This is a genomic window from Haloechinothrix salitolerans, from assembly GCF_042662605.1.
GTDB lineage: Bacteria > Actinomycetota > Actinomycetes > Mycobacteriales > Pseudonocardiaceae > Haloechinothrix_A > Haloechinothrix_A salitolerans.
In genome coordinates this window covers 1428091-1658776 of record NZ_JBHSXX010000001.1, presented here as the reverse complement: position 1 = coordinate 1658776, position 230686 = coordinate 1428091, and the positions used below count along the sequence as shown (strand labels likewise).

At 65.6% G+C, this 230686-nt stretch carries 206 protein-coding genes, 2 tRNA genes and 4 pseudogenes (1 of these 212 cut by a window edge); 99 read left to right on the top strand and 113 right to left on the bottom strand.

Features of this window, described 5'->3' with window-relative positions:
• Positions 1-945, bottom strand: the 5' portion of a protein-coding gene (locus ACFQGD_RS07735; RefSeq protein ID WP_345401405.1) for an acyl-CoA dehydrogenase family protein. It extends 135 nt beyond the left edge of the window; only the first 945 of its 1080 coding nucleotides appear in the window; its start codon is at positions 943-945; the stop codon falls past the left edge of the window.
• A 160-nt stretch (positions 946-1105) separates the two neighbouring features.
• Between ACFQGD_RS07735 and ACFQGD_RS07730 the strand changes: the two genes are divergently transcribed.
• Entirely contained in the window at positions 1106-1825 is a 720-nt protein-coding gene (locus tag ACFQGD_RS07730; protein WP_345401402.1) for a FadR/GntR family transcriptional regulator, read from the top strand.
• Positions 1826-1845: 20 nt separating this feature from the next.
• Here the strand turns inward: ACFQGD_RS07730 and ACFQGD_RS07725 are convergent, their stop codons facing one another.
• Positions 1846-3789, bottom strand: coding sequence for an AMP-binding protein (locus ACFQGD_RS07725; RefSeq protein WP_345401399.1), 1944 nt, complete (start codon positions 3787-3789; stop codon positions 1846-1848).
• Between the two features lie 11 nt (positions 3790-3800).
• Entirely contained in the window at positions 3801-4973 is a 1173-nt protein-coding gene (locus ACFQGD_RS07720; RefSeq protein WP_345401397.1) for an acyl-CoA dehydrogenase family protein, read from the bottom strand.
• 58 nt (positions 4974-5031) lie between these two features.
• Between ACFQGD_RS07720 and ACFQGD_RS07715 the strand changes: the two genes are divergently transcribed.
• Both ACFQGD_RS07715 and ACFQGD_RS07710 read left to right on the top strand, forming a co-directional pair.
• Complete coding sequence (locus tag ACFQGD_RS07715) at positions 5032-5484, top strand: FAS1-like dehydratase domain-containing protein (protein WP_345401394.1); 453 nt, start codon at positions 5032-5034, stop codon at positions 5482-5484.
• Positions 5481-5894, top strand: a complete 414-nt coding sequence (locus ACFQGD_RS07710; RefSeq protein ID WP_345401391.1) for a MaoC family dehydratase — start codon at positions 5481-5483, stop codon at positions 5892-5894. The genes ACFQGD_RS07715 and ACFQGD_RS07710 overlap by 4 nt, the downstream gene beginning before the upstream one ends.
• A 38-nt stretch (positions 5895-5932) precedes the next feature.
• Here the strand turns inward: ACFQGD_RS07710 and ACFQGD_RS07705 are convergent, their stop codons facing one another.
• From ACFQGD_RS07705 to mftR, 3 genes are all read right to left on the bottom strand, one after another.
• Complete coding sequence (locus tag ACFQGD_RS07705; protein ID WP_345401388.1) at positions 5933-6715, bottom strand: enoyl-CoA hydratase/isomerase family protein; 783 nt, start codon at positions 6713-6715, stop codon at positions 5933-5935.
• 369 nt (positions 6716-7084) lie between these two features.
• The gene (locus ACFQGD_RS07700; protein WP_345401385.1) at positions 7085-7330 is read right to left on the bottom strand and encodes a WS/DGAT domain-containing protein; all 246 of its coding nucleotides are present in this window, start codon (positions 7328-7330) and stop codon (positions 7085-7087) included.
• Between the two features lie 222 nt (positions 7331-7552).
• Entirely contained in the window at positions 7553-8194 is a 642-nt protein-coding gene (mftR, locus tag ACFQGD_RS07695) for a mycofactocin system transcriptional regulator (RefSeq protein WP_345401382.1), read from the bottom strand.
• A gap of 77 nt (positions 8195-8271) precedes the next feature.
• On the opposite strand from mftR, the gene mftA reads away from it, so the two are divergent.
• The 14 genes and pseudogenes from mftA to ACFQGD_RS07625 all read left to right on the top strand — a co-directional run bounded on the left by mftA (position 8272) and on the right by ACFQGD_RS07625 (position 19646).
• A complete protein-coding gene (mftA, locus tag ACFQGD_RS07690; protein ID WP_345401379.1) occupies positions 8272-8388 on the top strand; it encodes a mycofactocin precursor MftA in 117 nt (38 codons plus the stop codon).
• Positions 8389-8413: 25 nt separating this feature from the next.
• Positions 8414-8671, top strand: a complete 258-nt coding sequence (gene mftB / locus ACFQGD_RS07685; protein WP_345401376.1) for a mycofactocin biosynthesis chaperone MftB — start codon at positions 8414-8416, stop codon at positions 8669-8671.
• A gap of 63 nt (positions 8672-8734) precedes the next feature.
• Positions 8735-9943 carry a mycofactocin radical SAM maturase gene (gene mftC, locus ACFQGD_RS07680; protein WP_345401373.1) on the top strand — a complete coding sequence of 403 codons (1209 nt, stop codon included), beginning with the start codon at positions 8735-8737 and terminating at the stop codon, positions 9941-9943.
• Positions 9943-11118 carry a pre-mycofactocin synthase MftD gene (gene mftD / locus ACFQGD_RS07675; RefSeq protein ID WP_345401370.1) on the top strand — a complete coding sequence of 392 codons (1176 nt, stop codon included), beginning with the start codon at positions 9943-9945 and terminating at the stop codon, positions 11116-11118. Before mftC ends, mftD begins: the two co-directional genes overlap by 1 nt.
• Positions 11115-11900, top strand: coding sequence for a mycofactocin-coupled SDR family oxidoreductase (locus ACFQGD_RS07670; RefSeq protein WP_345401367.1), 786 nt, complete (start codon positions 11115-11117; stop codon positions 11898-11900). Before mftD ends, ACFQGD_RS07670 begins: the two co-directional genes overlap by 4 nt.
• A complete protein-coding gene (gene mftF / locus ACFQGD_RS07665; protein ID WP_345401364.1) occupies positions 11897-13267 on the top strand; it encodes a mycofactocin biosynthesis glycosyltransferase MftF in 1371 nt (456 codons plus the stop codon). Before ACFQGD_RS07670 ends, mftF begins: the two co-directional genes overlap by 4 nt.
• An 11-nt stretch (positions 13268-13278) precedes the next feature.
• Positions 13279-13935 (top strand): mycofactocin biosynthesis peptidyl-dipeptidase MftE, encoded by a 657-nt coding sequence (mftE, locus tag ACFQGD_RS07660; protein WP_345401361.1) that lies wholly within the window; start codon positions 13279-13281, stop codon positions 13933-13935.
• A gap of 101 nt (positions 13936-14036) precedes the next feature.
• Entirely contained in the window at positions 14037-15068 is a 1032-nt protein-coding gene (locus tag ACFQGD_RS07655; protein ID WP_345401358.1) for a hypothetical protein, read from the top strand.
• Between the two features lie 142 nt (positions 15069-15210).
• Complete coding sequence (locus ACFQGD_RS07650; protein ID WP_345401356.1) at positions 15211-16074, top strand: 3-hydroxybutyryl-CoA dehydrogenase; 864 nt, start codon at positions 15211-15213, stop codon at positions 16072-16074.
• A gap of 11 nt (positions 16075-16085) precedes the next feature.
• Entirely contained in the window at positions 16086-16784 is a 699-nt protein-coding gene (locus tag ACFQGD_RS07645; protein ID WP_345401353.1) for a DUF4352 domain-containing protein, read from the top strand.
• Positions 16785-16862: 78 nt separating this feature from the next.
• Complete coding sequence (locus tag ACFQGD_RS07640) at positions 16863-17114, top strand: hypothetical protein (protein ID WP_345401350.1); 252 nt, start codon at positions 16863-16865, stop codon at positions 17112-17114.
• A gap of 424 nt (positions 17115-17538) precedes the next feature.
• A pseudogene (locus tag ACFQGD_RS07635) lies at positions 17539-17883 on the top strand (helix-turn-helix domain-containing protein); the annotation flags it as partial.
• Positions 17884-17943: 60 nt separating this feature from the next.
• A complete protein-coding gene (locus ACFQGD_RS07630) occupies positions 17944-18900 on the top strand; it encodes a transcriptional regulator (RefSeq protein WP_345401347.1) in 957 nt (318 codons plus the stop codon).
• 11 nt (positions 18901-18911) lie between these two features.
• Positions 18912-19646 (top strand): 5-formyltetrahydrofolate cyclo-ligase, encoded by a 735-nt coding sequence (locus tag ACFQGD_RS07625; protein ID WP_345401344.1) that lies wholly within the window; start codon positions 18912-18914, stop codon positions 19644-19646.
• Between the two features lie 127 nt (positions 19647-19773).
• On the opposite strand, the gene ACFQGD_RS07620 is transcribed toward ACFQGD_RS07625, so the two are convergent.
• Positions 19774-20391 (bottom strand): prepilin peptidase, encoded by a 618-nt coding sequence (locus ACFQGD_RS07620; RefSeq protein ID WP_345401341.1) that lies wholly within the window; start codon positions 20389-20391, stop codon positions 19774-19776.
• A gap of 1513 nt (positions 20392-21904) precedes the next feature.
• On the opposite strand from ACFQGD_RS07620, the gene ACFQGD_RS07615 reads away from it, so the two are divergent.
• From ACFQGD_RS07615 to ACFQGD_RS07565, 11 genes are all read left to right on the top strand, one after another.
• On the top strand, positions 21905-22297 hold the full coding sequence (locus ACFQGD_RS07615) for a hypothetical protein (RefSeq protein ID WP_345401338.1): 393 nt from the start codon (positions 21905-21907) through the stop codon (positions 22295-22297).
• Positions 22298-22397: 100 nt separating this feature from the next.
• Entirely contained in the window at positions 22398-23102 is a 705-nt protein-coding gene (locus ACFQGD_RS07610) for a hypothetical protein (RefSeq protein WP_345401335.1), read from the top strand.
• Positions 23102-23893 carry a chromosome partitioning protein gene (locus ACFQGD_RS07605; RefSeq protein ID WP_345401332.1) on the top strand — a complete coding sequence of 264 codons (792 nt, stop codon included), beginning with the start codon at positions 23102-23104 and terminating at the stop codon, positions 23891-23893. The genes ACFQGD_RS07610 and ACFQGD_RS07605 overlap by 1 nt, the downstream gene beginning before the upstream one ends.
• Positions 23893-25320 carry a CpaF family protein gene (locus ACFQGD_RS07600; protein WP_345401329.1) on the top strand — a complete coding sequence of 476 codons (1428 nt, stop codon included), beginning with the start codon at positions 23893-23895 and terminating at the stop codon, positions 25318-25320. Before ACFQGD_RS07605 ends, ACFQGD_RS07600 begins: the two co-directional genes overlap by 1 nt.
• Entirely contained in the window at positions 25317-26213 is an 897-nt protein-coding gene (locus ACFQGD_RS07595) for a type II secretion system F family protein (protein ID WP_345401327.1), read from the top strand. Before ACFQGD_RS07600 ends, ACFQGD_RS07595 begins: the two co-directional genes overlap by 4 nt.
• Positions 26210-27109: a type II secretion system F family protein gene (locus ACFQGD_RS07590; RefSeq protein WP_345401324.1), complete on the top strand. Its 900-nt coding sequence runs from the start codon at positions 26210-26212 to the stop codon at positions 27107-27109. The genes ACFQGD_RS07595 and ACFQGD_RS07590 overlap by 4 nt, the downstream gene beginning before the upstream one ends.
• 16 nt (positions 27110-27125) lie before the next feature.
• Positions 27126-27317 (top strand): hypothetical protein, encoded by a 192-nt coding sequence (locus ACFQGD_RS07585; protein WP_345401321.1) that lies wholly within the window; start codon positions 27126-27128, stop codon positions 27315-27317.
• 71 nt (positions 27318-27388) lie between these two features.
• Positions 27389-27754: a TadE/TadG family type IV pilus assembly protein gene (locus tag ACFQGD_RS07580; RefSeq protein ID WP_345401318.1), complete on the top strand. Its 366-nt coding sequence runs from the start codon at positions 27389-27391 to the stop codon at positions 27752-27754.
• Positions 27751-28200, top strand: coding sequence for a TadE/TadG family type IV pilus assembly protein (locus ACFQGD_RS07575; RefSeq protein ID WP_345401315.1), 450 nt, complete (start codon positions 27751-27753; stop codon positions 28198-28200). The genes ACFQGD_RS07580 and ACFQGD_RS07575 overlap by 4 nt, the downstream gene beginning before the upstream one ends.
• The gene (locus tag ACFQGD_RS07570; protein WP_345401312.1) at positions 28197-28628 is read left to right on the top strand and encodes a TadE/TadG family type IV pilus assembly protein; all 432 of its coding nucleotides are present in this window, start codon (positions 28197-28199) and stop codon (positions 28626-28628) included. The genes ACFQGD_RS07575 and ACFQGD_RS07570 overlap by 4 nt, the downstream gene beginning before the upstream one ends.
• Positions 28625-31273, top strand: coding sequence for a hypothetical protein (locus tag ACFQGD_RS07565; RefSeq protein WP_345401309.1), 2649 nt, complete (start codon positions 28625-28627; stop codon positions 31271-31273). The genes ACFQGD_RS07570 and ACFQGD_RS07565 overlap by 4 nt, the downstream gene beginning before the upstream one ends.
• A 38-nt stretch (positions 31274-31311) precedes the next feature.
• On the opposite strand, the gene ACFQGD_RS07560 is transcribed toward ACFQGD_RS07565, so the two are convergent.
• Positions 31312-31737: a hypothetical protein gene (locus tag ACFQGD_RS07560; RefSeq protein ID WP_345401306.1), complete on the bottom strand. Its 426-nt coding sequence runs from the start codon at positions 31735-31737 to the stop codon at positions 31312-31314.
• A 769-nt stretch (positions 31738-32506) separates the two neighbouring features.
• On the opposite strand from ACFQGD_RS07560, the gene ACFQGD_RS07555 reads away from it, so the two are divergent.
• The 7 genes from ACFQGD_RS07555 to ACFQGD_RS07525 all read left to right on the top strand — a co-directional run bounded on the left by ACFQGD_RS07555 (position 32507) and on the right by ACFQGD_RS07525 (position 37593).
• Complete coding sequence (locus ACFQGD_RS07555) at positions 32507-33109, top strand: hypothetical protein (RefSeq protein ID WP_345401303.1); 603 nt, start codon at positions 32507-32509, stop codon at positions 33107-33109.
• A 98-nt stretch (positions 33110-33207) separates the two neighbouring features.
• On the top strand, positions 33208-33702 hold the full coding sequence (locus ACFQGD_RS07550) for a hypothetical protein (protein ID WP_345401300.1): 495 nt from the start codon (positions 33208-33210) through the stop codon (positions 33700-33702).
• Between the two features lie 84 nt (positions 33703-33786).
• Positions 33787-34539 (top strand): DNA polymerase III subunit beta, encoded by a 753-nt coding sequence (locus tag ACFQGD_RS07545; RefSeq protein WP_345401297.1) that lies wholly within the window; start codon positions 33787-33789, stop codon positions 34537-34539.
• Positions 34491-35021 (top strand): hypothetical protein, encoded by a 531-nt coding sequence (locus tag ACFQGD_RS07540; protein WP_345401294.1) that lies wholly within the window; start codon positions 34491-34493, stop codon positions 35019-35021. Before ACFQGD_RS07545 ends, ACFQGD_RS07540 begins: the two co-directional genes overlap by 49 nt.
• A gap of 146 nt (positions 35022-35167) precedes the next feature.
• Entirely contained in the window at positions 35168-36148 is a 981-nt protein-coding gene (locus ACFQGD_RS07535; protein WP_345401291.1) for a hypothetical protein, read from the top strand.
• Between the two features lie 232 nt (positions 36149-36380).
• Positions 36381-36632, top strand: coding sequence for a hypothetical protein (locus ACFQGD_RS07530; protein WP_345401288.1), 252 nt, complete (start codon positions 36381-36383; stop codon positions 36630-36632).
• Between the two features lie 67 nt (positions 36633-36699).
• A complete protein-coding gene (locus ACFQGD_RS07525; RefSeq protein WP_345401285.1) occupies positions 36700-37593 on the top strand; it encodes an N-6 DNA methylase in 894 nt (297 codons plus the stop codon).
• Between the two features lie 69 nt (positions 37594-37662).
• On the opposite strand, the gene ACFQGD_RS07520 is transcribed toward ACFQGD_RS07525, so the two are convergent.
• Positions 37663-38892: a HEPN/Toprim-associated domain-containing protein gene (locus ACFQGD_RS07520; RefSeq protein ID WP_345401282.1), complete on the bottom strand. Its 1230-nt coding sequence runs from the start codon at positions 38890-38892 to the stop codon at positions 37663-37665.
• A 289-nt stretch (positions 38893-39181) separates the two neighbouring features.
• On the opposite strand from ACFQGD_RS07520, the gene ACFQGD_RS07515 reads away from it, so the two are divergent.
• Positions 39182-39862: a hypothetical protein gene (locus ACFQGD_RS07515; RefSeq protein WP_345401279.1), complete on the top strand. Its 681-nt coding sequence runs from the start codon at positions 39182-39184 to the stop codon at positions 39860-39862.
• 572 nt (positions 39863-40434) lie between these two features.
• Here the strand turns inward: ACFQGD_RS07515 and ACFQGD_RS07510 are convergent.
• Positions 40435-41187, bottom strand: coding sequence for a hypothetical protein (locus tag ACFQGD_RS07510; RefSeq protein WP_345401276.1), 753 nt, complete (start codon positions 41185-41187; stop codon positions 40435-40437).
• A 155-nt stretch (positions 41188-41342) separates the two neighbouring features.
• Between ACFQGD_RS07510 and ACFQGD_RS07505 the strand changes: the two genes are divergently transcribed.
• On the top strand, positions 41343-42407 hold the full coding sequence (locus ACFQGD_RS07505) for a hypothetical protein (RefSeq protein ID WP_345401273.1): 1065 nt from the start codon (positions 41343-41345) through the stop codon (positions 42405-42407).
• Here ACFQGD_RS07505 and ACFQGD_RS07500 read toward each other — a convergent pair.
• Positions 42331-43601 (bottom strand): IS3 family transposase gene (locus ACFQGD_RS07500; RefSeq protein ID WP_345398866.1). Its coding sequence is split into 2 segments (ribosomal slippage): positions 42331-43319 and positions 43319-43601, totalling 1272 coding nucleotides; the frame shifts between segments, so codons are not numbered across the junction. The two genes, ACFQGD_RS07505 and ACFQGD_RS07500, sit on opposite strands and share 77 nt — an antisense overlap.
• 351 nt (positions 43602-43952) lie before the next feature.
• Here ACFQGD_RS07500 and ACFQGD_RS07495 point away from each other — a divergent pair.
• Positions 43953-44270, top strand: a complete 318-nt coding sequence (locus ACFQGD_RS07495; protein ID WP_390221025.1) for a hypothetical protein — start codon at positions 43953-43955, stop codon at positions 44268-44270.
• Between the two features lie 250 nt (positions 44271-44520).
• Here ACFQGD_RS07495 and ACFQGD_RS07490 read toward each other — a convergent pair whose 3' ends face one another.
• Positions 44521-44712: a pPIWI-associating nuclease domain-containing protein gene (locus tag ACFQGD_RS07490; RefSeq protein WP_345390344.1), complete on the bottom strand. Its 192-nt coding sequence runs from the start codon at positions 44710-44712 to the stop codon at positions 44521-44523.
• Between the two features lie 76 nt (positions 44713-44788).
• Positions 44789-45013: pseudogene (locus ACFQGD_RS07485) on the bottom strand (pPIWI-associating nuclease domain-containing protein); the annotation flags it as partial.
• 801 nt (positions 45014-45814) lie between these two features.
• Here ACFQGD_RS07485 and ACFQGD_RS07480 point away from each other — a divergent pair.
• Positions 45815-46576, top strand: coding sequence for a DUF5677 domain-containing protein (locus ACFQGD_RS07480; RefSeq protein WP_345390326.1), 762 nt, complete (start codon positions 45815-45817; stop codon positions 46574-46576).
• A 393-nt stretch (positions 46577-46969) separates the two neighbouring features.
• Here ACFQGD_RS07480 and ACFQGD_RS07475 read toward each other — a convergent pair whose 3' ends face one another.
• On the bottom strand, positions 46970-50233 hold the full coding sequence (locus ACFQGD_RS07475; protein ID WP_345390324.1) for an NACHT domain-containing protein: 3264 nt from the start codon (positions 50231-50233) through the stop codon (positions 46970-46972).
• A gap of 519 nt (positions 50234-50752) precedes the next feature.
• Here ACFQGD_RS07475 and ACFQGD_RS07470 point away from each other — a divergent pair.
• A complete protein-coding gene (locus tag ACFQGD_RS07470) occupies positions 50753-51727 on the top strand; it encodes a hypothetical protein (RefSeq protein WP_390183384.1) in 975 nt (324 codons plus the stop codon).
• 432 nt (positions 51728-52159) lie between these two features.
• Positions 52160-52627: a hypothetical protein gene (locus ACFQGD_RS07465; RefSeq protein WP_345390319.1), complete on the top strand. Its 468-nt coding sequence runs from the start codon at positions 52160-52162 to the stop codon at positions 52625-52627.
• Between the two features lie 475 nt (positions 52628-53102).
• Here the strand turns inward: ACFQGD_RS07465 and ACFQGD_RS07460 are convergent, their stop codons facing one another.
• Positions 53103-53378, bottom strand: a complete 276-nt coding sequence (locus tag ACFQGD_RS07460) for a hypothetical protein (RefSeq protein ID WP_390221158.1) — start codon at positions 53376-53378, stop codon at positions 53103-53105.
• Here ACFQGD_RS07460 and ACFQGD_RS07455 point away from each other — a divergent pair.
• Entirely contained in the window at positions 53304-55280 is a 1977-nt protein-coding gene (locus ACFQGD_RS07455; protein ID WP_390221142.1) for a family 16 glycosylhydrolase, read from the top strand. The two genes, ACFQGD_RS07460 and ACFQGD_RS07455, sit on opposite strands and share 75 nt — an antisense overlap.
• A 468-nt stretch (positions 55281-55748) precedes the next feature.
• Here ACFQGD_RS07455 and ACFQGD_RS07450 read toward each other — a convergent pair whose 3' ends face one another.
• From ACFQGD_RS07450 to ACFQGD_RS07405, 10 genes are all read right to left on the bottom strand, one after another.
• On the bottom strand, positions 55749-56738 hold the full coding sequence (locus ACFQGD_RS07450; protein WP_345390314.1) for a lytic transglycosylase domain-containing protein: 990 nt from the start codon (positions 56736-56738) through the stop codon (positions 55749-55751).
• A gap of 3 nt (positions 56739-56741) precedes the next feature.
• The gene (locus ACFQGD_RS07445; RefSeq protein ID WP_345390311.1) at positions 56742-57779 is read right to left on the bottom strand and encodes a replication-relaxation family protein; all 1038 of its coding nucleotides are present in this window, start codon (positions 57777-57779) and stop codon (positions 56742-56744) included.
• Between the two features lie 63 nt (positions 57780-57842).
• Positions 57843-60332, bottom strand: coding sequence for a type IV secretory system conjugative DNA transfer family protein (locus ACFQGD_RS07440; protein ID WP_390183383.1), 2490 nt, complete (start codon positions 60330-60332; stop codon positions 57843-57845).
• A gap of 43 nt (positions 60333-60375) precedes the next feature.
• Positions 60376-61203, bottom strand: a complete 828-nt coding sequence (locus tag ACFQGD_RS07435) for a GP88 family protein (protein WP_345390308.1) — start codon at positions 61201-61203, stop codon at positions 60376-60378.
• Positions 61204-61315: 112 nt separating this feature from the next.
• The gene (locus ACFQGD_RS07430) at positions 61316-61690 is read right to left on the bottom strand and encodes a hypothetical protein (RefSeq protein WP_345390305.1); all 375 of its coding nucleotides are present in this window, start codon (positions 61688-61690) and stop codon (positions 61316-61318) included.
• Positions 61691-61713: 23 nt separating this feature from the next.
• On the bottom strand, positions 61714-63540 hold the full coding sequence (locus ACFQGD_RS07425; RefSeq protein WP_345390302.1) for a VirB4 family type IV secretion system protein: 1827 nt from the start codon (positions 63538-63540) through the stop codon (positions 61714-61716).
• Between the two features lie 4 nt (positions 63541-63544).
• Positions 63545-64588 carry a PrgI family protein gene (locus ACFQGD_RS07420; protein ID WP_345390299.1) on the bottom strand — a complete coding sequence of 348 codons (1044 nt, stop codon included), beginning with the start codon at positions 64586-64588 and terminating at the stop codon, positions 63545-63547.
• A gap of 779 nt (positions 64589-65367) precedes the next feature.
• Complete coding sequence (locus ACFQGD_RS07415) at positions 65368-66447, bottom strand: hypothetical protein (RefSeq protein WP_345390296.1); 1080 nt, start codon at positions 66445-66447, stop codon at positions 65368-65370.
• Between the two features lie 4 nt (positions 66448-66451).
• Positions 66452-66841 (bottom strand): pilin, encoded by a 390-nt coding sequence (locus ACFQGD_RS07410; RefSeq protein WP_345390293.1) that lies wholly within the window; start codon positions 66839-66841, stop codon positions 66452-66454.
• A gap of 43 nt (positions 66842-66884) precedes the next feature.
• The gene (locus ACFQGD_RS07405; protein ID WP_345390290.1) at positions 66885-67778 is read right to left on the bottom strand and encodes a hypothetical protein; all 894 of its coding nucleotides are present in this window, start codon (positions 67776-67778) and stop codon (positions 66885-66887) included.
• A gap of 693 nt (positions 67779-68471) precedes the next feature.
• Between ACFQGD_RS07405 and ACFQGD_RS07400 the strand changes: the two genes are divergently transcribed.
• From ACFQGD_RS07400 to ACFQGD_RS07360, 9 genes and pseudogenes are all read left to right on the top strand, one after another.
• Positions 68472-69224 (top strand): hypothetical protein, encoded by a 753-nt coding sequence (locus ACFQGD_RS07400; protein ID WP_345390287.1) that lies wholly within the window; start codon positions 68472-68474, stop codon positions 69222-69224.
• A complete protein-coding gene (locus tag ACFQGD_RS07395) occupies positions 69217-69972 on the top strand; it encodes a TRM11 family methyltransferase (RefSeq protein ID WP_345390284.1) in 756 nt (251 codons plus the stop codon). The genes ACFQGD_RS07400 and ACFQGD_RS07395 overlap by 8 nt, the downstream gene beginning before the upstream one ends.
• 3 nt (positions 69973-69975) lie before the next feature.
• Positions 69976-71037: a DNA-methyltransferase gene (locus ACFQGD_RS07390; RefSeq protein ID WP_345390281.1), complete on the top strand. Its 1062-nt coding sequence runs from the start codon at positions 69976-69978 to the stop codon at positions 71035-71037.
• Positions 71038-71048: 11 nt separating this feature from the next.
• Positions 71049-71633 (top strand): DNA cytosine methyltransferase, encoded by a 585-nt coding sequence (locus tag ACFQGD_RS07385; RefSeq protein WP_345390278.1) that lies wholly within the window; start codon positions 71049-71051, stop codon positions 71631-71633.
• A gap of 774 nt (positions 71634-72407) precedes the next feature.
• Positions 72408-73910 (top strand): IS21 family transposase, encoded by a 1503-nt coding sequence (gene istA, locus ACFQGD_RS07380; protein WP_345390338.1) that lies wholly within the window; start codon positions 72408-72410, stop codon positions 73908-73910.
• A complete protein-coding gene (gene istB, locus ACFQGD_RS07375) occupies positions 73910-74704 on the top strand; it encodes an IS21-like element helper ATPase IstB (protein ID WP_345390275.1) in 795 nt (264 codons plus the stop codon). Before istA ends, istB begins: the two co-directional genes overlap by 1 nt.
• Positions 74705-75427: 723 nt before the next feature.
• On the top strand, positions 75428-75736 hold the full coding sequence (locus ACFQGD_RS07370; RefSeq protein ID WP_345390272.1) for a hypothetical protein: 309 nt from the start codon (positions 75428-75430) through the stop codon (positions 75734-75736).
• A 76-nt stretch (positions 75737-75812) separates the two neighbouring features.
• Positions 75813-76025 (top strand): recombinase family protein, encoded by a 213-nt coding sequence (locus ACFQGD_RS07365; RefSeq protein ID WP_345390269.1) that lies wholly within the window; start codon positions 75813-75815, stop codon positions 76023-76025.
• Positions 76026-76053: 28 nt separating this feature from the next.
• A pseudogene (locus tag ACFQGD_RS07360) lies at positions 76054-77145 on the top strand (recombinase family protein); the annotation flags it as partial.
• Here the strand turns inward: ACFQGD_RS07360 and ACFQGD_RS07355 are convergent.
• The 7 genes from ACFQGD_RS07355 to ACFQGD_RS07325 all read right to left on the bottom strand — a co-directional run bounded on the left by ACFQGD_RS07355 (position 77098) and on the right by ACFQGD_RS07325 (position 82127).
• Complete coding sequence (locus ACFQGD_RS07355; protein ID WP_345390266.1) at positions 77098-77280, bottom strand: hypothetical protein; 183 nt, start codon at positions 77278-77280, stop codon at positions 77098-77100. The pseudogene ACFQGD_RS07360 and the gene ACFQGD_RS07355 sit on opposite strands and share 48 nt — an antisense overlap.
• Before the next feature lie 81 nt (positions 77281-77361).
• Positions 77362-77664: a hypothetical protein gene (locus tag ACFQGD_RS07350; RefSeq protein ID WP_345390263.1), complete on the bottom strand. Its 303-nt coding sequence runs from the start codon at positions 77662-77664 to the stop codon at positions 77362-77364.
• A gap of 166 nt (positions 77665-77830) precedes the next feature.
• Positions 77831-77903: transfer RNA gene (locus ACFQGD_RS07345), tRNA-Ala, on the bottom strand.
• Between the two features lie 96 nt (positions 77904-77999).
• Entirely contained in the window at positions 78000-79040 is a 1041-nt protein-coding gene (gene sepX, locus ACFQGD_RS07340) for a divisome protein SepX/GlpR (RefSeq protein ID WP_345390260.1), read from the bottom strand.
• Positions 79041-79204: 164 nt separating this feature from the next.
• Positions 79205-79882 (bottom strand): GNAT family N-acetyltransferase, encoded by a 678-nt coding sequence (locus ACFQGD_RS07335; protein WP_345390257.1) that lies wholly within the window; start codon positions 79880-79882, stop codon positions 79205-79207.
• Positions 79883-79895: 13 nt separating this feature from the next.
• Positions 79896-81224, bottom strand: a complete 1329-nt coding sequence (gene glp / locus ACFQGD_RS07330; RefSeq protein WP_345390254.1) for a molybdotransferase-like divisome protein Glp — start codon at positions 81222-81224, stop codon at positions 79896-79898.
• A gap of 3 nt (positions 81225-81227) precedes the next feature.
• The gene (locus tag ACFQGD_RS07325) at positions 81228-82127 is read right to left on the bottom strand and encodes a UTP--glucose-1-phosphate uridylyltransferase (RefSeq protein ID WP_345390251.1); all 900 of its coding nucleotides are present in this window, start codon (positions 82125-82127) and stop codon (positions 81228-81230) included.
• A 103-nt stretch (positions 82128-82230) separates the two neighbouring features.
• Here ACFQGD_RS07325 and ACFQGD_RS07320 point away from each other — a divergent pair, with 103 nt between their 5' ends.
• From ACFQGD_RS07320 to mscL, 4 genes are all read left to right on the top strand, one after another.
• Positions 82231-82878, top strand: a complete 648-nt coding sequence (locus ACFQGD_RS07320; RefSeq protein WP_345390248.1) for a 5-formyltetrahydrofolate cyclo-ligase — start codon at positions 82231-82233, stop codon at positions 82876-82878.
• Positions 82879-83026: 148 nt separating this feature from the next.
• Positions 83027-83395 carry an FmdB family zinc ribbon protein gene (locus tag ACFQGD_RS07315; protein WP_345390245.1) on the top strand — a complete coding sequence of 123 codons (369 nt, stop codon included), beginning with the start codon at positions 83027-83029 and terminating at the stop codon, positions 83393-83395.
• A gap of 90 nt (positions 83396-83485) precedes the next feature.
• Complete coding sequence (locus ACFQGD_RS07310; protein ID WP_345390242.1) at positions 83486-84241, top strand: SAF domain-containing protein; 756 nt, start codon at positions 83486-83488, stop codon at positions 84239-84241.
• 90 nt (positions 84242-84331) lie between these two features.
• A complete protein-coding gene (mscL, locus tag ACFQGD_RS07305; RefSeq protein WP_345390239.1) occupies positions 84332-84739 on the top strand; it encodes a large-conductance mechanosensitive channel protein MscL in 408 nt (135 codons plus the stop codon).
• A gap of 30 nt (positions 84740-84769) precedes the next feature.
• On the opposite strand, the gene ACFQGD_RS07300 is transcribed toward mscL, so the two are convergent.
• On the bottom strand, positions 84770-85027 hold the full coding sequence (locus tag ACFQGD_RS07300; RefSeq protein ID WP_390183380.1) for a hypothetical protein: 258 nt from the start codon (positions 85025-85027) through the stop codon (positions 84770-84772).
• 93 nt (positions 85028-85120) lie between these two features.
• Here ACFQGD_RS07300 and ACFQGD_RS07295 point away from each other — a divergent pair, with 93 nt between their 5' ends.
• Positions 85121-85435: an antitoxin gene (locus ACFQGD_RS07295; RefSeq protein ID WP_345390236.1), complete on the top strand. Its 315-nt coding sequence runs from the start codon at positions 85121-85123 to the stop codon at positions 85433-85435.
• 82 nt (positions 85436-85517) lie between these two features.
• Here ACFQGD_RS07295 and ACFQGD_RS07290 read toward each other — a convergent pair whose 3' ends face one another.
• A complete protein-coding gene (locus ACFQGD_RS07290) occupies positions 85518-86024 on the bottom strand; it encodes a MogA/MoaB family molybdenum cofactor biosynthesis protein (RefSeq protein WP_345390233.1) in 507 nt (168 codons plus the stop codon).
• 189 nt (positions 86025-86213) lie between these two features.
• On the opposite strand from ACFQGD_RS07290, the gene ACFQGD_RS07285 reads away from it, so the two are divergent.
• On the top strand, positions 86214-87338 hold the full coding sequence (locus ACFQGD_RS07285) for an NAD-dependent epimerase/dehydratase family protein (protein ID WP_345390230.1): 1125 nt from the start codon (positions 86214-86216) through the stop codon (positions 87336-87338).
• On the opposite strand, the gene ACFQGD_RS07280 is transcribed toward ACFQGD_RS07285, so the two are convergent.
• The 3 genes from ACFQGD_RS07280 to ACFQGD_RS07270 are packed head-to-tail and all read right to left on the bottom strand — an operon-like array spanning position 87287 to position 90426.
• Entirely contained in the window at positions 87287-88333 is a 1047-nt protein-coding gene (locus ACFQGD_RS07280; protein WP_345390227.1) for a sensor histidine kinase, read from the bottom strand. The two genes, ACFQGD_RS07285 and ACFQGD_RS07280, sit on opposite strands and share 52 nt — an antisense overlap.
• Positions 88330-89034, bottom strand: a complete 705-nt coding sequence (locus ACFQGD_RS07275) for a response regulator transcription factor (RefSeq protein WP_345390224.1) — start codon at positions 89032-89034, stop codon at positions 88330-88332. Before ACFQGD_RS07275 ends, ACFQGD_RS07280 begins: the two co-directional genes overlap by 4 nt.
• Before the next feature lie 12 nt (positions 89035-89046).
• Positions 89047-90426: a hypothetical protein gene (locus tag ACFQGD_RS07270; RefSeq protein WP_345390221.1), complete on the bottom strand. Its 1380-nt coding sequence runs from the start codon at positions 90424-90426 to the stop codon at positions 89047-89049.
• A gap of 125 nt (positions 90427-90551) precedes the next feature.
• On the opposite strand from ACFQGD_RS07270, the gene ACFQGD_RS07265 reads away from it, so the two are divergent.
• The gene (locus tag ACFQGD_RS07265; protein WP_345390335.1) at positions 90552-91199 is read left to right on the top strand and encodes a glycosyltransferase family 2 protein; all 648 of its coding nucleotides are present in this window, start codon (positions 90552-90554) and stop codon (positions 91197-91199) included.
• A 95-nt stretch (positions 91200-91294) separates the two neighbouring features.
• Entirely contained in the window at positions 91295-92041 is a 747-nt protein-coding gene (locus ACFQGD_RS07260; protein ID WP_390183392.1) for a TIGR04282 family arsenosugar biosynthesis glycosyltransferase, read from the top strand.
• A gap of 133 nt (positions 92042-92174) precedes the next feature.
• Here the strand turns inward: ACFQGD_RS07260 and ACFQGD_RS07255 are convergent, their stop codons facing one another.
• The 5 genes from ACFQGD_RS07255 to ACFQGD_RS07235 all read right to left on the bottom strand — a co-directional run bounded on the left by ACFQGD_RS07255 (position 92175) and on the right by ACFQGD_RS07235 (position 97186).
• Positions 92175-93680 carry a S1C family serine protease gene (locus tag ACFQGD_RS07255; protein WP_345390215.1) on the bottom strand — a complete coding sequence of 502 codons (1506 nt, stop codon included), beginning with the start codon at positions 93678-93680 and terminating at the stop codon, positions 92175-92177.
• A 113-nt stretch (positions 93681-93793) separates the two neighbouring features.
• Entirely contained in the window at positions 93794-95194 is a 1401-nt protein-coding gene (locus ACFQGD_RS07250; protein WP_345390212.1) for a sensor histidine kinase, read from the bottom strand.
• Positions 95195-95884 (bottom strand): response regulator transcription factor, encoded by a 690-nt coding sequence (locus ACFQGD_RS07245; RefSeq protein ID WP_345390209.1) that lies wholly within the window; start codon positions 95882-95884, stop codon positions 95195-95197. It lies immediately after the preceding gene.
• Positions 95885-95930: 46 nt separating this feature from the next.
• A complete protein-coding gene (locus ACFQGD_RS07240; RefSeq protein ID WP_345390332.1) occupies positions 95931-96536 on the bottom strand; it encodes a trimeric intracellular cation channel family protein in 606 nt (201 codons plus the stop codon).
• The gene (locus ACFQGD_RS07235) at positions 96533-97186 is read right to left on the bottom strand and encodes a response regulator transcription factor (protein ID WP_345390206.1); all 654 of its coding nucleotides are present in this window, start codon (positions 97184-97186) and stop codon (positions 96533-96535) included. The genes ACFQGD_RS07240 and ACFQGD_RS07235 overlap by 4 nt, the downstream gene beginning before the upstream one ends.
• 145 nt (positions 97187-97331) lie before the next feature.
• On the opposite strand from ACFQGD_RS07235, the gene ACFQGD_RS07230 reads away from it, so the two are divergent.
• The 3 genes from ACFQGD_RS07230 to ACFQGD_RS07220 all read left to right on the top strand — a co-directional run bounded on the left by ACFQGD_RS07230 (position 97332) and on the right by ACFQGD_RS07220 (position 98069).
• Positions 97332-97404: transfer RNA gene (locus ACFQGD_RS07230), tRNA-Arg, on the top strand.
• A 127-nt stretch (positions 97405-97531) separates the two neighbouring features.
• A complete protein-coding gene (locus ACFQGD_RS07225) occupies positions 97532-97909 on the top strand; it encodes a nucleotidyltransferase family protein (protein ID WP_390183379.1) in 378 nt (125 codons plus the stop codon).
• A complete protein-coding gene (locus ACFQGD_RS07220; protein WP_345390200.1) occupies positions 97899-98069 on the top strand; it encodes a hypothetical protein in 171 nt (56 codons plus the stop codon). The genes ACFQGD_RS07225 and ACFQGD_RS07220 overlap by 11 nt, the downstream gene beginning before the upstream one ends.
• 392 nt (positions 98070-98461) lie before the next feature.
• Here ACFQGD_RS07220 and ACFQGD_RS07215 read toward each other — a convergent pair whose 3' ends face one another.
• Together ACFQGD_RS07215 and ACFQGD_RS07210 are read right to left on the bottom strand one after the other, a co-directional pair.
• On the bottom strand, positions 98462-99412 hold the full coding sequence (locus ACFQGD_RS07215; RefSeq protein WP_345390197.1) for a glycoside hydrolase family 6 protein: 951 nt from the start codon (positions 99410-99412) through the stop codon (positions 98462-98464).
• Between the two features lie 58 nt (positions 99413-99470).
• Positions 99471-101678, bottom strand: coding sequence for a glycoside hydrolase family 9 protein (locus ACFQGD_RS07210; protein ID WP_345390194.1), 2208 nt, complete (start codon positions 101676-101678; stop codon positions 99471-99473).
• A 304-nt stretch (positions 101679-101982) separates the two neighbouring features.
• Here ACFQGD_RS07210 and ACFQGD_RS07205 point away from each other — a divergent pair, with 304 nt between their 5' ends.
• The 5 genes from ACFQGD_RS07205 to ACFQGD_RS07185 all read left to right on the top strand — a co-directional run bounded on the left by ACFQGD_RS07205 (position 101983) and on the right by ACFQGD_RS07185 (position 107509).
• Positions 101983-103266, top strand: coding sequence for an ABC transporter substrate-binding protein (locus tag ACFQGD_RS07205; protein WP_345390191.1), 1284 nt, complete (start codon positions 101983-101985; stop codon positions 103264-103266).
• A gap of 278 nt (positions 103267-103544) precedes the next feature.
• Positions 103545-104303: a carbohydrate ABC transporter permease gene (locus ACFQGD_RS07200; protein ID WP_390183378.1), complete on the top strand. Its 759-nt coding sequence runs from the start codon at positions 103545-103547 to the stop codon at positions 104301-104303.
• 2 nt (positions 104304-104305) lie between these two features.
• Positions 104306-105127 (top strand): carbohydrate ABC transporter permease, encoded by an 822-nt coding sequence (locus ACFQGD_RS07195; protein WP_345390185.1) that lies wholly within the window; start codon positions 104306-104308, stop codon positions 105125-105127.
• Positions 105124-106446 (top strand): GH1 family beta-glucosidase, encoded by a 1323-nt coding sequence (locus ACFQGD_RS07190; protein ID WP_345390183.1) that lies wholly within the window; start codon positions 105124-105126, stop codon positions 106444-106446. Before ACFQGD_RS07195 ends, ACFQGD_RS07190 begins: the two co-directional genes overlap by 4 nt.
• Positions 106447-106507: 61 nt before the next feature.
• Complete coding sequence (locus ACFQGD_RS07185) at positions 106508-107509, top strand: LacI family DNA-binding transcriptional regulator (RefSeq protein WP_345390180.1); 1002 nt, start codon at positions 106508-106510, stop codon at positions 107507-107509.
• 26 nt (positions 107510-107535) lie between these two features.
• Here the strand turns inward: ACFQGD_RS07185 and ACFQGD_RS07180 are convergent, their stop codons facing one another.
• The 7 genes from ACFQGD_RS07180 to ACFQGD_RS07150 all read right to left on the bottom strand — a co-directional run bounded on the left by ACFQGD_RS07180 (position 107536) and on the right by ACFQGD_RS07150 (position 115709).
• Complete coding sequence (locus tag ACFQGD_RS07180) at positions 107536-108345, bottom strand: sugar phosphate isomerase/epimerase family protein (RefSeq protein WP_345390177.1); 810 nt, start codon at positions 108343-108345, stop codon at positions 107536-107538.
• Positions 108342-109493, bottom strand: coding sequence for a dihydrodipicolinate synthase family protein (locus ACFQGD_RS07175; RefSeq protein WP_345390173.1), 1152 nt, complete (start codon positions 109491-109493; stop codon positions 108342-108344). The genes ACFQGD_RS07180 and ACFQGD_RS07175 overlap by 4 nt, the downstream gene beginning before the upstream one ends.
• On the bottom strand, positions 109490-110641 hold the full coding sequence (locus tag ACFQGD_RS07170) for a Gfo/Idh/MocA family protein (protein WP_345390170.1): 1152 nt from the start codon (positions 110639-110641) through the stop codon (positions 109490-109492). The genes ACFQGD_RS07175 and ACFQGD_RS07170 overlap by 4 nt, the downstream gene beginning before the upstream one ends.
• 31 nt (positions 110642-110672) lie before the next feature.
• Positions 110673-111440: a sugar phosphate isomerase/epimerase family protein gene (locus ACFQGD_RS07165; RefSeq protein WP_345390167.1), complete on the bottom strand. Its 768-nt coding sequence runs from the start codon at positions 111438-111440 to the stop codon at positions 110673-110675.
• A 235-nt stretch (positions 111441-111675) separates the two neighbouring features.
• Positions 111676-113508 carry a DUF2264 domain-containing protein gene (locus tag ACFQGD_RS07160; RefSeq protein ID WP_345390164.1) on the bottom strand — a complete coding sequence of 611 codons (1833 nt, stop codon included), beginning with the start codon at positions 113506-113508 and terminating at the stop codon, positions 111676-111678.
• Positions 113505-114509, bottom strand: a complete 1005-nt coding sequence (locus tag ACFQGD_RS07155; protein ID WP_345390161.1) for a hydroxyacid dehydrogenase — start codon at positions 114507-114509, stop codon at positions 113505-113507. Before ACFQGD_RS07155 ends, ACFQGD_RS07160 begins: the two co-directional genes overlap by 4 nt.
• Positions 114510-114623: 114 nt before the next feature.
• A complete protein-coding gene (locus ACFQGD_RS07150) occupies positions 114624-115709 on the bottom strand; it encodes a substrate-binding domain-containing protein (protein WP_345390158.1) in 1086 nt (361 codons plus the stop codon).
• A 559-nt stretch (positions 115710-116268) separates the two neighbouring features.
• Between ACFQGD_RS07150 and ACFQGD_RS07145 the strand changes: the two genes are divergently transcribed.
• On the top strand, positions 116269-116715 hold the full coding sequence (locus ACFQGD_RS07145) for a VOC family protein (RefSeq protein ID WP_345390155.1): 447 nt from the start codon (positions 116269-116271) through the stop codon (positions 116713-116715).
• A gap of 64 nt (positions 116716-116779) precedes the next feature.
• Here ACFQGD_RS07145 and ACFQGD_RS07140 read toward each other — a convergent pair whose 3' ends face one another.
• From ACFQGD_RS07140 to ACFQGD_RS07130, 3 genes are all read right to left on the bottom strand, one after another.
• Positions 116780-117238 carry a GNAT family N-acetyltransferase gene (locus ACFQGD_RS07140; RefSeq protein ID WP_345390152.1) on the bottom strand — a complete coding sequence of 153 codons (459 nt, stop codon included), beginning with the start codon at positions 117236-117238 and terminating at the stop codon, positions 116780-116782.
• 57 nt (positions 117239-117295) lie between these two features.
• Positions 117296-118573, bottom strand: a complete 1278-nt coding sequence (locus ACFQGD_RS07135; protein ID WP_345390149.1) for a competence/damage-inducible protein A — start codon at positions 118571-118573, stop codon at positions 117296-117298.
• 79 nt (positions 118574-118652) lie between these two features.
• Positions 118653-119900 carry a CynX/NimT family MFS transporter gene (locus ACFQGD_RS07130; protein WP_345390146.1) on the bottom strand — a complete coding sequence of 416 codons (1248 nt, stop codon included), beginning with the start codon at positions 119898-119900 and terminating at the stop codon, positions 118653-118655.
• Between the two features lie 93 nt (positions 119901-119993).
• Between ACFQGD_RS07130 and ACFQGD_RS07125 the strand changes: the two genes are divergently transcribed.
• Positions 119994-120674 (top strand): FadR/GntR family transcriptional regulator, encoded by a 681-nt coding sequence (locus tag ACFQGD_RS07125; protein ID WP_345390143.1) that lies wholly within the window; start codon positions 119994-119996, stop codon positions 120672-120674.
• 1206 nt (positions 120675-121880) lie between these two features.
• Positions 121881-123500: a serine/threonine-protein kinase gene (locus tag ACFQGD_RS07120; protein ID WP_345390139.1), complete on the top strand. Its 1620-nt coding sequence runs from the start codon at positions 121881-121883 to the stop codon at positions 123498-123500.
• 94 nt (positions 123501-123594) lie between these two features.
• Here ACFQGD_RS07120 and folE read toward each other — a convergent pair whose 3' ends face one another.
• Positions 123595-124248 carry a GTP cyclohydrolase I FolE gene (gene folE, locus ACFQGD_RS07115; protein WP_345390136.1) on the bottom strand — a complete coding sequence of 218 codons (654 nt, stop codon included), beginning with the start codon at positions 124246-124248 and terminating at the stop codon, positions 123595-123597.
• Positions 124245-124682 carry a hypothetical protein gene (locus ACFQGD_RS07110; RefSeq protein ID WP_345390133.1) on the bottom strand — a complete coding sequence of 146 codons (438 nt, stop codon included), beginning with the start codon at positions 124680-124682 and terminating at the stop codon, positions 124245-124247. The genes folE and ACFQGD_RS07110 overlap by 4 nt, the downstream gene beginning before the upstream one ends.
• Before the next feature lie 84 nt (positions 124683-124766).
• Between ACFQGD_RS07110 and ACFQGD_RS07105 the strand changes: the two genes are divergently transcribed.
• Together ACFQGD_RS07105 and ACFQGD_RS07100 are read left to right on the top strand one after the other, a co-directional pair.
• Positions 124767-125474: a helix-turn-helix transcriptional regulator gene (locus ACFQGD_RS07105; protein ID WP_345390130.1), complete on the top strand. Its 708-nt coding sequence runs from the start codon at positions 124767-124769 to the stop codon at positions 125472-125474.
• Between the two features lie 334 nt (positions 125475-125808).
• On the top strand, positions 125809-126783 hold the full coding sequence (locus tag ACFQGD_RS07100) for a lysylphosphatidylglycerol synthase transmembrane domain-containing protein (RefSeq protein WP_345390127.1): 975 nt from the start codon (positions 125809-125811) through the stop codon (positions 126781-126783).
• Here ACFQGD_RS07100 and tkt read toward each other — a convergent pair.
• From tkt to tal, 3 genes are read right to left on the bottom strand one after another with little or no spacing between them, the layout of a single operon-like run.
• A complete protein-coding gene (tkt, locus tag ACFQGD_RS07095) occupies positions 126780-128888 on the bottom strand; it encodes a transketolase (RefSeq protein WP_390221024.1) in 2109 nt (702 codons plus the stop codon). The two genes, ACFQGD_RS07100 and tkt, sit on opposite strands and share 4 nt — an antisense overlap.
• A 54-nt stretch (positions 128889-128942) precedes the next feature.
• Positions 128943-129950, bottom strand: coding sequence for a phosphogluconate dehydrogenase (NAD(+)-dependent, decarboxylating) (gene gnd, locus ACFQGD_RS07090; RefSeq protein WP_390221141.1), 1008 nt, complete (start codon positions 129948-129950; stop codon positions 128943-128945).
• Between the two features lie 13 nt (positions 129951-129963).
• Entirely contained in the window at positions 129964-131073 is a 1110-nt protein-coding gene (gene tal / locus ACFQGD_RS07085; RefSeq protein ID WP_345399061.1) for a transaldolase, read from the bottom strand.
• Positions 131074-131222: 149 nt separating this feature from the next.
• On the opposite strand from tal, the gene ACFQGD_RS07080 reads away from it, so the two are divergent.
• Positions 131223-132044: a DeoR/GlpR family DNA-binding transcription regulator gene (locus ACFQGD_RS07080; protein ID WP_345399063.1), complete on the top strand. Its 822-nt coding sequence runs from the start codon at positions 131223-131225 to the stop codon at positions 132042-132044.
• A gap of 898 nt (positions 132045-132942) precedes the next feature.
• Here ACFQGD_RS07080 and fgd (ACFQGD_RS07075) read toward each other — a convergent pair.
• Positions 132943-133950: a glucose-6-phosphate dehydrogenase (coenzyme-F420) gene (gene fgd / locus ACFQGD_RS07075; RefSeq protein ID WP_345399065.1), complete on the bottom strand. Its 1008-nt coding sequence runs from the start codon at positions 133948-133950 to the stop codon at positions 132943-132945.
• Between the two features lie 539 nt (positions 133951-134489).
• Here fgd (ACFQGD_RS07075) and ACFQGD_RS07070 point away from each other — a divergent pair.
• The 3 genes from ACFQGD_RS07070 to ACFQGD_RS07060 are packed head-to-tail and all read left to right on the top strand — an operon-like array spanning position 134490 to position 138106.
• Complete coding sequence (locus ACFQGD_RS07070; RefSeq protein WP_345399071.1) at positions 134490-136046, top strand: hydantoinase/oxoprolinase family protein; 1557 nt, start codon at positions 134490-134492, stop codon at positions 136044-136046.
• Between the two features lie 50 nt (positions 136047-136096).
• Positions 136097-137206 (top strand): DUF917 domain-containing protein, encoded by a 1110-nt coding sequence (locus tag ACFQGD_RS07065; protein ID WP_345399074.1) that lies wholly within the window; start codon positions 136097-136099, stop codon positions 137204-137206.
• 27 nt (positions 137207-137233) lie between these two features.
• Positions 137234-138106 (top strand): FAD binding domain-containing protein, encoded by an 873-nt coding sequence (locus ACFQGD_RS07060; protein WP_345399077.1) that lies wholly within the window; start codon positions 137234-137236, stop codon positions 138104-138106.
• A gap of 127 nt (positions 138107-138233) precedes the next feature.
• Here ACFQGD_RS07060 and cofH read toward each other — a convergent pair whose 3' ends face one another.
• Both cofH and ACFQGD_RS07050 read right to left on the bottom strand, forming a co-directional pair.
• On the bottom strand, positions 138234-140612 hold the full coding sequence (cofH, locus tag ACFQGD_RS07055) for a 5-amino-6-(D-ribitylamino)uracil--L-tyrosine 4-hydroxyphenyl transferase CofH (protein ID WP_345399080.1): 2379 nt from the start codon (positions 140610-140612) through the stop codon (positions 138234-138236).
• 53 nt (positions 140613-140665) lie between these two features.
• Positions 140666-142015 (bottom strand): L-serine ammonia-lyase, encoded by a 1350-nt coding sequence (locus tag ACFQGD_RS07050; protein ID WP_345399083.1) that lies wholly within the window; start codon positions 142013-142015, stop codon positions 140666-140668.
• A 137-nt stretch (positions 142016-142152) separates the two neighbouring features.
• Here ACFQGD_RS07050 and ACFQGD_RS07045 point away from each other — a divergent pair, with 137 nt between their 5' ends.
• Positions 142153-142908, top strand: a complete 756-nt coding sequence (locus ACFQGD_RS07045; protein ID WP_345398857.1) for a transposase family protein — start codon at positions 142153-142155, stop codon at positions 142906-142908.
• A gap of 196 nt (positions 142909-143104) precedes the next feature.
• On the opposite strand, the gene ACFQGD_RS07040 is transcribed toward ACFQGD_RS07045, so the two are convergent.
• Positions 143105-144265, bottom strand: a complete 1161-nt coding sequence (locus ACFQGD_RS07040) for a cobalamin-independent methionine synthase II family protein (protein ID WP_345406108.1) — start codon at positions 144263-144265, stop codon at positions 143105-143107.
• A gap of 259 nt (positions 144266-144524) precedes the next feature.
• Between ACFQGD_RS07040 and ACFQGD_RS07035 the strand changes: the two genes are divergently transcribed.
• Positions 144525-145511, top strand: a complete 987-nt coding sequence (locus ACFQGD_RS07035) for an LLM class flavin-dependent oxidoreductase (protein ID WP_345406105.1) — start codon at positions 144525-144527, stop codon at positions 145509-145511.
• A gap of 94 nt (positions 145512-145605) precedes the next feature.
• On the opposite strand, the gene ACFQGD_RS07030 is transcribed toward ACFQGD_RS07035, so the two are convergent.
• The 14 genes from ACFQGD_RS07030 to ACFQGD_RS06965 all read right to left on the bottom strand — a co-directional run bounded on the left by ACFQGD_RS07030 (position 145606) and on the right by ACFQGD_RS06965 (position 162570).
• Positions 145606-145920, bottom strand: a complete 315-nt coding sequence (locus tag ACFQGD_RS07030; RefSeq protein ID WP_345406102.1) for a hypothetical protein — start codon at positions 145918-145920, stop codon at positions 145606-145608.
• A gap of 34 nt (positions 145921-145954) precedes the next feature.
• Complete coding sequence (gene ahcY, locus ACFQGD_RS07025; RefSeq protein ID WP_345406099.1) at positions 145955-147388, bottom strand: adenosylhomocysteinase; 1434 nt, start codon at positions 147386-147388, stop codon at positions 145955-145957.
• A 22-nt stretch (positions 147389-147410) separates the two neighbouring features.
• The gene (locus ACFQGD_RS07020) at positions 147411-148409 is read right to left on the bottom strand and encodes a carbohydrate kinase family protein (RefSeq protein ID WP_345406096.1); all 999 of its coding nucleotides are present in this window, start codon (positions 148407-148409) and stop codon (positions 147411-147413) included.
• Complete coding sequence (locus tag ACFQGD_RS07015) at positions 148406-149521, bottom strand: uroporphyrinogen decarboxylase/cobalamine-independent methonine synthase family protein (RefSeq protein WP_345406093.1); 1116 nt, start codon at positions 149519-149521, stop codon at positions 148406-148408. The genes ACFQGD_RS07020 and ACFQGD_RS07015 overlap by 4 nt, the downstream gene beginning before the upstream one ends.
• A gap of 1 nt (position 149522) precedes the next feature.
• Complete coding sequence (locus ACFQGD_RS07010; protein WP_345406090.1) at positions 149523-150983, bottom strand: SAM-dependent methyltransferase; 1461 nt, start codon at positions 150981-150983, stop codon at positions 149523-149525.
• Complete coding sequence (locus ACFQGD_RS07005; RefSeq protein ID WP_345406087.1) at positions 150973-151935, bottom strand: methylenetetrahydrofolate reductase; 963 nt, start codon at positions 151933-151935, stop codon at positions 150973-150975. Before ACFQGD_RS07005 ends, ACFQGD_RS07010 begins: the two co-directional genes overlap by 11 nt.
• The gene (locus ACFQGD_RS07000) at positions 151932-152471 is read right to left on the bottom strand and encodes a methylenetetrahydrofolate reductase C-terminal domain-containing protein (protein ID WP_345406084.1); all 540 of its coding nucleotides are present in this window, start codon (positions 152469-152471) and stop codon (positions 151932-151934) included. Before ACFQGD_RS07000 ends, ACFQGD_RS07005 begins: the two co-directional genes overlap by 4 nt.
• Positions 152472-152499: 28 nt before the next feature.
• Complete coding sequence (gene metK / locus ACFQGD_RS06995; RefSeq protein ID WP_345406081.1) at positions 152500-153747, bottom strand: methionine adenosyltransferase; 1248 nt, start codon at positions 153745-153747, stop codon at positions 152500-152502.
• 94 nt (positions 153748-153841) lie between these two features.
• Positions 153842-154762 carry a formyltetrahydrofolate deformylase gene (gene purU / locus ACFQGD_RS06990; RefSeq protein WP_345406078.1) on the bottom strand — a complete coding sequence of 307 codons (921 nt, stop codon included), beginning with the start codon at positions 154760-154762 and terminating at the stop codon, positions 153842-153844.
• Between the two features lie 190 nt (positions 154763-154952).
• Positions 154953-156812: a bifunctional homocysteine S-methyltransferase/methylenetetrahydrofolate reductase gene (locus ACFQGD_RS06985; protein ID WP_345406075.1), complete on the bottom strand. Its 1860-nt coding sequence runs from the start codon at positions 156810-156812 to the stop codon at positions 154953-154955.
• Positions 156809-158185 carry a PucR family transcriptional regulator gene (locus ACFQGD_RS06980; RefSeq protein WP_345406072.1) on the bottom strand — a complete coding sequence of 459 codons (1377 nt, stop codon included), beginning with the start codon at positions 158183-158185 and terminating at the stop codon, positions 156809-156811. Before ACFQGD_RS06980 ends, ACFQGD_RS06985 begins: the two co-directional genes overlap by 4 nt.
• Positions 158163-160511, bottom strand: coding sequence for a xanthine dehydrogenase family protein molybdopterin-binding subunit (locus ACFQGD_RS06975; RefSeq protein WP_345406069.1), 2349 nt, complete (start codon positions 160509-160511; stop codon positions 158163-158165). The genes ACFQGD_RS06980 and ACFQGD_RS06975 overlap by 23 nt, the downstream gene beginning before the upstream one ends.
• A complete protein-coding gene (locus ACFQGD_RS06970; protein WP_345406066.1) occupies positions 160508-160984 on the bottom strand; it encodes a (2Fe-2S)-binding protein in 477 nt (158 codons plus the stop codon). The genes ACFQGD_RS06975 and ACFQGD_RS06970 overlap by 4 nt, the downstream gene beginning before the upstream one ends.
• Before the next feature lie 23 nt (positions 160985-161007).
• The gene (locus tag ACFQGD_RS06965; RefSeq protein WP_345406063.1) at positions 161008-162570 is read right to left on the bottom strand and encodes a PucR family transcriptional regulator; all 1563 of its coding nucleotides are present in this window, start codon (positions 162568-162570) and stop codon (positions 161008-161010) included.
• 435 nt (positions 162571-163005) lie between these two features.
• On the opposite strand from ACFQGD_RS06965, the gene ACFQGD_RS06960 reads away from it, so the two are divergent.
• Entirely contained in the window at positions 163006-165303 is a 2298-nt protein-coding gene (locus ACFQGD_RS06960; protein WP_345406060.1) for an ATP-binding protein, read from the top strand.
• A gap of 60 nt (positions 165304-165363) precedes the next feature.
• On the opposite strand, the gene ACFQGD_RS06955 is transcribed toward ACFQGD_RS06960, so the two are convergent.
• The 11 genes from ACFQGD_RS06955 to ACFQGD_RS06905 all read right to left on the bottom strand — a co-directional run bounded on the left by ACFQGD_RS06955 (position 165364) and on the right by ACFQGD_RS06905 (position 179525).
• Positions 165364-166446, bottom strand: a complete 1083-nt coding sequence (locus tag ACFQGD_RS06955) for a peptidylprolyl isomerase (RefSeq protein ID WP_345406057.1) — start codon at positions 166444-166446, stop codon at positions 165364-165366.
• Positions 166447-166448: 2 nt separating this feature from the next.
• Positions 166449-168767, bottom strand: a complete 2319-nt coding sequence (locus tag ACFQGD_RS06950; protein WP_345406054.1) for an RND transporter family protein — start codon at positions 168765-168767, stop codon at positions 166449-166451.
• 125 nt (positions 168768-168892) lie between these two features.
• On the bottom strand, positions 168893-170188 hold the full coding sequence (locus ACFQGD_RS06945; RefSeq protein WP_345406051.1) for an MlaD family protein: 1296 nt from the start codon (positions 170186-170188) through the stop codon (positions 168893-168895).
• A 26-nt stretch (positions 170189-170214) separates the two neighbouring features.
• The gene (locus ACFQGD_RS06940; RefSeq protein WP_345406048.1) at positions 170215-171489 is read right to left on the bottom strand and encodes an MlaD family protein; all 1275 of its coding nucleotides are present in this window, start codon (positions 171487-171489) and stop codon (positions 170215-170217) included.
• Between the two features lie 83 nt (positions 171490-171572).
• Complete coding sequence (locus ACFQGD_RS06935) at positions 171573-172973, bottom strand: MlaD family protein (protein WP_345406045.1); 1401 nt, start codon at positions 172971-172973, stop codon at positions 171573-171575.
• Complete coding sequence (locus tag ACFQGD_RS06930; protein WP_345406042.1) at positions 172970-174181, bottom strand: MlaD family protein; 1212 nt, start codon at positions 174179-174181, stop codon at positions 172970-172972. The genes ACFQGD_RS06935 and ACFQGD_RS06930 overlap by 4 nt, the downstream gene beginning before the upstream one ends.
• Positions 174182-174239: 58 nt before the next feature.
• Positions 174240-175604 carry an MlaD family protein gene (locus ACFQGD_RS06925; protein WP_345406039.1) on the bottom strand — a complete coding sequence of 455 codons (1365 nt, stop codon included), beginning with the start codon at positions 175602-175604 and terminating at the stop codon, positions 174240-174242.
• A 5-nt stretch (positions 175605-175609) separates the two neighbouring features.
• Complete coding sequence (locus tag ACFQGD_RS06920; protein WP_345406036.1) at positions 175610-176818, bottom strand: MlaD family protein; 1209 nt, start codon at positions 176816-176818, stop codon at positions 175610-175612.
• A 25-nt stretch (positions 176819-176843) separates the two neighbouring features.
• Positions 176844-177695, bottom strand: coding sequence for an ABC transporter ATP-binding protein (locus ACFQGD_RS06915; RefSeq protein ID WP_345406033.1), 852 nt, complete (start codon positions 177693-177695; stop codon positions 176844-176846).
• Positions 177696-177760: 65 nt separating this feature from the next.
• Positions 177761-178597: an ABC transporter permease gene (locus tag ACFQGD_RS06910; RefSeq protein WP_345406030.1), complete on the bottom strand. Its 837-nt coding sequence runs from the start codon at positions 178595-178597 to the stop codon at positions 177761-177763.
• A 16-nt stretch (positions 178598-178613) separates the two neighbouring features.
• Positions 178614-179525 (bottom strand): MlaE family ABC transporter permease, encoded by a 912-nt coding sequence (locus ACFQGD_RS06905; protein WP_390221023.1) that lies wholly within the window; start codon positions 179523-179525, stop codon positions 178614-178616.
• Positions 179526-180026: 501 nt separating this feature from the next.
• On the opposite strand from ACFQGD_RS06905, the gene ACFQGD_RS06900 reads away from it, so the two are divergent.
• Positions 180027-181079: a Glu/Leu/Phe/Val dehydrogenase dimerization domain-containing protein gene (locus tag ACFQGD_RS06900; protein ID WP_345406024.1), complete on the top strand. Its 1053-nt coding sequence runs from the start codon at positions 180027-180029 to the stop codon at positions 181077-181079.
• Positions 181080-181102: 23 nt separating this feature from the next.
• Here ACFQGD_RS06900 and pgi read toward each other — a convergent pair whose 3' ends face one another.
• From pgi to ACFQGD_RS06885, 3 genes are all read right to left on the bottom strand, one after another.
• Positions 181103-182734 carry a glucose-6-phosphate isomerase gene (gene pgi / locus ACFQGD_RS06895; RefSeq protein WP_345406021.1) on the bottom strand — a complete coding sequence of 544 codons (1632 nt, stop codon included), beginning with the start codon at positions 182732-182734 and terminating at the stop codon, positions 181103-181105.
• 106 nt (positions 182735-182840) lie between these two features.
• Positions 182841-183557 carry an RNA polymerase sigma factor gene (locus ACFQGD_RS06890; RefSeq protein ID WP_345406018.1) on the bottom strand — a complete coding sequence of 239 codons (717 nt, stop codon included), beginning with the start codon at positions 183555-183557 and terminating at the stop codon, positions 182841-182843.
• A gap of 126 nt (positions 183558-183683) precedes the next feature.
• Complete coding sequence (locus ACFQGD_RS06885; protein ID WP_345406015.1) at positions 183684-184142, bottom strand: Lrp/AsnC family transcriptional regulator; 459 nt, start codon at positions 184140-184142, stop codon at positions 183684-183686.
• 156 nt (positions 184143-184298) lie between these two features.
• On the opposite strand from ACFQGD_RS06885, the gene ACFQGD_RS06880 reads away from it, so the two are divergent.
• From ACFQGD_RS06880 to ACFQGD_RS06870, 3 genes are read left to right on the top strand one after another with little or no spacing between them, the layout of a single operon-like run.
• The gene (locus ACFQGD_RS06880; protein WP_345406012.1) at positions 184299-185423 is read left to right on the top strand and encodes a thiamine pyrophosphate-dependent dehydrogenase E1 component subunit alpha; all 1125 of its coding nucleotides are present in this window, start codon (positions 184299-184301) and stop codon (positions 185421-185423) included.
• Between the two features lie 8 nt (positions 185424-185431).
• Positions 185432-186388: an alpha-ketoacid dehydrogenase subunit beta gene (locus ACFQGD_RS06875; protein ID WP_345406009.1), complete on the top strand. Its 957-nt coding sequence runs from the start codon at positions 185432-185434 to the stop codon at positions 186386-186388.
• Between the two features lie 16 nt (positions 186389-186404).
• A complete protein-coding gene (locus tag ACFQGD_RS06870) occupies positions 186405-187766 on the top strand; it encodes a dihydrolipoamide acetyltransferase family protein (protein ID WP_345406006.1) in 1362 nt (453 codons plus the stop codon).
• Here the strand turns inward: ACFQGD_RS06870 and cofC are convergent.
• The 5 genes from cofC to ACFQGD_RS06845 all read right to left on the bottom strand — a co-directional run bounded on the left by cofC (position 187665) and on the right by ACFQGD_RS06845 (position 194468).
• The gene (gene cofC / locus ACFQGD_RS06865) at positions 187665-188384 is read right to left on the bottom strand and encodes a 2-phospho-L-lactate guanylyltransferase (RefSeq protein ID WP_345406122.1); all 720 of its coding nucleotides are present in this window, start codon (positions 188382-188384) and stop codon (positions 187665-187667) included. The two genes, ACFQGD_RS06870 and cofC, sit on opposite strands and share 102 nt — an antisense overlap.
• Before the next feature lie 23 nt (positions 188385-188407).
• Positions 188408-189121: a 6-phosphogluconolactonase gene (gene pgl, locus ACFQGD_RS06860; RefSeq protein WP_345406003.1), complete on the bottom strand. Its 714-nt coding sequence runs from the start codon at positions 189119-189121 to the stop codon at positions 188408-188410.
• Positions 189122-189177: 56 nt separating this feature from the next.
• Positions 189178-190185, bottom strand: a complete 1008-nt coding sequence (gene fgd, locus ACFQGD_RS06855; RefSeq protein ID WP_345406000.1) for a glucose-6-phosphate dehydrogenase (coenzyme-F420) — start codon at positions 190183-190185, stop codon at positions 189178-189180.
• A 63-nt stretch (positions 190186-190248) separates the two neighbouring features.
• Entirely contained in the window at positions 190249-192759 is a 2511-nt protein-coding gene (locus ACFQGD_RS06850) for a bifunctional FO biosynthesis protein CofGH (protein WP_345405997.1), read from the bottom strand.
• Complete coding sequence (locus ACFQGD_RS06845; protein WP_345405994.1) at positions 192756-194468, bottom strand: PucR family transcriptional regulator; 1713 nt, start codon at positions 194466-194468, stop codon at positions 192756-192758. Before ACFQGD_RS06845 ends, ACFQGD_RS06850 begins: the two co-directional genes overlap by 4 nt.
• A 324-nt stretch (positions 194469-194792) precedes the next feature.
• Between ACFQGD_RS06845 and ACFQGD_RS06840 the strand changes: the two genes are divergently transcribed.
• From ACFQGD_RS06840 to ACFQGD_RS06820, 5 genes are read left to right on the top strand one after another with little or no spacing between them, the layout of a single operon-like run.
• Positions 194793-196346 (top strand): hydantoinase/oxoprolinase family protein, encoded by a 1554-nt coding sequence (locus ACFQGD_RS06840; protein WP_345405991.1) that lies wholly within the window; start codon positions 194793-194795, stop codon positions 196344-196346.
• 46 nt (positions 196347-196392) lie between these two features.
• Positions 196393-197502: a DUF917 domain-containing protein gene (locus tag ACFQGD_RS06835; RefSeq protein ID WP_345405988.1), complete on the top strand. Its 1110-nt coding sequence runs from the start codon at positions 196393-196395 to the stop codon at positions 197500-197502.
• 26 nt (positions 197503-197528) lie between these two features.
• Positions 197529-198392: an FAD binding domain-containing protein gene (locus ACFQGD_RS06830; RefSeq protein ID WP_345405985.1), complete on the top strand. Its 864-nt coding sequence runs from the start codon at positions 197529-197531 to the stop codon at positions 198390-198392.
• A gap of 8 nt (positions 198393-198400) precedes the next feature.
• On the top strand, positions 198401-198874 hold the full coding sequence (locus ACFQGD_RS06825) for a (2Fe-2S)-binding protein (protein ID WP_345405982.1): 474 nt from the start codon (positions 198401-198403) through the stop codon (positions 198872-198874).
• Entirely contained in the window at positions 198871-201159 is a 2289-nt protein-coding gene (locus tag ACFQGD_RS06820; protein WP_345405979.1) for a xanthine dehydrogenase family protein molybdopterin-binding subunit, read from the top strand. Before ACFQGD_RS06825 ends, ACFQGD_RS06820 begins: the two co-directional genes overlap by 4 nt.
• Positions 201160-201165: 6 nt before the next feature.
• Here the strand turns inward: ACFQGD_RS06820 and ACFQGD_RS06815 are convergent, their stop codons facing one another.
• The 7 genes from ACFQGD_RS06815 to ACFQGD_RS06785 are packed head-to-tail and all read right to left on the bottom strand — an operon-like array spanning position 201166 to position 209590.
• Positions 201166-202725, bottom strand: coding sequence for a helix-turn-helix domain-containing protein (locus ACFQGD_RS06815; protein ID WP_345405976.1), 1560 nt, complete (start codon positions 202723-202725; stop codon positions 201166-201168).
• On the bottom strand, positions 202722-203777 hold the full coding sequence (locus ACFQGD_RS06810; RefSeq protein ID WP_345405973.1) for a DUF917 domain-containing protein: 1056 nt from the start codon (positions 203775-203777) through the stop codon (positions 202722-202724). Before ACFQGD_RS06810 ends, ACFQGD_RS06815 begins: the two co-directional genes overlap by 4 nt.
• A 9-nt stretch (positions 203778-203786) precedes the next feature.
• Positions 203787-204905: a vWA domain-containing protein gene (locus tag ACFQGD_RS06805; RefSeq protein ID WP_345405970.1), complete on the bottom strand. Its 1119-nt coding sequence runs from the start codon at positions 204903-204905 to the stop codon at positions 203787-203789.
• The gene (locus ACFQGD_RS06800) at positions 204898-205791 is read right to left on the bottom strand and encodes an AAA family ATPase (protein WP_345405967.1); all 894 of its coding nucleotides are present in this window, start codon (positions 205789-205791) and stop codon (positions 204898-204900) included. The genes ACFQGD_RS06805 and ACFQGD_RS06800 overlap by 8 nt, the downstream gene beginning before the upstream one ends.
• A complete protein-coding gene (locus ACFQGD_RS06795) occupies positions 205788-206270 on the bottom strand; it encodes a (2Fe-2S)-binding protein (protein ID WP_345405963.1) in 483 nt (160 codons plus the stop codon). The genes ACFQGD_RS06800 and ACFQGD_RS06795 overlap by 4 nt, the downstream gene beginning before the upstream one ends.
• Positions 206271-207143, bottom strand: coding sequence for an FAD binding domain-containing protein (locus ACFQGD_RS06790; RefSeq protein WP_345405960.1), 873 nt, complete (start codon positions 207141-207143; stop codon positions 206271-206273). It abuts the gene before it with no gap.
• A complete protein-coding gene (locus ACFQGD_RS06785; RefSeq protein ID WP_345405957.1) occupies positions 207140-209590 on the bottom strand; it encodes a xanthine dehydrogenase family protein molybdopterin-binding subunit in 2451 nt (816 codons plus the stop codon). The genes ACFQGD_RS06790 and ACFQGD_RS06785 overlap by 4 nt, the downstream gene beginning before the upstream one ends.
• Positions 209591-209723: 133 nt before the next feature.
• On the opposite strand from ACFQGD_RS06785, the gene ACFQGD_RS06780 reads away from it, so the two are divergent.
• From ACFQGD_RS06780 to ACFQGD_RS06760, 5 genes are all read left to right on the top strand, one after another.
• Positions 209724-210404 carry an SRPBCC family protein gene (locus ACFQGD_RS06780; protein WP_345405954.1) on the top strand — a complete coding sequence of 227 codons (681 nt, stop codon included), beginning with the start codon at positions 209724-209726 and terminating at the stop codon, positions 210402-210404.
• A gap of 178 nt (positions 210405-210582) precedes the next feature.
• The gene (locus tag ACFQGD_RS06775) at positions 210583-212214 is read left to right on the top strand and encodes a purine-cytosine permease family protein (protein WP_345405951.1); all 1632 of its coding nucleotides are present in this window, start codon (positions 210583-210585) and stop codon (positions 212212-212214) included.
• Positions 212215-212402: 188 nt separating this feature from the next.
• Positions 212403-213395 carry an LLM class flavin-dependent oxidoreductase gene (locus ACFQGD_RS06770; RefSeq protein WP_345405948.1) on the top strand — a complete coding sequence of 331 codons (993 nt, stop codon included), beginning with the start codon at positions 212403-212405 and terminating at the stop codon, positions 213393-213395.
• Between the two features lie 18 nt (positions 213396-213413).
• Positions 213414-216143 carry a pyruvate, phosphate dikinase gene (ppdK, locus tag ACFQGD_RS06765; protein ID WP_345405945.1) on the top strand — a complete coding sequence of 910 codons (2730 nt, stop codon included), beginning with the start codon at positions 213414-213416 and terminating at the stop codon, positions 216141-216143.
• Between the two features lie 10 nt (positions 216144-216153).
• Complete coding sequence (locus ACFQGD_RS06760; RefSeq protein ID WP_345405942.1) at positions 216154-217290, top strand: XdhC family protein; 1137 nt, start codon at positions 216154-216156, stop codon at positions 217288-217290.
• A gap of 29 nt (positions 217291-217319) precedes the next feature.
• On the opposite strand, the gene ACFQGD_RS06755 is transcribed toward ACFQGD_RS06760, so the two are convergent.
• Entirely contained in the window at positions 217320-218129 is an 810-nt protein-coding gene (locus tag ACFQGD_RS06755; protein WP_345405939.1) for an LLM class flavin-dependent oxidoreductase, read from the bottom strand.
• A gap of 289 nt (positions 218130-218418) precedes the next feature.
• Here ACFQGD_RS06755 and ACFQGD_RS06750 point away from each other — a divergent pair, with 289 nt between their 5' ends.
• Entirely contained in the window at positions 218419-219654 is a 1236-nt protein-coding gene (locus ACFQGD_RS06750) for an HNH endonuclease signature motif containing protein (RefSeq protein ID WP_345405936.1), read from the top strand.
• A 73-nt stretch (positions 219655-219727) separates the two neighbouring features.
• Here the strand turns inward: ACFQGD_RS06750 and ACFQGD_RS06745 are convergent, their stop codons facing one another.
• Together ACFQGD_RS06745 and ACFQGD_RS06740 are read right to left on the bottom strand one after the other, a co-directional pair.
• On the bottom strand, positions 219728-220390 hold the full coding sequence (locus tag ACFQGD_RS06745) for a RibD family protein (protein ID WP_345405933.1): 663 nt from the start codon (positions 220388-220390) through the stop codon (positions 219728-219730).
• A gap of 2 nt (positions 220391-220392) precedes the next feature.
• Positions 220393-221115: a CDP-alcohol phosphatidyltransferase family protein gene (locus tag ACFQGD_RS06740; protein ID WP_345405930.1), complete on the bottom strand. Its 723-nt coding sequence runs from the start codon at positions 221113-221115 to the stop codon at positions 220393-220395.
• A 29-nt stretch (positions 221116-221144) separates the two neighbouring features.
• On the opposite strand from ACFQGD_RS06740, the gene ACFQGD_RS06735 reads away from it, so the two are divergent.
• Positions 221145-222761 (top strand): LTA synthase family protein, encoded by a 1617-nt coding sequence (locus ACFQGD_RS06735; RefSeq protein ID WP_345405927.1) that lies wholly within the window; start codon positions 221145-221147, stop codon positions 222759-222761.
• Here the strand turns inward: ACFQGD_RS06735 and ACFQGD_RS06730 are convergent.
• Entirely contained in the window at positions 222733-223125 is a 393-nt protein-coding gene (locus ACFQGD_RS06730) for a DoxX family protein (RefSeq protein ID WP_345405924.1), read from the bottom strand. The genes ACFQGD_RS06735 and ACFQGD_RS06730 overlap by 29 nt on opposite strands.
• Before the next feature lie 131 nt (positions 223126-223256).
• On the opposite strand from ACFQGD_RS06730, the gene ACFQGD_RS06725 reads away from it, so the two are divergent.
• On the top strand, positions 223257-224255 hold the full coding sequence (locus ACFQGD_RS06725; RefSeq protein ID WP_345405921.1) for a zinc-dependent alcohol dehydrogenase: 999 nt from the start codon (positions 223257-223259) through the stop codon (positions 224253-224255).
• A 9-nt stretch (positions 224256-224264) separates the two neighbouring features.
• Here ACFQGD_RS06725 and ACFQGD_RS06720 read toward each other — a convergent pair.
• Positions 224265-224855 (bottom strand): annotated as a pseudogene (locus ACFQGD_RS06720) (GTP cyclohydrolase II); the annotation flags it as partial.
• A 106-nt stretch (positions 224856-224961) separates the two neighbouring features.
• On the opposite strand from ACFQGD_RS06720, the gene ACFQGD_RS06715 reads away from it, so the two are divergent.
• Entirely contained in the window at positions 224962-225684 is a 723-nt protein-coding gene (locus ACFQGD_RS06715; RefSeq protein WP_345405918.1) for a creatininase family protein, read from the top strand.
• Here ACFQGD_RS06715 and ACFQGD_RS06710 read toward each other — a convergent pair.
• The 3 genes from ACFQGD_RS06710 to ACFQGD_RS06700 are packed head-to-tail and all read right to left on the bottom strand — an operon-like array spanning position 225619 to position 227941.
• Positions 225619-226476 carry an SAM-dependent methyltransferase gene (locus ACFQGD_RS06710; protein ID WP_345405915.1) on the bottom strand — a complete coding sequence of 286 codons (858 nt, stop codon included), beginning with the start codon at positions 226474-226476 and terminating at the stop codon, positions 225619-225621. The two genes, ACFQGD_RS06715 and ACFQGD_RS06710, sit on opposite strands and share 66 nt — an antisense overlap.
• The gene (locus ACFQGD_RS06705) at positions 226473-227546 is read right to left on the bottom strand and encodes a glycosyltransferase family 4 protein (RefSeq protein WP_345405912.1); all 1074 of its coding nucleotides are present in this window, start codon (positions 227544-227546) and stop codon (positions 226473-226475) included. Before ACFQGD_RS06705 ends, ACFQGD_RS06710 begins: the two co-directional genes overlap by 4 nt.
• Positions 227543-227941 (bottom strand): 6-pyruvoyl trahydropterin synthase family protein, encoded by a 399-nt coding sequence (locus ACFQGD_RS06700; RefSeq protein ID WP_345405909.1) that lies wholly within the window; start codon positions 227939-227941, stop codon positions 227543-227545. Before ACFQGD_RS06700 ends, ACFQGD_RS06705 begins: the two co-directional genes overlap by 4 nt.
• 122 nt (positions 227942-228063) lie before the next feature.
• Between ACFQGD_RS06700 and ACFQGD_RS06695 the strand changes: the two genes are divergently transcribed.
• Positions 228064-228813, top strand: coding sequence for an FkbM family methyltransferase (locus ACFQGD_RS06695; protein ID WP_345405906.1), 750 nt, complete (start codon positions 228064-228066; stop codon positions 228811-228813).
• A 25-nt stretch (positions 228814-228838) separates the two neighbouring features.
• Here ACFQGD_RS06695 and ACFQGD_RS06690 read toward each other — a convergent pair whose 3' ends face one another.
• On the bottom strand, positions 228839-229333 hold the full coding sequence (locus tag ACFQGD_RS06690) for a MarR family winged helix-turn-helix transcriptional regulator (protein WP_345405903.1): 495 nt from the start codon (positions 229331-229333) through the stop codon (positions 228839-228841).
• Positions 229334-229449: 116 nt separating this feature from the next.
• On the opposite strand from ACFQGD_RS06690, the gene ACFQGD_RS06685 reads away from it, so the two are divergent.
• A complete protein-coding gene (locus ACFQGD_RS06685; RefSeq protein WP_345405900.1) occupies positions 229450-229893 on the top strand; it encodes a DoxX family protein in 444 nt (147 codons plus the stop codon).
• A gap of 188 nt (positions 229894-230081) precedes the next feature.
• Here the strand turns inward: ACFQGD_RS06685 and ACFQGD_RS06680 are convergent, their stop codons facing one another.
• Positions 230082-230627, bottom strand: coding sequence for a TetR/AcrR family transcriptional regulator (locus ACFQGD_RS06680; protein ID WP_345405897.1), 546 nt, complete (start codon positions 230625-230627; stop codon positions 230082-230084).
• Positions 230628-230686 lie beyond the last annotated feature (59 nt).

Sequence of the window (230686 nt, the reverse complement as noted above, 5' to 3'; positions counted from 1 at the left end):
GCCGTGCATCGTGAGCGCAGTGTCGGCTGCCTCGACTCCGGCAGGAGTCACCTGCGCCTTGGCTGTCGCGGCATGGAGCACCCGATCCTCGTGGCCTTGGTCCACGGAGGCGGCCGCGTAGTAGACGATCGACCGAGCCGCTTCTGCCTGCACCAACATGCTCGATGCCGCATGCTTGACAGCCTGGAAGGACCCGATCGAGACACCGAATTGCTTACGCTGCTTGCTGTACTCCACCGCGAGCTCGAGCATGCGGTCGATGCCGCCAAGAGTGTCGGCCGCGACCAGAACGGCCGCGCGTAGCGCGGCATCGCGCAAGGCTTCCCCGGCATCACAGTTGAGCTCGCTGGCCGCGGCGCCGACGAACGTCACGTCGGCAACTCCGCGGGTACGGTCGAGCAGCGTCCGGCGACGGACCTGCACACCATCGGCGTGCACGTCGACGTGGAACAACCGAAGCCCCTTCGCGCCGACGGCAGGCACGACGAGATGCCGAGCGCGATCAGCGCTGACGACCGAGGTGACCGCGCCACTCAGTGCGGTTCCATCGGCCCTGACACCCCCGGAGCCGCCATCGATCACGTGGTCACCGGGCACAACGAGGCAGGCTGCTTCACTGCCCTCGAGCACCCGTGACACGACGTCGCGCGAACCGGCAAGCGCGGGCGCGGCGATCGCCGACGACAGCCAGGCCGCGGACGGCGCGCCGTGGCGTCCGAGCTGCTCGGCGAGCAGCGCCAGCTCGACAAGGCCACCACCCTGGCCGCCCCAGTCTTCGGGGAACCCTACCGAGGTCCATCCTTCGCCCACGAGCGCGTTTTCGAACGCGGTGGGATCACCGGCGTCGAAGAGCGCTCGCAACTCGGCCGCCGGCATGGCTCGTTCCAGCCACGACCGAAAGGTCGAGCACAGCAGTTCCTGCTCGTCGGACAGCTCCCACCGCATAGCTTCTCCTCGCTCCTACGCTGCGGTCTACGCTGCGTATATATCGTCAATACAATGGAAAAAAGGTATCTTAGGTATGACCAAAACATCAGGGGAGTAGCACATGACGTCGGCCGCAGGGAAACCAAGTAACGGTCGGTCCAGCATGAGGCTGGACCCGATGGAGGTACCTAAGGCGTCGGATGTGCTCGCCAACGAACTCCGCGAACGCATCCTGGCGGGAGAGTTCCCGGAAGGCACTGTGCTTCCGCCGGAACGGGACCTGGTCTCGCAAACCAAGATGAGCAGGACGACGGTGCGCGAAGCGCTGCGCATTCTCGAGGTCCAAGGCCTCATCAAAATCAAGGCCGGCCGGGCAGGCGGAGCCTTCGTCCATCGCCCCGACAGGGAGTCGCTGGCGAGCTCACTCAGCCTGCTCATCCGGGGCCGACAGATCCGACTCACGTCTCTGCTCGAGACACGCGAGGCCGTCGAACCTTTCTGCGCCGAGCTGGCCGCGCGTAATCGCACCGACGAGGACCTCGCCGCGCTCGACGACGCCAACGACCGAATCGAAAAAGAAGAAGGCACGCTCGCCGACTTCCTCCAGACCAATGTCGACTGGCACGTCGCGGTGGCGACCGCGAGCCACAACGAACTATTGACCGGCTTCATGATGGCCTTGTCCCGTGCGATCTACGCCGCGACGGAAAACGAGGGGTTCATCAACGCCGACGTGCGTCGCACCGCCGCTCGCGCACACCGATCGATCACCAAGGCGATCCGCGACCGCGACGCGGACGCCGCCGTCCGCAAGATGCGGCGCCACGTCCACTCCTACGCGGAGGCGGTACTGAAAGTGGAGCAGCGCGAAGCGATCACCGTGCCGAACGGTGACTGACGAGCCTGCCGGCGCGGGTTTCACCCCTTGCTCCGTGTCACGAGCGCACGGATGTCGTCAACCGCCTGCGGATTCTCTGCCCCGGAAAGGTCTCCGGGGTCGGTGCCGAGCACCGCTGCCCTGACCGCGCGCCGCAGGATCTTCGCCGAGCGCGTCTTCGGCAGCTGCGGGACGTGGTACACCGCGCTCGGCGCGAACGGTTTGCCGAGCTCAACGGCGACCATGTCCCGCAGTTCGGCCGCCACCGCAGTGTGGTCCGCGGCCGAGCCGACCCAGAAGGCCCACACCGCTTCACCCTTGGTCGCATCCGGCACGCCGACCACGGCGGCCTCCAGCACAGCCGGATGCGCTGTCAGGATCGACTCCACCTCGGCGGGCGCCAAGCGCTTGCCCGCGACGTTCATGACGTCATCCGAACGACCCAGGATGAACCACTGGCCGTCGTCGTCGACGAGGGCGAAGTCGCCATGTCGCCATAGCCCGGGGAACGTCGACCAGTAGGTCTCGAGGTAGCGCTCGTCGTCCTTCCAGACTCCGCGTGTCATCGACGGCCACGGCTGGCGGCAGACCAGCTCACCTACCTGGCCTCGTGCAGAACGCGCCGCGTCATCGACCACGTCGACGTCCATGCCCAGCGACGGGCCACCGAGCGAGCAGCTGCGGATCTCCTCGACCGGGTACGGCGCGAGGAAGGAACCACCCACCTCCGTGCCACCGGAAAAGTTGATGATCGGCACCCGGCCACCGAACACGTCTCGTGCCAGCCACTCGTACGAATCCGGGTCCCATGGCTCCCCGGTCGACCCCAGCGTGTGCACCGACGAGAGGTCGAATGACGTCGCTGTATCGCCAGCACCAGCACGAAGTGCGCGCACGAGCGTCGGGGAGACACCGAGCATGGTGATGCGGTGGCGTTCGACGAGCCGCCACAGTCGATCGGTGTCGGGAACCTCGGGGGAGCCCTCGTAGAGCAGCAGCGCGGCGCCGTTGGCGTGGGCGCCGAAGATCGCCAATGGGCCCATGATCCAGCCCATGTCGGTGATCCAGCAGAACACCCCACCACGCTTGACGTCGAAGGAGTAGGCGACCTCGCTAGCGACCTTGACCAGGAACCCAGCATGGGTATGCACGGCGCCCTTCGGCTTGCCGCTGGTACCGGAGGTGTACGCGAGCAGCAAGGTGTCGCTCGCGTCCATCTCGGCGACGGCGGGTGCGCTCCGGCCGGGCGCCGCGAGGTCCGTCCAGTGGTGCTGACGTGGCCCCGACGCGACCGGATCATCGGATAAGTTCCCGACGACCACGACGTGCTCGACCGACGGGCAGCCCGCGAGCGCTTCATCGAGCAGCGGCTTCATCGACACGTCGCGCCGACGGCGCACCGTGCCATCGGCCACGATGACCGCCTTGGCCTCGGCATCTTGAATCCGGGCGGCGATGGCACCGGGCGCGAAGCCGGAGAACAAGGGGACCAGCACGGCACCGAGGCGCGCGACCGCGTAGCAGGCGATGACCGCTTCCGGGATCATCGGCAGATACAGCGCGACCGCGTCGCCCTGACCTATCCCAAGCTCAGCGAGGCCCGCGCTGACCCGGTCGACGTGCTCGGCGAGCTCGGCGAAGCTCAGCACGGTGGTTGTGCCATCCTCGGCCTCGTGGATCACCGCGGGCGAACCGGCAACGGCAGGACCATCGCGCCAGCGCGATAGGCCAGCATCGACGACATTGAGCTTGCCGCCGACGAACCATTCCGGATACTCGATCCCTCGCGAGATGTCGAGCACCTGGGAGTACATCTCGCGAAACGGCAGGCCCAGATCGCGCACGACGGCGTCCCAGTACCACGCGATGTCCGCGACGGCTCGCTTACGCAGCTCGGCCAGGGAACCGATGCCGTGACTGCGCGCCAGCCACGTGACGTTCGCGTTGTCGACGTAGTCCTCGGTCGGGGTCCAGGTGTAGGTCACGGGAGCACTCCTCAACGAGGCATGCCGAGTATCCGCTCGGCGACGATGTTGCGTTGGATATAGGTCGAGCCGCCTGCGATGGCCGTTCCCCGCGCCTGGTAGGCCAGCCGCAGCCAGCGTGCGGACGCGTTTTCCCCGTCATCGGGATCGAACTGGGCGCCCATCGGTTCCAGTCCGATGCGGAAGTCGGCGAGGTCTTCGACGAGGGGGCAGAAGTACAGCTTGCCGATCGACGTGACGGGGCCAGGGGCCTTCCCCGTGGCGGCACGGGTGACGACCCGCTGCCCGATGAGGTAGTGGACGAGGGCGCGACCGTAGAGATCGGCCGCTCGCTGACGGATTAGTGGATCCGTGCCGAGCGGACGTCCAGCGGCGTCACTCATCTTGCTGATATCGGCGACGATGTCCTCGACCGCACGCCTGGTATTCACGCGGCCGGTGGCCAGGGCCACGCGTTCGTAGGACAGCGTGGCCATCGCGACCTTCCAGCCGCTATCGGGCTCGCCGAGCACCGCGTCGTCGGGCAGGAAGACGTCGTCGAAGTACACCTCGTTGAACTCGGCCTCGCCCAACATGTGATGTAGCGGGCGGATTGTGATCCCCGGGCTGTCCATCGGCACAAGAAAGTAGGTGATGCCCTTGTGCCGTGGGCCGCCACCGGTGCGAGCAAGCAACATGCCGTGAGCGGCCAGGTGAGCCCGGCTCGTCCAGATCTTTTGGCCACTGATTCGCCAGCCACCGTCGACCTTCGTGGCCTTGGTCCGCAGCGATGCCAGATCCGATCCGGACTCCGGCTCGGAGAACAACTGGCACCAGATCTCCTCGCCGGTGAGGATCGGGCGCAGGTAGCGCTCCTTCTGTTCCTCGGTCCCGAACTCGATGACGGAGGGACCAGCGAGCCCCTCGCCGAGAATGTTCATCGGCTCCGGCGCCCCAGCGCGATCGAGTTCCTCGGCGAAGACCGACTTGATGGCAGCGTCCGCACCCTGCCCGCCGTACTGAGTCGGCCAGGAGAGACCAGCGTATCCCGCGTCGAACACCATGCGCTGCCATCGCTGCCAGAACGGCAGCTTCTCGACCAGGTCAGCAGGTTCGGGCCAGGGCAATCGCGGCAGGTTGACGGCCAGCCAGTCCCGCACTTCCGCACGGAATCGTGCCTCGTCCGGCGAGTCGGCAAGGTCCATTGCTCACTCCTCATCGTTCTGTCTTAATATACTAACGGTCAGACCGAAAGGAGCGCCAGTGTCCCGCACCAGAACAGAACAGATCGTGGACGACGTCACCTTCGAGGTCGAACGAGGCAAAATCCTTGAGTTCGCGCGCGCGACGCATACACAGGACCAGGTCCACACCGATACCGCGATCGCTCGAGCCAACGGATTCAACGACGTGCTGGCGACCCCCACCCATGTGGCCGTGGCCGGGCACTACCGAGATCAGCGCGGATTCGTGACCTCCCTCGGCCTCGCGATGGAACGAGTAGTGGTAGGCAAGGTCCGCTGGGAGTACTTTCGCCCGCTGGCCGCGGGCGACAAGCTTCGGGGCAGGCGCAGAGTCGTCAGCGACGAGCGGAGAGAAGGCAAGCGTTCCGGTCAGATGCGTCTGATCACGCTCGCGACCGACTACATCGACGCGCGAGGTGACGTCGTGGTACGACAGAGCGAGGTGCTGGTCGAGCGGGGTGAACAAGCATGAGACCCCCGATACCGGCCACCACCGGCACCGCACTTCAGGGCCGAACAGTGGGACCGCTGACCCTGACTGACATCGTCCGATTCGCGGGCGCGGGCGGCGACTTCAACCCGCTCCACCACGACGCCGAAACCGCGCGCGCGGCCGGCTTCCCAGACGTGATCGCGATGGGTCAGATGCATGCGGGCATGTTGGGCTCCTGGGTCGCCGACGTCTTCGGCGTCGAGCACCTGCGTTCGTTCGAGGTGCGCTTCGCCGCGCCGGTCAACGTCGGCGACACACTGACGTTCACCGGCGAGGTCACCGAGGTCGACCACGCGATGTCGCCCGCACTCGCTCAAGTGACCCTTGCCGTCAATCGAGGCGATGACGTCGTATTGCACGGCAAGGCCACGGTCGCGGTGGCCAGCTGAGTCGTTTTGGTCGTCTCGGTGCGCGACGCCCAGACGGCTCAGCTCAGCGTCCAGACGGGATCCCGGCGTTCACGGAAAGCACGCACACCCTCGTGCAGATCGTCGGTGGTGAAAGCAAGCGCGAGCTGCGCCTGCAAGTAGTCGAGAGCGTCGGGCAGCGCGTGGTCGCGCGTCGCGTCGATCGCGTCTTTCCCCAGTTGGAGCAGGAGCGGGGACTTCTGGGACAGCCTCCGCGCCCAGTCATCGACCGTCTCATCGAACTGCTCGGCAGGCACCACCTTGTTCACCACCCCGAGCTCGCGCGCCTCATCGGCGGTGATGGTGTCGCCGAGGAACATCAGCTCATTCGCCTTCATCCGCCCGACGTTGCGGTAGATCAGGGCCGAAATCATGAACGGAAACGCTCCGACATTGATCTCCGGGCAGCCGAACCGCACCGTATCTTTGGCGACGATGAGGTCGCACGCCAGGGCCAGTCCGAAGGCACCCGCCAGGACGTCGCCGTTGGCCGCGCAGAGCACCGGTTTGCCGAGGCTGCCGATCGCCTTGAAGATGCGCGGGAAACGGTCGAGCCCGGTGTACTTGACGATCGTCGATCGGTCGTCGGCAAACGCCTTCAGGTTCCCGCCAGAGGAGAAGATCCGCTCGTGCGAGGACGTCAGGACGACTGTCCACACCGACGAGTCCTGCTTGGCAGCGTCGAGCCCGGCGAGTAACTCGTCGAGAAGCTCATCGCTCAACGCGTTCCGCGTCTGCGGATCATCGAGCGTGAGCGTCGCAACGCCTTCGCCGTCGACGTCGTACCGAACCAACCGCCCCATTGATGTTCCCTTCGCCGGCAATCACTTCTGAGTTGAGGGCACGTCACGCGGCAGACGATCACCATGCCCGTGCCGAACTCGCGGTCGGATACCCGGCTGTAATTTCAGCAGCCGTCGCCGGACGGCTTCGAAGCAAAACCGACACGCTGGCACGAGATAGCTGGTCGGCCGATCCGTGAGAGGTACAGCCATCCCCGCGGCGGCGAAACCCTCGCACTGGTGGTTCGAATGGCCCATGGGCTCACAGAGACAACCGCACACCTTCGGAGACGAAGGGTCACTCATCCGCGTCATCCTTCCCCGCGAACAACAAGGCGCTCCCGACGGCACCTTATTTCGGTCCTACCATTGCACCGATTAGGGCGAGAGTCAACGACAGCCGGCGAGAGCCACGACCTCGTCGAAGCCAGAACGAAGACAGTCCTCGAACACGGCGACGTCGCCGATCACGGCCGGATCCAGATTGACGCCGATGCAGCATGTCTCGTCGTAGAACACCACCGTGACCATCGCGGCGACCCCCGGCCGCGGCCTCATCGGGTACATCCGCTCGACCTTCACTCCGGCCAAGTAAACCGGATAGCCGAAGCCTGAGATGTTGGACGCTTTGGACATCGGAGACTGTGGTCATGCCGCCCGCGACTTCGGTCAGCAATGCGGACGGCACCCTGCTGAGCGCCGACGTGATCAGATCGAGGAAGCCGATCGCGGACTCGGCGCGGGCATGGACAATAAAGTCCCGGATCGCTGCGATGCAGGCTGCCGGGTCGGCTCGCCGACCGGGGCGGCCAAATCACACACCCGCGAAGCGGCTGGCGAGCCGCAGAACCATGGAGATCACAATCTTTGGCTGTCGTATCTGTGGGATGACTTGAAGCCGTTCGCAAGGTCGCGCATCGTGCGGTCGATGATGCTGGTGAGTTCTTCCTGCGGGTTTGCGAGCCAGTGTTCGTAGGCGGCGAGTGCGGCACCGAGTACGGTGTAGGCGAGCGCTTGCGGGACAAGATCGTCTACCGACACGCCCAGTCGACGCGCGACGAACTCGGCGACCACCTGCCGCCACGCTGCGTATCGCAAGGTCGAGTGTGCCTGCAGCGCGGGCACTCGCAGGATCAACTCCATCCGCCTGCGGTGCCAGGGCACCTGGTCGGGGTCGAGTCGGTTGAAGTCAACAACTACCGTACGCACCGCGTCCATCAACGGCTGATCCGGCGGACGTGCGGCGAACCACTCGCGCATGTAGCCGAGGTGCTCGGTGAAGTTCCCCCAGACGATGTCGTTCTTGGAGTCGAAGTACCGGAAGAACGTCCGTCGCCCGATGCCTGCCGCGGCCGCGATGTCGTCGACGGTGGTGGCGTCAAAGCCTTTGCTCTCGAACAGAGCAAATGCCACCTGTTCCAACTGGAGGGGACTCGTAGAGGGGCGTCGACCCCTCCTTTTGGGAGCAGACCTCTCCCTTTCGGACTGTTTCGCGGCCATATCCTTCTCATTTGACACTCGGTGTCATTATGCTGCCCGTCACTGCAACCACCCAACCAGAGCCAGGAGGGCATGCGATGAGTGACCAGGAGATCACCACAACGGTAACCGTCGACGACGAGGCCGTTGCTGACGTCGACGAGGACTTGTTGGTCGAGGATGTGTCGATCGATGGCATGTGCGGCGTCTACTGAGTCGGCCGGGCGGGTCGGCGGTTTCATGCCTGAACGGCCCTACCGGCTCAGCCCGGACGTGTCGTTGCGGCCGGAACCGTTCGGTGCGCTGGTCTACGACTACGCGACGCGACGGCTGTCGTTTCTGAAGACACCGATGCTGGTGGCCGTGGTGCGCGAGCTGGCGAATCAGCCGGACGTGCCCACCACACTCGACGCCGCCGGCGTGCCTGACGGTGAACACGCCCGCTATCTGGACGCGTTGGCCGGTCTTGCCGAGGCGGGCACCATCCAGCCGCGATAACGCGAGTCGTGAGTAGTGGTCGGGGTTCTCACCCGCGCCGGCTCACGACGGGAAGGAATACGCATGAAGCTGGTCGAGCATTTCAAGGAAGGCCTCGGCGGGCCGATCTGTTTGACGTGGGAGCTGACCTACGCGTGCAACCTGGCGTGTGAGCATTGCCTGTCGTCGTCGGGCAGGCGTGATCCGCGGGAGTTGTCGACCGACGAGTGCAAGGCGGTCATCGACGAGTTGCAGCGGATGCAGGTGTTCTACGTCAACATCGGGGGCGGCGAGCCGACCGTGCGCCCGGACTTTTGGGAGCTGCTTGACTACGCCGTCGACCACGGGGTCGGCGTGAAGTTCTCCACCAACGGGGTGCGGTTGACCCCGGACCGGGCGAAGCAGCTGGCCGCCACCGACTACGTCGACGTACAGATCTCGATCGACGGAGCCACCCGCGAGGTCAACGACCACGTACGTGGACCAGGCTCGTACGACATGGCCATCCGCGCAATGGACAACCTCGCCGCCGCGGGGTTCACCGGGTTCAAGATCTCGGTCGTGATGACCCGACAGAACGTCGACCAACTCGACGAGTTCCAGGCCATCGCCGACGCCTACGGCGCGCAGCTGCGCATCACCCGGCTGCGCCCGTCGGGGCGGGGCGCGGACGTGTGGGACGAGCTGCACCCCACGCAGGCGCAGCAGCTCCAGCTCTACAACTGGCTCGTCGCCCACGGCGAAGACGTACTCACCGGTGACTCGTTCTTCCACCTCAACGCTCTCGGCTCGACACCGCTACCCGGGCTGAACCTGTGCGGTGCGGGCCGGGTGGTGTGTTTGATCGACCCGGTCGGTGACGTCTACGCCTGCCCGTTCGCCATCCACGACGCCTTCCTCGCAGGCAATGTGCTCTCCACGGGTGGGTTCGAGCACGTGTGGCGGCACTCCGAGCTGTTCACCGAGCTACGCCAGCCACAAAGCGGCGGCGCCTGCACGTCGTGTTCGGCGTATGACTCCTGCCAGGGCGGGTGCATGGCGGCGAAGTTCTTCACCGGACTGCCGCTCGACGGCCCCGATCCGGAGTGCGTCAAGGGCAAGGCCGAGCCCGCGCTGGAACTGGTCGGTGCGGGCAGCACGCCCAGGCCGGACAAGGACCATTCCCGCACCGCCGGGCGCACGCAGGCACCGGTGTCGCTCGGTATGCCCACCCCGCGCGCCGCGGTGCCGGATCGGGCCTGCGACACCAGCCCCCTCGCGGGCCTGCAGGCAGACACCGAGAGGACATTCTGATGGCGAGCAGCAAGGATTGGTTCGAGACCGTCGCCGAGGCCCAGCGTCTGGCGCGCAAGCGGGTGCCGAAGTCGGTGTATCTGGCGCTGCTGGCTGGGTCCGAGGCGGGACGCACCCTCGACGACAACGTCGCCGCGTTCGGCGAGCTCGGGTTCCGCCCGCACATCGCGGACCTGCCAGCACAGCGCGACCTGACCGCAACCGTGCTGGGGCAGGAGTTGTCGCTGCCGGTGATCTGCTCGCCCACCGGCGTGCAGGCGGTCGACCCGGACGGCGAGGTCGCCGTCGCCCGCGCCGCCGCATCGTCCGGCACGGCACTCGGGCTGTCGTCCTTCGCGTCGAAGCCGATCGAGGACGTCGTCGCCGCCAACCCGAAAACGTTCTTCCAGGCCTACTGGCTCGGCGACAAAGACACTATGCTCGCCCGCCTCGACCGGGCCAAACAAGCGGGCGCGAAGGGCTTGATGGTGACGCTGGACTGGAGCTTCGTCACCGCCCGCGACTGGGGCAGCCCACCCCTGCCGGAAAAGGTCGATCTCAAGACCATGGCCAAGTTCGCCCCGCAGGTGGCCACCCGCCCGGGGTGGCTGGCCCGATTCCTGCGCAGCGGCACACTGCCCGACCTGACCACCCCGAATCTCGTGCCACGGGGCGAGCAGGGGCCGACGTTCTTCGGTGCCTACGGCGAGTGGATGTTCACCCCGCCGCCGAGTTGGGACGATTTGGCGTGGTTGCGTCGCCAGTGGGACGGGCCGTTCCTGCTCAAAGGCATCACCCACCCCGACGACGCCAAACGCGCCATCGACATCGGCACCACCGCCATCTCGGTGTCCAACCACGGCGGCAACAACCTCGACTCCACCCCCGCCACCATCCGACTACTGCCCTCCATCGCGGCAGCCGTCGGCGACCAACTCGAGATTCTCTTGGACGGTGGCGTCCGCCGGGGCAGCGACGTCGTCAAGGCCATCGCCCTCGGCGCGACCGCGGTCATGATCGGGCGGCCGTATCTGTGGGGTATGGCCGCGAACGGCGAACGCGGCGTGCACAACGTGCTGGAGATCCTGCGTCAGGGCATCGACTCCGCCCTTTACGCCCTGGCCCGGTCGTCGCTGGCCGAGCTCTCGCCCGATGACATCGTCGTCCCCGACGGCTTCCACCGGGGACTCCGGTGACCGACCGGGTCGCGATCGTCACCGGCGCCGCCCGCGGTATCGGAGCGGCCACCGTCCACAGGCTCGCCACGACGGGCTGGCGGGTAGTGGCCGTCGACCGCTGCGCCGACGACCCCCGCGTGCCCTACCCACTCGGCACCAAACAGCAACTCGCCGCCCTCGCCGCCGAGCATCCCGACGCGGTGGTCGACGTCGTCGCCGACGTGCAAGACCTCCCCGCCCTGCACGACGCCGTCGCGGTCGCCGAGGACCGCTTCGGCCACCTCGACGCCGCCGTCGCCGCCGCCGCGGTCATGGCAGGCGGCAGGCCGCTGTGGGAGACCACCGACGGCGAGTGGGACGCCCTGTTCGACGTCGGTGTGCACGGCGTCGCCAACCTCGCCCGCGCCGCCATCCCCGCCCTGCTGCGCAGACCCAAACCCCGCTCAGGACGGTTCGTCGCCCTCGCCTCGGCAGCCGCCCATCGAGGCCTGTACCAACTCGCCGGCTACACCGCCGCCAAACACGCCGTCGTCGGCCTCATCCGGGGACTGGCCCACGACCTGCGCGGCACCGGCATCACCGCCACCGCCGTCTCCCCCGGCTCCACCCGCACCGACATGCTCACCGAAACCGCCCGCCTCTACGACCTCGACACCCCCGACACCTTCGCCCAACACCAACTCCTCGGCCGCCTGCTCGACCCCGACGAAATCGCCGCCACCGTCGCCTGGTTGTGCCAACCCGACGCCAGCGCCATCACCGGCACCGTCATCCACGCCGATGGCGGATTCACACCATGACTACCGCACACCACGCCACCGACCCGGATTCCGCCCTCGCCGGATGCCGCGTCGTGCCCGACACGACGCTGCGCCGCCACGCCCACAGCCGCGTCGTGCTCGGCGGCTCCCCCACCCGACTCCTGCGGCTCACCACCCGCGGCGCGGCGCTGCTGGACCGCTGGTGCGCGGGCGAACCCATCGGCACCGACCCGCACGAGACCGCGCTCGCCCGCCGCCTCCTCGACACCGGACTCCTCCACCCCGTACCCCGGCCCGGCCGCTACACCTCGGCCGATGTCACCGTCGTCGTCCCGGTCAAGGACAACCCTGACGGCGTCGCGCGGCTGCGCGCCGCCACCGGCGACCTCGCCACGATCGTCGTCGACGACGGCTCGACCGCCCCGTTCCTCGGCGCCACCGTCCGGCACCGCACCCCAGCCGGACCCGCCGCCGCCCGCAACACCGGCTGGCAGCACGCAACCACCGACCTCGTCGCGTTCCTTGACGCCGACACCCTCCCCGAACCCGGCTGGCTGGACCGGACACTCGGGCTGTTCGACGACCCGGACGTCGCCGCCGTCGCACCCCGCGTACGCGGCTTGCCCGGTGCGAGCCCGATCGCCCGCTACGAGGCCGATCACTCCGCTCTCGACCTCGGCCCCCACCCCGCCACCGTGCGGCCGATGAGCCGCGTCAGCTACGTCCCCACCGCCGCACTCATCATCCGCCGCACAGCGCTGGCCGCATTCGGCGGCTTCGACGAACGCCTCCGCTACGGCGAAGACGTCGACCTCATCTGGCGACTCATCGCCGCAGGCCACACCATCCGCTACCAACCGGAGGCGACCGTCTGGCACCAGCCACGCCCCACGCTGAGGGCCTGGCTGCGGCAACGCCACGACTACGGCACCTCCGCAGCCCCACTCGCCACCCGACACCCCGGTCTGCTCGCCTGCGCCCGCGCGAGCCGATGGACTCTCGCCGGTGCCGCACTGACCGCCGCGGGTCGTCCCGGCCTCGGCCTCACCATCGCCGCCGCCAGCACAGCCGCACTACCCAGGACCTTGCGACGCAAAGGAGTCTCCGCACGCGCGGCACTCACACTGACCGGTCAAGGGCAACTCAGCGCCGCCACGATACTCGCCGCCGCCGTCCGCCGCGGCTGGTGGCCCCTGCTGCTACCCACCAAACGCGGACGACGCATCCTGGCCGCCAGCCTGCTGCCCTGTCTCACCGAGACCGTCACCCACCACAAAGGACCCCGGTGGCTCGCCCTGCGCATCGCCGACGACCTCGCCTACTCCACCGGCGTCATCGCGGGCTGCGCACGCCACCGCACCATGGCCCCACTATTGCCCCAGTCCACCGAACGCCACCAGCCATGAACCTCGGCGGCATGCGCTCCCCCGAACTGGCAGGACGCGCCATGGTGCTCGCCGTGCCGGTCGGCGCCACCGAACAGCACGGTCCGCACCTCCCGCTCGACACCGACACCACCATCGCCACCGAACTCTGCCACCGGCTCGCCCGCCGTGTTCCCGGCATTGTCGTCGCACCGCCCATCCCGTACGGCTCCAGCGGCGAGCACGCCGACTTCGACGGCACGCTGTCCATCGGCCAACAGGCGCTGCGCACCGTCCTCATCGAACTCATCCGCTCCGCCGACCGGTTCAACGGCACCGTCTTCGTCAACGGCCACGGCGGCAATCTCCACCCTCTCGGCGACGCCGTGAGCGAACTCCGCACCGAAGGCCGCCGGGTGCTCGCCTGGTCGCCCACAGGACCGGCCGACGACAGCCACGCCGGACACACTGAAACCTCCGTGATGCTGCACCTCCGGCCAGACGACGTCGCCCTCGATCGAGCCGTACCAGGCGTGACCGAGCCGCTTCCCGAACTCATCGAAGCGCTGCGCACCCAGGGCGTCAAAGCCGTCAGCCCCACCGGCATCCTCGGCGACCCCACCCGCGCCACCGCCGCCGTCGGCGAACTCGCTCTCGAGCGCTGGACCACCGACCTCACCACGCAGGTGCGCACATGGCTAGCCGAGTAGCCCTGTCAAGGACTGTCCGGCCTCAGCAGTGCACGAGCGTGCCGTCACGCAATGGCGGTTGCCTACGTTGTTCTGGGTAGATCGACCGGAGGAGGAGTCCGATGAGGCGGTTCTCGCGGCTGGCTGCGGCAGCGGGTATTCCGGTAGCGGCAGCACTGGTGTTCATGCCCGGCGCGGCGACGGGCACGGAACGCGTCCCAGCGGTGCCCGACCCTACGCCTGCTCTGTCCGCGACAGCGCCTACGGCGACGATCATCGACCGGAAGCAGCTGGCGAACGGGGCGACGGAAACCACAGTGCGGATGGGGCCGATCGTGGCACAGCCGCACTCCAATGACGGCGGCGAACATGGTCACGGTACGCACACCACGCTAGCTGGGCCGTGGCAGCCGCCGTGTGTGAACTGCTACGTCACCAGCGTCAAACCGGATCTGACCTATGCGGACGGTTCCTCTGCGAACTACGACACCGGGGTCATGCTGCACCATGCCGTGCTGTTCGATCGCTCGAAGCAGGACGTGACCTGCGGTGACAGCGACTCCTTCTACGAGCTCACCGGTCGGCGCATCTTCGCGAGCGGCAATGAGCGGACCGGAGGGAAGCTGCCGGACGGTTACGGGATCAAGTTTGGCGCTGTGCCGATGACCTGGGGCGTCGTCGAGTTGATGAACATGAAGCCTGAGCCGCAGGCGGTGTTCGTCGAGGCCACGATCACCCATGTTCCTGCTGACCCCCAGGGGATGGAAGAGGTCACCCCGATCTGGTTGGACGCGGCCAACTGCACCGGCGACTCCCAGCACAGCGTTCCGGCCGGCGAGTCGACGACCACATGGCGGTGGCAGTCGACAATCTCGGGCACGGTCAAGGCGGCCGGTGGACACCTGCATGACGGTGGCCGGTCGCTCGCACTGTCGAACGCTAGTACCGGGCAGCACATGTGCACATCAAAGGCCGGCTACGGCACCGACCCCGCCTACATGGGCCACATCGAGTCGATGAGCCTCTGCACAGGCCAGGACCTCGGCACCGTGCGGCGAGGCCAAGTGCTCCAACTCGACAGCAAATATCAGATGGACCACGCGGCCGACGACGTCATGACCATCATGATCGCCTACGTCGACGAAGAAGCCTGACCGCCACCATGCGCGATCGGCACGTCAGCAACGACGGGTGCCCTGAACTGCCCCAGTCTTCCAGTGAGACGCGAATCGCACCTTGTAGCAGGCCAAATAGTAGGACGACCTACTAAAATCGATGCTAACGAGAGGAGACGTTGTGGCAGAGGTCGAGCGCGTCGGTGTGGTTGGCGCGGGATTGATGGGCGCCGGGATCGCCGAGGTATGCGCCCGTGCCGGATTGGATGTCGTCGTCGCGGAAGTCAACCCAGCCGGGCTGGATGCGGGGCGTGAACGAATTGAGAAATCGCTAGTTCGCGCCGTCCGTAGCGGGAAGCTATCCGATGACGCGTGCGAGTCCGCGCTGAGCAGCGTGTCATTCACGCTCGATCTTGACGACTTCGCCGACCGCGACGTCGTGGTGGAGGCAGTCGCCGAGAACGAGCAAGTCAAGGTCGGCGTCTTCGAGCGGTTGGACAAGGTGGTCGCGCGCCCGGATGCGATTCTGGCATCCAACACCTCATCGATCCCGATCATGAAGCTGGCGATGGCGACGACCCGGCCGTCACAAGTGATTGGGCTGCACTTCTTCAACCCTGTCCCGGTGTTGCCACTGGTCGAACTGATCCCATCCTTGTTGTCGAGCGAAGACACGCAGCGACGCGCGATCGGGTTCGCATCGGACGTACTTGGCAAAACGGTCGTGCTATGCCAGGACCGAGCGGGATTTGTGGTCAACGCGTTGCTGGTGCCGTTCCTGTTGTCGGCGATGCGGATGCTGGAGTCAGGATTCGCGTCGGCTGAGGACATCGACAACGGCATGGTGGCCGGTTGTGCGCATCCCATGGGACCGTTGCGACTCTCGGACCTGATCGGATTGGACACGCTGAAGGCAGTGGCCGATTCGATGTATGAGGAGTTCAAGGAGCCGCTCTACTCCGCGCCGCCGTTGCTCTTGCGGATGGTCGACGCCGGACTGCTCGGGCGCAAGTCTGGTCGTGGTTTCTACTCGTACGAACACTGAGGAGCACCGAGATGCCCCCGCTCCCAGCCGAACAAGAACCACCCCTCACAGCGGACCGGCGGCGCCCACTGTGGGGAGTCGCCAGTGTGGCCATCGGGTGGCTCAGTGTGGTCTGGGCACTGGCGGGAGCGACGCTGATCCTCACACTGCCGCTGGCGTTGACGGCCATCGGTTGTGGTGTTCGCGCCAGGACCCACCCGCGCCGGTATCGAGCGGCTGGGCTCCGTAGCCCCTCCACTGTCGGCATGACGCTCGGTGTTCTGGCGTTGCTCAGTGGGTTACTCACCGATACCGACAGTCCCGAACCGACCAACGCCAGCAGCGACGCCGCATCCGGGCAGACCATTCTCGGAGAGCCAGTCCGAATGGGAGGCATGCGAGTCACGGTCACCGACGTCAGCGCGGCTCCAGAGAAACTACAGCCGACCTCAGGACAGTATTGGATCGTGCGATATCGCCTGTCCAATCGCACCAGCAGTACAGGCGCCTTCGACAAGACTGCCCAGCTCGTCTACGCCGACAGCGGCCAGCGCTACGCCGCCAGCACACAAGGCACACTGGAGTTGACGGACGCCACGATGCTGCACACGCTGGAACCCGGTGACACCAGTCGCAGCAAGATCGTGTTCGCGCTGCCGGAGGCAGCGACGGTGGCCAAGCTCGGCTTGGTCAGTTCGATCGGAAGCGAACATGTCGTCGAGGTGCCCTGACCGGATCGCACTCCGACGGGCTGTCCACGCTCGCATGTCCAACATCGGTAGGTCAGATTGCGAGGAGCTATGGACGACATGGGCAAGCTGGCCACCGATGCGTACCTCAACGCCACATTCGCCGAACTACGCGCCGCCCTCGCCCGACTAGACGATGACGCCATCATTCGCGTGATCGACCATGTCCGCGACGAGGCTGGTCAAACAACTGCTCACCACCTCATAGCGGAGCTACTACGGGCCGCACATAACCGCATCACAGACCCGGTCAGCGCTGAGTGCATCACCATGACCTTGGCTCGGTACCACCATAACGGCAAGAGCCGTTAACTACCGATCAGAAGCCGACGCTGCCCGGGCTACCGACCATCGGCTGGCAAGCCGCGTTGGGTGACAAGCCGGCAGCGATCGACGCGCCCGTCGCCGCGTTCGCGATGGGTGATCTGGTCGCAGTGGCCATACCAGTCTGTTCGCTCTGTGACGCCATCGGCGCCGAAAGGCTGAGGAAGGTAAGTAGCACCGATCTCAGGTACAGCTTTGAAGGTCAACTCAGCCACCAGACCGCTTTTACTCAGCGGTATCGGATGCGATCTCCCGTCGTCGCTTGCGGCGCCTGAGCCGATGGCAGCCGGATGATCACTGACCTCGACAGGTCGTGGCTGCGCAGCGTCTGCATCAGCAACCTGTCCTGCGGCACCTACGCGTAGGCCGGCGTTACACTGCGGCGCGGTACCCAGCACGGAGGGACGTGAGGATGGATCCCAGACGGTGTGTCGAGTGCGGTACCCGACTCGCGCGCGATAACCGGGAGATCGTGTGTAGCCCGTGCGCGTCCGCAAGAGCGAGCGTTCTCGGTGCTGTTCCGCCTCCACCGCACGCTCCGTGGGAGCGCGACGACGTTCGCGCCGCGCTTCGTGATGGTCACATCGGTCGGCTCTTCCGCGCGTTCCGGAAGGCACATTCTCCAACCATCACCCAGGAGGAATTAGCCGACCGTTTGCAGCTCACGCAGGGGCACCTCAGCATCATTGAGCGTCAGCGCCGCCCGATCACCGATCTGGAGCGTCTGGAACGCTGGTGTGACACGCTCGGCGTCCCGCGCCAATTGCGTTGGTTCCGGGGAGCTGTCAGGCCACAGTCGGGTCAGGAATGCGACTCCATGGAATCCGAGGAGGGATCTGACCGGCTGCATCGAGCGTTACGGGATCCCTCGCGTGTCGATCTCGTCGCCGTCGCTCATCTGCGCCAGCGGGTGCAGGATCTCGAGTGGCGCTACGACACTGTGCCGTCAACAGCGTTGCTCGCGGAGGCTGGCCACGTCCATGCTCAAGTCGATACCCTTGCCAAACACGCAGTCGGTCGAATCGCGAAGGAAATGCGTCTGGTTCAGGCTGAGGCGGCGACCCTGCTGGGCCAGCTGACCTGGGATGCGTCGCAGCGCAGAGACCACCGCACGGCGCTGAAGTACCTCGAACGGGCCGAAGCCGCGGCTCGCGACATCGGCGATCCCACCGCGCAGGGCTACGCTCTGCTTCGCAGGGCATACGTCGCGCTCTACGGCCAACACGACCCTGGCACAGGTCTTGCTCTGACCCGCCGCGCAGGTGAGCTCGTTGACGGCATCAGCGCCGTGCTGACCGGACTGACACACCTGCACGCTGCCGAAGCCAACGCCATGCTCGGCAACACCGGCGCCTGCGAAACCGCCCTCAGCAGCGCCGAGACCCAGTTCGGCCGGATCTCACCCAGCGACATCGCCGCGCATCTGTACTCACCGGGACAGTTCGATCGCCTGGCGGGATCGTGCTACCTCTCGCTCGGCGATCACGTCCGAGCGCAGCGCATCCTGGGCCAGGCGGCACGCACACAACAACGGAGTCCCAGCAAGTCCGGTGCGCTCGTGTTCGCCAATCTAAGCCTCACGCATCTTCACCAGCGAGACATCGAAGCAGCCACCACCGCGCTGCACCGCGCTCTGGACATCGCGGAAACGACCCGAGGTGGCGGTGGACTGAACCTCGTGGCCCGTGTGGGGCGCGAACTCAGCCCATGGCGCACAAACCCGATCGTCGAACCGGCCTATGATCGGTTGCTGTCCCTGCTGACCGCGGCCTGAAGGAGCGACGCGTGCCCCACGACGCTGTGGACGAACAGAAGAACGCTGCCCGTCGTCGCACGTGGGATCTGCTCGACCAAGCCGACGCCGCCCACGGCGGCAGCACCCACGGTCGCATCCCCAACTTCCGCGGTGCTGACCAGGCAGCGGCACTGCTGGCCACCCTCCCGCTCTGGCAGCAGGCTCAAGCGATCAAAGCCGTCCCGGACAGAGCACAACACCCCGTCCGAGCCCTCGCCCTGGAGCACGGCAAGACCCTGTACATGGCCGTCCCGAAAATCGCCGACCTGAAGCCCTTTCGCCGCCTCAACCTCGCTCGGCTCGACGTCACGACCCAGCAAGCCGCATCCAGTTCCGTCGCCGTGTCAGTTGGCGATGCGGTCGGGGTCGACGAGGTCCAACCGATCGATCTGATCGTTTGCGGCAGCGTGGCCGTCAACCGCGACGGCGTGCGCCTCGGGAAAGGGGCCGGCTACTCCGACATCGAAGTCGCCCTCCTCACCGAAGCAGGACACATCACCCACGACACCACGATCGTCACCACCGTCCATCCACTTCAGGTCGTTGACGACGACTTACCGGAGACCCGCCACGACTTCCGCGTCGACCTCATCGTCACCACCGAACAAGTAATCACCTGCAACCAACCGAGCAGGCCCACTGGCCTGTACTGGGACGACCTCACAGCAGAGAAAATCGCAGCGATCCCTGCACTCGCGGAACGAAAACGGGCACACGAACTTTGATCACGAGGCCATGCCGTATCGGCGGCGAGACACCGACTCCCTTGTGCCGAAGGTGGCCCGTTGGCACCGGTCAGCTCCTTTGCGGACTGTATTGGCGACACGTGTACGGTGAGCCATTGGCGAGTTTTCACGGCACGAGGAGCAGTGCCACGACTGTGCCCAGTACGAGGAAGGTGCCGTGCCGGAGGGCGATGTCGGGGCGGTGGCCGGCGGCTCGCGCGGCGACGTATGCGATCGCCTGCAGGCCCCAGATCAGTAGCAGCGCCCCCGCCAGCCAGACCAGCATCTGAAAGACCGCTACGAGTGGAAGCGAGTTCGCTGCCGCTGGCCAGCCGTGCCATCCCAGGACAGCCCCGGCGGCGGGTGCGAGCTTGAGGTCGCCGCCGCCGATGTGGCCGGGCAGAAGGGCGTACCACCCGCCGTAGAGCAGCGTGAAGGCGACGACGCCGGCCAGTGCCGCGAGCAGATGACTTGTCTGCGGTTGCACCAGCATCGTCAGGGCCAGTCCTGCGAGTGCAAGTAGGTGGGTGAGCAGCACCAGCCAGTTGGGCAGTTTTCCGGTTCGTAGATCGAGACCGGCCAGCGGCACCGCGGCGACGATGAAGCCGACGGCGATCGACAGGTCGAGATCGCTTTCCTGCTTCCACGCGAGTGCCAGGGTGAGTACGCCGGTCACGGCCACCTGGGTGATCAGCTGTAGCCGAGGGGTTTCGTGCTCCCGTTTCCGCATTGCGATACCGATCATGACGCCGCACACGAGTCCGCAGCCTGTCCAGAGAGCAATGGGAAGAAGCGGTGGCACGAGAGTGACGCTCCGACGTACGGCAACACGCGACAGTGCCGGACACTGTGTTCACAGTGTGATGGATCAGTAGCGCAATGGTGCAACAACCAGCACGGAACAGGTCAACCTCATAACTCGATCGAGTGAATATCTCCTTGGAATGGTCCTCAGCGGCGCTTTGCGCCCTCAGTCCGCTTGAGTTGACCACGGTGGCGAGTTGTACATGTGGTCTGCATCAGTCGCTGAGAGCGGATGATCACCACGTAGGGGGTTGTATGCGTCGTCCGATCGTCCCATCGCTCGCTTTGGCGTGTTCAGCGAGCATCTGCGTCGCAGCGACGATCGCGTGTAGCTCACAGAACCCGCCCGCATCGACTCCCCCGCCGAGTTCCTCGGCCGCTGACGCGTCGCCATCGTCGACCGTGCCGACAGCAGCGGATACCGCCCGACAACAGGCAAAGGCGACATATGTCGGCATGTGGCAGGCGATGGCCCGCGCTGCGCGTACGTCTGATTGGAAGTCGCCGGAGCTGGCTCGCTACGCCACAGGCAACGCCCTCACCACGATCACCCGCAGCCTGTATGCCGATCACCGCTCCGGTGTCGTCACCCGCGGGACCCCGGAAAACCACCCGCGTGTCACCTCGGTAGAGCCGCCACGCAATCCGAGGACAGTGATGATCTCGGACTGCGGCGATTCGACCGGCACGTCGAAGGTTCACGAAGATACTGGCAAGCCGGTCAACGACGCCCAAGGCGGGCGGCGGTCAATCGCTGCGAAAGTTGTCCAGCAGCCAGACGGCACCTGGCGGGTTACGCGGTTCGCTGTCGAGGGGGTGGGAACATGCTGAACCGCATCCCGATCGTGGCTCTCTCGGTGTCCACATTGGTTATTGCCGGTACTGGGACAGCGCTTGCGGACGACATTTGGGGCGGAGTCGACTGCAACAAGGTCGAGTACGCGGGCTGTGACCTGCGCGCTGGAAAGAGTGGCCAGCCGGGTCGGTCCTCTTCGTCGTCGCAGTCAGGCGGCAGCGGGCGAGCCGGTGGCTCGAGTGCCGACGGCACTCGAGATCGTTTCCAGGGAGACCGGATCGTGGGTGCTCCGAATCTGGCGAACTGTCGATACGTTCGCAGTGACTACCGGCCTCCTAGTCAGGGAACCACAGCGATTGGCTACCAGCCGCCTGACGACGGTGGAGCGGTCACCGTTGCTCCGGCGGTGTATCAGCCTTCCCAGTCGGACGGGCGGGTCCGGTTCGCCCAGCAACAGGAACAGTCGGGCCGGTCGGGTGCCTGGTATGTGTACCGGTGCTCGGGTGAGGGATGGTCCGACGGGTTGTACCGGCCACCGATCTGGATTCCCGATGGCGCGGCGCCAGCTCCGTCTCCGAGAATGGTGGCGCAGCAGGCGTACGACCAACTGAGATTGCCCTCGCCACAGATCCATGCTTCTCCGGCTGAAACGCAATTGGTGAATCTGCCGACGTGGCTGTGGCTGGACCGCGACCAGTGGCGGTCGCAGACGGCGACCGCGTCCGTGCCGGGTGTCTCAATCACCGCGACCGCGACACCACGGTCGGTGACGTGGTCGATGGGCGATGGGTCAACGGTGAAGTGCCGGGATGCCGGTACCCCGTTCCCGCCGGGCGGTGACTCGGAAGCCGCCAGCCCGGACTGTGGTCACACCTACCGCCAGAGCTCACAAGGACAAACGAACAACACTTATCCGGTCACTGCCACCGTGCACTGGACGGTGCGGTGGTCCGGAGCCAGGCAGGGCGGCACGTTGCCGGGCCTGACCACGACGTCGACGGCGTCGTTCGCGGTGGCGGAGTCGCAGGCGCTCAATAACGCGCCGGGGTAGCGCTCCCGCCACTGCAGACAGAGAAATATCCGACTGGCACAACACCCTGATTTCCTACGCGGGAAAGGGTGCGGGGTACCGCAATGCTGGGAGGCGCTGGATGTCGGCACCCACATCTACTCATGAACCAGACCAGGCAGCACCCGCCGGCGCGCGGTCGTGGGTGGGCCGCACACCCGGGGCATCATCGCGTATCGCCAGCGACCCGCGGCGACGGCGGGTGCCGTATCTGGTGCTCGGGGTGCTGCTGGTCGTGGGCTGCACGGCCGGCTCGGTGATCATCGTCCTGCAGGCCGGCGACCGCGAGCCGATGCTGGCGCTCGCGCGACCGGTCACCGTCGGAGACGTCGTGACGCCGCAGGATCTGCGGCAGGTGCCGCTGTCGGCCGATCCGGGCACGGATGTGATCCCGGCAAGCCAAGCGCAGTCGGTGCTGGGGCAGCCCGTCGCGTACTCGCTGCCTGCGGGCACGCTGCTATCGAGGTCGGCGTTGGGTCGCCCGCAGGTGCCGCCACCGGGTCAGGGCGTTGTGGCGTTGGCGGTCGAAGCGGGCCAGGCGCCACCCAACCTCGCGCCGGGAACGACAGTGACGGTCATCGTCACCCCCGGTACGGGAGCGAGTGCGAGCACCAGCTCGGGGGTGTCCGGTGGTCCGTGGCAGGCGAGCGTGGTCAGCGTGGCGCCGCAGGCCAACGATCAGACGACGGTCGTGTCCGTGCAACTGCCCACGGCGAGTGCCGAGGAGGTCGCCGCGATCCCGCCCGGCCAACTGGCCTTGGTCGCTGTTGCCGCCGGAGGTGCGTGATGCTGATCGGGCTCTGCTCGGTGAAGGGCTCGCCGGGAGTCACGACGGCGACGCTCGCGATGGCCGCGCGCTGGCCTGTCGGCGAGGCGCGGGTGGTCGAGGCCGACCCAGCGGGTGGTGATGTCGCTGCGCGTCACCGGCTGTCGGCGACTCCGGGGTTGGTGTCGCTGGCCGCGGCGGCACGGCGTCAGTCCAGTGCCGGACTACTGGCCGAGCACAGCCAGCGGCTGTCCGGCGATCTGCCGCGCGTGGTGCCGGGACCGGTGGCGGCCGAACAGGCGCGGGCCGCGCTGGGCGTGCTGACCAGTCGAGGTGTGGACGCGATTCGGAGTGCAGCTGGTCCTTCGGATGCGGTGGTGTTGGTCGATGTGGGCCGACTGGACCCGTCGTCTCCGGCGTTGCCGTTGGTGCGTGGGGCGGAGGCGCTGTTGGTGATGGCCCGGCCGCGCGCCGACGAACTGTCCCACGTGGCCGCAGTGGTCAACGAGATTCCGACGTGGACCCGAATCCCGGGACTGGTGCTCGTCGGGGACGGCTACAGCCGTGTCGAGGTCGAGCGGGAGCTGGGCGTGCCGGTAATGGGCACGCTGCCGCAGGACTCTGCGGGCGCCGCCGTGTTGCGCGGAGAGGAGCGAGGGAAACCGCCGATGAAGTCGAACCTGGGGCGCGCTGGCAAACGTCTAGCCCGCACCCTGATGGCCCACGTCGAACCCTCCTCGCCGTCCAGCTCCTCACAACCTGCTGCGGAGTTCGCTGCACCGGTGTCGTCGAACGGAAATGGGGTGCCGTGATGACGACCAATTCTCACCAGCAGAGCATCCCGGCGATGTCTTCGTTCCCGTCGGGACAAGAAGTAGGTCCGGAGCCAGGGCAACCCGCAGGTGCCGGCGGGGAGCATCCGGGCGCTGCTGCGTTGCGCACGCGCCTGCGTCGGGCGGTCTCAGAAGGGCTGGCTGAGCGCATCCGCGAGGATGAACAGCACGGCCGCCCCGCGCTGGGCTATCAGGCGCGGCGCGACCTCGCGGACAAGCTTGCCGCCGATGCCGCCGACGCGTACGCCACCGAGGAACTCGCCCATCCGACGGGCGCCGGATTGCCCCCGGACGACGTTGAGCGTCAGGTGATCGGCGAGGTCCTTGACGAGATCTTCGGCCTTGGCGGCTTCGAACCGCTGCTGGCCAACGAGGACATCGAGACGATCAACGTCAACGGCTGTGATCGGGTGTTCGTTCGCTACGCCAACGGGGAGCGCGCCCAGATGCCGCCGGTGGCCGCCTCAGATGACGAGCTGATCGATCTGGTGCGCTCGCTGGCCGCGCGCGCCGGCGTGGAGGAGCGCCGGTTCGACCGCGGTTCCCCGGGCGTCAACGTTCAACTGCGGGACGGCAGCAGGCTGTTCGCCGCCATGGCGGTGACCGGCCGACCGGCGGTGTCGATCCGTCGGCACCGTTTCTCGCGCGTGACGCTGGAACAGCTACGTCAGCTTGGCACGATCGACGTCGGCTTGGAGGCGTTGCTGTCGGCGCTGGTCCGTGCCCGGTTCAACATGCTGATCGTCGGCGGGACCGCTATCGGCAAGACGACGATGCTGCGTGGACTCGCCTCCGCCATCCCTGCTCACGAGCGATTGATCACCATCGAGGACTCCCTCGAGTTGGGTTTGGATCGCGATCCTGCCCATCCCGACAGCGTCGGGCTACAGGCGCGCGAGCCGAATGTCGAGGGAGAAGGGGCGATCAGCCAGGCCGAACTCGTGCGCTGGGCCCTGCGTATGAGCCCGGACCGAGTCATCGTGGGCGAGGTTCGCGGGTCCGAGCTGATCCCGATGGCCAACGCCATGACCCAGGGAAACGATGGCTCGATGGCGACCGTGCACGCCTCGACTTCGCAGGGCGCGTTTCTGAAGCTGGCCACGTACGCAGCCCAGAGCCCGGAACGGTTGTCGTTGGAGGCGACCAACCTGCTGATCGCCAGCGCGGTGCATGTCGTCATCCACCTTGCTGAGGCCCGCGACGACAAGACCCGCGTGGTCAGCTCGATCCGCGAGGTCGTCGGCGCCGAGGACAAGCATGTCGTCAGCAACGAGGTGTTCCGTCCCGACCTCACCGGTCGTGCCGTTCCCGGGGTGCCGCTGCGCACCGAGACCATCGAGCGACTCGTCGAAGTGGGTTTCGACCCGGACATGCTGGAGCGGCCCGAAGGGTGGTGGAACCCATGAGCGTCTCCACCATGGTGGCGGGGGTGCTTGGGACGGGCTTCGGCCTCGGCGTGCTCCTGCTCATCCGCGGTATGCGTGGCCAGGAGACGACCACACCGGTGGCATCTGGCCGATGGGCGCGGTGGGTCAATCGACTGCGCCATCGAAGCTCCGCACGCGGGATCGCGCTGAGCGTCACGTCGGGCGTGCTGGTTGGTGTGTTCACCGGGTGGGTCGTCGGCGGCGTGCTGAGCGCGCTCGCGGTATGGGCGCTGCCACGAGTACTCGGACATGACACCGAGCAGGCGTACCGAGTCGCGCGGACCGAGGCGATTGCCGTGTGGACCGAGATGCTGCGTGACACGCTCTCGGCCGCAGCCGGACTTGAGCAGGCGATCCACGCCACGGTGGACACGGCTCCAGCGTCAATCCGCGGCGACATCTACGAACTCTCCGTGCGCCTCCAACGAGGCGACCGGCTCGCGGATGCGCTGGATGGACTGGCGGACGATCTGAACGATCCTACCGCCGACCTGGTCGTCAGTGCCCTGATCCTGGCGTCTCAGTACCAAACCAGCCAGCTCTCGGATCTACTGGGCGAGCTGGCCACCGAAGCGCGTGAGCAGGTCTCGATGCGGCTGCGCGTGGACGCTGAGCGGGCGCGCACCCGCACCAGCGTACGCATGATCGTCGCGACGACGCTGTTCTTGGCCGGGGGTCTGGTGGTATTCAACCGGGGCCTTCTGCACCCATACGACAGTGCCTTCGGCCAGCTCATGCTGCTAGTGGTCGGTGGGCTGTTCGCTGCGGCGTTCGCCTGGCTGGCCAAGATCGCGCGGATCGGCGAGCCGGAGCGGTTCCTGACATCTGTCGCTGGCGCAGGGCCGCGTGGAGGACAGGAGATCCAGCTGTGATCACGACCGCGGTGGTGCTGGGAGCCGGTATCGGCCTTGGGCTGTGGGCGCTGCTGATCTGGCTGCTTCCGCCGCGCCCCTCGCTGGCGAGCGCCTTGGCCGCGGTACGGACAGCCCCACAATCGAGGCCCACGATCACGACGGTCGACTCCGGCGGACCGGCGGCGCGATGGGGCCGCCCAGCCGTGCGACCATTACGGACGCTGGGGCTTCCGACCGAGCGGCAGATGCGCGACCTGCGCATCGTCGGAAGATCCTCAGACACGCTGCTGGCGGAGAAGGCCGTGCTGGCCGTTGTCGGCTTGCTGCTGCCCGGACTATCGCAGGCCGGCCTGCTCGCGGCAGGAGTGGTACTGCCATGGCAGGCCCCGGTCGTCGTCGGCATCGCCTGCGCCATCGGCGGCTTCTTCCTCCCGGATCTGGATGTGCGCCAGCAGGCCGCCCGCAAACGCGCCACCTTCCGGCACGCCTTGGGCGCCTATCTGAACCTGGCGCGTGTCTCGCTCGCCGGCGGAGTCGGCGTCGACGGCGCACTCAACGACGCCGCCTCCCTCGGCCAGGGATGGGCTTTCGCCCACCTGCGGCACGCATTGACCACGGCACGGCTGACCCGCACTACTCCGTGGGACACCCTGCGCCAACTCGGTGCGGAGCTGGACATCAGCGAACTGGTCGAGCTGTCCTCATCGATGGCGCTGGCCGGGACCGAGGGCGCCAAGGTCCGCACCTCGTTGGCGCACAAAGCCGCGGCGATGCGGACCCGCGAGCTGACCGCAGCCGAAGGCGAGGCACGGGCCGCGACCGAACGCATGGCCCTTCCAGTGATCTGCCTGGCTGCGGGCTTCCTCGTCTTCATCGGCTACCCGGCCATCAGCATCGCACTCACCTCCTTATAGAGAAGGGATCGGATCAATGCTGACGTACCTCACCGTCATCGTCGCCACAGTCCGCGCCCGCATCAGCCAGATCCGCGCGGATGAGGGTGGCTACTCCACGGAGTTCGTTCTGATCACCGCGCTGGTGGTGGCTGCGGCGCTCACGGTGCTGGGCATCATCACGGCGGCGATCACCCAAAAGGCCAACGAGATCGGGGGCAAGATGTGACCGCGTCGGCGGTATTTCCCCGAGGTGGGCGGCGGCGCTGGTCGCGACGTCTCTGGCGCGATCAGCACGGCATGGTCACCACCGAGTTCGTGCTCGCCGTGCCAGCCTTGCTGTTGCTGCTGCTGGTCATTACCCAGGTCGCGATTTGGACCCATGCCATCCACGTCGCGCAGGCCGCCGCTTCTCAGGCGCTCGCCGTCGCACGGGTGCAAGATGCCAGCGCCGCGGATGGTCAGGCGCGAGCAGGCGCGGTCTTGGCCCAGCTCGGGGGCGGCTCGTTGCGCGACCCGCATGCCGTGGTCACTCGCGGTCCCACACGGTCCACTGTGGAGGTTACGGGTCATGCGGCGCGAGTGGTGCCGTTTCTGGAGCTGTCGGTTCACGCTCGAGCAGTCGGGCCGCGCGAGCGGTTCGTACCCCCGGAGGCAAGCGGGTGAGCACGCTGCTGCGGCGTTTGCGCCAGGATGAGCACGGTTCAGCGGCGACCGAGCTGGTACTGCTGACACCGTTGCTGATCATGTTGCTGCTGTTTGTGGTCTTCTGCGGCAGATTGGCCGATGCTCGCCTGCGCGTTGATGACGCGGCCCACCAGGCCGCTCGGGCGGCGAGTCTGGCGCGCAGCGGCCACCAGGCTGTCACCGATGCCCGGGGAACCGCCCAGGCAGCGTTGAGCCGGGCAGGCGTCACCTGCCGCAGCTTGAGCGTTGACGCCCAGGTCTCCGGCCTACAGCCCGGCAGCACCGTGATCGTCACCGTGAGCTGCGATATCGGATTGTCCGACGTGGCGCTTCTCGGGGTGCCGGGATCGATGACCGCCGACGCCTCGGCTTCCTCCGTGGTGGATCGGTGGCGCGGCGTCGTCGAGGGAGGTGCTGGCTCATGAAGGATATGAGGCGCTCGCTGGCCGCGGACGAGCGAGGCCAGGTGACGGCGTTCGTCGTGATCATCACAGCCGCCTGCCTGTTGGCGGCCGGTCTGGTCCTCGACGGGGGCCTGGCGCTGTCGGCCAAGTCACGGGCCATCGGCCAAGCGCAGGAAGCTGCCCGCGCCGGTGCCCAAGAGCTGGATCTTGCCGCCTATCGCCGTGGCACGGTTCGGCTGAACCCTGCTGCCGCGCGCGCCGCTGCCCAGCGCTATCTGCACTCCGTTGGTGCCAGCGGCACCGTCACCGCCGACGTCAATCTCGTTCGGGTGCGGGTCGATGCGCGTCAACGCACCCAGCTGCTCGGGCTGGTCGGCATCGCCGAGGTGACCGTCTCCGGTCGCGGGCAAGCTCATCCCGACCTCGGCGCGCTGGGAGGCAACGGATGACAAACCTCGGACGCCTCACGGTGGGACTTACCCGGCTGGTCGCGGCGCTGGCGGCCGTGCTCGCGCTCGCCGCGCTGCTGGTGGGCGTGCCCTGGGGCCTGGTTACCTTCATTGGCTGGCCGCTCCCCGACCACATTCCGACTCGCGACGAGATCGAGGCGACGCTGCTCAACCCGCTGTCGGTCACGCTGCTGCTAAAGATCCTGGCTTGCATCGCGTGGCCCACCTGGCTGGTCTTCACCGTCGACGTCGCCCGGTGCGTTCCCGATGCGCTGCGCGGCGTGCGGCCCCCGGCGATCGGCCCGGTGCACGCGGTTGCCGGAGTGCTTGTGGCCTCCGCCGTGCTCGGTCTGCTGCCGCCACACTTCCCCGCGGCAAGCGCAACCCCGCCGCCCGAGCCCACCCTGGTCGCGCCGCAGACCGCTCAGAGTGCATCACCAAACCCGGATGGTCACCACAGCACACCGCGCGCCATCACATCTCGCCAGGACAACACCGTGGTGGTGCGGCCTCCGCACCAGGGCGTGTACGACAGCCTCTGGCGCATCGCCGCGCGCGCTCTCGACGACGGCCGCCGCTGGATCGAGATCTTCCGTCTCAACCGGGGACGTCCTCAACCCGATGGGGGTGCCTTAACCGACCCGCACCTGATCCGTCCGGGCTGGGTGCTGCGCCTGCCCAAGGACTCGACCGCGCGGCCGGACTCCCCACCGCGTCTTGAATCAGCGTTGCCGCACCGCGCTCCCTCATCGCAGTCCGTTCAACCCGCCCCGGAAGTGACGCAGGATCAGGACCACGCGCCCGCGCCGTCCGCCGTCACGACGACCTCGGGCTCCGCGCTCACCCTGTGGAGTGGTGGCCTGGTCGCGGCGACCTTGGCCAGCGCCGTCGCGCTCGCGATGGTCATCCGCCGCCGCAAGCGCATGCGCGCCTATCAACCCGGCAGCGGTGACCGCACACCGCCGCCCCCGCCCACGCCCGCCGTCCACGCGCTGCGCTTGGCCTACGACGCGGACCACCTCGATGACACCGAACCGGGCGCTCCGATGCCTGTCGAGATCGACCTCGACGGCGGCACCGTCGACATCGGCGTTCACGACGAGCGTGTCCGTGCCATCGATGTCGCGGCTGTGAACGGACTCGGGCTGACCGGACCCGGAGCCGAGGCCGCAGCACGCGCGTTGGTGGTGCACGTGCTGGCCAGCACCCGAGCCACCGTCGTTGTTCCGGCCGCCGACGCACGTGCGCTGGTGGGCGAGGACCTGCCCGCGACCGGGCGACTCCACGTCACCGAGGATCTGCCCAGCGCAGCCGCAGCCCTGGCACAACATGTCCCGCCCGATGCACCAGCGCAGGATTCAACCGAGCTGCATGCCGTGCTGGTCGCGCGCATCGAACGCCCGGAGCAGCGGTTGCAGTCGATCCTCGATGCCGGCATCGGCGGTGGGATCGGCGCCATCCTGCTCGGCCATTGGCCCGCTGGAGCCACCGTACGGGTGCATGCTGATGGCATCGTGGCCGCGGCCAGCCCCGCGGTCGACGACCTGCGGGACACGCGCCTGTTCCACATGGACGCCGCCGACACCCGCGATCTGGTGGCACTGCTCGCCGACACGCCCGCGCCGCGGGCACCGGCGTCGAGTTCCACCGAGCCCGGTGACGACGAACTTGGTACCGACGCTGGCGGCCCCGGTAACACGACTCACCCCGAAGCTATCCAGCCGAGCAGCGACAGCCCCGAGGCCGATTCGGTCGACACCGAGGATCCATCCCACCGTCTTCCCGCCGATCCGGCAGACGACGGAACCCATCGCGCGCCTACACCTGATGTGGCAATGCTGGTCGACACGATCGAGCGGATCCGCCAACCCCGCAACCACCCGTGGGCGCTGTCGATCTTCGGTCCCGTGACCCTGACCTGGTATAGCCCTAACGACGAGGGCCACGACGTCACGTCCGCACTGGCACCTAAGCACAAGGCCTTGCTGGTGTTCCTTGCGCTGCACCCCTCCGGCACGACCAGGGACGCTGTCCGTGAAGCGCTCTGGCCCGACGCGCGAGGACGCCGACCGTTCAATGCCTTCTACGCGTCGCTGTCGCAGATGCGCAAGGCGTTCGCCACAGCGACCGACGACCAGGCGGCTGATCCCATCTCCCAGCACGACGAGCACGTCGCGCTCGACCCGGACATTATCGAGGTCGACTACTGGCAACTCCACGAGGCCGAACACGAGCGGCGCACCGCGGCCACCGACGAAGATCGCCTAGCGGCCTGGTCTCGGATCGCCGCGGTCTACCGTGGCGAGATCGCCGACGGCATGTCCGCGCTCTGGCTCGAAGGCCCGCGCGAGGCCGCTCACCGCTGCGTCGTGGATGCCTTGGCTGGCATGGCCGCCCACTATCGCGGCCGGGATCCGCATCGTCAGCTACAGCTCCTCGAACACGCCAGGCTGCTCAACCCGGAGAACGAGGACATCTACCGGGACATCATGCGAGTGCAGGCCGAACTCGGGTTCACCGACGCCATCGCGCGTACCGTCCAATTGCTGACTACGAGCCTCGCCGAGATCGGCGAGCGTCCCGATCCCAGCACGCTGACGCTGGCCAGAGCCCTGCAGGAACGCCAGCACCGAATGGCCGGCTAACAGCTGGCGACCCACCTGCCTCCGGGCAACCGAGAGGGTCAAACCTCCTCATCATGGCGCAGGTCGTGTTCCCGCGTGACGCGTCGCCGTCGAATCCGCTCGATCAACTCCTGATGGCTAGCAATCCATTCCGCAGGGCGCTGCGCCCGCTCCTCCAAGAACTCCCGTAAGACCGGCGTCACCTCGTACCAGACCGCTTTCGGCACAGCGGAATTGTCTTCATGCCGCAGGACCAACTCGTCCCGCTCCATGCGGGTCAACGTCTGGGACAGACTCTGTTTCGTCAGTGGACTCGTCTTGCCTGACCATCGGTGCTGCGTGCTGCTGTCACGGATTTCCTTCCACAGGTCCAGAAAACGCTGGGAGCCGCCCCACAGCGCCACGACGATCTCCGGCACCCATTCACCCTGCTGCCAATTCACGGCATCGAACCAGCACAGCACCTCGTCGGCGCTCATCGCCATGCCTGATGCCCTCCCCGTATGCTCCCCAATAGTCGTGTAAGGCGAGGCGACTTCGTGTCCACTCGCGCAGCAGTCAGTGTGACCCCGGACCCTCCATCGTCGTTCCTATGCCGACGGAGAGCCGGTTGAGACGCGCAATGCACACCTGGCGAGTGTCCAAGTCCACCTGATCAGGGCAATAGCGGATCGATCAAAGGTGACTGCGAGTGATCAGCTTACTGATCGTCTCGCTCATGTTCGTACTCATCTGCCTGCTCACTTACCGGTTAATCAGGAAGCCTCCGAGTCGGGCGTTGTCGCAGGCCAACGCTTCGCTGCCCCTTCTCAAAGTCCCCAAGCCTCGGTACCGCGCGGGAACCGGGTGACGACTGGGAGGGAGAAGGGTGGAGAAGTGGAGCGATGGGACGAGTTCGGGAGCTGGGTGGGAATTATTACGACAAGAAAATCGCTTGTCATAACCTCGTTCCAACGGTGGATTCATTAGCATTCTTCGTCGACGGTTCGATTCGATAACGAGCATGATCTAGACAATTCTTCCGCATCGCCGTTTCCGCTGGTCAACACCCGATCGAATGGCTCAAGGTCAGCGCCGAAAAATCGGCTCGAAAATTTGCCGAGAGCTGTTGTTTCGCCTCCGGCGCCGGCGTTACGGTAGAAGCATCGGAACACAGAGAAACCACCTCGAATAGTTCCGACACGAAAGAACATAGTGCGGGTAGGGATTGGCACCCCGTTATTCCCGCAGCCGTAAGCCTCGAAAGGGATTCTCATGACGTCTGTGTGTGTTGAAGCGTGGGCGCACGGCGACGGCTGGCTGTCCGCAGACACGCAAGAGTGGATCAACGACCGCGGCGAGTTCGCCGACGATCTCACCGACGACTTGCGCGAGTGGATGGACGCGAACGGCCACGACCAGCCCCACGATGACGTGATCGTCGCCTGGATCACTGATCGAACGGGCGAGCCTCCCGTCGGACTCCACGGCGACGGGGAACTCTGGCACCACAACTTGGTCAACTTCTCCGACCATCTCATTGATGATCTCGGCTTCGTGGTCCTGTCGGCGCCAGAGCTCGGCGACCTGGCGATCATCGTGAGTGATCACCTCGGCCTGTACGTCGCGCCGACGGTCTATCGCTCCACCGTGGACGCGTTAGAAGACTGGGCCGACTACTCCAACGCCACGGGCGAATGCGTCAACGGCCACCGGTGGTTCACCTACGACACCGTGCACCTGCACGCGTGGGACGGCTCGGATTTGACCAGGTATCGCGTGCCTGATCTGGTGCGTGTGCCGTTCGACGACCGTGACCGCGCCTATGTGTCCTGCCCGGCCTGCGGCAAGGCCCTGCGGTTCACCTGCCCGTCCTGACCCCTCCGCGGCGCCCGGCCGCGCCCCTCCCGCGTGCTGCGGCCGGGCGCGCGTCCCCTCCACTCGTTCATCCCGCTCTTGCCTCATGGAGGTGTGCTGTGTTCGTGCTGTCCGTCAACGGCGAGATGATCTCCACCGACTTTGATGACGACTCCTCGGTCATCACCTTCGAGAACGGCGACGACACCGAATGGCGGTGCGCCGCCTGCGGCGAGTCCCTGACCGAGGACACCGGCGGCTACGCCGACGAATCCGACTCGCTGGTCTGCGACGCCTACGACCCGTACGACGATCCCACGATTGACGACATCGAGAGTGCGCCGGACTTCCGCGAGGGTCCGCACCACCCGCAACGAGTGCCGCTGTCGTGGGCCAACTCCGCCGCGATCCACACCGACCCCGACGAGGACTCGATCACGGTCACGATGTCCGTCGGTGATCCGCGCGGCGCGTTCGCCTTCACCCTGCGCCGCGTTCCCGACCACGCCGTCACGAACGCCGGTCGGCTGATCATGCACACCCCGTACCCGGGTGAGGCGCTGCCGCATGCCGACCTGACCGAGGCCCACACCGGCACCTATTGGGTCGGCTGAACCCGAGCAGAAGGGGCGCCCGGCCCCGGGCGCCCCTTCGAACTCCCGTTTACACACCGCTTTCCCAGGGAGGAGGTATCCACCATGACGACCACCACCGCAACCACCGCAACCACCGCGACCACGGCGCCGACGTTGGAGTGCCACACCGACCGCGCGACACTTGTAAACGCCTTGACCACGGTCGGCGTGGGCTTGCCGCGTCGCCCGGCCGTGCCGACGTTGGGTGGCGTGCTGCTGGACGGGCGAGACGGTGACCTGACGCTGACCGCAACCGACTTGGACACCGTCGCGTCCGTGCGGGTGTCCGGCGCTGTACGCACTCCCGGCCGGGTGCTGATCGACCATCGCGAAGCAACGAACTTGCTTGCCGCGCTCGCGAAGGGTGCGCGCAAGCGCGACGCCGACCAGATGCCGGTCGCCGTGCGCGCCACCGATGACGGCATGGCAGTGCTCGAGGTCGACGGCTACAGCATGCCCGTCACCGCCTATCCGGCCAAGGACTTCCCGGCGCTGCCGTATGTCCCGCCAACCGTCACTGAGGTTGACCGCGAACAACTCAGCCGCGACGCGCGCCGTGTGCTTGTCGCCACGGGTGACGACGGCACGGTTCCGATGGTCACGGGCGTGCACATGCAGGTCACTCCCGGCGCGCTCACACTTGCGGGCACCGACCGCTACCGGCCGGCCGTTGCACAGTTGGCGGCAACCACGGCGACCGAGGAACGCTCGACGCTGTTTCCGGTCGCGTGCTCTCGGCCGCGCTCAAGCATGCGAAGGGCGACCGGGTGCGGCTGGGGTTCGGTCACGACGCGGCCGGCGACTGGGTGTCGCTGACCTGCGGCGACATGACCGTGATCACACGCCCAGTGGAAGCGACGTTTCCCGACCACGAACGGCTGGTTCCGAAGGTGGCCGTCGCCGCTCGGGCCGACCGGGACACGCTCGCGCAGGCCACGGCGCGCTCCGCTGCGGCAGTGGAGGCCAAGAAACACGCCGTCCCGCACCGCGACGGATCGGGCACGCCGCTACAGGTGACGATGAGCATCGATCCCGCGGGCTCGGTGTCCATTGCGCCCGTGCTAGGCGAACACGCCGACGCGGTGTCCGCGCCCGCCCACGCCGCCGAGGTTCGCGGCGCCGCCGAACCCATGAACGTGCTGTTCAACGCGGCGTACCTGCGCGACGCGCTGAACACTATCGCTGGCGAGACGGTGACCATTCAACTGGCCACTCCCACCCGCGCCGTGGTGTTCACCGGGGCCAACGAAGACGCCTACCGGCACCTGCTGATGCTCGTCCGCTCCCCGCAGCCCTGATCTGTAGTGGTCCCGGGAGCGGACAACGCCCCTGCCGGGACCACCGATCAAGGGAGTCGCACGACCTCTTACCCCTGTCCGCTGTGGTCACCGTTCCGCCCCAGCGGTGACCACACCCGCCACTGTCCTGAACGGAGTGAAGAACCTTGTCGGGATTCGTCCTGCTGATCACTGACCTGCCGTCCCTGCATCACGAGATCGCGCAACACCTACGTGGAGTGCGTCTGGCCACGCGTACACCAGACCAGCTCAACCGGGATGACTGGGACCGAGCCGCGCTGGTGTTCGTCGACGCGCAGGCCGCGCCACTGCTACGCTCGCGACCCCATCCGCTGCCGCGCCGCGACGGCATCACCCTCCTGGCCGACCCCGAGGACGCGGATGAGCCGGACCTATACCGGCACGCAATCGCCCTTGGCGCGGCGCACCTGGTCACCGTCCCGGACGGCACGGGCGTACTGCGACAGCAAATACTCACGCTCGCGGTGAACCCGCCGCTGGTGGTCGCAGTGCTCGACCCCGAACCGTCGGGCGAGCTGGGCACACACATCGTGGGCGGACTCGCCGCGGCCGGAACGGCCACCGGCCAAGACGTCGCCGTGATCGACGCGCGCCCTCACGATCCCGGCCTGCGCCAAACTCTTCAACGCGGCGGATCTCCGGACCGCCTGGGGCACGTGCGCGAACTCGCGGCCGGGGACGGAGGACCGCCCTCGTACGAAGCGGTGCGGCAGGCAAGGACCGCGCTCGCCGAGCGACACGCGGTGACGCTGGTGCACCTGGACCCACACCAGCCCGACACCACCGCCCTGCTGCGCGGCACCGACCTGGTCATCTTCCCTGTGAGCACAGGGTTGGTGAGCGCACCGACCACCAGGACGGTGTTCGCAGCCGCTCGCAGCGCCACGCCACACGTCCACGTACACGTCGTCGGACACGACCTCGACGCCGAGGTGATCGACGCGGTCGCCGACGGCATCGGAGCCGGCTACCCAAGCATCACCGGAGCCGCCGTGCCCGCCGAGCACGCGGACGCCCAGTTCACCGGCGCCCACCATCACCGACCGCTGTGGGACGTGGTCACCCAATACCGGCCGCGCACCGCGCAGACAACGACACCGAGCTGACAGCACCGGAACAACAACCGCACAGCGAGCGGCAACGGGACCGCGCGCCAGATCAGTGAGCTACCCTGGCCATGCCGCCCTTCGGGGTGGCAGCCCTTTCAAGGGCTTACGGCAGGCTGGCGGACCGTGCCAACACCCCTTCCGGGGGGTGGGTCCGCCGGCCCTTTCACTGTCTGGCCTCCCCCGCCGCACGGCTTCCGGTGCCCTCGCGTGTCTCCCCAGGAGGTCACTGATGAAAACCGATTGCGAACGCCCATATCGGAACATGATCACCAGCGCCGGAGCAGCGCGCCACATGCACCTGGAAGCCCCGGCATGGCACGTCCGCCAGCTGGCTACCGAACTGGCCAACGCCGTGTTCGATCTTGACGCCCGCATGCGCGCCGGCCTGACCCCACCCCGCGCCTGGACGCCCACCGCGCCCTACGGCGACCAGCGCAAGACGCCCAGGTCAGAAAGCAGCGACAACGCAGACGGCAAATGACCGCTCGGCGGGCACACCAGCCCACCACCGTGCCGCCTCTCTCGCATACCAAGAGGAGGGCCGAACCATGAGCCGATCCATCAAACGCAGGCAGCGCGACCCCGGCCAGCACGCCGCCGCTATCGCCGGAGCCGTCGACACGGCGTGGAACAAATCCAACCACTCCGGCCGTCGCGACGTGGCCCTATCCGTCGTGGCAGCGCTGTCCCTGGTGTCGCAGCGCGACTCACACGGCCCGGACCTGGCCGAGCAACTTCAAGCGCAAACCGCGCACGACTTCACCGGTACCGTGCAATCGATCTACACCGCGCTGGTCAACGCACGCCCAGACCTGACCCACCTCGTCTATCCACTCATGGCGTGGGTCTTCGACGAACCGGATCGAACTCTGCAAAACGCCGCCAAACGCACCGCCGACGCCGCGCTCGGTGAAGGCCAACTCGAGCTGACCGGTACCCACGATCGCTACGACACCGACCTGCTAGGCGTCCTTCTCACTCTGCTCAAAACTCACACCGCGGGTCGAGCGAACGCACAGATCTACACCCCCACACCGGTGGCTGACCTGATGGCCCAGATGACGCCACCCGAGGAAAACACCGCTGTCTACGACCCCGCAGTCGGCACCGGCGGGCTGTTCCGCGCGGCGGCCCAGGCCATGCGCACACAGCACCGCGACCCCGCGACCGTGTCCTGGTACGGCGCCGACATCGACGACCTCGCCATCGCGTCGTGCGCCGTCAACAGCCTGCTGTGGGGCCTGGGTCCGCGCATCCTCTTGTGCGTGGCCAACACGCTCGCCGAAGGAGACTGGGCAACCCGGGCCGAAGCCCAGCGAGCCGAGGTTCTGCAGCTCACCAAGACCATCCGCCGCGACAAGCTGATGATCAACGCCATACGCACCGCCCAGAAACTCACCGAGGCGGCCGCTGATGACGACAGCACACAACGACCAGACTAATCGGCTTCCGAACTGGAGGTGCTTATTCAGCGCCCTAGGTTGAGCGACGACCAAGCACGTGGTCGGCGGCTAGTCGAAGGCGTGGATGATCGCTTTCATGATTGCGCGAATGCCCGTCCAGTCCATTCCATCAGGACCCTTCGAACGGGCATCCTGCACCTTCCTGCGAAACGTTTCCTGAACTCGCTTTTTGTCCGGATCAAGCAGTGAGCCGTGGTATCGGCGCACCTTCGGTTTGAAGCTTCTCCACTGAACGGGTGCAAGGCTTCCATCGAGGGTGAGGACGTCAACTCCGAGGTACATCTCCAGCGAGCCAGCTCTGCCGTTGACATTCGCGTTCACGGTCTCGGCCGAGTACGGTCCCAAGGTTGGGTAGTCTTCCAGCAGCTCGAGGTCCGGATAGTGGAGGACTCTGCACGTCGCTGGTAGAACACGGCTGGACTTCAATTCCCCAAGACCTTCGTAGGCTGCCGCGTCGTTGTCCGCGAGGGCGACGAACCTGTTAGCGACGCCCGCAGCGACGAACGCCCTGACGGTGTTGCGCAGGGCCCCGACCCCACCCTCGGGCCGGTTCTGGCTACCGAAGTCGAGGAAGTTGACCATGCCCACGAGATGGGGATGGGTCACTTCTAGTGCCAGCGACAGCAGTTCGGAGTCAGTTGTCCCCTCTGTGAGAACGATGAGCGGGGCGTCGGCTGCAAGTTTCGCCCGCTGGTCGGTGCGGCCCCGCTCGGCTATAGGTTCCGTCGGATCCAGTTCGACGCAACACCCAGTGAGCTCGGACAGGTCGAGAAAGATCTCGGTGCTGTTCGGCACCATGTCGAGGATAACCCGAAGCATGGCCCTAGCGTCCAAGTCAAGGTAAACGTCTGAAGGCTCCTGAATCTCGAGATATGCGAACCATGACGGGCGGTCGAAGTCATCTTTTGGGACGTCAAGAATCTCTCGATACGTATCGAGGAGGTCGTCCGAGTTGCGCGGCCCTGGATCGTCCGGGCCAACTTTCTGCCGCCACTCACCAACGGCGGCATCGATCTGTCTTCGTGCATGAGTCGCCGTGAAGCCTTGTAGTTGCAGGCGATCGCGTGTTAGGGCAGCCGTTGACCGGTAACCGTACTCCTCGCCGTCGTGGTGCCGGTCGGCCTCGGTGAACAGCGCGGCGAGGACAGAGTCGTACGAATCCCTGCTCCAGAACATCTGAGCCCGGCCGATGTGAAGGCGTGAGTGATGCCCCATATCACCAGGATCCCACCCGTGTCGACCTTCCGCCGCACCAGAACAGAAGTTGGCGAATTCCATCGGCTGAGCATGCCGTCTTTGTCGCGGTGAGAGCTGGCTGCCACAAGGCAGTGGACGCTGCGGCGTAGTGTGCCTAGTCGCTGCCGTGGGCTGCAGTTTGAGGGCTACTTGCGGCGAGACGGGCTATCAGGTGCTCATGTCCGCGCCGGCGCCGCAAGTATGTCCTCACGGACAAGGGCCGTCAGCAGCTCGGTGGCATGATTCGCGCCGCCCAAAAGGATGCCCGCTTCCGCAAGCTCAACTTCGGCAAGGCAACGGCGTTTCGTCTCACTCGGATCGGAGCGACGCCATGATGACCGGAAGCGTGCTCGCGCTGCTCGGCCTCGCGGTCCTGGCCACGGTGGTCTACGCGCTCGGCGTCCGCGCAATTGCGCTGCTCTACCCCCGCGATGACCCTAGGCGCGAGGAGATCATCGCCGAGCGGTACGCGGTGCCACGCAAGGAGCGTCTGTTCTGGATCTTCGAGCAGTTCGAGACTGCCTGGATCGACGGACGTGACGCCCGGGCCGAGGCTCGATCGAGGGCACGTAAGGAGGCCAAGGCTTCCGCGCCGGACGAGGAGTCGCAGCGCGACAAGCCGGTCACTGGTCACGGCGAAGAGGCGCTGCTCCCGACGCCTGATGCCGATGGATCGGAAGACCTGGAGAATGAGGTCCGCCCGCTTTCGCACTCACGCACGTACGAGGACATCGTGCAATCCAGGGAGCGACTGGGACGTCCTCACGACGTAAGTCAGACCGACGCGCTATTCCGAACGACCACCGCCAAGAACTCCGCCGAGGAGAAGAAACGACAGCGCTTCCTGGCCCACGCCGCTCAGATCCTGGTCGGCGACAAGGTCGATGTTTCCGACAATGTCGGCCGAGCAACGATCGTCGGGCACGTGCAGTCCGGCAAGACGCTTGGGTATGTGAGGGCACGACGCGATTCTGGCAACGGTTCGGCGAAGCCCGACGCCGAACCGAGCTGATTCACTTCAGTCGCGACTCGGTCAAGGCCATGTAACCACCGTGCGGTCAAGTGCACCACCGCAGCCTGACGTAGAAGGTTCTGGTGGTGGCGGACAGTGTGTCGTCGTCTTATTCACGCGAGCTCGAAACTCGCCGAAGTACTGCTTCGCGTGCCTCTTGAACGATTCTTGGTCATCCCACGAAGTAGCGCTACCTCATGCGAGCGGCCCGCTTCCAGCAACATCCGCGCGGCGAAGACCGCGATCACGGCGGATCCGGGCTGATCGAAAGTGTCCGTCACCGCCTGCACATTGGAGCGGTCACCACCGTAGGCCAGCAGCGCGCGTGCAGCGTGGGCTCCCCGTAGTCCCAAGGTCGGAACCCCCAAGCTCCTCGCCCAATTGGTAGTACGCCTCTGCGGCCTCAACAACCTTGTGAGCGGAGTTGACGTCGGGTAGAAGATCATCGGCAGTGAGGACGATGCTTGGCCGCAACAGGTCGTTTCGGCGTAGCGGAGCGCCCTTCTTCGTGCCGTGCGGGACCGATCGTCGCGCTCGCCTTCGCTCACGTCAATCCACGCGGTCCCCGGCTGCTAGAGCTGCGGCGCGTTCTTCCAGTGTTTCGTCACCATGCTTCCTGCCGGCGTACCGCATAGCAGATTCTCCCAATTCGCCGAAGCCATCCGAGCTGACCATCGGAACCGTCCCGTAACTGACAGCCAGTCGGCCAAACCGTGGGTGGTGAGGACCGCGAACTGGAGCAGTACGCTGAGTGCGTTCGTGGCGTGGTGCGAGTGGATGGCTATCCTGCCGGTCGGAGTCAGCGTTACAATTCCCGCGTAGGCAGGCGGCTTTTGCGCCTTGTCCTGGTGTGCAAAGCCGTGGCGGACCTTCACCATGGCGTCCAGGAACGAGGAAGCATCAATTCCTTTATAGCTCGTGGTTCCGACTCGCCATGCGCTCCCCGTTCCAAGCTCCGTGGGGGCAACGCCCACGCTCAAATCCCAATCCGGTGTGGGGTCGTAACGGAAGAAGGTCCAGTAAAGCTTGCGCAGGTTGTAGGGGCTCGGGGTCTGAACCATTCCTCTCCTGCCGTCGATTTCGTACCACGGCGACGGTGGCGTGGCTTGCGGATCGAGCGGCTGAGCGGTGAGAGCGAGATCCTCATTGAACGCCTCCAGCGCTCCAACCGCGGCTACAACGACGGCCCGGTTGAGCGAGGAGTGCGGCCTGCCCGGTTGTCCTCCACCAGGCTTGCCCTGGGCCCGACGTGCGGTAGTGGTCTGCTGTAGTCGTTGCTGGATCACTTCATTGATCCGCTGCGCATCGCCCAGATAATCGATCATGCGGTCGAGTGGGCTCTGGAGGGGGTGCAAGGCCATGTCGTACCTCTCCACGATGTTGGGCCTGCACACTTCGCCAGGCGGGCGGTCAGCAGCCTAGCTGCAGAGGCCGCTGAAATCCGGAGACTGACTCGGCGCGCGTGGCATAGTCTCCTGTGATGACTCCAGCTGGACGCGACTACTCGTGGCTACCTGAGCATCAGTTCCATGCCGCGTACACCCTTGCCCACGTTGACGCGCTCATCGCGCGCGCTGGCGAAGTACTCCACGACTACCTGGAGCCAGGACCGTTCACGCTGGAGAACATTGTTGACGGCCAGGTTGCCAACGTGCAGGTGAAAGCTGTCGCGCCGCTGCCAGCTGCCGCTGCTCGGTACGCAGCGGACGCGATGACCCAATTGCGGTCCGCAATTGAGCACACGATCTTCGCTGAGATCGAGTACCTACTCGGCCGGGCACTCGCCGAGGGCGAGGCACGAGCAATCGAGATGCCTGCGGTGGTCAGCGAGAAGAAGTTCGTCGAGTGGCTGAACCATCGGCGTCGCCGCGATATCCCACCTTTGCGGGACGGTGAGCCGCTGGTGCGCCGCCTACGTCTACTTCAGCCTTATCAGCGGACGGATGTTGACAATCATCCGATGCGTGTGCTGGCCGAGCACACCAATCTGGCGAAGCACCGAACCCCGGTCGTGGCGGCAGTACGTCTCGGACAGGTCAAACTCGACGCGCCAGACCCGGCGGTGACAATTATGGGGGGCGGGCCGGTACGAGTTGGGCACATTATCGCGACCGTGCCAATCGGCAAGCAGGTGCCTGCGACGATCTGGCCTGAAGTGTCGATTCAGCGGCCCCATACCGAAACCTGGCATATTGTGATGAAGGAGTTGGGGGCTCTGGAAGAGTGGGCTCGCACGACGGCGATCCCGTATCTGGTCGCCGGGACTCGGGACGTTAGCCCGCTGCCGCCCGGTCTGGATATCACAGTCGGACACGACAATGTTCGCGCGGCGTTGTCTGCGGCTTCTGGGAAGTCGGCTTTGAAGCGGTCGGAGTGGCGAATTCAGGCCGCGGCCGCCCGCCAGGGCCTCACGGAGACTCTTGCGTTACATCCTGAACGGGTTGAAGCGCCCCGGCGTGTCGGGAGGGTTAGTGTGTTGGGGCTGTTTCGGGATTTAACGTCGCGTGGCGTTGATGGTAGGCCTCCTCTGTTTCTGCGGGGGTGAGGTCGTCGCAGGCGCCGTGAAGGCGCCGGTGGTTGTACCAGTCCACGTATTCCAATGTGGCCAGTTCGACCTGGCTGAGTCCGCGCCAGGGGCCGTGGTTGTCGATGAGTTCGGTCTTGTATAGCCCGATGGTGGTTTCGGCGAGCGCGTTGTCGAGGGCGTCGCCGACGCTGCCGACCGAGGGCCGTGCCCCGGCGTCGGCGAGGCGGTTGGTGAACGCGATCGACGTATATTGACTACCCGCGTCGCTGTGCAGGATCAGCCCATCCCCTAACTGGCCGTGGCATTCCCGGTGCCACAGCGCCATTTCCAGGGCATCCAGCACCAGGCTGGTGCGCATGCGGGTCGAGGCCTGCCAGCCGATGATCTTGCGGGAGAACACATCAACCACGAAGGCGACATACACCGTGCCGCCGTGGGTGGCCACGTAGGTGAAGTCCGCGACCCAACGAGTGTTGGGTGCCGCGGCGGTGAAGTCACGCCGCAGCAGGTCTGCGGCCCGCTGCGCACTCTGATCAGACACGGTGGTGCGCGGTGTGCGGCGCCCGCGCCGGGCGCCTTCGAGCCCGAGGTCATGCATGAGCCGCTCAACCGTGCACCGGGCCACCGTGATTCCCTCGCGGTTGAGCATCAGCCAGACCTTGCGCGCACCGTAGACGCCGTAGTTCTGCGCATGCACTCGTGTGATCTCGGGAATGAGCTGTTCATCGGTCTGCTGGCGCCTGCTCGGGCCCCGCTTGCGGGCCTCGTAGTAGGTCGATGGGGCGATCGGAATCCCATGCTCGGACAACACGCGACAGATCGGCTCGACACCCCACCGCAGCTGCGACTCGAGTCCCACCGCGTCCTTGTGGGTCTCGATGAACCTCACCAGCGTGTCGAGGGCCGGTCGAGCTCGGCCGCGAAAAAAGCCGACGCCGACCGCAGAATCTCGTTAGCCCGCTTCAGCTCGCGGTTCTCGGCCCGCAGCCGCTTGAGCTCGGCCGATTCCTCACTCGTCGTCCCCGGACGCTGCCCAGCGTCGATCTCGGCCTGACGACACCACTTACGCAGCGTCTCGGTGCTACCGATGCCCAGCTTCGTCGCGACCGCGCCCATCGCGGCCCACTCGGTGTCATAGTTCCCGCGCGATTCGGCCACCAGCCGCACCGCGCGCTCACGCAACTCCTGCGGATAGCTCGACCGACGTGCCATGACTCCATCCTCCTCACAAGACGAAGCCTCCAGACACGCCGGGGCGGGTCAGGTTGATCCTGCGGTGATTCGGGCGTGGTTGGACGGGCTCGATGATGACGCGGTGATGACCGCCGCGGCCCGTTTGCAGACCAACGACGTGTGGCGACTTGATCGTGATGTGCGGGAAATGCTTGCTGAGGCGTTGGCGGCGGGCGGACGGTCATGAGCCTGCTGTCCTGACGAGCGCTAGTGTGCAGGTTGAGCAAGTCGGACCAGGAACGTCGCGGGAAGCTGAGCGGCCAGATCGATCAGCGCGGTGTTACGGCGCAGCCTCGCTTGGATGTCCAGCCGGTTCAACCGTCGCATGAGTTGCCGGGCACTGATCGGGCGGCCGGGTGCGACTCCCGGCAGGAGCCAGGTCAGCTCCATCCTGCGGCCCACGACAGCGCGTCCGCGACGACGGCCGACCAGGTCCAGCACAAGCGCGTCCCGCAGCGGCGGGGCAGCACGAGGGGTTTGCTTTGCTGCCCAGGCGCGGAGTTCGACACCCCGGTCAGTTGTCCGCTGGGTGAGCTGGGCGAGGGTCAGGGTGGCGATTCGGGCGAGCGGCTGGGCGTAGAGCAGCAGGAGCAGGCCGGCGACGCAATCCAGGTCCGTGCGCTCGCATGCGCCATGCAGTGCAGCTAGCCGTTATCCCGACGGCCAGCGCCTGCTCACAAGTCAGTCATGCATCTGATGCAATTCCACGGGCTTTACTTGCACAGAACGCGCCGCCAGTAATCCCTCGCCACCCTGTGACCTGCGTGCATCAGATCAGTGACTCTATCGTCTGATCGAATAATGGGGGATGGTGGCGGAGAGTCACTTGTAGGCGGCGAATAGCCGCACGTTCGGTTGGTGGCCAGGTGGGAAGCGGGCTCGGCTCAGCGGCAGGTGGTCAACTCGTCTGGCCGATGACAACCTCGTGGATGAAGCCGATGGCTGATTCGACCCGGATGCGAATCGCAGACAGTTCAGTGATCGAGAACTTCCCGGCGTGGCCATGAGTGCCGTCGTTGAACGTGCGGAACAGTTTCAGAACGTTCTCCACGTTGGCGGCGGCGATGTTGGTGAGTTCTTCCATCCCCAGTCCTTGCCTGATCGGCTGGGCAACGGCGGCGAACAGCCAGGCCCGCTATGCGGCCACCGCGCAGCAAGTAGCTGACCTTCGCGCGGCGGGTGACAGCGCCGCTGCGCGTCCGCTCGCAGTTGGGGTCGTCGCGCTCAACCGCGGCATCGGGCGCCGACTGGTCCAACATTGCCACGACGACCTCGCGGGCGCTGGTGCAGAAGTGCCGTGCGGCATCTGGGTTGTTCGGGCTGAGCGAGTACAGGGCGCCGACCCATCGACTGACGAGGTCGTCACCGAAGGCCCTCAGCTCCGAGACCATGCTGGGCGCACTCAGCTCCTCCTCCGAGAGATCGGACGCTGGGTCTCCGTCTCCGTCCAGGGCGTTGGCGACGTAGAGGCTGTTGGCCACCTCGTCGCTGGCCAGGTCCATGAATCGCTGGTCGAGATCCGAAGCGGTACCTGACCTGACCTGCGCATCAGCAGCCTGGAAGGTCTGGACGAACGAGGCCGACGAGCTGCGGTACGTCGTGTAGGCCGGGCTCGTCGTGGGCCGCGAGTTCAGTCGTTGTAACTCTTGCCGAAGCCGTCGCCGGTCGCTCTCGACCCGGCGGTTGTGGGCTCGAGCGCGCGTGTTGTATACCCGGACCTCGCGGTTGCGGTCGTTGACGGCCTTCTTCACGTCGGCGTTGTACTTGCGTGCCGCCCGGTTGTAGTCGTCAACGGCTCGCTGCAGTTTCCGCACCGCCGCCTTTGCCTGTGACGGGGTCACTCTCCTCACCATTCACCGAGTATGCCGCTTGCCACCGACAACCCGACTCGAACACGCCCGCAACTCATCGTCGATGCTACGACCTCGGCTTGGCAGCGGTCTCTCCGCAGAAATGGTGTCCGGTCCGGCGGCTTCAGTGAGTGGGTTCTGTCGAAGCGGCCCGGCGAAGGGCACCGCGAACGCGTTCAGGTGCGCTCTCACCTGATCACCCGCCGCGCAGTGCAGACATTCCAACCCGTCGAACGCTCTTAGCACGAATCGGCGGCGAGGTATACCTCGGGTCTGGGGACATGGGTCACGCTTGTCCTATGGTGGCACCTCGTCGGCTGGCCGCACGGAGCCGAGGCCAAGTTGACGGATCGAGGAGGCGCTCTGGTGGCAGGTTCTAACTCAGGCAGCGGCATGCAACCGTCGACCCTTGTAGCGCGGGCGGACGAGGTGATTGCGGAACTGGTTGCCGCCTACGACGCTGTCGTCGCCGCCGAACAGGCGTCGGCGCTGCAGGAGAACGTCGGACGGCTCCGCTGCATGTACGGCTGGTGGGCCTGGATCAACCGCAGCAGCAAACTCCTGCTCGCTGCGGCTGCGGCCGGGCTGGAACACGAGGCGGCGCCGAACGTGCGCTCCATCCTTGAGCACACGCTGGCCCTGCTGTGGGTCTGCGACGAGGGGAACACAGCGCTCGACGCGATCGAAGCGGCCTGGAAGGTCCGGCAGGGCGAACTCTATGACGAGTTGATTGCGGCGGGCTGGCCGGTCCCGGACGACGTCACCCGGGCCGACACGGTCGAGCACCCGAGGATGCGGACAATCTTGAAGATTCACCGACTGTTCGTCGCTTACGACGCGCACTACCTCTACATCCCATACCGGATGCTCTCGACTCACGTGCATCCCAGTGCCAAAGGTGCCACAGGCTATCTCACCGATGATGGGCTGTCCGCGCAGCCGACCCGGCCCGGTAACGACCGGGTGCTGGTGGCGCTGTGCCTGATGTGGGCCGCCGAGGCCATGAACACCGTATTCGCCGGTGACCAACTGAGCGCCGCGATCAGCCGTGTGGAAGAGATTCTGGAGACGCGAGTTGAGCGCCCGCAACCGTCGAAGACATAGGCCAAGCCGCGCTCACTGGTCCGGTCACCGACCACGTCAATGATTGAATCACGGTCACGGCTCCGATCGAGGATGCCGCCTCCGCCGTGGCTGCGGACAAGCAAGTTCGTAGGCCGGGCTCTCTAGCGCGCGCAGGTTCGGCCACGATGTAGCCGACGACTCTCAGTAACAAGACCTTTCATCCAAATGAAAGGTTCTGTCGTCCATTTAAATAATAATGGTCAAAATGGCGGCCGAGAACCGTGTTCGTAGGTAGCGAGTTTTTCCGGACTTACCGCTGGATGCCCAGCGCACCTAAAGTGGCGTAGTTTCAAACACCCGTCGTGGGAGCCGCCTGTCGGTTACATTAGCTATGCTCGCTACGGGCAGTCCGGCACTCGCCAGCCGCGACATTCACGATAGCTGCGTGGTTCCGAGCCGACGGCGGATGGCATGGACGGCGTCGATGACCCTGCGGCCCTGCTCTGGATGGTCGGCGTACGGCAGCAGCAGCTCGACAGAGCGCTCTCCACCGGTAATCGTCAGCACCCTCGTGATCACCCGCAGTGCCTCGTTCTCGGAGAAGCGACGCCGCTGCGGTCGCAGGCTGGACATGTCGCCCAGGCGGCCGAGGGCCTTCTCGGCGACATCCTGCAGTTCCTCACGGAACAGGTGCATCAGGCGCACGATACCGACTTCGTCGCCGCCGCCGCGCCAGGCTACGTCAAGCAGGCCACCTAAAGGGTCAACCGCAGCGATCAGGAGCGCCCCTGACAAGCGCGTCCACAATGGCGCGCACCGCTCCCGCATCTCGTCTAGCGAGAGGTCGGCGTTGTGTGTCCAGAACACGATCTCGCCTACACAACGCCACGCGTCCGCACACTCTCCCTTGACGCTGACAAGCATCTCGGGCGGCCGGTCACGAAACCTCGCGCATCCCTGCAGCGAGATCAGGAAGCACTCCACGGCCACATCCAAAAAGACGTTGCTGAGGGTCGCATTCCCCACTCGGTGCTCGAAGGCGACAAGCGCTGCGTGGTCACCCGAGCCGATCAGTTCTCGCAGGATCGTACCGGTAAAGAGACCTTCCTGGTCGCTTCGCGCAGCCATGACGCGCAACCGGATCCCCTGCTGAGGCGTCAACGCATCGATCGCCTCAGTGAACGGCGCGCCGATGACACCCTCGATCTGGTTGGTCAGCACTGTGTGCGCGTCCTCCCACGCCTCCGGATCCGTCGGCCGGGAGAGGATCCCTTCGATCTGTCGATGGACGTCCTCCACAGAGTATGGCTCCTCGATCGCACCGTAGCTGTGCAGGGCATCCACCAATGCGGTCGAGAGCATGACGTTTCCGGGTCGCAAGGTGTCGAGCACGTCGAGCAACGCTTCCTGCGCGTCTGCTGTAATGAAATGCCGAATATGTTGCGCCATTTCCAGCGCCGCGAGGCGCACGTGATAGGCGCCGGTGTCCCAGCAGCGTGTCACCAGGCCCGGCGCCAACCGCGCGGCATCATGGCTGCCGGATACCTGCACAAGGAGGCACAGAAAGTACGACACGCAGTAGCTGGTCGGCTCAAGGGAGTCCAGCAGGCGCGCGACATGTGGTTGCGGACATCCGTGCCGCCTCTGGAAGTTTCGCGCCACCTGCTCAGAGTGGCAACCGCTGAGCAATTCCGCCGCCGCTACCGAGGGCGGACCACCGGAGAACGGAACACAAACCGGTGACGCTCGCAGCGTAGCCATGGCACTTGCATTGTTGGTCTCGTTCACGTGTCCTCGCTGCAACGCCGAATCTGTCTCGCGCAGCACAGCGACGACCTCGTCGAGGAATAGGCCGTCGTGCACCACGTGACCGATAGATGTCACGAGGCCTCGCTCGCGCTCTACGAGCATCCGGTCGTCGCTGACACGGACGCGGAACATGTCGACCACGTCGATTTTGTTCGAGCGCAGCACGTCGACGTGGTCGCGGAGAACTCGGCGGCCTTCCTCGTCGGCAGCAGACTGCACAAACACTCCGAACTCTCCGCGTAACGCGGCGCAGATCACCGCGCCGTCATGGAGGCGCGAGAGCACGCCGCGGAGCCGGTCACGGTCCGACTCGATATCCAGGGCGAACGAGGCGAGGCCGCGGTTCCGCGGACGGTTCAGCTCCTCCGCCAGGGAGGCCGCATCCTCGCAGGACACCACTAAGGCCTCAGCCGAGAGGAAGACACCGAACTGCTCGTGGCTGAAGTACAACCTGCCGTCTCGAATCTGCACCAACGGACAGCCGACGGCTTCATCGACGGTGGACACCGGCTCACCCGCTACGGTGAGCGCACGAACCGCGAGTCGCTCGGCCTCCCCACGGCCGAGCGACATCGTGACCCGGGAGCTCATCTCCGTGGCCCAGCGGCGAAGAACGTCTCGGACGCGTGTGGCCGACGAGGACGCTGAGAGGCGCTCCCGGAGGTATGCGTCGTACACCTCGGCTCGTCCGGACAACCGATGCACACTAGCCAGCTGGGCGGCTAGCGAGACATCGAGTGCTGTCGCGAACGCATGGTCGATGCCGCCGTGACCGGGTGCGCCGTGAACCTCCTGTAGACGTCGACGCTGCTCGTCGGTCAGCGCCTGGACGACGATCAGTCGTCCAGCCAGCGGATCGGGCACCGCGAGCGTTTGCTGACACACCAGCACGACACCGATACGGTGGAGTTGGCTCATGGTGCTCAGCTCTGCCACCAGTTGGTTGCGGAAACCCACGTCGCATTCGTTGACACCATCGACGACGACCACCGCTGGCATCCCGGCCGCCTCAGCACCACGCAGCAGTTCCTCGGCGCGGCAGTCGATATGGCACCCGACAGCGGTGTCCAGCTGGCGACTGAGGTCACCGCGATACAGCAAGCCTTCCAGCAGAATCGGCACACACCCGGACCGCGCCCAGGTGGCGACAGCGTGCTTGACCAGGTGACTCTTTCCGCAGCCCGACGGCCCGACGAGTTGCGTCCGTGATCGGACCTCGACGACGTCCGGCAGTACCGCTTCCTGCGGCTCCTCCTGGTCGACTTGCAGCGTCAGCGGAATGAGGCCGGGCTCGGTGATAGTGAATCGCCCGAGGCTCCGCAAGTAGGCGTCGATCTGCTCGGCGCTCGCTGCTGCAGGTTTCGGGCCGTAGACGGCCAGGCCGTAGTAGTGCTCGCGGACGCGGGCAGCTTCGGGTTGGTACAGCATGCCACGCAGCTTGGCCGCGTCCCAACGGTCGATCTCAATCCCAAAACGCGCCGCCATGCGGGCCTTCCAGCGACCCCACCAGCGGTCTGTCGGAGCGTCCATGCTGGACGGCATACACAGGATCCACCGGCTCAGCCGATGGCCTTTGCGCTCAGCCGCAGTGCTAGCAGCGCGGAAGGAAGCACGGATCTGCTGCTGATGACTGGACTTGGTGGCTGGGTAGAAGAACTTGCACTGGCACACCTGAACGTCCCCGTCCAGCTCGCCGACGATCACGTCGATCCCCCAGTCACCGGGGTTTGCCTCGATTCGACGAGCGTCCGGGTAGGTGCAACGCCACAGATCGGTGACCATATCCTCGAAGTCCTCGCGAGCCCCCACACGCCCACGACGCGACATGTGCACGGAGAACTCGATGGGCGCGTGCGCCGCCATGGCGACCTCGGCGTCGTCCATCATGTTCGTCCTTTTCGTGTCGTCTGCAATTCAATGATGGCACGCCACCTCGACGACACTGGCGGCTCGCTTCGAGTCATCTCGTTGTGCGTGCAGGCACTAGCCGCGTTTGTCAGGATTTGCATGAAGATCGTCGCATCGCGGAACGCCGTCAACCATCTCTTGCGGCCCTGCTAGCGGGGATGGACGACGCGGTCGTCGGCGTAGTCAAGAAGTCCTGCAACTCCTGGCGTGACAGGTCTCCAACTTCAAGGTGACCCTCGTAGGCGGCGGTATGGCGGGCTACGTTGAACTCGGGACGCTTCACAGGCCTTCGCCGCGCTGCATCAACGACAACACCCTGCCGTGTCAAGAACTGGCCTACTCGGGCATCCTGGTCACATTCCACGGATCACGCCGCTCTTGATCGGAATGTAGAACTACGATGTTCATCTACCGCTCATCCACACCCATTGACCACTTCCACGGACTGACCCCATTCCATGAGTGGGTCGCTCCTGGTCACGCGCCAGCTCGCCCGGCATGGGCGCTGTCGTGATCGTGAACGAGGAGCCAGACTTCCAGCCGTTGTCTCAACGGGACACCCGACTACCGCAGGATGTTCTGTTCGACGGGATACCTGAGCATTTGATGAGTCCCCTGACCGAGTGGGTTACCAACTATCTCCACGGGGCAACAAAGCTGGTTCAGCGCGTTGCCCTCCGGATGCGTCTGCCATTGGAGACGCTGGAGGCCCATCAACTCGTCGACGCCGTCATCACCCGTGATCCCCAGGAACTTCTCGACCTTGTCGACATGACGATCCACCTTGATCTACGACTACGTTGGGACCTGGATGTCCTGGGGATGGAGGAGAACCTCAACGAGGCTAGCCTTGCGGACTGGATCCCTGAGTGGAAGTGGCCCAAGGGCAGCCGCACCGAAGCGCTGGAGCAACTGGGCGAACTGCTGGCCGATGCTGGCTCGGCGTTCCAGATCAACTGGCGGGAGCGGTGCCTTAACCGTCGTGTCGATATCACGGTTGCTGCAGCCGCCGAGCGGGCCATGACCGGTCTGCCGGGCCAGCATCTGCGGGCGGCCTGGAAGGCGACCTACGGGCGGCATCCCGACCCAGCCAAGGCATACGATGAGGCTATCCGCGCGGTCGAGGCTGCCGCGATCCCGGTCGTGCTGCCGAATGGCACCCGGGAAACCCTTGGCAAGGTCCGCAGCCATCTTCGCGACGCCCAGGATAAGTGGGAACTCGTGATCGAGGGCACCAACGGCGGGGACGCCGCACCGCTCGTGGCCATGATCGAACTGCTGTGGTTCGGGCACGTGGCCCGGCATGCCGGTGGGCCCGGCTTCCGACCGCAGCGCCAAGACGAAGCGCAGATGGCAATTCATCTGGCATCTACGCTCGTGCAGTGGTTCACCGCCGACGCAGTCCGGCGCCGAACTCAAGGTGACTCGGGTCAAGGAACCGAGACGGCTGATGCGGGGCCCGACGATGCTTGAGGTTGTTTGGCACCTGCGATAAGACGCGGGCGGCGATTGTGGATCGCAAGCCCCTGTATCTGCCTGGGTTCGGCGTGCAGTGAACTTATGCCCTGGAACCGATAATGATCACGGGCCGACTTGCCCACCAGCGTAGTCGTGTCCCCGCAAGGGCACCTGCGAAGCCCCCTGCGGGCTGCCGTTGGGTGTGGCTGGATTTGGGACGTCGTGGCCAGTGAAGACACGCGACACGCGACAAACCGGCATCCCAGTTGCTGTCAGACAGTAGGATGGGAGGCGGCAGCTGCGCCTGCCTGATCCGAGTGTCGATCGCCCACGCCGATTGGCACGACGAGGACGAAGGTTCCCCGAATCGCGCCGATCGGACGCAGTGGTCATGTCTGCCGAGCCCTGCGAGACGGGCGTGGGGCGTTTCGCGACAGGGAGTGCACAATGACCAGGGATCGTCGGCGCAAGGCTGCCGTCCGCAAGCTGCAGGATCTGACTGGATCCACCTACTCGGCGTCGCTGCGCAAGTACAACGAACTGCCGAGCTTCGAGCAGGTTCTGGATAACCAGCCGCAGCTGACTTTCTTCGGCTTCGGGGTGTTCTATGACCGCCGTGAGTCTGCTGCGGAACGGCAACGGGAATTCCTCGTTGAGCGGGCCGAATTGCTCCAGCAGGAGGCTCACGTCACGAAGATCCGCGACTGGCTGCTGCAGAACATCGCCCCGATCAAGACACCGCGCCAGGGGAGTTACGGGGTCAAGCATGTCGTCGAACGGGCGATGGGCACGTATGTGTCGAACGGGGAATTGATCGCGGCCGCGTTGATGGCCGACTACCCGATGGCCCGCCCGCATGGCAATGTCGATCTCGGAATGAGCCAGCGGGACCTGGATCGGGCAAGGGAGGGCTAGTCGATCTGAGATCGACGGACCCGGCGCCTCCCGGCGCACCAGATGCGTTGCCCTCCGATGCGGCACAACTCGGGACAGTTGAACCCGTGACGGTGCCGGTCAGATCCACTATCTGTTTGAATAATGGACGGTTTGCTGGCGCACTGCAGATACTCGAACCGTTCGAATCCTTCCCGTCGCGCCCAGTCGGCCGTCGGGAGCGGCCTCGCAGGTCCATCCGTCTGAAGCGGTCTGCGAGGGGTCAAGGCGTTCATGTGCCGCGCCGTACCGGAACGTCCTGCTATGCCGATGAGCGCGCAGCGTCCAACTGACAAGTCATATGCCACGTGGGAACGTCGCTGGCGCTGGCGTAGAGCGCGCTGCCCATTGCCGGCGACTCCGGGTCAGATTCTCGATCGCCTGCTTCGCTCTCAGCTCGTCCATCCACTCTCATGTCGGCGGGCCGCGCTAACGTGCCTGCCGTGCGAAAGACGACTCATGCAGGCAACGAGGCGAACACCAGAGACCAGCAGCCGCTGGCCGCGGGAGTCAAACGCCCGTGAACAGGCTGACGTTCGCCGAGTTCAAGGAGCGCCTTGCCCATCACGTTCGGCTGCGAACGCGCGTGCTCGACCTGCAGCGCCGGGCCTCCGTCTTCTCGCAGCGCGGGGAAACAGACTCGCTCGGACGTATCTATGTGATCAACCTCGACCGACGGCCCGATCGATGGCGGCGGGTACGGCGCGAGCTTGATCGCTTCCGTTGTCGGCACGGTGACCGACTGACAGTGCTGACCCGCAGGATCTCGGCCGTCGATGCCCGGTACATGACCTCTGCGTCCGACCCGGCCGTGCTTCGTCCGGCCTACACCTTGGCCGACCAGCTCACCGTTGAGCCGAACCCGCTACTGAAGATCGACGACACCGCTCGCGCGCATGAGATTGCGATGACTCGAGAAGAGATCGCGGTGGCGCTCTCACACATCGAGACCTGGCGCCGTGTCGTCACCGGCGACGACACGACGGCACTGATCCTGGAAGACGACGTCGTCATGACGTCCGGTTTCGCTCGGCGGCTCAAAGCGACATGGACTGCACTTCAAGACCCGAGTGGAAGCCCCGACTTCGATTTGTTGTACCTCGCCTACAAGGATGTGAGCACGGAAACAACCAGGCCGGGCGCTGACCCAGTCCACAGGCGAGAACCTGGTGTCTGGGAAGCTGCGGCGTACGTCCTTACCAAGGCGGGCGCGCAGAAGCTCCTCGACCGATTGCCTGCGTTCGGGCCGATCGATCTATGGCTCAACCTGCAGTTCACAACGCTCAAGACGTTCACTGCCGGACGACGACTAATCGAGCAGCGTATCGATGAACCGTCAATCAACTCGTACTCGGTGCTGCCAGCGCTATCCCGAGTGGGCGTCATCACCAAGGAGAAGGCACTACTCCCGTCATCGCACAGGCTACGTGGCCCTGTGATCGGGCTGGGGGCTGCCCACTCCGGCCTAACGTCGCTTGCCAGAGCGCTTTCGATGGTCGGCTACACCTGCTTGAGTGATCTCGATCGTATGCCTGCAGACGAGCTCGGTATGCTCCAACGCGGTGAGCGTGGGCGGTTGTTCAACGCCTACGTAAACATCGGCTCCCTCAACGACAAGTCGATTCGCGGAATCGCTGCGGCTAACCCGCACGCCCTGTTCGTCCTGACCACGCTTGATCACGTGCCGGGCAAGCTCCCCGCCAGCCGAGTCCTGCACCTGGACCGAACCGTCGCGGACAAGTGGAACAGCCTGAGTGAGTTCCTCGGGATTGACTACCCGCCGTTCCTTTACCCTGAAGCGGAGGACATCGGGAAGAGAAGCATCGCGTCGCGGTTGCCTCTCGACAAACCACTACCAGCAACCGACCTAAAATTCGATACATCGCCGTGGATTCTGCCACGACGGCTACTCAACTGGCAGGGCATTCAAATCCAGTCTGATCAGTCGTCTGGCAGTGCGACCTCGATCAAGTGGTCCGCAGGTAAGCCACTCGATGACGACGAAACCTGGAAGCTCCGCGACGACACGTTCCCGAGTAACCTTGCACTATTCTCTCCTAGGAACGTCACGGCTCACATCGACGGACTTGCGTTGGCCATGCGACGCGAGAGCACACCGGTCCGCGAGTTCACGGCGGCAGCCATCGCCAGCCGCACGAACTACCTCTACGGATCGTTCGCAGCCGAATTCCGACCGTCGAGCGTGCCCGGGCTCATCACCGGGCTGTTTCTGCATCGCAATGGGCCACGCCAAGAGATCGACATCGAGTTTCTCGGGAACGACACGACTAAGATGCTCGTCAACGTTTTCTACAATCCGGGGCACGACGGCACCAAGCTCGAGTACGGCTATCGCGGCACGCCGACGGAGATCGCATTGGGCTTCGACGCCGCTGCGGACTTCCACACCTACGAGATCGACTGGCGGCCAAACCGCATCGCCTGGAAGGTCGACGGGGAGACGGTCTACGAGCGGACGCTCTGGAACCCCACTCCGATTCCCGATCAGCCGCTCGAGTTCAACCTCAACCTTTGGCACTCCCGCTCGACTGAGTTCGCAGGCCATCTTGACACCTACTCTCTACCCACGCGTACCGAAGTTCGCTCGATCGTGATCACGACATCGAGCAGCTAAACCTTCCGCAAACCCGTGTCCGAGCACGAGCACCGCCAACGCCTCACGGCCTTCAGGACCCACCGCACCGAGTGTTCGCGGCATCCATCCCGTTTCGCCATCTAGCGAACATCTGCTTCTGCCACGACTTCTCGTTGGTTGCGTGCGGGCCGAGGCTCGGGGTCATGGCGACTTTGACGAGCGAACGCCGGAAGCGCAATAAACGATATTGATCGGTTGTGGTTGGCGGCGGCCGCGGTTCCCGGCCGAATGCGACGACCGCGATCGGTGCCGCAGCGGGCCGGTTCAAAGGACAAATTTCCCGGCAGATGAAGACGGTGGCTGAAGTCACCCAATCAGGTGCCCTTCGCCGTGCCGATCGCTGTCGCGGGGCGCGACGACAGGTTCGGTCGTATCCTGCCTGGTGCAGCGGATCTGCCGGATTATCCAAATCTGCAAAAGCATCATCAGATGAAACTAAGGGGCATTTCAGAACACGCTGACGTGCACGTGGTCGTAGTGGCATCCGGTCAGGTTGGCGTTGTTGGGGCATCCGTAGACGGTGGAGCGGTAGGTGGTCCAGCGAGGGTCGCTGGCTGACCAGTACCTGCCCTGGTAGATGAGGTAGGCGGTGGCGTATCGGGCTTGGTGTTCGATCAGCCAGCTCGCGATCCGCCAGCCCTCGGCGACCGACGCCGGGTTGTGGGGGTCGACGAAGATGTCGCAGGCCCGTCCTTGCGGGTGATCGCTGTGGGGGTTGGGGCGGCGACCGAAGCAGACGATGCCGTCGCCGGTGAGACCACGCTGCTGCAGGGCGCGGACGACGGCATGTGTCCGCGGTGTGATCCGCTCCCGCCCGCTGGTTGTGGGATCGGGGACGGTGGCTTGTTCGGGCGGCCAGTCGAGCCGGATATCGCCGGGGTGCGCAGCTGGTGCGGCACGGTAGGTGTCGGCCTGCGCGAGGACGGCATCGACGTAGTCATCGCTGTGGTTATAGGCGAACAGCGCTCGCCGGAGTTCTCCGTCCGTGCCGAGGGCGTCGCAGATATAGAACCCAGCAGCGTGGATGGCGTCGTGGGGGTTGTACCGCGAGGGCGGGTTGCTGCCGCCGGGCGGAATGGGATGTCGCGCCACCACCGAGTCGAATGTGGAGCGGAGGAACTGCATCGGCCCGCCCGCGTGAGCTTCGTTTTCTCCCTTGTGGACGCCCGGGAGCGTGGATCGACCATGGTCGGTCTCGATCTTGCCGACGGCTGCGAGGATGCTCCAGTCCAGGCCGGGGCAGCTGGTGGCGGCCTGCCTGTACAGGGCGAGGTAGTGGGAGGGGATGTCGTCCAGAGCGGCCCGGCTGGGTTGACTGGTGTTCGTGGAACCAGTTCCGTCGAGGTAGGTGGAGACGGTCCCGGATACCGCAGCGGCGACCAGCACGATCACGACGATGACAGCGCCGAGGACCGTGGCGGCGAGCTTGGCATGCATGGATCACCCCGAGGGTTTCCAGGTCAGGTCGTGGTGGGCGAAGGGCGGCATCGGTGCCGGCGGGCTGAGCCGGGGCACCGTGCTGGTGTCGGTCGAGACGGCTGACGTCGCGGTGCCAGTGGTGGGTTCGCCCAGATGTGGCCACGCGGTGTGCGAGTCGATCAGTCGACACCGTCCTGCGTCGCGGTGCGGGAGGGGCAACCACAGCTCGGCCGAGGCGGTGCCTGCCCGATTCAGCTGCTCGGCCGTAGTGGTGGCGATCGGCAGGTCATGCGGGCGGGAATGCGTGCGGAGGTGTTGGGCCAGCTGACGCCGAGCGTGGGCCTCGCGCCGACCGGTGGTGAACACCGCCAGCAGCGGGGTGATGATGCGGGTTGTGGTGGCGAGGTCGAAGTAGCCAGGCAGTTTGGCCACGAACCGGGAGAGCTGGTAGCTCCCGGTGTCCCATTCGATGAAGAACTCAAGCTCGTGGTCGGTTTCGCGCCAGCGGCCGTAGCCGTCGGGTCGTACGAGATCACCGAAGTGGCGCGCGCAGCGGGTTTCGGACCACCATGCGGTCACGGCGCGGTCGGTGTGAGTACGGGCGTCGGCGATGAGTCCGGTGAATAGGCTGTTGAGTCCGTGCAGGTGCGCCAGGCGTGCGGAGTAGGCGATGCCGATGGAGCGCTCGGCCCGGAAGCGGAGCTCGCGAGGGTCGATGCCGTCTTCATGTGCGAGCAGGTGTGCACCGGTGGTGTCGAGCACGTAGAACATCGGCGCCCGGCCGCGGCCGATGTAGGGCTGGAAGCGATCTACCACGCGCCACCGGAAGAGCCGCTGGAGCCGGTGGTTCGCCGCCCGTCGACTGGGGAAGGCGAGTTGGGTGATCTGTGTGGAGGTCAGGGTGCGGTGTTCGGCGAGCAACCGGGCGATCCACCGATCGCGGCTGGTCAGGTGCGCGGCGACGGTGGCCAGGTGCTCGGCCGAGGCGGCCAGGCGTGTGCTGGCGCGGGCGGGAATCGGTGCGCGCAGGTCGCGCTGGGGCGTGTTCGGATTCAACATGAACGACTCCCTCGACGGAACGGAAACGGGAGGCAGCCCAACCCGGGTGGTCGGCGTGGCCTGTTAGGCGGCGGTGCGGCGGGGGTCCGCGCTGGTGGCCTGCGATGCCGCGGGTTTGCGCCTCGGCTCGGTCGTGGTCGGCAGTGCTCGGGTGTGGCGTGTGGCGGCGTTGCGCACCAGGCGGGCTCGGCCCCGGATCGCCGGGGGTAACGGCTGCGTGGCAATGGTGAACGGTGGGGTTTCTTCCCCATTGACGACCAGCCGGACGGTGGCGTGGAAGGCGCCGAGGTGGCAGAGATCGTGCTCACTGATCCTGGGTGCGGTGTGACGCGCCAGCTCGCGGGCGTCCTCGGGGCCGACGCCGAGGTAGATCTTCGATCGCGCGTTGGACGAGATGCCTTCTTTCAAGTCCTTGTCGAGCTGTCTGAGGTTCTGATGGGCCAATGTCATCGACAGCCGGTAGGCGCGGCTCTCCGCGAGCATGTCTTCCATGGCGTGCGGCAGGTGGAGGAAGTTGTGCGCCTCGTCGACGTAGAGTGCCGCGTCGCGTCGTTCGCGTTGTGGGATCGCGGCGCGGGCGGTGGTGGCCTGCCAGACTCGGGCGACGACGAGGGAGCCGAGTAGCCGTGTGGTGTCCTCACCCAGGCTGCCTTTGGGGAGGCGCACCAGGCACAGCCCGCCGTCGAGCACGGTTCTCATGTCCACTGTGGAGGGACCAGCTGCGAGGGCTTTGACCACGAAGGGCCGCAGGAGTAGCGCCCGGAGCTTGTTGAGCAGGGGCGCGATCACGCGTGCCCGTTCGGGATCGCTGAGCTGGTCGTACCAGTCCCAGAATCCCCGCAACGTGGCATCGTTGTGGACCTTGTCGCGGTGTCGGGTGCGGGTGGCTGGGTCGGTGAGCAGCTGCGGGAGGGTCGCCAGTGTGGGCGATTCGGAGGCGGCCCGCAGGGTCAGGCACCCGGCCCGCAGGATGTCCTCGGTGCGCGGTCCCCACGCGGAGGAGAACACCCTGCTGAACACGGAGACGAGGTTGTCCACGGCGGCTTCTTTCGGCCCCTCCAGCGGGTTCAGGCAGGGCGTGGGCCCGGTCGAGTCGGCGTCGAAGAGCACCACCTTCTCGGCGGCGTGCTTGGGCAGCCGCTGCATCACGTCGGTGACCAGGTCGCCCTTGGGGTCGACAACAATCGCGCCCCGGCCGTGTTCGGCATCGGCCAGGATCATCCGCGCCAGGATCGTCGACTTCCCTGCCCCGGTGCTGCCGAGCAGGTGGAGGTGGTGGCGGGCATCGGAGACCTGCAGCCCGACGGGCCTGGCATGACCGGTGTCGGAGATCCCGATCGGACGGATCAACTCGCCCTCGGTCGGGATGTGCGGTGGAGGCGGCACGGCCTTGGCACCGGCACGAGCGAGTCCGGGCGTGGCGTCGTCGGTGGGCACATGGGCGACGGCGGCGAGCTCGGGAACCGACAGGAGGTCTCCGCGCTGGAGGTGGCGCCGACTCATCGCCCGCTCGGGCTCGCGGAGGCGTCGGCGCCGATAGTGGTTGTGCTCGGTGAAGGTGGAGAACGCGCTGGCGATGCCGTGCGCCCGGCCCCGGAGCTGGTCACGCACGCGGGCCACCTGCTCGGGTGGTGTCTGGGCGGGCACGCTGGCCGATACCGCGTAGCGAATGAGGGTCTCCCATTGGGAGCCGCGCTGCTTGGCCACGATGGCACGGTTCTGCGCCTGATACTCCAGCGAGGTTTGCGGGTCCAGCCGCGGCTGCCGATCCGACGTCGACGGTGTCGGTGTTGGACCCGGTGTGACCAGGTCCAGCAGCCTGCCGACCGGTCGGGTCGAGCCGCCCGCGCGCAGATGTCCGGCGGCGCGGCGGGCGTGAGTGGCGCGGCGACCGGTCACCGGGCGGGCGAGCACTTGCACGCACGCCGTCTCATGGACGCCGAGCCCGGTCGGTGCGCCCACCAGCGCGCGGATGGGGTCGGCCTCGAAACCCGATCGGATGGGCAGCGTCTCAGAGCGAGCGAGTCGCAACACTCCCCCGGTGACCAGCTGGCGACGGCTCACGTCGACCTCAACCGGTATCGGCGCGCTGGCCTGCTCCGTGCGGGTGCGTGCCCCGGGCCAGGCGGACTCGACCGCGCGCTCGACCACGCCAGGCGGAACCGTGCCCGGCACCCACAGCCTGATCCGTACGCCGTTGTGATCGAACACGTACTCCCACGCGAGATGCGGCTGCCCTCTGGCGAGCCGGCTCCACGGGGGGCGCAGCAGAAGGCCGACCAAGTTCGACCACACCGCGGGTGCGCCCTCGGGGTCGACGGTCGGTGGAGCCAGGATGGTCACCACGCGGGCGTGGTTGTGCAGCCGGTCCTGGCAGCGATTCGACCACCAGCGCCGCACCACGATGAGGCCGCCGATCGCGGTCAGCACGATCGGGCCCCAGAAGCGCATTGCGGGCCAGGCGGCGTCCAACCAAGAGCTGACGGCACTCCATGGATCGGTGAGCAGCTCGCCAAGGGGACTATCCACAATGGATTTCTTCTGTATTGGCACGAGCGGGAACCTCCTCAGACGCGGAGGCGGGGAGTCGACACGTTCAGGCGGCCTCGCTGCCGCCGGTGTTGTTTTGGCGGCGCGCGGATGATGCGCTGGTGATCGAGCGCACCGTCGCGGCGCCCCGTCGGGTGTGGCGTTCGGCGTCGACCTCGGCTTGCCACTCGGAGAACCGGCGACCGCGGAGCCGTTTCAGGAAGTGCGGGATGCGGTTCGCCGGCACACCGACCAAGCGGGGCCCCAGCACGGCCAGCAGGTCTGAGGCTTCTTGCGAGGACCAGCCAGCCTCGGCGATGGAGTCCTCGTCGGGGAACACATCAGCGATCCGGTCCACGCTCGCGTCCAGCAGTCCGTCTTCCCGGCCGCCGTAGCTGTAGACCCAGAGGAAGTTCTCCGGTGGGTTCGGTTCGACCAACTCGCGGAAGCGCCGGACTTCCTTGGTGTAGGCGTAGAAGTTGGTGCCCGGGCGTTGGCGCATGATCTGCAGCCACCGGAGGGTGTAGTCGTTGGAGAAGAAGTCGCCGGAATCGTGGATTCGCACCCATGCTCCCCGGAACTTTGGGGAGGCGAGTTCGGCGAGCATGGCCCGCTCCCAGCCGTCCGGATCATCGAGCACGAACGCCAGGTTCGCCTGGTGCTTGGCGCGCACCGCGGGCCAGGTGTAGCTGCCGTGGCGCGCGTAGCACACGTGGGCACAGATCCCGGCGTTGGGACAGGTGATCTGGGTGCGGCCGTCCGGAAGTCGGGCGGCCAGGGCGGGCAGGGTCCAGTTGTGGACGCCGATGGCCCGCATCTCTCGGTTTTGGGTGAGCAGTCGCCGCGGACGCGGTAACGCTGCACCAGGTGTGGATGCGGAAGCAGATGAAGGCATAGGTGTACCCCAGACTGAATCGAGGGAGAAGTTCGGCAACGACGCGAGACCGTGCGCGGAACAATGCGCACCGTTCTCCTCAGCCGCGATGCGTTAGGTGCGGTGGGCTGGGTCAGGCTGGCTCGTCAGGATCCGGCTCGGAGCCGTCGGCGCGCATCGTGGTGGTCGGTTTCCCGTGGCGTTGGCGACGATGCCGGTAGTGATCGAGGTCGATGATCTGGGTCGCGACGTCATCGCGGTGGATCGTGGCGGGATCGGCGTGCTCGGCGTTGCGGCGATTCCGCAGGTCGCGCCCCCGGAACAGCCTGCGCGCGACGTGGAAAACTACTCCGCCAATGTAGATGCCGCCCAGTGCGATGGCGGCGAAGCTGAGCCAGAACGCCGCGATCACGGCGAGTGTCAGAGCGAGGTCGGGAAGCTCGTGATGAAGGATGGTGTGCACGGCGATCGGGACAACTGCATGGTCAGCAGCGGCGGAGGTGGCCACTAGTATTCCTCCCTTGCGCAGGGTCAGTCGTCGAGAATGAGTTCGTGATGGGTGCTCGAACTGCCCGCGTCGTCGTGTGATCCGTGTGTCATGGCGGCGAGTTCGGCCGGGTCAGTGGTGATCAGGGCGTGTTCGGCGTCGGAAGCGATGGCCTGCAGCGCCACGCGGTGAGTACCGGTGGACAAGAGCGCTTGTCCCGTGCCCGCCGAGAGCAGGAATTGCCGTTCGCCTTCAGAGAGGTTGAAGGTGCGCACGATGTGATCGATCGCTTGTGGCGCTTGGCGCAGCAGGATTTGGGTGGCTGCGTTCGCGATGATCGCTTGGCCGAGGTCCGAACCCAGCACGTCGCCCACGTCCTGGGAAATGACCGTGAAGCCGAGCCAGTTCTTGCGTGCGGACTTGGCCATCCTCCACAGGTATTCGGCGCCGGCTTGTTGCTGCATGAGCAGCCATGCTTCATCGACCACGCACATCCGGGGTCGGCGCGTGGCGGAGTTGGAGACCCGGCGCCACACCGTGTCGAGGGTCAGGAGTGTGCCGGCGGGTCTGAGTTCGTCGGGCAGGTTGCGCAGACTGAGTACGAGCAGATGCCCGTCGGGAGGCGCGGTGGTCGGTCCGTTGAACAGCACCGAGAACGCGCCATCGGTAAAGGGATGCAGGCGTGCGGCCAAAGCGTGTGCCGTGTCGTTGTCGCTGCTGGCCAGCGTCGCACACAGGTCGGCCAGCAAGGGCGCTTGCCGAGTCCAGGTCCGAGAGTCGTCGGTGATCCCTGCGGCTCGGTAGGTCTCGGTCACCGCCTGATCCAGTACGGCTTGTTCGTCGGCGCTGATGCTCTGTCCAAACAGAACTGACACCAGGGTGTGGATGAACAGGCTGCGTCGGGTCAGCGCGTCCGGTGGGGCGGAGCGGCGCCCATCGGCACGGGTGTGAATCGGCAGATCGAACGGGTTGAGCCGGATATCCTTGCTGCCCAAGGCGAAGTAGGTTCCGCCCACCGCGTCGGCCAGGCGGGCGTATTCATCTTCGGGGTCAATGATGATGATCTCGATGCCCTGGTAGAGGCTACGCAGGGTCTCCAGCTTCACCAGATAAGACTTGCCGGCCCCGCTCCTGCCGAGGATGACGGAGTTGTAGTTCTCGCAAGAGAACCGGTCCCAGTGCACCAGCGCCTGGCTGCCGAGATTATGGCCATAGAGGACACCGGCGGTTGCCGATGCTGAGGTGACATCCGATGGTGGCACGTCGGGGCTGGTGAACGGGAACCCGGCCGAGAGCGCGGCGGTGTCGAAGCTGCGGGTCATGCCGATCGGGTCCAGGCCCATCGGCAGGGCCGTCACCCACCCTTGCAGGCTGCGGTAGGTGGTGGGTTTAGCGTCCATGAGCAGGCTGGCTGCCAGGGCTCGCAGCGTGCTGATCTCTTCGATCAGCTCGGTTTCGGAGGAAGCGTGCACCACGAGGTACAAACCCACCTTGAACAAGCGTCCTTCGCCGCGGGCGAGCCGGTCGGAGAGGTCGTGGGCGTCCTCGGTGGCGGCTTCGGCTTCGGGATCGTGGAGGCGTCCGTGCTCGGCTGCGTGGCGGCGCCCGGATTCGAGCTTGCCAAGTTGCGTGCGCAACCGCTCGGCGGCCACCCGGGGGTCGATCGGCTCGATGTGTAGCGACACGTCTACCCGAGCCGCATGGGTCAGCAAGGGTTGCAGCCAGCCCGGATAGACCTCCCTGGGGTAGCCGGTGACAGCGAACGAGGCCACCCATTCCTCGCCGATCTGCAGGTGACGGGCGCCGACCTCGATCGCGTCGGGCACGAACGGGGAAGCCGCGGCGGCGCGAGAGGTGTTCGTAGTGCGCACTGTGTTAGACCTCCTCGTCGACGTCCCAGTCGGTGCTTGCGGCGGTGGTGATGACCTCGTCCGGGCCGGCCATCTCCGGCGACGGCGGGAAGAGGCTGTCGGGGTTGGTGGCCGCGGTGAGCACCGCAGAGGCGTGGGCGGCATCCAGCGTGGTCACCTCGATGCCTGCGGGCGCCAACAGCTCGCTGGCCTCGTGCATCCGGCGGAGCAGCCTCGAGGTTGCCGCGCGGCGGGTGCCAGCCGAGTGCTCTTCCCGGTCGCCGGAGCGGGAACGCAGCCAGAGGTGACGCAGCAGGCTCACCGAGTCCGGCGGCGCGGCGCTCACGGGCTCGCGCAGGACGAGCAGGACCTGTCGGCGCAGAAGGTCGGCCTGCTCGCCGAGTCGTTCGAGGTACTCGGCGTGGTCGAGCGCGGCTTGCTCCAAAGCAGGGTGCGGCAAGCTCTGCGCTCGATGTCGAAGATCGGCGATCTCCTCGGAGAGGTCCAGCCGCTGGACGCGCACCAGAATCTGGACCCTGCCGCTGAGACTGTGTAGATATCGACCGAAGGCGGTGGTCAACGCTTGTTGTTCGGCGGGTGTGCGCAGGGCGAAGTTCACCGTCGAGCACACCCCGATCAGCGCCAGCCCGTCGGCACCGAGATCGACCACTCCGGCCTCGGTGACCCCTGTGGCGGGAAGCTGCAGCTGACCGGGCGGGGCCGCGTCGGTGGAGTCGGCGACGTCGGCCAACCAGTCCGGCACCACGGCTGCGCGCTGCCCGGCGGGCACCCGTCGCCGGGGCTGCAGGCGTTGCCGGATCGCGGCAAGGAACAGCCGATCCAACGTGACACCGTCCCGGCGCACGACCACCATGACGCAGACCGCGACGCCGAGGGGCGCGGCCACGACCAAGTAGGCAGTCACCGGCACGATGGCGCGGGCGGTCTGCCATCCGCCGTAGAGGACCAGGGCGGTCACCGCCATGACCAGGACTTGCCGGGCGGTGAAGCCGGCCAGGATGCGATCCTCCCGATCCACATCGGCGGGGATGCGCACGCTCTGAGTCATCTACGTCTCCTCTCCTCGGCGGGTGCTGGGACGAGGTGGATGGACCTTCGGCAGAGTCAGCGGCAACGGCTGCTGCCGCGAGCGCGGCGTCGGCCTTCGTCGCGAGGGCTCAGCGGCCGGTGGCGGTGCCGGTTTACGCGCACGCTGCACGTTCAACGGCAGCTGGTACTGGCCGTCGCGTCCCAGCCGAGGCTTGTTCTCTGGCCATTCGCCATCGGCGGGCAACTTCAGCTGCCGGCCCGCCCGCGCCGGCCGACCCGCTTGCGTCGGCCGAGCCGGTGGTGGCGATGGCAGTGGAGCCGATCGACGGACACGCCGCGCACGAATGGGCAGCCGGTACTGGCCGTCGCGGCCCAAGCGCGGCTTGTTCTCCGGCCACTCCCCATCCATCGGCAACGCCAACTGTCTGCCGTTCCTGGCGCTCGATGGACGTGGTTTCGGTGCAGGGCCGCTTGGGCGTCGCGATGGTTTCGGAACCCGCGTGACAGTCAGCGGCAGCATGTACTGGCCCGTCGAGGTCGCCCGCGTCGTGGCGTATGGATCCGTCGAGCCAGCCGATTTCTGGCCACCACTCCGAGACTTGGGTACGGTTCCGTCGCCACCGCCGAGGCCGCGAAGAAAACCCAGCGTCTTGTAGGCGATGAAGCCTCGGATCGCGGAGCTAACGAATGACCGGCGCCCACCGCCACGAATAGATCCCAGAACCCAGAACGGGATTTTGATGAGTACGTAACATAAGGCGAGCGCGATCAAAAATTGGATCATCGTACTCCCCCGGGTCAGCTGAACAGGGTGATTCCACCGGGCCAGAAGAAGAGCTTGATGGTTGTCACCAAGGCGAGAGATTGACCGATCTGAATCGCCATGACCCCGGCGAACGCTTTCCACCACCACAACGCGATGCCTTCCGTTTGGGGTAACGCATGAAACAGCAGCAACAGCGGCGCGCCGGCGAGCAAAATAATGGTCAGTGTGATGCGGACGATGTAGGTCAACAAAACCGCGACAAGCATGACCACCAGCGCCAGGGCGGTAAAGAGAACGAGGAGCCCGCCTTGGTCGAGATCGTGCATTAAGGCGTCGGTCATGACGCGAGCCGCTGCCTTCGGGTTGAGCTGATCACCGAGGACTGCCCGCGACAGCGCGTTGGAAATTTCGATCAGCTTGCCGCCGAAGAACAGTGAGAGGTTGGCCGCCAGGAACCCGACGAGCACGCGAGGCAGGATTTCCTTGATCGAGTATCGGGTCTGCAATGTTTCGTGGGCCATGACGATGATGCCGGCGACCACGATCAGCGCCGCGTACACGGCGATGGCGATCTGTCGGGAGTTTTCCCAAATCTGTCCCATCACCGGTACTTGGTCCAGCGGAGGAGTCACCAGCAGCGACCCCGCGAGCAGATCCAGCAGGGCGTTCAACCCTGGGGTGACCAGGTCCCGGAAGAACGCCTCGATCGCGTCCGAGACACAGCCGGGGATGTTGGTGATCCCGCACGGGGCAACGTCGCTGTCCTGGACAGTGCCGCCGGGTTGGTTCGGCGACTGGTCACCGGTGGGCGGGGCCGTCGGAGGGGGCTGCGGGATGCAGCCCTCCCCGTGACACGGTGGCGGCGACGGCGCTGACGACGGGCTCGAGGGCGGACTGGGATGGCATGGCGAGTGCGGCGCGCATTCGTCGACGGTCGGCTGCGGCTGCGGCTCCGGCGGTGGTTGTTCCGGAGCCGACGGGATAGGCGTGGGCTGGGCTGAGGCCATACCCACCCCGGCGAGAAAGCCGCAGGCGAGCAGAGCCGCGACCGCGGCGCACGCGCGACCGACACGGTAGCCGGACTTGACGGCAGGGGACGCGGTGACCGCCATGCGATCATGCCCCCACGATCCCGCGCAGGATCTCGACCACGAGGGGCGCCAGTGCGGCCAACGCGTAGCCGAAGCCCGCGCTTTTGAAGCTCTGCTTGGCCCGCTCGATCTCGCTCGGATCGCCATTGGCGAGCACGTAACGGACCCCACCGATGGTCAAGAAGACCGTGGCCAACAGCGCCAAGATTCCCATGAGCCAGCTGCGAATGTTGCGGAGGATCTCGTTGATCGATCGAGCGAGCGCGACCACCTGGACGGCCTCGGCTGAGGCCACTGCGGCCGTGGCCAGCAGCCCGGCGGTGACGAGCGCGGTGATAATGAGGATCCGGCCGATCCGGCGGCGTAGCGCGCGGCCACCGGCGGCCGGGCCAGCTCCAGGCGCGAGTGAGCGCATCGTGGACCTCCAGGGCTGAGGAAGCGCGAGGAGCGGGTAGGAATCACCCGCGGCCCTGAAGTCCGGAGTTCGGAGGCTCATCGGTCGCAGCGCCGACGACTCTTTCGGCTACGCTGCGTGACGGCCGTGGGGTCGTCACGCATGTGCCGGACGACAGTCGTGTCGAGGCGGTCTCGCCGGTCGGATCGCTACCCTGCGGTCCGATGTCGTCTTCGGTCAGCCATGCGGCGAGTCGGGCTTCTGCCCGGCGGCGGAGGCTGCGCAGGCCCTCATAGGTCAGCTCGGGGTGGTGTGGCCAATCGGCGAGTTCCATGCCGTCGAGCCGGGTGGCACCGATCAGTCCGGCCTCGGTTGGAGTCAGGACCCCGACCCGAACAGCGCGGGCCAGCACCAAGTCGGGGTGTCCCGCCGAGGGCTTGGGCGCGGTCGAGAAGAACCCCGGCGCCTTCGGGGTGGGCCCGTCCAACGCCACCATGAGCGCGCGGTGGCCGGCCCGGTACGCCTGCCATCGCAGCCGGATCATGATCCGGCCCGTGGCCAGATCGGTCGTCTCCAGCGCGTCCAGGAAGCCCCGGACGATCTCGGCGTGGATGTCAGCGGGGTCGGCGGCGTACCGGCTGGTCAGCCGGGTGGCCATCGGGGTCAGCATCGGCAGGGCGAGCCCGACGGCCACGATCGTCCACGTGCCGCCCTCGGCACGGACACGTGTGATCACATGCCGCCACACCTGGTCCCACACCCGGCGTGGGCAGGACCGACACAGCAGCAGATCTCGGAGTTCGTCGACGGGGATGTCGCGGTCGGGCAGGTGGTCGAACAGGCGCCCGTCCACGGCTACCGGATGGTCGCCCGCGGTCAACCAGGCGAACGCCTGGCGGACGGCATCGAGCGGGTTGGTCGGCCACTCTGCGTGCTCGAAATCCGAGGGGCGTGCCATCGTCTGACTCCTCTCGAAGCGGCGGTCAAGGACGCCGCCGAGAAGACCCAGCGCGGAACAGCTCCGCGCACGCCATCGCACTAAGACGCGCTTAAAAGGATCTCCTTGCCCGGAACAAGAAGATCCACAAATCAAGCCTGTCGAGCTCGCTTCCGCGCCCATCAGCAATGCTGTGCGCTGCGACGTAGTCAGTTCTTGTTCCGTCGCTGTCACCGGCATCGGGTGGCGCAAGGAAACAACGGAAATGATCTCGACGAGTTCGGGAAGCGATCTTGAGAAGTCCGCGCAGGCCGCCCTTGCTTTCGCTCGCGGCAGTATCGAATGTGATCGCCAGCCGTGCCGACGAAGATCAATATCGAGACGGGCCTGCAGCGGATATGGGGTCACACACCGTTGCCAGTGCGGCCGACCATCGCCTCGCAAGCGGCCGTGATCGACGGCCAATGCCGGGACTCCGGGGATGACTCCCGGCAAGCTCCCGCATCGCTTGTCTGCGACTTGGATCACGACCAAGTTTCTTGGAGATGGCGGTGACCGATCCGGGCGCTCATCGCGGACTTCAGAGGCGTCCTTGCCCGTCCGCGACGATCAGGGAGCGTCTGCATGTCGCCACAGTCGATCCCGACAGCGCCCGGTCCGTGCGAACCCATTCGGCCGTCGTCGTCCCCGCACCCAGCTCGCTCGCCCGGGCGCGTGCCAGCGCACCAGCGCCACTCGAAGGGTGGTGTCTCGGCCAGGGTTCGGTTCTGCCCCGTCGACCCCAACAGCGGGATCGACGACAGGATCGTCACCGTCGTCCGCGTGCTCGTGGCCGCCTACACCGCACCCGGCGAACGGGTCGCGCTCGCGGACGCGACCACCTCCACCGCACACGGATCGTGGGCGGCGCGCGAGCACCGCGACCGACTCATCGAGACCGTGTTACGGCTCGGCCGCGGCGCCACCACCGAGCCGCCCCAGCCGACCGGTGCTACGCCGCGTCGGTCCCAGAACGCGGATCGCAACGACGCATGGTCTGGGTCCGGACCCGGACCCCACCAACCGCCGGCGACCGTCACAGAACCGGCCGCTCGCGCGGCCACCGACCGGACCCGCGATCGGAATCCGGACCAGTTCAGATTGATCATCTTTGGGTGCACGCGCCACCCAGCGGAGGCCGCTTCGGTGATCGACTGGGCACCGCATCTCGCCCGGCATGGCACCCTTATCGTGCTCACGCACAGTAGCGGCGAGCCGGATGGGGGTACGGCACGATCCGGATCGTCGTGCGAGATCGACGCGCTGGCGAATCTCGCGCTGACCGACCGGCTGCTCCTGGCCCATCGCGCCGCAGGCATCGCCCCGTCCGCGCAACGCGCTTACGCCCTCGGCAGTCGCCACCGCATCCACACAACCGCCAGTGTGTTCCGTCCCGCCGTACGACAGCCGGAGGTTCGCGATGCCTAAGAACCTCGTGCGCCCCGGCAGCGCCGGGGACGCCAGCCAGCCCTACTCACGGCAGCAACTCGCGGATCAGTACGTCACCGCCGACCGCTCCAACCCCACGCTGGCGACCGGCTTGGCGCGCTGGGTCATCGCCGCGTATACCGCCCCCGGCGACATCGTCTGCGACCCCAACCCGGGCCCCGGTGTGGTGCTCGCCGAAGCCATCCGCACCGGTCGCCACGCCTACGGCCTGCACACCCCGTCGCGACGGGAATCCGCCCTGGAGAGCAACCTCGAACTCGCCTGCCACGCCAACTCCAGCGGCACCGCAACGCTGTTGAGCGGCATCGACGATCCGCACGCCGCCACGCTGCCCAACGCCGTCGACCTCGTGCTCACCGGCCTGCGCCCCGCTCCCACCCGCAGCCCTTCCCGGGAGCTCATCGAACTCTACGAAGACCTCAACGCGGTTGTCGACTGGGTCTGGCCCGGCGGACACGTCGTGGTCATCTGCCACCCCAGGAGGCGCCGCCGCGACTTCCTGCTCGACCTGCCGGGCAAGATCTGCGACGTGGCCAAGGCCATCGGCCTCCTGCCCGTCGGCCACTACATAGTCCTGACCACTCGTGTACACGGCAGACACGTTACGCGCCAGTTCGCCGCCCGCACCGGAAACCACCCGGAGAACACCAGCATCCAGCGCTGCGCCACTCACCCGACGCACATCAATGTCCTGGCCTTCAGCATGCCGCACGGCAAACGGCGGTGACCAATGAACAGCATCTACTACCGCGACGGACACGCCGAACTACACGTCGGCGACGCGCTCGATGTTATGGCAACACTACCGAGCGCGTCGGTGGATTGTGTGGTGACCTCACCACCTCAGTGGGGCATGCGTGACTATGAAACCGCCGAATGGTCCGGCGGAAACCCGCGCTGCCAACACACCCTCGGCACGACACCGCACCAGCGTCGGACGGCAAAGAAAACCAGAATCGGGAGCCATCACACCCGCAGAGAGAAGCACTGCCGACGATGTGGCGCCATCTCACGAGATAGACAGTACGGACTTGAATCCACGATCGAAGAATACGTGCGACGTCTTCGCCAGGTGAGCCGGGAAATCGCACGGCTGCTCACACCGGAAGGAACGTTCTGGCTCAATCTCCGAGATTGCTACAGCTACCACAACGGCGGGACCGGAACCACCAGAACAGCACAAGGCGAAGACCCGCATGCGGTCATCCGACACAAAAGCCTCATGGGAGTCCCATGGCGGCTCGCTCTCGATCTGCAACACGACGGATGGATCATCCGCAACGCCGTGGCCTGGCACAAACCCAATGCCCTTCCCGATCCAGCATCGGATCGATTCTCCTCGCGCTACGAGATGGTTTTCCTCTTGGTCAAACAACCGAGCTACTACTTTGACCTCAGCCAGGTTCTCGAACGACTTTCGCAGAGCCGCCCCGCGTATCGAAAAGACCATCGCGGAGGCAACAAACCCCACACCGTCAAGTCGCCCTGGCGGCCGGGACACCGCGGCAAGAATCCGGGCGACGTCTGGTCGGTTCCCACACGACCGCTTCCGGACGCGCATTGTGCTCCCTTCCCGATTGACCTCGCGTGGCGATGCATCGCAGCCGGATGCCCCGAGAACGGACGCGTGCTCGATCCCTTCTCCGGCGCCGGCACTACCGGACTCGCCGCCAGCAGCCTGGGTCGGTTCTTCCAAGGCATCGACCTGCGATCCGACTACCACGAGATCTTCCTGCGCAGAAGATCGCGAAACGTCACACCGCACCAGCCTCGCTCTGTACGACAGGCTTGAGGGATAACAAGGTGATTGCCCAAGACCTTCACGCACCGTTCAACCCACCCAGCGACTCGGACATCACGATCGGTTCCTTGTGTACCGGCTACGGAGGACTGGATCTCGGTGTCCTGACAGCTCTCGGCGGTGGCCAGCTCGCGTGGTGTGCCGATCCCGCTCCGGACGTCGCCGCCATCCTGACCACCTGGCTGCCCGGGGTGCCCAATCTCGGCGATCTGCGGTCCCTCGACTGGGACAGCGTGGAACCGGTCGACGTGGTCACCGCCGGGTTTCCTTGCCAAGACATCAGCACCGCTGGCCGTGGCGCCGGCATCGAGAAAGGATCCCGCAGTGGACTCTGGACCGACATCATGGCGGGAATTCGCACGCTACGACCCCCACTCGTCGTCGTGGAGAACGTCGCCGCCCTCCGATGGAAAGGCGGCGACCTCGGCCGTGTACTCGGCGACCTGGCCGAAGCAGGGTATGACGCAGCATGGCAGAGCATTCGCGCCGCCGACATCGGTGCGCCGCACCGCCGCGAACGAGTCTTCATACTCGCCTGGCCCCACACCCCTTCCGACGCGGATGCTACCGACCCCGCAGGCAAGTGACGGTGGCCGAACAGGATGCTCACCGGCGTCGCGCAAGGCGCGCGGGCACCAGGTGAACCTTTCCGACGCGGTAACCGCTTTCCTGCCAACGCCTGCCGGAAGCAATCCCAACGATGGAGAGGAACCAGCCGACTGGCTGCGGAGACAAGCCCGCCAGAAAGCGAGAGGGATCAACGGCAACGGCATGGGGATGCCGTTGTCGATCGCGGTGCGCACGCTACGAACCACTCGGATCCGGAGAACCAAACCAACACGCCCGTCCCCGCGGTCCGCGAGGCGATGGTCGAAGGTTGCGCACTCTCGCGACACCGAAGCCACCACGGTCAGCGGAACGGCCGTCGAGAACCTGCATTCTGATCGCGCATCCTCGGCGATCGACTGGGATATATACGAAACCGCCATCCGGCGGTGGGAATCCGTCTGCGGCGTCACCGTCCCGCACCCGACCGAATCCAGCCGAAGCGGGCGACCACGACTCGCGCCACGATTCGTCGAGTGGCTGATGGGCGTGCCCACTGGCTGGGTCACAGAAGTTCCGATCACACCCGCAGCGCAAGTCCGCTGCCTAGGCAACGGCGTGGTACCACAACAGTGTCGGTGGCCGTGAAATTCTCCCCGTAGGTGGCCATTTTCTTCCTCGTTGATGGCCGTGGGATCGCCCCAGTGGCGGTCAGATTTCTCCCCGCTGTGGCCGTGTCGTACGTGCGCGGGTATGGGTGCGTCACGGTCTCCTGGGGCCGAATGATCGTGTTCGGTCTTGGGAGGAAGGAGACGTTGAAGTCACCGGAGGAGATCATGGAGATTCTGGAGGCTTACGACCTGACCGGCAGTTATCGGTCGGCGGCCGAGCTGGCCGGGTGTGATCATCACACGGTGCGTCGCTATGTCGAGCGGCGCGGCCTGGGGCAGGCGCCGGCGCGGATGCGGGCCGCCCAGCTGATCGATCCGTTCGTGGACAAGGTCGAGGAGTGGGTGGACCGGTCTCGGGGCAAGATCCGCGCCGATGTGGTGCACGACAAGCTGGTCGCGATGGGCTATGAGGGCTCGCAGCGCACCACGCGACGGGCGGTGGCCCAGGTCAAGCGGGCGTGGCGGGCCAGGCATCGCAGGGTGTTTCGCCCCTGGATCCCGGAACCGGGGTTGTGGCTGCAATTCGACTGGGCCGAAGGGCCTCGCATCCGCCGACGCCGCACGTTCTTGTGGTGCGCGTGGCTGGCCTGGTCCCGGTTCCGGGTGGTGATCCCGACCTGGGACACCACCCTGGCGACGGTGACTGGGTGTCTGGACGCGACGCTGCGCCGCCTGGGTGGGGTGCCTACCTATGTGCTCACCGACAACGAGAAGACGGTGACCAGCGAACATGTCGCCGGGCTGGCGGTGCGACACCCGGAGATCGTGGCGGTCTCGCGCCACTATGGGATGACGGTCAAAACGTGTCTGCCGGCGGATCCGCAGTCCAAGGGCGGCAGCGAGGCGACGGTGCGCATCGCCAAGGCCGATCTGGTGCCCACCGAAGCCAACCTGCGCGAGCACTATCCCAGCTTCGGCGCGTTGGAGGGTGCGTGCCGCGAGTTCTGCGACGCGGTCAACGCCCGGGTGCATCGGGCGACCGGGCGGGTTCCGGCTGAACTGCTGGTCGAGGAACGGACCCGGTTGCACCGGCTGCCGGCCGAGCCGTACGCCTCGGCGCTGGGCCAGACCCGACGGGTGATGTGGGACGCCACGATCAGCGTGGACGGGGCCCGCTACTCGGTGCCACACCAACTCATCGACGCCCGGGTCTGGGTGCGCTGGCACGGCGACGAACTGGTCATCACCCATGTCGGCGACGACGGCCCCACCGAGATCGCCCGGCACCAGCGCGCCAGCCGGCTGCATCCGTCCATTAAGGACGAGCACTACCCGCCCCGCCACAGTGATCCGCTGCACCGGCAGCCGAGCGCCCGCACCCGCGACGAGGCCGATTTCCTCGCCCTCGGTGACGGGGCGGCCGCCTGGGTCAGCGAGGCCGCCGAGACCGGGGTGATGCGCATCCGCGCCAAGATGGCGCACGCGGTCACCCTGGCCAAGCTGCACGGCACCGCAGCGGTCGACCGAGCCCTGGGCACCGCTGCGGTCGCCGGACGCTTCGCCCACGACGACCTCGACGCGATCCTCGACTACCAGGCCCACGGCGGGGATAGCGGGTCGTCGACGCGGGCGAGTGAGACCCACTCGCTGCAGCCCGGCACGGCCGCCTGGCACGGTTTCGGCACCCCACAGGGAGGTGAGGGCTGATGACGGCCACCGAGCCGACGACCGTGGCCGCGCCCACCGGCGACCCGCTCGACGAGGTGACCGCCCTGTCCCGTCGGCTGAAGCTGCCGCACCTGCGCAAAGCCCTCGCCGAGGTGATCCCCACCGCCAAGGCGCAACGCTGGGACCCCACCGAGGTCGTCCGGGTGCTGCTGGCCGAGGAAGCCGCCGGCCGCGACGCCGCCGCGCTACGCACCCGCCGCAAACGCGCCGGCTTCCCCAGCGGCAAAACCTTCGACGTGTGGGACGAAAGCGCCAGCAGCATCTCCCGCGCCACCCAACAAGCCCTGCGCAGCCTGGAATGGGTCCAGAGGCGGGAGAACCTCTGCGTCTGCGGGCCCTCGGGTACTGGTAAGAGTCACTTCTGCGAGGCCCTCGGTCAGCACGCCATCGACCAGGGCATGGCCGTCGCGTGGTTCACCATCGAAGACCTCGGCGCCCTCGTGCGACGCCACCGCGCCGACGACACCCTCGCCAAAGCCCTCACCCGGCTCACCCGGGCTGATCTGATCATCGTCGACGACATCGGCATGCTGCCCGTCTCTTCGGATGCCGCCGAAGGCTTCTACCGACTGGTCGACTCCGCCTACGAGCGGCGCAGCCTGACCGTCTCATCGAACCTGCACCCGTCAGGCTTCGACGAGATCATGCCCAAAACGCTGGCCACCGCGACCGTCGACCGGCTGCTACACCACGCCCACGTCTGCGTCACCAGCGGCGAATCCTTCCGCCTCGCCGAAGCCACCAACGGCAAGGGGGTGACGCCGCTGACCTAACCACACTGGGGAAAAACGTGGCCACCAACGGGGAAAACCACGACCACCAACGGGGAAAACCACGACCACCAGCGGGGAACTTCAACGACCGCCCACGGGGAACACTGGACGGCCATTGACACAACAGGCCGCCCACGCCGTAGGCCTTCTGCTGGACGATCTCGCCAGCCTCGCCTCCGAAGATGCTCACAACGACATCGATGACGGCATGGAGAGCGCCGCATGACGTAGCGGCAGAGCCCACTTCGACTCGACCGCGCCCCACGTGCCGAAGCTGCAATGCCGATCCCTGTCGGCATCCGACATGAGGCCGCCGCCAAATACCCAGGACATGGAGCCGAGTAGTCAATTGCGCCGCCCGACCAATGCGCTTGCCATGACCCACGACCACAGAGGTGTCCTCATGCACCCGGATAAACACTGCAAAAAAGATGTAGCGATCACATACGTCAATAGTTCTAAACAAGACGACACGGTCGAATCGAGCCGCGTCGCAGGACGCGCCGGCGTTACAGTTCCGACCGAGTCTCGCCACGAGAACAACGCCGGAACGTCGAGCAGGGTGCCGCGAAAGCGATGGGGTGCCGGAGGCGCAAGTCGGAACGTGATCGTTCACGGCGTTCAGCCGCGCCGGTGCCGCTCCGGCGTGCCGACACGACGGCTCCGCCGGGACCGGGATGCGCGCAACTGAACCCGACAAGAAGACAGTCCTGGAGATCCGACATGCCCTCGAACAACCACCACTTCCCGGCTGAGGGCGAACACGAAGCCGTGATCGTTCCCCTCCCTCAGCAGCACACCAGCGACCGGACGACCAGGAGACGGCGCAGAAGCGCGCCCGGCGCCACGAACGTGATCGTGCGCGGTGAACGGCACGACCCGCCGGACGCGCACAAGCTCGCGCGGGTAATGGCCAGCCTCGCCGCCGACACCGGGCAGGACGAGACAGACGAACAACCACGACAGGCCCAGCGCACAGCATCCCGCCGAGCAACCACCGATCTGCAGACTCGTCGCCCCAGGGCCGCCTAAATCACCCGCGGCCAGTCCTCACCGCGAACAACCACCGCATCGCACGAAGGAAGATCTGACGCGCGAAGAGGCGCCCATGACCATCTCCAACGCCGACTCGAACAACGAGATAGAGCAGAAGCCCGGGACTCGCGCGGTGTTTTACCTACGCGTGGCATCCGCAGGTCAAATTGAGCACGACTGCGAAGCGCAGTGGGCAGCATGTCTCCGCAAAGCCAGGGAACCGGGCATCGCCTTCATCGACGAGTACGTCGAACCAGGGACGAAGAAGGACGAAGAAGCCGACTGACAGGTCGCGTCGTAGTGAGCCGAGTTTCATGACTAGCGCATACGCCGACTCGAATGACGAGCTAGCACACGACGTCGCAGTCCCGGTCGAACTCCCGGAAGGCGCAACCGACATCGAACCCGGGACTCGCGCCGTGATCTACCTTCGCGTGTCGTCCGCAAGCCAAGTCAAGAGGGACTACGACCCGGAAGGCATCTCCATCCCTGCCCAGCGAAAAGCGTGCCTGCGCAAAGCCGAGGAACTGGGCGTCACCGTCATCGACGAGTACGTCGAGCCCGGACGCTCCGCCACCGAGATGTCCAAGCGCGAAGCGTTCCAGCGGATGCTCGCGCGGGTCCGCGCCCAGGGCGATATCGACTACATCATCGTCTACATGCTCGCCCGGATGGCGCGCAACCGCTACGACGACGCCATCGTCATGGCCGACCTGCGCAAGCGCGGCGTCACACTCGTCTCCGCCACAGAGTCCATCGACGACACCCCGGTTGGCCAGCTCATGCACGGCATCCTGGCCACCTTCAACGAGTACCAATCCCGCCAGCAGGGCGACGACATTGCCTACAAGATGGCGCAAAAGGCTCGCAACGGCGGCACCATCGGGCGCGCCCCACTTGGCTACCTCAACCACATCGACCGTTCCGAGGGGCGCGAGATCCGCACCATCATCCTCGACGCCGAACGAGCACCATTCGTCCAGCTCGGCTTCGAACTGTTCGCCACCGGCGATTACACCCTCGAAGAGCTCTCCGACGAACTCTACGACCGTGGCCTGCGCACCCGCCCCACCGCGAAGCACCCCGCCAAAAAGGTCTCCATCAACAAGCTCTCGCAGATGCTGCGAGACCGCTACTACATCGGCTACGTCACCTACCAGGGCGAAGAGTTCCCAGGTCGGCACGAGCCACTGATCGACGAAGACCTCTTCGACCGCGTCCAGGACATCCTCGACGGCCGTACCGCAGCCAACGAACGCCGCCGCGTCCACCACCACTACCTCAAAGGCTCCCTGTTCTGCGGCCGCTGCCGACACGCTGGCATCACTCAACGGATGACCATCCAACACACGGTGAACTCAAAAGGTACCGAGTACCTGTATTTCTTCTGCCGCGGTCGGCAATCCCACATCTGCGACGCGCCCCACATCAACGTCGAACTGATCGAGGATGCCGTGGAACGCCACTACGCCACCATCCGCTTCAACCAAGAGTTCATCGCCGACGTGCGCACCCAGATCGACACCGTGATCAGTGAGCAAGAAGCCTCCACACGACTGCTGCACCAGCAGCTCACCGCCCAGCTCCGCGACATCGATACCAAGGAGGAGAACTTGATCGACTTAGCAGCAGACGGCACCCTCCCGCAAGCGAAGGTCAAAACCAAACTCCGCGACATCGAACGCAGGCGACGCCAGCTCAACCAACAGCTCGACACCGCCTCCGCCGATCTCACCGACAGCGCCCAACTCATCGAGGCCAGCCTCAAGCTGCTGGAGAATCCCCAGGAACTCTACCGGCGCTGCAACGACCAGCAGCGCCGCATGCTCAACCAGGCGATCTTCCACCGCCTCTACATCGATGATCAACACGTCACCGACAGCGACCTCCACGAGCCCTTCGCGCAGCTCCACGCCCTGCAGCACACACGAGATCCCGCCCGATACGACCACGAGTCCGCACCCGCCATCCCCAAGCCCCGGAAAAGCGAAAAGGCCACCCGCCAAGCGAGTGGCCTTTCCTCCATGTCGAGCGTGGCGGTCCTACTCCAGAACCTTCAATCAGGCCCATGTTCTAATAAGACCTCCAAGGTGGAGCTGAGGGGAATCGAACCCCTGACCTCCTCGATGCGAACGAGGCGCGCTACCAACTGCGCTACAGCCCCTTGCGGCGGAACGAGCATAACAGGACCGATGATCGGCTTCGCGCGGCGGGGTCCCCTCTCGCGGCAATGACGCCGCGAGCCCGCCGCAGCACCGCGCTACTCGCCGACCGCCCGCCGGTACACCGGCGAACCGGGCTGTTCGAGCTGCTCGAACGCCGGGTCCTCGTCGTCGATGTCGACGACGACCGTGTTGCGGTGCCGCATGCGCGAGTGCGGACGTGGCTTGCGCTCCACACCGGGGATCGTGCGCTCGCTCATCGACGGCCGCGCGCGGTAGCCCGCGTCGTAGTCCTCGTACTCCGCTTGCTCGTAGCCCGCGTAGTTTGGCTCGGCGCGCTCGTACCGCTCGTCATAGCGAGGGTCGTAGTCGTGGTCGTCGTCCTCGCGCCACCCCGCGCGCGCCGCGTTCAGCCGGGCGAGCCTGCGCTGCCTGATCTCCGTCTCGATCCGCACCTGCCTGCGCAAGTACACCAGGTACGTCGCGAGGGCGGCGCCAGCCGCACCGGTGATCCACCACACCATCGGCAGGACGACGCCCGCGACGACCGCGCTGATCACCACGGTCACCAGCAGCGCGACCACCACCCGCTGCCGGAAGGCGTACTTCGCCCGTGCCGCGATCTCGGCGGCCTCCGGGTCGAACCCACCCCGGCCCGGCCGGTAGCCCACTCGGCGGGCGGGAGGCGGCTCCACCCGCCGCTCCTCGTCGTAGTCCCTGTCACGGACGTCGTACGCGTGATCGCGGTCCTCGTAGGCCTCGTAGTCCTCGTAGCGGTCGCGCTCATCACCGACGTCCTCGACGTCCTCGACGTATTCGACGTCCTGAACGGCGTCGACGTCCTCGCCGCCGTCACGCTCGGTCACAGCGTTGACATGGGCGACCCCGACGTCCTCGACATCGCCGGACGTGACAGGATCGTCCCGCTGAACCTCATCGGCGCGGTCGTCGTGTGCTGCGGATCCGGACATCAGGTGCTCCTCCCGCTTATCGCCGCGCGCGCTCCCCCGCCGCACGATCCGTGATGCCAAGGCATCGTCCGCCGTCTGCCCGACCTCCTGCCGCTTCCGCGCGACCATCGGCACGAGCACGATGAGCCATGCCGCGGCAAGCGCGACGATGATCAACGAGCTTGGCATCTTTCCTGGCTCCCCGACTGCACAACTGCTTCCCGTGACGCCACGCTAGCCACAGCGGACACGGATCGGGCGGAGCCACGCCGCAAGATCACGGAATGGCATCACCAGGATGGGTGAGTACGGTCACCCAAGCCGGGCATAGCGGAAAGAACGCCGTGCGCTGGTTAGACGTACTCCGCCTTGCCCGCGTCGACGAGTCGCGCCACGAGCCCGCTACCGGTCTCTTCCGCTGTGATGGCGAAGCAGAGATGGTCCCGCCACGCGCCGTCGACGTCGAGGTAGCGTTCGAACAGCCCCTCCTTGCGAAAGCCGAGCTTGGTCAGCACCCGCACGCTGGCGACGTTGTCCGGCCGCACCGTCGCCTCGAGCCGGTGCAGGCCCGCGTCCCCGAAGGCGTGGTCGACGGCCAACGCGACCGCCGCCGTCGCCACACCGCCCGACGCATGCGCCGAGTCGACCCAGTAACCCACCCACGCCGACCGCAACGCCGCTCTGATGACATTGCCAATCGTGAGCTGACCAGCGAACTCACCGTCGATGGTCAGCGCGAACGGCAGACACACCCCTCGCCTGCCGAGCGTGCGCAGCCCGGCCCACTGCGTCGGCCAGGCCGTCACCCCATGGCGTTCCTCCCAGGTTCCAGGAGCGTTCGGCTCCCACCGCCGCAGGTACTCGCGGTCACGTAACCGCAGCCGTCGCCACGCGCCGCCGTCGCGGTAGCGCACCGGACGTAGCCGGACGTCCCCAGCGGGAACTCGCAGTGGCCCGAGCCGTGCCGGCCAGCCAGGGCTCTTGCGCTCGGCGGCACCCGATCCAGTTTCCGGGTAGAGGGGTCGCGCCATGATCACCGTTTCGCTAGCCGCGTTGCGCCAGGAACGCGACCCGCACCTGCTCCCCCACGGTGATCTCGGTCTGCATCTCCCCGACCGTGATCAGGCAGTTCGCCTCGGCGAGCGACGCGAGTAGGTGCGTGCCGGACGTGCCGAGCGGTTGCACCAGGTACTCGCCGTTGCTCTCGTCCCGCAGCAGCTGCCCGCGCAAGTAGCCCTTGCGCCCACGCGTCGATGTGATCGGCGACAGCAGCCGGGCGCTGATCACCCTGCGATGCGGGTTGCGAGTGCCGCGCGCCGAACGGATCAGCGGCCGGATGAACACCTCGAACGCCACGAGCGCGCTCATGGGATTGCCCGGAACCAGGAACGTCGGCACGGCGTCCGGACCGAGCTTGCCAAAGCCCTGCAACGAGCCAGGATGCATCGCCACCCGGGTGACGTCGATCTGGCCGAGGTCACGCAGCGTGGACACGACGTCGTCACCCGCGCTGCCGCTGGTGCCACCCGCGACGACAACGACCTCCGACATCAACAGCCTGCCTTCGACGACCTCCTTCAGCCGATGTCCGCCACTCGGCGCGATGCCGACCCGGTTGACCTCGGCGCCCGCGTCTTTCGCGGCAGCCGCGAGCGCGTAGGAGTTGACGTCGTAGACCTGTCCGATACCCGGCGTGCGGTCGACGTCGACCAGCTCGTCGCCGATCGAGATGATCGACACCCTCGGCCGGGGGTAGACAAGGACCTTCGACCTGCCAACCGCCGCGAGCAGCCCGACCTGCGCCGCGCCGATGATGTCGCCCTTCCGGACGGCGACGTCCCCGATCTGGACGTCCTCGCCCGTCCGGCGCACGTACGCCGCGGACGGCACCGACCGCGACACCGACACCACGGCGGGGTGGTCGTTGGTGTACTCGGTCGGCACGACGGCGTCGGCCAGCGTCGGTAGCGGCGCGCCGGTCGCCACTCGCACCGCCTGGCCGGGCTGCAGCCGACGGGGCTGCCGTGACCCGGCCTGGATCTCACCGACAACCGGCAACTCGACCGGGTTCTCCCCATCGGCGTCCCTGACGTCGACGCTGCGCACCGCGTAGCCGTCGATGGCGGCCTGGTCGAAGCCGGGCAGCGCGTGCTCGGCGACGACCTCCTCCGCGCACAGCAGCCCTTGTGCTTCCGAAATAGCCACCCGGACCGGCCTCGGCCGCACCGCGGCATCGAGCACCATCGCCAACTGGTCGTCGACGGAGCGGAACTCCACGTCGGGTTCGGGCTCGGGCGAGGTCCCGAGGCCATGCGCCCGCTGCGGAACGTCGCTGACCTCGGAACCGCGTTCCTGCTGGTCGGGTGTTGTCATCGCTTAGCTTCCGATTCGTTCAGCCAGCCAGGTACGTAGGGAAGGACCGTACTCCGGGTGTTCCAGCGCGAAGTCGATCGCGGCGCGCAGGAAACCACCAGGGTTGCCGAGATCGTGCCTGCCCCCACGGTGCACCACAACATGAACCGGATGCCCCTCCTCGATGAGGAGACCCACCGCGTCGGTCAGTTGCAGCTCACCACCGGCACCGGGGGTGATGCGTCCGAGCGCGTCGAAAATCGCCCGATCGAGCAGGTATCGCCCCGCGGCGGCGAAGGTGGACGGGGCCTCCTCCGGTGCCGGCTTCTCGACCATCCCGTGCACCTGCTTCACGTCGGCGTCCGAGGTATCGGAGACGTCGAACACACCGTAGGCGGAGACATCCCCATCCGGCACGTCGAACGCGCACAACACGCTGCCGCCGTACTCCGCGCGCACCTTGGCCATCCGCTCGAGCACGCCGGTCGGCAGGATGAGGTCGTCCGGCAGCAGGACGGCGACGGCATCGTCGTCATCATCGAGATTCGGCAGGGCGCAGGCGACGGCGTGGCCGAGACCGAGCGCCTCCTGCTGAATGGCGACCTCGACGTCGAGCAGGCCTGGCGCCCTGCGCACCTTCTCCAGGAGCGCGTCCTTGCCCTTGCGAGCGAGCGTGTCCTCCAGCGCGGGCGCGGTCTCGAAGTAGTCGGCGACGGACTGCTTGCCAGGCGACGTCACGATCACCAGCCGCTCCGCCCCCGCACCAGCTGCCTCGGCCGCGACGAGTTCGATACCGGGCGTGTCAACGACAGGCAGCAGTTCCTTGGGGACCGCTTTCGTAGCGGGCAGGAATCTCGTGCCGAGTCCCGCGGCTGGCACGATGGCGGTACGGATCGTCTTCTCGTTCGCGGTTGGGCCCGTCATGGTGGGCAGCCTAACCGTTCAGCCGCCCTCAGCGTGGCAGCAGCCGCGCATCCCATGCCGGTGGGTTCGCGGTGGCGGCCCCGTGACCTCGTAGCCTGACCACGTGACGGAATCTGACAAGCCTGAGGGACGCCATCCCGACACGACGACGAAGGCGGCATGGCGTGCGCGTTTGCTCGCCGAGCGTGACGCCGTCTCGGCCGAGGACGCGGCGGCCGCCGCGGCGGCACTGGCACGCGGAATGGTGCGGGCGGTGGCGGATCTGGCGAAAGTCGCCCCCGACGGCGCGGGGAATCCCGCCACGGTGTGCTGCTATGTCCCGTTCGGTACCGAACCCGGCTCGCTCGCCATGGTGGACGCGCTGCGTGATTCCGGCTCCGAGGTGCTCTTGCCGGTGGTGCCCGACGTCCCAGGGCCGCTGGACTGGGCGCGTTATGAAGGCCAGGACACATTGCGCACCGGTGCCCTGCCCGGGCTACTCGAACCAGCTGGCGAGCGGGTCGGCCCTGAAGCGCTCGGTTGGGCATCCCTCGTGTTCGTGCCAGCGTTGGCGATCGACTATCGCGGTGTACGGCTCGGCAGGGGCGCCGGGTACTACGACCGCTCATTGCCGCACGCCGCGCCGTCCACCCGGATGATCGCGGTGGTCCGAGACGCCGAACTGGTGCCAGAACTACCCGCGGAACCGCACGACGTGCGGCTGAGCGGCGCCCTGTTGCCGGAACGCGGGCTGGTGTCGCTGCCGGCCTGACGACGTTCGCCCGTCGTTCGTCATCCGAACGCCCCGGAACTCGCCATATGCGGTGTGACGAACCCCGGATTGCGCTCGGCGGATGGCATCACGCATTATGGAGCTAGCACTCTCATAGGTTGAGTGCTAGCTGACGAGGGAGCTTGAGGTGCCCACTTACCAGTACGCCTGCAAGGAATGCGACCACGAGTTCGAGGCCGTCCAGTCGTTCACCGACGACAGCTTGACCGACTGCCCTGAGTGCACCGGTCCGCTGCGCAAGCTGTTCGGGTCGGTCGGCGTGATCTTCAAGGGCAGCGGGTTCTACCGCACCGACTCCCGCTCCACCAACGGCAAGGCGAATGGTTCCAGTGGCGGAACCAATGGCTCATCCGATTCGGGGAGCACGTCGAGCTCCAGCGACTCGTCGAGCTCGTCCAGCAGCTCGTCGAAGTCCTCGGACTCCGGCAGCTCGTCGAGTTCGTCCAGCAGCTCAAGTACGGCGAGCGCGGGCTCGTCGACGGCGAAGGCGTCCTGACTCTCACCGAGTTATCCACCGGTACCCGGTTGTCCACAGCCGAATAGCTGGGCTACCACGCCGACGTTCGGGACTCCTAACGTCGTCGACATGATCGGCACACGTTGGCTTTCCGCGCTCCGCCACCCCCGAGACTGGCTTCGCCGCAGGCCCATCACGCTGTCGCGGCATTACGCGACGGCGAGGAAAGTGGTCGCGACCGCGCTCTTGGCCACCGGCGCCCTGCTCGCGTTCGCCCCTGATGGGCGTGACGCGGCGCACGCCTCCCCTGTCGTCGTTACGGCACGCGACGTCGCGACCGGCACCACGCTGCGGGCCGCCGATCTCACCGTCACGCGGTTGCCACCATCCGCCGTCCCAACCGGCGCGCTGACCACCACGGACGCCGCGATCGGCGCGATGCTTGCCGGGTCCGCCCGCACGGGCGAACCACTCACCGACGCACGCATCGTCGATGACGGGACGACGTCGTTGGTCGGGGGCGATGTCGACACGGCGGCCGCTGACCGCGACGTCGACGACGCGAAGTCCGACGAAGGCACTGTCCCGGAGGCCAGCGGGGAACCGGCCGACACCGCGACCGTGCCCGTCCGGTTGTCCGACGCCGCGATCACCGGCCTGTTACGCCCTGGTACACGCGTCGATGTCATCACCGCTGACGACACCAGCGACGAGGGCCACGTTCTCGCCACCGACGCACCCGTCGTGACCGTGACGGCGCCTGACACGTCACACGGCACCTCGGCCACGGCAGCTCCGTTGGTGCTGATCGAACTGCCAGCTGAAACCGCCACACAGGTCGCCGCTGCGTCGCTGCGTCAGCCGGTCACGATTACGCTGCGGTAGCGTTCGTTCCACTCCGGACAGTCGGAGTGCGTCTCTGGCTCAACCCCGGATGCCGCGATACGGCGTCAATCCCGTACCGAGGAGGAAATCGTGCTCAAGGGCTTCAAGGAGTTCCTGTTACGCGGCAACGTCGTAGACCTCGCGGTCGCGGTCGTCATCGGCACCGCGTTCGTCGCGATCGTCACCGCCTTCACCGAGAGCATCATCCAGCCGTTGATCAACGCCATCGGCGGCTCGGACGCCGCCCAGGGGCTCGGCTTTCGGGTGTTGGAGAACAACCCGGCGACATTCATCGACATCGGCAATGTCATCAACGCCGCGATCAACTTCGCCGTCATCGCCGCGGTGGTGTACTTCCTCATCGTGGTACCGGTCAAGCACATGCAGGAGCGTCGCGAGCGCGCGAAGCAGACTGGCGAGGAACCGGTGGCGCCGACCGAAGCGGAGTTGCTCACCGAGATCCGCGACCTGCTTCGCGAGCGCACGGGAACGTCCTGAGGTGCTCAACCTTCGCCCTGAGTCCACGACTCAGTGGTGCGGCGGCCGGTTCTCCAGGTACCAGTCGTCGCACGCACCGCTCGCCTCGTGCCATGACGGATCGCGCTCGTCGGAGGTGGTTTCAGGAAGTATCTGACCGAACACCTCATCGAGGCGTGCGGTGTTCCCAGGGCGCGCTGACCCCTGTCGCGACGCGGGCACGTCCGGATCCGGTGAGCCCTGCCGTGACGGCTTGGGGTCCTTGGCACTCGGCACATGTCCATTCTCGCACGAGAGACTGCCGCACATCGCCTGGTCGGGGCTGTCGCTAACTCGCGGATGGCTGGGACCGGTGCGACGATAAGGAAGCCCAACCACGAAATCGACAAGGTGGCCAGAGAAATGAAACTCGACAAGGCGAAAGAGATGGCGTCCAGGGCGACGGAAAAGGCAACCGAAGTCGCGGGCGATCTCGCCGAACGAGTCGGCCCGTTGACCGAGCGCATCGGCCCACTCGCCGAGAAAGCCGGCGAGGCAGCCTCGCGCGGGGTCGAAACCGCGGCCGGCGCCGCGAACAGGGTCACCGGCGGCCGGTTCGAGGACAAGATCAGCTCAGCGGCCGACAAGATGGAGAGTGTCCTGCACCGGGACGCCACCTCGGGCGAAAGCCAGCCTGGCGACACCAAGCCCGGGGACGGTACGCCTGGCCCCAAGTAGCCAGCACCCACTGCCACACGCCGGGCGTCACTCCGGGGCGCCCGGCGTCATCGTGCCAAGTGGGCGAGGCCTTAGCCTCAGCTCACGACTCGGCGGCCAACCCGCCCGACAGTTCCCCGATCACGTGTGGCACCAGCGAGGACAGCGTTGCCATGCCGTCGCGCACCGCGCTGCGCGACCCGGCGAGGTTGACCACCAGAGTGCTGCCGGAGACACCGACTAGCCCGCGCGAGACCCCGGCGTCGACCGCGCCCGCGGCGAGCCCCGACGACCGCAGCGCCTCCGCGATCCCCGGGATGTGCTGGTCCAGCACGCCCTGCGTGGCATCAGGGGTGACGTCGCGTGGGGACACACCCGTCCCACCTACGGTGATCACGACGTCCGCACCGCCGATGACGGCGGTGTTCAGGGCATTACGGATCGCGACCGTGTCCGCGTGTACCGTCACGGTGCCGTCCACGATGAACCCTGCTTCTTCCAGCAGTTCGGTGACCAGCGGTCCCGCGGTGTCCTCGTGCTCCCCGTTGGCGACCCTGTCGTCGACGATCACGACGAGAGCCCTGCCGAGCCGTTGCGCGCTGCGTTCCATGACGACAACGGTAGTCGGTCCCGCCACATCGGACACATCGCCGTCCCGAGGCGTGCGCCACAGCCAGCCACGGCATGACCGACGCGTGTCAGGTAAGCGCGCCGTCACCGACCGGCAATAAATGACGATTTCCTGACATACCGCCGTACGGGACGCGCACGCGGCGTCCCGGCACTAACGTCGGAAACCGTGCGTGTACTCGTGACAGGCGGTGCCGGGTTCATCGGCTCCCACGTGGCTGACTCGCTGGCCGACCACGGGCATGAGCCGGTACTACTCGACGCCCTCGTGCCCACCGCTCACGATGGCGGTGATCCACCCGAGTACGTGTCCAAGCACCGGTTCGTGCGCGGCGACGTGACCGACGCCGAACTACTGCATAACCTGCTCGACGACGTCGACGCGGTAAGCCACCAGGCAGCGATAGTCGGGCACGGCCTCGACCCGGCCGACGCACCGACCTATGCCTGGCACAACGACTACGGCACGGCGGTGCTGCTCGCCGCGATGCACCGTAACGGCGTCTCGCGGCTGGTGTTGGCCTCGTCGATGGTCGTCTACGGCGAAGGCGCGTACTCCTGCCGGACGCACGGGCCCACCCAGCCCGCACCGCGCAGTGAGGCAGACATCGACGCCGGAGTGTTCGACCCACGCTGTCCCGCCTGCGACGACGTCCTCACCCCATGCTTGGTGGACGAGTCGGCACCGCTACTACCGCGCAGCACCTACGCGGCCACCAAGCTGGCGACGGAGCATCTGGCCGCGGCGTGGGCGCGGCAAACCGGCGGCGCGGTGCACGCGCTGCGCTACCACAACGTCTACGGCCCCCGGATGCCGCAGGACACGCCATACGCGGGTGTGGCATCGCTGTTCCGCTCGGCGTTGCGCAGGGGCGAGGCGCCGCGGGTGTTCGAGGACGGTCGCCAGCGCAGGGACTTCGTGCACGTCCGCGACGTGGCCCGAGCGAACGTGCTCGCGCTGCGCGACGACGCGCCGCCCGGCGAGCTTGTGCCGCTGAACGTGTGCTCCGGCAGCCCGCACACTGTGGGCGAGTTGGCCGAGGAACTGGCGAGGGCATGCGGTGGACCGGCACCGGAGATCGTCGGTGGTGCGCGCCCCGCCGATGTCCGACACATCGTCGCCAGCCCTGCCCGCGCCCGCGATGTCCTGGGGTTCGCCGCGACGACCGGCTTCGCTGAGGGCATCACGGAGTTCGCCACGGCGGAGCTGCGGACTCCGGTGCGAACGACCTCGCGCTCTCCTCAGGACGTCGCCAACGGCAACCGCACCTCGAACCGGCACCCAGGGCCGTGATTACGCACTCCGATCCGTCCGTGGTGTGCCTCGACCAACCCCTTGGCGATCGCCAGCCCGAGCCCGCCCCCGGCGTCGCCGGACCGCTCCGGTGTGCGGGCGGTACTGCCCCGGAACGCGACGTCGAACACCCGCTCCAGCTCGTCCGTCGGGATGCCGCCACAGGCATCATCGACGTAGAGCAACGCGGAGTCGCCATCCACGCCGATCGACACCGCGACCGTGCCGTCCGGCGGCGTGTGCCGAATCGCGTTGGACACCAGGTTGCGCACCACGCGCGTCAACTCGGGGTCGCTGCCGAGCACCACGGGACCCGCCGACTCCTTCGCCTCCACCCGCACTCGCTTGCGCTGCGCGACGGCGGTCTGCGACTCCAGCACGTCGCCGACGACGTCCGCGAGCGGGATCGCCGACATCGTCAGCCGCAGCCCGCCCGCGGTGATCCGCGAGAGTTCGAAGAGGTCGTCGACCATGCCGGACAACCGGGTTGCCTCGCCGCTGATGCGCTGCGCGTAGTCGGCAACCTCGCCGGGCTGCGACACGACGCCGTCGGCGAGTGCCTCCGCCATCGCGCGGATCCCGGCCAACGGGCTGCGCAGGTCGTGGCTGATCCACGCGACCAGTTCGCGGCGCGCCGCCTCGGCCGCGCGTTCCCGGTCGCGCGCCTCGCGCTCCCACACGCTGCGGCGCGCGAGATACCGTCCGGACAACACGGCCGCTGGGATCGTCACCGCCGCCACCAGCAGCCCGACGAGCAGCCAGATCGCCAGCGTCGGAGTGAACATGAACCCGCTGACGCCGAGCATCCCGACCAGCGTCGCCACCACAGGCAGCAGCGCGAGCACCGTCATCGCCGCCGCGATCGACCGGCTGCGCATGCGGTGCAGCAGCCACGCGCCCAGCAGCGCCACCGGGAGGGTGAACCCCACCGCGTACGGCAGGATGTCCCAGATGTGGCCGAGTTGCTCGGCGACCGTCTCCGCCGCGAGCGTCATGACCGCTCGATCGGGTCATAGCGGTAGCCGACGCCCCATACCGTCGCCACCCGCCTCGGCGCGGCCGGATCCGGTTCGATCTTCTCCCGCAGCCGCCGCACGTGGACGGTGACCGTCGACTGGTCACCGAAGTCCCACCCCCACACCTTCGCCAGCAGGTCGGTGCGGGAGAACGCCGTCCCCGCGTGAGTGAGGAAGAACGCGAGCAGATCGAACTCCCGCGTGGTCAGCGCCAGATCGGCGCCCGCGAGGGTAGCTTTGCGGGCGGCCAGGTCGAGTCGCAGGTCGCCGTCGGACAGCTCACGCTGCGCTGGTTCCGGCGCCGTCCACCGTGCCCTGCGCAGCACCGACGCCACCCGCAGCGCCAACTCTCGCGGGCTGAACGGCTTGGTGACGTAGTCGTCCGCGCCGAGTTGCAACCCCGCGATTCGGTTCTCCTCCTCGCCGAGCGCGGTCAGCATCACGATCGGCACGTCGCTGGTTCTGCGCAGCTCGCGGCAGACGTCGAGGCCGCTCTTGCCGGGCATCATGACGTCCAGGACGACGAGGGCTGGTGGCCGCGCGACGAACTGCCGCAGGGCCTCGTCGCCGTCACCCGCGAGGACGACGTCGAAGCCCGCGCGCTCCAGGTAGCGACGGACGACGTCGCGCACCGTCTCGTCGTCGTCCACGACCAGCACCGTGCCGTGTTGTTCACCCATACGCGTCACCTTTCACCATGGCGTCGCCACCAGCAGGCTGACCGCCACCGCGACCGACGCCTGCGCCGTGAGCCAAGCCGGGTGCAAGCGTCGCGGCAAGAGCGCCGCGGCGGGCAGCAACCACACCGCGAACGGCAGCCAGATGCGTTCGGTCTCCGCCTTCGACAGCCCGGAGACGTCGGCGGCGATGATCGCGACCAGCGCGGCGCCGACCACGAGCACCACCGCGCTCCAACGGCGTCGCAGCAGATCAGCGACGGCACGTCGGATGCCGGCGACCACGGCGAACCCGATCATGATCGCCAGCGCGGCGAGGTTCGCCCACACCCAGTACTCGAACGGCCGCTTCGCGCCGAGGTTCTGGTAGTAGCGCTCGACGACGGTAGTGTAGCCGTCCAGCCACCAGAAACCGGCCAGCGCGAATACCGCGACGACCGCTAGCGCGCCGACGACGGCAACCGGTAAGACCTCCCAGGCACGGCGGTAGGCGACCACGGCGAGCGCGAGCGGGCCGAACAGCACGAAGCCGTAGGACAGGAAGACGCCGAAGCCGAGCATGACTCCGGCGAGCAGCGCGAGGACGTGGCGGCTAGGGCCTTTCGACGTCGCCGCGAACGCGAGCACCGCGACCGCGCACGCCATGTACCCGGCGAAGAGGCCGTCAGCGGACGCACCGATCCAGATCGCACCGGGGAACAGCGCAGCGAACGGCAGCATCCGCCTGGCGGCGTCCGGCGCGCCGAGCGTGTGCAACGCGACCGGGACGGCGACTGCCGCCAGGCCCCCGACCAGCACACACGCCAGCGCGGCGATGCCCCCGCCAGAGAGGCCGACCCGGTCCAGCCACACGAACACGAGCAGCGCGCCGGGCGGATGACCGGCGACGTGCGTAGCCCACGTGTCGGGTTCACCCAACAGGATGCGGTCGGTGAAGCCGGTGAGCATCGCCGAGATGTCGGTGACTCCAGGGACCTCGTCCAGGTACTCCCAGCGATTGTCGAGTCGCTCGGCGAGGCCCCGCTGCCAGCCATCGATCAACGCTAAAGACAACGTCCAGCCGACCGCGCCGACGTAGGTCAGCGCCAGCGCGGGGCGCCAGCGGAGTCGTTCGGCCAAGCCAGGTCCCCAGGCGATCACGGCCACCGCGAGGAGCGCGGCGAACAACACGGCGAGGCCGAAGCGGGGCTCCCACCGCCCGTATAGCGGTGCGGCTGGCGCCCACAGGACGACGTCCGGTCTTGCCCGGTTGAGGTACGCGCCCACGGCGGTGGCGATGGCGATCAGCCCGACCGCGAGCACGGCGGCGAGCAGGTCGCAACGCGCGCCCCGGCGCTCGGAGGGGTGCGCGTCAGCGCCGGAATCGACATCCGGCGTCGCGGGAGCCTGTGCCATTGTCCGAACGGTAGCCCGGCAAGGTGCGCGGTGGTAACCGAACCGGGTGGACGTCAGGATTTGGTAACCCGCGCAGGGGTTACCCGCTACGGGTGGGGATGGCTAGCTTCGTAAGCGTGGACAAGATCGACGTCGTGCTGCCGTGCCGCGACGAAGCGCGCGCGTTGCCTGGCGTGATCACCGCGCTGCCGGAGGGATACCACGCGCTCGTCGTCGACAACGGCTCCACGGACGGCTCCCCGGAGATCGCGGCGCGACTCGGCGCGACGGTGGTGCACGAGCCGCGCGTGGGCTACGGCGCTGCGGTCCACACCGGACTCGAAGCGGCTACGAGCGACGTCGTGTGCTTCCTGGACGCCGACGGGTCACTTGATCCCGCGGAGCTGCCGACCCTTGCCGCACCGGTGCTGGCGGGCACGGCGGATTTAGCGGTCGGCAGGCGGGTGCCGGTGGCGCGCGGCGTGTGGCCGTGGCACGCGCGGGCAGGGAACCTGTTGCTGGCGCGGCTGTTGCGCGGGCGCGGGCTCGACGTCCACGACATCGCCCCGGCGCGGGCGGTGAACCGGGCGCCGCTGCTCGCGCTCGACGTGACCGACCGGGCATTCGGATACCCGCTCGAACTGCTGGTCAAGGCGCAGCGCGCGGGCTGGCGCGTTGTCGAGCACGACGTCAGCTACCGCGAACGCGCGAGGGGCACGAAGTCCAAAGTGTCCGGATCAGTGCTCGGCACCACACGTGCGGTACGCGACATGGCGCGGGTGTTGCGGCAGTGAGCGCGCGATCACGAATAGGCGGGCGCTCGCCAGCGAATACTCCGCGGCCGTTCAACGGTCCGTCAGTCCAGGTGTCCACGCCGTTCTTGCTGGTCATGGCCAAGGCGCCGATCCCAGGGTTCGCCAAGACGCGGCTGTGCCCACCAGCGACTCCGGAGCAGGCGGCACAACTCGCGGCGGCGAGCCTCCTGGATACGCTGGACGCCGCGCTGGGGACCGGAGCACCGGTCGTCGTCGCGCTCACGGGGGACGTCGCCCACGGGGTGATGGCCTCCGAGGTACAGCACGCACTCCGACGGGTGGACGTCATCCCGCAACGCGGCGATGGACTGGGTGAGCGGCTGGCACACGCGCACGCTGACGCCGCGGTGCTCCAGCCCGGCGCACCGGTGCTACAGATCGGTATGGACACTCCCCAGGTAACCGCGCGCGTGCTCGCGGCGGCGATGGCCCCGGTGGCGGCCGTGTCCCCCGCTCCCAACGCCGTGTCCCCCATTCCCGACGCCGTATCCCCTGCTCCCGACGTCGACGCCGTCCTGGGCGCCGCGACCGACGGCGGCTGGTGGGCACTCGGCCTGCGCGACCCGGCGCACGCCAGCGTCCTCACCGATGTGCCGATGTCCACATCGGAGACCGGTGACCGTACGCGACATGCGTTGCGAGCCCGAGGATTGCGTGTCGCCGACCTGCCGGTTTTGTCCGACGTCGACACCATGGCCGACGCTCGTCGCATCGCACCCGAAGTGCCGGACAGCCGCTTCGCCCGGACGCTCACCAAGGTGCTCGCGGCGCCCACCCCGCACGCACGGACGCCGCTGGGCGCTCACACGAGTCGATCTTGAGACATAGTGGTCGCTATGACGACCACCATGTCTACAACCCACGCCACCGAGCCCGGTAGCGTCCGGAACAGGGGACACGGCGTCCGGAACGGGGGACACGGCGCCGGGGTGGGCCAGCGCCATGCTCACGCCACTAACCGCCGACGGTCTTCGCCCCGAGGGTCACCGTGATGGTCTTGTTGTTCTGCAGGGTGAAGGGGACTTCCTCGCCGGGCGCCCTGGTGCGGATCGCGGCGACGAGTTCGTCGGCGTCCTCGATGAACCGGTCACCGACCTTGATCACGACGTCGCCCTTCTTCAAACCGGCCTCGGCGGCGGGGCCATCCGACTCGACCTCGCGGATGGCCGCGCCCCGGTCGCGCGCGTCGCTGACCAGCGCACCGATGTAGGTCTGGGTGGCCTTGCCGGTCTTGATGATCTCGTCAGCGGTCCGGCGCGCCTGGTCGATCGGGATCGCGAAACCAATACCGACATTGCCCGCACTCGACCCGCTGATCCCGCCGGGACTGTAGATCGCCGAGTTGATCCCGATGACCCTGCCCGACATGTCGACAAGTGGACCGCCCGAGTTCCCAGGGTTGATCGCGGCGTCGGTCTGGATCGCGTCCATCACCGAGGCGAGGTCGCCGCTGCTACCACCGGCACGCACCGGCCGGTGCAGCGCACTCACGATGCCCGACGTCACGGTGCCGGACAGCTGGAACGGCGAGCCGATGGCGACGACCTGCTGGCCCACGTTGAGGTCATCGGACCGGCCAAGCTCGACCGGCTGCAACCCGGACACGCCGTCGGCCTTGACGACGGCGATGTCCGTCGTCGGGTCGCGGCCGACGACGGACGCCTCAGCGCGCTGACCGTTCTCGAACGCGACGCGGATCTGGCCGTTGCCGTCCGCCGCCGACTCGACGACGTGGTTGTTCGTCAGGATGTAGCCGTTGTCGGTGAGCACGAACCCGGAGCCTTCGCCAGCGCCGTCCGCGCTCGCGACCTCAATCTGCACGACGCTCGGCGTCACCTTCTGCGCGACCGACTCGATGCTGCCGTCCGGTGCGTTACCCGTCTGTCGTGCGGGGCGCGGCTCGTTGAGCGCGTTCTCCGTCGCCGTCGTCACCGAGCTTTGCTCCGACGCGGCGAGGTACCCACCGACACCACCGGCGGCACCACCCGCGAGCAGCGCGACAACGGCCGCGACGACCACGGCTTTGCCGGAACCAGAGCGACGACCAGAGCGCTGCGGCGGCTGCGGATAGATGCTCGACGGCGTCGTGCTCTGTGGCCCAGCACCGTACGGCGGCATCCCGTACGGTGCGGTGCCGTACGACGGCGTGCCCGACGACGTCCCGTACGCGCCATACGCGGCCGGGTACTCGGACATCGGCTGGTAGCCGGCACCGTACTCGGGTTTGGGGTACTCAGCGGTCGGCTGGTAGCTCTCGGTGCCCTGCCCGAAATCCCCAGCGGGTGCGGCCGGGTCAGGCTGGCCGGGTCGCGCGGTCTGGTCCGCTGCGTCGACCTGCTCCGGCTGTCCTGACTGGGGCGCCTGCCCGAACTGCGCCGACCGCGTGGGCTGCTCCCCTTCGGATTCGGAGTTGCCCTCCCTTGACCACGGGTTCGGCGTGCCTTGGTCGTTGTCTGTCATGTCTCCACCATGCGGCATGGTCCTGAGAGTCACCTGAAACGAAGCTGTGGCCTCGGCCGTGAACAAGGCCACATAACCTCAGTGTGGCACTAGCAGCGGCGGCGGGGGCCGACTTAGCTCGATTGCGTACCAGACTCGGGTATCTGACCAGGCAGTCGGATCGTGAACAACGCCCCGCCTTCCGCCGCTCTGCCCGCGTACACCGCGCCGCCGTGGCGCTCCACCGCCTGCTTCACGATCGCGAGGCCGAGCCCCGATCCGGGCAGCGTACGGGCCTGCAATGAGCGGTAGAACCTGTCGAACACCTTCGGCAGATCCTCGTCGGCGATTCCAGGGCCCTGGTCGGACACCTCGACCACCGCCGTGCCGTCGCCGAGCGGGCGCGACACAACCCGCACCACGCCGCCTGCTGGCGAGAACTTCACCGCGTTGTCCAGCAGGTTCAGTACCGCACGCTCCAGCGCGTTGGAGTCTCCGACGAGCTGCCATGGCTGCAGCGAGACGTCGAACTCCACGTGGGTGGCACGCCTGCGCGCCCGGTCCAGCGCCCGCTCGACGACCTCGACCAGGTCGACCCGTTCCAGCTCCGCACGCGGCTGGTCGGCCCGTGCCAGCAGCACGAGGTCCCCGATCAGCTGAGTGACCTCGTCGAGCTGCGCCTTGATGTCGGACTCGATGTCCGCTCTGTCCTTGTCGGACAAGGTGGGGGCGTCCGCTTTCTCAGCCGCAAGCAGCAACTCGAGGTTCGTGCGTAACGACGTCAGCGGCGTGCGCAGCTCGTGGCCCGCGTCCGCGACGAGCTGACGTTGCTGTTCCTGGGCGGCGGCGACCGTGGCCAGCATGGTGTTGAAGCTGTAGGTAAGCCGGGCGAGTTCGTCGTCACCCGACACCGGGATCGGGCGCAGGTCACCGGTGCGCGCGACCCGCTCGGTCGCGGCCGTCAGCTGCTGCACCGGCCGCAGACCACCACGTGCGACGGCCGTCCCCGCGAGCGCGGCGACCACGACACCAGCGCCGCTGACCACGAACAACACCACGGCGAGCTTGCGCAGCGCCTCCTCGGTCGGCGCGAGTGACTGGGCGAGCACCATCGCCTGGCCCGGTCCGGACGGCAACGCCACCACGCGCATCCCGGTCGCGGTGTCGGTGCGCAGCGAGGCCTTGGCGTCTCCCCTGGCGACGTCCAGCTCTGGTCGTCCGACCGGCGGCGGCTGCCCATCACGCGGATGGGCGAGGTCCCCCTGCGCGCTGAGCACCCCGATATGGAGGTCCGCGCTGGTCAGGAATGCGCCGGGGATCTGCACCAGCCGGTCACGCACCGGCGGCGTACGCACCGCATCCTGGGCGCGCTGCACGAGCCGCTGGTCGACCTGCTCGTACAGGTTGTCCTGCATGGTCAGGTATGCGGCGAGCGAGACAAGCGCGACCGCACCCGCGACGCACGCCGCCGCGAGCAGCGTGACGCGGGCGCGCAGCGAGAACCGCCGCTTGACGTGAGTTGAACCGACAGTCACTTACGGCGTGTCCCTGAGCACGTAGCCGACCCCGCGCACGGTGTGAATCAAGCGCGGCTCGCCGTCCGCCTCGGTCTTGCGGCGCAGATAGCCGATATAGACCTCAAGCGCGTTGCCCGACGTCGGGAAGTCATAACCCCAGACCTCTTCGAGGATCCTGCCGCGGGTGAGCACGTGCTTCGGATAGGTGAGCAGCAATTCGAGCAGCGTGAATTCGGTACGGGTCAGGCTGATCTCGCGGTCACCCCGACGCACCTCGCGGGTGACGGGATCGAGGGTGAGGTCGGCGTAGCTGAGCGGTTTGGCGTCCTGGGTCGCGCCGCTCTCCGCGGCGGAGCGGCGCAGCAGCGCGCGCAGCCTGGCGAGCAGTTCCTCCAGGGCGAACGGCTTGGGCAGGTAGTCGTCGGCGCCCGCGTCGAGGCCGGACACCCGGTCGGAGACGGTGTCCCGCGCGGTCAGCACCAGGATCGGCAGGTCGTCACCGGAGCTACGCAGCCTGCGCGCCACTTCGAGGCCGTCGAGTCGGGGCATCATCACGTCGAGCACCATCGCGTCCGGCCGGTCGCTGGCGACGGCGGCGAGGGCCTGCTGGCCGTCGCTGGCCAGGTCGACGGTGTAGCCGTTGAACTCGAGCGAGCGGCGCAATGACTCTCTGACCGCGCGGTCGTCGTCCACTACCAGGATGCGCATATACCCAGTGTTACCCGCCCGGCTGAGCTACGCCTGAGAGGGCCCGTCACGTCTCGCGTGCGACAGGGGCGTGCCACTGCCGCCACAGCGCGATGAGCCGCACCGCGACGACGACGCCGGATGCCACGGCGAGCACGGGCGTCGCGGGCAGGTCGGCAAGGTGACCAACACCGACCAGCACCGCGCCGAGCAGTGCCGCCAGCGCGTAGATCTCGCGCCGCAACACCAGCGGGATCTCGCCGACCAGCAAGTCCCGGATCGCCCCACCGCCAATGCCGGTGGTCATGCCGATCAGGCAGGCGGTGTAGACCGGGACGTCGAGGGCGAGCGCGACACCGGTGCCCGACGTGGCGAACAGCCCGAGGCCGATGGCGTCGGCCACCAGCATCGGACGTCGCAACCGAGCCACCTGTGGATGAAAGGCGAAAACCAGGATGGCGGCCACCGCACCCGCCGTGAGGTAGGGCCAGGTGCGCAGCGTGGTTGGCGGGTGAACGCCCAGCAGGACGTCCCGGATGATGCCGCCGCCCAACGCGGTGGTGAGGCCGAGGACGATCACGCCGAAGACGTCGAGCCGCGCCCGCACCGCCGCGAGCGCGCCCGACGCGGCGAAGGCGACAAGGCCCAGGAACTCCAGCGCGACCAGCATCAGCGCTCGAGTAAACCACCCCGGTAGGCCAGCAGCGCGGCCTGCACCCGATTCGCGGCACCGATCTTGGTGAGCACGGACGACACGTACCCCTTCACGGTGGCTTCTGACAGGAACAGGGTCGCGCCGATCTCCGAGTTCGACAGTCCCTGCGCGATCAAGGTGACGACCTCGCGCTCACGTTCCGACAGCGAATCCAGCAGCTCACGCGCGGGTTCGGCGGCGCGCTGCTCGTCGCGATGGGCGCGGACCATCCGCGCGGCCACTCCTGGGTCGAGAACGGCCCCACCGCGCGCCAGGTCCCGCACCGCCTGCACCAGCGGTACGGGGCGGATGTCCTTGAGCAAGAACCCTTGCGCACCCATGCTCAACGCGCGGGAAACGTAAGCGTCAATATCGAACGTCGTCAGCATCGCCGCGGCCGGCGGATACGGCAGCGCCATGATCGAGCGCAGCGCCTCAAGGCCGTCATCGGCAGCACCCATCTTGATGTCGAGCAGCACGACGTCCGGGTGATGCAGCCGCGCGGCCTCGGCTGCCGCATCGCCGTCCGCGGCCTCGGCCACGACCTCGATGCCCTCGGCGCCCGACAGCATCGTGCGCAGACTCGCGCGAACGAGTTCCTCGTCGTCCGCGAACATCACCCTGATCATTGCACTCCTCCGACTCGTCCCTCGTTAGTGTGATGAGGCTATGTAGAGAGACGTCGCTGAAGGCCAGGAATTACGGCTGAGCCGAAGACTGCTCCGGACTCCCGCGTCAACGGCGTCAGACGGACCCGCTACGCTGGGGACTCAAGCCCTCGTAGCTCAGGGGATAGAGCACCGCTCTCCTAAAGCGGGTGTCGTAGGTTCGAATCCTACCGGGGGCGCACTGTGATGTCTCAGGACATCCCGGACGGCCGAACCCTCATTTGTGGGGGTTCGGCTGTTTTGTTTTTCGGGGTTTTGGGCCAGGTTTGACGCCGCGGGGCTGCACGAGCCAGTACCAGAGCAGCGATGTGTCCGCAGGTCACAGCTGCGCTCAGCGATGGTATTGAGGCACAATCTGGGCTGAAGGTGGCCACGATGCATGCCGCAATCGAGTCCAAGCGTCGGGAGATCGAGGCGTTGTGCCGTGAGCTGGGCGTGCGCCGTCTGGATATCTTCGGATCGGCCACCGGAGACGCATTCGACGTGTCATCCAGCGACGTCGACGTCCTCGTCGAGTTCGACACGCGCCCAGGGTTCGACCACTTCGGCGCCTACTTCGGCCTGAAAGAGGGCCTCGAGGCGCTCCTCAACCGTCCGGTGGACGTGGTCACCGCATCCAGTGTGCGAAACCCGTACTTCCGAGAGCAGGTCGAACAGACCAAGGAAACCCTCTATGCGGCCTGACCCGCGCAAATACCTCTGGGACGCGCTCCAAGCCGCCGAACGACTCGATACCTTCCGCCAGGGCAAGTCCTTCGCCGACTACCAATTCGACGATCTGCTCAAGTCAGCGGTAGAACGCATCCTCAACGCACTTCTCGCAAGCCTCAACGACCGATTGTGATCGACATCAGGACGTGCGCCGAGTCACCAGTGCGCGAACAGGCGGGGAGATCGTCGAGCGATCTCGGTCAGCCATGCCATTTCGCGGCGTTCTCGGTTGCGTAGCCGATGTTTGTATTTCCCGCAGGCCCAACGGACCAGGTGGCTGTTGAGCGGTCGGAGAAAGTAGAGCAACCGGGACTTCACCAGCGAGGATGACCGCACAGCAGCGATTGGAGTCTGGAACTATCACCGGCCGCACATTGGCGCGGACGGGCAGCCACCCGCCTCGCGGCTCCGGGCAGGCGTCACCAACGGCCGGTCCTCATACAACTATGCCCACACCACTCTGACCTGGGTGGAACGCGACGCGCATTCCCCGGGTTTTGACGACGCCACGTCCCACCCACGGAATCAGGTGCCATCGATCAGCCGGATGGCGAGATCAGGATCGAATTGCCCCGCGGGTGTGTCCGGCGCTATGCCGCACTCGCCGTCCGAGTTACCAGGGGTCTTAACCCACAGCAGCATTTCGGCTTCCCCGCCGACCTGCGGTGGGACACCTAGCTTGCGCCCTCCGGGATTGCACCACTCGCCGTTTGATCCGTTGCCGTTGCGGCTGGTGTCCACGACGAACTGGGCGGAGTATCCCAAGGCTGTGTTGATTGAGTTCGCGTAGTTCACCGACGAGTCTGTCGTGTAGTAGTTCGAAACGTTGACCGCGAAGCCACGGGTGCCGCGCACGCCCGCTGCGTCCAGCCTGTCCGCCATCGTTTCGGGCGCCACCCACCCCGCGTTGCCACCGTCGAGGTAAACCCAGGTGTTCGGCGATTTCTCGACGAACTTCTCGGTGGCGTACCTGAGCATGTCGAGACGTTCCTGGATGGCTGTGTCGTCCATGCAGGAAAAGTCACCGAGCGCGTCCGGTTCTAAGACGACGACGGCGGGGCGATTCCCGATTCCAGCCGCGAAGCTCGCGATCCACTCCCGGTAGGCGCCGACGCTTCCCGCGCCGCCACCTGAGTGGCCGCCACAAGCATCCCGGCCCGGCAGGTTGTAAGCCACCAGAACCGGAAGCTTGTCATGGCTGTTGGCCTTGCCAACATAGTCGGCAACGGCGCCGCCGATGTCGCTTGAGTCGCCGAACCAGCGCGCGATCGGCTGGGAACCGATCTCCGATTGGATGCGCGTGGCGCGCTCGTCGCCAGAGTTGTTTCTGGCCCAAGTAGCAGGCGAGGAGTTGGGATTGACGTAGAAACCGTCCGTCTGATCGATAGGGCTCGCGGCAACCACCGGAGTGACCGACACCGCCAACAAACCGAGCAGGAGAATCAGAAGCGTCGCACGACGCCTTAACCACGCCATTGTGGATTCACCTTTCTTCAGGTCAGGACCGCCCTAAGCCGTCGGCCCGTTGGATGATTCACAACGAGTCAACGAACGCCGCGACCCAGGCGAGGGACGAGTTCCAGTTGATGGCCACCTCGTTGGTCGACCATGAACCGATGTCGTCGATGTAACAGGTCGCCGGGGCACAGCCGCGTAGATTCTGCTGAGCCATCGGATCCTGCAGACCCGAGTTGGGTCCTCCTGCCATCGCGCCCCGCGGCGGTGAGGGAAGCGACGGATCAATCTGGTGGGCCCAGTGCCGATGGTGTTGGTTATGGCTTGACCGCTCGCCGTAGCCGCTGATGAAGGACTGGTTCATGGCGTTACGGCCGAGCAGGTAGTCCATCGACTCCAGCACGGCGTCACGGTAGACGCGTTTGTGACTAACGTCGTACGCGGTCGCCATGATCACCATGCTGGTCGTGGTAGCGCTGTTGGACCCCCACGCGTAGGTGCCGTCCTCCGGCATCGAAGGGTTCGGATAGCCCTGGGACCGCAGATCATGCACGTACTCGTCAGCGACCGCGATGACACGCTCGCGCGCGGCGTGGTAATACCACCGTGGGAAACGGCGGGGCAGCCGGACGATGGTGAGGTCAGCGAGACCGCCGGTTTCTTTCCAGAAGAACCCGTCCTTCGTAAGCTCGGAGTCGATGAAACGCAGGTAGCGCCACTTACCGGTGGTGGCGTATAGCTCCGCGGCTGCCCAGGAGAACTCGTCACTCACATCGGTGTCGTCGTAGGGACCGCCACCAACGCTCTTCTCGGGGGCATAGCGATCTGGATGCTTGATGGCTGCCTTCCACGCGGTTTCCGCCGCGGTGCGGCAACGCTTGGCGAACGCCCGGTCCCAGAACCGCCAGATCCGCGCACACTGCGCGCCCGCGGCGGCCAAGTTCAACGTGGCAGCGGTAGACGGCGGATGAAGGTAGCGAGGCTGGGGATCCTGATGCGGCAACATCGGGTGCGGAGTCCACGCCGCGTCGTGGATCTTGTGATGCGCCATGCCCGCCAGCGGCTTTCCCTCAGGAACCTGCATTCGCAGCAGGAACTCCACCTCCCAGCGAGCCTCGTCGAGGACATCGGGGACCCTGTTGCGTCGCTCCGGAATCCGCAGGAGTCCGTCCCGCACTCCCTCGAAGTCGCCGTTCCTCATGGACCGTTCATAGAGGTCCATTAGCTGCCACGCGGCTAACGCGCCGTTGACCACGTACTTGCCGTGGTCACCCGCGTCGTACCAGCCGCCGCGCACGTCGAGGGCGTAGTCGCAGCTTCCGGGGAGACACGGAACCTCGGTATCGCCCGTATTGGGTGCGACGCCCACGTGCCCCGCGGGCCGGGCATAGTCCTCACCCACGTACTTCGCCTCGATCGGTACGCCACTGCGGTTGTGGTAGAAGTACGCCAGCGCGTCCCGGCGAAGCCGATCATATGGGTTCGCCAATATATCGAAGGGCGCGCTTACCTCGGACCCGACCGACAACGTATAGCCACGCCCGCGCTCACGGAGCTCGGAGAAGTCGGCGATGTGCACGTGATCTCCCGACATCGCGTCGTCACCGCGTACCCGGGTATGGCCCTTCGCGACCACATCACCACCTTCGTCGCGCACACTCCACCGCACTGGCTCGGCCGACGAGTTGACAATGGACGCCCGTTTCGGTCCGGAGGCGGCGTATCCGTGCTGATTGACCCGCACCGGGGAGCCAAAGTCTCGACCGCCGCCGGGCGGGATCACGCCACCGGTAAGGGACACATCGTCGACGCAGAGGGTATACGGCTCAGTGGCACCACCGGTTTGGAAGGAAAGCTGGGCGTGCCTGGTGTCGACAGAGGATGTGCCGGTGAATTCGAACGAGCGGGTCTCGCCTGTCAGCGCGACTCGCTCGGCGATGGTGCTGGTGTGCGGGGGTTCGGCCAGTTGCAGACTGGTACGGATCGCGACGTCCCTCGTGGCGGAGGCGGTGAACCGCAGCGTGTACGGCTGCCCCGCCTCCAGCGGGATGTAGTTCTGCCCGATCATCGCGTCCCACGGATCGGCCGTCCCAGCAGGGATGTCGGCACAGAGACGACCCGATTCCACACGGGACGGTGTGTTCGAGCTACTCCACCATGGGCTCTTCGTTGAGTCGAAAGTGCCGTTAAGCACCCGTTCGTAGGTGTCGGCGTGCGCGGGAGAGACCAATCCCGCGAAAATTGCCAGGGAAAGACAGGCTGCGGACAACCTGAGTGGGGCGGACATACCGGAACCTCTCGGCTAGCAGGGGCCGGCACGCCGCAGCGTCGTTAGTTCCGACATAGTTACCGCCCGGACTTCTTGTGTCAAGGCTCTCATCTCACCGAATTTCCTTGCGCTCACCTCTTCACAGCGGTAGAGATCCGAACTATCCTGCTGTAAACGCTTCCAAATTTTGTGTACACAGAGCCACAAGCACCGGCACTAGCCGCAGCGTCGCAGCAGGTGAACGGTGTCCAGATACCCACCCGAGAGGCAGAACAGCGTTGTTAGCGCTTCCGAAACCTAGGATCAACTGGAGGTTCTTGTCATGATTGCTCAACTCAGGCGAGCAGGGGTCTCCGCCGCGCTCGCCAGCGTGTTGGCGGTGACGACTGCCTGCGGCGGATCCACGGACTCAGGCGATGCGGGAACGACCACGCTCGTCGTCAAGACCTTCAGCCAGTTCGGCTACGAGGAGCTCTACGAGCAGTACGAGGCTACCCATCCCGGCATCACCATCAAAGAGGAGAACATCGGGAAACTCGGCGACTACCTACCCAAGCTCCAGCAGTGGATCGCGACGGGAAGCGGCGCGGGCGACGTTGTCGCGCTCGAAGAAGGCATCCTCACCCAGTTCATGGCCAACCCCGATCACTTCGTGAACCTGCTTGACCACGGAGCCGCCGAACTGGAGTCCAACTTTCTCGAGTGGAAGTGGAAGCAGGCGCTGACACCGGACGAGACAAAGCTCGTCGGACTCGGGACCGACGTCGGCGCCCAGGGCATGTGCTACCGCACCGACCTGTTCGCCGAGGCAGGGCTGCCAACTGACCGCAAGGAGGTCGGCCAACTCTGGCCCACTTGGGAGGATTACCTCGACACGGGCAAGGAGTTCATGGCGGCGGAAACCGGCGCGCACTTCTTCGACTCTTCCAATGGCATCTACCAGAACATTCTGATGCAGCAGGGTGATCACACCTACTACGACAGGGATAACACCCTGGTCATCGACAGCAATCCCGGTGTCAAGACCGCCTGGGACATGACCACGGAGATGATATCGGCAGGACTCTCCGGCAACATCGAGCCATGGAGCCCGCAATGGAACTCCGGTTTCAAAAACGGGAAGTTCGCCACGATCCCCTGTCCGTCATGGATGCTCGGGACGATTGAGGAGCAGTCCGGCCCAGAAAACGCGGACAAGTGGGACGTCACACGCGTTCCCGGCGAGGGTGCGGTACGGGGTGGCTCGTTCCTCGCGGTGCCGACCCAGAGCGAGCATCAGGCCGAAGCCGCCGAACTGGTGAAGTTCCTGACCAGTCCCGACAGTCAAATCGCGGCCTTCGAGTCGAAGAACAACTTTCCCTCGTCACCTCAGGCCATCGACGATTCCGCGGTACGTGAGTTCACCAACGACTACTTCAACGACGCACCGGTCGGCAAGATCTTCGGAGAGAGTGTGAAGGCGCTCAATCCAGTCTATCTCGGCCCAGACAACAACCCCATCGGCGACCGGGTCACCAACGCACTTGTCGCCGTTGAGCAAGACAAACTCAACTCTGAGGAGGCATGGGCCAAAGCTGTCGATGACGCCAAGCGGCTGGCGAACTGACATCGACGTCGGGGGCGCGGAACCGCAGGGTTTCGCGCCCCCGTAACATCCACAAAGGACATATCTTGGTAACTGTTCTGCGGCCGGGCAAGGCCGAACCCATCAGCAAGACCGGCGGTCGCACGCCACGGAAGCGGAAAAGACTCGGCAGGTGGCTGGGTCGAGCAGACCTGAAGTGGTCACCGTACCTTTTTGTCGCACCCTTCTTCGTGATCTTTGGGATTTTCGGTCTCTTCCCCCTCGTTTACACGGCATGGGTCTCTCTGCACCAGTGGAGCATGGGTGGTTCGGGGACGTTCATCGGCTTCGAGAACTACATCCAGCTGTTCGATGACCCCGACTTCTGGAACGCGACGCTCAACACCGTCGGCATGCTCGTTCTCGCCACGGTGCCGCAACTGCTGATCGCGCTCATTCTCGCCAGCCTGCTCAACCAGGGCCTGCGCAGAGTGACCCTTCTGCGCGTGGGAGTCCTGCTTCCGATCGTCACCTCCGTCGCCGCGGTCGGCATTCTGTTCAGCCAGATCTACGACCGGGACGCGGGCATGATCAACGGGCTGCTCGGCCTGATCGGCGTGGACGCGGTGGACTGGCGTGCGGACAAGTGGTCGTCCTGGATCGCGATCTCCACCATGGTCAACTGGCGCTGGACCGGCTACAACGCGCTGATCTACCTGGCCGCGATGCAGTCGGTGCCCCGCGACCTCTACGAGGCGGCCACCGTGGACGGCGCGTCCCGGGTCAGGCAGTTCTGGAGCATCACGGTGCCAATGATCCGGCCCGCGATCATCTTCACGGTCATCATCTCCACCATCGCGGGGATGCAGCTCTTCACCGAGCCACTGATCTTCGGGCAGGGGAGCTACGCCATCTCCGGCGGCAGCCTCCGACAGTTCCAGACGCTGTCGATGTACATGTTCGAGAAAGCCTTCCGCGATTTCGACTACGGATATGGGTCGGCTGTCGCTTGGATGATCTTTTTGTTGATCATGCTTCTCGCTCTGATCAACTTTCTCATCATGCGAAGGGGGAACTAGTCGTGCGCAAGTCCGGAGCCCTTGTCTACGGGACCCTGATCACGGCCATCGTCCTGTCGGCGTTTCCCTTGTACTGGCTTTTCGTGGTGGCGACTCGCACCAATGATGTGGTTGGTGACTGGCCACCACCGCTGCTGCCAGGCGATAACCTCTGGGACAACGTCACTCGGCTCTTCGCGGCGGAGCAGGCCAACTTCCTCACCGGGCTCGTCAATTCGGCGGTCGCTTCGATCACCGTCACCGTTTCGGTGGTGTTTTTCAGCTCACTCGCCGGATTCGCATTCGCCAAGCTGAAGTTTCGTGGCCGTGGTGCCCTGCTGGTGATCATCTTGGCGACCATGATGATCCCGGTGCAGATGGGAATCATCCCGCTGTACATGATCATGGTCGAGCTCGGTTGGCAAAACCAGCTGGAAGCGATCATCGTGCCGTTTCTCGTCTCAGCCTTCGGGGTCTTCCTCATGCGGCAGTACGCCGAGAAAGCGGTGCCCGATGAGCTCATCGAGGCCGCGCGCATCGACGGCTGTAGCACCTTCCGGATCTATTTAACCGTGGTGCTTCCCGCATTGCGGCCGGGCGCTGCGGTGCTCGGACTGTTCACATTCATGGCTACCTGGAACGAGTTTCTGTGGCCGCTCGCGGTTCTCGAGGCGGACAACCCAACCGTGCAGTTCTCGCTCAGTCAACTCTCGACCACTTACTACACCGATTACACCCTGATGTTCACCGGGGCGCTGATCGCCACCCTCCCGCTGATGTTCGTGTTCGTCGCCTTCGGCAAGCAGATCGTCGGCGGCATCATGGAAGGAGCTGTCAAAGCGTGAGCACCTTCGATCAATCTTTTCTCTGGGGCGCCGCCACATCGAGTTACCAGATCGAGGGCGCTACCGTCGAGGACGGTCGAGGGCCGTCGATCTGGGACACGTTCTCGGCGACCCCTGGTAAGACCGCCAATGGGGACACCGGAGCCGTCGCGGTCGACCACTACCATCGATACCACGAAGACGTCACGCTGATGGCTCGGCTCGGACTGCGTGCTTACCGCTTCTCCATCGCATGGCCACGCGTGCAACCACTCGGCGCAGGGCGGATCAACCAGCGTGGGCTCGATTTCTACCGGAAACTGACCGATGCCCTGCTCGAGCAGGACATCCAGCCGTGGCCGACGCTCTACCACTGGGACCTGCCGCAACCGATCGAGGACGCGGGTGGCTGGCCAGCCCGCGACACCGCGGCCCGATTCGCCGAGTACGCGGTCGCCGTGTATGAAGCGCTCTCCGACCGGATCACCCACTGGACCACGCTCAACGAACCATGGTGCTCGGCTTTCCTCGGTTACGCCACCGGAAGACACGCACCGGGTCGCCGCGATCCAGCCGCCTCGGTACGGGCTGCGCACCACCTCCTGCTCGGACACGGCCTCGCGGCACGGGCGATGCGGGACGCCCAGGTCGGCATCACGCTGAACCTGAGCCATGTCTCCCCGCGCAGCGACACGGCGGCGGACATGGACGCGGCGCGCCGCATCGACGGTATGCAGAATCGCATCTTCCTCGATCCAGTGCTGTCCGCGGCTTACCCCGACGACGTGCTCGATGACCTCGGCGAGGTCACGGCGTTCGACCACATCCAGGAAGGTGACCTCAAGACCATCGCGGCTCCGCTCGCCTTCGTCGGCATCAACTACTACGCGCCCATGGTCGTCGCCGCCAGTACTGAACGGGACGAGTCGGCATATGTCGGCTCACCCTACGTGTCCTTCCATGACCGTGGGCGACCCCAAACCGCTATGGGCTGGGAAATCGACGAGCAGGGCTTGCTGGAATTGCTTCTCCGGCTCGAGCGCGAGTACCCCACGCAGGCCTGGTATATCACCGAGAACGGTGCCGCCTTCGACGATGAGGTGCACGACAGCACGCGGATCGACTACTTGAAGCGCCATATCAAAGCCTGCGCCGATGCCATCGATCACGGTGTAACAGTGAAGGGCTATTTCGTGTGGTCGTTGCTGGACAACTTCGAGTGGGCCTACGGCTACGCGAAACGTTTCGGGATCGTGCACGTCGACTACACCACGCAACGTCGTACGCTCAAGGACAGCGCCCGTTGGTACGCTGACGTGATCGCACGAGGCGGCCTGTGAGCGCTACCAATATGAGTACTCTGCACAGTCCATACCGAGACAAAAGGGGCAGTCGGAGAAGATGAACAGTCGGCCGCCCACCCTGGACGAGGTCGCGCGGCGCGCGGGGGTGTCCACCGGAACCGTGTCCCGCGTGATCAACAACGCGCAGCACGTCAGCAAGAAGGCTAGGCAGGCGGTAGAGCGCGCCATCGAGGAAGTCGGCTACATCCCCAACGTGTCGGCACGCTCGCTCGCCACACAACGCAGGGGCGCCGTCGTGCTCGCGATCTCCAGCGACGATCCCGCGTTGTTCGCCAACCTCTTCTTCGCGGAGGTGATTACGGGCGTCAACGCCGTAATCGAGGAGACCGACCTCGAGCTACTGCTGTTCCTCGCGGCCTCCGAGCGAGGCCGCGAGCGGCTGGCCCGCATCCTGCGATCACGCGGTGCCGATGGAGTCATGCTGTTGGCGCTACGCGAGAATGACCCGCTGTCGAAACTGGCGGACGCGAGCGGCCTTCCCGTAGTCCACGGTGGACGTTCCCTCGACAGGACGCCGGAGTGGTACGTAGACGCCGACAACCGGGGCGGCGCGCACCAGGCCGTCGAGTACCTGATCTCCACGGGACGGCGCCGTATCGGCACCGTCACCGGACCGCTCGACATTCACGCGGGTGTCGCTCGCTACCTGGGCTTTCGCGAGGCACTGGCACTCGCGGGGCTGAGCGACGCGCGCGTGGTGAACGGTGATTTCAGCGAGGCAAGCGGGGCCGAGGGAATGGCGCGGCTGCTCGACGAGCATCCCGACCTGGACGCGGTGTTCGTCGCCTCCGATGCGATGGCCGCCGGTGCGCTCACGGTACTGCGGGAGCGCGGTCGCGACGTACCCGGTGACGTCGCCGTGGTCGGGTTCAACGACATCGTGACGGCTAGACAGACGCAGCCCGCGCTGACCACCATCCGGCAGCCCATCGAGGCACTCGGCCAAGAGATGACCCGGGTGCTGCTACGGCTCATCGACGGCGAGCGGCCAACCCCGCTGATCCTACCTACGGAACTGGTCATCCGAGACTCGGCCTAACGCCGCCTAACGCCGGGATCCACCGATCATGCCACGACGTGCTCCTGGTAACTCCTGACCACGGCCGCGAGGATGCTGTCGACGTCCTGGCGCCACAGATCGGCGTTGAAGATCTCGACCTCGACGTCCCCGGTGTAGCCGGCCTCCGAGACGAGGCGGCCCAAGAGCTGAAAGTCAATGTGCCCACGGCCCATCAGGCCACGCGCCAGCAAGCTGTCAGCGGACAGTGGCGTGATCCAGTCGCCCACTTGAAACGACGCGATCCGCCCACGCGCGCGGGCGAGTTGCCGTTCAAGGTCGGGGTCCCACCAGACGTGGAACGTATCGACCACGACGCCGACCGCATCGGGGTCGAAGCATTCGGCGAGATCGAGCGCCTGCCCGAGAGTCGACAGCACGCCACGATCCGCGCAGTACATAGGATGCATCGGTTCCAGCGCCAACCGCACCGAACGTTCCTGCGCGTAGTCCACGAGCTCCGCGAGCACCTCGCTGACGGTGGCTCGTGCGGCAGGGAGATCTCGCGACCCGCTGGGCAGGCCGCCGACTACGAGAACGAGGCACTCGGCGCCGAGTGCCTCGGCGTCGTCCACGGCGCGCCGATTGCGAGCTAGGGTGGAACGCCGATCGGTACTGGTGAAGAACCCGCCTCGGCACAGCGACGACACACGCAACCCGGCTTCGGCGACCAGCTTCGCTCCGCGTTCGACACCGAATGCCCACAGCGGTCCCCGCCACACGCCAATCGACTCCACACCTGCCCTGGTGCACGCGGACACGGCTTCGGGCAGCGAACGATCGCCGAGAGTTCTCTGGTTGAGGGACAGCCGGTTCATCGGTTCACCCCGTGTACATCGAGCAGCGCGTTCATCCGGTACACCGCCACGTCCGGGTCCACAAGCACACCTGCAGCGTCTGCCAGGCGAAACGCCTCGACCAGGTGCGGCAACCCACGGGCCCCCTGCAGCCCACCGATCATCGTGAACCCGGGTTGCAAGCCGGAGAGCCATGCCAGGAAGGCGATCCCAGCCTTGTAGTTGTAGGTCGGTTCGCTGAACAGGTGGCGCGCGAGCGGCACTGTCGGGCCGAGCACCTCGTCGTAACCGGCGAGATCACCGTCGTCAAGTGCGTGGAGCGCCCGGGATGCCGCGGGAGCGATAGCCGCGAGGACACCGAGCAGGGCGTCGCTGCCACCCGTGTCGTCGCCCTTGATCAGCTCCGGGTAGTGGAAATCATCGCCGGTGTAGATCCGGACGCCTTCGGGTAGCGCCGACCGCAGCGCGCGCTCGTGCTCCGCGTCCAGCAGCGACACCTTGACCCCGTCGATCACCCTGGCGTGATCGTGCACGAGCTCCAGGAAGACCTCGTTGGCGGCATTGAGGGTGCTCGCGCCCCAGTAGCCAGTGAGCGCCGGATCGAACATGGGCCCGAGCCAGTGCAGCACCACCGGCTCGGATGCCTGCGCGAGAACCCGGTCGTAGACGTACCGGTAGTCGGCCGGGCTAGTGGCAAGGCGGGCGAGCTGCCTGCTCGCCATCACGACGACTTGCGCACGGGCGTCCTGAACGCACTCGACTTGCTCGACGTACGCACGCACCACGTCGTCGAGATTTGCCGGATCGGCCACCAGCTGATCAGTCCCCGCACCGGCGGCGATACGGGCGTCGAGGGCAGCCGCTTCCGCGGCACTGCGTCGGATCAATTCCCTTGCCGCGGTCCAATCCAGTCCCATACCGCGCTGCGCGGTGTCCATCGCCTCGGCAACTCCGAGCCCGTACGACCACAGGTAACGACGAAACGCGAGCGTGTTGTCCCAGTCGATAGAAGCGCAACCGTCGTCGCGCAGCGGATCAGCGACGACATGCGCGGCGGCGAACGCGATGCGCGACCGAGGTGGCCCGTCTGGTTGCGGCCAGGACACCGGCTCGCGCAACAGATGCTCGCGCGGGCCATCGGGACCGGGCAGCCGGATGACGGTGCTCATACCTTGACCTCGGCAAGTTCGACGCGCCTGCCGGTGCGTGACGACTCCAGCCCGGCCTCGGCCAGCTGGATACCGCGTGCGCCAGCCACGAAGTCATATGGATGTGGTTCGTCCGCGACGACATGCCGGACGAACTGCTCCCACTGCGCCTTGAACCCGTTACCCAATTCCGCGTTGTCGGGTACCTCCTGCCACTGCGCGCGATAATTGTGCGTGTCCGGCACGTCCGGGTCCCACACGGGACGTGGGGTGACCTCGCGCGGCTGGACGACACAGCCGCTCAGGCCCGCCACCGCGCTCCCTCGCGTCCCGTCCACTTGGAACTCGACGAGCTCGTCGCGGTACACCCGGACACACCACGACGAGTTCAACTGCGCGATGGCATTCCCGTCGAACTCGAAGATCGCGTAGGCGGCATCATCGGCCGTCGCGTCGTAGCGCACCCCCTTTTCGTCCACACGGGACGGAATGTGAGTCGCCGCCTTGGCGGTCACCGCACGGACCGGCCCCAAGAGACTCTCCAGCACGTAGTTCCAGTGGCAGAACATGTCGATGACGATCCCGCCGCCGTGCTCAGCCCGGTAGTTCCAGCTGGGACGTTGCGCTTCCTGCCAGTCCCCCTCGAATATCCAGTAACCGAACTCTCCGCGCACGGAAAGGATCCGCCCGAAGAAGCCGCTGTCCACCAGTCGCGCCACCTTGCGCAACCCGGGCAGGTAGAGCTTGTCGTGCACGACGCCGTTCTTGACTCCGGCGTCAGCGGCACGTCGTGCGAGCGACAACGCGCCATCGACGGACTCCGCGACCGGCTTCTCGGTGTAGACATGCTTGCCCGCGTCGATGGCCTGCGCTATCGACGCCTCCCGCACCGACGTGAGTTGCGCGTCGAAGTACACCGGGTACCTGCTATCGGCGAGCGCGGCACCGAGATCGGTCGTCCAGTCGGTCAAGCCATGGCGGTCGGCGATCTCGCTGAGCTTCTCTTCACTGCGGCCTACGAGCAGCGGTTCGAGCTGCACCCGGGAACCGTCCGGGAGCAGCACTCCGCCCTCCTCACGGATCGCGAGGATCGAGCGGACCAGGTGCTGGCGGTAGCCCATGCGCCCGGTGACTCCATTGAGCACGATGCCCAAGCTGTGCTTCGTCATATCTTCCTCACTGTCAGAACGGCTCGCGCAGTTACGGGGCATACCGGCCAAACCAGGCCTCAGCGGCCCGCAACGGCACGTCCACCGGGGCGATGGTCGAGTACCACGCCTTCTCCCATTCCAGGGAAATCCAGCCCGACCACGAGCGCAGCAGTTCGCCGCATTCCGCGAGCGGCACTACACCCTCACCTGGCGGAACCGGGGTCGCGTCGTCCCGCCCCACGGCATCCTTCACCTGGAAGTAGCCGAGATAGGGACCGAGCACTTCCTTGGTAGCGGCCGGTTCCTCCCCGAACCGCCAGGGGTGCACCGCGTCCCACAGCACCGCGACCCGATCAGGCTCGCCGAACTCGGCGACCAGCTCCAGCGCCGCGGCCCCGGTCGGATGCGAGTCGTGCGTCTCGACTAGCAACCGCACGCCTGTCTCGTGGAGGTCGTCCATAACCGCCTCGATTCGCGGGTACGCGTCCCCGTCGCCTCCCGGGAAAACCCGCACCGACGAAGTCCCCATCCGATGGGCCAGGTCGATCAGGGCCCGCAGTTGATCGATGACCGGACGATCCGCGCCCGGCGCGCACACCTGCGCGTACCCGGCCAGGCACGCGACCGCCAACCCGTGGTCGGCGATGAGAGTTCTCACACCGTCGACGACCCGACCGGAAACCCCCAAGTGGACTTCTTCGTCGGGATGCACTCGCAGTTCGAGGCCTTCACAACCGTGCGCGATGGCCGTCCGCGCCGCCTCCCGCACCGGCATACCCGGCATACCAAGCGTGCTCACCGCGAACTGCCAGAACATCGACGATCTCCATTCCTTCGACGCTGTTATATTTGTAAGCGCTTACAACTTGCTTGTCAAGGCATAACCAGGAAGTACGGCAGCCTTTCCCCAGTTGCACACGCTATTGTGGGCGATCTGTCGTTGACACCGATGTGTCAGCGAACTCGCCATTCTGCAAACGGTTACATAGTTGCCCGCCTGGAACGGTGGTCGGCGCCATCACCACCCGTGACAGCGAGCCGAACTCACGCGCTCACCCAGCGACGACCTCGAGTGGGTCCAACCGGATCTCGACCACGAAACCGTCCGGCCAGCTCATCTCGACCCGGCCCGAGGTGACAGTCGCCACCGGATCGCCGGACTCGGTGCCCAGCACGGCCAGCGCGACGAACACCTTCTCGCCGTGGACATCCGCGATGAGCCGTGGCACCAGCGCCCATGGCACGTAGGCCGTACCGCGCGGCGCACGCACCTCACCCCGCTGCTCCCAGCCCGCCAGCGGCCGGAGAATCGACTCTCCAGCGCCGGTCGCCCAGCCCGTCTGCTCGGCACGCGAACCAGGCGGAGCGCCGACGACGCGATGCACCCGTACCTCGTCGCGCCCACGAGCCACGGTCACACTCTCGACGCGCAAACTAGGCACGGACACCAGGCCACCACCAAAGGTCGGACGGTGCCAGGACGCACCCCACCCCCAGCCATCACCCTGCCCCACACCGATCGGGTGAATCCGACGCCGGACGCTACGCACCCCGTCGACAACGACCGCCAAGTGGTTGTCCGCTGCGTTGTCACGCCCGGTGGGGCCAGTACGCGTGGAGTAGGCGAAGCGGCCGTAGTGCGGGTCATCGCCACTAGCCAACTCGGCTTCGTACGGTTGGAGGTGGTCGCTTCCGTGGTTGTGCAACCGGACGACCCCGTCGGACGCCGTGGCCTGCAGGAGCAGCCCCGGCTCGGGCAGCGCGAGCACCGTGTCAGCGGCCCCACTGGGCGCCCTTTCCTCCGTCGCTGTCCACAGTGGGTGCTCCGGTGGGGCGAGCAGGCACACGAATGCCTTCGACGCCCAGTACGGCGAAGCGGGCCCGGAATAGAACTGCACGGTCGGCGGGTGGGGGCCATGCCACCCCAGACTCAGCAGCCCCTCATCGCCAACGGCGCCACGGTCGAGAAAGTACCTCAGCGCGCCGCTGAGCAGACGTCGCGACACCCCCGGCCGCAGTGGAGTGTCTCCCGTGACAGCACCAAGCCCGACGGCCGACACCGAGGCGAAACGGTAGGTCAATGATCGTCCGAAGTGGATTGGTGCGCCGTCGTCACCAAACCACAGCGCGAAGCTGTCCAGATGCGCGCGCAGTCGCGCGCCCAACGCCGTCGGTGTTCGGGCGAGATGGGCATCCAGCACGGGATAGAAGTGCAGCGCCCAACCGTTGTAGTAATCGAATGCCTGCCCGTCGCCGTCGGTGTACCAGCCATGGCCTCGGTACCAGGCTTCGAGGAGTTCCAGTGCCCTGTCACGCGCATGCGCGGTCTCGGCATCACCGCGACCCACTGATTCCAGGAACCCACCAACGGTGTATGGGAACAAGTACCAATTGTTCGGGGAGGGCACATGACGCAGCGCGCCGCGCAACCACTCTTCAACACGATCCCGCACACGTTCGTCAAGGCGATCCCACAGCCAGGGACGCGTGAGCCGCAACCCGAGCGCGACGGAGGCTGATTCAACCATCGCCTGCCCTGCGAGGCTGTGATCGAGTATCACCGGCCACGACTCGACGTCGTCACGTCCGGGACTGCGAGTGCCCGCGTCGAGGCCATGAGCGTAACGCTCCAGCCAGCCGTGGGGATCCTCGCCGTTCTCTCCGGCGACGCGGAACCCCGCGGCGAGGAAGGTACGGGCGAACCCTTCGAGACCGTCCGAGCGGACGCCGTTCGCCGAGGCTGGCCCCGGCAGATCCAGCAGCGCCCCATGGGGAGTCGCCCACCGCCACGCGGCATCCAGGAGTCCGTCCGCGACGGCGACCCAGTGGTCTCGGGTGTAGCCGGTATGGGGACTTAGCCGTCGGTCGTCAGGGGGCAGTTTCACGCGATCAGATCCAGCCGTTCACGGTGAACCGGGTGAGCGAACCCATCGCCGGACACCCATCTGGCGACCTCCGCGACGGCCAGCTCCGCTAGTCGGCCCCATTCATTCCCCTGGGAGCCAGCCAGGTGCGGCGTGATCATGACATTGTCGTCATCCCACAGCGGGTGGTCGGGCGGCAGGACCTCCGGATCGGTGACGTCGAGAATCGCGCGTATCCGGCCGGAAGAGGTCGCATCGGCGAGGGCGTCCTGATCGAGCACCGCGCCGCGCGCCGTGTTCATGAGTACAGCGTCCGAACGCATCAATCCGATCAACTCCCTCCCCACCAACCCGCGTGTTTCAGGGAGCAGCGGCGTGTGGATGCTCACGACGTCACTGAACGAGAAGAGATCGGCCAGGCTCACCTTCTCAGCTCCGAGTCGGGCCATCTCCGTAGCGCTCACGTACGGATCATGCACCAGAACTCGCAGGTCGTACGGCTGCAGCAGCTCGATTACCTGGCGGCCGATCATCGACGCGGACAGGATGCCGACCGTTCGATGGAAATTGCCGACGTGGCGGGGAACGGCCAGCCAGCCATCACGGACGCGGTTCGCCCGATACTCCCGCGCCCGTTCGAGCACCCGTTTGCCCGACAGCAGGATCATCGCCACCGTGTACTCGGCCACCGGCACCGAGTTCGCCACCGCCGCGGAACTCACCTCAATCCCACGCTCCCAGCATGCCTCGGTGATGTGCGCTCGGACCGATCCGGCCGTGTGCACCACAGCGCGCAACCGTGGTGCGTCAGCGAGTACCGTGACGTCAAGGGGCGGACAGCCCCAACCTGTGATGAGTAGCTCGGCGTCACGCAACGTTTCACGGGCGTGCGCGGTGGTGAAGTCGTCGAGCACGCCGTCGGCGACGTCGCATTCGCGGCGAAGCGCATCGAGCGCGCTCTTGTCGAGGACCGCCGCAGCCGCGTCGGTGGCCATCGCGAGCGCGGCGCGGGGACGGCTCACGGTGAGCACCGACAGGCGGTGTGTATGGGCATCGTCGCCTCCTTCGGTTCGCAACGGTACGCCCACAGTGTGCTCAGGTGACCGAATTTCGGTCAATAAGTCCTAGAGATTCGATCAAACGTTCAGATTGCGTGTGGAACCGCGAACCTTCAGTTCGGGGAGCACCGACACCTGGCGCGCGGGTCCCGAGGCAGGTCCTCGGTCGAGGCGTTCAAGCAGCAGCTCGGCCGCGAGGCGACCCACCTCCGTCTTGGCGGGAGCGACGGCGGTCAGCGGCGGACTACCGAGCGAAGCGACGACGTCGTCATAGGCGACCACCGAGTAGTCCCTGGCGACGGTGAGCCCGGCTTCGGCCAGTTGCTGGACCAGGATCAGGGCGTCGGTGTCGCTGTGCATGATCACGCCCGTCGCGCCACGCTCGCGCATCACCTCGACCAACTCCTGTTCCTGGAAGGTGGTAGTCGGATCGGCACCGGCGTCCGGCGCGCTGAGCACCACGGCCCACTCCTGTACCCACGGCCGCGCCTGACAGATCTCCGCGAACGCGGTACGCACGGCGCGCGCGGTCGGACTGTCGTCTCGTGCCGCCAACACGAGCCGCCGGTGACCGAGCGACATCAGATGCTCCACCGCCAGATGCACGCCATACCAGTGGTCGGTGCACACCGAGTCCCGTGCGTGCAGGGAGCTACCGACTCGCGGTGCGCGTTCCATCAGCACAACCGGTACATCGACGTCAGCCAGCCACTGATCGTCTTCCTGCTCATCGGCGGTGCGCCAGCGCGGCGCGATCAACAGTCCTCGCGCGCTCTCCCGAGCGAGCACGTTGCGCACGACGGGCCGCTCAACACCCGCGGTGTGCGGCGTCGGGTGCAACGCGACCCGCACGGACGCCTCCTCCAGCGCGACACGCGCCCCGTGCACGACCTCATTGAGGTAGGTGTGCCGTTCGGGTACGACCAGCGCGACCACACCGCCGCTCCACCGCTCCGGCGTCGGCGGGGGCCGCATCGGCACGAGCGACCGCGCCACGCCGTGGCCCCGCCTGATCTTGCCCACGCGCGAGAGCTCCTCGACGTCTCGACGCGCGGTGATCACCGAGACGCCGAGTTCGGCGGCGAGTGCGGTGACCCGTACCTCGCCCCGTGCCTCCACCAGGGCCAGAATCCGCTGCCGCCGGTTCGCACTCGACTCCCGCATGACGCGCCACCTCGGTTGGTTGCTCGTTTGATCGCTTCAGCGTAGAACACCCTGTCGATAACGCTGCGCGATCGGCGCCCGGGTAGTTCCCTTCACGCTCGTTCATCCGCGCGACGAGCGCACCCACGTCGAAGGGCCGGTTCGTCACCTCGCACTCGTCCATGGGCAATACCGGCTGCCGCTGCGTCCGCGACGCCCAAGCTCGCGCTTCTCGCAAGCCTCGACGACCGATCGTGACCGGACACCAGCGCCGATAGCCGTGGCACGGCTAATGGCACGAAACTGGGGTGAACCGTGTGATCTCTGATACCCGCAGAGACCACGCAGGTGACAAAAGTGCCTGGTAGACGACCTAGTCGCCGCTGTCGGCCACCCGCCGCAAGCGGGTGTCGTGGATTCGAATCCTGCCGGGGCATCCGATGATCTTGGAACTGTTGTCGACCGAGCCATTGAGCAGTCGCGACGTGCCACCAGTCATATGATTGCTAATTCAGTCTTCACTGAGGCCGAACTCGCCGCCGACGCCCCTCGGTGAGCCTCCCCGGATAGTCTCGCCGCTATGACAATCCAGCGGATGGACAACGTCGGAATCGTCGTTGACGACCTTGAAGCAGCCATCGCGTTCTTCGCTGAACTGGGGATGGAACTCGACGGCAGAATGACGGTCGGAGGTGGGTGGGCGTCACGCGTCGTCGGGATCGACGATCACCAGGCCGATATCGCGATGATGCGCACACCGGACGGCCATAGCAAGCTCGAGCTGATGACCTACCTCAAGCCGACAGCGATCAGCCCCGATCCCAAGACCCCTCCGGCGAACACACTCGGCCTGCATCGCGTCATGTTCGCCGTCGACGACCTCGAGGACACTCTGACCCGCCTCAAGCCTCACGGCGCCGAACTGGTCGGTGAGGTAGAGCGGTTCGAGGACATCTTCCTGCTCTGCTACATCCGTGGCCCCGAAGGCATCATCATTGGCCTGGCCGAACAACTCGACGCTCAGTGATCGAGACAGCCGAGTCGAATGGCCAGCCGCACGTGCGCCCCGCGGCATGAGTGTGCCTCACGATTCAGCGACCGCAGCGGTCCACGCGTTTCCACGGCCAGTCTGTGGCGAGCCAGCGTGCGACAGCGTCGGCGAGTGGCGCGTCGAGGTCCGATCTGTCGGCCCGCACCCACGACTGCACCGTGACGTCCCACTCCTCGGAGGCCGAGGGATACAGATAGACGCAACCGATGACGTCGTTGTCGCGTGGGTCGAGCACTGTGAAGGTGAAACCGGCGCCTCGCGTGAATTCGTCGGCGTGGCGGCGTAGGTCGGTGAGGTTCTCCTCGAGCGTCATGCCGTCGCGTGGTGGCCAGTCGCCGTCGGGATAGCCGGGAGTGGAGCGTATGTGCTCGATGCTCGACATCCATGCGGCATGATCGGCCAGATTGTGCCGCGGCCCTAGCGGTTCGAGGTGGAACTGGTCGGTGACGAGTGACGTCGGCGGCTCGAAGCCGACTGGCACGAACCCATCCGCGGTCATGACCGGGATCGTACTGGCTTGGCCGGGCCTCCCGCACGCAAGTTTCCTCGGCGGCAATCAGCGTGGCGGCTGCTCGCCAAGTAGCAGCAGGTTGCGCACCAAGTGCAGGGCGGCGGTGGCCGAGCGTTCGCGGACGTCGGCCCGGCCACCGGGCAGGACCGGGTCGCGGGTGTGGCGTTCGCCGCCGCGTGCCGCGGCGCTGATACAGACGTAACCGACCGGCTTGTCCTGCGTGCCGCCGTCCGGGCCGGCGATGCCGGTGATACCGACGCCGATGTCGGCGCCGAAGCACTCGATCGCGCCGTCGGCCATCGCCTCGGCCACCTCGGTCGACACCGCGCCCGTGCGCGCGATCAACTCAGCGGGCACCCCGAGCAGCTCGACCTTGGCGTCATTGGAGTAGGCGACTACACCGCCCACAAAGTAGGCCGAGGAGCCGGGACGCTCGGTAAGCCGGGCGGCAAGCAGACCCGACGTGCACGACTCAGCCACCGCGATCGTGCGACCGTCGAGCAGGCCGACGACAGCCTCGGTCGCGGACTGACCGGTCTCGCTGAACACGAACGACCCGTGGCGCTCGACCAATCCAGCGCGAAGCGCGGCGGCAGCCTCTTCGGCACCGTCGCGGTAGCGCACGTCGACCTCGAGTTCACCGCCCCGCAAGCACGTGGTGATTTCCAGCGCGGAAAGATCGGTACCGGCGCCGATCTCGCGCAGGCTGGCTGCCAGCTCGGACTCGGGTACCCCGAACATGCGCAGCGCTAGTTCCTGGTAAGGCTCGGCTCGCGCCAGCATCTCGCGCGCGGGTGCCGCCGCGATCGCGCTCTCCCACATCCCCTGCAGCTCGCGCGGCGGACCGGGCAGCACGATCACCACCTGATCACCGGCGGGCACGACGAGCCCCGGTGCGGTGCCCACCGGATCGATCGGCACCGCACCTTCAGGCACCATCGCCTGCTTGCGGTTGCCGGCACGCAACGACTCGGAGTCGAGGTTGAACCGGCGCGCGAACTCAGCCAGGACGGCCTCGATCTTGCGCTCCATCTCCTCATCGAGGCGCAGCGGACGACCCGCGAACCGGCCGACGACCTCGGCGGTGAGATCGTCCGCGGTCGGCCCGAGGCCGCCGGAAGTGACGATCAGATCGATACCGCGCCCACGCAGGAACTCCAGCGTCGCCAGCAAGTCCTCAGGCCGGTCGCCGACCTGGTGGATGCCCTCGACCTCCACCCCCAGCGTGCCCAGCCGCCGCGAGATCCATGGCCCGTTGCGGTCGCTAGTCGCACCGCTGAGCACTTCAGTACCAGTGACCAACACCGCACCACGAACGTTCACCACGCCATCCTCCCAACCCGCGCGTGACATCGGGAACCTGGTACCCGATCGGGAGCCACAGACGGGAAAGCATCTCCGATTAGACGTATCGGGGTCGGCCCGCGATGAATCCGAAGACGACCTGCCCGAGCACCACGCACAGCAGCAGGACGAACGGCACGGTCCAGCCGCCGGTGCTGTCATGCAGGATCCCGAAAAGGAATGGGCCCGCGGCGGCGAGGAGGTAGCCGAAACCCTGCGCCATGCCCGACAATCCCGACGCGTCATGGCTGGTACGAGCCCGCAACGTGATCGTCGTGATCGCGAGCGAGAACACGCTCATGCCGATACCAACGAGGATTGACCACAACAGTGGCGACGCCGACGGTGCGACCATCATGCCGGTGATCCCGGCGACGCCGAACGCGCCGAGTCCGACGATCCACCAGCTCTGCCCACTACGCTGGCGCGCTGCGATCGGCGGAACGACCAGGCTCACCGGCAGACCGATCAACGAGATCAGCCCGAGCAGCAGCCCAGCGACCGATCGGCTCACTCCGGCATCCATGAGCACCTGCGGCCACCATCCCATCACGGTGTAGGCGAGGCACGCTTGAAAGCCGAAGAACACGGTCACGACCCACGCCAGCGGGTTGCGCAGCAACGACCGACCACCGCCAGCACTGCTCGGCGCGCCGTCACCACCTCGGCCACCCCGGGTCGCGGCCAGCCACAACCCCAGCGCCAACGCGGCAAGCACCGCCCAGCTGACGAGCCCACCGCGCCAGCCACCGAACGCGCTGTCCAGCGGCGGCGTCACCGAGGAGCCGAGCGCGCCACCCGCCTGCAGCGCGGCCGTGTAGATCCCGGTCATGAGACCGGTCCTTGCCGCGAAGGAGGTCTTAATGACAACGGGGATCAGCACGTTGGCCAACGCGATGCCAGCACACGCGATGAGCGTGCCACCCAACACCACCAGCGGGCCGTCGAGCACGCGGATCACCAGGCCTGCGGTCAACAAGAGAAGCGCGAGCGTGACCGACGGATTCACTCCAATCCGACGCGCTAGCAGTGGGGTGGCGAGCCCCGCGATGGCGAAGCACAACCCGGGTGCGGTCGTCAAGGCGCCCGCCCACGCGCCCGACGCGTGAAGAGTCTCGCGCATCTCGTCGAGTACCGAACCCACCGCGGTGACCGGGGGCCGCAGGTTAAGCGCGGCGAGCACGACAGCAACCGCGAGTAGCAGGCTCCCGCCGAGATACTTCGTCGCGATGGCGGCACGACGATCCGCTTCCTCCGGCCTTTCCACGTGAACGTCGTCCAGCGACGCACTGCGACCGGATGCCATATGAGCTAAGGTAGCAATACATAGGATGATTGGGCCAATCGAGCCACCGCGATCGCGTGGTAGATCACAGACAAACGCTGAAGGGAGCCTGCCGTGCCACTGGCCGCAACGCGCCGATCGGGCCTCGTGGACCAGATCATCGAACAATTTCGCGAGACCATCCGGCACGGCGAATGGCCAGTCGGCCAGCGCATTCCGACGGAGCCTGAGCTGGTGAGGACACTCGGCGTCGGCCGCAACACCGTGCGCGAAGCCGTGCGCGCCCTCGCCCACACCGGCCTGCTGGAGGTTCGCCAGGGCGACGGCACCTACGTCCGAGCCACAAGCGAGGTGTCCGGGGCCGTGCGCCGCCTCTGCGGCACCGAACTCCGTGAGGTGCTCCAGGTGCGTCGAACGCTGGAAGTCGAAGGCGCGCGCCTCGCGGCGACGGCACGCGCTGACGCTGAACTCGCGACACTGGAACGGCTACTGGACGAGCGCGACCGAGCATCCCACGAGGGTCGACTCGACGACTACGTGCGCACGGACGCGGAGTTCCATCTCGCGGTGGTCGAAGCCGGACACAACACGTTGCTCACCGAACTCCACCGCGGCCTCACCGAAGTGATCACCGCCAGCGTCGCGACGACGACCAAGACCGAACAGCACCCGACCGACATCGGGCACCGTGGGCTGCTGCGAGCCATCGCCGACCGCGACCCCGACCGCGCGGCGACCGAGGCCAGGGGCTTCCTCGATGAGCTCCTCGCCCTCATCGTCGACGAGCCGGGCTAGAACACTGCCAGCCCGTAGCCTCGCGCAGTCCCACATTCGATCTGACCTTCGACGGCAACCCAGGTTCATCGCCTTACCGACGTGCCACACCAAGCCCATCTCGACGTCAGTTCAGACGTCTTGACGATCGCGGTGTCCGGCACCAATACAGCTGCCCGCGGTGTTGGTTGTGGTCGTGGTGTCTGACTTGCTTGGTATGGTGCGCCCCTCGAATAGCGGAGGGGTGGAATGAGCGGAGACTGCATCGCTGCAGGCGACGAGTCATCGCGGCCAAATAAGCAAGGTCTATGGCTTTACGCGATGGCATTTCCTATGGTGCGCGCAGATCGCGCAGCCACTGTACGGGAAGACCTGCACACGCTGCGGCCCGTCGGGACGGACTTTCTGCATTTCTACGACTTGCCTCAGAAGACGCGACTGTCCGTGGCCCGCGATGCCGGCCAGCTCGACTGGGAAGCAGCGCTTGTCGTTGTTCAGCTCACGCACCCCCGAGGTCAAGAGCGCAGCAGACGCAGAATCCTGGCCAACGCACTTCCGAAACTTGGGCACGTCGAGCACGTAACAACCGTGCTGCTCGAGTCACGCGCACGAAGCGACAAACACGACCGACGCACAATCGACCGATTGCGAGGCTCCCTCTCGATAGCCGACGCCCTGACTGTCGAACATGTCGACAAAACGGCTGAGCCGCTGTGCTGGCTAGCCGACTTGATCGTCGGCGCCTTCGTAGCTAATGAAGCCGGTGGAGACCCGGACCCATGGCATGCACTGGACGAAGCGCGCCCGCTCGAAGTTACATGGCTGCCACACGACAGGCCATAGACAAGCGCAAAGCCCGGGGTCCCACGAAACGCGGGCACAATCCCGGGCTCACTTCCAGCCCCCCAGCGGGAGGCGGCACCACCAGTATGCCCGACATGACGATCTCCCACAACCACTGCCGACAGTCGGTGCGAACAAGCTCGACAAGAACTCCCTTGTCGCGTGGTCTCAGCTCGCCGTAACGATGAGAGATCGGTGCCCCGTCCGCACTGCGTCACTTAACCGCCCAGGTCACCAGGGTCGGCCACAACAGGTCCGTCCCGAAGCCACGGCCACAGCAAACGGGCGCGCTGAGAAGACTCCGCACCGGCGAGCAGGCTCATCCACGCGTGCGGGCGATGACTGGTTAGCCTGGACCCGTGCGAACTCACGACGTGAACTGCGATGAGTGAACCCGGCGACCTCGTCGCGGGGCGGTACCGGCTGCAACGTCTGCTCGGGACCGGGGCGATGGGCGTGGTGTGGCAGGCCCGTGACGAGCGGCTGAACCGCGACATCGCGATCAAGAAGCTGCTGATCCAGCCGGGGCTCGAACCGGCGCAGGCCGACGAGGCCCGCAGGCGGGCGATGCGGGAGGGTCGGGTCGCCGCCCGACTACACCACCCGCATGTCATCGGCGTGTTCGACGTCGTCGTCGATGACGATCTGCCGGTGCTCGTGATGGAGTACCTGCCATCGCGCAGCCTGGCGGAGCTTATGTCGGAGCGCGGACGGTTGCCCGCGGGGGAAGTCGCGCGCATCGGCGCGCAGGCGGCGTCGGCGCTGGCGGCGGCACACGACGCGGGCGTAATACATCGCGACGTTAAACCCGCCAACATCCTCATCGCAGAGGACGGGTCAGCCAAGATCACCGACTTCGGCATCTCGCACGCCGCTGGCGACGTGGTCGTCACGCAGACCGGCTTGGTGGCGGGAACACCCGCGTACCTGGCACCCGAGGTCGCGCGAGGTACCAAACCCTCGCCAGCCTCGGACATGTTCTCCCTTGGCGCCACGTTGTATGCCGCGGTCGAAGGCACGCCACCGTTCGGTGGCGCGGGAGAAAACTCGCTATCCCTGCTGCACAAGGTGGCCGCCGGAACGTTCCCGCAGCCACAGCATGCGGGCGTGCTGATCGGCGCCCTCCAACGGATGATGCAGCTGGACCCGGCCGCGCGGGTCAGCGCGCGGGAAGCCGAGCAGATGCTCACCCAGGCCGCGACGGGTCACCAGCCAACGGCGGTGCTCGGCGCCTGGCCCGGAAGCGAGGCACCGACCCGCGCGATGAACCCGCAGACACTACCCGGCGTTCCCCCGGTCACGGAGTACGCCGAGCCGCCGAAGCGTTCCGCGCGGCGCTGGATGGTCGCCGCGATCGTGGTGGCGCTGCTGGCGGGGGTCGGGCTTGCCGCCTACTTCCTGCTCGACGGCGACGACCCTGGTTCGGACGCCGTCGAACTCACGCCCGCGGCGATGGAACAAGCCGTCGCGGACTATTACGACCTGTTGCCCGACCAAGCTGAGGAGGCGTGGGAGCGGCTGGGCCCCGCGCTGCGGGCGCAAGGCAAGCAGAACTACCTGGACCGCTGGTCGGAAGTGGACGACGTCGACATCGTCGACGATCCGCGCGCTACCGGCTCAGACACTGTCAGGGTCGGCATCGAGCTCGAACTCGGCGACGGCACCGTCCGCGACGAGGTGCATTCGCTGACCCTCATCACCTCGCCCGAGCGGCTGCTGATCAACGACGACCGGCTGCTGCGCGAGAACGAGACCGGCCCGACAACAGCCGAGCCGGAAACCGTCACCGAAACGCCGACACCCACGACGACCGAGACGCCCCCGACTACCACAACGACGACGCAGACAACGACCACTACCGAGCAGACGACCACCACGACCGAGCCGACGCCGACGACGGAACCGGACGATAATCCGGCAGACGGGGGCGCGGCTGACGGTGACACAACAGACGGGGGCACGGCGGAAGCTGGCGCGACCGACGACGCCGTGGCCGGCGAGTGACCACCGCGGGTCATACGTTCCAGCACCGCGAGGTCAGCAGCCTAGCGCTCCAAGATACGTGTGAGCGATGGTCATGTCTTCCTCCTGAGACTGGTTAGCTGTGCACGCCGGTGAGCGCGAAGAACTCATGCCGGGAGCGAGCGTCGTCGCGCACCACGCCCTGCAGGGCGGAGGTGACGGTGCGTGCCCCTGGAGCGCGCACGCCGCGCAGCGACATACACAAGTGCTCTGCCTCGACGACGACACCGACCCCCTTGGGCTCCAGGTGCTCACCCAGCCAGTCGGCGACCTGTTTCGTCAGGCGCTCCTGGACTTGCAGGTCATGGGCGAACAACTCGACCACCCTGGCGAGTTTGGACAGCCCGAGAATTCGGTCGCCGGGCAGATACCCCACGTGCGCGACGCCGTGAAAGGGCAGCAGATGGTGCTGGCACAGCGACCGCACGGGAATACCTCTGGCCAGCACGAGCTCGTCGTAGCCCTCGTCGTTAGGGAACGTGGTCAGGTCGAACTCGCGAGGCGAGAGCAGCTCGGCGTAGGCATGCGCCACTCGTCGTGGCGTCTCAGCCAAATGTTCCGATGACGGGTCCCGGCCAAAGGCGACGAGCAGATCGCTCACGGCTTGCTGAGCGGCGGGAAGATCCACACCCTCGCGACCGTGGACGATGCGCAGGCGACGATGGCTCCCGTCGATTACCACGTGCCGCGGTTCGGATGAGCCGTCCGGTTCCGGTTCGGTCGGACTCATGCCGGGTGTCCACGACGAGCGGGAGCGTACCGTGCGGCCAGCCGCGCCAGCGCCACCGCACCGACCAGTAGCCCAAAGTCACGCAAGGCGATGTCGTAGAACCCGGGAATGGTCAGCAGGTTGACGATGATCCCAGCCAGCCACGCGGCGACAAGAAGTCCGCCATAGCGCGGGATCAGCGCGACCACGATCCCAGCAATGATCTCGACCACACCAACCGCGTACATGGCCTGCTGAGCGGTTCCGGGCACGATGTCGTCGATCCACGGCGCGAGATAGACGGGCCACTCGACCAGCCAGTTCGTGAACTTGTCCAGGCCGAACAGGATCGGCGCCACGGTAAACACCGTCCGCAGCGCGAAAAACGCCTGGTAAGCCGGGTCCGCTCGCAGCAAGCGGCCAACGGTTCCCGCTTCGAATGTCTGTGTGCTCATGACGACTCCTTCTATCAACAAGACGTGTTAACGTTAGATCGAGCAACACTCTTTAGTCAACGATCATTATTTTTAGAGGTGAGGATGGCCGACTCGCGGGAAGCGCGGTTCGCCGCGGTCGCGGTGCTGGATGAACCGACAAGGCGGCGGTTGTATGACTTCGTGGTGCGCCAGCCCTCACCAGTGAGCCGCGACGAGGCGGCAGCCGCCCTGGGATTGGCGCGGGCGACGGCCGCGTTTCATCTCGACCGGCTCGCCGACGCGGGACTGCTCGATGTGGTGCACGAGCGGCGCACCGGCCGCAGCGGCCCAGGCGCGGGCCGTCCCGCGAAGCTGTATCACCGGTCCCGGCAGCCCATCGAGGTCAACCTGCCCGAACGGCGCTACGAGCTCGCCGGACAACTACTGGCCACCGCGGTCCAAGAATCCGAACAATCCGGACAGTCGCCACGCACCGTCCTCGATTGGCATGCCCGCGAACTCGGCACGCGACTCGGCGCCGCGGCGCGCGCGACCGATCCGGGCGACAGCGACCAGGCCGACCTCCTGCGCACGCTCGAAATCCACGGTTTCGAACCCCGAGTCGCCGACACCAACATCCTGCTCGGCAACTGCCCCTTCCACGACCTGGCCCAGAAACACACCGAACTGGTCTGCGGCATGAACCTCTGCCTACTCAGCGGCATGCTCGACGGACTCGCCAGCACCGGCTTCACCGCTCAACTCGACCCCGCCCCCCACCTCTGCTGCGTACGACTCGCCCCCACCAACATCAACAAAACCCGCGACTAGACCACGATCTCGACAGCCGGTGGTACGGCTGCTCGCTTGGCTTCCGAACCAGGTAGCCATTTGGGTATTTTTCCGGGTTCGCTTGCTACCCGAATCCGTAACACTCGGGGGCATGTACACAACCGCGACATCGCGGTTGACCTCATCTCCGGGCCTGCCGGGCGAGTTCGGCTGCCACCCGGCAGGCTCGGTCACCAACCATCGCACCGCGAAGGCATACCCATGAGTCCATCAGCACTGACCGTGACGGCGTCACAGCTGTGAACGATGGTCCGTTCTTTCAGTAGCGGCCTACGTCTGGTGCCGATTGGACTGTTCGACACGAGGAGCACGCGTGACGGTGGGATGCGGCAACCGGCCGACGTCGGTGCGCCCGATCATGCCTGGAGTGCGTCGAGCTGGTGGCTATGTGCTTGTCGCGGCACTCGGCACGACCGCGGTCTACCACTTGCGCGATCAGCTACCCCAACCCCACGAGGTCATCGCCGTGCTACAGACGGCTGATACGACGTGGTTGATCGCGGCGAGTCTCGCCATATTCGCCTCGCTCGACATGTTCGCCCGCCACCAACGCACCCTGCTCGCCGGCATCGGCATCACCCTTCCTCACCGGCGCGCACTCGCCCTCGCCTACAGCCGAGCAGCGATGGCCTACAGCCTGCCCGCGGGCTCCGTCGTCTCAGCGACCTACGCCTACCGGCAGTTCCACGCCCATGGCGCCGACCGTCGAACAGCCGCAATGGTGCTGATGCTCTCCAGCGTCCTGCTGACCGCCGCACTCGCCATGATCTACGCCGCCGGCGCCATCGTGGCCGCCCTGCTCGAACTGCCCCTTGCCCGCATGCTCCCACCCCAGTTGACCACGACAGCCACCGCTTTCGCCTGCGTGCTCCTCGTGATCACCGCCATCGTCATCAAACTCGCCACCCGCTCAGTCACCGCCCGATATTGGATACTGGCCCTCACCGCCGCGCTGGCGAACTGGTCCACCGAACTGCTATGCCTGCTCTTCGTGACACGAGCCCTCGGGCTGGACATCGGCATCATCGCACTAGCCGCGACCTTCCTCGGCGCCCAACTCGCCCGCCAGATCCCACTCACTCCAGGCGGAATCGGCCTCGTCGAAGCCAGCCTGCTCACCGGCCTCATCTCCGCGGGAACACCCGTCACCACAGCAGCCGCAACCGTACTCGTCTACCGACTCCTATCGTGCTGGCTAGTAATCAACATCGGACTACTGAGCTGGCTCTACCTGCGCAAACACACACCCACCTCCCCACGGAACCGCACTCCCCTGGCGCCCGCCTAGCCCGCGTTGGCCAGTGAGCGGCGTGCCGCGTCGGTGACGGCGTTGGTGGTGATGCCGAACTCGCGGAACAGGGTGGTGTGGTCGGCTGAGGCGCCGAAGTGTTCCAGCGAGACGATCTCGCCGTCATCGCCGACGAAGCGGTGCCACGACTGGGCGATGCCGGCCTCGACCGCCACCCGCGCGGTGACCGATGGGGGCAGCACGGACTCGCGGTAGGCGACGGTTTGGGCGTCGAACCATTCGACACATGGCATGGACACCACCCTGGTGGGCACACCCTCGGCGTGCAGGGTGTCGCGGGCGGCGAGGGCGAGTTGCACCTCGGAGCCGGTGCCGATCAGGATGATCTCCGGCGTGCCGCCGTCGGCGTCGGCCAGCACATAACCACCGCGGGCGACACCCTCGGTCGCCTTCTCCCGGGTGCCGTCGAGCACGGGCACGTTCTGCCGTGTCAGACACAGCCCGGTGGGGGCGTCGGTGATCTCCAGGGCGCGTCGCCACGCGGCCGTGGTCTCGTTGGCGTCGGCGGGGCGCACGACGTTGAGCCCGGGGATGGCGCGCAGCGACGCGAGGTGTTCGACGGGCTGGTGGGTGGGCCCGTCCTCACCGAGACCGATGGAGTCGTGCGTCCACACGTAGGTCACCGGCAACCCCATCAGCGACGCGAGCCGCACGGCCGGGCGCATGTAGTCACTGAAGATGAGGAACGTGGCGCCGTAAGGGCGGGTGCCGCCGTGCAGCGCGATGCCGTTGCAGATCGCGCCCATGGCGTGTTCACGCACCCCGAAGTGCAGGTTCCGCCCATACGGCTGGGCGGTGAACATGCCGGTGCTGGCCGAGGCGGGGCCGAACGAGTCGGAGTTCTTGATCAGGGTGTTGTTCGAACCCGCCAAATCCGCCGAGCCACCCCACAGCTCGGGCAGCACATCGGCGACGGCGTTGAGCACCTCACCCGAGGCCTTCCGCGTCGCAATCCCCTTCGCGTCCGGGCCCCAACTGGGCAGCGCATCGGCCCAGCCCTGCGGCAACGCACGCGCGGCGAGCCGATCCGCCAGTGCCTTGGCCTCCGGGTGGGCCGCGGCCCAGGTGTCGTAGCGCTCGTTCCACTCCGCGTGCGCCCGCTTGCCGCGCTCCGCGACCGCCCGGGTGTGGGCCAGCACGTCGTCGTCGACGGCGAAGTGCTGATCGGGATCAAACCCGAGGACCCGCTTGGTGGCGGCGACCTCCTCAGCCCCCAGGGCGGCGCCGTGGACGGCGCCGGTGTTGGCCAGCGTCGGCGCCGGATACCCAATCACGGTGCGCAACACGATCAACGACGGCTTCGACGTCTCCGCCCGCGCCGCCGCCAGGGCCTTTTCGATCGCGACGATGTCCTCACCACCAGTGACGGTCTCGACGTGCCAGCCGTACGCCTCATAGCGCTTGGCGGTGTCCTCCGACAGGGCGATCGCGGTGTCGTCCTCGATAGAGATCTGGTTGTCGTCATAAATCACCACCAGATTGCCCAACTCCTGGCGACCCGCCAGCGACGACGCCTCCGACGTCACCCCCTCCTCGATGTCCCCATCCGAAGCGATCACATAAACATGATGGTCGAACACACTCTCCCCAACCGGGGCCTCGGGATCGAACAGGCCCCGCTCACGCCGAGCGGCCATCGCCATACCAACGGCATTGGCCAGGCCCTGCCCCAACGGGCCGGTGGTCGTCTCCACACCCGGCGTGTGGCCATACTCCGGATGCCCCGGAGTCTGCGAACCCCATGTGCGCAGCGCCTTCAAATCCTCCAGCTCCACGCCATACCCCGCCAGGAACAACTGGATATACAACGTCAGGCTGGAATGACCCGCCGACAACACGAACCGATCCCGACCCAGCCAGTTCGGGTCGGCCGGGTCGTGGCGCATGATCCGCTGAAACAAGCTATACGCCACCGGCGCCAAACTCATCGCCGTGCCAGGATGCCCACTACCGCACCGCTCCACCGCATCAGCGGCCAACACACGAACAGTATCCACAGCACGGGTGTCAAGATCCGTCCAGTCCGCAGGCACGTTCCGTCGAACCAGCGGGGACTTCTCCCACGTGGACGCATTCTCGAGCATGAGGTCTCCGATCATCCCGATCACGTTGACCGACACAGGTTCGCAGGGGCCACATCAATCGTTAGCCGGTAATTCCACATGACCACCGAAGGCCTTACGCATCGCCGACAGCGCCTTGTCCGCGTAGTCACCCTCTTTGCGGGAACTGAACCGTTCGAACAGTGCGGCGGTGAGGACGTAAGCGGGCACACCTTCGTCGACAGCGGCCTGGACCGTCCACCGTCCTTCGCCGGAATCCGAGACGTGCCCGCTGAACTCCGCCAACTCCGGATCGGCGCGTAACGCGGCGGCTGTCAGATCAAGCAACCACGAACTAATGACGCTGCCGCGCCGCCACACCTCCGCGATGGCGGGGATGTCGAAGTCATAGCGATAGAACTCGGCATCGCCAAGCGGGGCGGACTCGGCGCTTGACTCGCGCTCGGCAACCCCGATGTCGGCCTTCCGCAGGATCGCCAGCCCTTCGGCGAGCGCGGCCATCTGGCCGTACTCGATGCCGTTGTGCACCATCTTCACGAAGTGCCCAGCCCCCGCGGGCCCGCAGTGCAGGTAGCCGTGCTCCTCAGTCGCCGGTTCAGCGGCGCTACCCGGTGTCCGTCTCGCCGCGTCCACACCGGGCGCCAGCGCGCGGAAGACGGGGTCGAGCCGGGCGACAACGTCCTCCTTGCCGCCGACCATCAAGCAGAAGCCGCGTTCCAAACCGAACACCCCACCGCTCGTGCCCGCGTCGACGTAGTCGATGCCGCGCTCGGCGAGTTCGGCCGCCCTCGTCACGGTGTCTCGGTAGTACGAGTTGCCACCGTCGATGACGACGTCACCAGGGGTGAGCTCGGTCGCGAGCTCGTCCACGACCGAACCAGTCAGCGCGGCAGGAACCATCGCCCACACCACACGAGGTGCATGCAGCTTGCCGACCATGTCCGCGATCGAGGCCGCACCGAGCGCACCATAGGTTTCCACCTGTGACACCGCTTCCGGATCGGCGTCATAGACCACGCACTCATGTCCCGCCCGCATCAGCCGCCGGGCAAGATTCGTACCCATACGACCGGCACCGATCATGCCAACTCGCACGTCAGCTCACCTTCCTTGTCATGGCCGCCGCGACGTCGTCACGCAGCGCCGTCCACGATTTCTGAAACTTGACAACACCCTCGCGCTCCAGCTGGCTGACGACGTCGTCGATGTCGACTCCCACCGCGGCGAGGCTTTTGAACACGTGCCGAGCCTCGTCGTAGTGCGCCCTGACCCGATCACCGCGTACCTGCCCGTGATCGGCTACCGCGGCAAGGGTGGCCTCGGGCATCGTGTTGACCGTGCCCGGTGCGACGAGATCCACCACGTAGCGCGTGTCGTCATAGGCTGGGTCTTTCACGCCCGTTGACGCCCACAGTGGACGTTGTGGGCGCGCCCCGTTCTCCGCCAGCCTTAGCCACCGCTCTGTACCGAGCACTCGCTCATGATGCTCGTACGCCAACCTCGCATTGGCGATCGCCGCATGACCACGTAGCGCGTGCGCCTGCCGGGTCGCGATCGTGTCCAACCGGGCATCCACCTCGGTATCAATGCGACTAACGAAGAAGGACGCGACGGAGTTGATGTCGTCCAGCCGTCGACCCGCCGCCCGCGCCTGCTCCATGCCGTCCAAGAACGCCTCAGTCACCGCCTGATAGCGCTCCACCGAGAAGATCAACGTGACGTTCACACTGATCCCTTCGGCGAGACAGGCCGTGATCGCGGGCAAACACTCCACTGTGGCCGGAATCTTGATCATAAGATTCGGCCGGTCCACCAACCACCACAACAGACGCGCCTCGGCCACCGTCCGCGCCGCGTCGTGGGCGAGCCCGGGATCCACCTCAATCGACACCACACCATCGGCGCCAGACGTGGCGGCGAACACCGGCCGCAACACATCACATGCCGCCCGCACGTCCTGCGCCGTAACCAGCCGTACCGCCTCACCCACCGGCACATTCAACGAGGCGAGGTCGGCCAACTGCCGTTCATAGGCCACGCCGGAGGCGACTGCCTGCTGGAAGATCGTTGGATTCGTCGTCACCCCAGTGACGTGTCGCTCGGCCACCAGCTCCGCGAGCGTTCCTGACTCCAGCCGTTCTCGGCTCAAGTCGTCCAACCACACCGCTACACCAGCTCCCGCTAGGCGCTCCAGCGCGTCACTCATTATCCGCTCCTCGCGTTCGCCGCGTCGTGCTGCATGCTTTCGCGCAACTATTCTGCACGATATCATGCGATATGCTGTTTACGGAGTCAATGAACGGTGGGACCTACGGGCTACGCTGGACCTCGCAGCACATGAGCAAGGAGGGTCTAATGGCCACGAGCACGCGCAGGCGTGAGATCCTGCATCGACTGCTCGCTGAGGGGTACGTCGAAGGCAAGGACCTCGCCGTGGGGCTCGGTGTCGACGTATCCACGATCCGGCGCGATCTCGACGCCCTCGCCCGCGCGGGAAAGGTCCAGCGCACCCATGGTGGCGCCCGCCCACTGCCAGGAAACGCCACCGATATTCCCTACACCACGAAGCAGGCCCAACGCCTCGCTGAGAAGGCTGCCATCGGCCGCACCGCCGCCAGCCGCGTCCGGGACGGCGACACGATCATCCTCGACAGCGGATCCACGACCTACGAAGTCGCGGCCGCTCTCCGCGATCGCCACGGTCTCACGGTGATCACCAACGACTTGCGCATCGCCAAGTTCGTGGCCAGCATGCCTGACGTGCGCCTGCTCGTCACCGGCGGCGAACTGCTTGGGTCCGTCTTTACGCTTGTCGGCGAGCGAGCGGTTGATTTCCTCGGCGACTACACCGCGGATTGGACATTCCTTGGCGCCGACGCCATCGACCCCATCGCGGGCATCACGAATACCAACACGCTCGAAGTACCCATCAAACGTGCGATGATCGCGGCGGGCGAGCAGGTCATCGTTGTCACCGACAGCACGAAATTCGATCAGCGTGCGCTGGCCAGAGTCGCCAGCATCGACGAGACCGACCTCATCATCACCGACGAGGGGCTCAGCGACATCAGCGACTACGGAAACCGCGTGCTCCGAGTACCACCCACGCATCACGTCACCATCTCCGCGTCGGAAGGCACCGGTATCGCAAACGGCCACAAGGACCAACGTCGGTGACCCACTGCATGAACAGGTCGCTCACGGATGACATACTCGGCGAACCGCGCGAGTACACCCGCAGAGCTGTCGCTGAAGCCACCGCGGTACCCATGCACCGCGCCCGGCGATTCTGGCGAGCTAGCTACCGATCATCCGCCAAAACCATGACCCAATGGTTGACCATTCCGATCCAGTGCCGCGTTCCTGAGCTGATCCGGCACTCGCAATCGTGGTTCACCCGATGCGACGGGCACGGCGCCCCATCTTCTGAACCAGTGATCCAGAAGGGATCCCGATACGACGCGTGCCGTCCAAAGATCCCACATCGTATCCACGTCGTGGGACAACGACGGGTCGCACCGCGGCGTCAGGTCGACAGCCCCCGCGGCAGCGTGTCGCTCAGCCGAGCCTGGCCCGAACTCCGGGTGCAAGGAGTCACCGAGACGGCTGGCCAGAATGGTCGTGCCGCTCCCGGGGCTGTCTCGCATCATCGCCGATAACCTTTCAGGCACGGCCCGCAGGAAGTCCCGCAGACCCGCCGCGGTCAGTCCAGGCACATCCCCCACCACCATGGCGACTTGGTGATAACCTTCCCGAAGAGCAGCCCGGCATCCCTGCCGAAACGCCGAGTTCAGCGGATCCGGCCCAACGCCACCCGCGTGGTCCTCTACTTCTCGAAACCGCCGCTTACCCACTCTCCGTTCGAGATCAGCGAGGACGTCCGGCGGCGCCACCACGAAGCACCTCCCGACCTCAGGCATTTCCGCGATCGTGCGCAGCGTGTCTTCCGCCAGTGCCTGTACCAGTGTGATCCGTTCGGCGAAGCCGAGTCCGAGCATTCTGCTCTTGGCCGACGCCCACGATTTCACGGGTAGGACAATGCTCCACTCGCTCATCGAGTCTTCCCTTCGGACCATCAATCGCTCAACGCCCGCAACGCAGGAAGGACTTGCTCGGCGAAACTCCTCAGGAACCGTTCCTGATCATGGCCAGGGCCATGGAAAACGAGATGGTCGAAACCCGCGTCGACGTAGGCCTTGATCTGGGACAGCGCTTCCTCCGGGTCCGATGTGACGATCCAGCGACGCGCCACCTGCTCGATCGGCAACTCGTCAGCCGCTCGCTCCATCTCGGCGGGATCTTCGATTCCCGCTTTCTGCTCCGGCGTCAACGACAACGGTGCCCAGAAGCGCGTGTTCTCCATCGCGCGGTCCGGATCGGGATCGAACGACAACTTGATCTCGATCATGCGGTCCAGCTGTTCCGGCTCGCGACCGCCATTTCTGGCGCCCTCCGCTACGGCGGGCAGCAGCTTGTCGGTATAAAGCTCCATACCTTTGCCGCTGGTACAGATGAACCCGTCGGCCCGCTCGCCCACGTATCGCGCCATCACTGGCCCACCCGCGGCGATATAGATCGGCACTCCCCCATCAGGCCGGTCGTACACAGTCGCGTCGAGCGTCTGGAAATACTCGCCGTCGAACGTGACCCGCTCCTCACGCCACAACGTCCGCATCAGATCCACGGCCTCTCGCAACCGGGCGAGCCGTTCCTTGAATCCCGGCCACTTCACCCGAGCGACAGCGACCTCGTTCAGCGCTTCACCGCTACCAACACCCAGCACGATCCTGCCGGGATACAAGCACCCCAGGGTGCCGAACGCCTGCGCGAGCACGGCCGGGTTATACCGGAACGTCGCGGTCAGCACGCTCGTGCCGAGCACGACGCGCGACGTCCGCTCACCGACGGCGGCGAGCCACGCGAGGGAGAACGGTGCGTGACCACCGTTCTGCCGCCACGGCTGGTAATGATCACTCACCATGACACTGTCCAGGCCGACTTCCTCAGCCAGGACGGCGTACTCAACGAGATCACGAGGCGCAAACTGCTCCGCCGAAGCCTTGTAGCCAATTTTCAATACCATCCAGCTCACCACCAGAACTCGTCACGTTATCGCTGTCGCGGACCGGGTGGCCGAGGAAAAGTGCGATGTAGATCGTCGTACATTATCCGGCCCGGCATGTTTCGCGAGCAGTCCGGCATTGATCCGCGTTTCGCATGCAAATCGAGGACGTCGTCAATTGACCCAGGATAATAATAACGAATTTGAGCGGCCATCAGAAGTCAATCAGCATACCGCGATCCCACAAATTTCTATCACGGAAACTGTGCTGGCAACCAACGACGCCAAAGAACACGGCTCGCTGAACATACACGCGGCTAGACACCAGCACAGTGCACTAAGTAGCGGATCGACTTTCTACACCTCGGCTAGGGACGCGGACCGCTGGCCAGCACTAACCTCTTAGTGAAGTACATGGACCTCAACTACTTCCGTGACCGCGGCATCGCGATCCCGACGACAGGGCGAGCCGCGAGCGCGGCAGGAGATCCTGTCTCGGCAGAGCACCCGGTGACGACGGATCACTCGGGCAACCCGAACAATGACGTGGGGCTACGTTGATGCGTATCGGAATTGATGTCGGCGGAACCAACACCGACGCTGTACTACTAAGCGGAACCACGATTCTCGCGGAGACGAAAACGGCGACGAGCGCTGACGTCACGAGCGGCATCAGTAACGCGCTCAGCGAACTGCGCGGGAAGTATTCATTCGAACCGGCATCCATCCAAGCGGTCATGATCGGCACGACGCATTTCATTAATGCCATTATCGAAGCCAATCGGTTATGCCCGACAGCCGTGGTCCGGCTAGGGCTCCCAGCGACCGAGGCATTGCCACCGCTGGTGGAGTGGCCCGACCGGCTCCTCGCGGCGATCAGCGCGCGAGGTTACCTCTGTCACGGCGGCCATGAGTTCGACGGCAGTCCGATCTCACCGCTGGACCGCTCCGAGATCGACCGAGTGGCGGCCGACCTAGGCAAGCACGGCATTCGTTCGGTAGCGATCTCATCGGTGTTCAGCCCGGTCAACGCCGAGATGGAAGCCGAAGTCGCCGCGCTACTCCAGGAACAGTTACCCCACGTGCACATCAGCCGATCACACGAGATCGGCAGGATCGGGCTCCTCGAACGAGAGAGCGCGACCATCATCAACGCGGCGCTGCGCGAGCTCGCCAACCAGGTATGTACCGGGCTTGCCAATACGCTCGCCGAAGATGGCATTCACGCCACGCTCTACCTCAGCCAGAACGACGGCACTCTGATGGACGTGAGCTACGCCCGCGAGTATCCGGTCGCCACGTTCGCTTCCGGCCCCACGAACTCGATGCGCGGCGCCGCGTTCCTTTCGGGACTTGAGGACTGTGCGGTGGTCGACGTCGGCGGAACCACGAGCGATGTCGGCATCTTGCGGTCCGGGTTCCCCCGGGAGGCCACCGCCGAGGTGAGTGTCGGTGGCGTACGGACCAACTTCCGTATGCCCGACGTCCTGTCCGTTGGCATCGGTGGCGGCAGCCGCGTACGGCAGGAGAACGCGGGCGTGACCGTAGGGCCAGACAGTGTCGGCTACCGGTTGCGTGACGAAGCCCTTGTCTTCGGTGGGCGAACTTTGACAGCGACGGATCTCGCGGTGGCGGCGGGCAAAGCCGCTATCGGGGACCCCAGCCAGGTCGCCCACCTCGACCCCACGTTCGTCCGTACCGGCCTCGATACGATCGCCGAACGGGTCGCGATAACCGTTGACCGGATGCGTACCAGCCCAAATCCAGTGCCCGTGGCATTGGTCGGCGGCGGAAGCGTGCTGTTACCCGACGAACTCGCGGGAGCGGCCAAAGTCGTGCGTCCTGACCACTTCTCGGTCGCCAACGCGGTCGGTGCCGCCATCGCGCAGATCGGTGGCGAGGTCGACCGGATCTTTCCCATCGCGCCGGGACAGCGAGACGAGGTCCTTGACGCGGCTAAGCAAGAGGCGGCGGACAAGGCCGCGGCGGCAGGCGCTGACCCTCACTCGGTCGAGATCGTCGACGTCGAGGAGGTCCCCATCGCCTACCTACCTGGCAACGCGACGCGGGTCAGGGTACGCGCGGTCGGAAATCTGACTCTCGATGAAACGCACTGACCCGACGCACCTGACCGCTGCTAGCAGAACCTCGTCCGGAGGGACACGATATGGCCTTCGAAATCACCCCTGACGACCTCGGTGACCTCGCCCGCGGTGCCGCGCTGCTCGGTACCGGCGGTGGCGGAGATCCGACGATCGGCCGCACCCTGGTATCAGAAGCGCTGCGTAGGAACGGCCCGGTAACCGTCATCGATACCGACGAGTTGGACGACGACAGCCTCATCATTCCCACCGCTCTCATCGGCGCACCGAGCGTGCTCGTCGAGCGGCTGCCACGCGGCACCGAACCGATCAGTGCGCTTCGTGCCTTAGAGAACCACCTGGGGCGTAAGGCGACAGCGACGATGCCGATCGAGTGCGGTGGTATCAACTCAACCATCCCGTTGTTCGTCGCTTCACAACTTGGCATTCCCGTCGTCGACGCGGATGGGATGGGAAGGGCGTTCCCCGAACTCCAGATGGAGACTTTCGCGATCTACGGCGTCTCCGGATCCCCGCTCGCGATCGCCGACGAGCACGGCCACACCGCGATACTCGACACCGGCGACGACAACAAGAGCCTCGAGGGGTGGGCTCGGGTGCTCGCTATCAAAATCGGCGGCGTCAGCTACATCGCCGAATACTCGATGAACGGCGCTGAGGCTCGTAGGACGGCGATACCGGGCACGCTGTCGCTCGCACTGCGACTCGGTCGGACGCTGCGCGAGGCACGCGAGAACCACCACGATCCCGCCGACGCCCTCAGCGAGACCCTTTCCGACACCCTGTACGGGCACGGCGAGTCGATCTTCACCGGCAAGATCGTCGATGTCGAACGCCGCACCGCCGAAGGCTTTACCAGGGGGACGGCCACGATCGCCGGGTTCGATTCCGACTCGACGTGTACCATCGATTTCCAGAACGAGTTCCTCGTCGCCAGAATCGACGGCGACACCCGAGTGGTCGTACCGGACCTGATCACAGTGCTCCACCTGGAGACCGGGGAACCGATTACCGCCGAGGCGCTGCGCTACGGGCAACGTGTACGCGTCTTCGCGATCTCAACGCCGGAGATGATGCGCACTCCCGAGGCGCTCAACGTCTTCGGCCCGAGCGCGTTCGGCCTCGGCGAGGAATTCGTCCCATTCGAGCACCGGGCGCAGGCAGCACTACGGTGACCGGCACCACCAAGGAGGGCACACCCTATGTCGACGATCCTGACCAGGAGTAACCCGCGCCCGCACGTCCACTCGCCAGCCTCGGCGGAAGACGCCGCACGCGTGCTGGCCGAACTGGGCACGGCAGGCGAGGTGCTCGCCGGCGGCACGTGGATCTTGCGCTCACAGCTGCGTGGCGAACAGCAGCGATCGAACTACGTGTCCCTGCATCATCTCCCCGAGCTGCGGCAGGTCCACACGGGCGAGAACGTCACGCTCGGGGCGATGCTGACGCACACCGACATCGCCGAAACCCACGGCGGCACGGCCTTTTCGTGCGTCGCCGAAGCCGCGCGAACCTCGGCTTTCCCCCAAGTACGGAATACCGCGACGCTCAGCGGGAACATCGCGACGACGGCGTTCGCGGAGGCCGACCTCGTCCCGGCGCTGCTCGCGGCGGACGCCGAGATCGAGCTGTGCGCACCGTCGGGCTTCAGCACGCTCGACATCCAGTCGTACCTCGCGTCCCGAGCGAACCGTCCCCTCGGTGAGTTGATCACCAGGGTGAGCGTGCCGACACCGGCCACGCGTCGTTCCACCTTCGAGCGGCTCACGGTTCGCGCGACTGGTGAGTACGCCATCGCGAACGTCGCTGTCTCGGTGGACGTCGACGAGGACGAAATCGTACGGCACGCACGCATCGCGGTTGGCAGCGTCGAGCCGGTGGCCAGGCTCTGCGAGTCCGCCGCTACTGAACTGATCGGGCACTCGCTCAGCGACGATGCGGCCATCGCTCGAGCGGGCACAGCCGCCGCCGAGGAATGCACCGCTCGCGATGGCCTTGACGCACCAGGGTGGTATCGCCTCGCCGTACTGCCCACCCTCATCAGTCGCGCTGCTCGACGGATCGAGCGCGCATAGCTCCGGGATTGGAGCGATTCGACGAGCCAACCGCCCATACACGACACTTCGGCTCCGGGCGCGATGGACGCGCCCGGAGCCGAAGTGCGCTATTACCAGCTACTACCAGGGGCAGCCGACCGTCAGGTCAGCTTGCCTTGGCGGTCGCGGGCTCTAGCAGTTGGTAGAGGGTGTCCCGGCGGGCTAGCCAGCGTCCGAGATCCGACACCATACCGGCGAGGTCCGCCTCTTGAATGTGCTGGCCATGGGCCGCTCCCGCCGCGCGGCTAATGTTCTCGTCCATCAAAGTTCCGCCGACGTCGTCCACCCCCGCCTGGAGCAGCTGCTTGACGCCGGACAATCCGATCTTGACCCAAGACGCCTGGATATGGTCAACGAGCCCGTGATACACGATCCGGGCCACCGCGTGCACGAGAACGACCTCGCGCCAGGTCGGACCGCGGCGCGCCTGCTGCTTCAGGTAGATAGGTGCGGCCATATGCACGAACGGCAAACCGACGAACTCGGTGAATCCTCCGGTTTCTCGTTGCAGTTCGCGGGTCCGCAGCAGGTGCCGTGCCCAGTGCACGGGTTGCTCAACCGAGCCGAACATCATCGTGATGTTGGAGCGCAGACCGATCCGGTGTGCGACACGATGGCACTCGAGCCATTCCTCCGTGCTGATCTTGTCCGGACACAGTACGGCCCGAACGTCATCGTCAAGGATCTCAGCCGCCGTACCCGGTAACGAACGCAGGCCAGCCTCCTTCAACCGTGACAGGTAGCTGTCCAGCGGCTCACCGAGCCGCCGCGCTCCCTCGGTCACCTCGAGCGCGGTGAAGCCGTGGATGTGCATCTCGGGAACCGCTTGCTTCACCGCCCGGCACACTTCGACGTAGTGCTCACCGTCGAAGTTTGGATGGATCCCGCCCTGCAGGCAAACCTCGGTGCAACCAAGCTCCCAAGCCTCCACGGCGCGTTCGACGATCTGCTCCATCTCAAGGAGGTACGGCTTGCCGCGCAGGTTCAGCGATAACGGGCCCTTGGCGAATCCGCAAAACCGGCACTTGAACGTGCATACGTTGGTGTAGTTGATATTGCGGTTGCGCACATAAGTCACTGTGTTCCCGGCTGACTTCGTACGGAGCTCATCAGCGACCCGCGCCACGGCGGCCACCTCCGAGCCGCGCGCGGACAGCAACGTCACGATCTCCGCTTCCCCCAGCTCCTCACCCGCGAGAGCCGACCGCAGGGTGTCCCGGACAGCTCCCGCGGCTCCTGGGTCGACCGAGGCGGGAACGAGCACGGGAGGCGCACCGTCGGCCCCCGAGTACCAGGCCGTCGACTTCCGCCCGGTCAACTTGACCTCGGCACCCGTGCCTACATTGTTCGCGTCAGCGTAGCGCTCCGGGAACAACGCGCCAGGATCATCCCGGCCAAGGTACTCGGCATCAGAACGGTCGAGAACGGAAAACCGCATCTCCTCCGCCAGCCAGCGACCAGCGTCCGCCGCGAACTCCGGATATACCGTCAACCGAGGGGCGAGCATCTTGCCTCGCCGTGCCGTCACCGCGTCGAGCCGTGCCAGCTCGGGCCACGCGCGTTCCGGATTGACGTGATCGTCCGTCACTGGTGACACGCCTCCCCAATCATCGATTCCCGCATCAAGCAGGACCCCGAAGTCGTCGAGAAGGTTCGGCGGTGCTTGCAGATGGATATCAGGCGGGAGGATCACGCGGGCCATCGCGATGGTGCGCAGGAACTCCTCCGGTTCACATGGCGGGGAGTTGCGCATCACCGTGTCCGGCTTCGGTACGAAGTTCTGCACGATGACCTCTTGGATGTGACCGTAACGTCGGTGCGCCTCCGCGATGACGTTTAGCGCGTCCCAACGGTCGCGATGCGTCTCGCCGATCCCGACAAGGATGCCCGTCGTGAAAGGAATCGCGAGCTCGCCAGCGGCGTCCAATGTGGCCACTCGCCGAGCCGGATCCTTGTCAGGAGCTCCGCGATGCGCGGCCAGTTCCGGGTTGAGCGACTCCAGCATCATCCCTTGGCTCGCCGACACCGTCCGCAGCCGCCCGAGCTCCGACTCGCTCAGTGCTCCCGCGTTCGCGTGCGGGAGCAGGCCGGTTTCCTCACGTACCAGCTCGCACATGGCGACCAGGTAATCAACGGTCGAGCTATAACCGTGTTCGGCCAGCCAATCCCGTGCGACCGCGTACCGGCTCTCCGGACACTCCCCCAAGGTGAACAACGCTTCGTGGCAGCCAGCCGCGGCCCCTCGCACCGCGATCGAGAGCACTTCATCCGGAGTCAGGTACGGCGCGTCGGTACGTGCGGGGGACTTCGCGAACGTACAGTACCCACACCGGTCACGACACAACGTCGTCAGTGGCACGAACACCTTCGGTGAGTACGTGATCCGAGTCCCGAACCGCTCGTCCCTGATCTGGCACGCGGCCGACAGGAGAGTGTCCAACGGACCATCGACGAGTGTTTCCTCATCGTAGGTGGGACGATCCATCGCGATGCCTTCCCTTCCTCACGGCCGACCATGCACGCGGACGGCGAGTGCCATCAGCACAACGGCACGTTTACTGCGAGACCGCCCAACGCGGTTTCCTTGTATTTCTCGCTCATATCGGCTCCGGTCTCGCGGACTGTCGCGATCGCCTGGTCAAGGGAGACCCGGTGCCTGCCATCTGAGTTCATCGCCAGCCTCGCCGCGGTGATGGCCTTGATGGCCGCGACGGCGTTGCGTTCGATACACGGAATCTGCACCAAACCGCCCACCGGATCGCAGGTGAGCCCGAGATTATGTTCGACGGCGATTTCCGCCGCGTTCTCCACCTGTTCCGGTGTGCCACCAAGGACTTCCGTCAACCCCGCGGCCGCCATGGCGCACGCGGATCCAACCTCCGCCTGGCATCCCGCTTCCGCGCCGGAAATCGACGCCCCTGACTTGAACAGCGCTCCGATGGCCGCCGCGGTAAGCAGGAAACGACGCACGCCCTCCTCGTCCGCACCGGTCACGAAACGGCTGTAGTAGTGCAAGACCGCGGGGATGATTCCAGCCGCCCCGTTCGTCGGCGCGGTGACGATACGGCCACCCGCCGCGTTCTGCTCGTTGACCGCGAGTGCGTACAACATCACCCAGTCCATCCACCGCGGCTCGTCGTCTGTGGGGTCTAACGAGGACAGTCGCCGGTAGAGGGCCGCAGCACGCCGCCGTACGCCCAGACCACCCGGCAGCGTTCCGCCAACGGCCATTCCCGCACGCACGCAGTCGCTCATGGCACGCCAGATCTCGTCCAAGCCTGCTTCGATGTCGCGTGTCGTCCGCCATGTTTGTTCGTTCCCGAGAACGATGGCGCTGATCGGCCGATCGTACTTCGATGCCAGCGCGAGGAGCTCGACCGCGGATGCGAACGGGTAGGGAACCTCGTCCTGAGGTAGCGAATCCCCACCCATCTCATCGACGATGAAACCACCGCCAACGGAGTAGTAGTTTCGCTCGAGGATGGCGGACTCGCCGACGGCGAAGGCCGTGAAGCTCATGCCGTTCGGATGTAGCGGCAACGACTCGCCAGTCCGGAGTTGAAGGTCGGTATGTTCGATGAACGGCACCTCGTGTACGCCATCGAGCGCCAGCATGCGACCTGACCTAATACTGGCGACACGGTCGGGGATGGATGCCACGTCCACGAATTCCGGCTGCTCTCCGCACAATCCGAGAAGCACGGCCACGTCGCTGCCGTGCCCGCAACCCGTCGCACTGAGTGAGCCGTAGAGTCGTGCACGGAGCCTGCTGGTTTCAGCCAGCATTCCCCGCTCACGCAGCTCGGTCACGAAACGTCGGGCCGCTCGCATCGGGCCAACGGTGTGAGAGCTCGATGGACCAATTCCGATGCTGAACAAATCGAACACACTGAGCCTTTTTCAACCTGAGTGGACGGTGGTTGGCGGGTGGTTGGCTCGGGTGTGTCGGTGATCAACAAAGGGTGAAGCTCCTGGTAGGAGCGGTGTCGACCAAGATCACCTGCACCAGGACCAGGAGCTTCACTGTGCTGTCCTACCCGTCCGCGATCGATCTGTCCAGCTCGACACTTCGGTTCTTGGCGACTCGGCTGCGTCGGCATCGCGTCGTGATCGGATCGCGATGGCGCAAGCTGCCGCCCCAGCGGCAAGCGCTGCTGGTGCTGGCGCACCTGCGCAACGGTGACACCTACGCGAGTCTGGCCGCCGGATTCGGTGTCGGCGTGGCCACGGTGTATCGCTATGTCACCGAGGCGGTGGAGGTGCTCGCCGCGATCGGCCCAGAGTTGAGCGATGCCGTCCGCACAGCCAAGCGCAAGGCGTTCGTGATTCTCGATGGCACGCTGATCGCGATCGACCGGGTGCATCATCAGCGGCCGTACTATTCCGGCAAGCACAAGCGCCATGGCGTCAACGTGCAGTTGCTGGCCGACCCGGCCGGGCGTCTGATCTGGGCCTCACCCGCGCTGCCCGGCTCGACGCATGATCTGACCGCCGCCCGCCGTCACAGTCTCATCACCGCGTTGACCAGTGCGGCGATCGCGACCTTCGCCGACAAGGGATATCTCGGCGCCGGCGGAGCTGTGGGTACGCCGTACCGGGGTCGTGGCCTTGTCGGCTACCGCAGGAGGTTCAACCATCACCACGCCAGGATCCGTGGTGTCGGCGAACGCGCGGTCGCCACGCTCAAAGCCTGGCGCGTGCTGGCCAAGGTCCGCTGCAGCCCCCACCGCATCAGCCGCCTACTCGCCGCAATCCTCACCCTCCACCACACACCCACATGATCAAGATGAAAAAGGCTCACTGGGCGACGGCAAGTACTCTCCTCTGGTTCATCACCTGACGAACATCCGCACGGCCGTCGGGCGGAAACACCGACCCCACATGCGCCTGGCGCGCATGAGGGGTCGGTGTCGTCCCAGAAGCCATCACGGCGCTCACGCTTCTGGGCATGCATCCCATCGAAAGATGGGTTGGTTACTACTTACCCTTCGCCAAGTCTTCGCTGGCACGCTCGGCTCCCTCGACCAGCGCGCGGAGTTTCATCCACGCGATCCGCGGATTCACCATCAGCACATTGACAAAAGTGCCGAACCCGCAGTCGACCCCGGCGATCATGTTCTCCTGCCCGACGAGGTTCGCGAACTGCTTGACGCGCTGCGCGATCAGTTCTGGGCGCTCAACGATCTCAGTCTTCGAGTCGACAAGGCCCGGGATGATCACCTTGCCATCCGGCAGTTTCATGTCGGTGAACAGCTCCCACTCGTGTGCATGGGCAGGGTTGGCGGCCTCGAAGTTGATACCACACACGTTGGCCCGGAACGCGGGCTCAAGTGCATCCTGGAGCGGGATATCGTTCCGGTGCGGTCCGTTGTAGTTCGCCCAGCACAGATGCATTCGGACACTGTCAGGCGAGATCCCCTGCAGCGCGACGTTCAGGGCATCGACGTGCAGATCCTGAACGGCGCGGAAGCCACGGGACTCCACCTGGTCACGCATCCAGGTGTGCATGTCGAATCCCAAAGCGAGATCGGGAGAGTCGATCTGCAACAGGAACCCGGCATCAACGATGGCGCGGTACTCCGCGTTCAACGCCTCGCCCACCGCGAAGACATACTCGTCGTAGTTCTTGTAATAGCGATTTGGCGCGCTCATGGCCAGCAGGCCCGGCGAGACGGCTGGAATGAATGCCTCGGTTGCCGGCGTCCGTTCCAGCGCCGCGGTGAGGTTCGCGATGTCCCGGTTGACGTGCTCGAAGCCGGTGTACCGCAGTGGGCCGGTACACACCGGAATCTTGACCACCGTGTCCTTGTAGATCCGGTATGCGATCTCAGGAAAGTCGGCCATATCCCCAAATTGGAACACCTCGGAGGCGTCGATCTCCTCTCCGAAGCCCTCAATCCGGCTACCGGCGTACTCCAGGTATCCCGGCTTCGCCGCCTCGCCGTCGGATACGACGTCGAGTCCGCAGTCGACCTGCTGTGCCACGATGTCGGCTGTCGCCTGGCGGGCTCGCTTCTCGAAGAGCTCTTGGTCCACACTTTTACCGAGCACCTGATTCAGGAGCAGCTCGTTGAGGTCCTCTGGACGTTCGAAACTCCCGGTGTGAGTCGTCAATACTCGATCAACGCTACGTTTCATAGCTGAAGCAATTCCTTTCACAGACGGCGACGGCGCCGCAGCAGAGGTGAGCCGTCGATGAAACCTACGTGCTGCGTTTTACCCTTTTGGTCAAGCTATCCGCGCGGTCCCGCCCATACAATTGCCCCATTGCACAGGGAATCAGCCCGTTTCTTGCCATCTCCGCCAATACTCGGCGCGCCGAACCAAGGGGACAATCGTGTCTACAATATCCGATCCGGCGGCGCGCGCCGGTCGAACTCCGTCTGGAGAAAACTCGATGAATACCAAACCCCTTGGCGTACTTGTCATGACCACAACGCCGCCGGAGGACGTCGGCCCCACCGCCGCGCTGGTCGAGGATCTCGGCTTCGGTGAACTCTGGGTTGCCGAGGATTACTTCATGTACGGCGGCTTCACCGCTTCCGCGGCGGCGTTGCAGGCGACCAAGCGCATCTCCGTCAATCTCGGCCTGATCGCGGCCGTGGCAAGGCATCCCGCCGTTTCCGCGATGGAGATCGCCAGTCTCGCTCGAACCTATCCGGGGCGCTTCGTCCCCGGCATCGGTCACGGTGTCCCGGTCTGGACCGACCAGATGGGCCTCACCGCGAAGTCACCGCTCAGCGCGCTCGATGAGTGTGTCAGCGGGATTCGTCAACTGCTGCGGGGGGACACCCTCGACACCGAAGGTAAGCAGTTCACGTTCCGCTCTGTCACGCTGACCCATCCCGCACCAGGCGACATCCCGATCCTCACCGGTGTCGTTGGCCCGAAATCGCTTGAACTCTCCGGCAGGATCGCCGAAGGAACGATCATCAGTGTGCTCGCTGGACCGACATACGTGCGAGCAGCACTGGAACACATCCACAAAGGTATGCGCGCCGCCAACCGCACCGAACATCAAGTTCCGGTCTTCACCCTGTCCAGCATCGCCGAGGATGGTGATGCGGCACGAGCGGCCGTTCGCCCCGCGCTGGCGATGTACCTGACCGCGCTCGGACCGCACAACCCGCTCAGTGGCGCGCTCGGTTGGAACGATCAGCTCAAAGAGCTGATGGAGGATGGTATCGACGCGCTCGCCAAGAACATGCCCGACGAGTGGGTGGAGGAGATGGCGATCGCGGGAACCCCGGATGAGGTGGTCGTGAAGGTCCGCAACCTGCTCGACGCTGGGGCCACCAGCGTCGTCCTCGCTCCGGTCAACCCGGCTGATACCAGCGATGAACTGAAGCTTGTTGGTGAGAAAGTCCTGCCGCGGCTTCCCTGATCAAGGCCTCACCGGCCGCGAACACCGTCGGATATCTACCGATAGCAGCGGGCCCGGCACCGATAATGGTGCCGGGCCCGCTGCTATCGACGGATTATTCGATCACCGTGCCGTGCGTGATGACAGCGTCATCGACAAAAGACGTCAGCTGCTCGAGGAATCGCTCACGCCCGGGAAAGTCGCCGATGTCCGCCACGTAGGAGTCCAGGTCGGAAATCTCGACGACCTCTAGATAGTCGCAGGGAAACTCCGATTCCGAAAGCATCCCTTCCAGCCGGACAACTCGATAGCTTTGGATCGAGTTCAGCGAGCGCGCTGTCGGATAGTCCACTTCACGTAGCCACCGCTCGTACTCATCACGGTCGCAGCCTTGCCGAAGCTTGTTGAGGAAGAAAACGTGGGTCGTCATAGTGGTGAGGCCTCCTGGTTCTCGCTACCGCTGCTCAGTAGCGGTAATGGTCGGGCTTGTACGGGCCATCGACAGCGACGCCGATGTAGGCGGCCTGCTCTTCGGTCAATGTCGTCAACCTGATGCCGAGGGCTTCCAGGTGCAGCCGGGCGACCTTCTCATCGAGATGCTTGGGCAACATGTACACACCAACCGGGTAGTCGTCCGACTTCGTGAACAGTTCGATCTGCGCGATCGTCTGGTTGGTGAAACTGTTGGACATCACGAAGCTCGGATGTCCCGTCGCGCAACCGAGGTTCATCAGCCTGCCTTCGGCGAGCATGATGACGGAGTGACCGTCCGGGAAGGTCCACTCATCCACTTGAGGCTTAATGTTTTCCCGTACGATTCCCGCGACCTCGCTCAGCCCCGCGGTGTCGATCTCGTTATCGAAGTGGCCGATGTTGCACACGATCGCCTGATGCTTCATCCGCCGCATGTGATCTGCGGTGATCACGTCAAAGTTTCCCGTCGTGGTGACAAAGATGTCCGCGAAGGCCACCACCTCGTTCACGGTATCCACTTGGTAACCATCCATGGCGGCCTGTAGCGCGCAGATCGGATCGATCTCGGTCACGATGACCCGCGCTCCTTGACCTCGCAGCGCGTCAGCACATCCTTTACCCACGTCACCGTAGCCACATACCACGGCGATCTTGCCACCGATCAGCACGTCCGTAGCCCGGTTGAGGCCATCGATCACCGAGTGCCTGCACCCGTACTTGTTATCGAACTTCGACTTGGTCACCGAATCGTTGACATTGATGGCGGGGAAAAGCAACGACCCGTCCCGGTCCATCTCGTAGAGCCGGTGAACACCCGTCGTGGTCTCCTCCGTCACCCCGCGAACACCACTGGCGATGGTGGTCCACCGCCCGCCATCCTCACGCAGTGACCGCTCGAGAAGGCTCAGGACAACTCGATGCTCATCGTTCTCGGCATCTGCTGGATCCGGGACCGTACCCGCCTTCTCATACTCGACGCCCTTGTGTACCAGCAGAGTCGCATCGCCACCGTCGTCGAGGATCATGTTCGGCCCGCCGTCTGGCCAGCTCAATGCCTTCTCGGTACACGCCCAGTACTCCTCGAGCGTCTCGCCCTTCCAGGCGAACACCGGAACACCTCGCGGGTCGTCCGTGGTGCCATCCGGGCCAACCACAACCGCCGCCGCGGCATGATCCTGGGTGGAGAAGATGTTGCAACTCGCCCAGCGAACCTCGGCGCCGAGTGCCACCAGTGTTTCGATCAGCACGGCGGTCTGGATCGTCATGTGCAGTGAGCCGGTGACTCGCGCACCGCGCAGCGGTTGGAGCGATGCGTACTCTCTCCTCGTGGCCATCAGGCCAGGCATCTCATGCTCGGCCAGCCGGATCTCCTTACGCCCGAAGTCGGCAAGGCCGATATCGGCAATCTCGAAATCAAATGTCATCGCACTACACTCTCCTTGGCGATTAATGGACGGTCAGGGCGGACTGGGCGGCAAGACGTTCTTTCACGAGCTCGGCGGACTCGGTACCGAACGTGACGCGCAGCCGGTCTACGATCTCCGCGTGCTCGGCGTCGTACTCCTGTGTCCCGACCACCTCGAGCGCGAGCGTCGCCATCGTCGCGCCGAGTTGGGCGGACGTCGTATCGTCGAACTCCCACGCGATACCCGCGATGAAACCGGCGCGGAAGGCATCACCCACTCCGGTCGGTTCGGCGAGCTCCGTCGGCGGCACGGCGGGCACGACAAGCGTGGGTTGCTTGTTCCGTGAGATGGTGGCGCCGTTCTCCCCGTGCGTAATCACCCAGGTACCCACCCGCGCCAGTACCTCGCTGCTTGTCCAGCCGGATTTTTGCTTCAGTAGCATCGACTCGTACTCATTGGTGAACAGATACGTCGCGCCGTTGACGAGCTCCCGCACCAGCTCACCGTCCGCTCGCGCGAGCTGCTGCGACGGATCGGCGACGAATGGCACGCCCAGATCACGGCACTGTCGCGTGTGCCGCACCATCGCATCCGGGTCGTTCGGGCTGATCACGACCAGATCGAAGCCGCCAACCGCGTCCGCGATACGTGTCAGATCGATCTCGCGTGCCTCCGTCATGGCGCCCGGATAGAAGGAGGCGATCTGATTTTGCGCGTTATCCGTCGTACACACGAACCTGGCTGTGTGATTCGTTGACGAGATCAACACATTATCGGTATCAACACCAGAGCGAGTGAGCCACGCCGAGTAATCGGCGAAATCCTCACCCGCTGCCCCGACCAGGATGGGACCAAGACCAAGCCGACCAAGTCCGAACGCGATATTGGCGGCGACGCCGCCGCGCCGCACCTCGAGTTCGTCGATCAGGAACGACAACGATATCTGATCAAGATGATCCGCCATAAGCTGCTCACTAAATGAGCCTGGAAAGCTCATCAGATGATCAGTGGCGATGGATCCGGTGAGGGCTATCCTCATGACTGCATGGCTCCTTCCTGAACCGCTTCTCGGGAAGCACCGGACTCGTCACGAATCGCGATGTCCCCGGTCGGCGTTGCGACAGTGGACAGTTCGTCGCGGACGATCGCCGTGCCCTCAGCCATCGCACGCAACTTGGCTCGGGCGACGTCCCCCGGCAAGTGCCGAAGCCCGCAGTCCGGGTTGATCGTCATCCGCTCCGGCGGGACGACACGTAACGCCCTGCGGATCCGGTGCGCGACCGTCTCCGCGGTCTCGACCTCCTCGGTCTTGACGTCGATGACACCGACCCCGACACCCCGGTCCCATCCGGAGCGGGCCAGAAGATCGAGATCCTCGTATCCTCGGCGGGCGAACTCGAGCACGAGCTGGTCAACCCGGGCATCCATCACCTTCGGGAAGAGAAAGTCGTAATGCCCTTCCCAGCTCGGTCGGGCGTAACGATTGCCGTAGCAGATGTGCAGTGCCCACGACGCATCGACACCGTCGATGACGGTATTGATGCCCTCCACCGCGGTACCCACCTGGTCCCGGTAACCACACAGCAGCGGTTCATCGAGCTGCAGCACTGTCGCGCCCTCCGCGACCAGTCGTTTGGCTTCCGCGTTCAGCAACTCCGCCAGCGCCATGACCAAACCAGCCGGGTCATCGTAGGCTTCGTTACGAAGCTTGCGAGACAGCGAGAAGGGACCGGTGATCGAGAATTTGACCGGACGATCCGTGTTGTCGCGAACGAATCGGTAATCGTCAGTCAGCCGCAGCGGAAACCGCGATCCCACCGGCAACGGCTCCCGGACGACAGCATCGTAGTAGTCATATGAGTTCGACTTCCGCGTGTCCGGGATCTCGATGCCGGGCAGTCGTACCAGCAGGTAGTCGATATCGTTGTCTCTGGAGAGCTCACCGCCAGAAACGATGTCGATATCCGCCCGTTCCTGGTCCTTCAGCGCCGCCTTGGTCACGACCCCGTGGATATCGTCGAGGTAGTTCTTACTGATCTTGCGGTGGTAGAAGTCGGTCTTGACGCCCTCAAGCCACTCGGGAACCGAGTACGAGCCGACCACCGACGTCGGCAGCAACGGTAGCGGTGACGGAGCCCGCAAAACTGTCATGTCACTCCCTCACCTGCGCGGTCAGTGTCGTGATGTTGGTTCCTTCGCGGTGCCGGAATGGCACGTAGTTCACGTCGAATCCGTGTCGGTTTCCGACGCATTGCACAAGCGCGCCGTTGACCCAGTTCACGATCGAGCCGTCATACTTGCCAGGCCCGCAGAACTGTGAGTCATAGCGCCGAGCATCAGTGACGAACAGGTCATGGCAGTGCAGACGACCGTAAGGATGTAGCAATCGCAATGTCGCGACGAAACTCGCGACAGCGCCGTTGCTCACCTGCATCCGGAAATCGCCGCGATCCTCCAGAATCGGGCGCAACACTTCACCAGTTACCGTTGGGCAGATCTGATAGAGATCAAGCCCCTCCAACGGAACGTAACGCTCCGCGAGGCGCAGCCAGGACCAGGCTTCCTGCCAGAACCGAACGGCCGACGCGACGTCGGGAAGCTGTTGGGGAAGCGCTTCCGCGAGCAGTTCCGGCCCTAGCCGAAGTAACTTCCGCACGACACCACCCACCTGCTCAGGCGTGGTGGAAAGCCGCTCGGCGAGCGCGAGGCTTCCCTCACGTGGTAAGTACGCCCGAACCTCGACCCGGTACGTACGACCGGAGATCGACGCCACCTCATCCGTTGGCAGATTGTCATAGACGTTTGAGACGTAGACCAAGAACGCCTTGTGCCGCAGGAACCCAAGTGAAGCGGTGGGATCGGTCGCGTCAACGACAATCGAGCTGACCTGCGCGGCATGCTCGGCTACCGTTTCCTGCGCGAGTTTCAGTACATGAGGCGAGTAGTCACCCATGATGTAGTGCAATCGCTGGTAGTAATCGACACCACGGATGAGCGCGAGTTCGCGGAACTCGTCCAGCCAGGCCTTGGCCTGAGTGCCGTTGCCGACGCCGAGCTCAACGACATACAGCTGCTCTGGCAGTGAGGACAGCCGCGCCAGCTCATCCCATGTATCGAACAGTTCGAGGATCAGTTCGCGAGCCGCCTCCTGATTCCGGCCATCGCTGCTGCCGCCAGGAAGTGCTTGCTCATAGTCCTGCCCCGACACCTCTTCCCAACGACCAAGGGCCTGCCAATAAAGCGCATTGAAGTCCCAGATACAGCTGTCTTTGCCCGCCGTCCACTGCTCGAGGTAAACCCGATCGGACGAGTCTGGATCGTGAAACTCACGCAATGCCTCCGCGGTCGCCGCGTTCAGGTCCGTTCCCGCGCAACGCCGCAGATCGACAGCGGCCTCCAACTCCATTCCGGATGACGCGCTTCCCGTAATCGGCCGGATGTCGATCACATCGCGAAAGTTGTGCTTGTACTGGATCCAATCGCACACCACACGCACGCGAGATAGATCGACCGTGTCCTGTCCCAGCGCCTCGACGATAGGGCCAAGGGCGGCACTGACATCGACCGGTGAGGAACCGCGCAACCGTTTTGTCGGACGAACATCAACCAACATGACCGCTCCTTTGTCTCAGACCGCTACCTTCGTTCTCCGACCGCGGCGGCTGGATCCCGGCGCGCTCGATGATTTCCGGGATCACGTGCTCCCTCCCGAACGCCATCAGGTGCACCCCCGAGACTCCCGGGGTTTCCCGTATTCGCTCGATCGTCTCGACGCACAGCCGAATGCCCTCCTCCGCGAACCGGCTCTCGTCAACCCGGCTCAGCCTGTCGACCACAGAGTCCGGTATGGACAGACCGGGTACCTTCGTGCGCATGTGCCGCAGCGCTCTCGGATTACCAATCGGTCCGACGCCGGCGAGCACGGCGACGCGCTCATGCAGTCCGAGATTCCGTACATCGTCCATCCACCGCTCGAATCGCGCGATGTCGAAGACGAACTGCGTCTGCACGAACTGAGCTCCAGCCGCTACTTTCTTGCCAAGCCGCCGTGCCCGGAAACCAGTTGGTGGTGACGCCGGATTCTCCACCCCGCCGAGGAACAAGCGCGGCTGCGAATCGAGTCGTTTTCCGGATAGCAACCGCTGGTGGTCGCGCATCGTTTTCGCGATCCAAAGCATTTGCACACTGTCGACATCGAAAACCGGTTTCGCCTCAGGATGGTCCCCGAACTTGGGATGGTCACCCGTGAGTAGCAGCACGTTGGGAATACCCAACGCGGCGGCGGCGAGTAGATCCGACTGAATCGCGATACGATTGCGATCCCGGGCTGAGATCTGCATGACGGGCTCGACACCTTGCGCCAAGGCGAGCACGCTGCCTGCCATACTCGACAACCGAACGACACCGCTCTGGTTATCGGTAATGTTGACCGCATCGACCCAGCCACGAAGCGTGCGGACCGAGGCGCAGAGTCCCCCTGGATCCGGACCACGAGGCGGGCCGACTTCAGCCGTGACGGCGAACCGGCCCGATCGCACCGCCGTTTCCAGCACCGAGCCACTCATTCTCGAACTCTCGCCGCGGTCCGCGTGACGGGATGCAATGTCGCTTCCCTCGTCAGACCATCATGGTCAGTCCACAGCGTGTCGTCCCTGCCTTGCCAGTAGTTCACCCATGAGCTCTCGCCCCAACGCCGGTGATCGACGGGGCGTTGCAACTGGCATACATCCGCCAACCGCTCCGCGGACTCGGCCCGCTCGATCGCGGTCACCCAGACACAGCGCTGCTCTGGATATACCTCGCAGGCGCCCGACGGTGACACACCACCACAGGGTCCATTGCGCAGCTGCTTGGGGCAGCTCATTGGGCACGCGTATCCCGTAGCGGGCAATGCGCACTGGCCACACATCTGGCAGCCGAACATCCGCCCCTTCACTGACTCCTCCGCGCTCGTGAAGCCGTCGTAGAGTTTCGAGGACCGCTCAAGGAACCGGGCCAGCCACCGGTATACGGAGTTCGGTTCGAGGAACCGATGCAGCCGGTACAGCACGCGCGCGGACAGCGACGGGTTCGTCGGCGTGGGGCGTTTACGTTGACGCACGGCGATTCCTCACAGACGAGTTGGGAGCTTAATTACGTGCCGTCATCTCGATCGGGACGTCGAAACCCGCTTCCTTCCGCAGTAGTTCCGCCTTATCCGTCCGCTCCCACGTCACATCGAGGTCGTCACGGCCGAAATGACCGTAAGCAGCCGTCTTGACGAATCCGGGCTTGTGCAGCTCCAGATACTCACGGAACGCCGCTGGGCGCAGGTCGAAATGCTTGTCGACCAACTCGCTGATCAGCCAGCGTGGTACGTGTTCCGTGCCGAAGGTGTCGATCAGCAGCGAAAGCGGACGAGCGACCCCGATGGCGTACGCGACTTGAATCTCGACCCGGTCGGCGAGTCCGGCCGCGACCACGTTCTTGGCGATGTAGCGCGCGGCATAGGCGGCGGAACGATCAACCTTCGATGCGTCCTTCCCGGAGAACGCGCCACCGCCGTGCCGGGCGAAACCGCCATAGGTATCCACGATGATCTTGCGACCGGTGAGGCCCGCATCGCCGACAGGGCCACCGATGACGAACCGGCCCGTCGGGTTGACGAAGAAGTTCTCCCGCAGCTCATTGTGGTCATACAGTTCGGCGGGAACGACCGGTACCACTACGTGGCGCCACAGATCCTCACGAAGGCTCTCCTCGACGTCGGGATCATGTTGCGTCGAGATCAACACCTTCTCGACGGCCACGGGCACTCCGTCGCGATACCGGACAGTGACCTGTGTCTTGCCGTCGGGACGCAGGTAGTCGAGAATGCCCATCTTTCGGACCGCCGCCAGCCTCCGCGAGAGCCGGTGCGCCAGCGCGATCGGCATCGGCATCAGCTCGTCGGTCTCCCGCGTGGCGTAACCGAACATCATCCCTTGATCTCCGGCCCCAGCGCTGTCATAGGGATCGGTCGGAACGAGACGTTCACGCATTTCCTGTCCCGTATCAACGCCTTGCGCGATGTCGGCCGACTGCTTGTCCAGCGCCGTGACTACCTGACACGAGTCGGCGTCGAACCCGAGCTCCTCCCGGTCGTACCCGATCGACCGGATCGTCTCGCGTACTAGCTCCTCAAAGTTCAGCGACGTGTTCGTGGTGATCTCGCCCGCCAGCATTACCAAGCCGGTCGTCACCAAGGTTTCGCACGCGACCCGAGCAGCGGGGTCCTCTTCAAGCGCGGCATCGAGAATAGCGTCGGAAATTTGATCCGCCATCTTGTCCGGGTGCCCCTCCGTCACCGACTCAGAGGTGAACAGAAACTCTTCCTCGGGGTACTTGTTACTGGTCATCTTTCTCCGTCCAAATCAGACTTTTGATAGGTTCACCGCATCGACGTTCGATCACGGCTGACTCGCGCGGTTCATATAGCGACTCGCCGAATGTTCAATTAGTAAAAGTGATCGTGCTGTTGCCATGGACGATCACGCGGTCCTGAACATGCCAAGAAACGGCCGTAGCGAGCACGGATCGCTCCAGATGGCTTCCCCTGCGACGCAGTTCGGCTACACCATGACGGTGGTCGACGCGGGTCACGTCTTGCTCGATAATCGGCCCGGCATCCAACTCGGACGTCACGTAATGCGCCGTAGCACCGATCAACTTCACACCTCGTTCCTTCGCTGCTCGATAAGGATTAGCACCGGCGAACGCGGGCAAGAGGCCATGATGAATATTGATGATCCGATATGGAAAACGCTCGACGAACCTCGGCGAGAGTATCTGCATGTAGCGTGCGAGCACTACGAAGTCAACATTCCCAGACAGGAGCTCGAGCTGCTTGTCTTCGGCAGCTGACTTCGTATCAGGTGTCACTGGTATGTAGTGGTAAGGAATACCGAGCGACTCCACTGCTTTGCCGTGATGTGGATGGTTGGAGATGACCATCGAGATGTCGGCGAGGAAGTCACCAGAGCGCCATCTCATGAGAAGCTCGTTCAGGGCGTGCTCCTCCCGCGACACCATAATGGCCATCCGTTTAACATCGGCGACGGGAACGAGCCGCCAGCTCAACCCGTAGGCGTTAGCGTGATATGTCAGCGCCAACTCCAACTCGGGAAGGATCATCCGCAGGCAAGATACGTGGAACTCGATACGAAGGAAGAACAACCCCCCATGCGCTTCGGTGCTGAATTGCTGAGACTCGATGATGTTCGCCCCGAATTGCGACAAGCAGCCCGTAATGTTCGACACGATACGTGGGCGGTCGATGCCAGAAACGATGAGGCGCGCGGTGTCGGCGATGCCATCAGGGATGCTTTTGCCATTCGCGCTGCACAGCTTGCCTGACACGGCGGTCGACATCATCGTGGATCACCTTCACATCACCTGAGAACGGCACCGACGTCGCGGTGACAAAGTCTTGGTGTAAGCCATGGCTTCTTCTGATACACCTAGTGTCCTCATTTCAAGAGACGAAAGCGATAGGTGCGCTCACAGAGTCCATAGTGACCGGCTTGTGTGCTACACCAAATTGCCGCCACCGCAGCATCGGTATTCACCGAGAAACGTCAGTCAGCGCAGCACGCACACGCAGTAAAGCATCCGGATCACCGTTTCGTGATACGACCACGACACCATGCACGAGCGGCTGTATTTCCCCCACCAGATCTTCCGCTAGTTCCATTCCGATACGCGGGCAGTCGTCGGGGTGAGCCGTCCGTAATCGCTCCATGGTGTCGTCCGGTATCACGATGTCAGGCACCTCTCCGCGCAAGTACTCCGCCTCCGCATACCCCTGGAGCGGATCGATGGTGACGAAGACGGGCACGCGCAGGTCGGACAGCTCGGCGAGCATCGTGGTCAGCGCATAGGGTTCGTAGATGGCCCTCGTCAGCAAGAAGTGAGCACCCGCGTCGACTTTGCGGCGAGTACGTGCGATCTCCGCTGTCAGGTCAACGGCACCCGGATTACATCGGGCTCCGATGTGAAACGAGGTTGGCTGCTGCAGTTCGATGCCGTTGCTGTCCACGCCTTGGTTCAAGCCTTCGAGCAAGCGGATCAAGGCGAGCGCGTCCACCTCTTGCGCACCGTGCAAGTCTGGATAGTCACCATCGACCGGTGGGTTTCCCGTCTCGCACAGGATCGTTCGTACTCCCGAAGCATGTGCACCAAGCAGGTCCGCCTGCAATGTCATCAGGGACTTGTTCCAGGTCGTGACAGTTACCGCGAGCTCGGTCGGCAACCGCTGACAAAGCTGGCTACCCAGCAACATCGGTGCGCCGTGTTCTTGCCGAGCGTCGGAACCACCCACGACGACCAACTGGGCGCCGCCATCCGCGAGTGCGGTCGCTTGCGCGGCGACCCCGGCGAGAGCACTACGTGGAGCTACCCGTAACTCCGCGCCGAGCTGGCACTCAGCCGTCACATCGCTCCCGGTCTGGTCCTCGCCATGCGGCGAACACGCGACCGGCGAGCCGCGCCGGTACGCGGCGGCGGTCAGCTCCGACCGCCGCGCCGCCGCGACCGCCGCGGCCGCCTCCCGAATGTGATCCGGCGTAGTACCGCAGCAGCCCCCGACGATCCTGGCACCCGCATCGAGGTAACGGCGGACGTAACGTCCAAAGTAGGCACTATCGTGCGCGTATTTGAGGGTACGGTCCCTGCCGACGTACGGGAGTCCCGCGTTCGGTTGTATCGCGAGCGGGAGCGCGCTGTGCTCGCGCATGCTTCGCACCACAGAGAGTGCGGCTTGTGGGCCCAATGTGCAGTTACTTCCCACGACCGTAGGCGCGAGTTGCCCTAATTGGTCCATCGCGTCGGACACGGACTCGCCGCCCAGGGTCATATCAGGGTCTCTGAAAGTCAGTTGCGCGATGATGGGCAGACCGCAGACTCGGCGAACGACCCGCACAGCCGATATCAACTCATCGAGCGCGCCGAAGGTTTCCAGCATGACAATGTCGACGCCGCCCTCGACGAGAGCTTCCAGCTGTTGGCTGATCGCGAGATCCCAGTGGGCTTCGATATCTGTACCAGCGATAGCGCCATCCTCGGTAACGCCGCCACGATATCGGGGTGGCAGTACGGGCGCGACCGACCCGGCGACGAAGACGGTCCGCCCAGCCTCGTCCGCGACTGACCTCGCGAGTCTCGCGCCCGCATGGTTGATCGACCGGACATGGTCAGGGTCGCTATCGGCCAAGCGGAGGCCGTTCGCACCAAAGGTGTTCGTCTGGATGATGTCGGCCCCAGCATCCACGTACGCCTGGTGTAACGCGGTGACGAGTTCCGGGGTACCGAGATTGAGGTCCGCCGGCGGTTGGTCGGCCGGTATGCCCGCTGCCTGCAACATGGTGCCCATACCGCCATCGCAGACCAGGACCCGTGACCGCACCGCGGCGTCGAACTCGATCATGATTCCATCTCCATCAACCCGAGCGCCTCAAGGGCCACCTGTGCCATCAGCCGGTCGCGATAGCGGTCAAGCCGGAGGCCCGTCAGCTCCTCGGCCCGCTTGAGCCGGTAGGTGACCGTGTTCGGATGTACGTGCAACACCCGGGCAGCACGCTGCGGACTGCTGTCGCACTGGAAGTAGCACGCCAGCGTTTCCACGAATCCCCCGCATCGTTCGTCCCCCGGTTCAGCGAGCGGGCCCAGCACCTCGCGCGCGAACGAGCGCACGTCCGCGGTACTTGGGACCTGGCTCAGCAAGCGGTGAATGCCCAATGCGTCAAAGGACAGCACCTGACCGCGCCGGGACAATCGACTCGCTGACTCGAGTGTGCGCCGCCCTTGTGAGTACGAACGCGCGAGCTCCTCCGGATACTGGCAGCGGCCGCCGATCCCGACAGTCACGACGGCACCAGGAAATCTGCGCCCAAGGCCATCGATCGCGGACTCGGCCAGGCTGATGGGATCCGTAACCCGCGACCCACCATCGTTTCCACCGGGTGGCGACGGTTCGGGAATGATCGCGACGGTCTCCGGCACCCTGGTCAGTGCGATCACGCCCGGAACCCTCGCCACTAAGAATTCCTCGACCGCGTCCAACACCGTTCCAGGAAGCACCCTCCGCTTGGCGGCCTCCTCTGCTTCTCGCGGCGCGATTCGCTCGTCCCCCGGATCCGGCCGCGCATCCGGCCCTGACTCGTCGACGATCGCCACCAGCACACGATGCGTCCGCGTGGTGTCGTAGCCCAGATGCTCTGCCCACTGCGTGGCTTCCGCTTCATCCGTAGCCCTGCCGAGGAGCAGTCCCGTGATCAGATCTTCACGCACCCGGCCAGACGCTTCGACGGCTACCCGCTCACGGCTGATGACGGCACCGCACATCGCCGCCGCGTGTTCAGTGATCATCAGCGGCAGCTCTTCAGACGCCGAGTACCAACCCGCCTGCCACGTGATGACGAACGCCCATAACCGATTGGCCACAGTGATCGGCGCGGCGACGAATGTGCCGCCGAGGCTAGCTGGCACCCGCACCGGAAGCCCACTCCGCTCGGCTGCCGCGAGCGCCGTGCCCCACTGCGGGTCGGCACGACACCGCTCGTCGACGTCCGAGCCGTTCTCGTCCGTTGGCTCCGGCGCGGAAACCGTGACGACGTCGAGCTCAACGGTGGCGACCCATGCCCAGCAGCCAAGCTCAGCGGCTAGTACATCGGTGATCGCCGTGAGGTCGACCTCCCGGCGCAACAGCAGTCCTGACAGCCTGCGGTAGACCGTTACCAGGCCACGTAGCGCACGGTTCTCCGCCGTGGCGGCGTCCTTAACCAGAACGGGATGGGACATCGCGGGAGTTTTCGTCACGCAATGCGGCGAGCACGTCGAACGGTGTCAGCGGAAGCGTGTTGATCCGCGTGCCGATCGCATCGGCCACGGCGCACGCGACGACGGCGGCGACGGGAACGATCGGCGGCTCAGCCGCTCCCTTGATGCCGAGTGGCCCCTGGTCGCCGGGATTCTCGAGCAATTCCAAGTCGATCGGCGGAATGTCGAGCGCGGTAGGAAGCCGATACGACTCGAGACCCTTATCGACCACGGCGCCGTCCCGAACACGCAAATCCTCGTACAGGGCGTAGCCGAGCCCCTGCGCCACGGCGCCGTGTACCTGTCCCTCGATCATGCCCGGGTTGATCGCACGCCCGACATCCTGGACGACCGCGTAACGTGTCACGTCCACCTTGCCGGTATCGGGATCGACCTCAACCTCGGCGAGATGGGCGTGGTACGAAACGCCAATCATGTGGGTGAACAACGCGCCGGTCATGCAGCCCGAATCGAAGTCAACCGGCGGCGCGGCGAACTTGCCCGTCGACGAGATCGGGCCGGTTGTCCACATCGCGGTGCCCGCCACCTCGGCGAGGGATACTCGTTTCTCAGGAACGCCGCGCACCGCGACGTGCCCGTCGGCCAGTTCCAGATCCGATACGCTGACTTCCAGCATTCCCGCCGCGGCATCAAGGATTTGTTCATGCACCCTCGTCGCGGCGTCGAGCACTGCGGCGCCCATACCGAAGGTCGTCCTGCTGCCCTGGGCGCCGTTGTCGAAACCCGCGGTGTCGGTATCCGGCCGAGCGATCAGGACCTGATCAACGGGGACCCCGAGTTCATCCGCGACGATCTGCCTGATTCCCGTAAGGGCGCCGGTTCCGATATCCACCGCGCCCGATGTAACGACGACGCTTCCGTCCTCACTCAACCGCACGGCGCCGCCCGATGGTCCAGGGTTGGTCAACCACGTCGCGGGCACGACGGCGATACCGCGCAGCCGACTGTCGTCGGAACGACGCTCGTGCCAGGGGGCGATGCCCTCGAGCCGGTCCATAGCCGTATCGAGGCAGGCATCGGGAAGTACCTGACCGTTGATCATTGTGTCGCCCGTACGCAGGATGTTCTTCATCCGCAGCTCGCGCCGGTCGATACCGAGCTCAGCGGCGATGTGGTCCAGGTGCATCTCGCGGGCGAAAACCGTGTATGGCCCGTTGACCCCACGGAAAGCCGCCGTGGGCGGGGTGTTCGTGTACACGACCTTGCTGCGGTAGCGGACGTTGGGGATCCGATACGTCGAGCCAAGTACCAACGCGGGGACGTTCGCGCACAGCACGGTTTCCCCGCTGGAGTTGGCACCGTTGTCGCTAAGTGCCACTGCCTCCTGCGCGAGCAGGGTGCCATCTCGTGACACAGCGGTTCGCAGCCGGATGATCGCGTTCTCCCGCGGGGCGCACGTGGTCTGCTCCTCGGTTCTGCTGTTGACCAGTCGCACGGGTCGGCCAGCCTTGCGGGCGAGCACACACACGATCGGCTCAAGCATCGCGTCGAGCTTGCCGCCGAACCCGCCACCAATCTCGGTCACCACTACCCGGACCAGGGACGGTCGGACCCCGAGTAGTTCCGCCACCCTGTCGCGCACCATGAAAGGGAATTGCGTTGGCGTGTGAACGGTATAGCGCCCGTTCTCGTATCGAGCGACCGCCGCGTGTGGCTCGATTGACGTCTGGTGCTGGCGCGGGGTCCGGTACTCGTCGGTCACCACAACGTCGGCTTCGGCGAACACGGTATCGACGTCGCCGCGCTCAACCTTCGCCTCCCACGCGAGGTTGCCGCCACGGTGCCCCTCGACGGCCACCTGGTAGTCCGCCCAGTCCGGATGGACATGCCTCGTGCCGTCCGTCAACGCCTCATCCAGGTCGAGAACCGGTTCTAGCGGATCCAGATCGAGTTCTATCGCCGCCACGGCAGCGTCGGCCTGTGCCTGCGTATCCGCGGCGACGGCGGCGATCGGCTCACCGACGTAACGCACCTGATCACGGGCGAACGCCGACTGGTCCTTGACCACGAGCATGCCGGAGGTTCCCGGCGTATCCGCTGCCGTCGCGACGGCACGCACGCCTGGCAGACGCGCGGCCCTGCTTGTGTTGAGCCGAACGATACGCGCGGCGGGTACGGATGAGCGCAAGACTCGTACGGTCAGCGCCCCCGGTTCGGTGTAGTCCATGCCGTAGACCGCGGCGCCACGAATTTTCGCGTCACCGTCGGCCCTCGGAACGGTCGTCCCGACAACCCTTCCGTTCGCGACCACGTCGGCACTGTTCGTCACGGTTGATTCAACGCTCATCGGGTACCTCCTTCCGCGGGCACGCTGCGCATCGCGGCGTCGACGATCTTGTGGTAACCGGTGCAGCGGCAGATATTCCCCGCGATGGCCGACCTCACGGACTCCTCGGTCCACTCCGCCTTGCCCTGCTCGGCGAGTGCGGTCAAGGTCATCAGCATTCCGGGGGTGCACGCACCGCACTGCACCCCTCCCTCGTCAAGTAACGCCTCCTGCACTCGCGTCAGCGGAGCGTCTCCCGCCGCGAGCGACTCCGCGGTCCGCACCTCCGCACCCGCGACCGAAGCCAGCGGCACCACACATGCCGCGACGGGGCGCCCGTCGAGAAGTACGGTGCACGCACCGCACCGTCCCTCACCACAACCGAGTTTCGCGGCGACGAGCCCGAGTTCCTCACGTAACACCGAGAGCAAGGGCGTCACTCCGGCGAGATCGCTGTCGACCTCTTCCTCATTCACAGTGAACTTGTATGACACAGAGTCCTCCTAGGCACCGATGCTCAGTACTCGCTCATCAACCGCAACTGCAGTTCGGCCACCAACCGCTCAGTCGGTTCGTAGACATTCAGCCCGCAGAGTTCGCGGATCCGGCCGATTCGGTAACGCAACGTGTTGCGATGGACACACAGCCTCCTGGCTGCCTCGGTCAGGTCGCACTGCGCGTCGAAATAGCAGCGCAAACTGTCTAGATATTCAGTGCTACGTTCGCGGTCGAGTTCATTGAGCCACTCGATCGGCCCCTGCAGCAGATGGGGATGCTTCCCGACGATCAGCTCGCGCAGCTCGGCGAGTAGCGTCGTTGACCACGCATCCTCGGCGGCGCGGACCCGGACGTCGTCGTCGCGGGACGTCATCGCCAACAGCCGATCGACATCTCCGCGTGCCCTCGGTAACTCGGCGAGATCGGACAATGGTTGTCCAACGGAAGCGATGACGTCGACCCGCAGCTGGCTCGCGGCCTGTTTAGCGACCTCACCCGCGAACGCGCGGGCATCATCGAGCGTGCGTCCGTCCTCCTGGCACAGCACGTAGACGTTGCCTGAAACAGTCACCACGCATCCAGGCTCGTGCTTTGCCTCCCCGGTGACAGCGATGATGTCTCGTACGAGCATGTGCCGGAGAGACGCGTCGAGTTCCCCGTCACGAGCCCCGAAACCAACGAGCCGGAACGACGCACCGTCATCCGGACGAAGAACATCGGCGAGCGCGGCGGATGCTCCGGTGCCGTCCAACGCGCTACGCAGCAGATGAGCACGCAACCGATGCTCGGAATCGCCCGAGGTACGAAGCCGCACGATGCGTCCGGACGCGATCTTGGCGATCTCGGCGAGCATGGTCTCCTGTCGCTGACCGAGTTCGTGTTCTCCCTCCGCTACCCACACGAAGCCGAGAAACTCGCGGCCGGCGCGTATCGGTGCGACCAACCGCGGATGGTGGCCGGCAGGCTCAACCCGCACTGGCCGATCAGTGGCCCGTACCCTGCGCAGAAGACCGCTCTGCCGGAACCATTCCATGAACGCCTCTGGCGGTTGCCGGGAGAGAATCGACGTACGGCGTAGCTCGTCGAGTTCGTGATCGCGATGGGAGTAAGCCAGCAGGCACATGTCGGCGTCGTCGATCTCGACGGGCCCGCCAAGCGCGGCGACCGCGGCGTCCGCGAGGGAGAACAGATCGCTGATAGGCATGCCGCCGAGCGGGTTCCATACGGTCGGGACCGTCGGGAGCACCGTTGTGATCGTCCGGTGCAGATCATCCCAGGGCAGCTCGGGAGGCGCCGCGAGTACGGTGACGCCCGCACGCTGCGCCTCGGATCGCACCCAGGCAGGGTTTCTCGGTCGCTTGACGACGACGGCCGCGGCTCCGGCGCGGGCGGCGGCGTCCAGAACTAGGGGAAGGTCGCCGGCATACAAGCCGACGGCGAGCACGAGGTCGTCCGCTGAGACGTCCGTGGCTCCCACGGTGTCCCAGAGCTTGACGCCACGTACCGAGACATCAAACCCACACGCGATCCAGATCGTTTCGAGATACTCACCAAGCACCCCACCCAGCAGGTCTCGCACCATCCACCCAGCGTGATCGTCGTTAGCCAGCAACGGCTCGAGTTCGACCTGAGACCGAATCGGGATGGTATCGCGACTGGCGCCATGAATAGCGGTCACGGTAGGTCCCTTCGTCGGTTTGAGCGATGGCCACCAGGCTGGTCGTGGCCATGGCGGTGGGACACCCGGAAGTCCGCAACGCACTACGTATTTCTCCGATGTCAACGCCGCTCGCCCGGCCCCGCGTTACTGAACGCGCGCCGACGATCACCACCTCCGTAGGGTTACTACCAGCACAAACGCCAGCAGCTAACCCTTCTGGGGTAAGCGTTAGACCGGTCGCGGTACCCGACCATGGTTAATTCAGCGGAGTCATGAGGGGCGGCATACCCCCAATGGTCCTTTAGAATCCAGCGAATGACGCCACAAGCACCGCGGTCACGCCTAGGAGCGCTCCCCGTGGAGGGCACGAGTTTCATCGGTCGGCGACGAGAAGTTCGCGAGGCTAAGAGACTGTTCTCGCTCACCCATCTCGTCACCTTGATCGGAGTTGGCGGCGTCGGTAAGACCCGGCTCGCGCAGCGGTTGGCCAACGACTGGCAGCGCGCCTTTCGCGACGGAGTATATTTCGTACAGCTGTCCGATTTGCTAGATCCAACGCTACTCGGCCATACCGTGGCCGAGACACTCGGCCTGCGCGAGTTGTCGCGCAACTGGCGTATCGAGACGCTCACCGACTATCTGAAGTCGAAGCAACTCTTGCTGGTCCTTGACAATTGCGAACACCTACTCGGCGCATGCGCGAGCCTCGTGGACGAGTTGCTCACCTGCTGCGCCGACCTTCGGGTATTGGCGACCAGCCGAGAACCGCTCGGCATCGCGGGCGAGAGCACCCTCATCGTGGCTCCGCTCCAGGTACCGGAACCCGAGTGGCCCTCGACGGCGGCGCTGGCACACTACGACTCGGTCAAGCTGTTCCTCGATCGCGCCGAGTCCGCGATGCCGGGTTTCGAACTCACCGAGCAGAACAGCCGCACGGTCGCCGCGCTCTGTCACTCACTGGATGGCTTGCCACTCGCGTTGGAATTGGCCGCGGTCCGCCTGCGAGCGCTGTCTGTCGAACAGATACTCGATCGGCTATCGGATCGCTTCGCGCTGCTCAGCCGAGGCAGACGAAACGCGCCGACGCGGCAGCAAACCCTCCGGGCGCTGATCGCCTGGAGCTACGAGCTGTGCGCGCCAAACGAACAACTCCTGTGGACCCGGCTATCGGTATTCTCCGGCGGCATCGAGCTCGACGCGGCGGAAGGAGTCTGCGCCGATGATCTCCTGCCCCGGTCCGATATCCTCGAACTGCTCGCATCGCTGGTCGACAAGTCCATCGTGGTGCGCGACGACGTGGACGGTCGAGCGCGCTACCGACTACTCGAGACGATCCGGCAGTACGGTGAGGAACAGCTGGAAGAGTCAGGAGAACGTACGACGTGGCGGCGGTTCCATCGGGATTGGTACCTTCAGCTCGTTACGGATGTCTTTTCCGGTTGGGTGGGCGCCAACCAACCGGAAAGAATCGAACGCCTCCGGCGTGATCACGCCAACCTGCGTTCCGCGCTCGACTATTGCGTGACCGACCCCGACGAAGCTGTCGCGGGGTTACGGATGGCGAGCACCTTGTACTTCTACTGGCTGTCCACCGGGTTTCTCAGTGAGGGCAGGCACTGGCTCGACCTCGCGCTGCGGATCTCATCCGTTGACTGCGAACCGCGCCCGCACGCACTCTATGTCGCCGCATGCCTCGCTACCCTGCAGGATGATCCAGGTGCCGCGACCAAACTTCTCGACCAGGCCACCACTCGTATCGACGAGACCGCGAACCAGCGCGACGCGGCGTACATCGCACAAGGACGCGGTCTCGTCGCGATGTTCGCGGATGACCTCCCGGAAGCGATCAGGTGGCTGGAGGAGGCACTGGCGGGTTTCGGCGCGGTCGGGGAAGTGGACGGCGAGACCTTCACCTTCTTCCTACACGGACTCGCCGCCTTGCTCGCGGGCGAGCTCGACAAGGTCGAAGCAAGCCATGCGCGCTGCCGAGAACTCACCGAACTGCGAGGCGAATCCTGGGTGTGGTCGTACTCGCTGTGGGTCGCCAGCCTCAACGCGTGGGTTCGCGGCGACAACGACGAAGCCCTCGCCAAGGCATTCGATTGCCTACGACACAAGCGAGCACTCGATGATCAGCTCGGTATCGCCGAATGTCTCGAAGCCATCGCCTGGATCAACGCGAGCATGCGGCAGCGGGAGACCTCCGCGGTCCTGCTCGGAGCGGCGAGCACGATCTGGCAACGGATCGGTATGTCACTGCGCGCCATTCCTGGCCTAGACCGGTTTCATCAGAAGTGCAGACGCACCGCGAGCCAGCTTGGTGAACGGCCCTACCAGGCGGCCTTCCGCCGGGGCGCGGAGATGAGCCTCGCCGAAGCCGTCGACTTCGCACTCGGTGAACGAACGAAGCGAGAGACCGGTGGCACGAACCGAGCCACCGACTCGGTCGGCCTGACCCGAAGGGAGATGGAGGTAGCACAGCTCATCGCGGAGGGTCTCAGCAACCGCGAGATCGCGAATCAGCTGGTCATCGCACGCAGGACGGCGGAAGGGCACGTGGAGCACGTGCTCGCGAAGCTCGGCTTCACCTCCCGAGCCCAAGTCGCTGGATGGGTCGCGGAACGACAGCGCCAAGCCTCGACGACGTCCTCGTGACCGCCTAACCGCACACCGTTGTCGCATCGGCCCGCCAACGGCGACGGGCGAGCGACACGACTACTCGGGTGGTGCCACCGGGTCCCGAGGCCGATACATATCCGCGTACTCCACGTCCGCTTCCCGGAGTTTCTTGGTCAGCCAGTCATGCCAGGCCTTCAGCTCCCGTTCGGAACGCAACCGCTCCCGCAAGGTGTCCTTTACCTCGGCAAAGCCGAGCTGCCGCTCATTTCGGATCCCGACGACCTGACCCACGTTCCATCCGTGTTCGGTACGCACCGGCCCGAAGTAGGCCCGCTTGTCGGTACGAAACGCGGCTTTGGCATACGACTTCTCCAGCTGTTCCCGGGTCACGAAGCCGAGGTCACCACCATCTCCACTGGTGCTGCCGTCAAGTGAGTGCTTGCGCGCCAGCGCGGGAAAGTCGGCCCCAGCCTTAGCCCTGTCGAGAAGCCGCTTCGCCTTCGCCTTGGTACTCACCACGATATTGCGCAACCGCCGCTGCTCCGGGGCGACCAGCTCATCCTCGCGCTCGGTGAATGCCGCGCGGACATCCTTATCCGTCACATCCGCGACCTTCGAGCCCACATCACGGAGCAAACGGCTACTGACTCGCTGCCGCTTGATCTCGGCGAGCACCTCGCGCTCCGAAGCACCGACCTGCCCAAGTAGGTCCACGAACTTATCCCGTCCGCCTTTCCCGAATCCGGATTCGATCAGCTCGGCGAGCCGGTCCCTCGCCGCCTTGTCCGAGATGACGATTCCCTTTTCACGGGCCACTTCGTCCAAGACGATGCTCACCGCGACAGCTTTCGCCGCGTGGCGCCGGAACTCGCCTGCCCGCTCGCTGTCCTCGGATGGTCGCTGTATCCCATACAGCGCGATCAACGCGTCGATCCGTTCCTCAAGCTCGGTCTCCGTGACCACCGCGTCTCCTACACGCAGCGCCGCGTCGTCGGGTAAGCCCGTCACACGGTCGTACGCGATCGCGCTCGTGGCACCCGCCAGTAGTACGGCGACGACAACCATGGTCACGACGCGCCGTCGCCGCCTACCAAGGATCAGCGCGTGACCGTTGGCGGCAACGCGACGGATCCACGCCGCGGTATGACGCACCCATGTCGATACTGGTGGTTTCGGCATGCTCAGCTCCCTGTCATCGACACGTGGCCATGCGGGCTTCTCCGCTCCGCGAACTCAGCGCTTCCCGACGTGGCCGTTCGCCCAGGCAGCAGCCGGTTGAGGATGATCGCGGCAAGGAAGGACAGGGCAACGGCACCGGCGAGCATCGCGCCGAATTCGCGAAGCACGGCGAGGCCGGAAAGCAGCAGCGAGAGATAGCCGAGGGCAGCCGATAGTGCGGCCACGCAGACGGTTCGGCGCAGCCGGCCGGCCGACCGAACGTTCACGCCGCCAAACAGTGCCGAGTACTCGCAGGCGATGGCGGTGGTCAACGACCCGAGCACGATGGTCAGCGGTGTCAAGGTGACGCCAAGCGCCCACGCGCAGGCCAACCCCCACCCCACGGCGAGCACAGCGGCGAAGATCGCACGTACCGCGTCCGTACGCCGAGACAATCCCACCAGAAGCACCAGCCCCGCACCGGCGAGGCCGGCCATACTGGTGAGATAGCGGTCAGCCGACATCAGCTCGTACGCCCTTGATGCGGCCACGGACAAGCCAACGACCTCGACGTCCAGTCCCTCCGGGGTAGCGGGAAGCTCTGCCCGTACTTGCTCGATGAGCTGCTTCTGGTCGGCCAGATCTTGCACGGCGAGCCGGAAGTTCATCGCGGCCTGCCGCCGATCGCCGCGAACCACCGCGTGGGTGAGATACTCGGGTAACAACCGAAGTCCCGCGTCTATCTGGGACTGGTTTGGTTCAGTACCAAGAAAGTCCAGTAACCCCCTCGGGGTCAGGATTGGCTGAAGATCATCACCGTGCTCAACGACAAGCGCCCGCTCGGCCTCTTTCATCCAGCGCAACGCTTCTGGCGTCGCCACATCACCGCGCACGAGTAACTGCAGCTCACCGGAGGCCCCCAGCACACGCTCGGCATGCCGGATATCGTCAGTTTCTGGCATACCTTCGGCGAGCCGGATCGGATTCGCCTCGATCGTCATGCGATCAAATGACAGCCAACCGACGGCCGCTACCGCGCTGAGCAGGGCAAGCGCGACACCGCGCGCGACCATCCCGTGGCCACCCGAGCCACGACCCGGATCAGGCACGTGCTCGGCGGCGGCACCCTCGTCACCTCGGGCGCCGTGTGACTCGCCATCACCCGGCCGCCGGTCGTGGTCGGTGTCGACTCCACCTTTTCGCCGCCACCGCACGTACCACACGGCCGCGAGGAGTGCGAGCAACTGCCCAGCCGCCAGCGCCAGGCCGAGGTCACCCACGAATGGCAACGGCGAGAACGCTAGCGATGCGAAAGCCGCCGCGCTTGCCAGTGCGACCACGACTACCCGTCTGATGCTCACGGCGTTGAGCAAGTAGGCGGGAAAATCACTCGCTATGCCAAGCAGAATCGGAAGGAACGCGATCACGCCAAGCGACAGCGGCCAGCCCAGCCAGCCGAATCCGGACAGCACGAGCGCGGTCGCGGCGAGGGTCGCCATGAGCGGCAGCAGTCGCCGCCATCGCCGCCGCGTCCACGGAACGGCGAGGTAGCTCGCGGCGATCGCGGCCAGTGCGATCCCGCCCACCAGCAGGATCTCCTGCCGTACTTGGGTGCCGAGTGCGGCGGTCACCACGGGAACGCCGGTGACCGTCGTCCGTCGCGTCGCGAGCGACGCGTTCGCGAGCGTGGCACGAACGTCGGCGACGAGTCGCTCCGTCCCGGCCTGATCCAGACCCGCTCTCGGGCGGATCAGAATGCTGACGGTGTCTTTCCGGGGAACGACGAAGTCCCATCGCGACTTGGGCTCGCCGTTGTCATCGAAAATGACCTGCTTCACGAAGGCAGGGTTACGCAAGGTAGGTAGCCCGGCCGGCAAGCCCCTGACCAGGAGCCGGCCGTACCTGTCATCGAATTCCTCGACCGCGGCATCACCAGCCGCCGTGATCTCCTCCTTCGCGGCACCCCGTTCCCGTGCCGCCTTCTCCGCCCGGTGCCGAGTCGCGTCGCGCCTGCCTGACAGGCTGGCAAGCATGTTTTGCGCCGAGGCGGCGATCTGGTTGAGAACGGTCGCGGGCCCGTACACCGCGGCCACATCCGGCAGCCGGGAAAGTTCCCCTTCCACACGGAGCAACTGAGGTAGCTGCGCGGGAGCCAGCACACCTTGCTCCATATCTGGCTCCGTCGCTGACTCGACGATCACCACGAGCGGGTCGCCACCAAACGATCGAGCGGCTTCCTCCAGCGCGAGAACGGCGGGATCGCCCGCTGGTAGGAACGACTCGACGCTGGTGTCGGTACGCACCTGAAGCAATCCGCCCGCGACGCCGGACGCGATCCCCACCACGAGGAGGAAAACCGCGATCCGGCGCCGCGACGGAAACCGTAGCCCTCGCAGCGAGGCCAGCGGATTCACAGGACCGAAAAGGCGGAACCGGACGCGAAACCGACGCCGACTCCGTCGCGTTCTCATTTCGGCTCATGCTTCCCGCGTGGATCCGGGGCACGCTCGACCCTGTGATAGTCGCGGTCGAACGGGCCAGGATTGGCACCAGCTCCCGGCTTCGGCATCGGGTTCTTGTACGAGACCACACTTGGCGTGTCCAGCGGTGAGACCACCGACATATCACTCAGGTATGGCATCAGGCGGAAGTAATGCACGCCGGATTCGGTCGTGTACCGGGAGATCGCGTTGAAGTTGGCGAACCATGCCGCGACTTCCGGCCCGTAAGGTCTGAGGTACGCCAACATCGGGTTCACATCGCGCAACATCGTGATCGCCGCGGGGGTCAGCCCTGCCATGTCGCCCGAAAGGCGTGGAACGCGATCAAGGGTTGCTGGCGCACTGTCGAGGACCCCGGACAAGGCAGGCAACATACCTCGCAGGTCGGCGCTGGTCGCGGGAAGCTCTCGCAGTGCGGCGCTCAGGTGCGGAGCCGCCTGGTTCAGGTTCCCCGCGACGGGAGCGAGCGATCCGGAGAGGTCGGTGAGCGAGTCCGAGGCCTCACCGGCGGTGTTCACAACCCCTGGAAGCAGCCGCATCGACTCGGCGAGCGCCTGATGCTGGCCGGAGGTGGCCGAGGTTACCCGTTGCGCGTTCTCGACCATGGTCGCCAGCTGACCCTCACCGGTGTCCAGCGCGTCAAGCAAGGTCCGCGTGTGGCCAACCAGCTTTCGCAAATCACCGCTCTGCGCCTCGATGGCATCGAGCGCCGTGTGCCCCTCTCTGCCAAGGTCACCAAGTCCCACGAGGACATCAGCGAACTGGTCGCTGGTTCCCTTGGTACCAGCTCCTGCGGATCGGAGCAGTCCTTTCAACCGCTTACGGGTCTTGTCGTCCAAGCTCGCGATGACGTCCCGCAGCTGGGTGCTGTGTTCGATCGCGTCCGCTGGCAGCACGGAACCGGATTGGAGCTTCTCACCGGTACCGTCTCGCACGTCAAGGTACGTCTCCTCCACAAGCGATCGAGCACCAACCCGGAGCGATACACCCTCGTGCCATGGCGCGTGCTCGGAATAGATGGACAGCACGACACGGACATGGTCACCGCGCTGCTCGATCGACTGAACATCGCCGATCTGCACTCCCGCGGTCCTGATCTGGCTGCCTGGCACCATGTTGTCGGCGTCATCAAGTTTGGCGACGACCTCGTAACCGCGTGGTTCGTCCAGCAACGGTACGCGCCACGATGTTCCGGAGAGAAGGTAGAGGACGACGCCTGCCGTGGCGGCGAGGAATGCGAATACCACGGTCGTGCGAACCACGGGAGAAGTACCGGAAAGCATCCTCATCACCCACCTTGGCCAGCGTCGCCGGCGTTTCTCGAAGCACCCTCAGCGGATCGGCCGGAGCGACCGGCACCACTTTCCTCAGGGGAAGGTGCGTAGCCTCCTCTGGCGCCGGGGATGGCGCCACCATCGGGCACTGGCACCACAGCATGGCCACGGATGATCGTGCCTTGGGCGTCTCGCGGACTGAATACCGACGAGGTGTTGTAGACGAACGCCTGAAGATCAGTCAGGTAGGACTCGAGTACCGCCGTGTCATGCGGCAGTCTCCTGGAGACCGGACGCACATCGGACAGCGCCACGTCGGCGTCGGCCACCAGCGGACGAAGGTCGGTCGCCACGGGCTTGGCCTTGGCCACGACCGGCTTTGCCTTGTCGACAGTCCGACCAAGCTCCTCGGCGAGTTCACCGGTCCTTTCGAGCGCGGATGGCAGCGTATCGCTGGCGCTTTCTAGATCGGTAAGCACGGGATCAAGCTCGTTGGTGACCTCTTGGGTACCGGTCAGTGCCCGCCTCAGTTGCTTGTTCAGGCCTGGTAGCTCGCCAAGCGTCAATCGGAGCTCGTCATCGTTGCGCCGTACGACTCGCAAGGCTTGCTGCGCCGAATCAGCGAGTGTGGCGAGACGATCCTGATTGCCACCGACCGCCTGAGCGATTCGCGACAGACCGCTGCTCAGCTCGCTCAGCTTGTCACGCCGGGTTCGCAACGCCTTCAGCGCGGGCCGCAGGTGACGCAGTGTCGAGTCGGTAGCCCGCAGACCCTCTGGGAGTTGCTCCGGCGCCCTCGCCAGTGCCACGTCGGACTCGCGAAGCAACGCGCCGAGAGCACGCCGTGAGCGGTCATCGAGATGCCGCATTACCTCATCGGGCTGGATGGCTCGTTCCGTCTGGCTGGCGGGCAGCATGCCCCCTGCCCGCAGTGGAGCGCCAGGTGGTCCGCCGGGGTCGATCTCGATATACATCTGATTCAACGGGTTGACCGTGCGCATCACGGCGCGCGCGTTGTCGTGAATCCGATGTCCCGGCTCAATGCTCAACGTCAAGCGCGCGCTACCGCGGTCACTCACTTCCCAATCGACGATCTGCCCAACCTCGACACCCGCGATGGTGACCAGGTGTTTGGCATCGGCGTTGTTACCAGCGGCGTCCTCGAATTCCGCGACGAAAACATACCGATCCGACCAGGGTGGCGTGAAGTCCGCGTTCGCCAGATTGATCCCGGCCGCCGCCAAGCCGAGCGCGAGAAACGCGACCACGATCGTCAGATTGCGCCCCAACCCGGGAACCGTTCTGATCCGATCCCACGTTCGCCGAAGGGACAACCGGCGCTTACTCACCTTCGACCCCCTAGTTATCCGAATCATTTTCCGCTCCGCTGATCGTTCTGCCTCGCCGAACCTGGTGGGAGAGCCCCGACCAGCTCGAGATACCGCCGCATGGTGAGTGGCTGGCCGAGCCCGCTGATCGAGTTCGGCGCGATACCAGCCGCGAGCCTTGAGTGACCACCCGAGCCGTCATTCCAGCTCAAGGCGTCCGCTCCCCTGCTGAATAGGTAGCCAAGCTCGACGTACATCCGGTTACCGCTCGCCCCACCACCGGCGTAACGTCCTTGGCCGCTCCACGGTGAGAGCACCGTGTCCGATATCGGACCCTCAACGCGGTTGAGCACCGGTCCCTTAACATCGGAGGCCACCCCAGTAGCCTTCGATGTAGCCGGAACAAGGCGCCGGACGAGGGGCTTCGCCTGCTCGAGCGTGGGTTTCAGATCCTTGAGCAGTCCAAGCGTCGGCCGCAACACCGGTTCGAGTTTCGCCAGCATCTCGTCCAGCTCGGTGGCGACGGGACGGAACTCGGAGGCCGTATCAGTCAGCTTCCGCAGCGTTGGCCTGAGGTCGGCCAGGCCCGCACGTGTCACCCGAAGCGTTTCGGGCAAGGTGCCCACCGACTCCGCCAGTGGCCGGCTTCCCGCACGCAATGACCTTGTGCTCGCCCTGAGCGACGTGATGATCTCTTGTAACTGCCCGGACCGGGCGGTCAGCACCTTCCCAGTGGCGTGCATGCCACTGACCAGATCGGTCAGATCGCGGTTAGGCCTGGTGCCACGAACACCGAGCAACACATCGGTGGCCGGATCCAGCGTCGCGGGCGCGTTCTTCACCAAACCCCGAATGGATCGAGAACCCCCGTTCTCAAGTACCCGATCCATCTGGCGAATGGATGCCCTAATTCCGGCCTTGGCTTCGTCGCCACCCACAGCGTCCAGCACGCGATCGAGTTCGACCGGTACCGATGTCCGCGCCAGCGGGATTCTGCCGCCGTCGTACTCGCCCGCACCCCCCGGCTCCAAGTCGACGTAGTAATTGCCACCGAGTAGCAGCGTCGGTCTGATGCTCGCCGACGGCTCGGAACCGAGCTTGTCCCGGATCGAACCGTCCACCTGCATGGTGACGATGTATGTGCCGTCGCCGCTCGGTCGGCCATCCGTCGTCGATCCGACGATGACTCCGCCAACCTTGACGTCGCTCTTGTGATCACGGAGCTTGTACGCGCGCGGAAACTCCGCCTCGATCGTCGCCGTGTCGGTAAACATCCGCGACGCGATGTTGCTGATCCGCTCCTTGTTGTACAGAGCGAACATGACGCCGAAGAACGCCGCCAGGATCAAGAATCCACCAATAGCCCGCTGGGACCATCCGATGCGGGAAGCGATACTCGCTGTCGCGCCGTTCACGACCTTCGCCGCGTTGCCGATGATTCTCATCGCGGACCTCCCAGCAATCCCGTCGCGCGGTCGTGATCGGCCTCACCTGGCTTCGGGTACACGTTCTGCGGAACGGACGACGGTCCCAGCAGCCCACCGGCCGTTCGCAGCACCGGTGACACGATGCCGAGCCGGGCGTAATTGACACCGTCGATGCTCTGTGACGTCCAGCTGTGTCCCCGGACGAAGAACTGACCCATCTCCGGTGCGTACGGCGCCAGCACCGATAGCGGCTCCGCCAGATCGTCGAAGCCTCGCGTGACCTGCTTGGCAAGCGGTCGCGCATCAGCGAAGGTCCCTGTCAGGTCTCCGACAGCCGGCGTCGCTCGCGTGGCGACCGCGGGCACCTTCGCGAACGGCTCCACCGACTCCCGCAGCACACCACGCAGATCGTTCTCCGCTCGCGCGAGCGCCCTCGCCCCCGGTCGTAACCGCGCGACCGCTGACCGGGTATCTGACAACGGGGTGTCGAGCGCATCGAAAGCACCGTCCAGGCTTGCCAGCGTTCCCGGCAAGTCGCGAAGCGTCTCCGTCAGCGGACCGGCGTCATCAATGGTCAGCGCGCGCAGTGTCGAGTCGGCCTGCTCGACCAGCTTGCTGATCCGCTCACTACGCCCCGCGAAGCGGGACGCGAGCTGGTCACCGCTTCGCAGCAGACCGATGAGGTTCGTCTGGTCCGACGACAGTGTCAGCGACAACGATCCGAGATCATCGGCAAGGTCCGGCGCCGACCGCACGAAGTCGCGCACGTCCCGACTTCGGCCGCCAGCACCTCCGCCGAGTTCCCTGATCGCGCTGGTAGCCGCTGCGCGGCTACGGTCGTCAAGCACGTCAAAGAGTTCGTGTATGTCGGCCGAACTCGTTGTCTTGGCGACCGGGATGGTGCCATCAGCGAGCCTCCCGGCTTCGGGATTTCCGGGATACAGCTCAACGAATTTGGCACCCAGCGAGGAGAAATCCCAGATCTCCGCTCTGGCATCACCATAGACGTCGTGTTCGCCGTCGAGCCGCATCGTGACTAGCGCTCGCCCATCGCGATATTCGATGTCGGACACGCTGCCGATCCGGACGCTGTTTTGCCGAACCTCATTTCCTTCCATGAGGCTATGCGTATCGGTAAACGCCGCACGAACCGTCGTCGACTCCTGCCACGGCAAACCGGTATGTGCCGAGACGGCGAGGTAAAGGATGAGCGCGATGCCAGCCATACCGGCGATCCCGGCTACGACCGTGAACCGCCTTCTCCGTGATTCACGAGGTCCCATGTCACCGCCCTCCGAGTAGCTGTCCGAGCAGCGACCGTTCCTGTTTCTCTGTCAAACCGGTCGCGCCCCCATCACCGGTCGCGCCGCTATCCTTCGTCGCTCCTTGGTCGGCGTCGCCATCAGCGCCAGGTAAGGTTGGCGAGGCTCCCGGCAGTTTCGGCAGTCCGTCCGCGAGCTCCGACAGGTCGGTGTCGCCAGGCACCGCACCGTCGGCGATCGTGCCCAGCGCCTTCGGTGTCGTCACGATCGATGCGCGGAAGTAGTGGCTGAGTCCGTCGTAGCCGGATGTGCTGAGCGCCCACCCCTTGACGAACTCCATCAGGTTGCCGAGCCGTTTACTCAACGCCTGCTCCATCAACGTCCTGCCGTCGTTGGCGACGCTGCGCAGGTCAGCACCGGCCGGTCGTAGCGCGTTGACAAGTGGCCCCGCCTGATCGAGGAGCTCATCAGCTCTTTCGAGCACCGGCGAAAGGCTCGCCAAGGCCGGGTCGACCACATCGGCGAACGTATGCAGTTCCTTTCCGACGTCGCGCAGATCGCTCGTGACCGGACGAAGGGAGGCAAGAGTTGGCGCGGCATCGGCGGAAACCCCGGCGACCTTCGCCAGCGTGCGCTGGGCCTTGCTCAACGTCCCTGGTAGACGTCGCAGGGTCGCCGACGCCGACTCTCGCTCCGCGGCGACCGCGGACAGCGTCCGTACCGTCGACTCCACGAGGCCGTCAAGCTTGGTGCCCCTGCCATCCGCGAGCTCACGCACCACCGGCTCGACGTTGTCGACCAGTCGCGACAGCAACTCGTTGTGCTCACTGAGCATTGTGCCGAGACGATCCGTCTGTCGCATCGCGGGCGCCAACGCCTCGATACCTTCCGCGATCTTCTCGCCTTGGTTGTTGGCTGCCTCGCCGAGCGTGGTGACGAGCGCGGCGAGCGCGGTGCCAGTCGGGTTGTCAACATCATTGAGGATGTCCTGCAGATCGACTCCGCTCCTGGTCTGTTCGACCGGGATCCACAACGAGTCATCGGCCATCCCGGTGCCCTGAGATCCCCTCGCCAGCTTGATGTAACGTTCACCGAGCAGGTCCTTCAGCGTGATCTCGGCGCTCGCGTCCTCATACAGCGGCAGTACGGACCGCTCGACCCGCATCTCGACTCTGGCCAACCCGTCTCGCAACGTCACCGACTCGACGTTGCCGACCGTGACGCCTGATGCCTTGACTTCATTGCCGGTGACGATCGGGCTGGCGTCCTCGAACATGGCGACGACGGTCACGTCGTCACCTTCCTCGCCAGACGTCATCGCCACCACGACACCCGCAATGGCGACCATCGCCATGACCACCGCGAGGCGCCCGCGGTAGGACTTCATCAGTTTCATCGCATTCCGCTCCCGTGCGCGTCAGTCCACGGTTGCCCCACGACCTCGCCTGGTTTCGGCTCATGGGTCGACAGTGGCGGTAACCCTCCGGACGGCTGGGCGTTGAATGCCGCCAATCCAGCCTGCGCTAGTCCACCAAGCCACACATGCCCCTCAGCGTCGTAGTGGGCATAGTCCCTGCCCCAGTTGTTCACCCAACCGATCGCTTCCGGTGTGTACGGACGCAAGTAGGACACCGCGGGATGCAATTTCTCCAGGGTGCTCGTGACTTGCGGGACGACATCGTGTGTCCGATCGAGCAATCCCGGCGTCTTGCCAAGCAACCGTTCCGCCGAGTCGAGAGTCGGGCGCAATTCCGCCACGGTCGGGCGTAGCTTCGCCAGTACCGGTCGCAACACGCCGGACACCGAAGCCAACCGCCGTGTCGCCGGATCAAGGTCCGCCAGCAACGGACCTGCTTCCGCGACCGCCTCCGGCACCTCGTCGAGGGTGCGTTTCGCCTCCCGCAGCGTCGCGGGAAGCTCAGCGATGCCGCGCTTCAACCGCTCTTGCTTACTCGCCATCTCGCCGGTGACCGTGTTGAAATCGCGAACCACCTCAGACAGCTCCGTCTGTCGCTGAGCCACTGCCGACGTCAACTGCTCCAGCTCGGTCACCAGCCCACGAATCGCCGGCCCGTCCCTGCCGACCGCCTCCAGAATCGCGCCCATCGCCTTCACAGCGGGTCCGGCACTGGCGACCGTTTCTCGCAGGTCCCGTTCTCGACCTTCTACGGTTTTCGCCAGCCGTGATACCAGCGACTTCAGCCGCTTCCTCGTCTTTCCGTCCAATGTAGCCAGTACCTGATCGACCTCGATCTGGCTCGACTTCCCGGCGTACATCGAGCCGCTCGGAATAGCCTTCGCTTCGGCGGGCCCCGGCTCGATGCTCAAGACCCGTTCACCGAGCACCGACTGCCACTCGACCCGCGTGACGGCGCCCTCTCGTATCGGCGCGTACGTCTCATCGATCTCCGCGGTCACCAAGGCCTTGCCATCCCTGGCATCGAGACGACTGACCGACCCAGCCTCCTGCCCGTCGATCCACACGAAGGACCCCTCCACGAGCTGCGCCGCCGACGGCACGACAAACCGCACCCGGTACTCGTCGTCGGAGGCGAGGGCGTACGCACCGCCAAGCCCAGCCACGACCAGCAACGCGCTCACCGTTATCCATATTCGCGCTGCCATATCATTCCATTCCTAGCGGTCCAACGGAGTCACCGGAAAGAAACTGCTGAACGAACGGATCGTCAGCGGAAAATGCTTCGTCGACCGAGCCGTAATACACGAGCTCACCCTTCCACAGGACGCCAACGTAATCACTGACTCGTCGGGTCGTGTTAATATCGTGAGTCACGACGACATATGTCCCTTTATGTTCCCTGTGCATGTCAACGATCAAATCGCACAGCAAACTCGTTCGGACGGGATCCAAACCCGAATCCGGCTCATCGAACAGCACGATATCCGGCTTCATGACAAGCGCCCTGGCGAACCCGGCACGTTTTTTCATGCCGCCCGATATTTCATTCGGATACTTCTTGATCGACTCGCTGAGACCAACCTCGGAAAGCCCCTTCAGCACGATTTCCTCGATTTCTGATTCAGCGAGATCCGTATTCTTCCTCAGCGGGAATGCCACATTATCGTAGATGTTCATCGAACCAAAGAGCGCACCGTCCTGAAAGAGCACGCCAAAACGTTTTCGCAGTTCGGTACGTTCTTCGTCACTCAACGACCAGATATCCTGGCCAAATATGCAGATCTCACCGCGATCAGGCTCGAGCAAACCGACCACATGTTTCAGTAAGACACTCTTACCAGTACCAGAAGGGCCAAGTATCGTTGTGACGGCGTTCTCCGCGAAATTAATATTCAACCCGCGTAACACGCCCGAACTTCCAAACGACTTGTGTACGTCGCGAACCTCGACACTGTACGCGACACCGTCTCGGTAGCTCTCAACCGAGGAAGTCGCGTACCCATCTTCACCCGTCGATTCCGGACCGAGTTGCCCGCGAAAAAGACTGGGCCGAACCATGGAACCTCCTCGTTCAAATTTCATCTTTCCCGCCCAACACGTCAGTATTCGTTCAGAGATTTCCGCTAGTTCCCGATAGGAAGCACGACATTCGTGCCGTAGAAAAGCTGGAACATACAGCCCGCGCCGAGTAGATTGACCATGACGACGTTGAATCCCATTGACCTCGCGGTGTTCTCGCCGACCCCGACGGGGCCACCTTTCGCGGTATACCCGTAGTAGCAGGAAATAATGATGGCGAGCAGGGCCGTTACCATCGCCCATGTCATCGACCGGAACAAGATGTCACCTGGTGTGATAAACGACCAGAAGACCGCGTTGTAGCCACCTGCGGACACCGTTCCCAGAACGACGACATTGGTCACATAGCTTCCGACCGCGGCCCAGGAAAAGCCGGTGATGAACAGGAATGGCATCGCGATGATCGACGCCCACACGCGAGTACCCACCAAGTACGCCTGGGATGGCACCCCCATGACTTCCATCGCGTCGATCTCATCATTGATGCGCATGGCACCCAGTTCCGCGACGATCCCGCAGCCGATCTTAGCGGCGACGATGAAGCCCAGAAAGACGCAAGACGTCCCCTTCAAAGTCGCGGCAGCAGTCACGAAGCCGATGTAAGCTTGCGCCCCGATCTGGGTGAGCAGATAGTGGCTCACCTCGGCTACCATGACACCGCCGGTCAGCAGGAGTAGCCAGATGACGATGGAACTCGACCGGATCATGATCGCGCACTGCCGGATGATCTCACTCGGAAACCGCAGCGCACGAGGAAGATCCACAATCGTGCTCACGGTCCAGCGGCACAGCAGGACGATTTCCTCGAGATAGCTCGTCTGTTCAGTGGTCTTCGATGCACCATGCTGGCGGGCTGGGGCTTCTTGACTTGCGATACTCATTTGCAGATTCACCTTCTCACCGCGATACCGTGATCTGCGGAACACTGCCGAGCAGCACCATGTTGAACAGCACGCTCAGGATGAAGACAGCCAACACGGAAATCACCACAGCCTGGTTCACGGCTCTACCGAGTCCCTCTGATCCGGAGTCGGTGTGCATGCCTTTACTCGCGCATATAAACCCGATGAGCAAACCAATGAGAATCATCTTGACGAAGTTTCCGACGAGCTCGGGAACCGTGAGGTTCTGCATGAAGTTGGTGAGGTAGGCCGCGCGCGAGGTGCCACCGAGAATGGTCACGATCACATAGCCTTGAATGACGATGACGATGATCCCGAGTGTGTTGACCACCCACGAGACGATCGCCAGACCAATCACCCGTGGCAAGACGAGAATCCGGATCGGATCCTGCCCAAGGACCCGCAGCGCGTCGATCTCTTCTCGAATCTTACGAGCGCCGATCTCGGTCGTGGTAGCCGTTCCGACGACTCCGGCGACGACGGTCCCGGCGATAAATGGCGTGATCTCCCGGATCACGATCGCGAGATAGATCGTGCCAAGGCGATTCGCGGCACCCAGGATCAGCAAGATTGACACTGAGAAGGTGACGAGCAACATCCCGTAACCGAACATGGCGAAGAAGCCGGGTACCGCCACCTTCTTGAACTGGTCGAACATGTCATCACGTACGTCCGCCAGTAGACCGCGACGGTGGCGAAGCAACGTTCGAAAGGTCTCGACGGCCAGCATGACCGGCTGACCCACCTCAGTCATGACGCGGCGAAGTGGTTTCGAAGGGCGCCACCCGGTACCCGTTTTCGCGATGCCACGACCTGTCGTGGTCGTTCCTCCCGCGCCACCACCATTCGTCGCCGCGGCGGCATCCTCGCGTCGCGGTGCCGGATGACCCGCTTCTCCGTCGGCCATGTTCGCGCGCTCCACTCATTCCAGCCGTGCATACGACATAACTGGACTCATCACCAGTTGCTGGACCAACACTAGAATTCGCCGTGATCGGAGTCACTACCCAATTCGGAGAATGGTCTCCGATGAATCAGTGCACATCGCCGATTCGCCGAGTGAGGCGGCGCACCTGGATCGGCTCAACCAATACCTACCACGGTGACCGGCGGAGACGTACGCCCCGCGCACATGGCTTCACAACTGGTGGCGAGGACGTGATCGCACCTCGTCGAGTTCAAGACGTAACGTCGGCATCGACTCGTTCCGAACATCACGCGCTTCGCGGACTTTTGGCCCCGAGAACAATTGGCTTGGACAACAATTTGTCGCTCCGGGCATATCTACCGCGCGCGAAGTTGGCTACGGTGTGGTCAGTCAATTGTCCCGCGGCACTGCTGTTGCCCTTCATTACCGGCAATGACCCGCCAACACCGGCGAATGTACGTTCGAGAAAGGTACGTCGGCGTGACATCTTACGGCGTCTTCTCCCGTGCCTCAGGACACGAGGAAGTCATTTTTTGCCACGATGACCCAAGCGGCCTGCGCGCGATCATCGCGATTCACTCAACGGCACTCGGACCCGCCTTGGGTGGTGTGCGGATGCGTCCGTACACCACGGAGGCAGAAGCCCTGAACGATGTTCTCTTGCTGTCTCAAGGGATGTCCTACAAGAGCGCGCTCGCGGGCGTCGGCCTCGGTGGCGGCAAAGCGGTGATCATCGGTGACCCGGCGACCGGCAAGACCGACGGCCTTCTCCATGCCTTCGCACGGCGGGTCAACTCGCTCGGCGGTACCTACATCACCGCTCCCGACGCAGGGACAACCGTACGGGACATGGACGTCATCGGCGAGCATTCCAAGCACGTGGTTGGCCGGTCCCCCGAGTGTGGCGGTTTCGGCGACCCATCCCCATACACCGCACTTGGTGTCTTCAGGTGCATGCTCGCCAGCATGGAGTTCCTGCGAGGAAGCGGCTCACTGCGAGACCGCGTGGTCGGTGTCGAGGGCGCGGGCAAGGTTGGCTATCACCTGGTGCGGTATCTGATCGACGGGGGCGCGCGGGTCGCCGTCACGGATGTCGACGAGGGCGCGCTCGCCCGGATTCGCTCGCTCGGTGACGTGCGAACGGTCGCCAGCGCCGACGAACTTCTCACCCTGCCATTGGACATCTTCGCCCCGTGCGCGCTCGGCGGCTCCCTGACAGCGGAACGAGCGGCGAGTATCCAGGCACGGATCGTCTGTGGTGCGGCCAACAACCAGCTGGCCGAACCTGACGTCGCGACGTCACTTCACCGGCGTGGCATCCTCTACGCCCCTGACTACTTGGCGAACGCGGGTGGCCTTGTCCACGTCGCCGGTGAACTCCGTGGCTTCGATTCCGAGCGCACGCGTTCGGCGGTGATGTCGATCTCGGACACGCTTGGCGAGGTCTACCAGATGGCGACCGCCGACCACGTCAGTCCCGCTGAGGCAGCGGACCGTCTCGCCAGAAGGCGGATCGCGGTGGGAGCAAGCTAGAACGCGGCTTCGGCCAAGGCGAATCATCCGTTTCTGATGGTTCGCACCTGCCGGTAGCGCTGGAGCAACGCCCGCGTCGAGCTATCGTGATCACCGAGATCCGCGCTGTCAGCGCGGATCTCGTCATGGATCCGATTGGCGAGAGCTTTGCCGAGTTCCACACCCCACTGATCGAACGAATTGATTCCCCAGAGCCAGCCCTGGGTGAATACCTTGTGCTCGTACAGCGCGATCAACTGACCGAGCGTGTAGGGAGTCAACCTGGGCAACAGGATCGTCGTACTCGGCCGATTCCCAGTGAACGTACGGTGTCGTGCCTGCGACTCGGGCACACCCTCCGCGATGACCTCATCCTGGAATCTGCCGAACGCGAGAGCTTCGGTCTGTGCGAACAAGTTGGCCATCAGCAAGTCATGGTGTTCGAGATCGGAATGCGCCGGTTCGAGCACACCAATGAAATCACAGGGAACGATAGTGGTCCCCTGATGCAAGAGTTGGAAGAACGCATGTTGACCATTGGTTCCCGGCTCGCCCCACACGATTGGCGCGGTGTCGACGTCGGGAGACGCACCCTCGCGGGTCACCGACTTGCCGTTGCTCTCCATGTCCAGTTGCTGAAGGTATGCCGGTAGCCTCCCGAGCCGCTCGTCATAGGGCAACACCGCGTGCGTCTGCGCGTCAAAGAAGCCCCGATACCACACGCCTAGCACGCCTAGCAGCACCGGCAAGTTCCTGCTGAAGGGGGCACTCCGAAAATGCTCGTCCATCGAGCGCGCACCCACGAGCAACTCCCCGAATCGCTCCGGACCTATCGCGATCATGAGTGAGAGTCCGATCGCCGACGGCAATGAGTACCTGCCACCAACCCAGTCCCAGAACTCGAACATGTTCGCCGGATCGATACCGAATTCCGCTACCTCACGCGCGTTCGTCGATACCGCCACGAAGTGCCGCGCGACGGCATGAGGATCATCGAGTGTGGCCGACAGCCACGCCCGGGCGGTGCGGGCGTTGGTCAGCGTCTCGACCGTCGTGAACGTCTTGGACGCGACGACAAAGAGCGTTCGCTCCGGATCGAGGCCGCGCAGTGTGCGTTTGATGGCGTGGCCATCCACGTTCGACACGAATCGGACGTCAAGATCGGCTGGTGTGCACTCCCGCAGCGCCAGCGCGGCCATCGCGGGACCGAGATCCGAGCCGCCGATTCCGATGTTGACGACGGTTCGGATCGGCTTACCGGTGCAACCTCGCCACGCCCCCGAACGGACACTGCCCGCGAACTCTCGCATCCTGTCGAGAACGGCGTGCACGTCCGGTACGACGTCACGACCGTCCACCAGTACCGACACATCCCGCGGCGCACGCAGCGCGGTGTGCAATGCTGGCCTTCGCTCCGTGGTGTTGATGGGGTAGCCAGAAAGCATCGCTTCGATCCCCGCGGCGAGATCCCGGTCAGCGGCAAGCGCGAGCAGCAGATCCATGGTTTCGGCGGTGACCAGGTTCTTCGCATAGTCGACCACGACACCGTCATACTCGACGGTCATGGCGGGCCCCCGGGCCCGCTCACGATCAAAAAGCTCCCGCAAATGCGTCGTTCCCAGGGACTTCCTGTGCTCCCGCAACTTCCGCCACCCGGGCGTGCTCGCGATGCTCATATAGCGACTTCCTCCGATGGGAACTCCACACCTCGACAGGCCTCATCAGCACTGCGCGAAAGCGCGCACATGACGCACGAAATAATGCACTGCTACTCCTCTGGTGTCAACGCGCTCCTAGCTCGAGTTCATGGGGGATGACCATCGCCAGCTTCCGGATCGCACGCACCTGCAGCGACCTGACCGAGGCCCTGCTGCGCCCCATGCGTGCCGCGACCTCAGCGACCGGAAGATCGTCAAAGAACCGCAGCAAGACACACCGCCGCTGGTCCTCGGTCAGTTCATCGAGCCACTTCCTGACCTCTCGCTCCGTCTCTCGGACACATACGACGGACTCTGGATCGCGCGTTTCCGCGCGGTAGTCGACATTGTCAGGCAACTTGACTTCGCGCCGGTTTTTGGTAGATCGCGCGTTGTCAAGCACGATGTTCCGCGCGATCGTCGTCAACCATGCGCGAAACGTGGAGCCGCGATAGGTCACCGAGTCGAGGCCTCGTAGCGCACGCGCGAAGGTCTCGCTGGTCACGTCATCGGCGACGGTTCGGTTACGCGTGCGAGACAAAACGTACTGGTAGATGTGTTCCACATGCGTTTGGTAAAGGACGGAAAACGCACCAGAGTCGCCGGAACGAGCATGGCCGACCAACTCCCAGATGTACGTCGGGCAGTAGGCGTCGGCGGACACGCCGAACGTCCGTGTTGGAGCGCGCCGCCCTCTCCTGACCCCGCCCATCCGCGGACCGTCGTCACGCCACGCCCGTCGCGGCGCGTCGGAATCCTGCCGCGGTGATGGGTGTCGCTGGCGAGCAACGCTGTCAACCATGCCGCCAAGCATGGATACCTGGACGTCGACCGGAGAGCGGGATATCTACCCATATCCATACGCGTTTTCGCGACGGCGGCGTTGCACGAACAGCGCTTTACCGACGATCAGTGCCGGTCACGAGGCTCAATCCCGCATATACATCGCACGCCGCCAGGTACCGAGAACCATCAGCGTCTTCGTGCCGATCACCTGACCGCTACGACGCAACTCGTTGATGATCTCACGGAGATGCTCGACGCCGCTGGCATGAAGGCGAACGAGTGCGTCGGGGTCACCCGCCACGGTAAACACCTCGAGAACTTCAGGAATCCTACTCGCCGCCATGGTGATGGTCTCGACATCGGTATCGCCGGAGAAACGCAACTCCACGAACGCTTCGAAGACCGAATCCAGCTTGCTGCGGTCCACTACCGCGGTGTAGCCGACGATGATCCCGAGTCGTTCAAGCCGATCGATCCTGCGCTTGACAGGTGATACCGACATGCTGATCCGCTCGGCGATGTCGGTGACGGTACGTCGGCCATCCTGCACCAGCAGGTCAAGGATGGCCCGATCAACCCCGTCGATCGCACCCGTGTCCATCGGACCAACGGTAGCACCGCACGCAAACTTCGTAGAGTATGCGCGCCATTTGATTGCATAATTTTGCGTACAGTGCCCGCATCTTGCTGACCTCTTGCTCGGCGCTACGCGACTAAGTGGAATACCACCGACTCCGACCGATGCGGGAGGCCGACGATGGCAGAGCTCCAGACACCCGAGGGGAACGAGCCGCTACATCAGCTGCTCACCCCAGATGGCAGCACCGCACAGGATGAGCTGCTCTCGCTGGATCTCGCCACCGTGGATCCCTGTGCGCTCTATCGCGATCTGGTACTGACCCGCAGGCTGGACAGCGAAGCGATCGCGCTGCAACGCCAGGGCGAGCTCGGCTTGTGGCCATCGCTACTCGGGCAGGAAGCCGCGCAGGTCGGTGCGGCGCACGTGCTACTCGAGCAAGACATGGTGTTCCCGACCTACCGCGAACACGGAGTAGCGCATTGCAGAGGCGTCGACCCCATCTCGCTGCTCGGTCTCTTCCGGGGGACGACCTTGGGCGGCTGGGATCCCTACGACCGCAACTTCAACCTGTACACACTCGTGATCGGCGCTCAGACGCTGCACGCGGTCGGCTATGCCATGGGGGTGCTTCGCGATGACGCGATGGGTAGTGGTGATGTCAACCGTGACACCGCTGTCCTGGCTTTCCTTGGCGACGGCGCGTTGAGCGAGGGCGAGACCAACGAGGCATTCGTCTGGGCTGCCGCGCAGCAACTGCCCGTCGTCTTCTTTTGCCAGAACAACCAATGGGCCATCTCGGCGCCGTATCGCACGCAAAGCAGAATCCCCGCGGCGCGGCGAGCGTCGGGTTTCGGCTTCTCCGGCATACGAGTAGACGGAAACGACGTCTTCGCGTGCCTCGCGGCTACCCGCGAAGCCTTGAACAAGGCACGATCCGGCGGCGGCCCAACGCTCATCGAGGCGCTCACCTATCGAGTCAACGCGCACACCACCGCGGACGATGCGACCCGGTACCGCAGTGCGGCCGAGACCGAGGACTGGACGAACCGCGATCCGCTCGCTCGCCTGCACGCCTACCTTTCGGCGGAAGGGCTCGGCGATACCGACTTCTTCGCGGACGTCGATGCGCGAAGCGATGCGCTCGCCGAACGGCTCCGGGCTGGGTGCAGAGCACTTCCCGAACCCGATCCGACGCTGCCGTTCGAGCACACATACGCCGACATGCCCGATGACCTGCGCCAACAACTGCGCGAACACCACGCTTTTGTCGCGTCGATGGAACGGAGCGAGGCCCCACAATGATGTTGTCGATGGTCAAGGCGCTCAATGACGGTATGCGCCACGCGCTGGAAGCCGACAAGCGGGTACTCCTGATCGGCGAGGACATCGGACGGCTTGGCGGCGTCTTTCGCACCACGGATGGGCTGCAGAAGGACTTTGGGGAGGATCGGGTCGTCGACAGTCCGCTCGGTGAGGCGGGCATCGTGGGATCGGCGATCGGCCTCGCGATGCGCGGCTACCGTCCAGTCTGCGAAATCCAGTTCGACGGGTTCGTCTATCCCGCGGTCAATCAGATCATCACCCAGCTGGCGAAGATCCGGCACCGTTCCTCCGGTGCCGTACACCTGCCCGTCGTCATCCGTATCCCCTTCGGCGGCGGTATCGGATCGATCGAGCATCATTCGGAGTCACCGGAAACGTACTTCGCGCATACGGCGGGACTGAAGGTCGTGACCTGCGCGACGCCACAAGACGCCTACAGCATGATCCGCCAAGCCATCGCATCGGACGACCCGACCATATTCCTCGAGCCGAAGCGCAGGTACTGGGCCAAGGGCGACGTGACCGAAGCGCAAGACCCGCCACTCGACAAAGCCCGTGTCGTCCGGCCAGGAAACGACATCACCTTCATCGCCTACGGCCCCACTGTCGACACCGCGTTACAGGCGGCGGACGCCGCCGAGGCGGCGGGACACAGCGCTGAGGTCATCGACTTACGCAGCCTCTCGCCCCTGGATACCGAGACGGTCGTGAGTTCGGTCCAGCGGACGGGTCGAGCACTCGTAGTGCACGAAGCCTCACTCTCCCACGGAGTCGGCGCCGAACTGGCCGCTCGCGTCCAGCATGACGCGTTCTACTTCCTCGAAGCTCCCGTGCTCAGGGTCACCGGCTACGACACACCGTATCCACCGAGCAAGCTCGAACACGACTGGCTGCCAAACATCGAGCGGATTTTGTCCGCGACCAAGCGCAGCTTCAGCTACTAGAGAGGGCTACCCCACCGTGTCCAACCCCCAAGACTTTCGCCTGCCCGACGTCGGTGAAGGGCTGACTGAGGCGGACATCGTGCGCTGGTCAGTACAGCCGGGAGACCTCGTCGCGGTGAACCAAACGCTGGTCGAGGTCGAGACGGCCAAGGCAGCGGTCGACCTTCCCTCTCCCTACGCTGGCCGGGTGATCACCCTGCATGCCGCCGAGGGAGACACCATCGAAGTCGGCGCGCCACTGATCACGATCGACTCCGATCAGCCTTCGCGGGCCGGTGCTGAGCACCACCCAGTTGACGATCCCGACATCGACGCCGACGATGCGACCAGCGACGCCGACGATGCGTCCGAGCAGGCTAGCGACGACTCAGAGCAGGCCGCGCTTCTCGTCGGGTACGGACCGCGCCAACCAGCACGAGCCCCACGAGCACGCGAAGCGACAGCCGGTTCCGCGGGTGGACCGTCGGATGCGAACACCGCGGCACCCACTGCCGTCGCCGCGAACGGCACACGTCCCGCGGCCAAGCCTCCCGTTCGCAAATTGGCCAAAGATCTCGGCGTCGACCTGGCGACGATCAGCCCTACGGGTCCATATGGGACGGTAAGCAGGGACGACGTCCATCGGGCGGTCGCATCGGCCGACGCGCATACCGTCACCGAACCGGCACAAGAGTCGGAGACCAGAATCCCGATCCGTGGCATCCGCAAGCACACCGCCGAGGCGATGGTGTCATCCGCGTTTACCGCGCCGCATGTCACCGAGTTCGTCACGGTTGACATCACGGAAACCATGCGGTTGCGTGAGACCGTTTCGGCTCGGCGAGATTTCCAGGATATACGGGTGACGCCGCTGGTGTTCGTCGCGCGCGCACTGCTGCTCGCGCTGCGGAACACCCCGGAAGCCAACGCGAGTTGGGACGAGCATGCCCGAGAGATCGTACTGAAACACTACGTCAACCTCGGCATCGCGGCGGCGACCGACCGAGGTCTCACGGTGCCCAACATCAAGAACGCCGACCGTCTCTCGCTGCGCGACCTGGCGAACGCGATCACGGAGCTCGCCAGCAACGCGCGGGCGGGGTCAAGCACACCGGCGGACATGACACACGGCACGATTACCATCAGCAACGTCGGTGTGTTCGGCGTTGACAGCGGCACCCCCATCCTGAATCCCGGGGAGGCCGCGATCTTGGCGGTTGGCGCGATACGACGCATGCCGTGGGTCGTTCAGGTCGGGGAATCGGAACGGATCGAGCCACGATGGGTCACGCAGCTCTCACTGTCGTTCGATCACCGGATCATCGATGGCCAACAAGGCTCCCAACTGCTCGCTGATACGGCCGCCGTGCTGCACGACCCCAGTCTGGCGATTCTCTGACCGCATCTCCCCACCGTCAAACCACCGTCGAAGTGCTGGCCCCACCGCAGCCCCCCGCGCGGTGGCGAGGTCGGCCACGGTGTCGACGTCGGCTCTGAGCCAGGGATCGCACCGTGACGTGACGTCCACAGCTCCGTTGGCTATGTGGCGCGCCGCGGAGTTCGGCCCGAATGCGGGAAGTACCCGCTCACCACGCCGCCCAGCCACAATGGTTGTTCCGGATCCACTCCTGTCGCACACGATGGCGACCGACGCCGCCGGGACCGTCCGGAGAAAGCCGCGCAGCGCGGTGACACTGAGCGCGGGCAGGTCCGCCACGATCATCGCGAGCTGCCGGTAGCCAGCCGACAACGCGACGTCGCGCCCACGCAGCAAGGCCATGTTCAGCGAATCAGCACTTGCCTCGCGCCGCTCCTCGACACCTCTCACGGCCTCGAGGCCAGCGCATCGCCGGAGATCCCGCAGCACCTCGCCGGGGCCAACGACGACACACAGCTCCACATCTGGGGTGGCGCACACCGTCCGGACGGTGTCCTGTGCCAGCGCGAAAGCCAGCGCACGGCGGTCATCGGTTCGCAGCTCAGACATGCGTGTCTTCGCATTGCCCCACCCCTTCACCGGGATGACGACCGCCCACCCGCTCACAGCTCGCTCGCCGCCGCCGTGTCGAGAAACCAGACGGTGCGTGATGCGCCGCTCACGCTCGCCGCGGGAAGGTTGTCGGCGTTGGCACCCAACGCCGTCGCCACGGCTGAAGCCTTCGCGGACCCAGTCGCGAGTAGGAACACCTCATCGCAACGACGAATGACCGGCAAGGTGAGGGTGATTCGGGAGGGTGGCGGTTTCGGACTGTCCGTCACCGCCACGACAGGCAGGTCTCGCTCAGACATGGCAGGGAGCCCGGGGAACAATGAGGCGACATGCCCATCCTCGCCGACCCCTAGCAAGCAGACGTCGAACCCCTCCTGTCCCATCGCGCGGACCAGCTCACGGTAGGCCGCCGCGGCGGCCACGAGGTCGTTGCCATGGACGCCGTCCGAGGCCGGCATCGGGTGAATCCGCGCGGGATCGACAGGTATGTGGTCGAGCAGCGCGTGGCGGGCCTGCGACTCATTTCGGTCGGGGTGATCAGCGGGAACGAACCGCTCGTCCCCCCAGTAGAAGTCGACACGGGACCAGTCGACCGTGCGGCTGGCGGCGTGTTCACGTATCGCGGCCAGGACGGCTGTCCCCGCGCGGCCACCGGTAAGTACGAGCGACGCCGATGGGCGCCGCGACAACGCGTCAGCGAGTCCGCGTACGACCTCAGTAGCGACAGCTTCGCACAACACGGCTGTCGATTCGTGAACCGTCACCTCGGTTCCGAGGCCAATACCCGAATGGGATGGCCGCGTTGGTTCTGCCATTCCCATCAGGTGTCCAACGCACGAAGCCGCGGTACCACGTGCTCCGCGAAGCCCCGCAGAAAACGTTCCTGGTCGTGGCCGGGACCGTGGAAGACGAGGTGGTTGAAGCCGGCGTCGACATACGGCTTGATCTCGGCGACGGCCTCGTCGGGATCAGCGGTGACGATCCATCGCCGCGCGATCTGCTCGAGTGGCAAAGCATTGGCCGCCTTCTCCATCTCCGCCGGGTCCTCGATGCCCGCCTTCTGCTCCGCAGTCAGCGACAACGGCGCCCAGAACCGCGTGTTCTCCAGCGCTTGCCGCGGATCGGGATCGAAGGACAGCTTGATCTCGATCATCTTGTCGATGTCGGATGCGTCGCGGCCCTCCTTCTCCGCGCCCTCGCTGACCGCGGGGAGCAGCTTGTCCGTGTAGAGGTCCATGCCCTTACCGCTGGTGCAGATGAACCCGTCGCCCTTGCGCCCGACATACTTCGCCATCACGGGACCACCGGCGGCGATGTAGATCGGTACCCCGTCGTCCGGCCTGTCATACACCGTGGCATCGGCGGTCTGGAAATACTCCCCTTCGAACGTCACCCGTTCCTCGCGCCACAGGGTACGCATGAGGTCGACGGCTTCTCGTAGTCGCGCGAACCGTTCCTTGAAACCTGGCCACTCGATGCGGGCGACGGCAACCTCGTTGAGTGCCTCCCCACTCCCGACACCGAGCACGACCCTGCCCGGGTACAGGCAGGCGAGAGTGCCGAACGCCTGCGCCAGAACGGCCGGGTTGTACCGGAACGTGGCGGTCAGCACGCTGGTACCCAACACGACATTCGAGGTCCGCTCCCCCACGGCGGCCAGCCATGCCAGGGAGAACGGGGCATGACCACCCTCGTGCCGCCACGGCTGGTAATGGTCACTGACCATCACGCTGTCAAGGCCAAGGTCATCGGCTAGCACCGCGAATTCAACCAGCTCACGCGGCGCGAACTGCTCCGCGGACGCCTTGTAGCCAATCTTCAACACCATCGAATTCACCACCACAACATGTAGGAAGCTGTCAGTATCAGAGAGTTCTCGACGTCGGGTTTCCTAGGCCACAGCCCCGTACGTTGTCGTCCGCTGCCGTGCGGGGCGGCCTACTCCAGCCGCCATCTCGACGAGTTCATCCGGGTCCTTGCGGGATCCGTGCGTTGAGCCCGCCATTCGGGAAATGGTCTCCTCCATCAACGTCCCGCCGAGATCGTTGGCACCGCCGTCGAGAAGCACGCGCGTGCCAGCGACGCCCAACTTGACCCACGAACATTGGATGTTGGGAATGCGCTCGTGCAGTAGCAATCTGGCCATCGCGTGAACGGCGCGGTTGTCCCGCATCGTCGGTCCTGGTCGAGCGACACCGGCCAGGTATATCGGGGAGTTCTGGTGCACGAATGGCAGCGGGACGAATTCAGTGAACCCGCCGGTTTGATCTTGGATGCGGGCGAGCAGTCGCACATGATTGACCCAATGCATGGGTGAATCCACGTGGCCGTACATCATCGTCGAACTCGACGGCAGACCGATCTCGTGCGCCGTCGTGATGACCTCGACCCACAGATCAGCTGGCAGTTTCCCTTTGGTCAGCGTCCATCGGACATCGTCGTCGAGAATCTCCGCGGCCGTGCCTGGTACCGAATCGACACCCGCTTCCTTGGCCGCGCACAGCCAGTCCCGAATCGACATGTCGGCTCGCGTCGCGCCATTGACCACTTCCATGGGGGAGAACGCGTGCACATGTAGTTCCGGGACCCGCTTCTTCACCTCCGCCGCCAGGTCAAAGTAGGCCGTGCCCGGCAGGTCGGGGTGGATGCCACCCTGCATGCAGATCTCGGTCGCGCCGGAATCCCACGCCTCTTCTGCCCGCGTGCCAACCTCATCGACAGACAACGTGTACGCGTCAACATCAGTACGGCGTTGCGCGAACGCACAGAACCGGCATCCCGTGTAACACACGTTCGTGAAATTGATGTTGCGGTTCACGACGTAGGTAACATCATCGCCGACGGTGTCGCGCCGCAACTCGTCAGCCAACGAGCAGAGCGCTTCCAGCGCGGGACCGTCACTGGACATCAAGGTCACAGCCTGTTCGTCGGATATTCCAGCCGGGTCCCGTTCGGCAGCACGCAACGCCGACGCGGCATCGGGGTCGATGCGCTCGGGAACACTCGCCGCGCGCTTCGCTTCCCGCTCCCTGACAACCGACCAGTCACCATAGACGTCGTCGAAGTCGGTCCTGCGGTCGGCGCCGCGACCGACGGTGTCGATGGTCGCGTGCAAGTCCGTCCGCCCCGAGGAGCACAAGCCACCGTCAGGCTCCTGCCATGGCAGCCCCTGAGGCTGGCTCCCAGCTGCCACGAAGCCGCTCGGCACCTCCGCGAGCGCCGCGACATGGTCCGCGACACGCGGGTCGATCCACGGCTCGCCGCGCCGCACGAATTCCGGGTGGACGGTCAACCGTTCCCGAAGCGTGAAACCCGCTTCGGCCGTCCGCGCCGCGAGGTCGTCAAGATGAGGCCAGGACCGCTCTGGGTTCACGTGGTCCCGCGTGACCGGGGATACCCCTCCCCAGTCGTCGACACCCGCGGCGAGCAGCGCCGTCAGCTCGTCCGGATCGGACAGATTGGGTGGTGCCTGAACGCGCATCCTCGGACCGAGCACGAGGCGGGCGACGGCGATCGCGGCCAGGTACTCCTCGTGCGTCGCGTCGGGGGCGGAGCGCATGGCCGTATCCGGCTTCGCCCGGAAGTTCTGCATGATGACTTCCTGCAGATGCCCGAACTCGCGAGCGACCTGACGGATCGCGAAAACCGATTCGGCCCGCTCTCGGTACGTCTCTCCAATCCCAACCAGAATCCCGGTCGTGAACGGTATGGTGTGTCGGCCCGCGTCGTGCAGCACGCGGAGCCGTACCGCTGGATCCTTGTCCGGCGATCCGTGATGACACCCTCCTGGCTCCGACCACAGCCGGGAGGATGTGGTTTCCAGCATCATTCCCATCGATGGAGCGACCAGCTTGAGCCGCTGCAGTTCGGCCCAGCTCAGCACTCCCGGGTTTAGATGCGGCAGTAGTCCTGTCTCCTCGAGAACCCTGATCGACATCGCCCGCACGTAGTCGAGCGTGGACGCGTAACCGTACGAATCCAGCCAATCCCGTGCCGCTTGCCACCGATCCTCAGGGCGATCACCGAGAGTGAACAGGGCCTCCTTGCAGCCCTGTTCCGCGCCGTGGCGCGCGATGTCGACAACCTCATCCGGAGCGAGGTAAGGACTCGCTAGTTTCCCTGGCACTGTGGCGAACGTGCAGTAATGGCACCGGTCACGGCACAGTCGCGTCAACGGCACGAACACGTTCCGTGAATAGGTGATGACACCAGGCCTGCCTTCCTCCGACAGACCGAGGTCTCGCACCCGCGCGGCGGCGGCGCACAACCGCACGAGATCCTCGCCATTGGCGTGCAACAGCACGGTCGCCTCGTCGACGTCGACCGCGACACCGGTTTCGGCCCTGTGCAGGCAACGCCGCATCGCCGACCGTGGCGGCCGCTCCGTATCCAACCGAGTCATGCCGTCATCCCCAACCGCAACTGCAGTTCGGTGACCAGCCGCTCCACGGGGTCTTCGAGGTCGAGCCCGCACATGTCCTGGATGCGGCACAGCCGGTAGCGGAGGGTGTTGCGATGCACGAACAGCAGTTGCGCCGCTCGCGCACGGTCGCACGATGCCTCGAAGTACGCGCGCAATGTCGCGATGTACTCCGTGTTCTGTGTGCGGTCGCTTTCCGCCAGCATCGACAGCCTGCCACGCATCAAGTGCGGGCGCTGGTGCAGGACTTCCCTGAGTTCTGCCAACACAGTGTGCGACTGCAGGTCGGACTCGGTCGCGATCGGCGGCCCCTGTCCGGCCGCGGTCAGATCGAGAACCCGATCGAGGGCATGCCGCGATGTCGGCAAGCCGGCGAGATCGACATCCTCGCCAACCGCGACGACAACATCGAGGTGAAGTTGGTTCGCCGCTCGTGTGATGAGGTCGTGTGCGAGTCGCTTGGCCGCGGCGACGGATACGTCACGGCACGGGGCAACCAGATGGATCCTCGTACCGATGGCGATCACCGTCGCACCGGTGGTCAGCGCGGCTCCGCGCAGCCCGACCATGTTGCGCAAGTACAGTAGGTCGGCTGGTTCGGCCGTCTCGCCCGCCGCCAACGTGCACGAGACGAGACGAACCGGTCCCGCGGTGTCGAATCCCGATGCCGCGGCCATTCCTTCCGGCGCCTCACGTCCGTCGAGCACGGCCCGCAAGAATGACTCCCGGACACGCGCGTCGACATCGGTCCCGTAAACACGCTGGCGAAGCAGTATTCCGGCTGCCGCACGCGCGATGCCCGCGAGCTCAGCCTCGTGTTCCTTCCCGAACGGCTCGTCATTCTCGATCACCCAGACGTAGCCGAGGATCTCGACCCCCACCCGGATCGGTGCGACCAACCGTGGCTTCGCGCCCGGCGGGCTCACGCGGATCGGATGGCGCGACTCCCGCAGTTGCCGCATGACACCGGAAGAACGCAACCACTCAACCGCTGCCGAGGGGGTCTCGCGATTCAGAATGCTCGACGTACGCAGTTCATCGAGCTCATGCCCCAGGCTGGCGAAGGCGAGCACTCGCAACCCACGGTCATCGATCTCGACCGGACCACCGAGACTCATGGTCGCGGCATCGGCCAGCGCGAAGAGATCACCGGCGTTTTCCGGACCATCGACCTCGGCATGCGGCGATGTCGCAGTTCGCATGGCATCGTGCAGCCAATCCCATGTCACGCTGCGCGACGCGCTCAGTACCGCGATGTTCCAGTGCAAGAACCCGTGACGTTCCCACGTCTGCCCAGCAGGATTCCGCACGACGACCGCGGCGGCATCACACCGAGCCGAGCGGTCAAGCAAATCGACGAAGGCAGGTGAAGTCGGACACACGCCGACCGCGAGTACGACATCGCCAGGGCCGATCTCAACCTCACCGTCGGGATCCCAGATGACCGTACGAGCCGCGGGGACACTCACGCCCCGCGGCGCCGTGACCACCTCGAGCACCTGGCTGCCCACCGTCGCGACGATCTCACCCAGTGTTCCAGGGGCGGTTGGGTCGTTCCCAGTACGATGCCGCGATTCGTGCGCGTCACGGCCCGCGACGTCTCCCTCACCCCCGTCACCCCGGTCGACAAGCACGGCGAGGCGAGGACGGCCGGTGGCGACACCGAGGTGCTGCTCCATAGCGACGGTCATGAGACGACCTCCGAGACTAAGAGCTCTGGCGTGGTTGCGGTCACGCTAGGCAGGCCGCCAACCTCCCGTCATTGGGCAAGGTGCTGACCAGATAAGTCCGAATTGTGCACCTAGCTGCTTCCCGGGGCGGCGTAGGTCGTGCTGGCGATCATGCCCGAAGAGACGCAGCACTCTGCACTAACCACACCCGCGTGATTGAGCGATCTGACGATGACGCCCACGGCCACCCGCTCTTACTGTTCACAACAAGTGAGCTCCGAGGACGTCCGAGACGCACCTGCCTCGGCTCGGAGTGGCGACCAGGACACACACGAGGTGACGTATATGCGCATCGGCATCGATGTCGGTGGTACCAACACAGACGCCGTGCTTTTGGATGGACACTCCGTACTCGCCGAAACGAAGACGGCGACAAGCGGCGACGTCACCAGCGGAATCATCAACGCGATCGACCAGCTGCGGCGCGCGAGGCCGTTCGAGACCACCTCGATCAAGGCGGTGATGATCGGGACGACCCACTTCATCAACGCGATCATCGAAGCCGACCGGTTGTGCCCCACGGCGGCCGTCCGCCTCGGCCTGCCCGCGACCGCGTCGTTACCGCCCCTCGTTGGCTGGCCCGACCGGTTGATCAAGGCGACAAGCGGTACGGGGTACCTCTGCCACGGCGGCCACGAGTTCGACGGCAGGCTCATCTCACCGATGGACCGTTCCGAACTCATGCGGGTCATCGAGGACATTCACGCACGCGGTATCCGGACCGTCGCCATCTCCTCGGTATTCAGCCCCGTCAACGCGGAGCTGGAACAGGAGGTGGCGTCACTCGTCCTCGAACAGATTCCCGGCGTGCACGTCAGTATGTCCCACGAAATCGGGCGCATGGGCCTGCTGGAACGAGAGAACGCGACGATCATCAACGCGTGTCTGCGCGAACTCGCCGAGCAGGTCTGCACCGGACTCGCCGCGACGCTTCGGGAAGCCGGATTCACCGCACCGCTGTACCTGAGCCAGAACGACGGCACGCTGATGGACGTCGACTATGCCAGGGAGTACCCCGTCGCGACGTTCGCGTCCGGCCCAACGAACTCCATGCGCGGTGCGGCGTTCCTGTCGGGTTTGGAAACCTGCGCGGTGGTCGATGTTGGTGGCACGACGAGCGACGTGGGAATCCTGCAATCAGGATTTCCACGGGAGGCCACCGCTGAGGTCAGTGTTGGCGGTGTCCGCACGAATTTCCGGATGCCGGACGTTCTTTCGGTCGGAATTGGCGGCGGTAGCCGTGTCCGCGTGCGAGACGATGACGTCACCGTAGGGCCAGACAGCGTCGGTTACCGACTACGCGAGGAAGCATACGTCTTCGGCGGCAACACACTCACGGCGACGGATCTCGCGGTCGCGTCGGGACACACCGAGGTCGGCGATCCCTCACTCGTCGCGCAGCTCGACCCCTCGCACGTCAGAGCGGGCCTCGACCGTATCGCGGCGGAGGTCGCCGAGATAGTCGATCGGATGCGAACCAGCCCGACGCCGCTGCCCGTTGCGCTCGTCGGCGGTGGCAGCATCCTACTCCCCGACGAGCTGGAGGGCGCTGCCAAAGTGCTACGCCCCGATCACTTCGCGGTGGCGAACGCCATTGGCGCCGCTATCGCGCAAATCGGCGGCGAGGTCGACCGCATCTTCGCGGTCGCGCCGGGAAAGCGGGACGAGGTACTTGATACCGCGAAGCAGGAAGCCGTCGACCGCGCGGTCGCCGCGGGCGCCGAACCGGCGAGCGTCGAGATCGTCGACGTCGAAGAAGTGCCCATCGCCTACCTGCCAGGCAACGCGACACGCATCCGCGTGCGCGCAGTCGGTGACCTCGCGCTCCGCGACTTGTGACCACCAACCGAACGACTACTGACCTGTCCTGGAGGGACGCGCCATCATGGCTTTCGATATCACCATCGCCGACCTCGGTGACCTCGTGCGGGGCGCCGCGCTGCTCGGCACTGGCGGTGGCGGCGACCCCGCGATCGGCCACACGTTGGTGGCCGAAGCGCTGCGCGACGCCGGCACGATCACGGTAATCGACCCGGACGAGCTTTCCGACGACGACTTCGTGATACCAACCGCGCTCATGGGCGCGCCGAGCGTGCTGGTGGAACGCCTGCCGCGCGGCAGTGAACCCGTCGACGCACTGCGAGCGCTCGAACGCCACACTGGCCGCACCGCTACCGCGACGATGCCGATCGAATCCGGTGGGATCAACTCAACAATTCCACTTTTCGTCGCCGCCCAGCTCGGGATTCCGGTCGTCGACGCTGACGGTATGGGGCGTGCCTTTCCGGAACTACAAATGGAGACCTTCGCCGTCTATGGCGTTAACGGGTCGCCATTGGCGATCGCGGACGAGCATGGTCACACCGCGATCGTCAATACGGTGGCGAACAACAAGAAGATGGAGGACTGGGCGCGTGCGCTCACGATCAAAATGGGCGGCGTCGGTTACATAGCGGAATACGGGATGGACGGTGCCGAGGTCCGGCGAACCGCCATCCCCCGCACGCTCTCCCTCGCGCTGCGCCTGGGACGAACCATCAGGGAGGCGCGCGAACATCACCGCGATCCCGTCGAAGCACTGTCCGAGTTGCTCCCCGAGACGCTGTATCACCGTGGCGAGGTGATCTTCTCAGGGAAGATCGTTGATGTCGAGCGCACCACCGTCGAAGGCTTCACCCGGGGCAAGGCGCGGATCGCGGGCTTCGGTGACGAACCGGAATGCACGGTCGATTTCCAGAACGAGTATCTGGTAGCCCGAATCGGCGACGAAACGCGCGTCCTCGTTCCCGACCTGATCACGATCCTGCACCTGGAAACGGGCGAGCCGATCACCGCTGAGACGCTGCGCTATGGACAACGGGTTCGTGTGTTCGCCATTTCAACGCCCGAGATGATGCGCACTCCAGCGGCGCTGGAGACGTTCGGTCCAGCAGCCTTCGGATTGACCGAGGACTTCGTGCCATTCGAGCGACTGGCACGGACGGGCGTCCGATGAACGGCCCCGGAAAGAGGAGGTAGCGAGTGTCCACCACAGTGGCGAAGAACGGCGTCCATATCGCGACGTCGATGCGGGAAGCCGCCGCTATGCTCGCCGACCTTGGCGAGGCAGGAGAAGCGATCGCGGGTGGCACGTGGATCATGCGCGCCCCGGACCGCGACGTACCCGCGCACCGCCAGTACGTCGTGCTGAAACACGTTCCTGAACTGTTTGGCGTCTCCGTCGCGGACTCCGTCGACATCGGCGCCATGACCACCCATACCGAACTGGGTGGAATCGAGGCCGGGCCCGCCTTATCGGGTATTCGCCAAGCCGCACGGGAGTCGGCGTTCCCACAGGTACGCAACGTCGCCACGGTGGGCGGCAACATCCGGGCGATTGGCTTCGCCGAGGCCGATCTCGTACCGGCGATGCTGGCGGCGCGCGCTCGGCTCGAGCTGACGTCGCCAACGGGTACCTCGGAGGAGGACATCGGCGACTATCTCGCGACGCGCCACTCACGCCCCGCGGGGGAGCTCATCGGGCGTGTCCGGGTGCCAGCGCCGAAAGGGCGAGCATCGGCGTTCGAACGGCTGACGGTTCGCGCCACCGGGGAGTATCCCATCGTCAACGTCGCCGTCTCGGTCGATATCGACGACAGCGTCGTGCGCGATGCCCGGATCGCGGTCGGCAGCGTCGAGCCGGTGGCCAAGCTCTGTGTGTCCGCGTCCCAAGCGCTGATCGGCCATCGCCTCGGCGATTCCGCCGCCGTCGACGCGGCTGGCGTCGAGGCGGCTGGCGAGCTCACATCACGCGAAGGGCTGGACGCTCCCGGCTGGTATCGCCTCGCCGTCCTCCCCGCCCTCATCCGCCGCGCGATCGCGCGCATCGACCTCAGCTCAGCCTAGGAGGCGCCATGTCCTACTCCTTTTCCGTGAACGGGCAGGAAGTCGACATCGAGTCACCAGGACTCCGACCGCTGCTGTCAGTACTGCGTGACGACCTGGGGCTGCTCGGCGCCAAGCTCGGTTGTGGTGAGGGGCGCTGCGGAGCGTGCACCGTCCTCGTTGACGACGCGCCGGTCGCCGCGTGCCTGTATCCCGTCGCCAACGCGGACGGCTCCGACGTGCGCACCGTGGAAGGACTGGCACGGCACGACAGCGAGCTCACCGCGGTGCAGGATGCCCTGCTCACCCACGGTGGTGTGCAATGCGGTGCCTGCATACCCGGCGTGGTGATGACGCTCACGGCGCTGCTGGACCAGGATGCCCGCCCGGAAGACAGCGAGGTGCGATCAGCGCTCGCGGGCAACATCTGCCGGTGTACGGGCTACCAGAAGATCGTGGACGCGGCGATGGCCGCCACCGAGACGAACGGAGATCCCCGATGACCGTAGTCGGAACGAACGTGCGGCGTGCCGATGGCACGGACAAGGTACGGGGCGCCGCGATCTACGGCATGGACTACACCGAACCGGGTCAGCTCGTAGCGAAGGTGCTCCGGTCACACGTGCCAGCCGCCAACATCGTTGAGCTGGACACATCGAAGGCCGAGTCGATGCCCGGCGTCCGTGCCGTCGCGACCGCGGCCGACGCTCCAGGGCTTTCCGGCATGTTCTTCGTGCTCAAAGATCAATCGCTGTTCGCGCGCGACGTGATTCGCTACGTCGGCGAACCGCTGGCCGCCGTCGCGGCGGACACCCCTGAGCAGGCCGACGCCGCGCTGGCCGCGATCGACGTCGTCCTCGAACCGCTCGAGCCCGTACTCGACGTGGAACAGTCCCTCGCGGAGGGGACACGGCTGATCCATCCCGACTGGGAAACATACGAGACCTTGGTTCCCGGCCCCCGCGACGGAAACCTGGCGTGGGAAGCAAGCCTCGAACGCGGCGATGCCGACGCGGCGTTCGACGGCGCGGACGTGATCATCGAGGACGAGTTCCGGACGCAGCGACAGCACCAGACGTCCATCGAACCGCACGCCGCGGTCGCACGCTATGAACACGGCCGGTACGTGGTGCACACCCCGACCCAGTTCCCGTTCAACGTACGCGGCCGTATCGCGGAACTGCTCGGCGCCAGGATCTCGGATGTGCGAGTGATCGTGCCGACCATCGGTGGCGGCTTCGGCGGCAAGCTCGACATGATGCTGGAGCCGTTCGCCTGCATCTTGGCACGTAAGACCGGAAAACCGGTGCGGATAGTCAATACACGGCGCGAGGAACAGGCGACGTGTGGCCCTCGGGAGGGCGCGGTGGTGCGCCTACGCACCGCGGTTTCCTCCGACGGCACCATCCTCGCCCAGGAAGGCCGGATCATCTCCGACAACGGGGCGAACAGCAGCGGGGAGACCGTGGCGTGCGCGAACGTGGCGTCCTTGGTACTCGGCGGCACGTACCGCATCCCGAACGCTCGGTATGTCAGCCAAGTCGCCTACACCAACACGCCACCGACCGCCGCGTTCCGAGGGGTGAATGGGCCGTACTGCGTGTACGCGCAGGAGATGCACTTCGACCACATCGCCCGCGAACTCGGCATGGATCGCAGGGACCTGCGGCTACGCAACCTGATCCGCGCCGGTGACGAGATCGTGAACGGTCAACGGCTTGATGACGCGTTCCTAGCACAGGCCATGGATCGCGTCGAGCGGATCCGGCCGTGGGGACCGCCGAAGGAAGCGAACGGTACACTCCGCGGCATCGCCGTCGTCCCGCTCACCTGGATCACCAATCCAGGACCTTCTGGCGCCTCGGTCAAGCTTGAGGAGGACGGTACCGCCACGATTACCTGCGCGGCCGCCGAGATCGGCACCGGCGCGGTGGCCACCGGAATCAGGCAGATCGTCGCGGACCAGCTGGGGCTACGGTTCGAAGACGTGCAGGTCAGCCCGGCGGATACCGACACGGGCAGCTACGACCACGGCGCGCAAGGCAGCCGCACCACCTTCGGTATGGGAAACGCCGCTCAGGATGCCGCTGTCAAGGTGCGTGATCAGCTCCTCGACGTCGCCGCGGGCATGCTCGAGGCATCCGCCGCCGACCTCGAACTCGCGGACGGCACCGTTCGGGTGCAGGGAGCACCGGACAAGCAGGTACCGCTGCCCGCGGTGGTCGCGACGGCGATGTTCAGCCAAGGTCCCATCGTCGCGTCCGGCCAGTTCGCCGCGCCGCCCGTCCCGTTCGACGCGGGGTGCATGGCCGGCGCGTTGTTCACCTCGTTCACGGCGGCGACCTATCACGCACACTTCGCGGAGGTCGAGGTCGACCCGGACACGGGGAAGGTCACCGTGTCGCGCTATGTCGTGGCACAAGACGTCGGTACGGCGATCAACCCGCACATGATCGAGGGCCAGATCCAGGGCGGCGTGCTGCAGGGGGTCGGTTACACGCTCTTCGAGAACCTGCGGATCGGCGACAACGGTGACGTACTCGACGCTGGTCTAGAAACCTACCGGCTCCCGACCGCGGTCGACGCGCCGCACATCGACATCGAGATCCTGGAAAATCCGTGCCCGTATGGGCCGCTTGGCGCCAAGGGTGCCGCGGAGCCATCGATCGTCCCGGTCGCCGCGGTGATCGCGTGCGCGGTCGCCGACGCCATCGGCACGCCCATCAACGAGCTACCGCTCACTCCGTTCGCGGTGTTGCGCGCGCTCAGGAGCAAGCAGAACGAATAGCACCGATCAGTCCACGCGCTCTTCCCCGCCCCGCAGCACCCGGCACGCCAACTGGAGTACCAACCGCTCGTCGGGGCGGGAAAGGCTCATGGACAGCAACTGCTCGATGCGGCCGATGCGGTGCATCACGGTGTTCCGATGTACGCGCAGCGCGGCGGCCGCGGACGACGTCGACGATTCCAGCTCGAGGTAAGTCCGCAGTGTCTCGACGAGCTGGTCCTCGCCGGCATCGAGCAGCGGCGCGAGAAGCGTGCGGGCATAGGACCGGAACGCCTCCGCGTGGTACCAATCCGCCAACACCCGCCGCACACCGAGTTCGTCGACGTGTTCCACCCGACCGTTCCTGCTGGTCGCGTCAGCGAACAGACATGCCTCGCGCGCCTCGCGCAACGTCGTCGATATACCGCGCGGCCCCGCGTAGGGCCTCCCGACCCCGGCGACGACGTCAAGGGCGTCGGCCTCGGCGACGTCGTCGATGGCCTTACGGATGGCCGCCGTGGTGTCGCGATACGAGGCGCTCCTCGGCTCTCGATTGTCCGTGGCCCAGCATGACCAGCCATCGGTTCGTTCCACCACCGGCCCCGCGAAACCGTTGTCGTTCAACGCTCGGCGCACCCGTCCGGTATGCCGCACGATCGACGCGGGGTCGCTCAACACGCGAATATGAACTCCGGTGTGCCAGCCATCGAGGCGCCAGCCGGCGCGAACCGCACGCTCCGCGAGGTGTCGGGGAATCGCGCCACCAGTGTCGATCAGCTCTGACAGCAATGTGCTCCTGTCACGGGCATCGCGTTCGCTCGCCAGCCGCTGCCGCGCGGCCCAGTTGGCCCCTGCCGAGGCGGCGGCGGACAATGCCTGCAAGGTGCCTTCTGTCCAGTACTGGTGGGATGGCGGGATCCGAGCGATGAGCCACAGCTCGGGGTGGCGCACGTCCTCGACGAATACCGGCGCGCACAGCAAGTGCCCATCGGCGACGTCGACAGCCTGCGGAACGGGACGTTCGAACAACGCAGCGGGGAGCTCATCCGGCCGATCTCCCGCTACGACCGCACCATCCGAACTCAGCAGTGCGGCCGAGGCACCGAGTTCCGTGTTGACCATGGTGATCAGTTCATCCGGCTTCGTGACCGGAGTCCGCAGCCTGCGCAGCAGACGTGACAGCACGACGGTGGAAAACCGTTCAGGATCATGCACATGGCGCGACACACGCCAGGCGAGATGGACCGGATCGCTGTCCGGTAGCGCGAGCAAGGGCATGCCGAGACGCTCGGCGAGCCTACGGGTCGACAGCATCAGCCGGCTCGCTCCCGTCAGCATTACCGCTACCGCGCCACCGGTGTCCGCCTTGCGCAACAGCAGCTCGGCCTCGTAACCAGATGAACGACGATAAGCGGCCACCACGAGTGCGCCCCGTCCGATGGGCGTTCCGCCGCCGAGCAAAGCCACCACGACGTCACGCACCTCGCGATCGAGGCGGTCCTCGTTACCGCTGATCTCGTACCCAGCCAGTTCCTCCAGCCGGAGCAGCTCACGCACCGTGACTGGCCGGTCCACCACATCAGTCACGATTCACCTCGCGGAATCGAATACGGCACGTCGTAGCCAAACGCGCGGGGACCAACGAGGCCGAGCCCCGCGGGCGTTCGCCACGCCGCGGCGCACGGCAGCACCAGCACGTCCACTTCGAGGCCGTACCGCACGTCCTCGCTGGTCACGGGCACACAACGATCAGCCTCGAGCAGGCAGATGATGTCCGGTACGCAGGCTCGCACCTCGCCGTTCTCCAGAACGAGCAGGTTCTCGTTCTGGAACTCGACCCGTAACACGCGATCGGCATCGTCGAGATGCTGAAGGATCGCGCTACCACCCCCGAACCGACCTCTCGGCCCTCTCTCCACGTCGACGACTCGGCCGCGGAACAGCGCACGGCCCCCGTGGTCGGCGAGAACGGCACCGTAGTCTTGCCTACTGAGCACTCTGCCCACGCTCAACGCGCGGTGAATCGTCCGCGGGATCGCGTATCGAGTGATATCGCTACCTCGCTGCGGCGCCATGATCACCATGGCCCAGCCGCCCATAGTCACGACGGCCGACCGTGCCAGTTGCTCCGCGAGCAAACCGTCCACGCCGTCCAGCACCGCGAGCGCGCCCTTGTCATCCGCGGCCACCATAGGAGACACGGCCAGCCCATTCAGCGTGAAGACCGTCTGATCGAGCTGTGGCAGCGCCCTGCCCATGCCATCGGCGTCCACGAGTGGCAGTTCCAGGCTGGCCGCCGCGGCGACGGCCAGCAAGGCGTTCACCCCCGCCGCTTCGAACCCGAGCACCGCTCGCAACCGAACACCCGAGTACCGCTCAAGCGCGGCCACCGCCCGCCGTACCTCGGTCCCGGCGAGAGGCTTCTCCTCGAAGACCGTCACCGAGCCGACGAGCCCGAGTGGCGCCGCATAGGCGTCCGCGTCGAGCTCACCGACATCCAGCACCGTCAATGGTCCGGTCAACCGCAGCGCGCGCTCGGCGAGTAACGCCGCCGCGCGGGTCGATCCGCCCCCGCCGCCTCCCAGCAGGGAGGCACCGAGCGCGAGCGTCCGTATTTCCTCCGGCCGCAGCTGCCACATGGCCGAACTCTACGGCATCGACCCGGCTCGTGACCGGCTGAGACGACGCGGTTCGATCACGCCGGCCAGCAGGTGGGCGAGGTCTTCCAGGTCGGCCAGGTTGTGGCCGCTCGCGAACACATCGACATGGGGAAGCGCGGCGCGCATCCCGCGCGCCAACGGCTCGTAACGAACGCTGGCGCTGAGTGGGTTGAGCCAGACAACCCGGTGCGCGAGCCGGGACAACCGAGCCATCTGCGTGCCGAGCACCGCCGGATCACCGGTGTCGAGACCATCCGAGCAGATGACAACAACAGACCCGCGAGCCAGCCCCGTGTGCCCTCGGTCGTCAAGGAACCGCTTGATCGAATCACCGATCCGCGTCCCGCCGTCCCAATCAAGCACCAGATCCGCGGCTCGGTCGAGAACATCATCTGGCGTAGCCCGCGCCAGCATCGTCGTCAGGCGGGTGAGGCGAGTACCGAAGCAAAACACGTCGACCGGAGCACGCGAACGGGCACCCGCGTGCGCGAACATCAGCAGCGCGCGGGCATAGTCGACCATGGAATGCGAGACATCGAGAATGAAGATCACTCGGCGGGCACGGACACGACGGACGCGAGTGGCACGCGATAGCGGTTCGCCTCCCGACCGTAGAGCACGACGAACGGTACGACGGAGATCAGGCGCGCCCCGCCGTGCCGAACGCCAGCGCCGTGACCTGCGCGGTGGTGGCGTGATGGTCAGCTCGGCCAGCAACCTCGCGAGCTGACTTAGTTCGTCTGGCGACAGCGCGGCGAAGTCTTTGCGCCGAAGCATCTCGGTCGCGCTCGCGACACCATCGGATTCGTCAAGCCGTGCACCCTCATCGTCGCCCAGGTCGGAAAGACGTGCCTGACTCGCCGCGCTCATCACGGTGCGGGTCCGCTGATTCGGCGTACCAGCGAAGTACTCCGCGAACACCCGGTCGTATATCGGGAGGTCCCGAGGTCGGGATACCAGCGTCACCCTGCCAGACCAGTACAACTCGCCTGGCCCCGCGAGCACGGCCGCCGTGCAAAAGTCGACCATCATGGCCGGACTCACCGCGAGCCCCGCCCGACGCAGCCGGTCACCGAAACCGGCGAGATCGACGTATCCGTCAGTCATGGACCGTCTCGATCAACGCGGCCGTAGCCCGTTCGGCATCTTCCCGGTTCTTGACGACCGACCCGATCGTGGACTGTGCGACATCGGCATCGACCCCCCGCGCTCCGACGAGCGCGAGCGCGGCCGTCCAGTCAATAGCCTCGGCGACGCCCGGGTGTTTGACCAGGTCGAGTTCACGGAGCCGGGCAACTGCCGTCGCCACCGACACCGCCAGCTCCTCGGAGGCATCGGGAACACGGAGCCGGATGATCTCAACCTCCCTTTCCAGCGTAGGGAAGTCGATCCAGTGGTAAAGGCAGCGCCGCTTGAGCGCGTCATGGAGCTCCCGCGTGCGGTTGGAGGTGATCACCACGACAGGTGGCGACTCCGCGCTGATCGTGCCAACCTCAGGGATGGTGACCGCGTAGTCGGACAGTATCTCCAGTAAGAACGCCTCGAACTCATCGTCCGCGCGGTCCAACTCGTCAATGAGCAGTACGGCACGCGATCCTGCCTTGATCGCACGCAGCAACGGACGCTCGAGCAGGAACTCAGGCCGGTACAGCTCGCCAACGCTCAGCCGAGGATCCCGCTGCAGCTCATGAGAGGCCCGCGCGTACAGCAACTGCCGCGAGTAGTCCCACTCATAGATCGCCTGCGACGCGTCGATGCCTTCGTAGCATTGCAGCCGGACGAGCTCGCCGCCAAGCAGGCGGGTCAGCGTCTTCGCTACTTCGGTCTTGCCAACCCCCGCCTCTCCCTCGAGGAGCAGTGGCCGTCTCATACCGAGCGCGAGGAACAGCGCCGTCGCTAGCCCGTGATCAGCCAGATAGTCCTGCTCACGGAGTGCCTCCTCGAGATGAGCGATCGTCGGGAACGCCGGATGCGGCTCACGTCGTGCCGTCACGATGTCGAGCGTAGCTGCCGCGCGGCGTCGTGGATCGAGTCAACGATGAACTGATAACCAGTACAGCGACACAGGTTTCCCGAGATGCCCTCGCGAATCTCGTCCTCCGACGGGTCCGGGTTGTCCTCGAGCAACTCGCATGCCGTAGCCAGCATTCCCGGCGTGCAGAAGCCGCACTGGAGGCCATGATGCTTCCAGAAGGCTTCCTGCAGTGGATGCAGGTTTCCATCGCTGGCCAGGCCCTCAACCGTCGTGATCTCCGTGCCCTCCGCCTGGACGGCGAGCATGCAACAGGAACGCGCGGTGCTGCCATCGATACTGACGGTGCACGCACCGCACACGCCGTGTTCGCAGCCAAGATGTACACCGGTGAAGCCGAGATCCTGCCGTAGGAAGTCAGCGAGCGTCTTCCTTGGCTCGCAATCAGCGCTGTACGTTCGACCGTTCACCTTGAGAGTGACGGTGACCTTGCCAGTCATCTACACACCACCATTCGCTCGATTGGTTGCCTTCGTGATCGCCCGACGGCTGAGCACGGCAGCCATCTCGCGCCGGTATTCGGCGGGGCCATGGATGTCGTTCGGCGGATCGGTCGCGTCAGCGGCGGCCCGCGCGGCCGCGCTGATCACATCGGGTGTCACCGCCGCACCTTTCAACAACGCTTCGGCGCCGGTGGCCCGCACCGGGGCGGGCCCAGCCCCGGCCACCGTTATCCGGGCATCCTGGCACGTCCCATCCGTGCCGATAGTCATCGTGGCGAACACCGCGACCAGTGCGAAGTCGCCAGAGCGGCGAGCGAGTTCCTCGACCGCGCACCCGGTGCCCTGCGCGAGCACCGGGACGCGAACCTCGGTTATGACTTCCTCTGGCTCGATCGCGGTCATCAGGTAGCCCTGGAAGAAGTCCGCCGCCGCGATCACTCGCTGCCCGTGCGGCCCTTGGACCACGAGCTCGGCATCCAACGCGACGCAGGTGGCAGGTAGCTCCGCCGCGGGATCGGCGTGCGCGATGCTGCCGCCGATAGTGCCGCGGTTCCGGATCGTCACGTGGCCGACATACCGCAATGCTTCGGCGAGCAACGGAACATTGCGCCGCACCAGCTCCGACGTCTCGGCCAGGCGGTGCGTGGTGAGCGCACCAATTTCCACGTGACCGTTCGCCCTGCGCACGTAGGACAGGTCGTCGATCCTCGTGATATCGATAACCGTCGTCGGCCGCGCCAGCCGCATGTTGAGCAACGGCACAAGGCTCTGGCCACCCGCGAGAATCTTCGCGTCCTCATCCTCGGCGAGCGTCCGTACCACCTGGTCAACGGAGGTCGCCCGGACGTACTCGAAAGTCGCGGCCTTCATCGGTTGTCCTTCCCGGCACGCATCGCGGCCAGCAGTCGTGGGGGTGTGATCGGGAGCGACGTGATGGAGACGCCGTAGTCGGAAAGCGCGTCCTCGACCGCGTGTGTGATGGCCGCGCCACCGCCGATGGTGCCGCCCTCTCCCATGCCCTTGAACCCGCCGGGAATGTGATCCGCGACCGTGGCCATGTGTTCGAGCTTGAATGGCGGGATCTCGCTCGCCGTCGGGATCAAGTAGTCCATGAACGTAGTCGTTTGGATCTGCCCGTCATCGCCGTAGACGAGCTCTTCGTACAGCGCGCCTCCGATCGCCTGGGCCGCGCCGCCGTGGAGCTGGCCGTCCACGATGAGCGGGTTGATCACGGTTCCGCAGTCGTGCGCGATGAGGTAATCCAGCAGCCGAACCTCGCCGGTTTCGGTATCCACCTCGGTCAGCACCGCGGTGCACCCATAGGAGAACGCGACGTTGGCCGGATCGAAGACCTCCCGCTCCTCGAGCGTGGGGGACTCGGACTCGGGTAACAACCCATTCATGCGCCGATACGAGGCGTCGCCGATCTCCGCCATGCTGATCGACTTGTCCGGCGCACCGGCCACCGAGACACGACCGTCCTCGACGACAAGGTCCTCCGGCGATGCCTCCAGGACTTGCCCCGCGATCCGGAGCACCTTCTCCTTCAGACGTGTCGCGGCCGTCAGCACCGCACCACCGCCTACCGCGGCGGCACGGCTGGCGCCGGTCCCGTATCCCGTGTAAGGACACGTGTCCGTGTCACCGACGACCACCGTGACGTCGTCGAGTGCCACACCGAGAGACTGCGCGGCGACCTGGGCGAGCGCGGTCTGCACGCCCTGGCCCATGGCGCTCTGCCCGGTATAGACCGTGACGCGGCCGGTCGAGTCGATGCGCACGACCTCCTCATCGAAGCCGGAGTGCTGCAGCCCCGCCATGTTGAGGATGCGGCTCGGGCCGAACGCGGTGATCTCGACGTGGAAGGAATAGCCGATACCCACGGCGGTACCGTCAGCGCGAGCCTTGTCGCGACGTTCGAGCCAGCCTGCCTGCTCGACCGACTTCCTGCAGAGGTCGAGGCAGTCGGCATAGCGCCCGCTGTCGTAGAAGAACACCGGGCTGCCATACGGGAACGCGTCGGGCGGCACGAAGTTCTTCAAGCGGACATCCTGAGCATCCATGCCAATGCGCTGAGCAAGCAGCTCAACCATGCGCTCGTGCACGAAGTTCGACTTGGGCTGGCCCCAGCCGCGGTATGAGCCGTAGGGCGAGCGGTTGGTCATGACTCCCACGACGGAGAGCTCCACGTTGGCGATGTCGTACGGCCCGGTCATCAGAGCGGCGGTTGTCCAGCACGGTCCGATGCCGACCGTGCCGAGCTGCCCGCCGAGCACCGCGTACACGGTCGCCTTCAGGCCAGTGATCGTGCCATCGGACGTCGCCGCGAGCTCCACGTCGATCTTCTGCTCACGGGAGTGCGCGTTCGCGACGAAGCTTTCCATCCTGTCCTCGATGAGCTTCACCGACCGTCCCGTTCTCCGGGACAGGATCGCGGCGACGATCTCCTCGCCATAGAAGTCGAACTTGTTACCGAATCCGCCACCGACATCGGGGGTTCGGACTCTGATCTTGTCGACCGAGATGCCGAGTACCTCGCCAAGAAGATCTCGGGCGAGGTTCGGGGATTGCGTGGAAAGCCACATGTCGAGCTGGTCGGTGTAGGGGTCCCACGTCGCGACCACACCTCGTGTCTCCAGCGGAGTGCCCATCTGCCTCGCGAACCGGAAGGTCTCACTGACGACGACGTCGGCATCGGCGAACGCGGTGGCGACGTCACCCTTGGGGATCGTCGTACTGCCGCTCACATTGCTCGGCCAGTCCTCATAGAGTTTGGGCGCGTCCTCCGCGAGGGCGTCCTCGAGGGTGGCGACGGGAGGCAGTTCCTCGTACTCGACATCGATGAGTTCGAGCGCGTCCTCCGCCGTGGCCCTGTCCTTCGCCGCGACCGCGGCGACCCCTTGACCGACGTAACGAACCTTATCGACGGCAAGGGGATAACCGTCCGGTATCAGCTGGTCAGGGATCATGCGCCAGATCACAGGCTGGGGCGCGCTCACCGCGGCTTTCACCTCGGCGCCGGTTACCACCGCGTACACGCCGGGATGCTCCAGCGCCTCGCTCGCGTCGATACTGAGGATGCGTGCGTGCGGCACCGGGCTACGGAGTACAGCGGCCTCCAACATGCCGGACAGCGCAACGTCATCGACGAACTGCGTGCGGCCGGTCAGCAGCCTGAGGTCTTCCTTCCGGCGCACCCGAGCCCCGATCAACCCATCGTGGGTGTTCTGCTCGACCAAGGTGTCCTCCCGCTTCGTCTGTCCCGGCCGGCCCCGGGGTCTGGCCAGCGCGACGAACGTTCTATCGCGCCTTTCCATACCTTCCCGCTCACCGCGCGAGTACGCATTGTGCAGCGCGAAAAATCCGCGGGGTCGCTTCTGTGCGAAAAGGCAGTTGGCTCACCTCGGCACCACGTCAAGAATGGGGAAAAATAGCCGGCAAGGAGACTTTATGGAGCTGACGAACTCGTTCACCGTGCCACTCGACGTGGCGGCGGCCTGGGAAATCCTGCTCGATATCGAGCAGGTCGCACAGTGCCTGCCCGGGGCGACACTCGACACGGTGGACCACGACAACTTCACCGGACGTGTCCGCGTGAAGCTCGGTCCAGTGCAGCTCACCTACCGTGGCTCGGCCGAGTTCGTTGAGCGTGATGACACGACTCATCGGGCGGTGATCAAGGCAACCGGCAAGGAAACGAAGGGGTCCGGTACCGCGTCCGCCACGATCACGACCTCCCTGGAACGCGAAGGCGACCAGACGAGGGTCAACGTCGTTACCGTACTCACGGTGACCGGGAAACCAGCCCAGTTCGGCCGTGGCGTCATGCAGGATGTGAGCAACCAGCTTCTCGGTCAGTTCGCCGATTGCCTGGCAGGCCAGCTCAGCGCTGCCCACACGACGGCCGCGAGCGAACCGTCGTCATCGGCGTCCAACGCGATGGGCCACGGCGCCGCCACCCGCGAACAGCACACCGAACAACGACCAGTCGACGTGAAGCCTGGCGGTGGAAAGCACGGCGAGGACGCGATCAACCTCGTCGGGATCGCGGGATGGCCCATCGTCAAGCGGCTCGCCGTGCCCCTGGTGCTGCTGGTGGCGATCGTCGTGGTCGTCGTGATAGCGATCTAATCGCTCGGATCAATACCGTTCCGCACAAAGGCACCCGCACCGGGTGCCTTTTTTTACGCCAGAGAGTTGTTCAACCCGTCGAACACGCGTGCCAGGTTCTGTGCACGACGCCGATGATTCGCACGTGATACCGCCGCACGATAAACGAAATCCCCACCGATCGGCGAGGAGTCACGCTATGACCACAACTCCCCCATTACCTCCATTGGAGGTCGCCCACCACGATGATCCGAACGTCGTCCGTGAAGCCGCCACGGAGGATTACAGTGCTCACGTCGTGCCGCGTTCATGGCGCATCGGTCCGCTGTCCATGTTCGGCGCTTGGTGGGCGTTGGCGAGCGCGATGTTTTGGTTGATCATCGCGGCGCTTGTCGCGTTAACCGTGGGTACGAGAGACGCGATCATCGGCATGCTCCTCTCGGTGGTCGTCTACGGGGCGATCAACTACGCGCTCTCGGTGTACGCGGCGCGAACCGGAACGACGGTGAGCCTGTTCTCCCGGAGCCTGTTCGGCAGCTCGGGTGGGGTCATCGCACCATTGACGATCGCCATCATCGCCACCTATTTCGCGGTCTTCGAAGGTTCGGTGATCGCGGTGGCTTTCCAGCACTATTTCGGCGGACTGGACATCAGCCTGTGGTATCTGGTCGTCGTGCTCTACAGCGTGCCATTGGTCTTCGGTGGCGTACGGGTATTCCTCGACAAGTTCAACGGCCTGCTTTTCCCGTTCTACGTCCTTGGCCTCGGCGCCGTGACCATCTGGGCAACCCTCAAGTTCGATGTCTCGGCGAACTGGCTCACGCAGCGTCCCGACACCATCGCCGTATCAGGTCCAGGGTGGTGGTGGGCATTCACTGTATACATGGGTGACTGGGTGCTCATGATGGCCACCTGGGACTTCGCGCGATTCGCGCGCGCCAATAAGCGCGACACGCGAGTCAACGGATGGTTCACCTTCGGGCCGGGATTCTATGTGTTCACGATCCTGATCAACGGCATCATCGGCATCTTCATCGCGCTCACGATCCCCACCGACGGACCGCTGTCAGAGATCTCCGGCGTCGTTGGCATCGTCCAGCTCATGGGCATCTGGGGGCTGCTGTTCGTGTGGGTGAGCCAAACCCGTATCAACACGGCCAACTTCTATCTCGCCACGACAAACTTGGAGAACGTGTCCGCCAAGGTATTCAAGTTGAAGTTGCCGAGGATCGCATGGGCACTGATCGTCGGCGCCATCGTCTACGTGATCATGCTCAGCGACGTGTTCAGCTATATCCTCGCCGCACTGCGCTATCAATCGGTCTTGTGCGTTTCCTGGACGGCCTGTGCACTTGTGTTCCTCGCTCGCACACGGAAACACCGGCGGAACGCAGGACCAGAATGGCGCCCCGGCCGAGTGCGACCCGTCAACTGGCGTTCGTTCAGCGCGTGGGCGGTCGGCACAGGAATTGGAATGGTGATGCTCAGCGTCGATGAACAGACATCGTGGACCGCTACCTGGGCCTTGCCCGTCGCCTTCGTAATCTCCGCGATCGGGGAATGGATCGCGCTGTCAACCGGCTCGGATGTCGCGGAGCTGCGCCGTCCGCATGACCCCCGAACCGAAGTCGACGACGTCTGGGAAGCGAGGGTGCGCTGCCATCGGTGCGCCAAAGCCTACGTGGCTCTTGAGATGGACCGCGATCCAAGCGCTGATCACCAGGCCATCTGCGCCGCTTGCGCCCAAGCGAGCGCGACCTTCCTCAGGGCCGCTCACCGCGAGGCCGCGAAGCCGGTATCCGAGCATCGACGACTCCCGGTGTCTGACTGAATCAACGACGGGGCTCGGGTCCGCGCTGGTGGCCAGCGCGGACCCGGCCGCGATACGGACCGAGGCGGATTGTGCAGACCGGCAATCCGTGGCAGGGATGTTTGCGCGTTGCGCCGGTGCCCAGTGCGTTCGAGCGCGCGACACTGCGAAGTAGGGCCAACCAGCTGACACCGAGATAAGGAGATCCCATGAGCGGCATCCCCGTTGGCGCGTTCATCGCCACCGCTACTGCTCCCAACCAGATCGGGCCGCTCGCGCGGCGGGCGGAAGACCTCGGCTATTCCGAGGTGTGGGTCGCGGAAGACTACTTCTGCTACGGCGGCTTCACCGGTGCGGCCCTCGCTCTCGGGGCGACCAGTCAAGTCAAAGTGGGGCTGGGAGTCGCGGCATCCGTCGTCCGGCATCCCGCGGTCACGGCCATGGAGATCGCGACCCTTGCTCTCGCGCACCCCGGTCGCTTCCTACCAGGAGTCGGCCACGGCGTGCCGTTCTGGACGGACCAGATGGGCGTCACGGCGAAGTCACCACTGACCGCGCTCACCGAGTGCGTGAACTCCATCCGTGGACTGCTCGCGGGCGACACCATCGACGCTGAAGGAAAACAGTTCGCCTTCCATGCGGTCTCGCTCGCACATCGCCCAGAGACCGAAGTTCCGATCCTCACCGGCGTGCTCGGCCCGAAGTCGCTGAAGCTGTCGGGCAAGATCGCCGACGGCACGGTGATGAGCGTGCTCTGCGGAACGAAGTACCTCGATTTCGCGACGGAGCACATCACGGCGGGCATGAACGAGGGCGGGCGTAAGGATCACCTGATCCCAACGTTCGCACTGTTCAGCATCAACAAGGACGGCAAGACCGCCAAGGCCGCGGTTCGGCAACAGGTAGCGCTGTATCTCTCCGCAGTAGGACCCCACAACGCGCTGACGGCCCCGTTCGGCTACAACGACCAGCTCCGCGAACTCCTTGAGCGGGGTGGCGCCGACCTGCTCGCCAGGGAGATGCCGGACGAATGGGTCAACGAGCTGGCGGTCGCGGGCGATCCGGACGAGGTAACCGAGCGAATCGAGCGGCTACTCGCGGCGGGCGCCACCAGTGTGGTGCTGTCCCCTGTCGACGGCGACGCCGCTGCCCAGCAGCTGCAATTCTGCGCGGATACCGTCTTCCCCGCCTTGAGCCGCTAACCCTTGACAAGGATTTTTGTGACGACATCAGCTCAACGCCACAACCGGTTCATCTATGCCTTCGCAGAAGGCCATCGAGAGTGGAAGGACCTGCTCGGCGGCAAGGGAGCCAACCTGGCCGAGATGACGAACATCGGCCTGCCCGTGCCACCAGGGTTCACGATCACGACCGAAGCATGCCGCCATTACCTGGAAACCGGCCACGAGCCACCACAACTGTGGGACGAACTGGTCGAACACCTCACGGCGCTCGAGTCACGGATGCACAAGCGGCTCGGACAGGCGGACGACCCGCTGTTGGTCTCCGTCCGATCAGGCGCGAAATTCTCGATGCCTGGGATGATGGAAACCGTTCTCAACGTTGGGCTTAACGACGAGTCCGTCCATGGCTTGGCCATGCGGTCCGGCAGTGAACGATTCGCGTTTGATTCCTATCGTCGATTGCTGCAGATGTTCGGCAAGACGGTGCTCCACGTCGAGGGCTCACTCTTCGACGCGGCCATGGCGGATGCCAAGCGGCGAGCGGACGTATCGCATGATCTCAGCCTCGACGCCGAGCACTTGGCACGGCTGGTCGACGAGTACAAGGACATCATCACTCAGCGGACGGGTCAGGAGTTTCCACAAGATCCGACCACGCAACTGCGCATGGCGATCCACGCCGTGTTCGAATCCTGGAATTCGCCGCGCGCCGATTCGTATCGTCGGCAGGAACGAATACCAAGCGAACTCGGCACAGCGGTCAACGTCTGTGCGATGGTCTTCGGCAATCTCGATGCCGACAGCGGCACCGGCGTGGCCTTCACTCGCGATCCCGCCACCGGTGCGCGCGGAGTCTACGGCGACTATCTGCCCAACGCGCAAGGCGAGGACGTCGTCGCTGGCATCCGCAATACGCTACCGCTCAACGACCTCGAGCGGATTGACGAGCGCTGCTACGGCGAGCTATTGGCGATCATGGAGACGCTGGAAAGCCAGTACCGGGATCTCTGCGACATCGAGTTCACCATCGAGCGCGGCAAGCTGTGGATGCTGCAGACGCGGGTCGGCAAGCGAACCGCGGCAGCGGCGTTTCGCATCGCTACCCAGTTGGTTGACGAAGGGGTTATCGACCTCGACGAAGCCATAACCCGGGTGACCGGTACACATCTAGCGCAACTGATGTTCCCGCGCTTCGAATCATCCGAGGAAAGGCAACGCCTTACGACTGGCATCGCCGCATCACCAGGTGCCGCCGTCGGCAAAGCCGTGTTCAGCTCTACCCAGGCCGTCCAGTGTGCCGCCAACGGAGATGACGTCATCCTCGTGCGTCGCGAGACCAACCCGGACGATCTCGACGGGATGCTGGCGGCCAGGGGCGTACTCACCAGTCGAGGCGGGAAGACGTCGCACGCCGCGGTAGTCGCACGTGGGATGGGCAAGACGTGCGTGTGTGGTGCGGACGAACTCACCGTGGACGAAAGCTCCGGTCAGCTGACGGCGAAGAACGGCGTCGTGGTCAATGAGGGTGACACACTGTCCCTCGACGGCTCCACAGGTGAGGTCTTCGTCGGCACCGTACCCGTCGCGCCATCACCGGTCGCGCGCTATTTCGCAGGCGAACTCGACCTCAACGAGGCGAACGACGATCTGGTGACGGCGGTACATCGCCTCATGCGGCACGCCGATCACAGACGACGCCTGCGGGTGCGCACCAACGCGGACACGCCAGAGGACGCCGTTCGGGCACGCCGGATGGGTGCGGAAGGCATCGGCTTGTGCCGCACCGAACACATGTTTCTCGGTGAACGTCGCAAAGCCATCGAGGATGTCATTCTCACCAGCGTCGGGATCAACGAAACGGCGGACCAGGAAGCCGCGCTCGAATCGCTGGCGCCGCTACAAGAGGCAGACTTCGTCGCGCTACTTACCGCGATGGACGGCCTGCCAGTCACGATCCGGCTCATCGATCCTCCGCTGCACGAGTTCCTTCCTGACCTCACCGAACTGGCCGTTCACGTGGCGATAGCGGATGAGCGCGGCGAGGAACTCACGCATACCAGGCAGTTGCTCACCGCCGTGCGACGCCTACATGAGCGGAATCCCATGCTCGGCCTGCGCGGTGTCCGCCTCGGGCTTGTGGTTCCGGGACTGTTCGCTATGCAGGTTCGAGCGATCGCGGAGGCCACCGTTCAGCGAGCCAAGGCCGGCGGTGACCCGCGGCCAGAGATCATGATTCCGCTGGTCGGCGCGGTCCAGGAACTTGAGCTTGCCAAGGACCAGGCACGGGCCGTACTGGCTGAGGTCAGCGAGCGTACCGGCGTACCGCTCGATCTCCCCGTTGGCACCATGATCGAACTGCCACGAGCGGCACTCACCGCGGGAGAGCTCGCTCACGCGGCCGAGTTCTTCTCATTCGGAACGAACGACTTGACCCAAACGACCTGGGGATTCTCTCGGGATGACGTCGAGGGATCGTTCTTCTCGGCCTATCTGGAGAAGGGAGTTTTCGGCGTTTCGCCATTCGAGTCGATCGACGCGGCTGGCGTCGGCAGGCTGGTGCGGCTCGCGGCGGACGAAGGGCGCGCTCAGCGTCCCACTCTCAAACTCGGTGTATGCGGCGAGCACGGGGGTGACCCGGACAGCGTCCAGTTCTTCGAACACGCCGGGCTCGACTACGTCTCATGCTCACCGTTCCGGGTTCCCGTGGCGCGGCTGGAGGCCGCACGAGCGGTGATCCGCAACGGAACGGTCGGCGAAGACCGCTAGGAGTCCTCATATGCGCGATGTATTGCTGGAGATCGACGCTTGGTACGCCAACGGAACGCGCTTCGCGCTCGCCACTGTCATCAACGCGTTCCACTCCACTCCACGGCAACCGGGGGCCGCTATGGCGGTATCCGCTGACGGTGAAGTGGTGGGTAGTGTTTCCGGTGGCTGCGTCGAGAGTGCGGTCTACGAACTGGGCCGAGAAGTACTCGAGACCGGCCAGCCGACCACCCAGCGGTACGGCATCTCCGACGACGACGCGTTCGCGGTCGGACTCACGTGCGGCGGCACTATAGACATACTGGTGCAGCCGGTGGACACCGCGTCGTTTCCTGAGTTCGGTGATCTCGCCGATGCCATCAACGCCGAAGTACCCGTTGCCGTGGCGACGGTGGTGAGTGCTGATGACCGTCTCGGCACGAGGCTCATCGTATGGCCCGATCGCGTTATCGGCAGTCTCGGCGACCCGGCACTGGACGCCGCGGTCACCGAGGACATGGCCGGAATGCTCGATCAGGGCACCACGGCAGTCCGTCACTACGGATTGAGGGGCGAACGCAGACGAGATGAGATCGCGGTGTTCGTGCACTCCTTCGCACCGCCACCGCGCATGTTCGTATTCGGGGCGATCGACTTCGCCGCTGCCGTCGCACGCATCGGTAAGTTCCTCGGCTACCACGTCACCGTATGCGACGCCCGCCCGGTGTTCGCTACCCGAAAGCGCTTTCCAGACGCCGACAACGTCGTCGTGTCCTGGCCACACCGCTTTCTCGCGGAGGCTACCGACGGCGGACTGGTCGACGGTCGCACCGTCCTGTGCGTGCTCACTCACGACCCGAAGTTCGACGTCCCGCTGCTGGAACTGGCACTGCGTACCGACGCGGGCTACATCGGCGCGATGGGATCCCGCCGAACCCACGATGACCGGCTCATGCGGCTGCGAGAACGCGGGCTTGGCGATGGTGAACTCGCGCGGTTGGCATCGCCCATTGGCCTCGACCTCGGCGCTCGCACACCCGAGGAGACAGCGGTGTCCGTCGCCGCCGAGATCATCGCGATGAAGCGGAGCGGCAGCGGGCGTCGCCTATCGGCTACCTCAGGGCGGATTCACGGTGACGCCGTAACGCTGTCGGCCCATCCGGCGTGACCACTGAAAGCGTTCCCGCGCCGGGGTGGTCAGTCGATACACAAGGGACCGTCACGCAGCACACCGCGGACGACGTCCAATGAGACGTCAGGCGGGAACTCCGGCATCCACCAGGTGGCGCCCGCCTTGGCATAAGGCATCGGGTCGGTGCCATGTGGTAAACCGATCGCGACGTCGTACGGCGCCGCGTCGCACGGACGCAGGTCCTTGATCGTGGCCACGATTTCACCGAACTGGTCGGGGTGTTCGACGTTGATGGGAAAGAAACCGTCGTATCGGGCCGCCCTGCGCAGTGGTTTGACGTTTCCGGGAACTCCCGCGACCCACACCGGCACACGGGGTCGTTGAAGCTGCCGAGGGAGGAACCGGATGCCGTCGACGGTGTAATGGCCACCACTGTGGTTGACCGGCTCGCCGGACCACGCGGCCGTGAGGATGTCCAGCGACTCGTCGAGCATCTGGCCGCGTAACCTCGCGTCTGGCTGCTCGCCGGTCTTGGAGAATTCCCCACCGAAACGGTCACTGCCGAGACCGACGCCGAGCGTGAGGCGACCACGGCTGAGCCGGTCCAGCGTCGCGGTTTCCCTGGCGATCTTGGTCGGACGGCGGCGAGCAAGGGGCGTGACCATTGGCCCCAGCCGCACCTGGTCGGTGGCGGTGGCGATCGCGGCCAGCGTGATCCACGGGTCGGCCACGTGCCGGATCGGCGATCGCCAGCGCACGTGGTCCCACACAAAGACCCCTTGCCAGCCGGTCTCCTCGGCCTCGGCCGCCAAGCGTGCGACAACCACCGGATCGGCGAGATCGTCAAAGATCGGAAACCAGAGCGCCGAGCGCATGGCCAGTAGCATACGTGTCCCCGAGTGCTTGCACGCCGTAATGCCGCACCCACACACCCAACTGGTCCAGCCGCTCCTCGGCCAGCCGATACGCCAGCTGGCCAAATTGACCAGCAGACAGCACCGCCTGCTATCACGGAAATAGTTGGCCGGTGCGCGATAGTGGTAATAGCACGATAGTGGTAATAGCACGATAGGTGTAGAACTTCCGTGGAACTTAACTGATTTAGCCCGCGATCGATCGCGGAATGCCTTCCTCCGCGCTTCATTTTTTGATATATTCGAACATGTGATCGAGTACGGCGAATCCGCGTTCAGCGACACCGAGTGGTGGCGCCAGGACAAGGCCGCACTCGCCACAGCTCTTGCGGAGCGAGAGGAGGCCATCCGCCGGTTGCAGGCCGAGCAAGGCGCGATCCTCGCTGAGATGCAATCGCGCGGCACGATGGCCGAGTACGGCTACCCCACGCTGGACGCGCTGCAGATCGACCTGTTGCGAATCAGTCGCCAGGAAGCCAACCGCCGTACGACGCGGGCACTGGCCTGCCACGATATTCGTGGAATCGGATCGATCGTCATGCCCGCGGCCGCACCCGCCACCGCGGCGGCGTTCGCGGAAGGCGCTATCGGCACCGAGCACGTCGACACCATCCTCAAGACCGTCAACGACATTCCCGCTGACGTACCTGCCGATGAGATAGCGGACTACGAGCGCACTCTGGTCGAACTCGCGAGAGACGCCGAGCCGCGGCACGTGCGTAAGGCAGGCGCGGCGATCCTCGCGCGGCTGGACCAGGACGGTACGCCACCCGATGACGAGGAGAAGGCGAGGCCGAAGCGGGAACTGCGGTGGGGATGGCGCCGCGACGGCAGGCTGGCGTTCTCCGGTGAGTTTGACACCGAGACGGGACAACAGTTCCTCGCCGCCCTCTCACCCCTGTCCAAGCCACAGCCCGCCAAGGACGGCGAGCGCGATACCCGCACCACCACCGAGCGCAATGGTGACGCACTCGCCGACCTGATCGGGCTGACGCTGACCACCGGCGAACTGCCCGTGCAGGGTGGTGAACGCCCCAACGTGGTCGTGACGCTGTCCTACGACGCGTTGAAAGCCGCGCTGGAGCAGCACGGTCAGGCGATGCTCGGTGACCTGCCCATCACCGCGCAACAAGCGCGCTACTGGGCTTGCGACGCGGGCGTCATCCCCGCCGTGCTCGGCTCCCAGGGTGAAATCCTCGACCTCGGACGCAAAGAACGACTCGTCACCCTCGGCCAACGCCGCGCGCTCGAACTCCGCGACAAAGGCTGTATAAAATGCGGCCGCCCGGCCAAATGGTGCCACGCGCACCACATCATTTCGTGGCTCGATCTCGGTCCTACCGACCTCGACAATTTGTGCCTGTTGTGCACCGCATGCCACCGATTAATACATCATTCGGAATGGCGTATAGAAATGTCGCCCAACGGCATCCCACTCTGCATCCCGCCATCCTGGATGGCGCGCGCTGGACCTCGCGCCGCCTAATCGGGATAGCGCCCAGATCTACCGCTGGGCTCAGCCGCCCTGCGCAACGGCATCCTGTCTTGCCTACGGCTCGTCACCTGGTGAGATAGCGCAGCAGCACGACGTCGCCGACCGTTCGTGACTCGACGAGACGCATTCGGCGGGCTGGGCCTCCTGGGTAGCTCGCGGGGTTGAGGAATCGTGGCGCGCCAGACTGTCCGATGACGACCGGCGCTATGGCGAGCTGGATCTCGTCAACGAGGCCCCGCGAGAGAAAAGCGGTGTGCGTCTGGCCGCCGCCCTCGACCATGAGCCGCTTGACGCCATGCTCGGCCAGATCGTCCAGGAGTGCGCTGAAGTCAACATCGGGACCGAGCCCGACCACCTCGGCCCGGCTATCCAGCCTCGCCCGTAACGGGCCCGCGACCGAGTTGACGGTATAGACGAGAATCGCGCCGCCGTGCCGCCAGAACCGCAAGTCGGGATCGAGATCGCCGCTGGCGGTCACCACGACCTTGAGTGGGTGCTCCGGGTAGCCACGGTCGAGCCGTTCGCTTCGCCTGCGGTCGCTGACCGTGAGCCGCGGGTTGTCCGCGCGAAGTGTCCCGGCTCCGACGAGGATCGCGTCGCACTCCGCGCGGACCCCGTCGACACGGTCCTTGTCCGCGGGGCCGGACAGTACCAACGTGCTGGAGCTGGTGTCGTCGATGTAGCCGTCGATACTGGTGGCGACGCTGAGCAGGACGTAGGGGCGCATGGCTATGCACCTGCCCATCGACGCCACAGCCAGGCAACATCCCTGCCAAACGACCAGGCGAGCAGTACGAGTGCCAGCCCGGCGAGCAGCGTGGCCACCACGCGCCCGACAGCGCCGGAGCCCGCCGCGACCAGAAGGACGCCCTGCATGGCAGCGACCGTCTTACGCGCGAAGCTCGGTGGCAAGGGTCCCCGCAGCCATGGCAGCACCCACCCCGCACCGACGAAGGCGTACCTCATACCGCCGATAGCGAGCACCCACGGCCCGAGTGACGGCGCGAGGTAGACGCTGAGCACCGCGATCAGGAAGGCGTCCACCTCCATGTCGAAGCGGGCACCCAGCGACGAGGTCGTTCCCGTCGCCCGCGCCACCCAGCCATCGACCGCGTCCAGCACCAGCGCCACCGTCGCGATCGCCACCAGCACCACCGTGTCCACGGGCCGACCGGCCACATCGACCACGACCAACGTGGTGACCGAACCGACCAGGGTCGCCCGGGCGAGAGTGACCGCGTTCGCGGGGCCGAGACGCCGTGTCGCGGACCGCCACAGCGCCACGGCAAGCAGGGTGGTTGACACCAGGGCATACACCGTGCCCGCTAGCCAGCCGACAAGGCCGATTCCCCACCACGCCGACAGCACCGCGAGCTGCGCGAACTGGGCGGCGGCTCCAGTCACAGGTCCGCGCAGGCTACCCGCCAACCGCCGCCGTTCGGTTATCGTCACGACGTGAAGTCTAGTGACCGAGGCAGGCGATGAAGCCGTCGATTGTCCGGTCCGGCCGCGACATCACTGCCTGGACCGTCACGGTGCTGGTCTGCGTCTTACTGATGTTCGCCCTGCTTGCCCCGACCGACGTCGGCCCGCTCTCGCCCAGATCGTTCGCGAGGATTCCAGTCGAGATGCTGGTAGCCGTGCCGGTGCTGCTGCTCGTCTCGGAACGCGCCCGACGCCCGGTGGCGGCCGTTCTTGGCGCCGCACTCGGTCTGGTGGCCCTCGTGAAGATCGCCGACCTAGGTTTCTATTCGGCGCTCGACCGTGCGTTCCACCCCGCTTACGACTGGCACTCGTTCGGGCCTGCCGTGGACCTGCTTACCGCCGAAGTCGGTCTCGCCGGAGCCATCGCCCTCAGCGTTACGGCGGCCGCGCTCGCGCTCGGCGTGGTGATCGCGAGCGCCGCGGCGATGGTGCGGCTGACACGCGTCGTGGTCAGGCATCGCACCAGCGCGGCACGGACGGTCATCGTGCTCTGGGTGGTATGGCTCGGCTGTGCCGTGACGGGCCTCCAGATCGCGCCCAGTCAGCCGATCGCCGCTCGCAGCGCCGCGGCGTTCGCCTATGACCGTGCACACCAGGTCGTGGCCGACATCCGCGACAAACGGGAATTCGCCCGCGACACGTCCGTTGACGCCTTCCACGACGTCAACGGCGATGAACTGCTCACCGCGCTACGCGGGAAGGACGTCGTCGTCACCTTCGTGGAAAGTTATGGCCGCGTCGCCGTCGAACATCCCGACATCGCCCCACGCATCAGCGCCGCCCTCGACAACGGCACACGAACACTGCGCACGGCAGGGTTCACGGCGCGCAGTGCCTACCTCACCTCGCCGACGGTCGGCGGCGTCAGCTGGCTAGCCCACGCCACGTTGCAGTCCGGCCTGTGGGTGGACAACCAACTGCGATACGACACAACGGTGGCGAGCGACCGGCTGACTCTCACCGCCGCGTTCAACCGCGCAGGCTGGCGCACCGTCGGCGTCGTGCCCGCGAACACGGAAGACTGGTCCGAGCGAGAGTTCTATGGCTTCGACGGTTACTACGACTCCCGCACCTTGGGGTATCGCGGCCCCCGCTTCTCATTCGACACCATTCCTGACCAGTTCACCCTCGCGGCCTTCCACCGCCACGAACTCGCGGGTAAACATCGGCCGGTGATGGCCGAGATCGACCTGACGTCCAGCCACTGGCCGTGGGACCAGGTACCTCGGTATGTCCCCTGGGCCGACCTCGGCGATGGCTCGGTACTCGCGGACATGCCGACCACCGTGTCGGCACCTGGCGGCGCGCGCGCCGGATATGCCGACAACATCGAGTACACGCTGCGCTCGCTGCTCTCCTACGTGAAATACCACGGCGACGACGACCTTGTACTCATCGTCGTTGGCGATCATCAGCCCGCCTCGATGGTCACCGGCGAGGGTTCCGGCAGGGACGTACCGATCAGCATCATCGCGGCCGACCCTGCGGTGTTTGACCGCATGGACGACTGGGACTGGGAGAACGGGCTGCGGCCCGGACCGAGCGCACCGGTCTGGCCGATGGACGACTTCCGCGACCGGTTCCTCAGCGCCTTCGGCTCTCCACCCGCCTGACGACCCATCCCACCAGGGCTTTCGTCTGCGGCCAGCGGTACCAGGCCACAATCGCGAACAGCACCAACAGTTCCGCGGGCAGCACGGCGCCGGCCGCGGTACGCACGGTGAGCTCGGTGGTGATCGCGCCGATCATGACGCCGACCAGCCCCAACGCGGCCAGCCCCGACAGCGCCGGGATCAGCAGACCGACCGCACCGACCGTCTCGACCGTGGCCGTGAAGTGACGGAACCACTGGCCAAACCCGATCCGGTCGAACGTCTCGATGTTGTACGCGCCGCCCTGGTACAGCGGGATGGCCGACTGGACCACCATGAAGATCGCGAGACCGATCTGCAGCAGCCAGCACACGATGTTCGTCACGGACAGCTTGTACGGTGACCTGTCGGCCAGGAAACCCTGTTTCGCAGCCATGACAGCCTTCCTTCCAGCCGCGATACGGCGCTTGATCTACCGTAGCGCCAGCAGGGCCGACTGAGAAGGAGCACGGATACATGCCACGCACCGCGTACGCGTACTGGCTTCGTGTCCCCGGCGAAGGTGAGATCCGCCCGGTCGCGCTGTCAGCCGTCGGCCCCGGCGAGGTCGGCGTCCGCACCGTGTACTCCGCGGTAAGTCGGGGAACGGAATCGCTCGTCTTCGCGGGCAGGGTGCCACCGAGCCTGCGTACGACGATGCGCGCACCATTTCAGGAGGGGGAGTTCCCAGCTCCGGTCAAATTCGGCTACCTGAACGTAGGAGTTGTCGAGGACGGCCCAGCTGACCTGCTCGGCCACACGGTGTTCTGTCTCTACCCGCACCAGACCCACTACGTCGTACCGGCCACCGCCGTCGTCCCGGTCCCCGAGGGCGTCCCGCCGGAGCGGGCGGTGCTCGCCGGGACGGTCGAGACCGCGGTGAACGCGGCATGGGACGCGGCACCGTTGGTCGGCGACCGCATCGCCGTCGTCGGGGCGGGCATGGTCGGCTGCGCGGTCGCCGCGGTGCTGGCAGGGCTTCCCGGCGCGCGGGTGCAACTCGTGGACGTCGACCCGGCGCGTGCCGAGATCGCCGCCGCCCTCGGCGTCGAGTTCGCCGCGCCGACGGACGCACGCGCCGAGTGCGATCTCGTCTTCCACGCCAGCGCTACTGAAGACGGGCTAGCGCGATCGCTCGCGTTACTCGCCACGGACGGCAGCGTCATCGACCTGAGCTGGTATGGCGATCGAGACGTCACGGTGCCGCTCGGCGAGGCGTTCCACTCGCGCAGACTGACCATCCGTGGCAGCCAAGTCGGCACGGTATCGCCCGCGCGGGCCCAGCGACGCTCGGCAGCCGACCGTCTGGCGTTGGCCCTCGACCTACTCACCGATCCCGTATTCGATCTCCTCATCACCGGCGAGAGCACCTTCGACGAACTGCCCGCCGTGATGCCTCGACTCGCCGATGGCACCATTCCCGCGCTGTGTCACCGCATCGCCTACCAGGGCACCGTCTCCGGGCAAATGTGGTAGATCGTGCCCGAGCCGGTCTCGTTTGGCGGCAAGGTAGCGCAGGTTGTGGTCGCTGGAGGGAGCCAGCAACGGTACGCGCTCTTTGACATCGATGCCGTTCTCGTACAACGCCCGGACCTTCTCCTGGTTGTTCGTCAGCAGCCGCACCGACCGAACCCCGAGGTAGCCGAGTACCCGCGCCGCGGGACCGAAGTCACGGACATCCACTGGCAGCCCAAGCGCGGTGGCGGAGTCGACGGTGTCCAGCCCGGCGCTGTCCTGAAGCGCCTGCGTCTTCACCTTGGCGAGCAGGCCGATGCCACGGCCCTCGTGCCCGCGCAAATACACCACGACTCCGCTGCCCGCTTCAGCGATCACCGCCAGCGCGGCGTCCAGTTGCTGGCCGCACTCGCACCGTAGGGCGCCGAAGACGTCGCCGGTAAGGCACTCCGAGTGCACCCGGACCAGCACATCGTCCCGCCGCTCCCCCATGACCAAGGCAAGATGCTCGTGACCATCGATCGGATCGCGGAAGGCGAGGGCACGAAACGTCCCCCAGTTGGTCACCAGGTCGGACTCCGCGACGTCGTCTCCGCCGAACCGGCTCACGCCCTCACTCATCGTCACCCCGATTCCGTCACGACATCCCCGGGACAGCCGCGGGCGACACGGCGCGTCGCCAGCGGCCCTCTAGGGTACGGAAAGACCCCGGCCGGAGGGATTTCCGATGATCGAACCACACCGGTATCTCGTGCCGCTCGACACCACCGAGGAGGTTGACGAGGGCGCGGCGGACGTGGCGCTGCTGCCGGTCGGCAGCTACGAGCAGCACGGCCGGTACCTGCCGCTTGCCACCGACACCCTTGTCGCCTGCGCCATCGCGAACGAGATCGCCGCTGCCTACCCGGTGCGGCGACTGCCACCGCTGACCGTTTCCTGCTCGCACGAGCACGAGGGGTGGGCGGGAACGGTGAGCATCTCGTCCCGCACGCTCGCCGCTGTGGTCGACGACATCGCCCGCTCGCTGCACGACGTCGCGCTGGTGCTGGTCAACGGGCACGGCGGCAACTACGTGCTGGCGAACGTCGTGCAGGAGGCGAGTGTCGGGGCTCAGCGGATGGCCTTGTTCCCCGGTGCGCCGGACTTACAGGCCGCACACACCGCCGCGGGTATCGATACACCGCTGGACAGCGACATGCACGCGGGCGAGATCGAGACGTCCATCTTGCTCGCCAGCTACCCCGACGTCGTACGGAACGGCTATCCGGCTGCCGATCACCTCGCGGACGACCGCCGCCACATGCTCACGCTGGGGCTGAAGCACTACACCCGGTCGGGTGTGGTCGGTCGTCCGTCGCTGGCCTCGGCGGCCAAGGGCCGCGACCTACTGACGAGCCTGACCGCTTCCTTCGCCGACTACCACGCCGTGCTCACCAGGCAGCACGAGTAGATCAGCGTGGTGCACGGCGACTCGTAGTTCCCCGGCCTCACATGCTCGCCCGCGGCGGGCAAGATATGCCTCGACCGGTGTGGCCAAGCCCGGTCGCCGCACAACGGCCGCCTCGCACCACTCGGTCAACCATCGAGTCAACAGCGACGGCCGGCCGCTGTCGAGTCGCCACGGGCTGGGCCGCACCATCGTTGTCCAGCCACGGCGCCGGAAGGCCCTGGCGGTTGCGCTCACCGCGTCCGGGCCAAGCAGCCTGCCGCGACCAGGCACCACACGACGCTGGTGGTCGTTGAACGCGGCGGTGATCTCCGCGTCCCACGAGTCCGCGGGGTGCGGCTCGACGCGTCCGACGACCGACAGCGTGAACAGCGCAGGACACCCCGCCGGCACGATCGCGTCCACCAGCGACTCGACCTCGTCGGCGGTGAGCAGGTCCAGCAACGCCGATGCCGTCACCAGCGACGTGCCGGCGAGATCGTCGGGGCGTAACCGGGTGAGGTCCGAAAGGCAGGTCTCGACCGCGACCTGGCTGCCGTCAGCCGTCCGAGCGTCACCGGCCGCGGCGAGAGCCAGCAGGTCAGCGTCGTTGTCGTACAGGACCCATCGCTGGGGACCTGGCAGACGTGGCGCTAACCACCTGGTATTCGCCCCGCTTCCCGCGCCGAGGTCATGGATCACGAGCGGGCCGCTCGGCAACCACGCCCGCAGCGGCTCAAGTAGCTCCGTAGAGCGGGCCGCCGCGTCCGCGGGTTCCCGCAGCGCCAACCACTCGGGCGCGACGCGAACAGTCATCGCGTCACCTCCGCCGCTACCAACCGTCGCAAGACGGCGGCCAGCCGCCCCGCGGCGACCGACCACGGCTCGAGGGTCTCACCGCGCCGCAGCGCCGCCGCTCGCAACCGCTGCCGCAGGGCGGTGTCGGTGAGCCACATGCGTAACGCGTCCGCGAGCGCGACCGCGTCATCCGGCGTAACCAACAGCCCTGGACGTCCGAGGTCGGTATCGCCCAGTGCCTCCCGCACACCGCCGACAGCCGAGGCGGCAACGGGGATGCCACGGGCGAGCGCCTCAGCGACCACCATCCCGTATGACTCCGCCCGCGATGGCAGGACCAGCAAGTCGGCGGCACCGTACAGCTGAGCCATCTCCTCAGGGCCGCGGGCACCCATGAGCTCCATGCGGTTACCGAGGCCACGCCGCTCGATCTCATCGCGCACCCGGTCGGCGAAGCCCGGGTCGCGTACGGCCCCAGCACACCGGCAATGCCAGGTCAGACCCGCCAGCCGCGCCAGCGCGGCGACCAGGACGTCCTGTCCTTTGACGGGTGCCACCGAGGCGACACAGAGCAGTCGAGCACCGGTATCGGAGCCGGTGGTTCGCGGCGCGGAGTCGACTCCCGGCGGGACGACGTCGACCGCCCGCGGCCCGTACTCCTCACGAAGGCGCCTCGCGGTCGCTTCGCTGGTCGCGACAACCATGGTGACGGCGGCCAGCGTCTCCCGCTCGCGTCGGGCCAACTCGGTCGCGACCGTGCGGGGCAGACCCACGTCGTCGGCCAGCGGCATGTGCACCAGGATCGCGAGTCGTAGCCGTGACGCCCGAGGCACGACAACCTCGGGTACACCGCAGGCGACGAGCCCGTCGAGCAGGACCGGCGTGCCGTCCGGCAGCGCATCGAGCGAGCGGGCGAGCGCCGCCCGGTCAGCGGGTACCGGCCGGGGCCACGCACCCGGCACGGATATCTCCCGGACGTCGAGACCGGCGGCGGTAAGGCCGTCCCGCATCCGGCGGTCGTAGACGTTCCCGCCGGTCGGCACCTCATCGATGCCGCTCGGCACCACCAGCGCGAAGGTAGTGGTCATAGCGGTCGCTCGTAGCTTGCCCACGCCACATGCGACTCGTGCAGGGTTACCGCGATCGCGGACAGCCCGCGGGCGTCGTCGCCGAGCGAACCCGCCGCGACCCGCTCCGCGAGCCGGTCGGCGATCAGCTTCGCCAGAAACTCGGTCGTCGTGTTGACGCCGGCGAGGTCCGGCTCATCGTCCAAGTTGCGATAGTTCAGCGGCGCGAGCACCTCCGACAGCTCGTGCGCTGCGGCGCCGATATCCACGACGACGTTGTCCGCGTTCAGCTCGGCGCGCCGGAACGTGGCGTCAACCAGGAAGGTCGCGCCGTGCAGCCGCTGTGCGGGACCGAATACCTCGCCACGGAAGCTGTGCGCCACCATCACGTGGTCACGTACCGTCACACTGAACACTCGATCTCCCGTCGTCTCGGCACAATCGTCTCGGCACAACGCTGGTGAAGCGGAGGTCGCCCCATTGTGCCGTGGCCCCGCCGCATCCGTCCCGCCATGGCGGACGGCGGTACGGTCACATCGTGCTCAGGCGCGCAACAGGGATCGCTCGCTCGCTGGCCATGTACCACGGGATACCTGGCAGGCGCCGGCGAATGGTGCGGTTCTTTGGCGACTTCCTCCAACCCGGCGATGTGGCGTTCGACATCGGCGCCCACGTCGGAAGCCGGGTACGCGCGTGGCGGCAGCTCGGCGTACGGGTGATCGCCGTCGAACCGCAACCCGACTGTCTCCGAATTCTCCGGCTCCTGTTCGACCGCGATCCGGACGTCGTGATCGTGCCGATGGCGGTGGGCGCCAGTCGCGGCCAGGTTCGGATGAACATCTCGACAACGGCACCGACGGTCTCATCGATGTCGCGGGACTGGATCGAGTCGGTCGCCACTGATCCCGGTTTCGCTCGGGTGCGCTGGGATCGCGCCATCGACGTCGACGTCACGACCCTCGATGCCCTCATCGCACGGCACGGTGAGCCCGCCTTTTGCAAGATCGACGTCGAGGGCTTCGAGGGCGAGGTCCTCAAGGGGCTCACTCGGCCAGTTCCTGCCCTGTCGTTCGAATATCTGCCCGCGGCGCACGACGCGGCGCTGGCCGCGCTCGATCTCGTGGAGCGGCTCGGCGCTGCCACGAGCGGCTACCGCTACAACTACTCGCCGATCGAGACGATGCGGCTAGCGAGCGACCACTGGCTGGATGCGGCACAGCTCGCGCGACTGCTTGAACGGTTCCGGCCGATGGGGCGTTCCGGAGACGTCTACGCGCGTTTGGCCTAGCACCACGGAAGGCCGCGCCGCGTCGCTAACGTGCGTCGTACCGCTGGTAGAGCGCGGCCCGGGTGCCTTCGGAATCGAGCCGCCGCAGAATCGCGTCACCAATGGCGGACAGCTGCGTGACCTGTTCCTGGGTGAGCGCGTCGATCACGTACTCCCTGACGGTCGCCGCGTGCCCGGGCGCGCTGGCCCGCACCTTCTCCCATCCGACGTCCGTGAGCCGGGCGTTGGTGGCGCGCTTGTCCGCCGGGCACGGGAAGCGCTCGACCAGACCGCGTGTCTCGAGCCGCTGCACGACGTGCGACAGGCGAGCGAGCGTGGCCCCGGTCTGATGCCCTAGCGCTGTCATCCGCAGCGTTCGCTCCTGCGCTTCAGACAGCGTCGCAAGCACGTAGTAGTCGAAATGGGTGAGCTGCGCGTCGCGCCTGAGCTGGGCGTCCAGGACTCCGGGAAGCAGTTCCAGGATCGCCATCAGCCGCACCCACGCGGCCAACTCTTCCCGATCGAGCCATCGCGTGTCCACGCTCACAGCATGCCACCGGAATAGTTGTATCTACAACTAAGTTGTTGGACGGTAGTTGTCATGACAACTACCTCCCGCCCACCCCATCAACCAACAACCGCCGAGAAGGAGTTCCGATGAACAAGACCGCACTGCGCGACCTCGCCGTACTCGCCACACGCGTCGCCATCGGTATCATCTTCGTCGCCCACGGATGGCAGAAGTTCACCGAATGGGGCCTGTCCGGCACCGCCGACGCGTTCGCCGAGATGGGCATTCCCTTGCCGACAGCGAGCGCATGGTTCGCGGCCGTCGTCGAACTGGCCGGCGGCGTCGCCCTCATCGCTGGCCTGGCCGTACCCGTCGCGGGCGCGCTGCTCACGCTCACCATGGCGGGCGCGTTCGCCTTTGTCCACGCGGGCAATGGCGTCTTCGTCACCGCGAACGGGTTCGAACTCGTACTGGCACTCGGTGCGGCGTCCCTCCTTCTCGCCGCGGTGGGAGCGGGCCGGTACAGCCTGGACAGGCTGATCGCCCCCAAGCTCCGCCGCGAGGCCACCTCACCCGCCGCGCACCAGTAAGGCACGGCGTCTTTCGGGAGCATCTGGAACCGAAACCCGTCGCAGAAATGATCACGTCTACTCGCGTTGTTGCGAGAGAATGTCTGACTTGTCGGCTTTCGCGAACAACAGCGCGAGTAGACGTGATCAACGATCGGCGGCGTCACCCTCGCACGGCGGCGAGCTTATGGTGCCGTCGCGCGCCGAGATCACCGCCGCTCAAGCAACTCATGCACGGCGGTGGCCACGGCACGGTTCGTCCGGTCGCGATCGGCGCCCGTCGCGGTGACGACGAAGTCTCCAAACGCGAGCCAGCCAAGCATCAGCGAGGCGGTGACAGCCGCGCTGACCTGTGCCCGCTCATCACCGGCCCGCCGCAACAGATCGACGAACAGCTGGGTCGTCGGCGCCGCACCTTGCTCGGCGAGTGCCGGATCGTGCAGCGCCACGTGCGCGAGTGACCGCCAGTACGTTGGATAGTTCGCGAAGACCGCCATCAGCTTGGTGATGTCGGGCTCCGAACCAGCCACGTGCGCGGCCAGCTCCGCCACCACCGTGTCCGCCTGCGCGCGCAGGGCCTGCCGGACTATCTCCTCCTTGGTGCCGAAATGCCGGTGTGCCAGCGCGTGATTGACCCCGGCGCGCTCAGCGATCCGCCGCACCGTGATGTCGTGCGGACCCGATTCCGTCAGCAGTTCCGTCGCCGCCGCGAGCACGGCGGCCATGACCTCGTCTCGTCCCTGTGGACGTCGCATTGACCCACTATAACCACCCGGTTACACTGCTGCTTCTGTAACCGGCGGGTTACAAGAGG

Bases quoted from the DNA above. Each gene is read 5' to 3' on its own strand.
- ACFQGD_RS07225 (WP_390183379.1), top strand. From the start codon at position 97,532: ATGTGTCCGCAGGTCACAGCTGCGCTCAGCGATGGTATTGAGGCACAA.
- ACFQGD_RS06980 (WP_345406072.1), bottom strand. From the start codon at position 158,185: ATGTCCCATCCCGTTCTGGTTAAGGACGCCGCCACGGCGGAGAACCGT.
- purU (WP_345406078.1), bottom strand. From the start codon at position 154,762: ATGATGTCGACCGCCGTGTCAGGCAAGCTGTGCAGCGCGAATGGCAAA.
- ACFQGD_RS07655 (WP_345401358.1), top strand. From the start codon at position 14,037: ATGAGGCGGTTCTCGCGGCTGGCTGCGGCAGCGGGTATTCCGGTAGCG.
- ACFQGD_RS07390 (WP_345390281.1), top strand. From the start codon at position 69,976: ATGAACAGCATCTACTACCGCGACGGACACGCCGAACTACACGTCGGC.
- ACFQGD_RS07040 (WP_345406108.1), bottom strand. From the start codon at position 144,265: ATGAAACGTAGCGTTGATCGAGTATTGACGACTCACACCGGGAGTTTC.
- ACFQGD_RS07515 (WP_345401279.1), top strand. From the start codon at position 39,182: ATGATGACCGGAAGCGTGCTCGCGCTGCTCGGCCTCGCGGTCCTGGCC.
- tal (WP_345399061.1), bottom strand. From the start codon at position 131,073: ATGAGTGACGCGCTGGAGCGCCTAGCGGGAGCTGGTGTAGCGGTGTGG.
- ACFQGD_RS07295 (WP_345390236.1), top strand. From the start codon at position 85,121: ATGAAACTCGACAAGGCGAAAGAGATGGCGTCCAGGGCGACGGAAAAG.
- ACFQGD_RS07415 (WP_345390296.1), bottom strand. From the start codon at position 66,447: ATGGCGGTCACCGCGTCCCCTGCCGTCAAGTCCGGCTACCGTGTCGGT.
- gnd (WP_390221141.1), bottom strand. From the start codon at position 129,950: ATGATCGGTGCCGGTCGTATGGGTACGAATCTTGCCCGGCGGCTGATG.
- ACFQGD_RS07705 (WP_345401388.1), bottom strand. From the start codon at position 6,715: ATGGGGCGGTTGGTTCGGTACGACGTCGACGGCGAAGGCGTTGCGACG.
- ACFQGD_RS07300 (WP_390183380.1), bottom strand. From the start codon at position 85,027: ATGTGCGGCAGTCTCTCGTGCGAGAATGGACATGTGCCGAGTGCCAAG.
- ACFQGD_RS07605 (WP_345401332.1), top strand. From the start codon at position 23,102: ATGCTGATCGGGCTCTGCTCGGTGAAGGGCTCGCCGGGAGTCACGACG.
- ahcY (WP_345406099.1), bottom strand. From the start codon at position 147,388: ATGACATTTGATTTCGAGATTGCCGATATCGGCCTTGCCGACTTCGGG.
- ACFQGD_RS06840 (WP_345405991.1), top strand. From the start codon at position 194,793: ATGCGCATCGGCATCGATGTCGGTGGTACCAACACAGACGCCGTGCTT.
- mftD (WP_345401370.1), top strand. From the start codon at position 9,943: ATGGCGAGCAGCAAGGATTGGTTCGAGACCGTCGCCGAGGCCCAGCGT.
- ACFQGD_RS06685 (WP_345405900.1), top strand. From the start codon at position 229,450: ATGAACAAGACCGCACTGCGCGACCTCGCCGTACTCGCCACACGCGTC.
- ACFQGD_RS06745 (WP_345405933.1), bottom strand. From the start codon at position 220,390: ATGCGCCCCTACGTCCTGCTCAGCGTCGCCACCAGTATCGACGGCTAC.
- ACFQGD_RS07275 (WP_345390224.1), bottom strand. From the start codon at position 89,034: ATGGGTGAACAACACGGCACGGTGCTGGTCGTGGACGACGACGAGACG.
- ACFQGD_RS06890 (WP_345406018.1), bottom strand. From the start codon at position 183,557: ATGGTTGACAGCGTTGCTCGCCAGCGACACCCATCACCGCGGCAGGAT.
- mftF (WP_345401364.1), top strand. From the start codon at position 11,897: ATGACTACCGCACACCACGCCACCGACCCGGATTCCGCCCTCGCCGGA.
- ACFQGD_RS07310 (WP_345390242.1), top strand. From the start codon at position 83,486: ATGATCGGCACACGTTGGCTTTCCGCGCTCCGCCACCCCCGAGACTGG.
- ACFQGD_RS06885 (WP_345406015.1), bottom strand. From the start codon at position 184,142: ATGGACACGGGTGCGATCGACGGGGTTGATCGGGCCATCCTTGACCTG.
- ACFQGD_RS07210 (WP_345390194.1), bottom strand. From the start codon at position 101,678: ATGTCCGCCCCACTCAGGTTGTCCGCAGCCTGTCTTTCCCTGGCAATT.
- ACFQGD_RS07365 (WP_345390269.1), top strand. From the start codon at position 75,813: ATGACCATCTCCAACGCCGACTCGAACAACGAGATAGAGCAGAAGCCC.
- ACFQGD_RS07720 (WP_345401397.1), bottom strand. From the start codon at position 4,973: ATGGACCTTGCCGACTCGCCGGACGAGGCACGATTCCGTGCGGAAGTG.
- ACFQGD_RS06785 (WP_345405957.1), bottom strand. From the start codon at position 209,590: ATGGAAAGGCGCGATAGAACGTTCGTCGCGCTGGCCAGACCCCGGGGC.
- ACFQGD_RS06795 (WP_345405963.1), bottom strand. From the start codon at position 206,270: ATGACTGGCAAGGTCACCGTCACTCTCAAGGTGAACGGTCGAACGTAC.
- ACFQGD_RS07260 (WP_390183392.1), top strand. From the start codon at position 91,295: ATGGCCAAGGCGCCGATCCCAGGGTTCGCCAAGACGCGGCTGTGCCCA.
- ACFQGD_RS06880 (WP_345406012.1), top strand. From the start codon at position 184,299: ATGGCAGAGCTCCAGACACCCGAGGGGAACGAGCCGCTACATCAGCTG.
- mftC (WP_345401373.1), top strand. From the start codon at position 8,735: ATGAAGCTGGTCGAGCATTTCAAGGAAGGCCTCGGCGGGCCGATCTGT.
- tkt (WP_390221024.1), bottom strand. From the start codon at position 128,888: ATGCTCGAGAATGCGTCCACGTGGGAGAAGTCCCCGCTGGTTCGACGG.
- ACFQGD_RS07370 (WP_345390272.1), top strand. From the start codon at position 75,428: ATGCCCTCGAACAACCACCACTTCCCGGCTGAGGGCGAACACGAAGCC.
- ACFQGD_RS07035 (WP_345406105.1), top strand. From the start codon at position 144,525: ATGAATACCAAACCCCTTGGCGTACTTGTCATGACCACAACGCCGCCG.
- ACFQGD_RS07445 (WP_345390311.1), bottom strand. From the start codon at position 57,779: ATGTTGAATCCGAACACGCCCCAGCGCGACCTGCGCGCACCGATTCCC.
- ACFQGD_RS07325 (WP_345390251.1), bottom strand. From the start codon at position 82,127: ATGACGGGCCCAACCGCGAACGAGAAGACGATCCGTACCGCCATCGTG.
- istB (WP_345390275.1), top strand. From the start codon at position 73,910: ATGACGGCCACCGAGCCGACGACCGTGGCCGCGCCCACCGGCGACCCG.
- ACFQGD_RS07730 (WP_345401402.1), top strand. From the start codon at position 1,106: ATGGAGGTACCTAAGGCGTCGGATGTGCTCGCCAACGAACTCCGCGAA.
- ACFQGD_RS07700 (WP_345401385.1), bottom strand. From the start codon at position 7,330: ATGTCCAAAGCGTCCAACATCTCAGGCTTCGGCTATCCGGTTTACTTG.
- ACFQGD_RS07120 (WP_345390139.1), top strand. From the start codon at position 121,881: ATGAGTGAACCCGGCGACCTCGTCGCGGGGCGGTACCGGCTGCAACGT.
- mftR (WP_345401382.1), bottom strand. From the start codon at position 8,194: ATGGCCGCGAAACAGTCCGAAAGGGAGAGGTCTGCTCCCAAAAGGAGG.
- ACFQGD_RS07405 (WP_345390290.1), bottom strand. From the start codon at position 67,778: ATGGCACGCCCCTCGGATTTCGAGCACGCAGAGTGGCCGACCAACCCG.
- ACFQGD_RS07465 (WP_345390319.1), top strand. From the start codon at position 52,160: ATGACCAGGGATCGTCGGCGCAAGGCTGCCGTCCGCAAGCTGCAGGAT.
- ACFQGD_RS07525 (WP_345401285.1), top strand. From the start codon at position 36,700: ATGAGCCGATCCATCAAACGCAGGCAGCGCGACCCCGGCCAGCACGCC.
- ACFQGD_RS06770 (WP_345405948.1), top strand. From the start codon at position 212,403: ATGAGCGGCATCCCCGTTGGCGCGTTCATCGCCACCGCTACTGCTCCC.
- ACFQGD_RS07595 (WP_345401327.1), top strand. From the start codon at position 25,317: ATGAGCGTCTCCACCATGGTGGCGGGGGTGCTTGGGACGGGCTTCGGC.
- ACFQGD_RS07585 (WP_345401321.1), top strand. From the start codon at position 27,126: ATGCTGACGTACCTCACCGTCATCGTCGCCACAGTCCGCGCCCGCATC.
- ACFQGD_RS06910 (WP_345406030.1), bottom strand. From the start codon at position 178,597: ATGAGTATCGCAAGTCAAGAAGCCCCAGCCCGCCAGCATGGTGCATCG.
- ACFQGD_RS07180 (WP_345390177.1), bottom strand. From the start codon at position 108,345: ATGAACCGGCTGTCCCTCAACCAGAGAACTCTCGGCGATCGTTCGCTG.
- ACFQGD_RS06760 (WP_345405942.1), top strand. From the start codon at position 216,154: ATGCGCGATGTATTGCTGGAGATCGACGCTTGGTACGCCAACGGAACG.
- ACFQGD_RS07140 (WP_345390152.1), bottom strand. From the start codon at position 117,238: ATGACCGCGGATGGGTTCGTGCCAGTCGGCTTCGAGCCGCCGACGTCA.
- ACFQGD_RS07060 (WP_345399077.1), top strand. From the start codon at position 137,234: ATGTCGACGATCCTGACCAGGAGTAACCCGCGCCCGCACGTCCACTCG.
- ACFQGD_RS07165 (WP_345390167.1), bottom strand. From the start codon at position 111,440: ATGTTCTGGCAGTTCGCGGTGAGCACGCTTGGTATGCCGGGTATGCCG.
- ACFQGD_RS07215 (WP_345390197.1), bottom strand. From the start codon at position 99,412: ATGGCGTGGTTAAGGCGTCGTGCGACGCTTCTGATTCTCCTGCTCGGT.
- ACFQGD_RS07620 (WP_345401341.1), bottom strand. From the start codon at position 20,391: ATGATCGGTATCGCAATGCGGAAACGGGAGCACGAAACCCCTCGGCTA.
- ACFQGD_RS07410 (WP_345390293.1), bottom strand. From the start codon at position 66,841: ATGCGCTCACTCGCGCCTGGAGCTGGCCCGGCCGCCGGTGGCCGCGCG.
- ACFQGD_RS07420 (WP_345390299.1), bottom strand. From the start codon at position 64,588: ATGACTCAGAGCGTGCGCATCCCCGCCGATGTGGATCGGGAGGATCGC.
- ACFQGD_RS07270 (WP_345390221.1), bottom strand. From the start codon at position 90,426: ATGGCACAGGCTCCCGCGACGCCGGATGTCGATTCCGGCGCTGACGCG.
- ACFQGD_RS07150 (WP_345390158.1), bottom strand. From the start codon at position 115,709: ATGCGGGAGTCGAGTGCGAACCGGCGGCAGCGGATTCTGGCCCTGGTG.
- ACFQGD_RS06935 (WP_345406045.1), bottom strand. From the start codon at position 172,973: ATGAGAATCATCGGCAACGCGGCGAAGGTCGTGAACGGCGCGACAGCG.
- ACFQGD_RS06925 (WP_345406039.1), bottom strand. From the start codon at position 175,604: ATGAAGTCCTACCGCGGGCGCCTCGCGGTGGTCATGGCGATGGTCGCC.
- ACFQGD_RS06875 (WP_345406009.1), top strand. From the start codon at position 185,432: ATGGTCAAGGCGCTCAATGACGGTATGCGCCACGCGCTGGAAGCCGAC.
- ACFQGD_RS06915 (WP_345406033.1), bottom strand. From the start codon at position 177,695: ATGGTTCGGCCCAGTCTTTTTCGCGGGCAACTCGGTCCGGAATCGACG.
- ACFQGD_RS07395 (WP_345390284.1), top strand. From the start codon at position 69,217: ATGCCTAAGAACCTCGTGCGCCCCGGCAGCGCCGGGGACGCCAGCCAG.
- ACFQGD_RS06735 (WP_345405927.1), top strand. From the start codon at position 221,145: ATGAAGCCGTCGATTGTCCGGTCCGGCCGCGACATCACTGCCTGGACC.
- ACFQGD_RS07185 (WP_345390180.1), top strand. From the start codon at position 106,508: ATGAACAGTCGGCCGCCCACCCTGGACGAGGTCGCGCGGCGCGCGGGG.
- fgd (WP_345399065.1), bottom strand. From the start codon at position 133,950: ATGGTATTGAAAATTGGCTACAAGGCTTCGGCGGAGCAGTTTGCGCCT.
- glp (WP_345390254.1), bottom strand. From the start codon at position 81,224: ATGACAACACCCGACCAGCAGGAACGCGGTTCCGAGGTCAGCGACGTT.
- fgd (WP_345406000.1), bottom strand. From the start codon at position 190,185: ATGGTGTTGAAGATTGGCTACAAGGCGTCCGCGGAGCAGTTCGCGCCG.
- ACFQGD_RS07450 (WP_345390314.1), bottom strand. From the start codon at position 56,738: ATGCATGCCAAGCTCGCCGCCACGGTCCTCGGCGCTGTCATCGTCGTG.
- ACFQGD_RS06705 (WP_345405912.1), bottom strand. From the start codon at position 227,546: ATGACCACTACCTTCGCGCTGGTGGTGCCGAGCGGCATCGATGAGGTG.
- ACFQGD_RS07255 (WP_345390215.1), bottom strand. From the start codon at position 93,680: ATGACAGACAACGACCAAGGCACGCCGAACCCGTGGTCAAGGGAGGGC.
- sepX (WP_345390260.1), bottom strand. From the start codon at position 79,040: ATGCCAAGCTCGTTGATCATCGTCGCGCTTGCCGCGGCATGGCTCATC.
- ACFQGD_RS06905 (WP_390221023.1), bottom strand. From the start codon at position 179,525: ATGGCCGACGGAGAAGCGGGTCATCCGGCACCGCGACGCGAGGATGCC.
- ACFQGD_RS06805 (WP_345405970.1), bottom strand. From the start codon at position 204,905: ATGACTGACGGATACGTCGATCTCGCCGGTTTCGGTGACCGGCTGCGT.
- ACFQGD_RS06965 (WP_345406063.1), bottom strand. From the start codon at position 162,570: ATGGTGCGAGACCTGCTGGGTGGGGTGCTTGGTGAGTATCTCGAAACG.
- ACFQGD_RS07030 (WP_345406102.1), bottom strand. From the start codon at position 145,920: ATGACGACCCACGTTTTCTTCCTCAACAAGCTTCGGCAAGGCTGCGAC.
- ACFQGD_RS06985 (WP_345406075.1), bottom strand. From the start codon at position 156,812: ATGATCGAGTTCGACGCCGCGGTGCGGTCACGGGTCCTGGTCTGCGAT.
- ACFQGD_RS07105 (WP_345390130.1), top strand. From the start codon at position 124,767: ATGGCCGACTCGCGGGAAGCGCGGTTCGCCGCGGTCGCGGTGCTGGAT.
- ACFQGD_RS07520 (WP_345401282.1), bottom strand. From the start codon at position 38,892: ATGGAATTCGCCAACTTCTGTTCTGGTGCGGCGGAAGGTCGACACGGG.
- ACFQGD_RS06975 (WP_345406069.1), bottom strand. From the start codon at position 160,511: ATGAGCGTTGAATCAACCGTGACGAACAGTGCCGACGTGGTCGCGAAC.
- ACFQGD_RS07245 (WP_345390209.1), bottom strand. From the start codon at position 95,884: ATGCGCATCCTGGTAGTGGACGACGACCGCGCGGTCAGAGAGTCATTG.
- ACFQGD_RS07005 (WP_345406087.1), bottom strand. From the start codon at position 151,935: ATGAGTGGCTCGGTGCTGGAAACGGCGGTGCGATCGGGCCGGTTCGCC.
- pgi (WP_345406021.1), bottom strand. From the start codon at position 182,734: ATGAGCATCGCGAGCACGCCCGGGTGGCGGAAGTTGCGGGAGCACAGG.
- ACFQGD_RS07505 (WP_345401273.1), top strand. From the start codon at position 41,343: ATGACTCCAGCTGGACGCGACTACTCGTGGCTACCTGAGCATCAGTTC.
- ACFQGD_RS07015 (WP_345406093.1), bottom strand. From the start codon at position 149,521: ATGACAGTTTTGCGGGCTCCGTCACCGCTACCGTTGCTGCCGACGTCG.
- ACFQGD_RS07710 (WP_345401391.1), top strand. From the start codon at position 5,481: ATGAGACCCCCGATACCGGCCACCACCGGCACCGCACTTCAGGGCCGA.
- ACFQGD_RS06825 (WP_345405982.1), top strand. From the start codon at position 198,401: ATGTCCTACTCCTTTTCCGTGAACGGGCAGGAAGTCGACATCGAGTCA.
- ACFQGD_RS07065 (WP_345399074.1), top strand. From the start codon at position 136,097: ATGGCCTTCGAAATCACCCCTGACGACCTCGGTGACCTCGCCCGCGGT.
- ACFQGD_RS07010 (WP_345406090.1), bottom strand. From the start codon at position 150,983: ATGTTGGTTGATGTTCGTCCGACAAAACGGTTGCGCGGTTCCTCACCG.
- ACFQGD_RS07200 (WP_390183378.1), top strand. From the start codon at position 103,545: ATGGGTGGTTCGGGGACGTTCATCGGCTTCGAGAACTACATCCAGCTG.
- ACFQGD_RS07610 (WP_345401335.1), top strand. From the start codon at position 22,398: ATGTCGGCACCCACATCTACTCATGAACCAGACCAGGCAGCACCCGCC.
- ACFQGD_RS07645 (WP_345401353.1), top strand. From the start codon at position 16,086: ATGCCCCCGCTCCCAGCCGAACAAGAACCACCCCTCACAGCGGACCGG.
- ACFQGD_RS07530 (WP_345401288.1), top strand. From the start codon at position 36,381: ATGAAAACCGATTGCGAACGCCCATATCGGAACATGATCACCAGCGCC.
- ACFQGD_RS07220 (WP_345390200.1), top strand. From the start codon at position 97,899: ATGCGGCCTGACCCGCGCAAATACCTCTGGGACGCGCTCCAAGCCGCC.
- ACFQGD_RS07130 (WP_345390146.1), bottom strand. From the start codon at position 119,900: ATGGCATCCGGTCGCAGTGCGTCGCTGGACGACGTTCACGTGGAAAGG.
- ACFQGD_RS07080 (WP_345399063.1), top strand. From the start codon at position 131,223: ATGGCCACGAGCACGCGCAGGCGTGAGATCCTGCATCGACTGCTCGCT.
- ACFQGD_RS07560 (WP_345401306.1), bottom strand. From the start codon at position 31,737: ATGGCGATGAGCGCCGACGAGGTGCTGTGCTGGTTCGATGCCGTGAAT.
- ACFQGD_RS06710 (WP_345405915.1), bottom strand. From the start codon at position 226,476: ATGACTGTTCGCGTCGCGCCCGAGTGGTTGGCGCTGCGGGAACCCGCG.
- ACFQGD_RS07170 (WP_345390170.1), bottom strand. From the start codon at position 110,641: ATGACGAAGCACAGCTTGGGCATCGTGCTCAATGGAGTCACCGGGCGC.
- ACFQGD_RS07110 (WP_345390133.1), bottom strand. From the start codon at position 124,682: ATGAGCACACAGACATTCGAAGCGGGAACCGTTGGCCGCTTGCTGCGA.
- ACFQGD_RS06845 (WP_345405994.1), bottom strand. From the start codon at position 194,468: ATGACCGTCGCTATGGAGCAGCACCTCGGTGTCGCCACCGGCCGTCCT.
- folE (WP_345390136.1), bottom strand. From the start codon at position 124,248: ATGAGTCCGACCGAACCGGAACCGGACGGCTCATCCGAACCGCGGCAC.
- ACFQGD_RS07290 (WP_345390233.1), bottom strand. From the start codon at position 86,024: ATGGAACGCAGCGCGCAACGGCTCGGCAGGGCTCTCGTCGTGATCGTC.
- ACFQGD_RS07235 (WP_345390206.1), bottom strand. From the start codon at position 97,186: ATGATCAGGGTGATGTTCGCGGACGACGAGGAACTCGTTCGCGCGAGT.
- ACFQGD_RS07280 (WP_345390227.1), bottom strand. From the start codon at position 88,333: ATGACGCTCGCGGCGGAGACGGTCGCCGAGCAACTCGGCCACATCTGG.
- ACFQGD_RS06715 (WP_345405918.1), top strand. From the start codon at position 224,962: ATGATCGAACCACACCGGTATCTCGTGCCGCTCGACACCACCGAGGAG.
- ACFQGD_RS06775 (WP_345405951.1), top strand. From the start codon at position 210,583: ATGACCACAACTCCCCCATTACCTCCATTGGAGGTCGCCCACCACGAT.
- cofH (WP_345399080.1), bottom strand. From the start codon at position 140,612: ATGGATCGTCCCACCTACGATGAGGAAACACTCGTCGATGGTCCGTTG.
- ACFQGD_RS07510 (WP_345401276.1), bottom strand. From the start codon at position 41,187: ATGATCGATTATCTGGGCGATGCGCAGCGGATCAATGAAGTGATCCAG.
- ACFQGD_RS06835 (WP_345405988.1), top strand. From the start codon at position 196,393: ATGGCTTTCGATATCACCATCGCCGACCTCGGTGACCTCGTGCGGGGC.
- ACFQGD_RS07020 (WP_345406096.1), bottom strand. From the start codon at position 148,409: ATGAGGATAGCCCTCACCGGATCCATCGCCACTGATCATCTGATGAGC.
- ACFQGD_RS06955 (WP_345406057.1), bottom strand. From the start codon at position 166,446: ATGCCGAAACCACCAGTATCGACATGGGTGCGTCATACCGCGGCGTGG.
- ACFQGD_RS07175 (WP_345390173.1), bottom strand. From the start codon at position 109,493: ATGAGCACCGTCATCCGGCTGCCCGGTCCCGATGGCCCGCGCGAGCAT.
- ACFQGD_RS06850 (WP_345405997.1), bottom strand. From the start codon at position 192,759: ATGACTCGGTTGGATACGGAGCGGCCGCCACGGTCGGCGATGCGGCGT.
- mftB (WP_345401376.1), top strand. From the start codon at position 8,414: ATGCCTGAACGGCCCTACCGGCTCAGCCCGGACGTGTCGTTGCGGCCG.
- ACFQGD_RS07205 (WP_345390191.1), top strand. From the start codon at position 101,983: ATGATTGCTCAACTCAGGCGAGCAGGGGTCTCCGCCGCGCTCGCCAGC.
- ACFQGD_RS07070 (WP_345399071.1), top strand. From the start codon at position 134,490: ATGCGTATCGGAATTGATGTCGGCGGAACCAACACCGACGCTGTACTA.
- ACFQGD_RS07555 (WP_345401303.1), top strand. From the start codon at position 32,507: ATGACGTCTGTGTGTGTTGAAGCGTGGGCGCACGGCGACGGCTGGCTG.
- ACFQGD_RS06755 (WP_345405939.1), bottom strand. From the start codon at position 218,129: ATGCGCTCGGCGCTCTGGTTTCCGATCTTTGACGATCTCGCCGATCCG.
- ACFQGD_RS06820 (WP_345405979.1), top strand. From the start codon at position 198,871: ATGACCGTAGTCGGAACGAACGTGCGGCGTGCCGATGGCACGGACAAG.
- ACFQGD_RS07335 (WP_345390257.1), bottom strand. From the start codon at position 79,882: ATGGCGCGACCCCTCTACCCGGAAACTGGATCGGGTGCCGCCGAGCGC.
- metK (WP_345406081.1), bottom strand. From the start codon at position 153,747: ATGACCAGTAACAAGTACCCCGAGGAAGAGTTTCTGTTCACCTCTGAG.
- ACFQGD_RS07640 (WP_345401350.1), top strand. From the start codon at position 16,863: ATGGGCAAGCTGGCCACCGATGCGTACCTCAACGCCACATTCGCCGAA.
- ACFQGD_RS06790 (WP_345405960.1), bottom strand. From the start codon at position 207,143: ATGAAGGCCGCGACTTTCGAGTACGTCCGGGCGACCTCCGTTGACCAG.
- mftE (WP_345401361.1), top strand. From the start codon at position 13,279: ATGCGCTCCCCCGAACTGGCAGGACGCGCCATGGTGCTCGCCGTGCCG.
- ACFQGD_RS07435 (WP_345390308.1), bottom strand. From the start codon at position 61,203: ATGCCTTCATCTGCTTCCGCATCCACACCTGGTGCAGCGTTACCGCGT.
- ACFQGD_RS06680 (WP_345405897.1), bottom strand. From the start codon at position 230,627: ATGCGACGTCCACAGGGACGAGACGAGGTCATGGCCGCCGTGCTCGCG.
- ACFQGD_RS07470 (WP_390183384.1), top strand. From the start codon at position 50,753: ATGGGCGCTGTCGTGATCGTGAACGAGGAGCCAGACTTCCAGCCGTTG.
- ACFQGD_RS07565 (WP_345401309.1), top strand. From the start codon at position 28,625: ATGACAAACCTCGGACGCCTCACGGTGGGACTTACCCGGCTGGTCGCG.
- ACFQGD_RS06780 (WP_345405954.1), top strand. From the start codon at position 209,724: ATGGAGCTGACGAACTCGTTCACCGTGCCACTCGACGTGGCGGCGGCC.
- ACFQGD_RS06810 (WP_345405973.1), bottom strand. From the start codon at position 203,777: ATGTGGCAGCTGCGGCCGGAGGAAATACGGACGCTCGCGCTCGGTGCC.
- ACFQGD_RS07145 (WP_345390155.1), top strand. From the start codon at position 116,269: ATGACAATCCAGCGGATGGACAACGTCGGAATCGTCGTTGACGACCTT.
- ACFQGD_RS06930 (WP_345406042.1), bottom strand. From the start codon at position 174,181: ATGGCTGGCATCGCGCTCATCCTTTACCTCGCCGTCTCGGCACATACC.
- ACFQGD_RS07630 (WP_345401347.1), top strand. From the start codon at position 17,944: ATGGAATCCGAGGAGGGATCTGACCGGCTGCATCGAGCGTTACGGGAT.
- ACFQGD_RS07570 (WP_345401312.1), top strand. From the start codon at position 28,197: ATGAAGGATATGAGGCGCTCGCTGGCCGCGGACGAGCGAGGCCAGGTG.
- ACFQGD_RS07545 (WP_345401297.1), top strand. From the start codon at position 33,787: ATGACGACCACCACCGCAACCACCGCAACCACCGCGACCACGGCGCCG.
- ACFQGD_RS07475 (WP_345390324.1), bottom strand. From the start codon at position 50,233: ATGATGGACGACGCCGAGGTCGCCATGGCGGCGCACGCGCCCATCGAG.
- ACFQGD_RS06725 (WP_345405921.1), top strand. From the start codon at position 223,257: ATGCCACGCACCGCGTACGCGTACTGGCTTCGTGTCCCCGGCGAAGGT.
- ACFQGD_RS07580 (WP_345401318.1), top strand. From the start codon at position 27,389: ATGGTCACCACCGAGTTCGTGCTCGCCGTGCCAGCCTTGCTGTTGCTG.
- ACFQGD_RS07600 (WP_345401329.1), top strand. From the start codon at position 23,893: ATGACGACCAATTCTCACCAGCAGAGCATCCCGGCGATGTCTTCGTTC.
- mftA (WP_345401379.1), top strand. From the start codon at position 8,272: ATGAGTGACCAGGAGATCACCACAACGGTAACCGTCGACGACGAGGCC.